This is a genomic window from Salinicoccus sp. Bachu38, from assembly GCF_038561955.2.
GTDB classification, from domain to species: Bacteria; Bacillota; Bacilli; order Staphylococcales; family Salinicoccaceae; genus Salinicoccus; species Salinicoccus bachuensis.
In genome coordinates this window covers 1,094,516-1,322,530 of the sequence record NZ_CP138333.2, presented here as the reverse complement: position 1 = coordinate 1,322,530, position 228,015 = coordinate 1,094,516, and the positions used below count along the sequence as shown (strand labels likewise).

The 228,015-nt window shown below is 49.3% G+C and carries 240 protein-coding genes, 1 other RNA gene, 1 pseudogene, 4 riboswitches and 1 other annotated feature (2 of these 247 only partly in view); of the genes and pseudogenes, 58 read left to right on the top strand and 184 right to left on the bottom strand.

Annotated features, from left to right (window positions below; all coding sequences use genetic code 11):
- The 11 genes from RQP18_RS06600 to RQP18_RS06550 form a co-directional block, all read right to left on the bottom strand.
- Window positions 1-864 carry the 5' portion of an ROK family glucokinase gene (locus RQP18_RS06600; RefSeq protein WP_342386958.1) on the bottom strand. The gene continues 96 nt to the left of window position 1, outside the view, so 864 of the gene's 960 nt are visible here — the first part of the coding sequence; it begins with the start codon at window positions 862-864; its stop codon lies off the left edge, out of view.
- A gap of 2 nt (window positions 865-866) precedes the next feature.
- Window positions 867-1,055 carry a YqgQ family protein gene (locus RQP18_RS06595; RefSeq protein WP_342386957.1) on the bottom strand — a complete coding sequence of 63 codons (189 nt, stop codon included), beginning with the start codon at window positions 1,053-1,055 and terminating at the stop codon, window positions 867-869.
- A complete protein-coding gene (locus tag RQP18_RS06590; RefSeq protein ID WP_342386956.1) occupies window positions 1,048-2,460 on the bottom strand; it encodes a rhomboid family intramembrane serine protease in 1,413 nt (470 codons plus the stop codon). Before RQP18_RS06590 ends, RQP18_RS06595 begins: the two co-directional genes overlap by 8 nt.
- Window positions 2,453-3,025, bottom strand: coding sequence for a 5-formyltetrahydrofolate cyclo-ligase (locus RQP18_RS06585; protein ID WP_342386955.1), 573 nt, complete (start codon window positions 3,023-3,025; stop codon window positions 2,453-2,455). Before RQP18_RS06585 ends, RQP18_RS06590 begins: the two co-directional genes overlap by 8 nt.
- A gap of 133 nt (window positions 3,026-3,158) precedes the next feature.
- Window positions 3,159-3,815, bottom strand: a complete 657-nt coding sequence (phoU, locus tag RQP18_RS06580; protein ID WP_342386954.1) for a phosphate signaling complex protein PhoU — start codon at window positions 3,813-3,815, stop codon at window positions 3,159-3,161.
- Window positions 3,815-4,666 (bottom strand): phosphate ABC transporter ATP-binding protein PstB, encoded by an 852-nt coding sequence (gene pstB, locus RQP18_RS06575; protein ID WP_342386953.1) that lies wholly within the window; start codon window positions 4,664-4,666, stop codon window positions 3,815-3,817. Before pstB ends, phoU begins: the two co-directional genes overlap by 1 nt.
- Window positions 4,667-4,681: 15 nt before the next feature.
- Window positions 4,682-5,560, bottom strand: coding sequence for a phosphate ABC transporter permease PstA (gene pstA / locus RQP18_RS06570; RefSeq protein ID WP_342386952.1), 879 nt, complete (start codon window positions 5,558-5,560; stop codon window positions 4,682-4,684).
- On the bottom strand, window positions 5,561-6,487 hold the full coding sequence (gene pstC, locus RQP18_RS06565; protein ID WP_373445985.1) for a phosphate ABC transporter permease subunit PstC: 927 nt from the start codon (window positions 6,485-6,487) through the stop codon (window positions 5,561-5,563).
- 75 nt (window positions 6,488-6,562) lie between these two features.
- On the bottom strand, window positions 6,563-7,555 hold the full coding sequence (locus tag RQP18_RS06560; protein ID WP_342386951.1) for a phosphate ABC transporter substrate-binding protein PstS family protein: 993 nt from the start codon (window positions 7,553-7,555) through the stop codon (window positions 6,563-6,565).
- Window positions 7,556-7,705: 150 nt separating this feature from the next.
- Window positions 7,706-9,895, bottom strand: a complete 2,190-nt coding sequence (locus RQP18_RS06555; protein ID WP_342386950.1) for a peptidoglycan D,D-transpeptidase FtsI family protein — start codon at window positions 9,893-9,895, stop codon at window positions 7,706-7,708.
- 117 nt (window positions 9,896-10,012) lie between these two features.
- On the bottom strand, window positions 10,013-10,615 hold the full coding sequence (locus tag RQP18_RS06550; RefSeq protein WP_342386949.1) for a superoxide dismutase: 603 nt from the start codon (window positions 10,613-10,615) through the stop codon (window positions 10,013-10,015).
- A 158-nt stretch (window positions 10,616-10,773) separates the two neighbouring features.
- Between RQP18_RS06550 and RQP18_RS06545 the strand changes: the two genes are divergently transcribed.
- Both RQP18_RS06545 and ispG read left to right on the top strand, forming a co-directional pair.
- Window positions 10,774-11,508: a DUF1189 family protein gene (locus tag RQP18_RS06545; RefSeq protein ID WP_342386948.1), complete on the top strand. Its 735-nt coding sequence runs from the start codon at window positions 10,774-10,776 to the stop codon at window positions 11,506-11,508.
- An 87-nt stretch (window positions 11,509-11,595) separates the two neighbouring features.
- Complete coding sequence (gene ispG / locus RQP18_RS06540; RefSeq protein ID WP_373445984.1) at window positions 11,596-12,711, top strand: flavodoxin-dependent (E)-4-hydroxy-3-methylbut-2-enyl-diphosphate synthase; 1,116 nt, start codon at window positions 11,596-11,598, stop codon at window positions 12,709-12,711.
- A 51-nt stretch (window positions 12,712-12,762) separates the two neighbouring features.
- On the opposite strand, the gene RQP18_RS06535 is transcribed toward ispG, so the two are convergent.
- The 10 genes from RQP18_RS06535 to RQP18_RS06490 form a co-directional block, all read right to left on the bottom strand.
- A complete protein-coding gene (locus RQP18_RS06535) occupies window positions 12,763-13,638 on the bottom strand; it encodes a LysR family transcriptional regulator (protein WP_342389351.1) in 876 nt (291 codons plus the stop codon).
- A 118-nt stretch (window positions 13,639-13,756) separates the two neighbouring features.
- Complete coding sequence (gene solA, locus RQP18_RS06530; RefSeq protein ID WP_342389350.1) at window positions 13,757-14,920, bottom strand: N-methyl-L-tryptophan oxidase; 1,164 nt, start codon at window positions 14,918-14,920, stop codon at window positions 13,757-13,759.
- A 166-nt stretch (window positions 14,921-15,086) separates the two neighbouring features.
- Window positions 15,087-15,740, bottom strand: a complete 654-nt coding sequence (locus RQP18_RS06525) for a hypothetical protein (RefSeq protein ID WP_342389349.1) — start codon at window positions 15,738-15,740, stop codon at window positions 15,087-15,089.
- On the bottom strand, window positions 15,733-16,605 hold the full coding sequence (locus tag RQP18_RS06520) for an ABC transporter ATP-binding protein (protein ID WP_373446151.1): 873 nt from the start codon (window positions 16,603-16,605) through the stop codon (window positions 15,733-15,735). Before RQP18_RS06520 ends, RQP18_RS06525 begins: the two co-directional genes overlap by 8 nt.
- The gene (locus tag RQP18_RS06515) at window positions 16,602-16,985 is read right to left on the bottom strand and encodes a GntR family transcriptional regulator (protein WP_342389347.1); all 384 of its coding nucleotides are present in this window, start codon (window positions 16,983-16,985) and stop codon (window positions 16,602-16,604) included. Before RQP18_RS06515 ends, RQP18_RS06520 begins: the two co-directional genes overlap by 4 nt.
- Before the next feature lie 68 nt (window positions 16,986-17,053).
- Complete coding sequence (locus tag RQP18_RS06510; RefSeq protein ID WP_373446150.1) at window positions 17,054-17,470, bottom strand: Fur family transcriptional regulator; 417 nt, start codon at window positions 17,468-17,470, stop codon at window positions 17,054-17,056.
- Complete coding sequence (locus tag RQP18_RS06505; protein WP_342389345.1) at window positions 17,457-18,308, bottom strand: metal ABC transporter permease; 852 nt, start codon at window positions 18,306-18,308, stop codon at window positions 17,457-17,459. The genes RQP18_RS06510 and RQP18_RS06505 overlap by 14 nt, the downstream gene beginning before the upstream one ends.
- Complete coding sequence (locus RQP18_RS06500; RefSeq protein WP_342389344.1) at window positions 18,305-19,087, bottom strand: metal ABC transporter ATP-binding protein; 783 nt, start codon at window positions 19,085-19,087, stop codon at window positions 18,305-18,307. Before RQP18_RS06500 ends, RQP18_RS06505 begins: the two co-directional genes overlap by 4 nt.
- A gap of 119 nt (window positions 19,088-19,206) precedes the next feature.
- Window positions 19,207-20,115: a deoxyribonuclease IV gene (locus RQP18_RS06495; RefSeq protein ID WP_342389343.1), complete on the bottom strand. Its 909-nt coding sequence runs from the start codon at window positions 20,113-20,115 to the stop codon at window positions 19,207-19,209.
- 21 nt (window positions 20,116-20,136) lie between these two features.
- Window positions 20,137-21,450 carry a DEAD/DEAH box helicase gene (locus RQP18_RS06490; RefSeq protein ID WP_342389342.1) on the bottom strand — a complete coding sequence of 438 codons (1,314 nt, stop codon included), beginning with the start codon at window positions 21,448-21,450 and terminating at the stop codon, window positions 20,137-20,139.
- A 142-nt stretch (window positions 21,451-21,592) separates the two neighbouring features.
- Here RQP18_RS06490 and RQP18_RS06485 point away from each other — a divergent pair, with 142 nt between their 5' ends.
- Window positions 21,593-22,555 carry a 4-hydroxy-3-methylbut-2-enyl diphosphate reductase gene (locus RQP18_RS06485; RefSeq protein WP_342389341.1) on the top strand — a complete coding sequence of 321 codons (963 nt, stop codon included), beginning with the start codon at window positions 21,593-21,595 and terminating at the stop codon, window positions 22,553-22,555.
- Window positions 22,556-22,593: 38 nt separating this feature from the next.
- Here the strand turns inward: RQP18_RS06485 and RQP18_RS06480 are convergent, their stop codons facing one another.
- The 7 genes from RQP18_RS06480 to RQP18_RS06450 all read right to left on the bottom strand — a co-directional run bounded on the left by RQP18_RS06480 (window position 22,594) and on the right by RQP18_RS06450 (window position 29,256).
- A complete protein-coding gene (locus RQP18_RS06480; RefSeq protein ID WP_342389340.1) occupies window positions 22,594-23,667 on the bottom strand; it encodes a Nif3-like dinuclear metal center hexameric protein in 1,074 nt (357 codons plus the stop codon).
- Complete coding sequence (locus RQP18_RS06475; RefSeq protein ID WP_342389339.1) at window positions 23,664-24,338, bottom strand: tRNA (adenine(22)-N(1))-methyltransferase; 675 nt, start codon at window positions 24,336-24,338, stop codon at window positions 23,664-23,666. Before RQP18_RS06475 ends, RQP18_RS06480 begins: the two co-directional genes overlap by 4 nt.
- 66 nt (window positions 24,339-24,404) lie before the next feature.
- Entirely contained in the window at window positions 24,405-24,797 is a 393-nt protein-coding gene (locus tag RQP18_RS06470) for a c-type cytochrome (RefSeq protein WP_342389338.1), read from the bottom strand.
- Window positions 24,798-24,912: 115 nt separating this feature from the next.
- Entirely contained in the window at window positions 24,913-26,022 is a 1,110-nt protein-coding gene (gene rpoD / locus RQP18_RS06465; protein ID WP_342389337.1) for an RNA polymerase sigma factor RpoD, read from the bottom strand.
- A gap of 28 nt (window positions 26,023-26,050) precedes the next feature.
- On the bottom strand, window positions 26,051-27,796 hold the full coding sequence (dnaG, locus tag RQP18_RS06460; RefSeq protein WP_342389336.1) for a DNA primase: 1,746 nt from the start codon (window positions 27,794-27,796) through the stop codon (window positions 26,051-26,053).
- Between the two features lie 5 nt (window positions 27,797-27,801).
- Window positions 27,802-28,626, bottom strand: a complete 825-nt coding sequence (locus tag RQP18_RS06455) for a pyruvate, water dikinase regulatory protein (RefSeq protein ID WP_342389335.1) — start codon at window positions 28,624-28,626, stop codon at window positions 27,802-27,804.
- Between the two features lie 12 nt (window positions 28,627-28,638).
- Window positions 28,639-29,256: a helix-turn-helix transcriptional regulator gene (locus RQP18_RS06450; protein WP_342389334.1), complete on the bottom strand. Its 618-nt coding sequence runs from the start codon at window positions 29,254-29,256 to the stop codon at window positions 28,639-28,641.
- A 311-nt stretch (window positions 29,257-29,567) separates the two neighbouring features.
- Here RQP18_RS06450 and RQP18_RS06445 point away from each other — a divergent pair, with 311 nt between their 5' ends.
- Window positions 29,568-30,944: a glycine--tRNA ligase gene (locus tag RQP18_RS06445; RefSeq protein ID WP_342389333.1), complete on the top strand. Its 1,377-nt coding sequence runs from the start codon at window positions 29,568-29,570 to the stop codon at window positions 30,942-30,944.
- Window positions 30,945-30,978: 34 nt separating this feature from the next.
- Here RQP18_RS06445 and recO read toward each other — a convergent pair whose 3' ends face one another.
- The 7 genes from recO to RQP18_RS06410 form a co-directional block, all read right to left on the bottom strand.
- Window positions 30,979-31,722: a DNA repair protein RecO gene (gene recO, locus RQP18_RS06440; protein WP_342389332.1), complete on the bottom strand. Its 744-nt coding sequence runs from the start codon at window positions 31,720-31,722 to the stop codon at window positions 30,979-30,981.
- Window positions 31,723-31,730: 8 nt separating this feature from the next.
- Window positions 31,731-32,636, bottom strand: a complete 906-nt coding sequence (gene era, locus RQP18_RS06435) for a GTPase Era (protein ID WP_342389331.1) — start codon at window positions 32,634-32,636, stop codon at window positions 31,731-31,733.
- Complete coding sequence (cdd, locus tag RQP18_RS06430) at window positions 32,633-33,043, bottom strand: cytidine deaminase (protein WP_342389330.1); 411 nt, start codon at window positions 33,041-33,043, stop codon at window positions 32,633-32,635. Before cdd ends, era begins: the two co-directional genes overlap by 4 nt.
- Window positions 33,044-33,058: 15 nt before the next feature.
- Window positions 33,059-33,403: a diacylglycerol kinase gene (locus RQP18_RS06425; protein WP_342389328.1), complete on the bottom strand. Its 345-nt coding sequence runs from the start codon at window positions 33,401-33,403 to the stop codon at window positions 33,059-33,061.
- Window position 33,404: 1 nt separating this feature from the next.
- On the bottom strand, window positions 33,405-33,869 hold the full coding sequence (gene ybeY, locus RQP18_RS06420) for an rRNA maturation RNase YbeY (protein WP_373446149.1): 465 nt from the start codon (window positions 33,867-33,869) through the stop codon (window positions 33,405-33,407).
- Window positions 33,870-33,874: 5 nt separating this feature from the next.
- Window positions 33,875-34,819, bottom strand: coding sequence for a PhoH family protein (locus RQP18_RS06415; protein WP_342389327.1), 945 nt, complete (start codon window positions 34,817-34,819; stop codon window positions 33,875-33,877).
- 112 nt (window positions 34,820-34,931) lie between these two features.
- Window positions 34,932-35,282, bottom strand: a complete 351-nt coding sequence (locus RQP18_RS06410; RefSeq protein ID WP_342389326.1) for a hypothetical protein — start codon at window positions 35,280-35,282, stop codon at window positions 34,932-34,934.
- A 157-nt stretch (window positions 35,283-35,439) separates the two neighbouring features.
- Here RQP18_RS06410 and RQP18_RS06405 point away from each other — a divergent pair, with 157 nt between their 5' ends.
- The 3 genes from RQP18_RS06405 to RQP18_RS06395 all read left to right on the top strand — a co-directional run bounded on the left by RQP18_RS06405 (window position 35,440) and on the right by RQP18_RS06395 (window position 38,634).
- A complete protein-coding gene (locus tag RQP18_RS06405; protein WP_342389325.1) occupies window positions 35,440-36,582 on the top strand; it encodes a TIGR04053 family radical SAM/SPASM domain-containing protein in 1,143 nt (380 codons plus the stop codon).
- 157 nt (window positions 36,583-36,739) lie between these two features.
- Window positions 36,740-37,633: a sulfurtransferase gene (locus RQP18_RS06400; RefSeq protein WP_342389323.1), complete on the top strand. Its 894-nt coding sequence runs from the start codon at window positions 36,740-36,742 to the stop codon at window positions 37,631-37,633.
- A gap of 92 nt (window positions 37,634-37,725) precedes the next feature.
- Window positions 37,726-38,634 carry a VOC family protein gene (locus RQP18_RS06395; RefSeq protein ID WP_342389322.1) on the top strand — a complete coding sequence of 303 codons (909 nt, stop codon included), beginning with the start codon at window positions 37,726-37,728 and terminating at the stop codon, window positions 38,632-38,634.
- A 50-nt stretch (window positions 38,635-38,684) separates the two neighbouring features.
- Here the strand turns inward: RQP18_RS06395 and aac(6') are convergent, their stop codons facing one another.
- From aac(6') to RQP18_RS06350, 9 genes are all read right to left on the bottom strand, one after another.
- Window positions 38,685-39,122 carry an aminoglycoside 6'-N-acetyltransferase gene (aac(6'), locus tag RQP18_RS06390; protein WP_342389321.1) on the bottom strand — a complete coding sequence of 146 codons (438 nt, stop codon included), beginning with the start codon at window positions 39,120-39,122 and terminating at the stop codon, window positions 38,685-38,687.
- Window positions 39,119-39,463, bottom strand: coding sequence for a carboxymuconolactone decarboxylase family protein (locus tag RQP18_RS06385; protein WP_342389320.1), 345 nt, complete (start codon window positions 39,461-39,463; stop codon window positions 39,119-39,121). The genes aac(6') and RQP18_RS06385 overlap by 4 nt, the downstream gene beginning before the upstream one ends.
- A gap of 66 nt (window positions 39,464-39,529) precedes the next feature.
- On the bottom strand, window positions 39,530-39,928 hold the full coding sequence (locus RQP18_RS06380; RefSeq protein ID WP_342389319.1) for a cytidine deaminase family protein: 399 nt from the start codon (window positions 39,926-39,928) through the stop codon (window positions 39,530-39,532).
- An 80-nt stretch (window positions 39,929-40,008) separates the two neighbouring features.
- Window positions 40,009-40,698, bottom strand: a complete 690-nt coding sequence (locus RQP18_RS06375; RefSeq protein ID WP_342389318.1) for a YwiC-like family protein — start codon at window positions 40,696-40,698, stop codon at window positions 40,009-40,011.
- Between the two features lie 156 nt (window positions 40,699-40,854).
- A complete protein-coding gene (locus RQP18_RS06370) occupies window positions 40,855-41,403 on the bottom strand; it encodes an alpha/beta fold hydrolase (RefSeq protein WP_342389317.1) in 549 nt (182 codons plus the stop codon).
- A gap of 50 nt (window positions 41,404-41,453) precedes the next feature.
- A complete protein-coding gene (locus tag RQP18_RS06365; RefSeq protein WP_342389316.1) occupies window positions 41,454-41,768 on the bottom strand; it encodes a TIGR04104 family putative zinc finger protein in 315 nt (104 codons plus the stop codon).
- Window positions 41,769-41,950: 182 nt separating this feature from the next.
- A complete protein-coding gene (locus RQP18_RS06360; RefSeq protein ID WP_342389315.1) occupies window positions 41,951-42,199 on the bottom strand; it encodes a hypothetical protein in 249 nt (82 codons plus the stop codon).
- A 14-nt stretch (window positions 42,200-42,213) separates the two neighbouring features.
- The gene (locus tag RQP18_RS06355; RefSeq protein WP_342389314.1) at window positions 42,214-44,397 is read right to left on the bottom strand and encodes a DNA topoisomerase III; all 2,184 of its coding nucleotides are present in this window, start codon (window positions 44,395-44,397) and stop codon (window positions 42,214-42,216) included.
- 83 nt (window positions 44,398-44,480) lie between these two features.
- Window positions 44,481-44,756 carry a GNAT family N-acetyltransferase gene (locus RQP18_RS06350; RefSeq protein WP_342389313.1) on the bottom strand — a complete coding sequence of 92 codons (276 nt, stop codon included), beginning with the start codon at window positions 44,754-44,756 and terminating at the stop codon, window positions 44,481-44,483.
- A 153-nt stretch (window positions 44,757-44,909) separates the two neighbouring features.
- Here RQP18_RS06350 and RQP18_RS06345 point away from each other — a divergent pair, with 153 nt between their 5' ends.
- Both RQP18_RS06345 and RQP18_RS06340 read left to right on the top strand, forming a co-directional pair.
- Window positions 44,910-45,401, top strand: a complete 492-nt coding sequence (locus RQP18_RS06345) for a small multi-drug export protein (RefSeq protein WP_342389312.1) — start codon at window positions 44,910-44,912, stop codon at window positions 45,399-45,401.
- Window positions 45,402-45,483: 82 nt separating this feature from the next.
- Complete coding sequence (locus RQP18_RS06340) at window positions 45,484-46,248, top strand: 2OG-Fe dioxygenase family protein (protein WP_342389311.1); 765 nt, start codon at window positions 45,484-45,486, stop codon at window positions 46,246-46,248.
- Window positions 46,249-46,296: 48 nt separating this feature from the next.
- On the opposite strand, the gene fdhA is transcribed toward RQP18_RS06340, so the two are convergent.
- On the bottom strand, window positions 46,297-47,511 hold the full coding sequence (gene fdhA, locus RQP18_RS06335) for a formaldehyde dehydrogenase, glutathione-independent (RefSeq protein ID WP_342389310.1): 1,215 nt from the start codon (window positions 47,509-47,511) through the stop codon (window positions 46,297-46,299).
- Between the two features lie 220 nt (window positions 47,512-47,731).
- Window positions 47,732-48,466 carry a DUF429 domain-containing protein gene (locus RQP18_RS06330; protein WP_342389309.1) on the bottom strand — a complete coding sequence of 245 codons (735 nt, stop codon included), beginning with the start codon at window positions 48,464-48,466 and terminating at the stop codon, window positions 47,732-47,734.
- A gap of 111 nt (window positions 48,467-48,577) precedes the next feature.
- Between RQP18_RS06330 and RQP18_RS06325 the strand changes: the two genes are divergently transcribed.
- From RQP18_RS06325 to RQP18_RS06290, 8 genes are all read left to right on the top strand, one after another.
- Window positions 48,578-49,831 carry an amidohydrolase family protein gene (locus RQP18_RS06325; protein ID WP_342389308.1) on the top strand — a complete coding sequence of 418 codons (1,254 nt, stop codon included), beginning with the start codon at window positions 48,578-48,580 and terminating at the stop codon, window positions 49,829-49,831.
- Between the two features lie 287 nt (window positions 49,832-50,118).
- Window positions 50,119-51,123: a TRAP transporter substrate-binding protein gene (locus tag RQP18_RS06320; protein WP_342389307.1), complete on the top strand. Its 1,005-nt coding sequence runs from the start codon at window positions 50,119-50,121 to the stop codon at window positions 51,121-51,123.
- 36 nt (window positions 51,124-51,159) lie between these two features.
- Window positions 51,160-51,648 (top strand): TRAP transporter small permease, encoded by a 489-nt coding sequence (locus tag RQP18_RS06315; RefSeq protein WP_342389306.1) that lies wholly within the window; start codon window positions 51,160-51,162, stop codon window positions 51,646-51,648.
- Window positions 51,645-52,931, top strand: a complete 1,287-nt coding sequence (locus tag RQP18_RS06310) for a TRAP transporter large permease (protein WP_342389305.1) — start codon at window positions 51,645-51,647, stop codon at window positions 52,929-52,931. The genes RQP18_RS06315 and RQP18_RS06310 overlap by 4 nt, the downstream gene beginning before the upstream one ends.
- Window positions 52,932-53,185: 254 nt before the next feature.
- Window positions 53,186-53,689: an RDD family protein gene (locus tag RQP18_RS06305; RefSeq protein WP_342389304.1), complete on the top strand. Its 504-nt coding sequence runs from the start codon at window positions 53,186-53,188 to the stop codon at window positions 53,687-53,689.
- Window positions 53,690-53,907: 218 nt separating this feature from the next.
- On the top strand, window positions 53,908-54,171 hold the full coding sequence (locus RQP18_RS06300) for a YesK family protein (RefSeq protein WP_342389303.1): 264 nt from the start codon (window positions 53,908-53,910) through the stop codon (window positions 54,169-54,171).
- Between the two features lie 197 nt (window positions 54,172-54,368).
- A complete protein-coding gene (locus tag RQP18_RS06295) occupies window positions 54,369-54,584 on the top strand; it encodes a helix-turn-helix transcriptional regulator (RefSeq protein WP_342389302.1) in 216 nt (71 codons plus the stop codon).
- Window positions 54,585-54,653: 69 nt separating this feature from the next.
- Window positions 54,654-54,980 (top strand): permease, encoded by a 327-nt coding sequence (locus RQP18_RS06290; RefSeq protein WP_373446148.1) that lies wholly within the window; start codon window positions 54,654-54,656, stop codon window positions 54,978-54,980.
- A 46-nt stretch (window positions 54,981-55,026) separates the two neighbouring features.
- Here the strand turns inward: RQP18_RS06290 and RQP18_RS06285 are convergent, their stop codons facing one another.
- The 3 genes from RQP18_RS06285 to RQP18_RS06275 form a co-directional block, all read right to left on the bottom strand.
- Window positions 55,027-55,989: an ABC transporter permease gene (locus tag RQP18_RS06285; protein WP_342389300.1), complete on the bottom strand. Its 963-nt coding sequence runs from the start codon at window positions 55,987-55,989 to the stop codon at window positions 55,027-55,029.
- Window positions 55,982-56,899, bottom strand: a complete 918-nt coding sequence (locus RQP18_RS06280; protein ID WP_342389299.1) for an ABC transporter ATP-binding protein — start codon at window positions 56,897-56,899, stop codon at window positions 55,982-55,984. Before RQP18_RS06280 ends, RQP18_RS06285 begins: the two co-directional genes overlap by 8 nt.
- 456 nt (window positions 56,900-57,355) lie before the next feature.
- Window positions 57,356-58,549, bottom strand: a complete 1,194-nt coding sequence (locus RQP18_RS06275) for a helix-turn-helix domain-containing protein (RefSeq protein WP_342389298.1) — start codon at window positions 58,547-58,549, stop codon at window positions 57,356-57,358.
- A 276-nt stretch (window positions 58,550-58,825) separates the two neighbouring features.
- Between RQP18_RS06275 and RQP18_RS06270 the strand changes: the two are divergent.
- Window positions 58,826-59,116, top strand: a pseudogene (locus RQP18_RS06270) (transposase); the annotation flags it as partial.
- Between the two features lies 1 nt (window position 59,117).
- Here the strand turns inward: RQP18_RS06270 and RQP18_RS06265 are convergent.
- Window positions 59,118-60,014: a hypothetical protein gene (locus RQP18_RS06265; RefSeq protein ID WP_342389297.1), complete on the bottom strand. Its 897-nt coding sequence runs from the start codon at window positions 60,012-60,014 to the stop codon at window positions 59,118-59,120.
- Window positions 60,015-60,692: 678 nt separating this feature from the next.
- Here RQP18_RS06265 and RQP18_RS06260 point away from each other — a divergent pair.
- The 3 genes from RQP18_RS06260 to RQP18_RS06250 all read left to right on the top strand — a co-directional run bounded on the left by RQP18_RS06260 (window position 60,693) and on the right by RQP18_RS06250 (window position 61,965).
- Window positions 60,693-60,848 carry a hypothetical protein gene (locus tag RQP18_RS06260; RefSeq protein WP_342389296.1) on the top strand — a complete coding sequence of 52 codons (156 nt, stop codon included), beginning with the start codon at window positions 60,693-60,695 and terminating at the stop codon, window positions 60,846-60,848.
- Window positions 60,849-61,152: 304 nt separating this feature from the next.
- On the top strand, window positions 61,153-61,407 hold the full coding sequence (locus tag RQP18_RS06255) for an alpha/beta fold hydrolase (RefSeq protein ID WP_342389295.1): 255 nt from the start codon (window positions 61,153-61,155) through the stop codon (window positions 61,405-61,407).
- A gap of 36 nt (window positions 61,408-61,443) precedes the next feature.
- Entirely contained in the window at window positions 61,444-61,965 is a 522-nt protein-coding gene (locus RQP18_RS06250) for a GNAT family N-acetyltransferase (protein WP_342389294.1), read from the top strand.
- On the opposite strand, the gene RQP18_RS06245 is transcribed toward RQP18_RS06250, so the two are convergent.
- From RQP18_RS06245 to RQP18_RS06230, 4 genes are all read right to left on the bottom strand, one after another.
- Window positions 61,898-62,776 (bottom strand): DMT family transporter, encoded by an 879-nt coding sequence (locus RQP18_RS06245; protein WP_342389293.1) that lies wholly within the window; start codon window positions 62,774-62,776, stop codon window positions 61,898-61,900. The two genes, RQP18_RS06250 and RQP18_RS06245, sit on opposite strands and share 68 nt — an antisense overlap.
- Before the next feature lie 134 nt (window positions 62,777-62,910).
- Entirely contained in the window at window positions 62,911-63,192 is a 282-nt protein-coding gene (locus RQP18_RS06240) for a hypothetical protein (protein ID WP_342389292.1), read from the bottom strand.
- A gap of 64 nt (window positions 63,193-63,256) precedes the next feature.
- On the bottom strand, window positions 63,257-63,700 hold the full coding sequence (locus RQP18_RS06235; protein ID WP_342389291.1) for a GNAT family N-acetyltransferase: 444 nt from the start codon (window positions 63,698-63,700) through the stop codon (window positions 63,257-63,259).
- Window positions 63,701-63,796: 96 nt separating this feature from the next.
- A complete protein-coding gene (locus RQP18_RS06230; RefSeq protein ID WP_342389290.1) occupies window positions 63,797-64,810 on the bottom strand; it encodes a S66 family peptidase in 1,014 nt (337 codons plus the stop codon).
- A gap of 131 nt (window positions 64,811-64,941) precedes the next feature.
- Here RQP18_RS06230 and RQP18_RS06225 point away from each other — a divergent pair, with 131 nt between their 5' ends.
- Window positions 64,942-65,286, top strand: a complete 345-nt coding sequence (locus RQP18_RS06225; protein WP_342389289.1) for an ASCH domain-containing protein — start codon at window positions 64,942-64,944, stop codon at window positions 65,284-65,286.
- A 31-nt stretch (window positions 65,287-65,317) separates the two neighbouring features.
- Window positions 65,318-66,583 carry a S41 family peptidase gene (locus tag RQP18_RS06220; RefSeq protein ID WP_342389288.1) on the top strand — a complete coding sequence of 422 codons (1,266 nt, stop codon included), beginning with the start codon at window positions 65,318-65,320 and terminating at the stop codon, window positions 66,581-66,583.
- An 89-nt stretch (window positions 66,584-66,672) separates the two neighbouring features.
- Here the strand turns inward: RQP18_RS06220 and RQP18_RS06215 are convergent, their stop codons facing one another.
- Window positions 66,673-67,278, bottom strand: coding sequence for a DedA family protein (locus tag RQP18_RS06215; protein WP_342389287.1), 606 nt, complete (start codon window positions 67,276-67,278; stop codon window positions 66,673-66,675).
- Window positions 67,279-67,426: 148 nt separating this feature from the next.
- Between RQP18_RS06215 and RQP18_RS06210 the strand changes: the two genes are divergently transcribed.
- On the top strand, window positions 67,427-68,617 hold the full coding sequence (locus tag RQP18_RS06210) for a cation:proton antiporter (RefSeq protein WP_342389286.1): 1,191 nt from the start codon (window positions 67,427-67,429) through the stop codon (window positions 68,615-68,617).
- 66 nt (window positions 68,618-68,683) lie between these two features.
- Here the strand turns inward: RQP18_RS06210 and RQP18_RS06205 are convergent, their stop codons facing one another.
- From RQP18_RS06205 to tenA, 6 genes are all read right to left on the bottom strand, one after another.
- Window positions 68,684-69,004 (bottom strand): CHY zinc finger protein, encoded by a 321-nt coding sequence (locus RQP18_RS06205; RefSeq protein WP_342389285.1) that lies wholly within the window; start codon window positions 69,002-69,004, stop codon window positions 68,684-68,686.
- A gap of 78 nt (window positions 69,005-69,082) precedes the next feature.
- A complete protein-coding gene (locus RQP18_RS06200; protein ID WP_342389283.1) occupies window positions 69,083-69,520 on the bottom strand; it encodes a hypothetical protein in 438 nt (145 codons plus the stop codon).
- 86 nt (window positions 69,521-69,606) lie between these two features.
- Window positions 69,607-70,233: a thiamine phosphate synthase gene (gene thiE / locus RQP18_RS06195; RefSeq protein WP_373446147.1), complete on the bottom strand. Its 627-nt coding sequence runs from the start codon at window positions 70,231-70,233 to the stop codon at window positions 69,607-69,609.
- Complete coding sequence (gene thiM / locus RQP18_RS06190) at window positions 70,230-71,015, bottom strand: hydroxyethylthiazole kinase (RefSeq protein ID WP_342389281.1); 786 nt, start codon at window positions 71,013-71,015, stop codon at window positions 70,230-70,232. Before thiM ends, thiE begins: the two co-directional genes overlap by 4 nt.
- Window positions 71,008-71,814, bottom strand: coding sequence for a bifunctional hydroxymethylpyrimidine kinase/phosphomethylpyrimidine kinase (gene thiD / locus RQP18_RS06185; protein WP_342389377.1), 807 nt, complete (start codon window positions 71,812-71,814; stop codon window positions 71,008-71,010). Before thiD ends, thiM begins: the two co-directional genes overlap by 8 nt.
- The gene (gene tenA, locus RQP18_RS06180; RefSeq protein WP_342389280.1) at window positions 71,807-72,490 is read right to left on the bottom strand and encodes a thiaminase II; all 684 of its coding nucleotides are present in this window, start codon (window positions 72,488-72,490) and stop codon (window positions 71,807-71,809) included. The genes thiD and tenA overlap by 8 nt, the downstream gene beginning before the upstream one ends.
- A gap of 71 nt (window positions 72,491-72,561) precedes the next feature.
- Window positions 72,562-72,660: riboswitch (TPP riboswitch) on the bottom strand.
- 142 nt (window positions 72,661-72,802) lie between these two features.
- Here tenA and RQP18_RS06175 point away from each other — a divergent pair.
- The 4 genes from RQP18_RS06175 (at window position 72,803) to RQP18_RS06160 (ending at window position 74,623) form a co-directional block, all read left to right on the top strand.
- Window positions 72,803-73,126 carry an ArsR/SmtB family transcription factor gene (locus RQP18_RS06175; protein WP_342389279.1) on the top strand — a complete coding sequence of 108 codons (324 nt, stop codon included), beginning with the start codon at window positions 72,803-72,805 and terminating at the stop codon, window positions 73,124-73,126.
- Between the two features lie 86 nt (window positions 73,127-73,212).
- On the top strand, window positions 73,213-74,100 hold the full coding sequence (locus RQP18_RS06170; protein WP_342389278.1) for a permease: 888 nt from the start codon (window positions 73,213-73,215) through the stop codon (window positions 74,098-74,100).
- Window positions 74,100-74,273 (top strand): hypothetical protein, encoded by a 174-nt coding sequence (locus RQP18_RS06165; RefSeq protein WP_373446146.1) that lies wholly within the window; start codon window positions 74,100-74,102, stop codon window positions 74,271-74,273. Before RQP18_RS06170 ends, RQP18_RS06165 begins: the two co-directional genes overlap by 1 nt.
- Window positions 74,274-74,383: 110 nt before the next feature.
- Entirely contained in the window at window positions 74,384-74,623 is a 240-nt protein-coding gene (locus tag RQP18_RS06160; protein ID WP_342389276.1) for a hypothetical protein, read from the top strand.
- 98 nt (window positions 74,624-74,721) lie between these two features.
- Here RQP18_RS06160 and RQP18_RS06155 read toward each other — a convergent pair whose 3' ends face one another.
- Window positions 74,722-76,431 (bottom strand): ABC-ATPase domain-containing protein, encoded by a 1,710-nt coding sequence (locus RQP18_RS06155; protein ID WP_342389275.1) that lies wholly within the window; start codon window positions 76,429-76,431, stop codon window positions 74,722-74,724.
- A gap of 137 nt (window positions 76,432-76,568) precedes the next feature.
- Here RQP18_RS06155 and RQP18_RS06150 point away from each other — a divergent pair, with 137 nt between their 5' ends.
- On the top strand, window positions 76,569-77,651 hold the full coding sequence (locus RQP18_RS06150; protein WP_342389274.1) for an AI-2E family transporter: 1,083 nt from the start codon (window positions 76,569-76,571) through the stop codon (window positions 77,649-77,651).
- Between the two features lie 143 nt (window positions 77,652-77,794).
- Here the strand turns inward: RQP18_RS06150 and RQP18_RS06145 are convergent, their stop codons facing one another.
- A complete protein-coding gene (locus tag RQP18_RS06145; protein ID WP_342389273.1) occupies window positions 77,795-78,826 on the bottom strand; it encodes a threonine aldolase family protein in 1,032 nt (343 codons plus the stop codon).
- Window positions 78,827-78,980: 154 nt separating this feature from the next.
- A complete protein-coding gene (locus RQP18_RS06140; protein ID WP_342389272.1) occupies window positions 78,981-81,035 on the bottom strand; it encodes a copper-translocating P-type ATPase in 2,055 nt (684 codons plus the stop codon).
- Window positions 81,036-81,232: 197 nt separating this feature from the next.
- Here RQP18_RS06140 and RQP18_RS06135 point away from each other — a divergent pair, with 197 nt between their 5' ends.
- Window positions 81,233-81,424: a hypothetical protein gene (locus RQP18_RS06135; RefSeq protein WP_342389271.1), complete on the top strand. Its 192-nt coding sequence runs from the start codon at window positions 81,233-81,235 to the stop codon at window positions 81,422-81,424.
- A 62-nt stretch (window positions 81,425-81,486) separates the two neighbouring features.
- Here RQP18_RS06135 and RQP18_RS06130 read toward each other — a convergent pair whose 3' ends face one another.
- The 17 genes from RQP18_RS06130 to lepA all read right to left on the bottom strand — a co-directional run bounded on the left by RQP18_RS06130 (window position 81,487) and on the right by lepA (window position 99,563).
- Window positions 81,487-83,358, bottom strand: coding sequence for a PTS fructose transporter subunit IIABC (locus RQP18_RS06130; RefSeq protein ID WP_342389269.1), 1,872 nt, complete (start codon window positions 83,356-83,358; stop codon window positions 81,487-81,489).
- Window positions 83,358-84,272, bottom strand: coding sequence for a 1-phosphofructokinase (pfkB, locus tag RQP18_RS06125; RefSeq protein ID WP_342389268.1), 915 nt, complete (start codon window positions 84,270-84,272; stop codon window positions 83,358-83,360). Before pfkB ends, RQP18_RS06130 begins: the two co-directional genes overlap by 1 nt.
- On the bottom strand, window positions 84,272-85,039 hold the full coding sequence (locus RQP18_RS06120) for a DeoR/GlpR family DNA-binding transcription regulator (RefSeq protein ID WP_342389267.1): 768 nt from the start codon (window positions 85,037-85,039) through the stop codon (window positions 84,272-84,274). The genes pfkB and RQP18_RS06120 overlap by 1 nt, the downstream gene beginning before the upstream one ends.
- A gap of 92 nt (window positions 85,040-85,131) precedes the next feature.
- Window positions 85,132-85,803, bottom strand: coding sequence for a hypothetical protein (locus RQP18_RS06115; protein ID WP_342389266.1), 672 nt, complete (start codon window positions 85,801-85,803; stop codon window positions 85,132-85,134).
- A gap of 11 nt (window positions 85,804-85,814) precedes the next feature.
- On the bottom strand, window positions 85,815-86,792 hold the full coding sequence (gene floA / locus RQP18_RS06110) for a flotillin-like protein FloA (RefSeq protein WP_031549028.1): 978 nt from the start codon (window positions 86,790-86,792) through the stop codon (window positions 85,815-85,817).
- Between the two features lie 52 nt (window positions 86,793-86,844).
- Window positions 86,845-87,528 (bottom strand): NfeD family protein, encoded by a 684-nt coding sequence (locus tag RQP18_RS06105; RefSeq protein WP_342389265.1) that lies wholly within the window; start codon window positions 87,526-87,528, stop codon window positions 86,845-86,847.
- Window positions 87,529-87,645: 117 nt separating this feature from the next.
- The gene (gene rpsU / locus RQP18_RS06100; protein WP_017548804.1) at window positions 87,646-87,822 is read right to left on the bottom strand and encodes a 30S ribosomal protein S21; all 177 of its coding nucleotides are present in this window, start codon (window positions 87,820-87,822) and stop codon (window positions 87,646-87,648) included.
- Between the two features lie 100 nt (window positions 87,823-87,922).
- Window positions 87,923-88,588: a deoxyribose-phosphate aldolase gene (gene deoC / locus RQP18_RS06095; protein ID WP_342389264.1), complete on the bottom strand. Its 666-nt coding sequence runs from the start codon at window positions 88,586-88,588 to the stop codon at window positions 87,923-87,925.
- 74 nt (window positions 88,589-88,662) lie between these two features.
- A complete protein-coding gene (mtaB, locus tag RQP18_RS06090) occupies window positions 88,663-90,015 on the bottom strand; it encodes a tRNA (N(6)-L-threonylcarbamoyladenosine(37)-C(2))-methylthiotransferase MtaB (RefSeq protein WP_342389263.1) in 1,353 nt (450 codons plus the stop codon).
- 86 nt (window positions 90,016-90,101) lie between these two features.
- On the bottom strand, window positions 90,102-90,830 hold the full coding sequence (locus RQP18_RS06085) for an RsmE family RNA methyltransferase (protein ID WP_373446145.1): 729 nt from the start codon (window positions 90,828-90,830) through the stop codon (window positions 90,102-90,104).
- A 1-nt stretch (window position 90,831) separates the two neighbouring features.
- On the bottom strand, window positions 90,832-91,764 hold the full coding sequence (gene prmA, locus RQP18_RS06080; RefSeq protein ID WP_342389261.1) for a 50S ribosomal protein L11 methyltransferase: 933 nt from the start codon (window positions 91,762-91,764) through the stop codon (window positions 90,832-90,834).
- Between the two features lie 2 nt (window positions 91,765-91,766).
- Window positions 91,767-92,894, bottom strand: coding sequence for a molecular chaperone DnaJ (gene dnaJ, locus RQP18_RS06075; protein ID WP_342389260.1), 1,128 nt, complete (start codon window positions 92,892-92,894; stop codon window positions 91,767-91,769).
- 94 nt (window positions 92,895-92,988) lie between these two features.
- Window positions 92,989-94,821 (bottom strand): molecular chaperone DnaK, encoded by a 1,833-nt coding sequence (gene dnaK / locus RQP18_RS06070; RefSeq protein ID WP_342389259.1) that lies wholly within the window; start codon window positions 94,819-94,821, stop codon window positions 92,989-92,991.
- A gap of 46 nt (window positions 94,822-94,867) precedes the next feature.
- Window positions 94,868-95,479 (bottom strand): nucleotide exchange factor GrpE, encoded by a 612-nt coding sequence (gene grpE / locus RQP18_RS06065; RefSeq protein WP_342389258.1) that lies wholly within the window; start codon window positions 95,477-95,479, stop codon window positions 94,868-94,870.
- Complete coding sequence (locus RQP18_RS06060) at window positions 95,466-96,413, bottom strand: heat-inducible transcription repressor HrcA (RefSeq protein WP_373446163.1); 948 nt, start codon at window positions 96,411-96,413, stop codon at window positions 95,466-95,468. The genes grpE and RQP18_RS06060 overlap by 14 nt, the downstream gene beginning before the upstream one ends.
- Window positions 96,414-96,579: 166 nt before the next feature.
- Window positions 96,580-97,695 (bottom strand): radical SAM family heme chaperone HemW, encoded by a 1,116-nt coding sequence (hemW, locus tag RQP18_RS06055; protein WP_342389256.1) that lies wholly within the window; start codon window positions 97,693-97,695, stop codon window positions 96,580-96,582.
- Window positions 97,696-97,739: 44 nt separating this feature from the next.
- The gene (gene lepA / locus RQP18_RS06050; RefSeq protein WP_342389255.1) at window positions 97,740-99,563 is read right to left on the bottom strand and encodes a translation elongation factor 4; all 1,824 of its coding nucleotides are present in this window, start codon (window positions 99,561-99,563) and stop codon (window positions 97,740-97,742) included.
- Between the two features lie 161 nt (window positions 99,564-99,724).
- Here lepA and rpsT point away from each other — a divergent pair, with 161 nt between their 5' ends.
- On the top strand, window positions 99,725-99,970 hold the full coding sequence (gene rpsT / locus RQP18_RS06045; protein ID WP_031548992.1) for a 30S ribosomal protein S20: 246 nt from the start codon (window positions 99,725-99,727) through the stop codon (window positions 99,968-99,970).
- Window positions 99,971-100,046: 76 nt separating this feature from the next.
- Here rpsT and holA read toward each other — a convergent pair whose 3' ends face one another.
- Window positions 100,047-101,009: a DNA polymerase III subunit delta gene (gene holA, locus RQP18_RS06040; RefSeq protein WP_342389254.1), complete on the bottom strand. Its 963-nt coding sequence runs from the start codon at window positions 101,007-101,009 to the stop codon at window positions 100,047-100,049.
- A 92-nt stretch (window positions 101,010-101,101) separates the two neighbouring features.
- On the opposite strand from holA, the gene RQP18_RS06035 reads away from it, so the two are divergent.
- Window positions 101,102-101,236, top strand: a complete 135-nt coding sequence (locus RQP18_RS06035; protein WP_084185055.1) for a YqzM family protein — start codon at window positions 101,102-101,104, stop codon at window positions 101,234-101,236.
- A gap of 9 nt (window positions 101,237-101,245) precedes the next feature.
- Here RQP18_RS06035 and RQP18_RS06030 read toward each other — a convergent pair whose 3' ends face one another.
- The 24 genes from RQP18_RS06030 to RQP18_RS05915 all read right to left on the bottom strand — a co-directional run bounded on the left by RQP18_RS06030 (window position 101,246) and on the right by RQP18_RS05915 (window position 122,849).
- The gene (locus RQP18_RS06030; protein ID WP_373446144.1) at window positions 101,246-103,486 is read right to left on the bottom strand and encodes a DNA internalization-related competence protein ComEC/Rec2; all 2,241 of its coding nucleotides are present in this window, start codon (window positions 103,484-103,486) and stop codon (window positions 101,246-101,248) included.
- Window positions 103,483-103,944 (bottom strand): ComE operon protein 2, encoded by a 462-nt coding sequence (locus tag RQP18_RS06025; protein ID WP_342389252.1) that lies wholly within the window; start codon window positions 103,942-103,944, stop codon window positions 103,483-103,485. Before RQP18_RS06025 ends, RQP18_RS06030 begins: the two co-directional genes overlap by 4 nt.
- Window positions 103,945-103,969: 25 nt before the next feature.
- A complete protein-coding gene (locus tag RQP18_RS06020; RefSeq protein ID WP_342389251.1) occupies window positions 103,970-104,587 on the bottom strand; it encodes a helix-hairpin-helix domain-containing protein in 618 nt (205 codons plus the stop codon).
- Between the two features lie 131 nt (window positions 104,588-104,718).
- Window positions 104,719-105,474, bottom strand: a complete 756-nt coding sequence (locus RQP18_RS06015; RefSeq protein WP_373446143.1) for a class I SAM-dependent DNA methyltransferase — start codon at window positions 105,472-105,474, stop codon at window positions 104,719-104,721.
- Complete coding sequence (gene rsfS, locus RQP18_RS06010) at window positions 105,452-105,787, bottom strand: ribosome silencing factor (protein WP_342389249.1); 336 nt, start codon at window positions 105,785-105,787, stop codon at window positions 105,452-105,454. Before rsfS ends, RQP18_RS06015 begins: the two co-directional genes overlap by 23 nt.
- 4 nt (window positions 105,788-105,791) lie before the next feature.
- A complete protein-coding gene (yqeK, locus tag RQP18_RS06005) occupies window positions 105,792-106,361 on the bottom strand; it encodes a bis(5'-nucleosyl)-tetraphosphatase (symmetrical) YqeK (RefSeq protein ID WP_342389248.1) in 570 nt (189 codons plus the stop codon).
- Window positions 106,351-106,914 carry a nicotinate (nicotinamide) nucleotide adenylyltransferase gene (nadD, locus tag RQP18_RS06000; protein ID WP_342389247.1) on the bottom strand — a complete coding sequence of 188 codons (564 nt, stop codon included), beginning with the start codon at window positions 106,912-106,914 and terminating at the stop codon, window positions 106,351-106,353. Before nadD ends, yqeK begins: the two co-directional genes overlap by 11 nt.
- Complete coding sequence (gene yhbY / locus RQP18_RS05995) at window positions 106,911-107,207, bottom strand: ribosome assembly RNA-binding protein YhbY (RefSeq protein WP_342389246.1); 297 nt, start codon at window positions 107,205-107,207, stop codon at window positions 106,911-106,913. The genes nadD and yhbY overlap by 4 nt, the downstream gene beginning before the upstream one ends.
- Window positions 107,204-108,013, bottom strand: a complete 810-nt coding sequence (gene aroE, locus RQP18_RS05990; RefSeq protein WP_342389245.1) for a shikimate dehydrogenase — start codon at window positions 108,011-108,013, stop codon at window positions 107,204-107,206. The genes yhbY and aroE overlap by 4 nt, the downstream gene beginning before the upstream one ends.
- Window positions 108,013-109,119, bottom strand: coding sequence for a ribosome biogenesis GTPase YqeH (gene yqeH, locus RQP18_RS05985; RefSeq protein ID WP_342389244.1), 1,107 nt, complete (start codon window positions 109,117-109,119; stop codon window positions 108,013-108,015). The genes aroE and yqeH overlap by 1 nt, the downstream gene beginning before the upstream one ends.
- A 3-nt stretch (window positions 109,120-109,122) precedes the next feature.
- Window positions 109,123-109,641 (bottom strand): YqeG family HAD IIIA-type phosphatase, encoded by a 519-nt coding sequence (locus RQP18_RS05980; protein ID WP_342389375.1) that lies wholly within the window; start codon window positions 109,639-109,641, stop codon window positions 109,123-109,125.
- A 199-nt stretch (window positions 109,642-109,840) separates the two neighbouring features.
- The gene (locus RQP18_RS05975; RefSeq protein WP_342389243.1) at window positions 109,841-110,542 is read right to left on the bottom strand and encodes a 5'-methylthioadenosine/adenosylhomocysteine nucleosidase; all 702 of its coding nucleotides are present in this window, start codon (window positions 110,540-110,542) and stop codon (window positions 109,841-109,843) included.
- Window positions 110,535-111,011, bottom strand: coding sequence for a transcription elongation factor GreA (gene greA, locus RQP18_RS05970; RefSeq protein WP_342389242.1), 477 nt, complete (start codon window positions 111,009-111,011; stop codon window positions 110,535-110,537). The genes RQP18_RS05975 and greA overlap by 8 nt, the downstream gene beginning before the upstream one ends.
- A gap of 42 nt (window positions 111,012-111,053) precedes the next feature.
- Window positions 111,054-111,674 (bottom strand): uridine kinase, encoded by a 621-nt coding sequence (gene udk / locus RQP18_RS05965; RefSeq protein WP_342389241.1) that lies wholly within the window; start codon window positions 111,672-111,674, stop codon window positions 111,054-111,056.
- Window positions 111,671-112,312 (bottom strand): O-methyltransferase, encoded by a 642-nt coding sequence (locus RQP18_RS05960; RefSeq protein ID WP_342389240.1) that lies wholly within the window; start codon window positions 112,310-112,312, stop codon window positions 111,671-111,673. The genes udk and RQP18_RS05960 overlap by 4 nt, the downstream gene beginning before the upstream one ends.
- A 111-nt stretch (window positions 112,313-112,423) precedes the next feature.
- A complete protein-coding gene (gene mltG, locus RQP18_RS05955; RefSeq protein ID WP_342389239.1) occupies window positions 112,424-113,551 on the bottom strand; it encodes an endolytic transglycosylase MltG in 1,128 nt (375 codons plus the stop codon).
- 68 nt (window positions 113,552-113,619) lie between these two features.
- On the bottom strand, window positions 113,620-113,925 hold the full coding sequence (locus RQP18_RS05950) for a DUF1292 domain-containing protein (RefSeq protein WP_342389238.1): 306 nt from the start codon (window positions 113,923-113,925) through the stop codon (window positions 113,620-113,622).
- Window positions 113,926-113,928: 3 nt separating this feature from the next.
- Window positions 113,929-114,360 carry a Holliday junction resolvase RuvX gene (gene ruvX / locus RQP18_RS05945; protein ID WP_342389236.1) on the bottom strand — a complete coding sequence of 144 codons (432 nt, stop codon included), beginning with the start codon at window positions 114,358-114,360 and terminating at the stop codon, window positions 113,929-113,931.
- Window positions 114,353-114,616: an IreB family regulatory phosphoprotein gene (locus RQP18_RS05940; RefSeq protein ID WP_342389235.1), complete on the bottom strand. Its 264-nt coding sequence runs from the start codon at window positions 114,614-114,616 to the stop codon at window positions 114,353-114,355. The genes ruvX and RQP18_RS05940 overlap by 8 nt, the downstream gene beginning before the upstream one ends.
- A gap of 55 nt (window positions 114,617-114,671) precedes the next feature.
- Window positions 114,672-117,299 carry an alanine--tRNA ligase gene (alaS, locus tag RQP18_RS05935; RefSeq protein ID WP_342389234.1) on the bottom strand — a complete coding sequence of 876 codons (2,628 nt, stop codon included), beginning with the start codon at window positions 117,297-117,299 and terminating at the stop codon, window positions 114,672-114,674.
- A gap of 252 nt (window positions 117,300-117,551) precedes the next feature.
- A complete protein-coding gene (locus tag RQP18_RS05930; RefSeq protein WP_342389233.1) occupies window positions 117,552-119,918 on the bottom strand; it encodes an ATP-dependent RecD-like DNA helicase in 2,367 nt (788 codons plus the stop codon).
- A gap of 33 nt (window positions 119,919-119,951) precedes the next feature.
- A complete protein-coding gene (locus RQP18_RS05925) occupies window positions 119,952-120,590 on the bottom strand; it encodes a tetratricopeptide repeat protein (RefSeq protein WP_342389232.1) in 639 nt (212 codons plus the stop codon).
- Window positions 120,590-121,696, bottom strand: a complete 1,107-nt coding sequence (mnmA, locus tag RQP18_RS05920) for a tRNA 2-thiouridine(34) synthase MnmA (RefSeq protein ID WP_342389231.1) — start codon at window positions 121,694-121,696, stop codon at window positions 120,590-120,592. Before mnmA ends, RQP18_RS05925 begins: the two co-directional genes overlap by 1 nt.
- 28 nt (window positions 121,697-121,724) lie before the next feature.
- On the bottom strand, window positions 121,725-122,849 hold the full coding sequence (locus RQP18_RS05915; RefSeq protein WP_342389230.1) for a cysteine desulfurase family protein: 1,125 nt from the start codon (window positions 122,847-122,849) through the stop codon (window positions 121,725-121,727).
- A 146-nt stretch (window positions 122,850-122,995) separates the two neighbouring features.
- Between RQP18_RS05915 and RQP18_RS05910 the strand changes: the two genes are divergently transcribed.
- Window positions 122,996-123,994 (top strand): LLM class flavin-dependent oxidoreductase, encoded by a 999-nt coding sequence (locus RQP18_RS05910; protein WP_342389229.1) that lies wholly within the window; start codon window positions 122,996-122,998, stop codon window positions 123,992-123,994.
- Between the two features lie 38 nt (window positions 123,995-124,032).
- Here RQP18_RS05910 and thrB read toward each other — a convergent pair whose 3' ends face one another.
- From thrB to RQP18_RS05895, 3 genes are read right to left on the bottom strand one after another with little or no spacing between them, the layout of a single operon-like run.
- Window positions 124,033-124,944, bottom strand: coding sequence for a homoserine kinase (thrB, locus tag RQP18_RS05905; protein WP_342389228.1), 912 nt, complete (start codon window positions 124,942-124,944; stop codon window positions 124,033-124,035).
- Entirely contained in the window at window positions 124,880-125,962 is a 1,083-nt protein-coding gene (gene thrC / locus RQP18_RS05900; RefSeq protein WP_342389227.1) for a threonine synthase, read from the bottom strand. Before thrC ends, thrB begins: the two co-directional genes overlap by 65 nt.
- Before the next feature lie 4 nt (window positions 125,963-125,966).
- Window positions 125,967-127,184 (bottom strand): homoserine dehydrogenase, encoded by a 1,218-nt coding sequence (locus RQP18_RS05895; RefSeq protein WP_342389226.1) that lies wholly within the window; start codon window positions 127,182-127,184, stop codon window positions 125,967-125,969.
- 155 nt (window positions 127,185-127,339) lie between these two features.
- On the opposite strand from RQP18_RS05895, the gene RQP18_RS05890 reads away from it, so the two are divergent.
- Complete coding sequence (locus RQP18_RS05890; RefSeq protein ID WP_342389225.1) at window positions 127,340-128,704, top strand: aspartate kinase; 1,365 nt, start codon at window positions 127,340-127,342, stop codon at window positions 128,702-128,704.
- An 81-nt stretch (window positions 128,705-128,785) separates the two neighbouring features.
- Window positions 128,786-130,468: an ABC1 kinase family protein gene (locus tag RQP18_RS05885; RefSeq protein ID WP_342389224.1), complete on the top strand. Its 1,683-nt coding sequence runs from the start codon at window positions 128,786-128,788 to the stop codon at window positions 130,466-130,468.
- A 36-nt stretch (window positions 130,469-130,504) separates the two neighbouring features.
- Here RQP18_RS05885 and RQP18_RS05880 read toward each other — a convergent pair whose 3' ends face one another.
- Window positions 130,505-130,921 (bottom strand): RrF2 family transcriptional regulator, encoded by a 417-nt coding sequence (locus RQP18_RS05880; RefSeq protein ID WP_342389223.1) that lies wholly within the window; start codon window positions 130,919-130,921, stop codon window positions 130,505-130,507.
- A gap of 81 nt (window positions 130,922-131,002) precedes the next feature.
- On the opposite strand from RQP18_RS05880, the gene RQP18_RS05875 reads away from it, so the two are divergent.
- The gene (locus RQP18_RS05875; RefSeq protein ID WP_342389221.1) at window positions 131,003-132,271 is read left to right on the top strand and encodes a replication-associated recombination protein A; all 1,269 of its coding nucleotides are present in this window, start codon (window positions 131,003-131,005) and stop codon (window positions 132,269-132,271) included.
- Between the two features lie 39 nt (window positions 132,272-132,310).
- Here RQP18_RS05875 and ssrS read toward each other — a convergent pair.
- The 24 genes from ssrS to RQP18_RS05755 all read right to left on the bottom strand — a co-directional run bounded on the left by ssrS (window position 132,311) and on the right by RQP18_RS05755 (window position 156,395).
- Window positions 132,311-132,502: non-coding RNA, 6S RNA (ssrS, locus tag RQP18_RS05870), on the bottom strand.
- A 59-nt stretch (window positions 132,503-132,561) separates the two neighbouring features.
- A complete protein-coding gene (gene aspS, locus RQP18_RS05865; RefSeq protein ID WP_342389220.1) occupies window positions 132,562-134,325 on the bottom strand; it encodes an aspartate--tRNA ligase in 1,764 nt (587 codons plus the stop codon).
- Window positions 134,322-135,593, bottom strand: a complete 1,272-nt coding sequence (gene hisS / locus RQP18_RS05860) for a histidine--tRNA ligase (RefSeq protein ID WP_342389219.1) — start codon at window positions 135,591-135,593, stop codon at window positions 134,322-134,324. Before hisS ends, aspS begins: the two co-directional genes overlap by 4 nt.
- Window positions 135,594-135,893: 300 nt before the next feature.
- Entirely contained in the window at window positions 135,894-136,616 is a 723-nt protein-coding gene (locus RQP18_RS05855; RefSeq protein ID WP_342389218.1) for an N-acetylmuramoyl-L-alanine amidase family protein, read from the bottom strand.
- The gene (dtd, locus tag RQP18_RS05850; protein ID WP_342389217.1) at window positions 136,616-137,068 is read right to left on the bottom strand and encodes a D-aminoacyl-tRNA deacylase; all 453 of its coding nucleotides are present in this window, start codon (window positions 137,066-137,068) and stop codon (window positions 136,616-136,618) included. Before dtd ends, RQP18_RS05855 begins: the two co-directional genes overlap by 1 nt.
- Window positions 137,069-137,077: 9 nt before the next feature.
- Complete coding sequence (locus tag RQP18_RS05845) at window positions 137,078-139,255, bottom strand: RelA/SpoT family protein (protein WP_342389216.1); 2,178 nt, start codon at window positions 139,253-139,255, stop codon at window positions 137,078-137,080.
- 106 nt (window positions 139,256-139,361) lie between these two features.
- A complete protein-coding gene (locus RQP18_RS05840) occupies window positions 139,362-139,880 on the bottom strand; it encodes an adenine phosphoribosyltransferase (RefSeq protein ID WP_342389215.1) in 519 nt (172 codons plus the stop codon).
- A gap of 13 nt (window positions 139,881-139,893) precedes the next feature.
- The gene (recJ, locus tag RQP18_RS05835; protein ID WP_373446142.1) at window positions 139,894-142,152 is read right to left on the bottom strand and encodes a single-stranded-DNA-specific exonuclease RecJ; all 2,259 of its coding nucleotides are present in this window, start codon (window positions 142,150-142,152) and stop codon (window positions 139,894-139,896) included.
- 40 nt (window positions 142,153-142,192) lie between these two features.
- Window positions 142,193-144,472 (bottom strand): protein translocase subunit SecDF, encoded by a 2,280-nt coding sequence (secDF, locus tag RQP18_RS05830; RefSeq protein ID WP_342389213.1) that lies wholly within the window; start codon window positions 144,470-144,472, stop codon window positions 142,193-142,195.
- A gap of 108 nt (window positions 144,473-144,580) precedes the next feature.
- A complete protein-coding gene (yajC, locus tag RQP18_RS05825; protein ID WP_342389212.1) occupies window positions 144,581-144,844 on the bottom strand; it encodes a preprotein translocase subunit YajC in 264 nt (87 codons plus the stop codon).
- Window positions 144,845-144,863: 19 nt separating this feature from the next.
- A complete protein-coding gene (gene tgt / locus RQP18_RS05820) occupies window positions 144,864-146,009 on the bottom strand; it encodes a tRNA guanosine(34) transglycosylase Tgt (protein ID WP_342389211.1) in 1,146 nt (381 codons plus the stop codon).
- The gene (gene queA / locus RQP18_RS05815; RefSeq protein ID WP_342389210.1) at window positions 146,010-147,044 is read right to left on the bottom strand and encodes a tRNA preQ1(34) S-adenosylmethionine ribosyltransferase-isomerase QueA; all 1,035 of its coding nucleotides are present in this window, start codon (window positions 147,042-147,044) and stop codon (window positions 146,010-146,012) included.
- Window positions 147,045-147,047: 3 nt separating this feature from the next.
- Window positions 147,048-148,067: a Holliday junction branch migration DNA helicase RuvB gene (gene ruvB, locus RQP18_RS05810; RefSeq protein ID WP_342389209.1), complete on the bottom strand. Its 1,020-nt coding sequence runs from the start codon at window positions 148,065-148,067 to the stop codon at window positions 147,048-147,050.
- Between the two features lie 12 nt (window positions 148,068-148,079).
- Window positions 148,080-148,667: a Holliday junction branch migration protein RuvA gene (ruvA, locus tag RQP18_RS05805; protein ID WP_342389208.1), complete on the bottom strand. Its 588-nt coding sequence runs from the start codon at window positions 148,665-148,667 to the stop codon at window positions 148,080-148,082.
- A gap of 10 nt (window positions 148,668-148,677) precedes the next feature.
- Window positions 148,678-149,958, bottom strand: coding sequence for a GTPase ObgE (gene obgE / locus RQP18_RS05800; protein ID WP_342389207.1), 1,281 nt, complete (start codon window positions 149,956-149,958; stop codon window positions 148,678-148,680).
- A 92-nt stretch (window positions 149,959-150,050) separates the two neighbouring features.
- On the bottom strand, window positions 150,051-150,335 hold the full coding sequence (gene rpmA, locus RQP18_RS05795; RefSeq protein WP_040105534.1) for a 50S ribosomal protein L27: 285 nt from the start codon (window positions 150,333-150,335) through the stop codon (window positions 150,051-150,053).
- Between the two features lie 10 nt (window positions 150,336-150,345).
- Window positions 150,346-150,666 carry a ribosomal-processing cysteine protease Prp gene (locus RQP18_RS05790; protein WP_342389206.1) on the bottom strand — a complete coding sequence of 107 codons (321 nt, stop codon included), beginning with the start codon at window positions 150,664-150,666 and terminating at the stop codon, window positions 150,346-150,348.
- A complete protein-coding gene (rplU, locus tag RQP18_RS05785) occupies window positions 150,666-150,974 on the bottom strand; it encodes a 50S ribosomal protein L21 (protein ID WP_031548843.1) in 309 nt (102 codons plus the stop codon). The genes RQP18_RS05790 and rplU overlap by 1 nt, the downstream gene beginning before the upstream one ends.
- A gap of 14 nt (window positions 150,975-150,988) precedes the next feature.
- Window positions 150,989-151,062: a sequence feature (ribosomal protein L21 leader region), on the bottom strand.
- Between the two features lie 42 nt (window positions 151,063-151,104).
- Window positions 151,105-151,623: a rod shape-determining protein MreD gene (gene mreD / locus RQP18_RS05780; RefSeq protein WP_342389205.1), complete on the bottom strand. Its 519-nt coding sequence runs from the start codon at window positions 151,621-151,623 to the stop codon at window positions 151,105-151,107.
- A 1-nt stretch (window position 151,624) separates the two neighbouring features.
- The gene (mreC, locus tag RQP18_RS05775; RefSeq protein ID WP_342389204.1) at window positions 151,625-152,473 is read right to left on the bottom strand and encodes a rod shape-determining protein MreC; all 849 of its coding nucleotides are present in this window, start codon (window positions 152,471-152,473) and stop codon (window positions 151,625-151,627) included.
- A gap of 297 nt (window positions 152,474-152,770) precedes the next feature.
- Window positions 152,771-153,925, bottom strand: a complete 1,155-nt coding sequence (locus RQP18_RS05770; RefSeq protein WP_342389203.1) for an aminotransferase class I/II-fold pyridoxal phosphate-dependent enzyme — start codon at window positions 153,923-153,925, stop codon at window positions 152,771-152,773.
- Window positions 153,925-154,728, bottom strand: a complete 804-nt coding sequence (locus RQP18_RS05765) for a MetQ/NlpA family ABC transporter substrate-binding protein (RefSeq protein ID WP_342389202.1) — start codon at window positions 154,726-154,728, stop codon at window positions 153,925-153,927. Before RQP18_RS05765 ends, RQP18_RS05770 begins: the two co-directional genes overlap by 1 nt.
- A 1-nt stretch (window position 154,729) precedes the next feature.
- Window positions 154,730-155,389: a methionine ABC transporter permease gene (locus RQP18_RS05760; protein ID WP_031548829.1), complete on the bottom strand. Its 660-nt coding sequence runs from the start codon at window positions 155,387-155,389 to the stop codon at window positions 154,730-154,732.
- Complete coding sequence (locus tag RQP18_RS05755; protein ID WP_342389201.1) at window positions 155,373-156,395, bottom strand: methionine ABC transporter ATP-binding protein; 1,023 nt, start codon at window positions 156,393-156,395, stop codon at window positions 155,373-155,375. Before RQP18_RS05755 ends, RQP18_RS05760 begins: the two co-directional genes overlap by 17 nt.
- Window positions 156,396-156,452: 57 nt before the next feature.
- A riboswitch (SAM riboswitch) is annotated at window positions 156,453-156,555 on the bottom strand.
- 313 nt (window positions 156,556-156,868) lie between these two features.
- Here RQP18_RS05755 and RQP18_RS05750 point away from each other — a divergent pair.
- Window positions 156,869-157,429 (top strand): hypothetical protein, encoded by a 561-nt coding sequence (locus RQP18_RS05750; protein WP_342389200.1) that lies wholly within the window; start codon window positions 156,869-156,871, stop codon window positions 157,427-157,429.
- Between the two features lie 197 nt (window positions 157,430-157,626).
- On the opposite strand, the gene RQP18_RS05745 is transcribed toward RQP18_RS05750, so the two are convergent.
- The 5 genes from RQP18_RS05745 to RQP18_RS05725 all read right to left on the bottom strand — a co-directional run bounded on the left by RQP18_RS05745 (window position 157,627) and on the right by RQP18_RS05725 (window position 163,365).
- Complete coding sequence (locus RQP18_RS05745) at window positions 157,627-159,369, bottom strand: ABC transporter ATP-binding protein (RefSeq protein ID WP_373446141.1); 1,743 nt, start codon at window positions 159,367-159,369, stop codon at window positions 157,627-157,629.
- A gap of 5 nt (window positions 159,370-159,374) precedes the next feature.
- Window positions 159,375-161,111 carry an ABC transporter ATP-binding protein gene (locus RQP18_RS05740; protein WP_342389198.1) on the bottom strand — a complete coding sequence of 579 codons (1,737 nt, stop codon included), beginning with the start codon at window positions 161,109-161,111 and terminating at the stop codon, window positions 159,375-159,377.
- A gap of 483 nt (window positions 161,112-161,594) precedes the next feature.
- On the bottom strand, window positions 161,595-161,957 hold the full coding sequence (locus RQP18_RS05735) for a hypothetical protein (protein ID WP_342389197.1): 363 nt from the start codon (window positions 161,955-161,957) through the stop codon (window positions 161,595-161,597).
- 11 nt (window positions 161,958-161,968) lie between these two features.
- A complete protein-coding gene (radC, locus tag RQP18_RS05730) occupies window positions 161,969-162,652 on the bottom strand; it encodes a RadC family protein (RefSeq protein WP_342389196.1) in 684 nt (227 codons plus the stop codon).
- Window positions 162,649-163,365 carry a prepilin peptidase gene (locus RQP18_RS05725; protein WP_373446140.1) on the bottom strand — a complete coding sequence of 239 codons (717 nt, stop codon included), beginning with the start codon at window positions 163,363-163,365 and terminating at the stop codon, window positions 162,649-162,651. The genes radC and RQP18_RS05725 overlap by 4 nt, the downstream gene beginning before the upstream one ends.
- A 255-nt stretch (window positions 163,366-163,620) precedes the next feature.
- Between RQP18_RS05725 and RQP18_RS05720 the strand changes: the two genes are divergently transcribed.
- The 4 genes from RQP18_RS05720 (at window position 163,621) to RQP18_RS05705 (ending at window position 166,091) form a co-directional block, all read left to right on the top strand.
- On the top strand, window positions 163,621-164,028 hold the full coding sequence (locus RQP18_RS05720) for a DUF6220 domain-containing protein (RefSeq protein ID WP_342389195.1): 408 nt from the start codon (window positions 163,621-163,623) through the stop codon (window positions 164,026-164,028).
- The gene (locus tag RQP18_RS05715; protein ID WP_342389194.1) at window positions 164,025-164,222 is read left to right on the top strand and encodes a DUF5957 family protein; all 198 of its coding nucleotides are present in this window, start codon (window positions 164,025-164,027) and stop codon (window positions 164,220-164,222) included. Before RQP18_RS05720 ends, RQP18_RS05715 begins: the two co-directional genes overlap by 4 nt.
- Window positions 164,223-164,318: 96 nt before the next feature.
- Window positions 164,319-165,404, top strand: coding sequence for a sensor histidine kinase (locus tag RQP18_RS05710; protein WP_342389193.1), 1,086 nt, complete (start codon window positions 164,319-164,321; stop codon window positions 165,402-165,404).
- Complete coding sequence (locus RQP18_RS05705) at window positions 165,405-166,091, top strand: response regulator transcription factor (protein ID WP_342389192.1); 687 nt, start codon at window positions 165,405-165,407, stop codon at window positions 166,089-166,091.
- Window positions 166,092-166,212: 121 nt separating this feature from the next.
- Here RQP18_RS05705 and RQP18_RS05700 read toward each other — a convergent pair whose 3' ends face one another.
- The 10 genes from RQP18_RS05700 to RQP18_RS05655 all read right to left on the bottom strand — a co-directional run bounded on the left by RQP18_RS05700 (window position 166,213) and on the right by RQP18_RS05655 (window position 174,043).
- A complete protein-coding gene (locus RQP18_RS05700; protein ID WP_342389191.1) occupies window positions 166,213-166,692 on the bottom strand; it encodes a SprT-like domain-containing protein in 480 nt (159 codons plus the stop codon).
- A gap of 124 nt (window positions 166,693-166,816) precedes the next feature.
- On the bottom strand, window positions 166,817-167,809 hold the full coding sequence (locus tag RQP18_RS05695; RefSeq protein WP_342389190.1) for an LLM class flavin-dependent oxidoreductase: 993 nt from the start codon (window positions 167,807-167,809) through the stop codon (window positions 166,817-166,819).
- A 42-nt stretch (window positions 167,810-167,851) separates the two neighbouring features.
- Entirely contained in the window at window positions 167,852-168,085 is a 234-nt protein-coding gene (locus RQP18_RS05690) for a DUF896 domain-containing protein (RefSeq protein WP_124010123.1), read from the bottom strand.
- Between the two features lie 71 nt (window positions 168,086-168,156).
- Window positions 168,157-168,639: an RrF2 family transcriptional regulator gene (locus RQP18_RS05685; protein WP_342389189.1), complete on the bottom strand. Its 483-nt coding sequence runs from the start codon at window positions 168,637-168,639 to the stop codon at window positions 168,157-168,159.
- 198 nt (window positions 168,640-168,837) lie between these two features.
- Window positions 168,838-169,413 (bottom strand): amidohydrolase family protein, encoded by a 576-nt coding sequence (locus RQP18_RS05680; RefSeq protein WP_342389188.1) that lies wholly within the window; start codon window positions 169,411-169,413, stop codon window positions 168,838-168,840.
- Between the two features lie 15 nt (window positions 169,414-169,428).
- Entirely contained in the window at window positions 169,429-170,160 is a 732-nt protein-coding gene (locus tag RQP18_RS05675; protein ID WP_342389187.1) for a glucose 1-dehydrogenase, read from the bottom strand.
- Between the two features lie 24 nt (window positions 170,161-170,184).
- Window positions 170,185-170,970 carry a transporter substrate-binding domain-containing protein gene (locus tag RQP18_RS05670; protein WP_342389186.1) on the bottom strand — a complete coding sequence of 262 codons (786 nt, stop codon included), beginning with the start codon at window positions 170,968-170,970 and terminating at the stop codon, window positions 170,185-170,187.
- A gap of 230 nt (window positions 170,971-171,200) precedes the next feature.
- Entirely contained in the window at window positions 171,201-171,620 is a 420-nt protein-coding gene (locus RQP18_RS05665; protein ID WP_342389185.1) for a hypothetical protein, read from the bottom strand.
- Between the two features lie 183 nt (window positions 171,621-171,803).
- Window positions 171,804-173,003, bottom strand: a complete 1,200-nt coding sequence (locus tag RQP18_RS05660; protein WP_342389184.1) for an AGE family epimerase/isomerase — start codon at window positions 173,001-173,003, stop codon at window positions 171,804-171,806.
- 161 nt (window positions 173,004-173,164) lie between these two features.
- A complete protein-coding gene (locus RQP18_RS05655; protein ID WP_342389183.1) occupies window positions 173,165-174,043 on the bottom strand; it encodes an SDR family oxidoreductase in 879 nt (292 codons plus the stop codon).
- A 200-nt stretch (window positions 174,044-174,243) separates the two neighbouring features.
- Between RQP18_RS05655 and RQP18_RS05650 the strand changes: the two genes are divergently transcribed.
- The 3 genes from RQP18_RS05650 (at window position 174,244) to RQP18_RS05640 (ending at window position 176,546) form a co-directional block, all read left to right on the top strand.
- A complete protein-coding gene (locus RQP18_RS05650) occupies window positions 174,244-174,741 on the top strand; it encodes a GNAT family N-acetyltransferase (protein WP_342389182.1) in 498 nt (165 codons plus the stop codon).
- Window positions 174,742-174,905: 164 nt separating this feature from the next.
- A complete protein-coding gene (locus RQP18_RS05645; RefSeq protein WP_342389181.1) occupies window positions 174,906-175,691 on the top strand; it encodes an SDR family NAD(P)-dependent oxidoreductase in 786 nt (261 codons plus the stop codon).
- 15 nt (window positions 175,692-175,706) lie between these two features.
- Window positions 175,707-176,546 (top strand): aldo/keto reductase, encoded by an 840-nt coding sequence (locus RQP18_RS05640; protein ID WP_342389180.1) that lies wholly within the window; start codon window positions 175,707-175,709, stop codon window positions 176,544-176,546.
- A gap of 158 nt (window positions 176,547-176,704) precedes the next feature.
- Here RQP18_RS05640 and RQP18_RS05635 read toward each other — a convergent pair whose 3' ends face one another.
- The 3 genes from RQP18_RS05635 to RQP18_RS05625 all read right to left on the bottom strand — a co-directional run bounded on the left by RQP18_RS05635 (window position 176,705) and on the right by RQP18_RS05625 (window position 180,701).
- Entirely contained in the window at window positions 176,705-177,910 is a 1,206-nt protein-coding gene (locus tag RQP18_RS05635; RefSeq protein WP_342389179.1) for a multidrug effflux MFS transporter, read from the bottom strand.
- A 440-nt stretch (window positions 177,911-178,350) separates the two neighbouring features.
- Window positions 178,351-179,745 (bottom strand): sodium/glutamate symporter, encoded by a 1,395-nt coding sequence (locus RQP18_RS05630; RefSeq protein WP_342389178.1) that lies wholly within the window; start codon window positions 179,743-179,745, stop codon window positions 178,351-178,353.
- A 26-nt stretch (window positions 179,746-179,771) separates the two neighbouring features.
- Entirely contained in the window at window positions 179,772-180,701 is a 930-nt protein-coding gene (locus tag RQP18_RS05625; RefSeq protein ID WP_373446162.1) for a hypothetical protein, read from the bottom strand.
- 228 nt (window positions 180,702-180,929) lie between these two features.
- Between RQP18_RS05625 and RQP18_RS05620 the strand changes: the two genes are divergently transcribed.
- Both RQP18_RS05620 and RQP18_RS05615 read left to right on the top strand, forming a co-directional pair.
- Window positions 180,930-181,967 (top strand): NAD/NADP-dependent octopine/nopaline dehydrogenase family protein, encoded by a 1,038-nt coding sequence (locus RQP18_RS05620; protein WP_342389176.1) that lies wholly within the window; start codon window positions 180,930-180,932, stop codon window positions 181,965-181,967.
- A 54-nt stretch (window positions 181,968-182,021) separates the two neighbouring features.
- Window positions 182,022-182,897: a MurR/RpiR family transcriptional regulator gene (locus RQP18_RS05615; RefSeq protein WP_342389175.1), complete on the top strand. Its 876-nt coding sequence runs from the start codon at window positions 182,022-182,024 to the stop codon at window positions 182,895-182,897.
- A 146-nt stretch (window positions 182,898-183,043) separates the two neighbouring features.
- Here RQP18_RS05615 and RQP18_RS05610 read toward each other — a convergent pair whose 3' ends face one another.
- The 11 genes from RQP18_RS05610 to RQP18_RS05560 all read right to left on the bottom strand — a co-directional run bounded on the left by RQP18_RS05610 (window position 183,044) and on the right by RQP18_RS05560 (window position 194,377).
- Entirely contained in the window at window positions 183,044-184,291 is a 1,248-nt protein-coding gene (locus tag RQP18_RS05610) for an MFS transporter (protein ID WP_342389174.1), read from the bottom strand.
- 315 nt (window positions 184,292-184,606) lie between these two features.
- Window positions 184,607-185,476, bottom strand: coding sequence for a ribokinase (gene rbsK / locus RQP18_RS05605; RefSeq protein WP_342389173.1), 870 nt, complete (start codon window positions 185,474-185,476; stop codon window positions 184,607-184,609).
- Window positions 185,463-186,419: a nucleoside hydrolase gene (locus RQP18_RS05600; protein WP_342389172.1), complete on the bottom strand. Its 957-nt coding sequence runs from the start codon at window positions 186,417-186,419 to the stop codon at window positions 185,463-185,465. Before RQP18_RS05600 ends, rbsK begins: the two co-directional genes overlap by 14 nt.
- An 18-nt stretch (window positions 186,420-186,437) precedes the next feature.
- On the bottom strand, window positions 186,438-187,325 hold the full coding sequence (locus RQP18_RS05595; protein WP_342389171.1) for a cation diffusion facilitator family transporter: 888 nt from the start codon (window positions 187,323-187,325) through the stop codon (window positions 186,438-186,440).
- A gap of 90 nt (window positions 187,326-187,415) precedes the next feature.
- On the bottom strand, window positions 187,416-187,952 hold the full coding sequence (locus RQP18_RS05590; RefSeq protein ID WP_342389170.1) for an SCO family protein: 537 nt from the start codon (window positions 187,950-187,952) through the stop codon (window positions 187,416-187,418).
- A 246-nt stretch (window positions 187,953-188,198) separates the two neighbouring features.
- Window positions 188,199-189,605, bottom strand: coding sequence for an MDR family MFS transporter (locus tag RQP18_RS05585; RefSeq protein WP_342389169.1), 1,407 nt, complete (start codon window positions 189,603-189,605; stop codon window positions 188,199-188,201).
- Between the two features lie 35 nt (window positions 189,606-189,640).
- Window positions 189,641-192,652, bottom strand: coding sequence for an SMC family ATPase (locus RQP18_RS05580; protein ID WP_342389168.1), 3,012 nt, complete (start codon window positions 192,650-192,652; stop codon window positions 189,641-189,643).
- A complete protein-coding gene (locus tag RQP18_RS05575; protein ID WP_342389167.1) occupies window positions 192,633-193,757 on the bottom strand; it encodes an exonuclease SbcCD subunit D in 1,125 nt (374 codons plus the stop codon). Before RQP18_RS05575 ends, RQP18_RS05580 begins: the two co-directional genes overlap by 20 nt.
- Window positions 193,758-193,824: 67 nt before the next feature.
- A complete protein-coding gene (locus RQP18_RS05570; protein ID WP_084185049.1) occupies window positions 193,825-193,944 on the bottom strand; it encodes a YvrJ family protein in 120 nt (39 codons plus the stop codon).
- A gap of 1 nt (window position 193,945) precedes the next feature.
- Window positions 193,946-194,158 carry a DUF2922 domain-containing protein gene (locus tag RQP18_RS05565; RefSeq protein WP_342389166.1) on the bottom strand — a complete coding sequence of 71 codons (213 nt, stop codon included), beginning with the start codon at window positions 194,156-194,158 and terminating at the stop codon, window positions 193,946-193,948.
- A gap of 18 nt (window positions 194,159-194,176) precedes the next feature.
- Window positions 194,177-194,377: a hypothetical protein gene (locus tag RQP18_RS05560; protein ID WP_031548740.1), complete on the bottom strand. Its 201-nt coding sequence runs from the start codon at window positions 194,375-194,377 to the stop codon at window positions 194,177-194,179.
- A gap of 90 nt (window positions 194,378-194,467) precedes the next feature.
- On the opposite strand from RQP18_RS05560, the gene RQP18_RS05555 reads away from it, so the two are divergent.
- Window positions 194,468-194,962, top strand: coding sequence for a DUF2621 domain-containing protein (locus tag RQP18_RS05555; RefSeq protein WP_342389165.1), 495 nt, complete (start codon window positions 194,468-194,470; stop codon window positions 194,960-194,962).
- An 18-nt stretch (window positions 194,963-194,980) separates the two neighbouring features.
- On the opposite strand, the gene RQP18_RS05550 is transcribed toward RQP18_RS05555, so the two are convergent.
- The 4 genes from RQP18_RS05550 to RQP18_RS05535 form a co-directional block, all read right to left on the bottom strand.
- Window positions 194,981-195,478, bottom strand: coding sequence for a CcdC family protein (locus RQP18_RS05550; RefSeq protein ID WP_342389164.1), 498 nt, complete (start codon window positions 195,476-195,478; stop codon window positions 194,981-194,983).
- Window positions 195,479-195,480: 2 nt separating this feature from the next.
- Window positions 195,481-196,185, bottom strand: coding sequence for a cytochrome c biogenesis CcdA family protein (locus RQP18_RS05545; RefSeq protein ID WP_342389163.1), 705 nt, complete (start codon window positions 196,183-196,185; stop codon window positions 195,481-195,483).
- Window positions 196,186-196,265: 80 nt separating this feature from the next.
- Window positions 196,266-198,047: an ABC transporter ATP-binding protein gene (locus RQP18_RS05540; protein WP_342389162.1), complete on the bottom strand. Its 1,782-nt coding sequence runs from the start codon at window positions 198,045-198,047 to the stop codon at window positions 196,266-196,268.
- On the bottom strand, window positions 198,048-199,823 hold the full coding sequence (locus tag RQP18_RS05535; RefSeq protein ID WP_342389161.1) for an ABC transporter transmembrane domain-containing protein: 1,776 nt from the start codon (window positions 199,821-199,823) through the stop codon (window positions 198,048-198,050). It lies immediately after the preceding gene.
- Between the two features lie 177 nt (window positions 199,824-200,000).
- Between RQP18_RS05535 and RQP18_RS05530 the strand changes: the two genes are divergently transcribed.
- Complete coding sequence (locus RQP18_RS05530; RefSeq protein ID WP_342389160.1) at window positions 200,001-200,240, top strand: hypothetical protein; 240 nt, start codon at window positions 200,001-200,003, stop codon at window positions 200,238-200,240.
- A 65-nt stretch (window positions 200,241-200,305) separates the two neighbouring features.
- Here RQP18_RS05530 and RQP18_RS05525 read toward each other — a convergent pair whose 3' ends face one another.
- From RQP18_RS05525 to RQP18_RS05505, 5 genes are all read right to left on the bottom strand, one after another.
- A complete protein-coding gene (locus RQP18_RS05525) occupies window positions 200,306-201,985 on the bottom strand; it encodes a glutathione ABC transporter substrate-binding protein (RefSeq protein WP_342389159.1) in 1,680 nt (559 codons plus the stop codon).
- A gap of 153 nt (window positions 201,986-202,138) precedes the next feature.
- The gene (locus RQP18_RS05520) at window positions 202,139-202,396 is read right to left on the bottom strand and encodes a YneF family protein (RefSeq protein ID WP_342389158.1); all 258 of its coding nucleotides are present in this window, start codon (window positions 202,394-202,396) and stop codon (window positions 202,139-202,141) included.
- A 66-nt stretch (window positions 202,397-202,462) separates the two neighbouring features.
- Window positions 202,463-204,448: a transketolase gene (gene tkt, locus RQP18_RS05515; protein ID WP_342389157.1), complete on the bottom strand. Its 1,986-nt coding sequence runs from the start codon at window positions 204,446-204,448 to the stop codon at window positions 202,463-202,465.
- A 12-nt stretch (window positions 204,449-204,460) separates the two neighbouring features.
- Window positions 204,461-204,697 (bottom strand): DUF896 domain-containing protein, encoded by a 237-nt coding sequence (locus RQP18_RS05510; RefSeq protein ID WP_342389156.1) that lies wholly within the window; start codon window positions 204,695-204,697, stop codon window positions 204,461-204,463.
- Between the two features lie 81 nt (window positions 204,698-204,778).
- Window positions 204,779-205,027, bottom strand: coding sequence for a hypothetical protein (locus RQP18_RS05505; protein WP_342389155.1), 249 nt, complete (start codon window positions 205,025-205,027; stop codon window positions 204,779-204,781).
- A 140-nt stretch (window positions 205,028-205,167) separates the two neighbouring features.
- Between RQP18_RS05505 and lexA the strand changes: the two genes are divergently transcribed.
- On the top strand, window positions 205,168-205,782 hold the full coding sequence (gene lexA, locus RQP18_RS05500; protein ID WP_342389154.1) for a transcriptional repressor LexA: 615 nt from the start codon (window positions 205,168-205,170) through the stop codon (window positions 205,780-205,782).
- 343 nt (window positions 205,783-206,125) lie between these two features.
- Here the strand turns inward: lexA and RQP18_RS05495 are convergent, their stop codons facing one another.
- From RQP18_RS05495 to panB, 4 genes are read right to left on the bottom strand one after another with little or no spacing between them, the layout of a single operon-like run.
- Window positions 206,126-207,115 (bottom strand): CAP-associated domain-containing protein, encoded by a 990-nt coding sequence (locus RQP18_RS05495; RefSeq protein WP_342389153.1) that lies wholly within the window; start codon window positions 207,113-207,115, stop codon window positions 206,126-206,128.
- Window positions 207,116-207,172: 57 nt separating this feature from the next.
- A complete protein-coding gene (panD, locus tag RQP18_RS05490) occupies window positions 207,173-207,565 on the bottom strand; it encodes an aspartate 1-decarboxylase (protein WP_342389152.1) in 393 nt (130 codons plus the stop codon).
- Complete coding sequence (gene panC, locus RQP18_RS05485; protein WP_342389151.1) at window positions 207,540-208,406, bottom strand: pantoate--beta-alanine ligase; 867 nt, start codon at window positions 208,404-208,406, stop codon at window positions 207,540-207,542. Before panC ends, panD begins: the two co-directional genes overlap by 26 nt.
- Complete coding sequence (panB, locus tag RQP18_RS05480) at window positions 208,403-209,209, bottom strand: 3-methyl-2-oxobutanoate hydroxymethyltransferase (protein WP_342389150.1); 807 nt, start codon at window positions 209,207-209,209, stop codon at window positions 208,403-208,405. Before panB ends, panC begins: the two co-directional genes overlap by 4 nt.
- Window positions 209,210-209,298: 89 nt before the next feature.
- On the opposite strand from panB, the gene RQP18_RS05475 reads away from it, so the two are divergent.
- The 7 genes from RQP18_RS05475 to RQP18_RS05445 all read left to right on the top strand — a co-directional run bounded on the left by RQP18_RS05475 (window position 209,299) and on the right by RQP18_RS05445 (window position 216,131).
- Window positions 209,299-210,165 (top strand): 2-dehydropantoate 2-reductase N-terminal domain-containing protein, encoded by an 867-nt coding sequence (locus tag RQP18_RS05475; RefSeq protein WP_342389149.1) that lies wholly within the window; start codon window positions 209,299-209,301, stop codon window positions 210,163-210,165.
- Window positions 210,166-210,573: 408 nt separating this feature from the next.
- On the top strand, window positions 210,574-211,506 hold the full coding sequence (locus RQP18_RS05470) for a PLP-dependent cysteine synthase family protein (protein WP_342389148.1): 933 nt from the start codon (window positions 210,574-210,576) through the stop codon (window positions 211,504-211,506).
- Window positions 211,503-212,660: a bifunctional cystathionine gamma-lyase/homocysteine desulfhydrase gene (locus tag RQP18_RS05465; RefSeq protein ID WP_342389147.1), complete on the top strand. Its 1,158-nt coding sequence runs from the start codon at window positions 211,503-211,505 to the stop codon at window positions 212,658-212,660. Before RQP18_RS05470 ends, RQP18_RS05465 begins: the two co-directional genes overlap by 4 nt.
- A gap of 3 nt (window positions 212,661-212,663) precedes the next feature.
- A complete protein-coding gene (locus RQP18_RS05460) occupies window positions 212,664-213,326 on the top strand; it encodes a class I SAM-dependent methyltransferase (RefSeq protein ID WP_342389146.1) in 663 nt (220 codons plus the stop codon).
- A 78-nt stretch (window positions 213,327-213,404) separates the two neighbouring features.
- The gene (locus RQP18_RS05455) at window positions 213,405-213,899 is read left to right on the top strand and encodes a CueP family metal-binding protein (protein WP_342389145.1); all 495 of its coding nucleotides are present in this window, start codon (window positions 213,405-213,407) and stop codon (window positions 213,897-213,899) included.
- A gap of 155 nt (window positions 213,900-214,054) precedes the next feature.
- A riboswitch (purine riboswitch) is annotated at window positions 214,055-214,156 on the top strand.
- A 77-nt stretch (window positions 214,157-214,233) separates the two neighbouring features.
- The gene (locus RQP18_RS05450; RefSeq protein ID WP_342389144.1) at window positions 214,234-214,818 is read left to right on the top strand and encodes a xanthine phosphoribosyltransferase; all 585 of its coding nucleotides are present in this window, start codon (window positions 214,234-214,236) and stop codon (window positions 214,816-214,818) included.
- Window positions 214,818-216,131 (top strand): nucleobase:cation symporter-2 family protein, encoded by a 1,314-nt coding sequence (locus tag RQP18_RS05445; protein WP_342389143.1) that lies wholly within the window; start codon window positions 214,818-214,820, stop codon window positions 216,129-216,131. Before RQP18_RS05450 ends, RQP18_RS05445 begins: the two co-directional genes overlap by 1 nt.
- Before the next feature lie 67 nt (window positions 216,132-216,198).
- Here the strand turns inward: RQP18_RS05445 and RQP18_RS05440 are convergent, their stop codons facing one another.
- Both RQP18_RS05440 and RQP18_RS05435 read right to left on the bottom strand, forming a co-directional pair.
- Window positions 216,199-217,722 carry an AbgT family transporter gene (locus tag RQP18_RS05440; protein ID WP_342389142.1) on the bottom strand — a complete coding sequence of 508 codons (1,524 nt, stop codon included), beginning with the start codon at window positions 217,720-217,722 and terminating at the stop codon, window positions 216,199-216,201.
- Window positions 217,715-219,031: an amidohydrolase gene (locus tag RQP18_RS05435; RefSeq protein WP_342389141.1), complete on the bottom strand. Its 1,317-nt coding sequence runs from the start codon at window positions 219,029-219,031 to the stop codon at window positions 217,715-217,717. Before RQP18_RS05435 ends, RQP18_RS05440 begins: the two co-directional genes overlap by 8 nt.
- Window positions 219,032-219,443: 412 nt before the next feature.
- Here RQP18_RS05435 and RQP18_RS05430 point away from each other — a divergent pair, with 412 nt between their 5' ends.
- On the top strand, window positions 219,444-220,655 hold the full coding sequence (locus RQP18_RS05430; RefSeq protein ID WP_342389140.1) for a CynX/NimT family MFS transporter: 1,212 nt from the start codon (window positions 219,444-219,446) through the stop codon (window positions 220,653-220,655).
- A gap of 47 nt (window positions 220,656-220,702) precedes the next feature.
- Here RQP18_RS05430 and RQP18_RS05425 read toward each other — a convergent pair whose 3' ends face one another.
- The 4 genes from RQP18_RS05425 to hflX form a co-directional block, all read right to left on the bottom strand.
- Window positions 220,703-222,088 (bottom strand): LLM class flavin-dependent oxidoreductase, encoded by a 1,386-nt coding sequence (locus tag RQP18_RS05425; protein ID WP_342389139.1) that lies wholly within the window; start codon window positions 222,086-222,088, stop codon window positions 220,703-220,705.
- 106 nt (window positions 222,089-222,194) lie between these two features.
- Window positions 222,195-222,304: riboswitch (SAM riboswitch) on the bottom strand.
- 125 nt (window positions 222,305-222,429) lie between these two features.
- Window positions 222,430-223,647 (bottom strand): PAS domain-containing protein, encoded by a 1,218-nt coding sequence (locus tag RQP18_RS05420; protein ID WP_342389138.1) that lies wholly within the window; start codon window positions 223,645-223,647, stop codon window positions 222,430-222,432.
- 203 nt (window positions 223,648-223,850) lie between these two features.
- Entirely contained in the window at window positions 223,851-225,107 is a 1,257-nt protein-coding gene (locus RQP18_RS05415) for an aminotransferase class I/II-fold pyridoxal phosphate-dependent enzyme (protein ID WP_342389137.1), read from the bottom strand.
- A 4-nt stretch (window positions 225,108-225,111) separates the two neighbouring features.
- On the bottom strand, window positions 225,112-226,350 hold the full coding sequence (hflX, locus tag RQP18_RS05410; protein WP_342389136.1) for a GTPase HflX: 1,239 nt from the start codon (window positions 226,348-226,350) through the stop codon (window positions 225,112-225,114).
- A 139-nt stretch (window positions 226,351-226,489) separates the two neighbouring features.
- Between hflX and RQP18_RS05405 the strand changes: the two genes are divergently transcribed.
- The gene (locus RQP18_RS05405) at window positions 226,490-226,975 is read left to right on the top strand and encodes a glutathione peroxidase (RefSeq protein ID WP_342389135.1); all 486 of its coding nucleotides are present in this window, start codon (window positions 226,490-226,492) and stop codon (window positions 226,973-226,975) included.
- Between the two features lie 32 nt (window positions 226,976-227,007).
- Here RQP18_RS05405 and hfq read toward each other — a convergent pair whose 3' ends face one another.
- Window positions 227,008-227,202, bottom strand: a complete 195-nt coding sequence (hfq, locus tag RQP18_RS05400; protein ID WP_031548660.1) for an RNA chaperone Hfq — start codon at window positions 227,200-227,202, stop codon at window positions 227,008-227,010.
- Window positions 227,195-228,015, bottom strand: the 3' portion of a protein-coding gene (gene miaA, locus RQP18_RS05395) for a tRNA (adenosine(37)-N6)-dimethylallyltransferase MiaA (RefSeq protein WP_342389134.1). 121 nt of this gene lie beyond the right edge of the window; the window shows 821 of its 942 coding nt (coding positions 122-942); its start codon lies off the right edge, out of view; the stop codon is at window positions 227,195-227,197. Before miaA ends, hfq begins: the two co-directional genes overlap by 8 nt.

Here is a 228,015-nt window from a genome sequence, read left to right as displayed (position 1 = left end):
CGGAAATGTGATCGGCCTGTAGTGGTGCTCTATCCGGTCCGTCAGTATCCGACCGGCACGGCTGACGCCCCCGCCGATGATGAAGTATTTCGGGTTCGTCACGGCAGAGATATGGCTGAGGGCAATTGCGATATAGCGCGCGACTTCGTCGACCACGCGGAGGCCGAGAACGTCCCCATCCTGTGCCGCCTCCACAATCATCTTCGCCGAAACAGTACCATTTTCGATTTCCTGGGAGAGAAGCGTATCCTTGCCGTCACCATAATAGTGCAGCGCAAGGTTCTTCATTCCAGTTGCCGAAGCGACTGTTTCAAGGCATCCTTTTTTCCCGCAGTTGCACTGGAAGCGCTGTTCGTAGTCGACAAGGAGATGGCCGATTTCACCGGCAGCACCCCCATGTCCGTGGATGAGCAGGCTGTTCGAGACGACGCCTCCGCCCACTCCTGTACCGAGTGTCACCATGACAACGTCCTTGTGGCCCATCCCGGCTCCTTTGAACTGTTCGCCGAGCGCAGCCACGTTGGCATCATTGTCGACGATGGCCCTTATGCCGCTCAAGGCTTCGAATTCAGCGGCAATCGGCTTCCTGTGCGTCCAGTTGAGATTGATGGCGCCGTTCAGTATCCCATTATTGAAGTCCACCGGTCCGGGCACACCGAGTCCCGTCCCGATGACATCCTCCCTGCTGTAGCCGAACTTTCCCCCTTCCGATTGGAAGGACTGGTGGATATTTTCGAGTATCCGGCTTCCTCCATCCGATGTGTCGGTGGGAATTTCCCACTTGTGCAGCAGTTCCAGTTCCGGAGTGAAGACACCCATTTTGCACGTCGTGCCTCCGATGTCCGATGCTAATATCCTATCCATGTTCATCCCTCTTTCCGTTGTCTCAAAATCAGAATCGCCTCTGTATATTCCTCTTTGGAAATAAGCCCATACTGATACAGCTCCCTGATTTCCATCTCCATGAGCTTGAGCATGTTCCCCATGTCCTTGTCATATACATATATGCCGTAGCGGAGCAGCAATCTGTTGATGTATGTCAGATCCCTACCCATTGTCAAATTCCTCGGCGATGCTTTTCAACTGCGGATCTTCGATGCTGTCCGGGTTGAGATTGCTCAGAATACGTCCCATTTCTTCATAATTCCTCTCTTTTCTCAGCTGCATCAGCCTGTGCCTGGCCACCTGCTCATCATCAGGGTCCATTTCCCAACTCAATTCATGGAAATGCCGGGCCTGTTCCATATCGCCATGGTATTCGGCGATCAGCCCGAGGGCATGATACGTACCCGCTGTATCATTGTTCGTCCGTATGGATTCATTCAGTATATCGAGTGCCACGCCGTATTCACCGGATTCCATATGCTCCATCGCCCTGGCATTGAATGGATGGGCGGATTCCTTCTGCTGCATGACCACGAATGAAAGTATGGACAGGCCGACCAGAAGTGCGAGTGCAATGATATGCCACTTGCCCCGGAATTTTTTCGGGTGGTACAGCACACCAATCGTTGCACCGAACAGCAGACCGCCGAGGTGTGCATAGTGGTTCACGTTGGATATGAGCTGGGAAAACAGGGAGACCACGATGAAGACGGCTGCAATCTGTAACAGGAGCTTTGCACCCAGGCGGCCGTTTATGAGCAGGTGGACGACCATGACCGCAAGCAGTCCATAGACCGCCCCACTTGCGCCCAGGGAGATGCCCTCTGTTATGAACATCAATGAAAACAGGCTGGAAGTGATGCCTGTGATGATGTATGCGACCAGAAGCCGCCAGCTGCCGAAAATGCTTTCGACAAACTTGCCCAGTATATAGAGTGCGAATATATTGAACAGGAAGTGATCGACCGTGATGTGCAGGAAGCTGCTGCTCAGTAGACGGTAGAAGTCCCCGGCAATCACATTGTAATGGCTTAGCGCCAGCATGTATGTCAGGTTGTATGAGTCCCATAGGTGGATGGCTGCAAGGTTGAAGAGGAACACGATCAGGTTGATGCATACGAGCAGATAGGTCATCGGTGTAAATTTGATCATGAACTTCTCGAACGGATGACGGCTCATCAGCCGCCTTTGATAGTAGCCGGTATCTTTGGGCTTCTTGTACTGAAGGTCCATTTTGAAGAAGGGGTTGTTCACAAGGGATTTTGCATCCACTATCCCCTTCTGTACAATTTTCGTACCGTTCTCCCTATGTTTTTTTACATGTGGCCGTTCCGATATGTGGAAGCTTTCAATCAGAGAAATATCCATATTCTGTGAAAATATATGGTTCATATTCTCCAGATAGTACATTTCGGCATCCAGTTCCCTTTCCGGAACGTGGTCCACAGACAGACACATCAATGCCTGCCTCTTCGCATCTTTCAGCCATATGGTGTGCCTTTCGTTGTCATATCTGAAGAATGAATAGTTTGTATACCGGGAGACTTCATAGGCAATATGCCATATATTATACATTTTTCTCCCTCTTTGCTTCTGCATCGATGACCCGGTCCGGTGTGATTAGGACATCAACGGGGATATCATGATGTTCCACCACGACTTCGCCGATCTGTTCCTCGAACAGCAGTGACGCTTTCAGGCCGTCATAGTGGCTCAGGAACCTGTCATAGAAGCCGCCGCCGTATCCGATGCGGTAGCCTTCCTCGGAGTAGATCAATCCAGGAACGACGATGAGGTCCGGCCTGTTGTTGACGTCCTCCGTATCTTCAGGAACACGCAGATTCTTCTCATCTTTCGTCACTTTGTCGAATGAGGTGAACCTGCAGAAATTCATCTGTTTGTTGCTGTAGTCGCATACCGGCGTATAGATCAGCTTGCCCTGACGGACGAGATGGCTGATGATGTCATCCGTATCCATCTCATGCGGCATGGCCAGAACGATGCCTATCGACTCGATATCATGCTCCTCAATATAATCGAGCAGTCTGGATTTGAGGACTTCTTCATTTTTCTTTTTGTACGACGTCTCCATCGAGGAGAGCGTGGAAATCATTTCCTTGCGCAGCGCCTTCTTGTTCATCTCCAATGCCCCATTTCGTATGTAGTAGTTGACATATCATATCCATTATAATCTTCCTCAGGACAAAGAAAAAGGCATAGCTCGAAATTATGGAATATGAAGTAGAAAAAAGACTCTGGAAACTTCCCAGAGTCTAGTTCATCTGCTTTCTGCTTTCATGCTTGTCCCCAGTGAGTACATAGAAGACATGTTCTGCGATGTTCTTTATATGGTCCCCGATACGCTCCAGGTATTTTGCGCACAGCTGGCTCTGCCCCGTCAGGAAAGCATCCGTCTCGTCAAAGATGTCCGATGTGGTGATCTGGACGAACAGCGCGTCTATGTCCTCATCCCGAGTGATGATTTCTGTACACAGGTCGATATTACGGGTGTCATAGGCGGTCTTTACATCTGCCAGCATCAACAGTGCGAGATGTTCCATCGTGGACAGTCGCAGGAGCAGCTTTTCATTGGTGATGCGCACACGCTTCCTTACCTCTCCGAGATTGCTGATGTTGTCGCTGATCCGTTCGAGATCATCCGCCACCTTGATGCTGGAGATGATGAGCCTGAGGTCGGTGGCTACAGGCTGCTGTGTGGTTATCAGATTGATGGCCTGGGTATTGATCTCCTCCTCCAGATTGTTGATCCTGAGGTCATCTGACACCAGTTCCCTGGCATCTGCCGTATCCATACTCGAAAGGATGGCGGTGCTCCCTCTCAGACGGTCATAGCACTCATATCCGAGTGAATTGACATTGTCATACAGCCTCTGCATTTCATCGGAAAATTTTCCGCGATATGCCATCATTACCCGAACCTGCCTGAAACGTAGTCTTCGGTACGCTGATCCTTCGGTTTTTCGAAAATGACGTTCGTCCGATCATATTCTATCACATGACCTTGATAGAAAAAGGCCGTCCTGTCCGAGATTCTCGCCGCCTGCTGCATATTGTGCGTGACGATGATGATGCTGTATTCCTTCTTGAGCTCCTGCATCAGGTCCTCAATCTTGGTGGTGGAAATCGGGTCGAGGGCACTCGTCGGCTCGTCCATCAGAATGACATCCGGCTCTATCGCCAGTGCGCGGGCGATGCAGATTCTCTGCTGCTGTCCACCGGAAAGTCCGTAGGCATTATCGTTCAACCTGTCCTTTACTTCCTCCCATATGGCAGCGCCCTTCAGGCTCTTCTCCACCACCTGGTCCAGCACCTTCTTGTTACGGATGCCGTGGACGCGTGCACCATAGGCGACATTATCATAGATGGATTTCGGGAAGGGGTTCGGCTTCTGGAAGACCATGCCGACCTTTGTACGCAGTTCCTCCACAGTCAGCGACTTGTCGAAGATGCTCTGGTCCCTGTAGAGGATATCCCCTTCCGTACGGACGATTGGTACGAGCTCCACCATCCGATTCAGCGCTTTTATGAAGGTGGATTTGCCACACCCCGAAGGGCCGATTATCGCGGAAATTTCATTCCTGTTGAAATCAAGGTCGACGTTCTGAAGGGCATGGTTGTCTCCATACCATAGGTTGAAATTCTTGGATTGGAAGACCGGCTGGGCCTGTTCAGCTGCCTGGTTCTCAACGCTCCGGTCCTGGACCGTCGCATCATGGATTGTTTTCATATCTTTTTCCTCTTTTACTTTTGTCAAAGTCATATTAAAGCCTCCATATTAAAAACGCTTAGAGTATTTATTCCTTATATATATCGCTACAGAGTTCATCAGGAACAGGATGAACAGGAGTACGAGTATGGCCGCCGCTGTAATGGACTGGAATTCCGGATTGGGCATTTTGACCCATGAGAAGATCTGCATTGGCAGTGCTGAGAATGTGTCGAACACACTTGTTGGTGTAAAGAGCAGGATCGTCGGAATGCCGATGACGACGAGGGGGGCCGTTTCCCCGATTGCACGTGAAAGTGCCAATATGATCCCTGTGATGATACCCGGCAATGAGGCCGGCAGGATGACACGGGTGATGGTCTGCCATTTCGTTGCACCCATCCCGATGGAGGCCTCACGGATGGAGGATGGCACCGAACGGATGGCTTCCTGGGAAGCGACGACGATTACAGGAAGAATCATGAGCGACATCGTCAGTGCTGCGGCAAGGACGGAATTTCCGAGTCCTGCCATTCGGACGAACAGCGTAAGGCCGAGCAGACCGAACACTACGGAAGGCACACCCGCCAGGTTGGAGATATTTATCTTTATGAAGTCGGTAATCTTATTTTTGGGTGCATATTCTTCCAGATACAGTGCTGTGCCGACGGAGAGTATGATTGCAATCGGCGCTGTTGTTGCCATTAACCATAATGTACCGATCAGGGCGCCTCTTATGCCTGCATTGTCAGGACGGCTCGAGCTGAAATTCGTAAAGAATTCGGCTGACAGATAGCTCCAGCCATCAATTATCGTATCGATCAGCAGAGTGGCGAGGACGACCAGTCCGACCAGGGTGCACAGGAGGAAGATGTATTTCATAGTCTTGTTCAACAGCAGTCTTCCACTCAATTTTTTCCCAATTTCATTTTTGTTGATCAGTTCCATTTAATATTCCTCCCTGAACTTCCGTGAAAACCATTGTGCAATGACGTTCATCAGCAGTGTGAAAACGAACAGTGTCATGCCGACAGCGTAGAGGCTGAAGTACACATCACTTCCGTATGTCGCATCCCCCGATGCGACCTGGACGATGAAACCGGTCATCGTCTGGAGGGACTCCATGATATTGAGACTTGCATTTGGAGTGCTTCCCGCAGCAATCGAAACAATCATCGTCTCTCCGATGGCCCGGGATACCGCAAGGACGATCGAGGCCATGATGCCTGAGACGGCAGCAGGCAGGACCACCTTGAACACTGTTTCGAGTCTTGTGGATCCAAGACCGAGCGCCCCTTCCCGCATTGAGTTCGGTACGGAGCTCATTGCATCTTCACTCAGGCTTGCGATCATTGGGATGATCATGACTCCGACGACGAGACCCGGACTGATGGCGTTGAAGAGATTGACCTCGGGCCAGATGCTTCTTATTAAAGGTGTAACGAATGTCAATGCGAAGAAACCGTAGACGACTGTCGGGATGCCTGCAAGAATCTCCAGTATCGGCTTGATTACGCGCCGCACACGATCGCTTGCATATTCACTCAGGTAGATTGCAGCCCCCAATCCGATCGGCACTGCAAAAGCGACTGCTATGACGGTGATTTTCAATGTTCCCATGATAAGGGCAAAAATTCCCCATTGTGGATCAGAGCTGAACGCTGACCACTCAGTGGAAGTGAGAAACTCTATTGGTGAAACCCTGGTGAAGAACATGACCGTTTCTGAAAGTAAGGTGACCAGAATGCCTATTGTGGTCAGCACGGATACGGAGGTGATGACGAGCAGGATGATGGGCACCATCTTCTCGATGAACACTGTACTGCGTCTGCCTTTTTTATTATCTATCATTTCACGAATATTATAATCACTCATAATGAACCTCGTTTCAAAATACTTTAAAATGGACGGGCCTCCACCCGTCCAGTGTCCTGCTATTGGTTTAAGCGCCTACTTGAAATCTTCGAGTTTATCCTTCTGCTCCTGCATTTCTTCTTCTGTCAAAGCGACATAGCCTGCCTCTTCAGCTGCAGATGAAGCATTGTTCAGAGTGAATTCCATGAACTGCATGAATGACTCATTGTTTTCCAGGGATTCATTCTTGGCATATACGAACAGCGGACGCGCCAATGGGTAGTCATAGCTCATGACCGTTTCTTCCGTCACTTCAACCGGCTCTTCGTTATCCGGTCCTTGGATGGGAACACCTTTCAGGTTGCCTTCGTTCACCATGTAGAAGTTGTAGCCAAAGAATCCGATTGAGTTGGCGTCGCTGGTGACAGATTGGGATATAACGTTCGTATCCTGGTTCAATTCAGCTGTGATGTCACCATCTTCCATGACTGCTTCCTTGAAGAAGTCATGTGTACCATGTGACTGGTCCGGCGCGTATGCTGTAATTTCCTCTTCTGGGAATTCATCACGGACATCGTTCCATGTTTCAGCTTCGCCGCTGTAGATTGTCTGAAGCTCTTCGAAGGTCAGATAATCCACGAAATCATTTTCCGTGTTGACTGCAACAGTCAGGCCGTCGTTCGCAACCTTGAATTCTGTGTAGTCGATGCCTGCTTCCTCCAGTGCGGAAACTTCCTCTTCCTTGATTTCACGGGATGCGTTCTGGAAGTCCGTCTCACCGGCTACAAATTTCTCGAAGCCGCCGCCTGTGCCGGAGACCCCGATGGAAACCTGTACTTCCGGATATTCGGCATTGAAGTCTTCATTTATCAATTCGAGGATGGGAGCGACTGTGGATGATCCGTCACCATTGACTGTACCGGACAGTGTGCCTTCCCCGTCTGTACTTGCTTCAGAACCTTCTGTTGCTTCCCCGCTGCCATTTTCTGTACTCTCTTCTGTTGTATCCTCAGCAGAACCACTGCCGCAAGCTGCCAGGATGAACATCAGACCCATCAGCAATGCAGCCATAAAAATACTCTTTTTCATTACCCGAACTCCTCCAATAAATAAGTGTTGTATTTCCTACAAGCCTTACTCTATCGAATGAATGTAAATTTGAAATGAATGGTTTGTAAAGATTATGTAAATATAAAAAAACACCACCGGTGCTGGCATCCCAGCATCGGTGGTGTCATTCTAATAACTGTCATATACAAGTCTTGAATAGAATTCGTTCGTATTATACTCATAGGGTGCAACAGGTTCCTGTTCATGGTAAAGTTCGTAATACTTGTTGATGACATCCCGCCCCAGGTACTGTGCAGGGAAGAATGGCACTGTGTACGGCATGTTCGGGAAGATGATCGAAAATGCCATGTCTGGATTTTCGTAAGGTGCATACCCGGTGTATGTCTGGTTCAGGACATTGTCGCCATTGAAATGAGCTTCTGCCGTACCGGTCTTTCCGGCCGCCTTCGGTTCAAGTTCATGGTATGCATCCCAGCCCGTACCATAACGGTCGGTCGCCGTATCATGGGTGTTGAATACGTCGAAGAAGCCTTTTTGGATCTGAGACAATTCTGCAGGGGAAAATTCGACTGTGTTGAGCACTTTGCCATTGAAGGACTGAAGAACAGCCCCTTCCTCGTTTGCATCCCCTTCCCGGACTTCCTTGGCCATATGCAGCCCCACCCTGTTGCCTCCATTCGCGATCGTCGAAACATACTGTGACAGCTGGAGTGCTGAATACGTATCATACTGGCCGATGGACAGATTGAGGTAGCTGCCCGGCGCGTTGCTCAAGTCCGGGCTCAGGCCCCTGGCCTCATTTGGAAGGTCGATGCCGGTCGATACACCGAGCCCGAACTGGTTGAGGCCATTCCTCAGCTTATTGGCGGCATCCTGGATATCCGTCGGCAGGGACATGCCTTCATGATATTCGAGCCCGGCCAGCCCCAATGCGATTTTCATCATATAGACGTTGGAGGAGACCATCAGTGCCTCCTGGTCATCCAATGCCACTTTTCCATCCCTGTTAAAGAAGGAACTGATTGCTTGTTCGTTTCCTGAAAAGTTCAAAGGTTCGTCGACAAGCGTCTCTCCCGCTTCGATGACATCATTCTGGTAGCCTGTTGCCACTGTGGCACCCTTCACGGAGGATCCCACTGCATACGTCGAAGTCAGCGCACCGTAATGGTAGTCGACGATCTCACCATTGTCATCCAACTGCTTGCCGACCATCGCAAGTACATCCCCGTTATTCGGATCCTGCACGACGAGTACAACCGTGTTGAGGTATTCCGGGATGATCGTGTAGTCGATTTCGCCACTTCGGCTGTTCCTCTGCTGGATCTCTTCAGCCATCTCCCTCAGAGAGGTGAGATGATGCTCGGCCAGCTCTTCAATTTCAAGCTGCAGGTTGATATCGATTGTCAAATAGAGGTCGTCACCCGGCTCCCCTTCTTTGACTACTTCCTGACTGATGATTTCACCCGATTTGTCGGTGGTGTATTTGACCTGCTCCTTTTCTCCGCGCAGCACATTTTCATACTGGTACTCCAGATAGGTCTTCCCTACCCTGTCATTCCGGGAATAGCCAAGTGCCATGTAATGGTCGAGAAGCTCCCTCGGAAGCCCTTCCTCAGAGGAGGAGACTTCCCCGAGGACGGTCCTCAAGGTTTCTCCATACGGATAATCCCTCTCCCAATCCATTCCTGTAGTGATGCCTTCGAGCGTATCCAAAGACTCATTGATTTCAGCAAATTCCTCTTCGGTCACACCCTCGCTTTTGATGACGACCGGATTCAGCTCGCGTGCATTGATCATTTCCACATATATTGCAATCGTATTCAGATCCTCTTCGGTCAATATATCGGAAATGCGTTCTTCATCAATGCGCTGATAGAGTTCCTGGTTGAACTGTTCCTGGGAGATGTTGCCGTTTTCAAGCAAGGTCTGCTCCTCTGCCATCAGGCGCTCCACTTCATCCGGATAGCGGCTGATGAGATAGTCCTGCTTGTCCCGGAGGGACAGGTTTTCCGTCTCCATATCGATATAATCGCTCAGTTCCACCGCTACATCCATGATTTCACCGGAAGACATGTTCCTGTGGCGTGTGAAATAGACCGCCTTCTTGGAAGCATTGCCCACCAGCAGATTGCCGTTTCTATCATATATTTCGCCTCTTGGCACACTCTGGTTGATTTCGACGAACTGGGCGTTCTCCACTTCTTCCTGATATGTATCACCTTTGACGATCTGAAGATAGCCCAACCGGAATACGAGTAGCAGGCAAAGCAGAAATACCAGCAGCATGATGATATTGATCCTCGATTTCATTATTTGCCTGTTTATCGTTTCAAGGCTTTTTGTTTTCGCTCGTTTCAATCCTACTCATTCCTTTTTTCACTTAAAAATATGTAATGTCATTCTACCACATAATGGATGGTTGCATTTAAAAATCAAACAAAAAAGAGTGGGTTTCCCCACTCTCTGAATCACAGCCTATTTTGCATTGCTGTAAAGTTCGTTCACTTTATCCCAATTGACTACGTTCCAAAATGCTTTCAGGTATTCTGGACGTTTGTTCTGATACTTCAGATAGTACGCATGCTCCCATACGTCCACACCAAGGATTGGTGTCTTGCCATCTGTGACAGGGTTGTCCTGGTTTGGAGTGGATACGATTTCGAGTTCTCCGTTGTTTACAACCAGCCAAGCCCAGCCTGAACCGAATCGGCCTGCGCCTGCTGCTTCAAATTCTTCCTTGAATTTGTCCACAGATCCGAATTTGGATTCAATTGCATCTTTAACTTCGCCAGAAACCTCTTTGGATTCAGGAGAGAGAAGTTCCCAGAATAGTGAGTGGTTCAAATGACCGCCGCCATTGTTTCTCACTGCTGTCTTCTTGTCTTCAGGAACTGAGTCGAGATTCTTGATGACATCTTCGATGGACTTGTTCTCAAGGTCCGTTCCTTTGACAGCATCATTGAGTTTGGTCACATAAGTGTTATGATGCTTTGTGTGGTGAATTTCCATAGTTTCTTTGTCGATGTGTGGTTCCAATGCATCATATGCATATGGTAGTTCTGGTAGTTCAAAAGCCATAGTTAATTCCCCTCCATGAGTAAATTGTTTACATACCAAATATATCAATTCGGTGTTAAAATAACAAATGTATTGCCTGACGAAGTGTGATTTTTCAGACCTTGGTCTGAATCTGAAGGCAAAACATATGCATTTCATGAAAAAGGAAGCGTTACTTAATGAAGTATTTCACTTTTTTCAAAAGGCTGCTGACTTTCAAGAAGTATCCCCTGTTCAGAACAGCCAACTTCAAACACATGCTCATCAATATACTGCTCATCTCCATACTGATCGCCCTTCCGAATATCATTTCACTGTTCCAGAGTGTCAATGCGACATCCGGCCTGGCCGATCTTGAATCGGAAATACCCGACTTCCGTATAGTGGACGGTGAATATGTCGGGGAAACGGAAACGGTCTCAATCCGGGGGGATGATATCCTCTTCAGCGGCGACATGACGACTGAGGATATGGTGAACCGTGATTCCGGCATACTCATTGGTTTCCTGAAGGACGGCATCTACATCAGGGATGTCCAGAACTCGGGGTTCGACTATTCATACATCAGCCAGGTCGAAACGGATGAAGACCTGAAAACTTTCATAGAACAGCAGACATCGAGCCTGTACTTCTATGTCATCGTCTACATCGTCTTCTATATTGCAGTCATCATGTTCTTCGCGGTCATATTCCTCTCTGTGGGCGTTTACGTCCTGCATCTGATATCACAGCTCCTGAAAAAGAAGTCACGGTTCATGAACTGGTTCAAATTCTCCATGTTCGCCACTGTGGCCGTCCTGATTCCGATGATTGCGATACAGCTCGCTGCCGGACCGCTGCTGTGGTGGCTCTATATGCTCACCCTGCCGTTCTATTATCACTACTTCAAAAAGCTTCCCGTGGTGAAAGCGTGATCACAAGGCGCAATGTTTACATTTTCAATAAATATCTAGTATAATAGCAGTTGATTTAGAGAATCATATAATATGAGGAGCTTGGTTATGTCTCAAATTACACACCGTACCAATACAAGACCTGTCAAGGTCGGCGATGTGACCATCGGCGGCGCCGACCAGATCATCATCCAGAGCATGACGACAACGAAAACTCATGATGTCGAAGCGACGGTAAAAGAGATTCATCGTCTGGAAGAAGCAGGATGCCAGATTGTACGTGTCGCGTGTCCTAAAGAAGAAGATGCACTGGCTATTCCAGAAATAAAGAAGCAGATCAACATTCCACTCGTCGTGGACATCCATTTTGACTATAAACTTGCCCTGCTCGCTGTCGAAGGCGGTGCTGACAAGATCCGTATCAACCCGGGCAACATTGGTAAACGTGAGAAAGTCGAAGCGGTGGTTGAAGCATGCAAGGCAAAAGGCATCCCGATCCGCATCGGCGTCAATGCCGGTAGCCTGGAAAGACACATCATCAAGAAATACGGCTACCCTACTGCAGATGGCATGGTGGAGAGTGCCCTGCACCACATCAAGATTCTGGAAGAACTTGATTTCCACGATATCATCGTATCGATGAAAGCATCTGATGTGAACCTTGCAATAGAAGCCTATGAAAAGGCTGCAAAAGCATTCGACTACCCGCTCCACCTCGGCATCACCGAAAGTGGCACCCTGTTCGCCGGTACCGTCAAAAGCGCTGCCGGACTTGGAGCCATCATTTCAAAAGGCATCGGCAATACGATGAGGATTTCGCTCTCTGCGGATCCGGTCGAAGAAGTGAAAGTTGCGAAGGAACTGCTGAAAAGCTACGGGCTGGCAAGCAATGCAGCCACGCTCATCGCCTGTCCGACATGCGGACGTATTGAAATCGATCTGATTGCGATAGCGAACGAAGTCGAGGAATACATTTCCACAATCAAGGCGCCGCTGAAAGTTGCAGTGCTTGGCTGTGCAGTAAACGGACCAGGCGAAGCACGTGAAGCGGATATCGGGATTGCCGGTGCCCGTGGAGAAGGCCTTCTATTTATGCACGGCAAGACGGTCAGGAAAGTGCCGGAAGAGACGATGGTCGATGAATTGAAGAAGGAAATCGACATACTTGCGGAACAGCATTACGAGAAGGAACGCAAGGAAAAAGAGGAAACAGCAAACAGATAATACAGAAAGGAATCCCTCGCAGTCCAATGGGCTGCGGGGGATTCCTACGTTTTACACCCTTCCTCTTTCCTCCTGCACCTTGAAGGCCTGCACGGTCTGGATGAATTTGTCCATTGTGCGGGTAAGGTAGGCCTCCTTGTTCCAGATGAAATCCGTCGAGATATTGCTGTATTCCTCTGGGATATCGTGGACATGGACCTCTCCTGATTGGATGAGTGGCTGGATGGTGGATTTCGGAACGAGACTGATGCCGAGGCCGGACCGGATACTTCCGATGATCGTCTCGAGTGTGCCAAATTCCATCACTTTCGCGTGCATCACCCCTTCGTCCATCAGCCATCTCTCCAAGTTTTCACGATAACTGCATCCCTTCTTGAAGACGAGCATCGGTTTCCTTTTCAGATCATCCAAGCTGATTTCGGGCTCACTTGAAACAAGGGTGAGCGTCTCCCGGAAGATCTCTATTCTGCTGATTTTTGGATTCGGCTCGAAATCTGCGACAAATGCACCATCCAGTTGCCTGTCGAGTATTTGGGCAGTAATATTTGCCGTGACATCTGAAGTAAGGGACAGGCTGACTCCGCCATAGTGACGCTGGAACATGGAAAGGATATCCGGCAGCTTCACGATTGTTTCCACCGTTCCGATATTGAGGCTGCCGGAAGGACTGTCGTTATCGCTGAAATCTTTTTCCATATCATCCATCAGACTCAGGATTTGACGGGCATAGACTTCAAGCTTCCGGCCTTCAGCTGTGAGGGTCGTCCCCCTGCTGTGGCGGAGGAACAGCTTAGTATCCAGTTCGATTTCCATTGCTTTGATCCGTGCCGTCACATGGGACTGGACGAAGTTCAATGCCTTTGCCCCCCTGCTGATACTGCCAGCCCCGGCAACGCTCTGGAAAATCCGCAGATCCTTGAGTTCCATCCTGTTCCCCCTCCCACGATTGTTTCAGGTGATTTTTAAACCATTATACATGCGATTTCAGATGGAGGGCAATGGAATTTAAAATATTCAGATATTAATGTTCTTTTAATAGACTCCTTCAGAGTTTCTCTGTCCTCTGTGGCTGGAGTGACGGTCGCGTTGCTGAAAATAATGATATATCGAGTTGTGACCGGCCTTCAGTGACAAGGTCGCCCAGAATCTCACCGACTGCACTTGAGAACTTGTAGCCATGACCGGAAAAACCGGCGGCAATGGCAACATGCGGATGTTCCGGATGCTTGTCGATGATGAAGTGTTCATCCGGCGTATTCGTAAATATGCATACTTTTCCGACATTCAGCTTGCCGTTCGCTTCCTTCATCTGGTCATCCAGGAAATGTCTCAGATCGCCTTCATCCTTGTCATAAGCGCCGAATTCCCTGTTCATGTATTCCGGAGCCATATCATCCCCATTGTCATAACGGCCGATTTTGAGTCCGGCCCCATCGATGCAGGGGAACCCATAGTATACACTGTCCGCCAGGTCGGCAAAGAATCCGGGGAAGGTGTCCGATCTGTACAGGGCGTCATCCGAGTTGAACCAGGTGATCGCCCGACGGCTCGGTGTGAGTCTGAGATTCAATCCCAGATCATCCAGTATTCTCTTGTTCCACGCACCGCCGCTGATGATCAGTTTGTCTGAAGTATATGATGCATCGCGAGTAGACACTCTGGCGGAATTTTCATGCACTTCTATTTCCTGCACCGGTGAATTCACTTTGAGTTCTGCACCGTTTTCGAGCGCCAGCCGGCGGAATGTACGGATGCAGTTTTCGCTGAACAGCACTCCGGCATCCGGTTCATAGCATCCGATATGGTCATCATCGATAGAGATGCCGGTCCAGCGTTCATTGATCTCATCGGCGGAAAGGGTTTCGATATTCAGGTCATATGCCCGCCCCCCTTCAATGGCCCTGCCTACAAACTCTGACTGTGGAGGGCCATATGTCAGAACACCCGTTTTGCGGAATATCGTTTCCGATGTCTCCTTCTGGAGGTCATCCCATAGCTCCTGTGCGCGCATGGCAAGAGGAATATAATCGAAGCCCTCCCCGCAGGCATGCCTTATCAGTCGTGTGTCCCCGCTATGGCTACCGTTCGCATGCGGTGGATCGAAAGCATCGATCATGAGTGTCCGGATCCCCTTTTTGGACAGGTAGTACCCCGCAGCCATGCCCATCGAACCTGCACCGACAATGATTACATCATAATGTTTCTCCATAATATCTCTCCCCTTCAGGAAAGGCAGCCCATCCCCGGGATGCTTCCATCTATTTATATTCATCATACTGCCGGAGCAAAGAAGTGTAAAATAACTGGTTGAGATATGTTCCATCAGCAATGAAGATGCCAAAAATGCCCGAACCTCCGGAGAAGTTCGGGTCATTCTACACCATATCGTGTTTTGTAATATTGCGCAGGTTGATTGCATAACTGATGAAGAACAGTGCAATGCCTGCGGCAAGCATATAGGCCGGCAGATGATAAAGGTAGAAATCCATTCCCGGCAGTTCCCGTTCGAGCTGGTTGACATTGATCAGGGGCATGAAGTGGAACAGATACGTCATCAGCATGGGCACACCATAAATGAAATATCCGGTGGACAGATACCGCAGCCAATACTTCCCATATCCAAAATAGTACAGGCTCATCACTATCAGGCTCACACCCATCAGCATCATGAAGCCATATAGATAATACGTTTCCTGAATGATCATCATGTAGCTGCCGAATATGGCGGCAGTCAGAGCCATCATAACCATATAGTAGATATAGTCTCCCCTGATGATGTTCCTTTTGGTGTTGGGGAGAGTGAAATAGAAGTAGTGGTTGTCATCCGACTTCAGCATATAGTGGATGTTCAGGTATGCGGAGGTAGTATAGACCACTGCAATGCCATTGATTACATTGATGAATGGCATCAGGCTTCCCCTGTAATCCGATAATGACAGTGCCATGAGCAGGTTGAGGAGGATCGTGAAAATACCCAGATACCATATCCATTTTGACTGGAACAGGTTCAGGTAGAGCTGTTTACCCATTGATCGTCTCTCCCTTCTCCCTTTTTATGAAGTACATCATTTCGTCCAGCGTCAGATTTTCAATCAATACCTTTCTTCCATAAAGTTCCACGAGTGCCTGAGGCTCTCTTGTCATCGCTTCAAATCCGAGTGCGTTTATGGTTGTGCCGATCAGCAGTTCACCTGCATCATCGATGATCTTACGGTCTCCCTTCACTTTCCTGTAGGACTCGAAGAGTACATCCTTCTCCATGTCGAACAGTACTTCCCCATCATCGATCATTACGATATAGTCGGCGATCTTCTCAAGATCTGTAGTGATATGCGTGCTGAAGAGTATCGTGACATCTTCGTCCGTCATGAGTGTCTGCAGGATATTCAGCAGTTCCATCCTGAAGGTCGGATCGAGGTTCGAAGTCGGTTCGTCCAAAATCAGCAGCTCAGCATCGTGGCTCAAGGCGATTGCAATGGAAAGTTTCACTTTTTCCCCTGTGGACAGGAATTTGATTTTGCTTGTGGCGTCCACGTTGAACCTTTCCAGATATGCAAAGAACGTATCAGCATGCCAATGATCATAGTAGACAGTCAAAAGTCCATTGAGTCTCTTTGGATTGATGTTCTGGGGAAAACGGTCTTCGGCAAATACCAGCCCGATACGGTTCAGCAGCTCCTCCCTTTCCTTTTCAAGATCCTTATCCAATATGCTGATCCGTCCCCCGTCCTGCTTCTTCAATACCAGCATATGATGGATCAGTGTGGATTTCCCTGACCCATTCTCACCAATCAGACCGGTGATATAGCCTTTTCTGATATTGAGGTTGATATCCTTCAATCTGAATCGTCCCATATCCTTTTCCAATCCGGCGACAGTAACAGCATTCATCATTGATCCTCCTCCATCACTTTCATCATCTCCACCAGTTCCCTGGTGGACAGATCGATTTTTTTCGCTGTAGAAAGCAGGTCTTCCAATTTCTTTTCAATTTCGACCAGTATCTGTTCCCTTCTGTTTTCGTTATTCTGTTCACTGACGAATGTGCCCTTCCCGACAACTGAATATACATATCCAGCGGCTTCGAGGTCCTGATATGCCCTTTTTGTCGTGATGATGCTGATGCTCAGTTCCTTGGCCAGCCTGCGCATCGACAATAAAGGATCTCCCGGCCTCAATGCCCCGGTCATGATAAGGTGTATGATTTCATTCTTCAGCTGCTCATATATCGGGACCTCACTTTGATTTGAAATTTTTATGTCCAAGCGCTTCACCTCCGTATATATTGTGTATATATAATATATACGATATATACAATATAGTCAACATAAAAAACCAGGATCTATGAGATCCTGGCTCTCCTGCATGCTCCACACAGACCGTAGAGCTCTACTTTATGGTTCTTTATTTCAACATCATCCAGTTCATCCTGCCATGTTTCGACCGGACAGTAGTGGATGACTTTCGTGTCGCCGCATTCATCACATATGAAATGATGATGGTGATGCGTCGTGCATGAAATCTTGTAGTGCATCTCACCGGACAGGGTGGTCTGTTCAAGGACTTCTATGTCCTTCAGTGTATACAGATTACGGTATATCGTATCATAGCTGATGCCGGGATAGTCTGCGTTCAGCAGCTCCTGGACATCCTTGGCGCTCAAATATCTGTCTTCATCCAGAAACAGCTCGATCATGCGCATTCTTTTCTGTGTAATCTTAAGTTTGTTTTCTTGGAGTCTCTCTTTATACTGAGTCAATTGGTTCTCCACGTCTTTTCACTCCTATACGGTCGAGAATTATGGTCGCCGCCAGAATGGCCAGCGAAACGAGTACGATCGTCCCCCCTGGGGATATGTCGAGGTGGAAACTCATGAACAGTCCGGCGATGACCGCGAATTCACCGAATATGACACTCATGATCATCAGCTGCCGGAAGCTCGAGGTGACGCGCATCGCTGACGCCACCGGCAACGTCATCAGGGCACTGACAAGCAGTATGCCGACGATCCGCATTGAAGCACTGATGACGAGAGCCACGACGATGATGAACATGAAGTGGATCCATTTGTTGATGTTCATGACATTCGCATACTCTTCATCGAAGGAGACAAGGAACATCTCCTTGTACAGCAGATAGATGAAGATGAGGACAATGATGCCGATGACGGAGATCAGAATCAGGTCGATACTGCTTACTGCGCTGATACTTCCAAAGAGGTATCCGAACAGGTCCTGGTTGAATCCGTCAGCGAGCGACAGGAACAGTACACTGAGAGCCACCCCGAAGCTCATGATGATCGGTATGGCAAGTTCCTGATAATGTCTGTAGACCGTGCGCAGACGCTCGATGCCAAGAGCACCGAGAATGGAGAAGATGATGCCTGTAATAAGTGGATTGATGGTCATTCCGATCAGCGATGACAGATAGACTCCAAATGTAATGCCGCCCAGAGTGACGTGGCTGAGTGCATCCGCAATCAATGACAGCCTTCTGATGACGATGAAAGTGCCGATCAGGGGGGCAATCAGGCCGGCGACCAGACCACTGATGAATGAATAGCGGATGAAGTCGTATTCTAGCAGTGCCTGAATCATTCACAGCACGCCCTTTCGTGATCGTGGGAGACGAGCTGCAGCGGGAAACCATATATTTTGGACAGTTCCGCTTCGCCAAGATTCTTGAATTCATGGTTGGTGCCATGGAAATGCAGATGCTCATTCAGACAGGCAACTTCATCTGCATGATCGACGACTACGCCGATGTCGTGGGTCACAAGGAGGATGGTCACGGACTGCTCCTTGAGCCTGAACAGTACATCATAGAACTCCTTGACATGCTTTGCATCGATACCGACAGTCGGTTCATCAAGAACTAGGATGCTCGGATTGTTGATCAGTGCCCGCGCGATGAAGACACGCTGGGTCTGTCCGCCGGACAGGAGGGAGATGTTCTTATTCTTCAGATGGCTGATATTGAGCAGACTCAGCACTTCATCGAGCTTTCTGTAGTCTTCCCTGCCGAATCGTCTGAACAGGCCTTTCGCCTTCGTCAAACCGCTGAGTACAACTTCGCTGACCGTTGCCGGAAAACCTTTTGAGAAGCTGTTGGATTTCTGGGAGACATAGCCGACTTCCTGCCACGCATGGAAATTGCGCAGACTGTTGCCATTGATGTATATTTCCCCGCTCTGCAGTTTGAGGACACCGAGGATCAGTTTGATCAGGGTGGTCTTGCCGGAGCCGTTCGGCCCCACAAGTGCGACAAAATCGCCCTTATGGACACTGAGGTTGATATCTTTCAATGCCGGTGTCGTTTCCATCTTGTCCCTATAGATATAGGAGATGTTGTTCAGTTCGAATATCGGATGCTCCATCTCGATGACTCCTTTATTTTTAATCATTACAGTATTATAAAGGAATGATTACGATTTGTAAATAGGAATGATTACGAAATAAAAACAGGACGGCCGTGGCCATCCTGTTTTTGTCCATATTACTCCTGTACTCCTGCCATCATCGGATTGATTTCCTCTTTAAGTGAAGGATTGAAGCTGCCGCTTCTGATCATTTCGATCTCATGTGCATAAGGGGCAACCCTGTTCTTCTTATCCGGTCCGACAAATGGTGTCTCAAGTATTTTTGGTATTTCCTCGAAATCGGGATGATTGATGACATATGAAAGGGCGTCGAAACCGATATGGCCGAAGCCGATATTCTCGTGGCGGTCCTTGTGGGCGCCCCGTTCATTTTTGGAGTCGTTGATATGAAGGACTTTTATGCGGTCCTTGCCGATGATGCGGTCGAACTCATCAAGTACACCATCAAAATCATTGACGATATCATAGCCTGCATCATGCACGTGGCATGTATCGAAGCATACACTCAACCTTTCATTGTTCGTCACGCCATCGATGATCTGTGCAATCTCTTCGAATGTGCGGCCGACTTCAGAGCCTTTGCCCGCCATCGTCTCGAGGGCGATCTGAACATCATTGTCATTCGTCAGCACTTCATTGAGCCCCTCGATGATCGACCTGATTCCACGTTCTGCACCTGTACCAACATGGCTTCCGGGGTGGAGGACGATCTGGTTGCTGCCCAGGTGCTCTGTCCGAACAATCTCCTCCTGCAGGAATTCCACACCGTGTTCAAATACACCTTCACGTTCGGAATTGGCAATATTGATGATGTAAGGTGCATGGACGACAATATTGGACATGCCATGATCCGCCATATGCCGTTTGCCGGCCTCTATGTTCAGATCTTCGATCTTCTTCCTTCTCGTGTTCTGCGGTGCACCTGTATAGATCATGAATGTGTTTGCTCCATAGCTTTTGGCGCTGATGCTTGCCGCCTCCAGCATTTTCTTGCCGCTCATTGAAACGTGTGATCCTATAAGCATTTCATTCACCTTTCTGATTTCCTATCTTTTTTTCTTTCTGCTTTTCGAGTGCTTCATCCGCTCCTGCTGCTTCAGGGTGTTGAGTTCGTGCTTCATTTTCTTCCTGTAGCCCGGCTTGACTTTCTTCGGTTTCTTCACCCTGTGTGAGAGTTGGTTCTCGAGGTGCGAATCCTTCCGTTTCCGCTTTGCCCGTTCGGTTCTTGATTTTATTTCGACGAGTTCGCCCTTTTTGATGTCCTCATGGATGAACTGATAGCCTTTGGCCTCCAGCGCATTGACGAGGTATTCCTCATCCGGCGTATAGAGGGTGACTGCTGTGCCTGTATAGGCGCCCCTGCCCACACGTCCGACGCGGTGTGTGAAGAATTCGATGTCCTTCGGGATGTCATAGTTGATGACATGGGAGGCCCCGTCGATATCCAGTCCGCGGGACGCGAGGTCGCTTGCGACCACCCATACATATTCAAGTTCACGGATCTTCTTGATCTCCTTGGTGCGCTCCCTCGGCTTGAGCCCCCCGTGGAAGAGCCCGACATTGACGCCGTTGCTGTTGAGATATTCGAAGAGTTCATCCGCACGTTCTTTGGAATTGGCAAATATCAGGCCGATGTATGGCGTGATGTTCTGTGTCAGCGCCAGTACTTTGGCTGACTTGTCATCCCCTTTCACAGGCACCAGGCTGTAATGGATGGACGCCTTGTTCCTCGGCTGATCGATGATGATGATTTCAGTTTCTCCGATGTACTTCCTGAGGAAGATACGGAGCGCTTCCGGTATGGTCGCCGAGAAGACGAGGAACTGTGAGGAATCGCTGACCGTCGATGAGATGCTGTCGATCTGCTCGAGGAAACCGAGATCGATCATCAGGTCGGCTTCGTCGATGACCAGTCTTTCGACAGAATGGAGATTGAGGCCGCCCTTGTCCCTCAAATCTTTGATTCTTGTCGGCGTACCGATTACAATGTGGGGAGACTTGGATGCCTTTTGGACATCCCGCTCGATATCCGTGCCGCCGATGAAAGCGGCAGCCCTGATTTCAGGAAAGGACCTCAATACTTCAAGTGTCATCTGGTGCAGCTGCTTGGCCAGTTCCCTTGTAGGTGCCAGGATGACAGCCTGTGTATGGGTATCCTCCGTGTTGATTTCGTGTATGATTGGGAGGAGGAATGCGTGTGATTTGCCGCTGCCCGTCTCAGACTGTGCCACGACGTTCTCCTTTTTAAGGACTTTCGGAATGACACGCTCCTGTACAAGGGTCGGATGGGAAAAATTTATACTTTCGATTGCATTCAGCATCTGTTCGCTGAACCTGAATCTTTTGAATGCGTTACTCATTGTTTCACCTGTTTTCTTTATTGGAACTCAGGTTACATTATAACTGAAATGAAGATGTTAGGCTATACATCATTCATACTACATGATGATTTAAAAACATGCGTCTTTTGGTTATAATGACATTAAGGGAGGAATATACTTCATGGATATTATTAAGATAAGCCCACGCGGGTATTGTTATGGCGTTGTAGATGCAATGGTGATTGCGAGGAATGCGTCTATGGACAAGACACTGCCCCGCCCAATATATATTCTCGGCATGATCGTCCACAATAAGCATGTGACGGATGCATTTGAAGAAGACGGCATCGTCACACTGGATGGTGCCAATAGACTTGAAATACTGGAAGGGATCAATGAGGGTACGGTGATCTTTACCGCACACGGCGTCTCCCCGCAAGTCAAGCAGCGTGCAAAAGAAAAAGGCCTGACATGCATCGATGCCACATGCCCGGATGTTGAAGTGACCCACCAGCTCATCCGTGAGCGGACACGCGAGGGGTATGACGTCGTCTATATCGGCAAGAAGGGCCACCCGGAGCCGGAAGGCGCTGTTGGCGTTTCACCGGACCACGTCCATCTCGTCGAAACGATCGACGAAGTCAAAGCGCTGCCTGGGGACCTGGCCAACAAGAAACTCATCGTCACCAATCAGACGACAATGAGCCAATGGGATGTCGGCCATCTCATGGATCAGCTGAAAGTACAGTATCCGCACATCGAAGTGCACAAGGAAATCTGTCTGGCCACACAGGTCCGTCAGGAAGCGGTCGCCGAACAGGCGCAGGAAGCCGATCTCCTGATTGTCGTCGGAGACCCTAAAAGCAACAACTCCAACCGTCTGGCCCAGGTTTCAAAAGAGATCGCGCATACAAACGCCCACCGGATCAGCTCCTTGAGTGAACTGAAGACGGAATGGCTCGAGGACATAGACAGCGTTGCCATTACAGCAGGCGCCTCCACACCGACGCCGATCGTCAAGGAAGTTATTGACTACATCAAGGAGTATGACAAGGAAAACCGGTCCGAACCGGTGTCTACAGTACCAAAAAACAAGATACTGCCAAAGATCAAGAAGGCGAAGCCTGTAAAGATCATGGAATAGCAGAAAAACCATCGAAGCATAATGCTTCGATGGTTTTTTTATCCGAAAGGATTGGTGGACACTCCGGTTGCATGGACATCCAGTTCGACATGCGCTTCCACGAGATGCTTCAGGCCTTCTGCCATGAACACTTCCATGTAGTGGCCGACATCGATGATGTTCCTGCCGGCAAGTTTCGCATCGTAGGCTTCATGGTATTTGACATCTCCAGTGATGAGCACGTCTACTCCCTGTGAGAATGCTTCATCGATGTAGCTCATGCCGGAACCGCCGATGATGCCCACCTTGTTTATGCTTCCGGAGTTGGCGTTGACTACATTGACGATGCCGTGGCCGGTCCGCTCCCTGATCAGGCCGACCAGGGATTCAATCGAACCCTCATAGTCGAACTTGACGCCAAGCCCTTTATCACTCGGCTTCTTTAGGGTGAGCACATCGTATGCCGGCTCCTCATAGGGGTGGGCCTCGATCAGTGCATCGATCACCTGCTGCTCATGTGCTGCTTCGAATATCGCTTCCACAATATATTCATCCACGTGTTCCAGTTCCCCTTGGGTGCCTATATGCGGGTTCGCCTCGTCATTCGGTCTGAACTGACCTTTCACCGGATATTCGAAGAAGCATTCTGAGTAGTCGCCCTGATTGCCGACGCCTGCATCCGAGAGGTCCTGCTTCAACTGATCGACATCCTCTTCAGGTACATTGATCCTGAGCTTCTTGTAGAAGTACTCATGCTTGATCAATATTTCCGTATGATCATATCCGAGCACTTCTGCAATCATATGGCTGACGCCATGCGGCTGATGGTCAAGGTTCGTGTGCATGGCGATGAGGTTGATGTCATTGCGGATCAGCTGTCTGATGATGCCGCCGACGCCTGTCTCCGTGACATTTGAAACTTTCGGGAAAATCAGTGGGTGATGGGCAATGATGACATTTGTCCCCTTTTCCACTGCCTCTTCCACCGTCTCGTGGGAGCAGTCAAGGGTTGTCAGAATGCCTTTGGCATCATCTTCCATATCCCCCACCAGCAGCCCGGTGTTATCCCATTTCTCGCTGTCCTTGAAAGGGGCGATTCCATCAAGGATTCCCATCAGTTCTTTGATCTTCACTGTTCGAGCACCTCTTTCAATGCATTGATTGTATTTGCAACTTCATTGATTTTTTCATTATTCGAAGAATTCTTCTTCAGGTTATTATAAATGTTCTGCTGATGTTCCAGTTCCCTTTCCAGCTTTTCAATAAACGCCTGTTCCTTTTTTTCAAGGAGAACCGGGCCGAAAACCAGCTGCTTTTCATCATAACCGGATTCTCCCGCTTCAGCGACGATGATCTCATAGAAATGACGGCCGTCACGGACCACTGTTTCATCGATGATGCGATAGTTGGATTCTGCAAGTACTTTCCGTATCGGGTAGGTATACGTATTTGCCTGAAGCACCAGACGAGGCTGTCCGCCGAGATTATGGAGACCATCTTCGAGTATTTCAGCAATGAGCGGTCCACCCATGCCGCAGATGGTGACAGTATCCACCGCATCATCCGGTGAGATCACTTCCAATCCTGAACCGAATCGTGCTTCGATACTGTCCTCCATGCCCTCCCTTCTGATATTGTTCACAGTGGAGTCGAAGGGCCCCTTGACGATTTCCCCGCATATCGCCTGCTTGGCTGCACCGTTCCTGATCGCCTCTATGGGAAGGTACGCATGGTCGGAACCGATATCCAGAAGCTTTTCCCCGATGATGAATTCTGAAACTTTCTGTAATCTTGCATCTAGCATTGCATTTCCTCCATATGATATAAATAAAGACTCCCACACGATGTGTGGAAGTCCATAATCAACAAATTATTGTTCTGAGAAGAACTGGTACAGCGTAGACAGGTCTTCATCTGCGATCTGATCCTGGCTGAATGCAGGCATGGATCCTGGACCTTCCCTTACTGTAGTACTGAATTCTTCTTCAGAAAGACCGGTGCCCGCCAGTGCAGGTCCCATACCGCCTGAGAAGTCCTGTCCGTGACAGGATGCACAATTGTCACGTGCAAATCCTTCAGCGTCAAAATCCCCGGAAGAAGCTTCTCCTCCGCTTTCGCCTCCGCCTTCTCCACCTTCTTCGCTAGCTGTCTCTTCTCCTCCGCCTTCCTCTTCCTGGTTGGCGCCCTGAGAAGAAAGCAGGAATACAAGCCCGATGCCTAGGAAGATGATAAGTATAAAAGGCACGATCGGATTACGATTCATAAAACAACCTCCCTAATCTCTTTGCAGAAACATATTCACATTTATAATTGTATATTAAATACGAGCAAAGTCAAAAGATTTTTACGATAAAAATTTACACCGGGCAGGTTCGCCATCAATCCATGAAGTCTTTGAGACGTTTGCTTCTGCTTGGGTGCCTCAGCTTCCTGAGGGCTTTCGCTTCAATCTGTCTGATACGTTCGCGTGTCACTCCGAATACTTTGCCCACTTCCTCAAGTGTCCTTGTCCTGCCATCATCCAGGCCGAAACGGAGTCTGAGAACATTTTCCTCGCGGTCTGTGAGTGTATCGAGTACATCCTCGAGCTGCTCCTTCAGCAATTCATATGCAGCATGATCGGATGGGCTCTGTGCTTCCTGGTCCTCGATGAAATCTCCAAGATGGCTGTCATCCTCTTCCCCGATTGGGGTTTCAAGGGAAACAGGCTCCTGTGCAATCTTGAGGATTTCCCTGACCTTTTCAGCTGGGAGATCCATCTCTTCACCGATCTCTTCCGGTGTCGGTTCACGACCCAGATCCTGGAGGAGCTGACGCTGGACCCGAATCAGCTTATTGATCGTTTCCACCATATGGACCGGAATACGGATGGTCCTCGCCTGGTCCGCGATGGCGCGTGTGATGGCCTGTCTGATCCACCATGTGGCATAGGTGGAGAACTTGAAGCCCTTGGAGAAGTCGAACTTCTCGACCGCTTTGATCAGACCCATGTTGCCTTCCTGGATCAGGTCGAGGAAGAGCATGCCGCGACCGACGTATCTTTTTGCAATGCTGACAACGAGACGGAGGTTGGCTTCTGCCAGTCGGCTTTTCGCCACATCGTCGCCTTGCTCGATCTTCTTGGCAAGTTCTATCTCTTCCTGTGCACTGAGAAGATCCACCCGGCCGATCTCTTTGAGATACATCCTTACGGGGTCGTTTATTTTAACTCCAGGAGGTGCACTCATATCGTGAAGGTTGAGTTTTTCATCAGAGTCTGTTGAATCTTTTTCATTTATAAGTTGGATATCGTGCTCATTTATTTCATCAAAGAATTCGTCCATTGCATCTGCGTCGAGTTCGAAACTGGACAGTTTGTCAGCGATCTCTTCGTGGGACAGATGACCTTGTGTCTTCCCTTTCTCTACCAGATGATTTTTGACTTGTTCTACGGATGTGAACAGTTCGACATCTTTTAAATCGGTTGTCTTTACGTTTTTGTCTGCCATTTAAAGCCCTCCTATTCAGACTTCACACTCACCTTTTATAGCGACTGTTAATCTCATTCAACTGCTGTGCCAACTTGATCTGGAGTTCGATGTCATTGCTGTTTTCTGCTTCCTGCAGCTGCTGGTATAGCGACTGTTTCTCTTTCTCACTATTCCTAATACCACTTAAGTCTTCTATATAATCATTTACTTCTTCGGTCGTGATATCTGCATTTATGAGCAGTTCTTCCACTTCTACAGCAGTGCTGAAGTATTCTCCCTCAATATATTGGCTGAATGATGATAATTCAAATTCATCATGTTTGTCAAAATATGTGCACAACCCTTTAAATATAACATAATAACGGGGTGCGGTTAACACTTCTTCACTTATATTGTCCCGGAAATTTAAAAATAGACCCCTGTCCTTCATCAGGGCCCGGAGGAGGTAGCGTTCCTTCCGCTCCCGGAGGGGGAGCTGTCTGGGTCTGGCCACTGTCCCTGAGGAAGTTGGGGGCGCCTGGTTCGGGACATTCTGTTCTATTGACTTGCGATCCACCTTGTACAGCTGGCTGATATGCTGGATCAGACGCTCCCTGATCACCTGGTCTTTGACGTGTTTGAGGTGGTCGGTAAGCATCTTGAGGTTGTTCGAGAAGGCCATGTCGTTATTCATGCTCTCCTCGAGCAGATGCTCGGCTTTGAAGTGGATGTAATGCCGCTTTTCATTTTTGACGAGGTTCCGGAATACTTCCGCCCCATATTTTTCTATATACTCATCAGGATCCATGCCTTTTGGCATGGAGATGATAAATACGTTGAGTCCGCCCTCCAGAAGGTCGGCACCGAGGGAAAGCTGGGCATTCTGCCCTGCCTGGTCCCCATCGAACATCAGGGTAACATTGGATGCCAGGCGGTTCAGCACCTGGATATGCTGTTCACTCAGGGCGGTCCCCATAAGTCCTATGACATTATTCACATCCGTCATCTTCACCTTGATGATGTCGAGGTGGCCTTCCATCAGGATGACTTCATCCTGCTTCCTGATGTCCTTTCGGGCATCGCTCAGATTATAGAGGAGACGCCGCTTCTGGAATATGGATGTCTCCGGTGTGTTCAGGTACTTCGGCTCCCGTCCATCCATGCTTCTTGCCGTATAGCCGACAATGTATCCCTGGTGGTTCCTGATCGGAATCATGATCCGGCCGCTGAACCGGTCATAATAGGAGAAGTTCTCCTCATTCCGCGAAATGACCCCGGCCTGGAAGGCGAGCTCCAGGCTGAACCCTTTATCGGACAGGGCATTTTTTGTAAAGTCGCGCATATCCGGCGCTATACCGATCTTCTCCTTGCGTATGATGTCCCCCGAAAATCCTCTGTCCTCCAGGTACTTGAGGGCGCCCTCGCCCTCTTTTGTATGCATCAGTATATGATGATACAGGTCGGTGAGGTATTCATGGATTCTGATGAGCTGCATTTCACTGTCGTTGGCAACTTGTTCGGTCGCGGCAATCTCGATGCCGAGCGGCTTTCCGAGTTTGCGGACTGCATCAGCAAACGAGACGTTCTCGACCTCCATATAGAACTGCAGGACATTGCCGCCCTTCTTGCACCCGAAACAATGGCATATCTGCTTGTCCGGGCTGACTGTGAAAGAAGGCGTCTTTTCATTGTGGAATGGACAGAGACCGACATAGTTCCGTCCCCTTTTTTCCAGCTTGATATAACTGGAAACAAGTTCAGTGATGTCGGTCCCCTGTTTAACTGCTTCTACTGTTTCATCTGGTATTCTCAATCACATCATCCTTTGATGTCGAGTCTTCCTTCGACATAATCCAAAATTTCGTTTGCGGTTTCTTCAATCGCCTTTTCCGATACATCGATGACCGGACAGCCAATTTTTCCGATCACTTCGTTGAAGTAATCCAGCTCCTCCTGGATCCTCTGATCATTGGCATAGCTTGCCGTATCCTTGAGGCCGAGCTGGGCAAGCCTTTCCTTTCTTATCTTGTTCAATGAAGTCGGGTTGATCTTCAGGCCGACACATTTCTTCGGATCCACATTATAGAGCTCCTTCGGCGGCGTGACCTCGGGTACGAGCGGCACGTTCATCACCTTGTACTTCTTATGGGCAAGATATTGTGAGAGAGGCGTCTTGGACGTTCTCGATACACCAATCAGGACGATATCCGCCTTGTCGAGTCCGCTCGCATCCTTGCCATCATCGTACTTGACCGCAAACTCGATCGCCTCGATCTTCTTGAAATAGTCCTCATCGAGACGATGGACACGTCCCGGCTCGTAATATGGCGCCTCCTCAGTCCGGCCTTCCAATACATTCATCAGTGGTCCCATGATGTCCACCGAGGCGACATTTTCCGCCTGCAGCTCCTGTTTTATATATTTTCTGAGATCAGGGGTGATGATTGTGAATACGACGATGGCATTCTTGCTTTTGGCAAGGTCGATGACATCATCCACATTCTCCTCCGATTCTATATATGGATAGCGGATCAGCACTTCATCGGATTCATCGATATTGAACTGCGACAGGCAAGCCTTGGCCACCAGTTCGCCGGTCTCCCCGACGGAATCCGAGGCAATGATCACTTTTATCTTAGACATTCAAACACTTCCTTATTCCATGAGATTAACAAATACTCTTGTAATGGTGGTCTTTGTGATCCGTCCGATCACCTGGTCGATGCCATCCCGCTCCTCGACGACAGGAAGGGAATCGATCTGCTTCTCGATCAGCTGGTTCGCCGCATAGATAAGAAGGTCATTCGGATAGCAGATGGTGATGTTCGGCTTTCTGGTCATAATGACGCTCACCGGCGTCTTTTCAATATCATTGGAGCCCATCGTCCCCCTCAGCAAATCCTTGCGTGAAATGACGCCTGCCAATGCCTTGTTATTGTCGATGGCATACAATGTGCCGACATCCTCGAGAAACATCTTGACGACCGCCTCGTATATTGAGGTATCCTCCTTGATCAGAATCGGCACACTCTGGACTTCGCTGACAAGTATGTTCCTGATTTTGGAAGTCATTACTTCCTCCGACTCCTTGCCGGTATAGAAGTAGCCGACCCGGGGTCTTGCATCAAGATATCCCGACATGGTCAATATGGCCAGGTCCGGTCTGAGCGTCGCCCGTGTCAGCGACAGCTGCTCGGCAATTTTGCTGCCAGTGATTGGACCATGCTGCTTTACTATTTTGAGTATTTTTTCCTGTCTCTCATTCAGTTCCATGCCCTCACTCCCAACATACCCAATTATAATACATTCAGCGGAATAAAGAAATATACACAAAAGATTGCACAAAAATCAAACTGTGGATATAATGGGAATGAAGCGAGTTAAGGATGGTGCGAGCTTAACAGTGAATTGGCATATTATACTGAAGATAAAAGTGGATATAAAAGCGGAGTGTCTACACTAATTGGGGTGGAACCGCGGGCTATGCTCGTCCCCGGATAACATTAATGTTATCCGGGGACGTTTATTTTTATCCACCATCCCATCTTTAACTCTGAATATTCAAATGTAAGGAGTCGGATCAAATGGAAATGGAAACGATTGTGAATTTGGCAAAAACAAGAGGATTTGTATTTCCGGGCAGCGAGATATATGGCGGCCTTGCGAATACTTGGGACTACGGCCCGCTCGGCGTAGAGCTCAAAAATAATGTCAAGCAGGCCTGGTGGAAGAAGTTCATCCAGGAGTCCCCATACAATGTGGGACTGGATGCGGCAATACTGATGAATCCAAAGACATGGGAAGCTTCCGGGCACCTCGGGAACTTCAACGACCCTATGATCGACTGCAAGGCGTGCAAGTCCCGTCATCGTGCAGACAAGCTGATTGAAGACGTCATCCAGAAGGAAGATGATTCATTCGTTGCCGATGGCCTGAGCTTCGACGAAATGAAGAATATCATCGACGAGCGTGATATCAAGTGTCCGAACTGTGGTGCGCATGACTACACGGAAATCAGACAGTTTAACCTGATGTTCAAGACATTCCAGGGCGTCACCGAGTCCTCCACCAATGAAATCTTCCTGAGACCGGAAACGGCACAGGGCATATTCGTCAACTACAAGAACGCACAGCGTACGATGCGCAAGAAGCTGCCCTTTGGCATCGGCCAGGTCGGCAAGTCGTTCCGTAACGAAATCACACCAGGCAACTTCACGTTCAGGACACGTGAATTCGACCAGATGGAGCTTGAATTCTTCTGCAAACCGGGTACGGAAATCGAATGGCAGAACTACTGGAAGGATTTCGCCGTCAAATGGCTTCAGAACCTGAACATGACGGATGCGAATACAAGACTCAGGGATCATGATGATGATGAACTGAGCCACTACTCCAATGCGACGACCGATATCGAATACAAGTTCCCATTCGGCTGGGGCGAGCTGTGGGGCATTGCGAGCCGTACGGACTTCGATCTGCGTCAGCACATGGAGCATTCAAATGAAGACTTCACATACCACGATCAGGAGACGGGCGAGAAGTTCATCCCGTATTGCATCGAGCCTTCCCTCGGCCTCGACCGTGTCGCCCTTGCCTTCCTGTGCGATGCCTATGACGAAGAGGAGCTCGATAACGGCGAAAAGCGTACAGTGCTCAGATTCCATCCGCAGCTTGCACCATTCAAGGCGGCGGTATTGCCACTATCGAAAAAGCTGAGCGGTGACGCAATCAAGGTGTTCGAGAAGATTGCCGGCGATTTCAATGTCGAGTTCGATGAATCCCAATCCATCGGAAAGCGCTACAGACGCCAGGATGAAATCGGCACACCATACTGCATCACCTTCGACTTCGATTCCCTCGATGACAACAAAGTGACGGTCAGGGACCGTGATACGATGGAACAGACACGCGTAGCAATCGATGAACTGAATGATTTCCTCAAGGAAAAAATAAAATACTAGACGCAAAAACGGCAAAGTCGAGACTTTGCCGTTTTTATAATGTCTGTATCAGGCGCCTCGATTTGAAATAGACGCCCGTATATTCATCGTAGATCATCTCGACGAATGACAGCAGAAGCGCCGCATTCTCTTTTGAGATCCGTATCGAGTCCACCTGGTCGACCGGAGTATGTTTCATATAACCAGCCAGGTAGAGTACACGGTTGCTGACGGGCACCGCACGGTGGGCCGTCTCTTCATCGATACAGCACCCACAGAGGACACTGTGGTAATTGAAGGAGTAATGGGAGAACAGGGACCTGTCCGTTGTCCCGCAGACTGCACACGTATCGACATTGATCTGGCCCCCGTAGTACGGCAGCATCTTGATGGCGGTGAACGAGACCACTCCGGCCGGTTCGCTCTCTGCCTCGAGCAGCGAGAGCGACTTGATCATGAGACGGTAGAAGCTGTCCTGCTGCATCTCCTCCTCAAGCGCCCGGGTGATGAGTTCCATGATATAGGACGCATATGTGTAGACGACGAAGTCCCCGTTCACCCGCTTGAACGGTTGGATGACATCCACTTCGTTCAGCGTACCCATTCCCTTGAAGCGGTTGTAGGTGAACAGCACTTCCTTCAGCCCCTGCCTCAGGACGATGAAGGGGCTTTTCGTCTTGTTGAACCCTCTTGCCATCAAAGGAACTTGGGTGCCATCCTCTGTCAATATGGTAATGATCCGGCTGGACTCGCTGTAGTTGGTCTGCCGGATCATTACGCCTTTATGCTGATATATCATCCGTCGTTCTAATACTCCTCGTCCCGATAGCCGAGGGAGCGGATGAATTGTGACTTGTTGCGCCAATCCTTCTGGACTTTCACCCAAAGTTCGAGATAGACCCTGCTGCCGAGCAGATTCTCTATATCGATGCGGGCAAGCTTGCCGATCTCCTTGAGCATCTTGCCGTTCTTGCCGATGACCATCCCTTTTTGCGAATCGCGTTCAACGTAGATTACTGCGGCAACATTGATCGTCCCCCGGTCATCCGCCTTCATGCGCTCCACTTCGACACCGATTGCATGCGGGATTTCCTGGCTTGTCAGGTGCAGTGCCTTTTCACGGATGAGTTCACCCACGATGAAGTGTTCCGGATGGTCCGTGATCCGGTCCTCCGGATAGTACATCGGGCCTTCCGGAAGGTAGCCCTCGATGACTTCAAGCAGCCGGTCGACATTGTTGCCCTGCAGTGCCGAAATGGGAACAACATCGGCAAAAGGCAGCTTGTCCTTATACACCTCAATCTGTTCGATGAGCTTGTCCGGATGGACCAGGTCGATCTTGTTCATTACGAGGATGATCGGTGTATCCGTGTTTTTGAGCATGTCGATGATATATTCATCACCACGGCCGATCTCTTCCGCGACATTCACGAGGAACAGTATCGCTTCCGTCTCCCTCAGCGTATTCCTTGCCACCTTCATCATGTGCTCCCCAAGCTGGTGCTTCGGCTTGTGGATGCCGGGTGTATCTATGAAAATCATCTGGCTCGTCTCTGTCGTATGGACGCCCTGGATTTTGTTTCTTGTCGTCTGGGGCTTGTCCGACATGATGGCCACTTTCTGTCCGAGGACCTTATTCATGAAAGTCGATTTGCCGACATTCGGACGCCCGATTATGCTTATGAAGCCCGATTTGAATCCTTTTTCTGTCATAGTTTCATATCCTTCCCTGAAAAGCCGAGCGGCAGCAGTTCATCCACGGTACGCTTGATGACTTTGCCGTCCGTATTGGCCAAGTATACAGGCATATCATCGTCACAGAGTTCCTTCATGACCTGGCGGCAAGTGCCGCAGGGGCTGGATGGCTCTTCCGAATCCGTGATGACCACGATTGCCTTGAATTTCTTGATATCATTGGAATAGGCGCTGACCAGTGCGCTGCGTTCTGCACATATTGTTGCAGGATAGGCGGCATTTTCTATATTGGCGCCATAAATGTATTCATCATCTTCCGTAATGAGCAATGCGCCCACGTCAAACTTGGAATACGGTGTATATGCACGGCTCTGCGCCACCTTCACCTCTTCCAGCCATTCCTCCTTGAATATTCCATCGTTCATAAAAGCCTCTCCTCACTATAGCAAATAGGGTATAAACACAAGCAGACCGATGATGGCGGCATAGAATGCAGCCAGCAGTACACCTGCCGCCCCCGCATCCTTGGCCGCCTTGGCCATGGGGTGATACTTGTCCGTCGTCAGATCGACAGCCGCTTCGACAGCTGTGTTGAATGCTTCGGTAACCAGCACAAGGAACACCGCACTGATGATGAACAGCCAGCCGGTGCGGTCGAGGTCCACCACCATCCCCAGGATGATGGCCAGCACGCCGAACATGAGATGGACAATGAAATGCGTATCCTTCCGCATCAGCCAGCTGAGTCCCATGAAAGCGAATTTGAACCTGTTGAACAGCCTCATATCATTCTTCCCGGGTTACACCGAAAGCATCCAGTATTTCATCCTGCAGACGGTTCATCTCTTTTTCCTCCTCCACTTCCATGTGGTCATATCCGAGCAGATGGAGGAATCCGTGCAGGCTGAGGAACATAAGCTCCCTTTTGTAGCTGTGGCCGTATTCCTCGGCCTGTGCCTTTGCACGATCCGTGCAGATGATGATATCCCCGAGCATCCTGGGCGCGTCCTCATGGATTACATTGTCATCCTCATCCTCCATCGCAAAGCTGATCACATCGGTGACGGTGTCCTTTCCGCGATAGTCCCGGTTGATATCCTTTATTTCCTCTTCGTCCACAAAAGAAATGCTGATTTCCGCGTGGTCCTTTTCATCGAGATGACCATAGGCGTAACTGATCAGCGACTCGATTTCATCCTTCTGATTTTCATCCGTAAAGCCGTCCTCGTCCATGAAGTCTACATTGATCAAGCTGCTCACTCCTTCTCGTATGCCTTGATGATTTTTGATACAAGCGGATGGCGTACAACATCCGATTCATCCATCTTGTTCACCGCAATCCCTTTGACGTCCGAAAGCAGTCTTACAGACTCGACAAGTCCGCTCTTCGTGGATCCCGGGAGGTCGATCTGGGTCTCATCGCCTGTAACGACCATTTTTGAACCGAACCCGAGCCGCGTCAGGAACATCTTCATCTGCATCTCGGTCGTATTCTGGGCTTCATCCAGTATGACGAACGCCTCGTTCAATGTACGGCCACGCATGTAGGCGAGAGGCGCCACCTCTATAACCCCACGTTCTATAAGCCGGTCCGTCTGCTCTGCCCCGAGGACCGTATGGAGCCCATCATAGAGCGGTCTCAGATAGGGATCCACCTTCTCCTTGAGATCGCCTGGCAGGAAACCGAGATTTTCCCCCGCCTCCACAGCCGGCCGTGTCAGAACGATCCGTTTCACGCTGTTTTCACGGAGCATCTGGCATGCCAGGACGACAGCCAGGAAAGTCTTGCCCGTGCCTGCTGGTCCGATGCCGAATGACAGGTCATTGCGTTTGATGTTTTCTATATACAGGCGCTGCCCCGTCGTCTTCGCACGGATGCTCTTCCCTTTCACATCCCGGGCGATCTCTTCATTATAGAGATCTGCAAGGTATTCGATCGTACCCTTGCGTGCCATCATGGCTGCAGATTGGACATCCCTGAGGTTGATGGACATCCCCCTCTGGATGATTTTGAGCAGATTGATCAGTACATCCTCCGTCAATTCGACAGTTTCATCATTTTCACCATCGACGGTAATCTCATTGCCGAGGGTATGGATTGTCACATCGAATTCCTCTTCCAGAAAAGTGATATGCTGATCATTTGCACCGATTAGTGCCTGAGCCTCTTCCAGGCTGTCTATATTTATAATATTAGGCATGCGTAAACCCCTTTTTCCAAAGTCTCTTTCCCCTTAAATTTACCACTAAGCCACCGCTACTGCAATGAATTAGTGCAGCTGAAGGCGGTGGCAGAAATCCCTGCCAGTCATATTACCGATGGCTTTTAACCAGTATGTCCAATTCGGAAATGATGTTATTGGCAGCACTTCCAAAAGAGAGGAAGGCTCCTGCCTCCACCTGCCGTCCGTCAGCAAAAGATATGGTCAGGTGCATCGCCGCCTCCTTCCCATGGGTGATCACCCGATGGACTGTGACTTCCCTTAAACCTTCAGGAAGCGACGGAAACGTCACCGTTTCCGTATCCACCCGCTCTTCAAGTGCAGCATGGTTGCCATCAATAAAGGCAGCCAGTACATCAATCAACAGGCGCTTTTTCGGTGCATTGCCACAATCTTTCGGAAAAAGGATCCTGACATTCTTCTTTGTGATGACAATCTCCACTGAAATCCCTCCTTTCAATTCAATACCCTCTACCCGATCCACAAGTTATTACAATATGATGAACGATGATAAACATTGTTAACTTTGTCACAAAATATCAATTGTTTTCTGTTTCTGGTGATTTATATTGGAGGTAACAGTTAAAGGAGCGATGGTAATGAAACCAGATATCAGAATCCCGGACTTCAATGGGGTTCCTTTCATAGTCATATGGGAACTGACACGTGCATGTGAGCTGCATTGCCTGCACTGCAGGGCCGAAGCGCAGGTTGAACGGAATCCATATGAATTGTCCACAGAAGAAGGCAAGCGGCTCATAGATGACATTGCAGCGATGGAATATCCGATGCTCGTATTTACCGGCGGAGATCCGCTGATGCGGAAAGATGTATTCGAACTTGCAGAATATGCAGTGGAAAAGGGCGTCAGAGTATCGATGACACCGAGCGCCACACCGAATGTCACAAAAGAAGCGATGCAGAAGGCGAAGGATGTCGGACTCAGCCGCTGGGCGTTCAGCCTGGATGGCCACAACAAGCAGGTCCATGACCACTTCAGGGGAACCGAAGGGAGCTTCGACCTGACGATGAAAGCCATCAGCTACTTGAACGAACTCGGCATGCCGCTTCAGATCAACACGGTGATCTCCAACTATAATATCGAGTACCTCGAAGAAATGAAGGAGATGGTCGAATCCCTCGACTGTGTGCTGTGGAGCGTATTCTTCCTCGTGCCGACCGGCCGTGGGAAGAACGAGGATATGATCACACCCGTCCAGCATGAGCAGGTCTTCAGATGGCTGAACAGGATCAAGGACGAAGTGCCGTTCGACATCAAGACCACAGCCGCCCAGCATTACCGCCGGGTCGTCATCCAGGATCAGATGCGCAAGAATAGGGATCCTGATGCCCAGATCCGCTACATGGATGCTCTCAGCGAAGGGAAGACAGGCACAATCGATGGCCTTGGGCGTGCACCTAAGGGCGTCAATGACGGCAATGGATTCGTCTTCATCTCACACATCGGCCATGTCTATCCAAGCGGACTGCTGCCGGTGAACTGCGGCAATGTGCGCGTCGACAAGCTGTCCGACATATACAGGAACTCCCCGATCCTCAAAAGTCTCCGAAATCCGAACCTCTATAAGGGGAAATGCGGCGTTTGCGAATTCAGGCATGTCTGCGGCGGTTCCCGCTCAAGAGCCTATGCCGCCACAGGAGACTATCTGGAGAGCGAGCCCTATTGCGTCTATATTCCGAAAGCCTACCGCAATAAGAAAAAGACGGTCACAGAGAGCTGAACGGATGATATAGATGCTTTTGAAAAGGAATGCCGCGGCATTCCTTTTTGCTTTGCATAACGCATATGATTTGAAACGGAAGGCCTGCACTGGTAATATCGATTTAATTCCTAGTATAATAATAGGTTTAATTTCAAAATCATAAGGAGTGGTTATTTTGAATAATGTCCCACTATTCGTATCGACCGACTGGCTGGCGGAACGGCTTGAAGATCCGGAATTGCGGCTGCTGGATGCAACAACATTTCTGAAACAGCCTAAAGGTGATGGCTATTATGATGTATGGTCTGGGAAAGAGGCGTATGAAGAGGAACACATTCCCGGTGCAGTCTTTGCAGATCTCAAAAACGATCTGTCGGACCCTGATGCCCCGCATCCCTTCACCCATCCATCCCGTGAGAGGTTTGTGGAGAAGATCAGTGAACTCGGTGTCGGCGAAGGCACTTATGTGGTCGTCTATGACAGGGGCGCTGTCGTCAATGCACCTGAAGTAATCGCTTCCGACTGGGCATCACGCCTCGCATGGCAATTGAAGTACGAAGGTTTCGACAATGTCGCCGTACTTGATGGCGGATTGGGGAAATGGAAGGAAGAAGGACGTCCGGTCACAGAGGAGCCAGGCTCATATCCCGAAGGCAATTTCAACACCCGTAGAAATCCGGAACTGTTCGCAGACAAGGATGATGTGTTGAACGCCATCGATGATGACAGTGTCGTCATATTGGACAGCCTCGCTCCCCAAAACTACCACGGTGAAGTGGATACGTATGGCAGACCCGGTCATATCCCGGGAAGCAGGAATGTATTCTTCGGGGCACTTTCCGACCCGGAGACCCAGGAACTGTATGACGATGCGAAGCTGAAGAAGATATTCGAGGAAACCGGCGCTCTTGATCCGGATAAGAAGGTGATCACATATTGTGGCAGTGCCATCGCAGCCACTTGGACAGGACTGGCACTGAACAAGCTCGGACAGGACAACGTTACGGTATATGATGGTTCACTGACCGAGTGGACCCAGGATGATTCGCTCCCGATGGAAACCGAATAAAATACATCCGGAGGTCCTTTGCGAGGGCTTCCGGGTGTATTTTTACCTCCAAATCCTGATATAATGGTATATATGAATCAGGAGGGATATCCATGGAAAACCAGATCATCATCCCCCACCTATGGTTTGATACGGAAGCAGCAGAAGCGGCAGAATTCTACACCTCCCTATTTCCACACTCGAAGATCATCGATCAGGTTACACTGCATGACACGCCGTCCGGTGATGCACAGCAGCTTTCTTTCGAACTTTATGGCTACAGGTTCATGGCGATCAATGCAGGCCCCTATTTCACATTCAACCCGTCCATCTCCTTCTTCATCAATTTCGATCCTTCAAAGGATGGAGCGGCTGAGCAGAACCTGGAGAAGACCTGGAACACTTTGATTGAGGATGGCACTGCACTCATGCCGCTCGATGAATACCCCTTCAGCAAAAAATATGGCTGGGTCGAGGACAAATATGGAATCTCGTGGCAGCTCATATTGACAGACCCGGATGGGGACGACCGGCCCGAAATCATTCCTGCTCTCATGTTCGTCGGCGATAATCTTGGAAAATGCGGGGAGGCCATCGAGTTCTACCTTTCCATATTCAATGATGCCCGCATGGGGGAACTCGCCAGATACCCTGAAAACCTGCCTCCTCACCTGCCCGGTTCGGTCATGTACTCCGATTTCGTAATCGAAGACCAGTGGTTCTCTGCGATGGACAGCGCCGGTCCGCACGAATTCAACTTCAATGAAGCGATCTCCCTCATGGTGCTTTGTGAAGACCAGCAGACGGTCGATGACTACTGGGAGAAATTATCTGCAGATCCTGAAGCGGAACAGTGCGGCTGGCTCAAGGACAAGTATGGCGTATCCTGGCAGATCATTCCGAAGGAAATGGATGAAATGATTTCTAATGGCACCCCGGAACAGGTACAGAAAGTCACCCAGGCTTTCCTGGAAATGAAGAAGATCGATCTTGAAACGCTGAAGCAGGCATACAAAGGATGACACATAAAAGGGGCCTGGCGAATTCTGTAATCCGCTAGGCTCCCTTCTGTTCATGTCAATCTTTTATGGAATGAGACGATGCGTTCGACTTCCCTGAATCCAAGATGTGCGTGCATTTCAATGCTTGCAGAGTTGTCGATCAGGCAGTCGCTGCCGAAGTCCGAGCATCCCCTTTTCTTCGACCAGGACTCGCATGCCTCGACAAGCTGCCGTGCATATCCCTTGAACCGATGGCCATCTGATACATAGATACCCTCCAGATACCCTACAGGTGAAGATTCTGCACCCGCAACATAGTCATGGCGCAGACTGCAGTGGGCAAAGCCCGCTGTTTCACTGTTCACCTGGACAATAAAGACGGCATTATCATCACTGGCAATGAACATGTCGAATTCGTTTTTGAGTTCAGTACGGTCACTCTCCGGCCACAATTTGAGTGCGAGATGGAGAAGTTCCTCCTTGTCACCCCTTTCTGCCTGTCTGATCATCTGTCTTCTGTGGCATCATCATATGCCTGTAGGGCTTTGCCGCCATATACACTGCCCGGGCCGCCGCCCATGACGATGGCCACCCCTGCAATTTCAGCAATCTCCTCGCGTGTAGCACCGAGTTTGATCAGCTTGTTCACGTGATTGCCGATGCATCCTTCACATTTGTCTGCGATGGCGAAGGACAGAGCGGCAAATTCCTTCGTCTTCTTATCCAGCGCACCGGACTTGTAGGCCGCATCCTGGAGGTCCTTGAAACTTTTCATCGTGTCTGGAATAGTTTTCTGCAGCCGTTTCGTGTTGCCCTGGGCAACGGTATTGATTTCATTGAAATGTGTCATATCCTATCACCTTTCCAACAATAAGTACTCTTCATATACTACTATAGCAATCCAGGAAATGTCTGCCTAAACATCCGACTGGAGATACTTTTCGTCCCACCTCTCCGGCAGCAGCTTCTCCAGCCGGACAGTCCGTCCATCCAGGCCGATTTCACAGCCATAGTTGTCCTCCCCGACCTGATTGATCAGTTCACGGCATCTGCCGCAGGGCGGAAGCACTGCCCCGTCCTCATGGACGGCTATGATCCTGGCAATGTCATACTCTCCCTCGGTAACCATGGCGGCTATCGCCGAATGCTCTGCACAGAAGCCGATGGAAGACGGCAGATCGAGCGCCACACCTGTGTAGATATTACCATCTACAGTCATAAGTGCCGCCGCGACATGTCCCATCCTGCCTTCCCTGCTCGTCGTCTGCGTGTTCAATTTCTGTTTCGCAATATCATAAAGATCATCCATATTCATAGCCCCACCCTCTTCATATAGTCGACTCACCCACATTATAGCAAAAAAGCATGGGCACCATCCGGTTCCCATGCTCGGAATTACATGAAGTTGGTGATATGGATGGAGACCAATGCCGTCATCCAAACTGCATGGACAATCTCCAGAATGCCGATCTGCTTCATTTTCCAGCCCCGTCCGTAGAGTGCAACCGCCCGGATCAGGCTCAGCAGGAATGCGATGGCGAGTATCCAGTGTGCGCTGAGCATGATGATGAATACAATCGAATGATAGGCATATGACGCAATCTTGTATTTCGGATTCTTCTTCTCCCGGATCATCGTCTTCACAAAAAGTGCCGTACTCGTAAAGAACAGGATGCTGATGATGAGGACGAAAAATACCGGCCACGACAGCGCATGCAGATTGAGGAAGGCGATGCCGCCCCCTGCGAGCGCAAAGATCGTGATGGCGGAAATGTCATTGAAGATGTTCCGTTCATTTTTGTTTGAGGCAAAGTATGCGTTCACTGCACCGAACGGGAGCATCATGAGGAAAAAGAAGAATATGCGGTAGTCCACCATCAACGGATAGATGAACAGGGCAGCCGACAGTGCAAAAAACAATGCCGCCGCCTTAAGGTAGCCATACTCCCTTTTCCGCTGTTTCTTGATGAAGAACAGTACATGGTCTGCCATGAAGAAAATCAGCAGCCAGCCTGCCATATAGAAAAGCTGCGCCGGATGGAACCCTCCGGCCACCATACCGATAATCAATGGCATGAACACCATTGCTCATGCTCCATGTTGATTCTGTTTTTTGAATTTCATCGTCTCACCTCTTGCCCCCATTATATTACGGGGCCATATTGCGGTGAGGATCAGAAAATAACATTTTTGTGAATAAATAAACATGATAAAAGGCCACTTCGATGAAGTGGCCAGGTTTTATATATTTTTTATGCTTTCAACCAACTCAGGTAATCCTTCTTCAAAAAGATGGGAGTCACTTTCTATAATTCTTTGTTCATCAGGTTTAATCAACTTATGGTAGCAGTCGAAATGTTTCTTCGGTACAATTCCATCCTTTTCACTATGGAATAGGGCGATATGTCTGATGTGCCCCAAGTTTTCCTCAAACCCTTGCTCAAGATGAAAGTCCGCCTTTTGCCAGTCTTCCTCAAGGCCCCATATCGGAGCCGCAACGATGAACAGTGCCTTGATATCAGTTTCCACTTCCTCTTCCGAAAGATATTTAAGAAGCGTGGATCCTCCCATGGAATGCCCAACTAATATGACCTCGTCCATACTATCAAGATGAAGGTCCAGAACCTCTTTCCACTCTGCATATTTTGGATTATTTGGCAGCGGCATGTCGGGCGTAAAGATCTCGTGTGTACTGCCCAACTGCTCTTTCATATAATGGATCAGGCCGGTGCTTCCCTCATATCTACCTTGTGGTCCTGCACTGTGTATGAACACAATTTTGTATTTCATGGGTTTACATCCTCTCCTGTCCGCCGCTACAGCAAGTCATGAAACCGGGTTTAATAGTAGAATCTGTTCCTCCAGTCCTCCTCTTCTGCCTCCACTTCCAATGCAAATAAATGAAACATGATGACCAGGAGGAATGCACTGACGAAGAGAACGATCATACCCTCCAGATGGACATCGAAAAATGCCTGTATGAGTATGGGCAGTGGGATGAGAAGTGTAATGAACATGCTTCTTTCCCTATATTTTTGTGAAAGATACTGAGTCTCTCCACAATATGGACATGCCATGCCCGGCGCGGATGTTGTATATCGCTTGAGTGTTGCCCTTACGTTCCAATTGTCTCCACAGCTTTTACAACGTGTCAAAATACCTCTCCTTATTATTCAGATGCATGGATTCTCATCTTCTGTATAAGCTTCCATTTAATGCTCTGTCATGAGGTGTTTCATCAGTTTTTAATGTTCATCTCAACCTTGAGGGGTATTATGCCACAGGATACTTCAAAATACAAATCCACCTGTTTGTAAATATCAGATGGATTTGCTGACTAGCGTATTCTGTCTGTAAACCTTTTGAAAATGAGATAGCCCGCTCCAAAAGCGATGACTGCTGCAACGACGAGGGGGAGTGTGTAAACACTGCCTTGAACAACAATCTGGTCGGAATGCTGGGCGGCGGCTTCCCAGCCATCTTCTGTCCCTGAGGGCAGGACGGTAGCCATCACCATATTCGCTATAATCATCGTGAGATAGAATATCACTGAGAAACTAATCACTGCAACAGTATAATGCTTCATGGAATCCACCCTCTCTACTTGTCCAGATTCAGTGCTTTAAGCTGTTCGGCGAGTGCATTGTTAATCGGTGCCTCGTCCTCCTGCTCTTTCATATACTTGCGGACGGTACGCTTGTCGACCTTGCCGCGGCCTTCCTTCTTCCGTCTCGCTTCGAAGGCGGACAGTTTTTCCCTGTGGCCGCATTTGCATGTGAAGATCTGGCCTTCGCCTTCGCCGCTCAGCGTCATCTTCTTCTTGCATTTCGGGCAGCGGGCGTTGGTGATGCGGGCGACGTTCTTGCGGTGGCCGCATTCCCTATCCTGGCAGACGAGCATCTTGCCCTTCTTGCCGTTAACTTCGAGCAATGGCTTGCCGCAGTCGGGGCAGGACTTGCCGGATATGTTATCGTGCTTGAACTTCTTGTCGCTCTCTTTGATTTCCTGCGTAATCGCCTGCGTATGGAACTTCATTTCCTTGATGAAGTCCTCCTTCTTCAGCTGACCCTTGGCGATACCCTCGAGCTTCTGTTCCCAAATCGCTGTGGTCGCAGGCGACCTGAGCGCATCAGGCACGAGGTCCAGCAGCTGCCTGCCTTTTGAAGTGATCTTGATGGACTGTCCATTCTTTTCTATCAGGAATGAATTGAACAGCTTGTCGATGATATCCGCCCGTGTAGCGACAGTACCGAGCCCACCGGTCGAGTCGAGAATCGATTTCAACTTTTTGTCCTGGACTTCCATGTACTTTGCCGGGTTCTCCATGGCGGACAGCAGCGTCGCTTCCGTGAAGCGTGCGGGTGCCTTCGTCTGGCCGGAAGTCTGGGTCACTCGGTGCACCTGGAGTGCTTCGCCCTTTTCGAGCTTCGGAAGCTGCTGATCTTTGACGTCATCCGTCTCCTCTTCATCAAAGTTATTGGAATAGGCCGCTTTCCAGCCTTCCTTCAGAATGGTCCTGCCTTTGGCGATGAACGTCTCGCCGGCGGCTGTCGCCTTCACCGTCACCTGTTCAAATTCATGCGGCGGCAGGAGGACAGCGAGGAACCTTTTGACGATCAGGTCATAGAGCCTGCGCTCCCGCTCGTTGAAATCGGATGGATGGACATGGTTCTCCGTCGGGATGATTGCATGATGGTCGCTGACCTTGCTGTCGTCGACGAAGGACTTGTTTGCCTGTATCTTCCCTCTCAGGATGCGTGTCGCTATGGCACGGTATTCCCCGATGCCACATGCCTTCAGCCGCTCCGGCAAGGTCGGCACGATATCTTTTGACAGGTACCTTGAATCCGTCCTCGGATAGGTGACGACCTTATGGCGCTCGTAGAGCCCCTGGAGCACATTCAGCGTCTCTTTCGCCGAGAATCCGAGCTGCTTGTTGGCATCCCTCTGAAGTTCAGTCAGGTCATACAGGCCCGGAGCGAATGTCTTCTTCGGCTTGCTTTCCACCGAATCGACCGTCAGCGGGCTGCCGTCCACTTTGTTTGTGAGAGCATCGACCCGTTCCTTGTCGAAGCCTCGGCTGTTGCCTTTCTGATCCTGCCATGTCATCTTCAATTTGTCTGTATTCGCTTCAATGCCGTAGTATGTCTTCGGCTTGAAATTCCGTATCTCCTCTTCCCTGCTCTCGATCATCGCAAGGGTCGGCGTCTGCACGCGCCCACAGTTGAGCTGTGCATTGAACTTGGTCGTCAATGCACGGGAGGCGTTCAATCCGATATACCAATCCGCTTCCGACCGGGCGACTGCCGCCTCGTAGAGGTTCTCATAGTTCTTCCCGGGCTTGAGGTTCTCAAAGCCCTCCCTGATTGCTTTATCCGTTACAGATGAAATCCACAGGCGTTCGATAGGCTTGTTCACTTTCGCCTTCTTGATGATCCAGCGCGCAACAAGCTCCCCTTCCCTTCCAGCATCCGTTGCGATGATGATCCTGTCTACATCCTTGCGGACCAGTTGGGATTTGACCGCATTGAACTGGCCGCCGGCCTTCTTGATTACCGTCAACCTGAGCGGATCCGGCAGCATGGGCAGATCCTCCAGGTTCCATGTCTTATATTTATTGTCATAGCTTTCAGGGTCGGCGAGCGTCACAAGATGCCCGAGTGCCCATGTCACTATGTATTTATCGCCTTCAATGAATCCGTTCCCTTTCCTGTGGCAATTCAATACTTTCGCAATATCCCTGGCCACAGAAGGTTTTTCGGCGAGTACTACACTTTTAGCCAATTTACTTCATCCTTTCAAAATCACAGAACTATAATTCCCCATTATACAGAAAAAGCCAGGGAATATTCATCCCCGGCAGAAAATTAGTTTTTGATCAGTTTTTTCATTTCAGCATCGTCTTCCATGACCTTCCGTGTGAAGGGGCATTTCGGGTCGATCTTCCTGTCCTCCTGACCGGCAAACTCGACCATCGTTTCGACCAGCCGGGTGCCGACGCCCTCACCACTCAGGCTGTCATCCACCCTTGTACTTTCCACTACATAGTCACCGTCATCGTCCACACTGAATATGATTTCAGCTTCGGGGTTGACTTCATCCTCCCCGACAAAGAACATATTTTCACCTTTTTTAATGTCCATCAGTCTTCCTCCCATCTGTTCTTGCTCTCTATATCTTTAATAGACGTTTTCAGTCTTTTGAAACATCCGGACCGCTGCGGAGGTGATGAAAGCCATGGTGGTGCGTTCTGTGTTAAACTGTTTTAAAATAGAATTCAGCTCTGGAGGTATCCAATGAACACATCACTGATCATTGCCTACATCATCGTCTTCGTATTATCCGCTATTCCGTTGTTCGAAGCCTTCGTCGTCGTGCCGGTCGGGATTCTCGGCGGAATGAATTTCACCATGACCCTCATCATCGGCATTCTCGGCAACCTTGTCACGCTGCTTCTGATCATTGTCCTGATGGATCGCATCAAGAGATGGTACCTTGCGCGACAGGAAAGGAAAGGCAATACTAAGGATCGTAAATCGCAGCGTGCCGAAGCCATCTGGAAAAAATACGGACTGCCGGGCCTCGCCTTCATCGGTCCCTTCTTCGTCGGCAGCCACTTCACGGCACTGATGGCGGTCATACTGGGCGGCAGCCAGAAGGCCACATTCTGGTGGGTGACGTTGAGTGTCATCGCCTGGACGCTCGGCCTCTCCATACTTGTACTGTTCGGAGTGGACTTCATGAACCTCGAAGATCGTCAGTTCCTCAACCGTTTCATAAGTGACTAGAAGCATATATCAAATTGTCATAAAATTATGGTTCATGTTAATATATTCAATGTCAAAAACTAACGGATAAGGATAGATATGAATGAATAACTTGCAGAAAAATGGATATGCAAAATATGATCTTATGACAAGCCTAGACTATGAAGGCATTGAAGCGGACTACAAAGAGATACTCGACTACTTTGAAGATCTGCCCATAGATGATTATGCTCCGGAAGCAAACCGCTACCGTAGATACTCCCGTGCACTCGTCCTCCCCACATCCGGCACCATCGAATGGCTGCCGACCATGCAAAGGGATGGTGAAGAATTTTCAGCCTACTTCCAGGGAAAGTTCAACCCTGAACATGCAGGTTCCTACAGGGAATTCCATTCCATCGGACCATCCATCCAGAACAACCGTCTGCTCCAGGAAATCATCATGGCGAACTACCGCGAAACATTCTGGAAAGAGGAAGATCAGATCATGCCGATTCATGTCGGCGTACACTTCGTCAAACTGATGGTCGAATCGGATGAGGATCGGGCCGTATCATCTCCGGACTGCCTGCACCAGGATGGAGAACCATTCACATTTGCCCATCTGGTGGAACGCAGCAATGTCGAAGGGGGAACGAATGCCATAGGCATACCTGAGGTCAGGGGCAGACAACCGGAGGAAGCAGATGAAGGCGACCTCCACGAAATCTTCGAAATCACAAAGCCCCTTGAATCCTACGGCGTCTACGATTCCAAAGTCAGCCACTACGTCAGCCCGGTCGAAAAAGGCGAAGACGACACACCAGGTGTCAGATCCGTCATACTGATCGACTATCAGCTGACAGTCGTTGCGGATATGGATGAATAGAAAGAAAGCCCAGGGCACTTATGTCCTGGGCTTTCTCGTATTTATGGGTTACTTCAATGAACCATGTGGGTCGATGACGAATTTCTTCGCTGCACCCTTGTCGAAGTCCTGGTATCCACCTGGTGCCTCGTCCAGGCTGATGACCGTGGCATTGACCGCTTTCGCAATATCTGCACGGCCGGACAGGATGGCTTTCATCAGGTCACGGTTGTATTTCATTGCAGGTGTCTGTCCTGTAACGAATGTATGTGCTTTTGCCCAGCCGAGGCCGAGACGCACTTTCAGGGTGCCCTGCTGTGCTTCCTTGTCTGATGCGCCTGGGTCCTCGGTTACATAGAGGCCTGGGATACCGAGCTTACCGCCGGCTGTCGTGACATCCATGATGCTGTTGAGTACAGCCGCAGGCTGCTCGCCACCATCAGCACCATGCCCTGATGCCTCAAAACCGACTGCATCGACGGCACAATCGACTTCGTCCACTCCAAGCAGATTTTCAATCTGTTCATTCAACCGGTCATGCTTGGAGACGTTGACCGTCTCACAACCGAAGCTTTCCGCCTGTTTGAGGCGTTCATCCTGGAGATCACCGACGATGACGCGGGATGCGCCAAGAAGCTGTGCCGAGTGTGCTGCAGCGAGGCCGACCGGGCCGGCTCCCGCGATATATACCGTGGAACCTGTCTTGACGCCTGCTGAATAGGCACCATGATAGCCTGTCGGGAAAATATCGGAAAGCATCGTCAGATCCAGCACCTTATCCATTGCCACTTCCCGGTCCGGGAATACAAGCAGCTGGAAGTCGGCGTATGGCACCATGACATATTCGGACTGGCCGCCGACCCAGCCTCCCATATCCACATAGCCGTAGGCCGCACCGGCACGTTCCGGATTGGTGTTCAGACAAATATGTGTTTTTTGCTCCTGACACATGACACAGCGGCCACATGCGATGTTGAAAGGCACGGAGGCGATGTCGCCTTTTTTGACGAATTCCACATCCCGTCCGACTTCAATGACTTCGCCCAAAATCTCATGCCCGAGGACAAGTCCTTCAGGCGCTGTCGTCCTTCCCCTGACCATATGCTGGTCACTGCCACAGATGTTCGTAGTAATGACTTTCAGGATGACCCCATGTTCACATTTCCGTCCAACGTTCTCCTTCGGCACCCCGGGACCTTCCCTGAGTACGAGATCCGGATAATCGATATCCCTTACTTCAACACTTCCTGCTCCAGTATAGACTACACCACGATTTCCTGCCATCTTAACCCTCCTGTTAGTGTTTGACACTGTTTAGTCTGATTACGCAGCTCGAAGACATGTGCGACAGTACTTACGCTCCTTTCGCTTTAAGTCTATATCAAAAGCCCTATGGGCTCTGATCCCCTTCTGATGCTCAAGCGTTTTGTGTAAGGATATGTAAAAAATCCTTTGATATCATCATATACCCTTCTGAATTTTCAGTCAATAATTGAAGATTATGTTAATCAGTTTTTACAGGCAGTGTGATGAAGCCCTCCTCGATGCTGCCGAACAGCTTCTCTTCAGCAGTACCTGCGTATATGGCATGCATGCCGTAGGCACAAAGGAATGCGTCAACCTTGTCTTCGAGGTGCTTGTGCGATTTTCGGGTCGCCTCCTCCGCATCCCATCCAAGTTTTTCATCGAGTCCACCTATACTTCCGTCTGTTTCCATCTGCCTGAACAGGGAAATCAGCCGATCCATTTCCCCACATGTCTCCTTGAAGGTCATCTTCCGCTTTCTTTTGTACCTGATCGGATGCATTGCAGGAAAAAGGCCACAGCATATGCCGGTCGGAAAGGTTTCAACGATATTCGAAGACCCGCGTTCGAAGCCGATCCTGATGTCTGCCACCGACTGCATGATATTGTTCATCAGCGTTTCTCCACGTATATCCCCAAATGTACGGGTGAGAAAGGCGCGGTTCGAGTTGAAGGCGAACAGCCTGTGGCCGTGGATTCTTGAACGCATCAACGCCCCTTCCGCGCCTCTCGATCCGTTTTCATTGTTGACGATGAGGGGGGCATCAATCGCGATCGTCACAGGGCCATCGAGGTGCTCAATGATGATCTCCACGATCTCTTCGTTGCTGTAGACGGCAGCATCCAAAAATTCCACAGCACCCGCCGCATCCAATACACAAATACCCGTTTCATTCCGATATGTCCATGCCAGGTCGATTCCGATAAACTTCATTTGTATTCCACCATCCACTTCCTATAAGTATTCTGTTTCTGTGCCTTAGTTGCTTTGCATCTGCTTCTCTCTTAAAATTGATATGTATTGAAAATAGAGAGGAGCGCATTTATGAAAAAATTCGTTAATGCCAGTATATATGGCCAGGATGAAGCAAGTGAAATCCTGGTGGAAAATGGCGTGTTCAAATCCATCGGCCAAAACCTTGATGATGCCGAAGAGGTGATCGATCTGGAGCACCGGCTGGTCCTGCCTCCCTATGTCGACCCCCATCTGCATCTTGATTACATCTTTTCCGGTGTCGGAGCGGGCAACGCCAACATCTCGGGCACACTGTTTGAAGGTATACAGCGCTGGAGCGACAACAAGAAGTCGCTGACCGAAGAAATGGTGCGTGAACGTGCCCTCCAGGGCATAAAGAAGGAGTTGAACCATGGTGTCCAGTACATCCGGACGCATGTCGATGTGACGGACCCCAACCTCACGGGCATGAAGGCCCTGCTCAAGTTGAGGGAGGAGCTGAAGGATGTTATGACACTCCAGCTTGTTGCATTTCCCCAGGAAGGGTTCTTCCGCTATGACGGTGCGGAAGCACTGGTCGAAAAGGCCCTTGAGATGGGTGCAGATGTCGTCGGCGGTATCCCCCACTTCGAGATTTCATATGAGCATGGTGTGGAATCCCTGAAACGCATCATCGATCTCGCCCTTAAGTATGAGGTCATGATCGATATCCACTGCGATGAAAATGACGATCCGAACAGCCGCTTCCTGGAAGTGCTGAATGCGCTCGTCATGGAGAAAGGATATGGTGCAAAGACTACCGCCAGCCATACATGCAGCTTCGGTTCTGCCGATGACAGCTATGCTGCAAAGATGATGGGCCTCTTCCGCGAATCGAAGATCAATTTCATCTCCTGCCCGACCGAGAATGCACACCTGCAGGGACGCAGTGACAGCTATCCAAAGCGCCGCGGGCTGACGCGGGTCAAGGAGCTGCTCGCAAATGGCAATGCCGTAGCATTTGCCCAGGATTCAATTGCGGACTACTGGTACCCGCTCGGCAACGGCAACATGATGAACATTCTCGACAATGGCATCCACCTCGCCCACTACACTCATATAGATGAAATCAACAGGGCATTCGACCTCATCACCCATAATGGCGCTAGTGTCATGCAGCTGGAAGATGAGTATGGCATCGAATCAGGCAAACCGGCCAACTTCATCGTCCTCGATGCATATGATACGTACGAAGCGGTGCGCGAACGGGCGGAAGTGCTCGCCTCGGTCCGGAGTGGCGAATATCTTTTCAAGCGTGCCCCAAGGAAGAATGAAATTTCACATCAACTGCTGGAAGATATATAGTTTCCGCAGCGGACGCATTCTGTAAACAGGATGCGTCCTTTTTCATTTTCCCATTGAGATTCATTCGAATAAATTTTACCACCTGTACCTGAATACATTGACATGTCCCTTTATTTTTAATCTTTACAGTTTTGTGAAAATACTATAGCATACTATATGCACAAATTAGACTACATACGTATGGTATGGGACAGAACCTGTTCCAATTTTATCCAAACACCCTATTATTATATCTTTCATCATGAATATGCATACAACCATCATCCAAACAGAGGGACGTGTCCACAATGAAAAAAACGATCTTTATTGTCCTCATGCTGACGCTTGTACTGTCCGCATGCGGCCGGCCGAACCAGAACGAATCATCCGACACAACTACGATCCGGCTCGCCTACCTGGTATCAGAAAGCCATTCCTCGCATATCATCGGGGAAAAGTTCAAGGAACAGATCGAAAGGGAGTCCGACGGCAGGCTCGAAGTTGAACTCTATCCGAGCGGATCCCTGTTCCCTTCCGACCGCGAAGCCGTGGAATCCGTCCAGCTCGGCAATGTCGAGATGACGATCCCGGCACTCGCCGTCGTTTCATCCTTCAATCAGAACTTCATGGTGCTCGACCTGCCGTTCCTTTTCGACAACTACGAGGAAGCCTACAAAGTACTTGATGGCGAGTACGGCCAGAGCCTGCTCGATGAACTGGAAGACTACAATCTGAAGGGGCTCGTCTATGCCGAAAATGGCTTCCGTCATATTACCAACAACGAGCGTCCGATCTACGAACCGGAAGATCTGGAGGGATTGAAATTCAGGACTCTGGAGAGTCCCGTACAGACGGATATCTTCAAGGCATTCGGAGCCAATGCTTCCCCATTCGCCTTCGGGGAAATGTACACTGCACTGCAGCAGGGCACGTATGATGCCATGGAAGGTCCGATTTCTCTATACTACACCAGCAACCTCTATGAAGTGCAGGAATACATGAGCCTCGTCGGCCAATATTATATGCCGACCGTCCTGCTGATGAACAATGATTTCTACGAAGGTCTCCCTGATGATCTGCAGGAAGTGGTCATGGATGCGGCCATCATGTTCCGTGAGGAGCAGAGGGAGCTCGCTCACCAGCAGGATGAGGAATACCTCGAGGTAATGAAGGACGACGGCCTCAAGGTAAATGAAATAACCGAAGAACAGCGTGAACAATTCATCGAAGCGGCGGAGCCGGTGTATGAAAAATACGATGAAAAGCTCGGCAACAACCTGTTGAACGACTTGTTCGAGGCCAGAGATGAATAGTTCTACAATCCTACGACCTATAGAAGGAGCGAAACAATGATAAAAAAAATAAATCGATTCGAAGAAGGGTTCCTCATTGCGACACTCGTCCTGATGGTAGCACTCATTTTCGGCCAGGTCATCGGGCGTTATATATTCCAGAACGCCCCGAGCTGGACGGAGGAAGCGGCCAGGTACATACATATCTTCCAGGTATGGATCGGCGCCGGGTATGCAGTAAAGCTGAGGGAGCACATTAAAGTATCTGCATTCATCGACCTCTTCCATGGCACCACACGGAAGGTACTCGATATGGTCGCTCTCATCATATGGTTCCTGATGGTACTGCTCGTTGCAATCTTCGGGACCCAGCTCGTCATGACGACACTGCAGTATGGACAGGTCGCCCCTGCAACACAAATTCCTTTCTGGCTGCCGTATCTTGCCGTACCCCTCGGTGCGCTCAGCATGATGATACGTCTCGCCCTGCAGATGGTGGAGATCTACAGAAAAGACTATGACAAACCCGAGGAGGCGGCATCATGACAGTAGCGATATTATTCGGCGTCTTCATACTCTGTTTTCTGATTGGCGTACCCATTGCGATTTCACTGGGAGTCTCTGCACTGGCAGCCATCTGGTTTGGCACAGATCTGCCAATCAGCCTGATTGCCCAGAAAGCCTTCACATCTCTCGACTCCTTCCCGCTCCTCGCCATTCCTTTCTTCATATTGGCGGGTGTACTCATGGGAAAAGGCGGCATTTCGAAGAGGCTTCTTGATCTGGCGACCGCTCTGGTCGGATGGATGACCGGTGGCCTGTCACTCGTCACCATCGTTGCATGCATGTTCTTTGCCGCCATTGCGGGTTCCGGACCGGCGACAGTTGCGGCGATAGGCGGGTTCATGATTCCAGCGATGATTGCAAGAAACTACGACCAGGGATTCGCATCCGCCGTCCCTGCCACGGCCGGCTCCATGGGGGTCATCATTCCGCCAAGCATTCCGCTCGTCCTTTATGGCGCAATCGGCAACGTATCCGTCGGCGCCCTCTTCATGGCAGGCATCCTGCCAGGACTGCTCGTCGGCATTGCCATCATGCTGACGGCCTACTTCATCTCCAAGGCGAAAGGATATAAACCTTCGGAAGATAAACGGACATTCGATTTCAAAGATGTGCTTAAAGCATTGAACGAGGCAAAATGGGCACTGCTCATCCCCGTCATCATACTTGGCGGGATATACGGCGGCATATTCACACCGACGGAAGCCGCTGTTACCGCAGTCGTCTATGCACTGATCGTCGGCATATTCATCCATAAGGAACTCGATTTTAAAGCAATTTACGACGGCTTTATGGAGACCGTCATGATTAATGCGACGACGATGATCATCATTAGTTTTTCAGTATCATTCGCATTCTTCATGACTCTCGAGCAGATACCGAACAGCATCGCAACCTATCTGACGAACCTATCATCCAACCCGGTTGCCATACTGTTCATCGTCATCCTGTTCCTGCTTGTTGTCGGCATGTTCATTGATACGATTTCAGCACTGGTGGTACTCACACCAATCCTGCTCCCAGTCGTTACAGCCGTCGGCGTCGATCCGATCCACTTCGGCATCATTCTCGTCGTTGCGCTCGCCATCGGCTTCGTCACACCTCCACTCGGCGTCAATCTTTTCGTCGCCTCGAGTGTCGGAAAAGTGTCGATTGAAAAGACCACAGTCGCAGTCATACCATTCATCATCGTCATGGTACTGTGCCTGATTCTGATTGCATTTATTCCGCAGCTCTCCATGTGGATGGCCGGACTGACGCAGTGATGGATTTCGATAGTTTAAAAGGACCTCCAATTCATAATTGGAGGTCCTTTTATGTGTAGTATAATTTCATCATTTTTTAGCTATGGATCAATATCATAATTTTAAACATCCATTTAAATTATTTAAATCTAAATATTAGAAAAATTCATTTGATATTCTATTTGAAGCTCTTTAATATAATTCTTAAGGGAGTGTTTGAGGTGTAGTGCCCGGTACATAATATATTTTCAATTAATGAAAAGGAAGATGTATATATGAAAAAGACTGCCGGCAATAAAACACGTCTTACTGCCTTGATGATTGACTATATTGCCATTTGGATTTATCTGGTTCTCCTGTTCATTACGATGACACTGTTGTATATGATTCTTTTCGATGGTATTCCAGAATTTAATGAGGGGAGCTCACACCTGGTCTCTTTCTTTACGACCGTACTCCCTGTCATCATCTGGTTCTCTGTCATGGAGTATAGATCTCCGTATGGCACAATCGGGAAAAGAAAAATGAATCTGAAGGTTGAGTTTAAGGACCATAAGTACCTCCACAGCCTGCTTCGTAATGCGGTGAAATTTCTGCCGTGGCAGATTGGCCATACAGGCGTCATTGCAGCAATGTACAGAGACTACTCAGTAAGCTGGTTCATGCTCGCTAATACTGGCTTCCTCCTTCTCCTTATTATGATTGGCATGATGCTCTTGAGAAAAGATACCAGACATTGGGGAGACATGTTAGCCGGTACACAGGTGATTAAAACCTAGGAAAATAAATACTTTTGGAAAATTTATTGAACATAAAATAACTTATAGAATTGTGCAACCGTCATCGCCTCGTCACTGAAACTGAATTGGAGACCATCACATACAATCAATAGAACTTTCATTTCAAATAAAATGTATTGATGTTAACACGGAAATATAAGGAGATTATATGCAACAAACGGGTCAGAATATGTAAGGGGGAATAAAATGGTGTTTTAATGTTGGAAGGATGGACACCTATATTGCTCATTGGGATTGTTATTGCTACTATCCTTTTTTTAATATCTCGTAGGGTTTCTAGAAAAGCTCTATTTTTAACTTCCATTATATTGAGTTTAATTTGTGTCGGAATCGTAATTTACAGCATAGTAGTTGTTGGTGGTTGGGATGGCATGGGATTGGGATTTGTTACATTCAGTGGTTTCCTTGGAATATGGGTGGGTACCATAAGTGGAGTAATTATAAAAAAAATAAATATGTAACGTAATTTTTCAATTAATGGACGCAATTGTGTAATAAATAAAATCAGCTTGTAACATTAAAAGCACAGGATTAAATCTGTGCTTTTTTTCTTGATATTTATATGTGCAATCTATTTATACTATCACCTCCCATAGTAAAGCTTACTTGACGTAAAGTTTACTTTACAATAAAATGAAGTCAAAGAGGTGGAGTGCTATTGAAAAACAATGTAGCAGAATACAGAAAGAAAATGGGATACTCCCAAGATAAGCTGGCGGAAAAGCTGGGGGTATCAAGACAGACTATTATCTCCATAGAGAAAGGGAGGTATAATCCTTCTCTGTCTTTAGCGATGATACTAGCAGAATTATTTAAAATGAATGTTGAGCAGATCTTCATTTTGGAGGATAAGGACTACAAGCACCCAAAATGATGAGAGGAACGATGATGTATGAATAGTCCAAGGGCATCTTTTCTAATAATAGGCATATTCTTTGTTATATTGGCTGGATTTATCGGATTTACAGCAATAATGGCACAGTCGTCACCACCAGGGATGTTCTATATGATGATTGCCATGGCAGTTGTCACTTTCAGTATGGCATACCTTTATCCACAGTTCATACAGAAAGATGAACGCATGAAGTTGATCAGACAAAAGGGAATCATGGCATCATTTGTCGCTATGATCATCTATTTCATATTCTTTACGACAGCTCTTCAGTTCAACTGGATTGATGCACCAGCCTATTACCTGTTCCAAGTGTTCGGTGCTCTGATGATATCCACTGTATTCATATCATTCGTCATCTATGCAAGATTATATTAAAAATCAGGATGAAGCAGAAGCTTCACCCTGATTTTTATTTTCGTTTTTAAGCCACATCCCGCTTAGTGAACACAGCCCAGGCGGCAATAATGAATATGACCATATATACTGCAGTGACGCCGACTGAGAATCCTACAGTCATCTCTTCACGTATCGGTCCGTACGGTGTAAAATATACGGAGAGATCGGTATTGGCGAAGAGTATATATTTGGACCATGCATATTGTGCCATGGCTTGGGCGACTGTGGTGCCGACGAACATGAGGAACATGGAGAGCCCGATTGCGAGTGCACTGCTCCTGAAGATGCTCGATATCATGAAGCCGAACGTTGCAAGTACAATGATGTTGAGGACTTTGAATCCATATTGCATGACAATCTCAGACAATAATCCATTGCTCGCCAGACCTTCAGGACGGTTTACGATAACTTCCGGATTGATGGCTGGGATGCCATAGATGACTGCTCCTACGAGTATGCTGGTTGCAAGCAGGAATACCACAGTGAACAGTGTGAACAGCAGAAGGGCGATATATTTTGAGAGCAGTATCGTACTCCTTGAAATCGGCCGGATCAGGAGCTGCTTGATTGTGCCCCACCTGAATTCATTCGCGACGATGCCGCCGGCAATGATGATGACGAACAGGCTGACGAGTGATGTCGTGAACAGGTTGTCCAAAACGAAGTCGCCGGCATGGTATCCATAAGGCCGGATATCATTTTCCAGCTGATAATTTTTCTCCTGTATCAATTCCATATTACGGGACTCGATGAAGGGATTGTCTTCGCCTTCCGCTTCAATTTCTTCCATAAGTGCCTGATTTTCCTCTTGCAGTTCAGTCTTCCAGTCATCGGAATATGTCGTCTCTGTATCCACCGAGTCGGTAACCATATTCATGATGAAGCTGAAGATGACGAGTGCCACCAGAAATACATACATGATCCATGTAGACTTCATCACGTAGATTTTGCCGAGTTCATTTTTGATCAGGTTAAATAGATTATTCAATGGTGTTCTCTCCAATCATCTCAAGGAATCGATCTTCTAATGTCGACTGCGCGACATTGACGCCGAATACCTGCACATCTTTTTGTACCAGCGTGGTCACGAGATGTGGGATGTCGTTTCTATTGATTTGAATCTGTATCCGCTCATTTGTATCCAGCAATTTGATATTGGGAAGTGCGCGCACAACTTCAATCGCTTCTTCTTGAGGATTTACCTCTAGATTTACGGTACATTCCTCAGTATCCGCTTCTTCATTCAGATCTTTGATCGCAATAAGTTTGCCGTTCTTTATGACACCTATGCGATCGCACATCAGCTCGATTTCACTGAGCAGGTGGCTGGATACGATGACTGAAACATTATCCTCCACAGCCAATCTCCGTATGTAACGCCGGATTTCCCGTATGCCTGCCGGATCGAGTCCATTAGTCGGTTCATCCAGGATGAGGACGGATGGTTTGTGCAGCAATGCCTGCGCAATCCCAAGGCGCTGTCTCATCCCGAGTGAGTACTTGCCAACCTTGGTCTTGATCGCATTTTCAAGCCCCACTAGCTGGACCACTTCATTGATGCGTTCATTAGTGATTCCATTCGACATCCCTGCGAAGTGCTTCAGATTCTGCCATCCCGTCATGAAAGGATACATCTCTGGATTCTCAACGATGGCCCCCACTTCACTGATTGCTTTACTGTAATCCTTCTTGATGCTGTGGCCCTTGATGACCACATCACCCTTCGTAATGCCAATCAGTCCGACCATCATGCGGATTGTCGTTGTCTTACCCGCGCCATTGGGCCCGATGAATCCGAACACTTCGCCAGGACGAATATCAAAACTCAAGTTTTTGATGATGTTCTTACGACCAATATCCTTATGTAATGCTTTGATTTCCATTGCTGACTTTAACATCTACAACCACTCCTCTCGGTGTATTTGCGTGATTGCATTTTATACAACCATACATTCCCCAGCCTATCACAAGTACCATCTTTTTACATTTCATAACCTAAAATTTCTTTTATAGCTGATATACTGCTTATAAGAAAATACAAATACATAAAAAAGGAGTGCCACTCATATTCATCGTTGCCAAAAAAGTATAAATTCCATCGGAATGGATAGTCATGCACTTCAAGACAGACGGTGAGAAAGTTGATAAAATCCATCAAAAAGAATAAAAAAGAAATAGACCTGGAAAATTCTGTGGTAAAATTTCATAACTCTTTTTAGTTTTAAAGAAGCAATATAATCAAAGAGGCAGATAAGGGACATTTCGGCATCAGACCCTCTTTTGGTGTTCACTGTGTATGGTTATATTCTTCATCTCATAGTCCATCATTATGCTTTTATACAGAACACTTATGATTAACGGTATATATAGTTATTAATTAATTGTGCTAAATTCCTTTGACGAAGAATATAACGAATATTATCTTCGTTGTATCCACTTTTTTTATCAATTTGAGATTTCACCTTTCTTGAATAGTCCTCCACTTCTTCCAACGAGGGTTCTATTGAATTTGAAAGCTCTGGATATAATTTTAAAATTTTACTATGTATCTCATCTTTTTCCTCTTCGTTTTGGTAAATTACAATATTATTCCTAGTTTTTTCGCTCGAATGGCTATCATAGTTAGTAAAAGAATTAGGAGCATGGTTAATCATTTTATCAACTAAATGTATAAATGTTTCTTCTATCATTGCATAATATGCTAAGGGATGGTTCCTGTTATCATTATTTTTAATGAAGTGATGATCTGGAACAACCATGTAATATCTAGATTCATCAATTGAAACTATTAGTAATGAAGAAATCGTTAAATTTCTAAACTTTAGTTTTAAAAAATTCCAACCCATCCTTACTTTAATTTGGTCAATGCTTAACGCCTCTACTTGATGACGATTTATATCGTCGTCCTCCATTGCTATAAAAAAGTCAGGATTTAGATTATATACAAACCCATGATTTTCATCTTGCTCTATATAAGACCAATTAAATGTATCTTTTAATACATATTTATACTGCTCTTGTATAGGAACATCTAAATGGAATTGTTTTCTCCATAAGGATTGCACTTGGTAAAAGTTCGTTGTTTCAGTAATCGGTGTGTTTACATCCCCTATGCGAGAAAAAATTTGCCCAGGATTAAGAGGCTTCCCTTGCCCTTTTTGAGGATATTTTGAAGATAGATATATAGGAACATTTCTAGTATTGGGGATGATTATAATATCAATCTCATGACCATCTATCTTTATTTTTTGTACATAAACTTTTGGAATAGCATCATTAGCAATAGGCAAATGACTGATAAAGTCAATCATATTTTGTTGATTCATTCGATTAGGATCTTCTTCTACTCCAACGACTTTTTGTTGATCTGTTACTCCTATTATTAGATAACACACCCTATGGTGAGTAGTATTTACGAAGCTAAATATATCTCTCACCATTTCTGGTTTTTGGCTCTTTTTATACCACACTTGTTTAAAATCATGCATTTCATCCTCAGGAGTATTAATCAAATTGAAAATCGTTTCTTGATCAACGCATTCATACATCTATCTAAGCCTCTTTTCCTTAGCATGGTAGTCCTTAATTCTACTAAAGCTAACTTTTGAAATAACGTATTTTAAGAGTATTCTATTTTTACTAATTAAGTTGTCCATCACACAAATTAAAATATATTTTGGGTTTTAATTGAGAGCGTAAAACATCTTGTATAAATGAATAAATAAAAAGAAGACGTTGCAAGAATTTTTCTCAGTCACCTGAAAACTGCAGAGAATACATTGCTTAAAACAGCAATACCAGCATTCTGAGACTATGAAAAATGTGATTGCATTGGCTTCAATTCCGGAAATTTCAGAAATAGTGTGTATTCTTTCATCTTACATACAGAATATGAAAAAATTAAGATTGGGGTCCCTCGTGACTTGAGTGGTGTCTTAAAACAACAGACTACTGTCCCTTATAAGCAGTGCAATGACACGTTGAAGTCCTTTGTCATTAATATGCCTCAAAAAGGAGAGACGTTGTCTGAAATTTTCCATTTGATCGAACACAGGTGTGTATGGGCATCACTATACACTTCAGCCCATTTCAATATATCCACTTTTATAAGTTAACTTAAAGATTAGAAACAGAAAAATAAGTTACCCCTTCTTGTGCAGCTTTTTTAATTTTCATCCTTAAAGCTTCATGCAAGTCTAATCTTCCCTCAAGAACATGAATAAGATCTTCGCCACTAACAAAAATAATTTTTGAGTCTCTTCCACTGAATTCTTGAACTACTCCGTCTCTAAAACCGATTATCGAGATGAATATACCTCTAGTACTTGATAGCTTAGAGTCAATTTTATTTTTAAAGCTAGAAATATCTGCTGAGTCGGGAAAGCTAGTGGTCCATTTTGATTCAACGAGATAATCGAAGCCTTCAAATTTAAAATGGCCGTCTATCTGTTGAGTGTTAGTTGGATTACGAAAGGATTTTCTATAGTCTATATCAAATACTTCGAATAGTTCTTTAAGAATATCTTCTAGTATAAATCCAGCTTTTTGCCGATCTGTCATTATTAATGCTTCGTTAAAGGACTTGCGAACTTGTTCTAAACGCTCCTTTCTTTGTTCTATTAATAGTAATCTTTCTCTCTCAATTTTTTCCTTACTATTATGAGTTTCTTTTTCTTGTTGTTCTATTAGTTTATTTTCTAAAGCTATTTTCTTTAGTTGTCGTAATGTTTTTAAACCAGTGTTTCTATCTTTAACTGTCTTATCTGGTAAATCTCTTAGCATATAAAGGTTAGTTAAAATTCTATTTTGTATCACCCTACCTTCTTCTGTAGTAGACAATTCCTCTAGAACTCTTCTCGCCCAAACAAATTTATATTCATGTCGATATTTATTGACAAGTGAGTACGGTACATCAGATGAAATCATAAATGCAGCAACAGTATCTTTTAAATGGAAGCATTTTCCGAAGCATTGAATTATTTGTTCTGACACTTCATAAGGTATTGTTTTCATATTTCCCCCTCCCCTTCACTTAATTATCATTAGGCTGTGTTTTATTTTATAAGTAAATATCTAGATTCTTATTACTCCTTATTGCGTTTATGATAACTATGTAGGCACTATTACATTTTTCTTCACTGTTGTACTTTCTGATTATATCTAGTAAATGTATTTATGGATATATTCACTATCGAGATAAGCGAACCAGTCATCCTCACTTTGTTGCCGAGATTGTAATGACTTTATATTTTGAAAAACTAAAAATCAGCTTCCAGGTAACGATTGTTTTTTAATAACCCACCTCTTATTGCGAGTATAGTTTCAACGTTCACATTTATAAAGGATACAACCAAAGCTATGAATACTTGATTATGAATCCTTCATTCGCTTGAACAAATTGGAGTCTCAACATGCTGGAAATAAGCTTTAGAAAAATCTTTTCAAATAACTTCTTTTGAATAAAAAAGTTTCATTTACATTATACTATTGGTATTTAATTGTTATACAATAATTATATCAAATTAAAGATTAAATTTTTAGATATTATTAATATCAAAAAGGAGGAATTGAATATTTCTTTCAATAATGTTGGATACAGAACCAGGATAATTTGAAATTTTTAAAGTAAGTAAAAAACTGCCTTTGGCCTTTACGCACTTCTACAGTGAATTTAATAAGAAGGGCAACATCATGTCTCAGATTTTATCCGTACACTATACTTTCCATCTCATCAACTTGCGCGGTCTCGGGCGGTCTGACGACCAAACTGATGAATATACATACAACATGGAAGATGCCATTCACTACTTAGAATCGATCAGAGAATCACTATGGTTCAATAAATAGACATTTTCCAATTATTCCATTGGGGGGTTCCTTGCTTTGAAATATGCAGTGATGAGTCCGAATAGTCTCTCAAAGATAACTGCGGGTGGGCTATATGCATTATATGAGTCTCCAGGCCGTATCTATTCTATAGCAAGAATAACCCAAAAAATAAGAGGATGAAGAAATATTTGCAGAACTTCACAAACCGGAGACACCATGGGAAGAACGCATCACCCTGTCCGCGGAATTGACAATGATGTCACTGTACAGGAAAAACGCCTACTATGAACTGCTTATTCGGAAAGAAAGCGGAAGAATGTTGATGTGCAAAATTGATTACTACAAATCAGAGCTCAAGGACTATGATTTCCGCAAAGAACTGGAGAAAACTCCTGTGAAAACCTATGTCTATTGTGGCAGCCATGATGCACAGTGTCCTCATGGCTTCAGGGAGGAAGTAGCAGATTTGATGCGTAACTGCCCACTGGCTACCTTTAAGTTCAATAACCATAGCCTTGATATTGAGAAGAAAGAGAATTTCAAAGCCTTTTTGGAATTGACAATAAGTTACGCCTGAGTATATTAATAAATCGATGTAAAAGGAGTTAACAACTTGAAAATATCGATTATAAAAGAATTGAATACAGATGGAGAAATTCGCAGTGACTTTACTGTAATGAAACAACTGAGGACACACCTGGATGAATTACAGTATGTGGATCTTGTAAAAGAAGCGAAAGAAGTAGATAATTATCTTTTGCATGTCCTATTCGAAAATGAGGAAATAGTTGCAGTCTGCGGATTCAAATCTATGATTACACTTTATTACGGTAGATTGGTCTGGGTATGTGATCTGGTCACAGACCATAAGATCAGATCTAAAGGTCACGGAAAGAAGCTTTTTGATTTCGTATATGAATGGGCTGAAAAGAATAATTATGAAAGTTTCGCCCTTTCATCCGTATTGGCACGTAAAGAGGCCCACAGATTCTATGAGGAAAAAATAGATTATGACAAATCAAGTTTTATGTTCAAAAAATCTATAAAAAATGTAGAGTATTTCGTTCCTAACTTTCCATGTATTTCCGCTTCCGCTGGCTCAACAGGAAGAAGTAGACACCGAACAGTACGATGATTCCCCCGAAAATTTGATATATATCCAAGTGTTCCGAAAGCAGGAAGAATGCCAGTATGGATGCACCAACGGGCTCGAGCAGCATGGCCATGGAAATCGTTGTCGGACTCACCTCATTCAGCAGGTAATTGAATATGACATGTGCAATCGTGGGAAAAATCGCAAGCAGCAGGAATAGTCCCCACTCCTTTGGTGGGTACATAAACAAATCCGTCCGGGTGGCCATGTTGTATATCAATAGAAAGAACCCGGCGATACCGAATACAATGAAACTGTAGACCCAATGCGTGAGGTTCCGGACGGAATTCTGTCCGATCATAAAGTAGCAGACAACGGTTATGACGCCCAGGAAGGAAAGCATGTTGCCCGCAATGGCGCTCAAGTCGGTGAAGCTGAAGTCCCCCCAACTGATGATGACCACCCCAAAGAACGAAACGAACACCGAAAATGCGACTTTGGCACTCACCCGCTCCCTGTAGACCAGAAAGGCACCCACCATCGCAGCAATGGGCTGCAAAGCGAGAATGACCGTAGAACTTGCTACGGAAGTGAGATGCAGGGAGGCGAACCAGAATCCGAAATGCATTGCGAGGAATAGTCCTGCAATAATCAGGGCGCCCCACTCTCTGCGTGTGGGTTTCGTCAATTCCCGCCTGTACTTGAAGACAATCGGAGTCAGCAAGATACTGGCAAACATCATTCTGTACATGCTGATGATGCTGGCCGGTGCTTCAGACAACTTTACAAAAATCGCAGCAAATGCGATGCAGATGACAGAGATGATGAGTAGAATGACCACTGTTTTTCTCATTATCAAGCTTCTTTCATTGAAATATATTTTCTCTTTTCACAACAATTCCTTTGTAATGGATACCTTGCATCTTTCGTCACATACAGTTTAAACCCTCATGTTATCCTACCAAGGACAATAAAAGTGACCCTGCTCTAGCCAATCAACCTGCCGAAAGCTGCACCAACACCTGTCTGCCAGAAGTATAGAAATACTAACATGATACAAAACCAGGCTATTCTCCAAGTCTTGTTGGAACGTGCAAATTGAATGAGGTAAAAAACACCCCAGATCAAAAACGAAAGCGCTATTGGCACCCACTGTGAAAACCCCATTCCACCCTCCCCGATACCAAAGGCGAACAGGACTAGAAGGTTAAACGATAACAATAGAAGCAAAATAATAACGTTGTATACATGAAATGCTTTTTTACTCAATTGCTTCCCTCCCAACAAATGACATGTCCACTACATTCTATAGTCACTCCAGGAATAGAACTGTTTACAGTTCGTAATGCAAAACATATTCGTTGTTCTCCTCATCAAATGAATGGGAATAGAAACCGATGGATTTGAGCAATTTTCCCATCACTTCATTTTCTTTAACATAATCTGCCACCAGTACGTCATACTTGCCCGTCTTTCTAGCCATTTCAATCGCTTTTTGAATCGTCTGCTTCCCATATCCCCGCTTCTGATATCTTTTATCTATCATCATCCGCCAGATCATAAATTCCCGTTTTTCAGCATCGATATCAATCAATATAAATCCGACTACTTCATCCTGGTCTTGTATAGCGTACGGGATTACATCATCATCATTTCTGTATAAGTAGGCTTCTGCCAGAGATTTTACATTAGGGGCGACAAATCCGGCCTGATTCTCATTAACTTCCATATTAATAATCTTCCAGAAATTATCCTCATTTATCTCTATGAATTCCATCGACCCTTCCTCCTTGTCTTCAGGTTTAGAACTGCTTGAACCTTATATGATCATATGTCTGTTTTGGAAGAAGACAATATTGTACCGGGTTCTGTTCTATCTGAAAGTTTGTGAGACCATTCCGTTGCCTGCCTTCACTTCTACTTCTGCATATGCGCCATTTATAAAGGTAATCTGTGGGGGCATATGGCCACAGTCAATATCGTAGACAATAGGGATACCCAGTTCTTCTGAAAGGTCCTGGTATACATCCTGAACTGTATAATCTTCAACAGGTATGTCTGATGAGCTTCTCCCGAACATGATGGCTGATGCGTCTTTGAACCACCCTGCAAGTTTCATATGGACCAGTGTCCTTCTGAGTTCGACAATAGACATCTCGCAGTTTTCCAGGTACCAGAGGATGGGTTCATCCGGGATATGACCTTCCTTGAAGCTTTGAACATTTCCAAACGGTGTACCGATCAAATGCCGAATGGTGTCCATACATCCCCCCAACAGTCGGCCTTCGAATTTTCCATCATGACCTGAAACTGTCTTCCAATGCGTCTCTTCAGTCAGATTGAAAATGTGGGGTGTAGGATTATCAAAATCCCAATCCTCCTGGTATCTTTCTGATGAATATTGAATGACGGTGTCTCCTTCTTTATTGGATAAAACAGATTCCCACATCCCTGTAGTTTCATCCGACTCCTCTCCCCGAAGATCGAGGAGGCTTGTTCCATGGGCTGTAGCAATCCCCGTCTTCAAAGTAATCACCAGCAGCAGGAGACTGATGTCTGAATAGCCCAGCACCCATTTCTCACGGATATTATCAAAGTCTATATATTCAAGTGTTTCGATCAACAGCTCCCCGCCCCACGGAGGGAAAATAAGGCCAATCGATTCATCGCGCATCATTTCATTGAACTCTTCCGCCCGCTTTTTTGCAGAAGCAGACCTCGCCTTTTCCTGTGTCCATGCAGTCTCACCAGAAACAACCGAGTAGCCTTTATCTTTTAATTTCTGTATGGACGACTCCAATAAGCCATGCATCTCTTTTGGGATGCCGGATGATGGTGCCGTTATTCCTATTTCGGTTTTTTCCGCTAAAATTGGATATCTTATCATAACTACCACGTCCTATCTTTTTAACTTTATTTTTCTAAATTTTCACTTATTGATATGTTACCATATATAGTAATCGGGTTATGGACTTTACGCCCCTCACATCTACAATTGATCCGAATGGAGACTAGACAATGGAATACAGCATGGGATTATATGAAGCACCCTTCAATTCAATGAAAACTGGACGAAAAACAGTGGAAGTCAGGCTGAATGACTCAAAAAGAAGAAGAATCGATGTCGGGGATACCATAAGATTCACAAAGCTCCCCGAAGATGGTGAAACTTTGACAGTGGAGGTGGTGGAGTTGCATACCTACCCTACCTTCTACGCTATGTACGGGGATATTCCCGCAAAGGATATGGATGCCGAAAGCCGGACAATCGAAGAGATGGTTGGAAGCACCTATGAAATATATGCGCAGGAACAGGAGGTTGAATGGGGAACACTTGCCATCCGGATCCGACTGCTGAAATGACATTCTTAAAATATCCGCAATAGGAGGTGCCATGTATACAGAAATCTTTGATGACATCGTCTCAATCACACATAATGACTATTCCGGCCATCTGGACAAGAAGGGGTGGGATGATCCTGAAAAGTACAGGTCCCAGATAAAAAAAATGGAAAATGAAGATGTGCTCGACCCCGGGATATTCCAGGAAATTGTGGAAGATTATCTGCTCGACTTCAAGGACCGTCACATCTATTTCAGATTGAAGGACAACGAAAAACACAATACATACCATAATGGGTTCAGCGCAAGGCGGTTTGATGATAAGCTTCATGTTACTGAAGTGACGGATGATGATCGTCTGGAGGCCGGGGATGTCCTCCTTTCTTTGGATGGCATACCGATCAATGTGCTCATTGGAAAACACGCAAGAGAACTGTTCGAAACCGTAGCAGAAAGGGAAAACTGGAGACCGATCATCCAAAGGTATGCCCGTTGCGAAATTGAAGGCAGTAATGGGACAACAAGAATATTGGAACTGAAACAGTTTGCACGGCAGGACCAGAAGCCCCAGTTCAAAGTAGACTGGCTTAAAGAAGATGTGCTTTTCATGACCCTCCCCTCGTTCGGCGATGTAAAAGCTGTAGAGGCGCTGCTTGAGCAATACGAAGAGGAATTGAATACTGCTGAAAAACTCATCATTGATGTCAGGGAAAATGGTGGCGGCAGCGATCTGGCATTCAGGAATCTGCTGCCCTACCTCTTCCCGGAAGGGGAGACATCGATTACGCTTGAGGATTCAATCCAGGAGTTCAACTGTACCCGGCGGAACGCAGAGCTCACGGCAAAGGCATTTGGGCAGTTTCTTGAGAACATCGATGACGAATCGGTCAAAAAGAACTTGTATAAATACGTGGAGGACATGAAAAAGAATGTCGGAAAAGGATTCAAAATATTGGAGGGTGAGCCGCCCGTCATTAATATTCAGGGAAAGGCTTTCCCGAAAGAAGTCGTCGTTTTATCTGATGTGCACTGTGCCAGCGCGTCTGAAGTCTTGATTGAATTCTGCAAGGAGTCATCTAAAGCTACAGTCATGGGCCGGGCGACTGCAGGAGTCAATGATTACTCCAACCTTGTCATAGAAGAGTGGGAAGATCTATTTGAGCTATGGTATCCGACTTCGAGGATGGCAGGCATGAATAAAAGAACTGCTGGTGATGCTGTTTCCGCCATCCACCCTGACATTCATACCCCATGGACCCCCGAGCATACTTCCGGAGATATCGATTTGGAAAAAGCATTGGAATTCCTGGAAGGATAAGTTGCTGTACTTCTCGCTTCTGATCCCTGAAAAACTGGGACAGCCTGCCGACTCCATACGGGAGCGGCAGGCTGTCTCATTATCTCAACTCATTTCTTCTTTTTCCTTATGAACAGGTGCACGAAAATAAGCGCAAGGACGATCAGTATCGAATAGACAATTGCGGAGTACACATTCATATAGTCTACGATCGTCTGCCATGAATTGCCGACGGAGGCGCCAAGATAGACCAGAACAACATTCCAGATCAGTGTACCTGCAGTTGTCAGTACAAGGAACAGAATGATGTTCATTTTCGCCATGCCGGCGGGAATGGAAATCAAGCTGCGCATCAATGGGATAAAGCGGCAGAAGAATACTGTCCAGGAGCCGTATTTATCAAACCACCCCTGAGCTTTGTGGATGTCCTTCTTCTCAAGTCGGAGGATATGCCCCCACCTGCCCACTATCTTCTCCAATCTTTCTACACCGAGCTGCATCCCGAGGAAATACAATACGACAGCGCCTCCGACAGATCCTGCGGTTGCTGAAATGACGACTCCTGTAATGCTCAAGTTTGACTGTGTGGTCATGAAACCACCGAATGTCAGCACGACTTCAGAGGGTATGGGAGGAAAGATATTCTCAACAGCAATCAGGAATGCAATGCCGATATAGCCGAAATCATTCATTATATCCGTCAGCCAGTTCTGCATAACTCCCTCCATCCCTCCTTCTTCAGGAATTCCGTTTTTACAGCTTTCCTTTTAATAGCCATACCCGTTGAAGGTAGGTCATGCAACAAGTTTATACTTCATTTTGGAGGGAATTGGAAATTATCATTCGATTCGGGAAGTGGTCCTTTTGACAACATCACAAATCATCATTCTCCTTTTCATCGGATATCTCATATTCACAATCGACAAAAAGCAGGAAAACTTTCCAGTACCCATCATTCTTCTGATGTTGGGCATCGGCCTTTACTTCATTCCATATTTCTCCACTGTCGAAGTGACGGAGCGGACGATATATCATGTCTTCCTGCCGGCCCTGCTCTTTACATCAGCCTACCAGTTCCCTGCAGATGGACTCAGGAAGAATGGTGGTATCATCATCTTCCTTGCGACCGTTGGCATCATGATCACCGTCGCTCTTCTTGGCGCTGCCATATATGCACTCAGCGGGCCGTTTGTATCCATCTCTTTCGTAGGCGCGCTGCTGCTTGCTGCGATTCTTACACCGACTGACCCGGTTTCTGTCGTCTCGGTCATCAAGAAAGCGGCAGGGGACGAGAAGGTGGCGGACGTAGTCGAAGGGGAGTCGATGATTAATGATGGCACCAGCATCGTCATCTTCAGTGTCCTTGCGGGCATGTTCACCGGCAACCGTTCCGTTTCGGTTTTCTCCTTCATCGGGGAATTCCTCCTCGTCTCCGTGGGGGGTGCTGCCCTTGGTGTAATATTCGGTTGGCTAATGGCTAAAGCGGTCCACTTCACCCATCACAGGCAGTATCAGGTGATGCTCAGTATCATATTAGCCTACGGCATATTCAACCTTGCTGAAGCAATCAGTGTGTCAGGTGTGCTCGCCACCGTCTTCGCAGGTATAATGCTGTCATTCGAGTATGGCACTGCAAGCAAGGAAGAGCACTTCCGGGAATCGTTGGATGGCTTTTGGAATATTGTCGAACCTTCCATCCTCTCACTGCTCTTCCTGTTGATCGGCATACAAGCAGCAGATGCGCTCCTATTTGGTTCATGGGGGTTTGCCCTCATCATTTTTGCGCTGTCATTGATCATCCGTTTCATTGTGATCATGGGGACTACACAAATGTTTTCCAAATGGCGGCACAAAATCAATTGGAGGGAATCGGTGCTCATATCATGGTCCGGACTGAAAGGTTCCATGTCGGTCTACTTGATTCTGAGCCTGTACTCCCAAACCAGTTCCGGTGATGCGGACATCATCATTTCACTTGGTTTCGCATCCGTTTTCCTCTCACTTGTCATCCAGAGCCTTGGCGTTTCGCCTTTGTCCAAAAAATTGATTAAATGATGATTTTCCTCATTTTTAAAGCCTCTTCCAATCAAATGGACAGAGGCTTTTCCCTATGGCATTCTACTATCCATTTTCTTCAAAATAGATATGATGATGCAGCTTGCATCCTTCATTGAACTCGGAACCACACTGCAGACATCTGCCAGTATTCATATATTCGCTGATGGTATGTTCTCTGTTGCAGACACCACACAATATGGCATGTTCATCGTATTTTTCCTTCTCCCAGGGAATAATGGCATGGTCCTCTTTGTCATTATGGCATCTGTAGCATGGATAATATTTATCACAGCATCTGAACCTGATGGCAATGATGTCTTCAGCCGAGTGATAATGAACGCAACGGGTCTTTTCATCGATTGTGTTCCCATAGACTTCAGGCATAATTTCCCCCACTCCCTTGCTTTTCCACTATGCATTCTTTTCAAATCCCTATCCTTTCGCCCATAAAGGGTGCTTCCCTCACTTCTCTATGAATTCTACCGGAAACTGCATGCTGAACTCATTACCGAGAGTCATCAGGTAGCTCAGCTCCCCCTCAGACTTATCCAGTGTGGCGTTCGAAACTATGGCATTATAGGCGCTGAAAGTCCTGTCACTCCCATTGAATTCATCAAACTCGACATTCAGCGTTTCTTCGTCATGTTCAAAGAGGATGGAAAGCGTCTCCGCATCCAGGTCGTACTGGCCCTCGACTTCATTGCCATCTTCCCTCACGACTTTTCCATCATCAAAACTCAATGTCATGAATACATTGTGGTCTTCCATCCCATCACCTTCACTGACCGGTCCAGGGGGATAGGCCAGATCGAAGGTTCTGCCGGACAGCTCGTCATCATTGCTGCATCCCGCAATCAGCATGATGGTCAATAAAAAAAGCGATGATAATATCTTCTTCAATGTTCTCCCCCCATTTTTATCTGAATATTAAAATACAATATTACAGTATCACCTAATATATGTAAACGGGGATCACTTGAGTGTAATCATCCATCGAGAAAGCCGGATGCTGCCCCTTTTACATCTTCTGCCCAAGCGATTGCAGAGATGAGGGAGATGCCGTCGGCTCCGCTATCCAGACAGGCCTTGTAGTTTGTTTCATTGATGCCGCCGATTGCGACCATCGGCGTATCGCCGATCAACCGTCTCATTTCGACCAGACCCTCGATACCGATCGCTGCACCTGCATCTGCCTTTGAAGGTGTGGTGAATACCGGTCCTGTACCAACGTAGTCGACCTTTTCCAAGCTGCTCACTTCAAGTTCGGCTGCGTCCCTTACAGACAGGCCGATGATCTTATCATCAAAATATTCAGGGAGATCGGATACTGCCATGTCATCCTGACCCAGATGGATGCCGTCAGCGTCCACCGCTTCAGCCAGCTTCCAGTCGTCATTGACGATGAACGGCACATCATGCTCTTTGCATATTGCTTTGATGTCCGAAGCGAAACGGATCAATGCCTCCCCCTCGAGTGGATGCGTCCCCTTCTCCCTGAGCTGGAAAATGGTCACCCCGCCTTCCAGTGCTTCGCGTATGGTTTCAAGGGGCTCCCCTTTCGCATCCTCACTGCCACAGATGAAATAGAGCCTGAGCAGTTCCCGGTCCATCATATGCCCCCAACCAGACTGTCTTCAAGCAGAGTATCGTCGTTCAGGTACAGTTCATCGATGAGGCCGGCTATGAAGGTGCCCGGCGCAGGTATGGCACACTTGCCTGCAGCCGCTTCGGCACACAGATTGTAGTAGCTCACAGCGTCCACAACCGCCTCCCTTTCGAAAGTGTCCGCAGTGCCGATGAACGCAGCCGTGATGCCGCCGAGCAGGCATCCGGAGCCTGTAATCTTGCCCTGCAGGCCATGGCCATTGACCATCGTCGTCACCCCGTGCTCCGTTGCCAGTGCATCCTTCTCTCCCGTGACCAGTGCCGGGACGCCATATCTTCGATGGACGGCTTCGGCGATTTCTGTAGTATTTCCCGCTTCGGCAGAATCCACACCTTTCATCCGGCTTTCTGACCCGGAGAGTGCCAGCATCTCTCCAGCGTTGCCTTTGATGAGCGCCACTTTATGGCGGGCAAGCAGATCTTCCGTAATATCCACACGGAAGCGTGACGCACCGAAACCGACTGGATCAAAAATGATGGGAATCCCGTTCTCATTCGCTGATTCCATCATCTCATCCATCAGATGCGCCTTGGCGCGGTCCGCCGTACCGATGTTGATCAATAGTGCCGATGCCGCCTGCATCAGATCCTCAGACTCCGATATTTCCCCGCTCATTATTGGAGAAGCGCCGATTGCCAGCATGCCGTTTGCCATAAAGTTTTTTACCACGTCATTGGTAATGCAGACGACCAGAGGATTTTCTTTTCTCAATCTTTCCAATCTATTCATGAACCTGTTCCTCCCTGAAACTGAAATGGTTGACCGGACCGTTGCCTTTGCCGATGCCCGGACTGTTCCTGATGGCGGATGTAATATATCTTTTTGCCAGTCGGAAACTCTCTTCAAGCGTCTTTCCCTTTGCGAGCTCTGCCGTCATTACAGCAGAGAATGTGCACCCTGTGCCGTGTGTGTGACTGGTTTCTATACGCGGTTCACTCAGAATGACTGTGTCCTCATGCGTAAAAAGATAATCCACAGCATCACCTTCCAAATGCCCACCCTTTATCGTCACACTGTGCACACCGATTTCATCAAGGAATATTCGGGCGGCCTTCCTGACATCCGCTTCCTTCTCGATCTTATGCCCTGTAATCTTCTCGGCCTCATGGATGTTCGGCGTGACGGTAAGTGCCGCAGGAAGCAGCGTACTCCTGAGGAATTCGATCGATTCCTCTTCTATCAGCGCATCTCCACTCGTGGCGATCATGACCGGATCGATGACGAAAGGAATATTATAATCCTCCACCATATTCGCAACCACTACCATCATATCGATTGTCGCGACCATTCCACTCTTCATCGCATGGGGCACTTCGTCACTGAATATGCTCTCGAGCTGCTTCTCCAGAAACTCTGCAGGAACATTGAACACATCCTGTACGCCCATCGTATTCTGGGCAGTCAGCGAAGTCACGGCCGCCATGCCGTATACGCCTCTCGAATGGAAGGCCTTGCTGTCTGCCAGCACCCCCGCGCCGCCGGTTGGGTCCGTTCCTGCCACCGTCAGTGCAATCGGCATCCTATGCATGGACATCCACCTCCATCCAGCGTTCTTTCGTCGCCGCCATATTGAAGAAGCGCCTTTCATGTTCCACACTTTCGATGAAATTCCTTCTGAGCTGCTTCATGTCTTCAGCCGGCATTCTTTCCGCTTCGTTATCGATTATCGTCAGCATCACATCGAGCGTATCATCCATGTCCCTGGCGTAGAATTCAAACCAGCCGCGATAAGGATGGCCGGCTTCAAATGTATGCCGCGCCATCGCCTTCTCGGCAATCCTTCTGTAGACATATGGACATGGTGCCATCGCACTCAAAGTGAATGCGATATTCTCCCTCGAGAATGCATTGAAGTACATATGTTTGATGTAGTGGTCGGCGGATGGATACCACGCCCCGTCCCTGATGATATCCTCATAGGGCATATCGACCGCCTGCGCCAGTACTGCGTGCGCTTCGCTTTCACCTTCGAGCAGGAATTCCATCTGACTCAGAAGGAATTTCACAGTGTCCTTCGAATCGGATTTGGCAATCAGCATTGCATAGAGATTCGCAAACTCCTCCAAATACAATGAATCCGCCCTCAGGTAATGGATGACTGCAGCCGCATCGATGTTTCCATGTATCAGCCCCTGGATGAAAGTGTCATTATAGATTGCTTCGATGATCGGTTCCGCTTCATTTCTCAACTCTTCAGTCAGCATATGATCTCTCCTTTTCCAATATAAAAACCCGTTTCCAGCGCAGGAAACGGGTTCAGTATGGAGGCAGGATATGCCGGACCAACCCACTTCCCTACGCTGGTATTATCCAGATCAGGTCCAAGGGATCAGCCCAACGGCTGTCTCAGCAAAAAGCACCCCTAGTGGTGTTGCTATTCGATTGACTCCAATAATAGTGAAGATTCACGCCCATGTCAAACAATAATCGGAAATTTCAATATGCTTGCATTTTCAAAAGGAAAGATATACACTATATATATATCAAATAAAATTGATTTAATAAGGAGGGCGGGAATGGTGCAACCGACGAACAGCAAGGATGGTACGGCCTATGAAAAAAACCTGGAAACCTATGAGCAGATGTTCAATGCACTTGCGGACAGGACGCGATTGAAGATAATCAATGAAATCAGCAAAAGTACCAATAAGCAGCTCTGTGTATGTGATCTGGAGGAAATGCTGGATCTGAAACAGTCGAAAATCTCCTACCATTTGAAGAAGCTTGTCGATGCGGATATCCTTTCGACCGAAAAGCATGGAACTTGGAACTACTACAGAGTCAATGAATCACATTTGCAGGGTACATTGTCAGAAGATACTTGCTCAACCATCTTATGATGGTATCTTTTTTATACTATAAATCAATTTTTATTGATTTATAAATCAAATACTTTTGATAAATATAATGATAAGGAGCCAAGATGATGACTGATTCCATTACCGAATTCCTGCGGACGTTTTTCCTTCTATTCACCACCCTTATCGCCCTGTTCATCATCGTCAGTTTTTTCGTCAGCCTGCTCCAGCAGATAGTATCAGAAGAGAAGATAAGGAAGGTGCTGAATCACCCCAACAAAATAGCAGGTTATATGCTCGGTACACTTTTTGGTGCGGCCACCCCTTTCTGTTCCTGCTCCACCATCCCCATTCTGGCAGGCCTGTTGAACTCGAAGGCATCTTTTGGCCCTTCGATGAGTTTTCTGATTGCTTCCCCATTGATGAATCCGGTGATGATGTTCACATTATGGGCACTGCTTGGATGGGAAGTCGCACTCGTCTACTTTGTTGTTCTTGGTATTTTCAGCATTTTTGCAGGCGCCATTTTTTCAAGACTGGATCTGGCAAAAACCTATAAGGAGGTCGGAATGAAAGTAAGAAAAGAACAGGTGCCGATGGAAGAAGACTCAAAAGTAAAACAGGCGATGGAGGATGCATGGGGATTTCTCTTCCCAATGTTACCGTACTTGTTCATCGGTGTATTCATCGGTGCATTCATATATGGATTTGTGCCTGAAGCATTCATTACAGGGTATGCGGGTGGAGACGGCCTCCTGTCCGTCTCCATCGCTTCAGTGGTGGGCATTCCGATGTATATCCGTGCTGAAACGATGCTTCCCATCGCAGACGCCCTGGTATCCAAAGGCATGTCCCTTGGAACCGTCATTGCACTGATTATCGGTGGTGCCGGCGCAAGCATTCCGGAGGTGGTTCTCCTGTCAAAACTTTTCAGGAAGCGGTTTCTGGTGGCCTTCATCTCCGTAATACTGTTCGCAGCCGTAAGTACAGGAATCATTTTTAATATATTGCTCTAATGCAGACGAAGGAGGTGGAAAAGATGGGCATGAAGGATCTGATCAAAAAAATCATCCCCAAAGAAAAAGACTGCTGTTCATTGGAGATTGAAGAAAAAAGGCAGGACGAGAAGATGGAAAATGAAAGTGGAGCCCAGGAAACACAAGGCAATCAAAAGATTGCTGAAAAATGACACTCAAGTCAAAACCAGTCGATGCCTGTACATTACATTGTTTAACTGCAGGGCTAAGAAGGTAAAACAAATTATATCACTTATATCAAAATGCAAAGGAGTGTATGACCATGATAGAAGAAAATAAAGATCAGCAGGAACAGATGAGGAAAGAAGCAGAGCAGAAAGCAGAAGAAGGCAAAAGCCAAAAGGAACAGATGAAAGAAAAGGCCCAGGCCAAACAGAAGGATTTCAAGGATGAGAAATCCAAAGTCCAGTCAAAACAGGATGAAACGCAAGGGAAGGTCAATGATGCAGAAGACCAGGTCGAACAGGAAAAAGGCGACAACCAGTTCAACCAGTACAGATAGATCCAATCGATATCTCACTGGAACAGGCGGACTTTGAATGAACGCTCCAACAAGCCAAAACAGCAGCTCCCACTTGGAAGCTGCTGTTTTTTATCGTCTTATTTTTCTGTTCGGCCTTTCATTTTCAAGCCACGGTAACGGTTGATGGCAGCACAGAACTCCTGTTTTCTGGGCAGTGCCAGATTCCCTGGATGGCCGGTATAGGGTGAGATTGCATCCAAACCGTTCTTTTCGATATGTGCATAGATGAGATCGGCGGCTTCGGACAGCGTCCGTCTGTCATCCAGTATTTCATTCCTGAAATAATCCAGCATGATGGCAATGCAGTTCGTCTGACTGGCATCGACGAGCTGCTCCAGCCCGGACATGTCAATCGGCTCCCTGCCAAACAGGATGCTGGTCCTGCCCTTTGGTTTCAGCCGTCCATCCTTCCCGGATTTGGAGAATCCAGCTTTCAAGGGTATTCTGGAAGACACTTCGCCGAATTGACTGTCAGAGGCAGTCTCCCGTCTGTACCCTTCCGTAGCTGCAATTTCCTTGGCCGCCTCCGTGACATCCTTCAGCCTGTATTCATCCATCATGAAGACCTGATCGGCCGCTTCAAAATAATCTCCGGAACCGCCGACAATCAGTATGGTAGAGACACCCCTAGCATCATACAGCGGCTTCACTTTGCTGGAAAACGGTGTGATGGGTTCCTTATCCGGTGCAATCAGCTTCTGCATCCTTGCATCACGAATCATGAAGTTCGTAGCGGAAGTATCTTCATCGATTAACAGAAGGGACGACTCATATTCCAGAGCCTCCATTACATTTGCCGCCTGCGAGGTGCTCCCACTGGCATTTTCAGTCGAAAACACACTCGTGTCCTTTTTGGCCGGCAGATTGTTGATGAAGGTACTGATGTTCACCTTTTCGATATTGCGTCCATCTTCGGCACGTATCTTTGCAGCATCTGGCCGGGTGATTACCATCTCCCGTCCATCTCCTGGAATGTGATGGTACACCCCGCGCTCCAGAGCCTGGAGCAAGGTCGACTTTCCATGATACCCACCGCCGACGATCAGGGTGATCCCTTCCGGGATACCCATACCGGTCACCGTTCGTCCACTCGGCAGGGAAATTTCGATTTCAAACCTTTTAGGGCTCACAAATGGGACGGCATCCTCCATCGGCCTGTCGGAGACGCCGCTTTTACGGGGTAGAATAGAATCATTCGCCACAAAAGCGACCAGATTCCTGCGTGCCAATTCCTTCTGCACATATACCTGGTCGACCATGAGGGTCACTTGTTTCTTGAGTGCCTCCTGGTCCAGGTTGCGATACAGCAGGGCCTTTTCGGCTATATCCGGAAGTATATCCATGAAGATGTGTGCAGCCGCCTTGCCCAGAATCTTTCTGCCTGCTGCAGGCATCCCGACTTCAAAACGCACTTCCAGCTCCTTTTGCCCGACCATGACGGAAGTGCGCTCCAGAATCTCCTGCCCACATCTGTCAATCTGGATGCTGCTCTTCCCCTTCGATGCATTTTTGTGGGATTGTATCTGCTCTGCAAACGTCCGCGTTAAAAAGTCGGATACTGCGATGATTTTATTTTTGGCATCCATCAGTTCATCAGGAATACCAGCTGTAGCTTTATCCATGATGATCCGCATTTTGGATGGCGGTGCATAGGGATCGGACTGGATATTGTCCACGGCCAGTCTGAACCGCTCAAACCGGTATGTTCCCTTCAACCGTTTGTATGCGCCATATTTCTGCCCATCCAGGCTTTTCAGCAATTGATCAAACTGCTTAGCGTCCTTCATTCAGATTCTCCTTTATCTCATATGCTTCATTTTATATACCCATCCCTGATTTTAGCAATCCATCTGGACGAAGTATAGCCATCCTGAAATATAATGCAGCCATCCGGGTATGAAGTATAAGAGAAAGGAGTGTTTGAATGACACATAAAGTCTGGTTTCGGACAGCTGTCGCTATTATTTTCCTATTATTGATTATTCGCTTGTTTATGGAAGTTCAAGGAATATTTTCTCCAATTTTTGTAGTCGCACAGACCATCTTTCTCCCCTTGCTGATTGGTGGAGTACTTTTTTATCTGACAAGACCTGTGTTGTATTTCCTGCAGGAAAAGGGATTTCCCAAATGGTCGGCCATCCTGCTTATTTTTGTTTTGCTGGGAGCAATTATATGGCTGTTTTACATCCTTATTGCACCAATTGTTGCCAGTCAGATCAATTCTTTTGTGAATAATGCTCCCGGCATCATCAGAAGCACAGAAGAATATATAAGATCTCTCCTGAGTCAGCGTGAACACCTTCCAGCTTCTGTCCAGGAACAGGCAAACAGCATAGCCGGACAATTTTCCGACTGGGCTTCCAATGTCGGCTCATGGATCGTATCTTTCCTGTCTGGGCTGGTCTCTGGAGTGCTTACCCTTATTCTCGTTCCTTTTTTCCTGGTCTACATCCTGATCGACCATCAGAAGTTCGCACCGTTTGTAGCTCATTTCTTCTCCGGAGAAAGACGTGCCTGGATCCGCAAAACTTTGCATGATGTGGACGAAACTTTGAAGGCCTATATCGTCGGACAGCTATTTGTCAGCCTGTCTGTCGGCACCATGCTGCTGATCGGTTACTTGATCATTGGACTTGACTATGCCTTTCTCCTTGCGCTTATCGGTGTAGGGACCAATGTGATTCCGTTTCTAGGCCCCTATCTCGCGGTAATTCCAGCCCTGATAGTCGCTCTGGTGCAGGATCCGATCATGGCTTTGTATGTGGCCATCATCATGATCGTCGCCCAGCAGATTGAAGGGAACCTGATCACCCCCAATGTCATGGGCAACGCGCTGAACGTCCATCCCCTGACGGTCATTACAATAATACTCGCTGCCGGGAACATTGCTGGAATTTGGGGCATCATACTCGCAGTTCCTTTCTACGCAGTGTTGAAAACCATTGTGACGAACATCTATTCAAAACGGAAGGAAATTACAAGGAAAGCAAGAGAAGATCTCTACTGACAGAAGGAGACCCGAAAGCCCATCATAACTCCAACTAGTGGGGATTGCTGCCCTGCATCCTTCCTTTAAGCTGCAAATGGGTGACAGGGAGTGAACGTAAACGAAATATGTAAATAAATGCCCATCCACTGGATGGGCATTATTTATAGCCTCCCTATATCTTCAATCAATGCTTCGACGTCATTTTCGTCGGTCGACCAACTTGTACAGAAGCGGATCACTTTCCTGTCCACATCCAGGTCTTCCCATGGTTGGAAAGCATACTTTTGCCTCAATTTATCAATCTGTAATGTGGTTAAAACAGGAAATAACTGATTGGTCGGCGATGGATAATGCATCTCTATGCCTTTGTTTTCAAAACCTTCCTGCAGGCGCTTTGCCATTTCCAGGGCGTGCCGGGATATGTCGAAATACAGATCGTCTTCGAACAGCACTTTGAACTGGATGCCGAGCAGCCTGCCCTTCGCCAGCATCCCGCCTTTCTGCTTGATGATATAACGGAAATCCTCTTTGAGGGAGCCGTTTGATATTACGACAGCCTCCCCGAACAGTGCCCCTACTTTCGTACCGCCGATGTAGAAGACATCACATAGTCTGGCCACGTCCGCCAAAGTGGTATCGTTCTCTTCGGAAGCAAGTGCGTATCCGAGCCTGGCCCCATCAACCATGAGGTAGAGATTATAATCATCGCAGACCTTTCGGATCCTCTCCAGTTCCTGCTTTGAATATAATGTGCCGGATTCAGTCGGCTGGGAGATGCAGACCATCTTCGGCTGGGACATATGTTCCCGGACGGGACTGTTCCAATGTCCTTCCACAAAATCCTCAACCTGTTCTGCACTGATCTTCCCATTTTCATTTTCAAGCTCCAGCACCTTGTGCCCTGTCGCCTCTATCGCTCCGGTCTCATCGGCGGCGATATGTCCGGAATCGGGAGCGATGACGCCCTGATGCGTTCGGAGCGCTGATGAAATGATGGTCAGGTTCGCCTGTGTACCGCCGACCATGAAATGGACATCAACATCATGATCGCATATGCTGCTGATCAGCGCCTTCGCCTCATCCGAGTAGTGGTCCCTGCCATACCCCGGAAGCTGCTCTTCATTCGTATCTACAAGCTTTTCAATAATTCTCGGGTGTGCACCTTCTGTATAGTCATTGTCAAATCGGATCATGCCTATCCCTCTTTCCACCTGGTTTGGCCCTTATCAACTCCAAAAGTCCCTTCACTTTTATAATAGTGTCATAGTGGCATAGGCGTCAATTACATGGCTCCCGATTCTCATTCCACACAAAAAAGAAGAGCCCGTAAGCTCTCCTTTCCAAGCATTATTCGACTTCGAAACGGTGCAGCAGCTGTGCATTGATGGCGACTATGATGGTACTTAGGCTCATCAGTATTGCACCTACCGCGGGACTGAGGATGATGCCCCAGGGGGCGAGTACGCCTGCTGCCAAGGGAATTGCGAAGATATTGTAGCCGGTAGCCCAGATCAGATTCTGGACCAGTTTGTTGTATGTCCGCTTCGATAGGCTGAATATCGCAAGTATATCCTTTGGGTTGCTGTCTACGAGGACGATGTCTGCACTATCCATGGCAATGTCTGTACCTGCCCCGACAGCAATGCCGACGTCCGCCCTGGTCAATGCGGGAGCGTCATTGATTCCGTCCCCGGTCATCGCTACAACGAGACCCCGTTCCTGAATCTCTGCCACTTTTTCTGCCTTTTGATTGGGCAGGACTTCAGCATATACTTCGTCAATTCCGATCTGTTCGGCAACATAATCGGCTACTTTTCGGTTATCGCCGGTCAGCATGATGGCTCTGATATTGCGTTTGTGCAGCTCAGCCACCGTCTCTTTTGCACTTTCCTTGATTTTGTCTGCAAGTGCGACCGCACCCGACAACTCTTCGTCGATCATGAGGAACACAACGGTCTTGCCCTGTCCGGACCACTCATTGAAACGTGCATCATCAAAGTCGATATTTTGTTGAGCGACGTAGCCGGGGCTGACAACTTTGACATTTCTGCCATCAATCGTCCCTTCTATTCCGACACCTGTAATGGAATTGAAATCGGACAGTTCATGGAGCTCCAGATTTCTTTCAGAAGCTTCATCCAGTATGCCTGTAGCAATCGGGTGCTCCGAATCATTCTCAACTGTTGCTGCATGGGTCAGAATTGTATTTTCATCCATATCGCTGAAGGACTCGATATCTGTGACACCGAATGTCCCTTCAGTCAAAGTGCCTGTCTTATCGAATATCACAGCGTCTATATTGCGTGCCCGCTCGAACTGTGGACGCTTGCGTATCAGTAGCCCATATTTGGCAGACAGGGCGGTGGAAACCGAAATGACGAGTGGCGCCGCCAGTCCAAGAGCATGGGGGCAGGTGATGACCATGACTGTCACCATCCTCTGAATGGCCGTATCCACAGTCGAACCCATGGCCAGCCAGACGATGAAAGTGATGATGCCTGCAGCCAATGCGATATAGAACAGCCACTTGGCTGCCTGATTGGTGATATCCTGCGTCCTGGATTTGGTCTTCTGGGATTCCTTCACCATTTCGATGACCTGATTCAAGTAGGACTCGTCCATAAGCTTCTCTATTTCTACAGTAAGGGAACCTTCCCTGTTGATCGATCCACCGATCACTTCATCGCCTGCGGATTTGACTACCGGAACAGACTCGCCGGTCAGCATCGATTCATCGACTTGGGATTTCCCTTTGATGATTTTTCCATCCAGAGGCATTTTTTCTCCAGGTTTTACCATCACATGGTCCCCTGCTTTGATTTCATCCACCTGCACCTCTTCTGTAGACCCATCCTCGGAAATACGGTTTGCCGTATCCGGCATCAGGGAGGCCAGAGACTCCAGTGCTTTGGATGCATTGTTGATGGAACGCATCTCGATCCAGTGGCCGAGAAGCATGATGAGTACCAGTGTCGCCAGTTCCCAGAAGATCTGTTCCCCATCAAAGCCAAATACGACGGCAATGCTGTAGAAGAAGGCGATGGATATGGCCATGGCGATCAGGGTCATCATTCCGGGCTCCCTATCCTTCAGTTCATCGACAGCACCCTTGATGAATGGCCAGCCGCCATAGAAGTAGACGAAGGTGGACAATGCAGCCAGAATATAGATATCACCTGTGAAACGCCAATCCACTCCCATGAAGTTCTGAATCATTGGTGACAGAAGCATGATGGGAATGGTGAATATCAATATGATGAAAAACTTGTTTCGGAACTCCTGCACCATGTCTCCATGGTGGTCATGCCCCGCATGACCATGGTTGCTGTGATCCTTGTCATGGGACCCATGATGTTTTTCGTGGTCATTATGATTATGCTGTCCATTTTTGGTGTGGATCATCCTATCACTCCCTGATATATCATTTCATCTAAATTATACCCCGGCAGGGTATAAATAAACAAAATCAATGCTCATCAGACGAAAATAAAAATCATTTGAATGAACATGGCATATGAATTTTTCAGGAAAAGGTGCCGTATGTTAGAGTGGAATGACTATCAGGAGCAACGATGTCTATTCCTATAAGGAGTTTTAATATGAGAAATAACAGCACAATACTCTATTTATTGGTTGCTGTAGCACTTATCGTCTTAATTAGTGGAGCCTATAATATCGCAGTCAACAATACAGCGAGTGTGTTGCAGATTATTGCACTTGCAGGCCTCGGTGCAGTTACTGTTGTAGCGCTTCTGGGCTTCATCGTCAGACTGTTTACCACTGGAAGATGATAGGATATTTAATTAACAAAGAAGTCCCACATGAAATCAATTTCATGTGGGACTTCTTTGTTTTATTGTCTAATCGGCTTTTTCAACAGTCCAAGCAGTACTGCACTAATGAGTGTACCTATGAGAAGTGAGAGCAGGAACATGAGTCTGCCTTCTCCAATCGTCAGTGCAACGAACAGCCCGCCATGCGGTGCATTGATCGTTGTTGCGAATGCCATGGCAAGGGCGCCTGCTGTTGCGGAGCCGATGACCATGGACGGGATGACCCGAAGCGGGTCGGCGGCTGCGAAAGGAATGGCACCTTCAGTGATGAAGGACGCACCCATGATCAGGTTGGTTGGACCGGAAGATCTTTCCACCTGTGTGAACCTGTTTCTGAATACCATTGTTGCGACTGCAATAGCGAGTGGCGGAACCATGCCGCCGATCATTGCTGCGGTGATCGGTTCAGGATTGTTCGCAGACAGTGCTGCGATGCCGAAGGCGTAGGCCGCCTTGTTGATTGGGCCACCCATATCGATGGCCATCATGCCGCCAACGATCGCCCCGAGAAGGATGATGTTGCTGCCGCTCATATTGCTGAGCGTCGTATTCATCCAGTCGTTGAGTGCTGTAGCCGGGGGATCGACGATATAGTACATGATGATACCTGTTAGGAATACGCCAATCAGCGGATAGAGCAATACTGGTTTCAATCCATCGAGCACTTGTGGCAGACCTTCAAGCAGCTTCTTGATTCCTACCATGAGGTAACCTGCGAGGAAGCCTGCAATCAGGCCGCCAAGGAAACCGGAGCCCATCGTCGATGCCATGAGTCCACCGATCATACCGGGAGCAAGCCCAGGTCTGTCCGCGATGCTCATTGCGATGAAGCCGGCGAGGATTGGAATCATCAGCTGGAAGGCATTGTTGCCGATGAAGTTGATCATCTCTGCAAGTGGATTATACTGTGCGTGATCCGGATCGGCGGAGTGGATGCCGAACATGAAGCTGATTGCAATCAGTATACCTCCGGCAACAACGAACGGCAACATGTTGGAGACCCCGTTCATCAGATGCTTGTAGATGGAAGGCTTGCCTTTGGCACCCTTCTCTCCTTCCATCTGTTTTTTGGACTGTTCTGCACGGTATGGTGTCCTTGAAGTATCGAGAGCCTGGCTGATCAGTTCATCAGGGCGTTTGATGCCGTCTGCCACAGGTGCTTCGACGACATTCTTGCCATCAAAGCGTCCCATCTGGACATTCGTATCTGCTGCGACGATGATGCCTGCAGCCCGAGCGATATCTTCATCAGTAAGTTCATTTTTCACGCCTGCAGAACCGTTCGTTTCGACTTTGATGTCGTATCCCATTTCGCCTGCCTTCTTCTTCAGTGCATCGGCTGCCATATAGGTGTGCGCAATCCCTGTGGGACAGGCTGTAACACCCAGAATGAATGGCCGGTCGGATGGTTCCGAAACTGCATCTTCCGTCGGCTCGGAGTCGTCGAATGCATCAATCGTATCGATGACTTCCTCTTTTGTAGATGCATTCATCAGCTGGTTTTTTGCATCGTCATTCATCAGTATGGTGGACAGCTTCGCCAGCGCATCCAGATGGGTGGTTGCCTGGCCTTCAGGCGCGGCAATCATGAAGAACAGATATGCCGGCTGCCCGTCCATGGAAGCGTAGTCGATGCCTTCCTGGCTGCGTCCGAACATGATGGCGGGTTCGAGCACTTCAGCCGTCTGTGCGTGCGGTATTGCGATACCGTCACCCACGCCTGTCGTACTCTGTGATTCCCGTCTGTGGATGGCTTCCTGGAACTTATCCTTTTCGGAGATCTTTCCTGCATCATGGAGCCCTTCCACCAGTTCAGTGATGACTGCTTCCTTTTCAGATGCACGAACGTTCATATTGATGGTGTCTTTGGTCAAAAGTTCTGTAATTCTCATCATTTCACCTCTTCTATCGTTTGGATTTCTATCTGGTCAAGCAATGCTTCTATGGCATCACGGGTGGCGAGATCATCACTGAACGCCGTGGCGCTGCCGCATGCAATGGCATATTTGAGCTGTTCGGTAACGGGGTGCCCTTTTCTGCTAATGAAACCGGCAACAGTGGAGTCCCCGGCCCCTACCGAATTTTTTAATATTCCTTCCGGCGACGGAACATAGTACGTATGCTCCGAATTGATGAATAGCGCACCATCGCTGCCAAGTGTGAGCAGAATGTTCTTTGCGCCAAAATCAAGCAGCTCGGTTGCCGCCTCGATCATCTCGGTTTTGGTCGATGGCTTTTTGCCGGTGATGCCTTCAAGTTCAAACAGGTTCGGCTTGATCAGGTATGGCTTGTGTTTGAGTGTCGATGTCAGCTTGTCGCCTTCGGCATCGATGGTGAACTCGATTCCTTTGCTGTCGAGGAGCTGCGCCAGTGTCTCGTACAAGCTGTCATGGCCCGATGGAACACTCCCTGCGAATACGACATGGTCTTCGGGTGTAAGCGATGAAAGCTGGTCTTTCAGCCTATCGATATCAGAGGTGTCGATCATTGGTCCTGCGGCGTTGATTTCCGTCTCTTCACCGGTTTTCAATTTGATATTTATACGTGTATCTCCTGAAACTTTGATGAAGTCATGGTGGATTCCCTGGCTTTGAAGGGTCTCTTCTATGAAACTTCCAGTGAATCCGCCGGCAAAACCGAGTGCGGTTGACGGCACTTCGAGCGCACTCAGAATCCTTGAAACATTGATTCCTTTGCCTCCGGCATATTTGGCAGTGTCCCCTGTTCGGTTCAGACCTCCAATTTCAAGCTCATCCAGGCGTACGATATAATCCACGGAGGGATTGAATGTAACGGTATAGATCATTATTTTTTGCCTCCATAAATTTCAGTGCGTGATCTTATCTTTTCCAAGAAAGTGTGCTGTACATCATCGGTGATGATTGATGCGTCCTCTATATCGGCAAATCTGATGAAAGCCGTACGGTTGAATTTTGTACTGTCCACCAGTGCATATGCATTCCTGGACTGGCGGATTGCACTACTCTTGATGTAGGCCTCCTCCTCTTCAGGAGTGGAAAGGCCATGTATCGCGTCCGCTGCATTTGCGCCGATGAAACACTTGTCAAACGACAGTCTGCTGATCTTGTCGATCACTTCAGGCCCAACGACGGCTTTGGTGACCGGCTTGACCCTGCCTCCAAGTACATGGGTCTGATGGCCATTGCGTACCAGCTGTTCGATCAATGTGATGCCATTGGTCACGATGGTAAGATTCTGCTGGGAGATGAAGGGTACCATCTCATATGTCGTCGTACCCGCATCTATGAAGATGATATCTCCATCTTCAATCAGACTGGCTGCTTTTTGAGCGATTTTGATCTTTTTGGAAAGATTTCTGACGGATTTTTCACCATATTCTTCTTCCCTTTCGATTTGCCCGATTGTGGCGCCACCGTGGATGCGCTCAAGCATCCCCTTCTCTTCGAGATGCGTCAGATCCCTGCGAATCGTAGGCGCACTGCTTGAAGTGATTTCTACAAGTTCATTGACTGAAGCCATCGTATTGGCATTCAGGTAGTCCATTATTTTCTCATATCTTTGGTTGGTCAGCATTCCATCACCTTCTTCCATAAGAATATACCTCATTATATAATCAATGTCAATCATAAACGTTCATAAACAATCATAAAAGGACAAAAAAGAAACGCCAGCCTATGCTGACGTTATCTTCTGGATTTTGGCTTTCCGATGATTTCTGAAAAGATGACACCATTCACGATATCCTTGCGACCGAAGGAAAGGGCTTCCCTTTGCACTTTCGGCTTCTGGTTCGGTTCCTCGGGCTTCTGTCGCCTGTGGGGACGTTCCCCCACCGCGCCTGCTTCAATTTCATCCCTGCGGCCCCGCTCCGGCTGTCGGCGGGCCTTCACTTCTTCACGTGCCCTGTCGGCCCAATCGTGACCTTGTGATGAGTCTCTCGATTTCTGCCTATAGGGATCCGCCACCTTTTTGCCGACATTCGTTTCTTTGGCCTTCTCTTCAAGACTCCGTCCAAATGACCGTTCGGCCATCGGACGCTGGTTCGACTGGCGTTCTGCACGTTGGTAAGCAGGCCTTGATGAGCTACTTTCCTGTGCAGACTGTCTCGAACTTTTCGGAGTCTGCTCTGTTTCACCGGAAAAACGACGTTCTATCTCTCCGACCATATCATCAAAAAGTCCTTTTGGCTGATTGGCAGAGTTTGGTTGCCTTCTTCTGGGAGCAGCTGAACCGGTCGGCCGGTCCATCTTACTCGGGTCAATATCCCGCTCTTCATTCTTGCCTTTATTCTTCTGGCTGGCAATCGCCGTGTAGATGATGCCACCTATGAAGATAAGCAGAGGGAGTATTTCCATATTATCACAGCCTATTCATCGTCTTGAGTATCACGTGTCGGATCGGTCATCTTATTGATCGAATCCCTCATGTTTGTATCCGCTTCGACGTTTTTAAGGTTGTAGTAATCGCTTACGCCGATATTTCCACTTTTGAGTGCCTGGGCAAATGCAAGAGGCACTTCGGATTCGGCTTCTACAACTTTCGCCCTCATCTCTTGGACACGGGCTTTCATTTCCTGCTCTTGGGCTACGGCCATTGCACGACGTTCTTCGGCTTTTGCCTGTGCAATATTCTTATCCGCCACGGCCTGTTCAGTCTGAAGATCGGCACCGATGTTCTTACCGATATCCACATCCGCGATATCGATGGACAGGATTTCAAATGCTGTACCGGAATCCAGACCCTTTGAAAGTACGGTCTGTGAAATGCTGTCCGGATTTTCGAGCACTGCAGTATGTTTGTTGGAAGAACCAATCGTGGATACGATACCTTCACCAACACGGGCTACAATCGTATCTTCACCGGCACCACCGACGAGACGTTCAATGTTGGCGCGCACTGTAATCCGTGCTTTCGCCTTCACTTCGATACCATCCATCGCCACACCGGCAATGAAAGGCGTCTCGATGACTTTCGGATTGACGCTCATCTGTACGGCTTCAAGGACGTCACGACCGGCAAGGTCGATTGCCGCACATCTTTCGAAAGTCAAATTTATGTCTGCACGCTGTGCCGCAATCAGTGCATCAACGACCCGGTCCACGTTACCGCCTGCAAGGAAGTGGGACTCGAGCTGGTTTGTTGTGACCTTGAGACCGGCCTTATGTGCCTTGATCATTGGTTCGATTACACGTTTTGGCTTGACCCTTCTCAATCTCATCCCGACGAGGGAAAAGATCCCGACATTTACACCGGCGGCAATGGCTGAAATCCACAGGCCGATCGGTACAAAGGAAAGGAGGAAGGAAATGACGATGAATGCGATGACAATAAGGAATATTATCATCAGACTTGACCCGGTGATAAACATTAGATTCATGTAAAACGCTCCTTTTAAATTATTCTTCCATTGGACGGACTACAACACGGGTTCCTTCAACATGTATTACTTTAACTTCAACATCCCCGGCAATATAGCCACCTTCCGCCACAGCATCAATCCGCTGCTCCTCATACCTTATCGTACCGGAAGGTCGGAGCGGTGTAACGGTCTTTGCCGTCTTGCCGAGCAGATAGGATCTGTCATCGAATGATGTATAGCCCGATTCTGCATCTGTCGCATCCCTCAGAATCAGACGATTAAGGAAAGGCAGCTTACTCTTTTTCTTTTTCACAAATATCACCCACTCGATTATAGCTAAAAAAATGATGCCGAGAATGTAAAAGCCGAACAGAAGCACACTGCCACTCACCAGGATCATACTTACTATTATAATGATTCCACCTATCAGGGCAAGGAAGCTCCCAGTCATGAAAAGCCCCACGACTATGAAGAGGGTACCGATGATGAAAAGGACAAGTACGATTCCATTATATTCACCGATGAGAAGATGTCCTGCATAGTAGACGATGATGGAGAGTATTGAAAGTATGCCGATAATACTGATGCTTTCGGAAAAGAGCTGATAGATCAGCCCCAGGAAGAATATCGCTAATAAAATAAAGGCAACCAATGGCATCGTAACAACATCTCTGAAGGCAGTCAGAATATTCCCTATCAAAAATGCCTGAATTAGAGCCATTATAATCCCCTCCATTAATTTCATTATACATGAAACCGCTATATTATTAAATTGATTGCAAAAAAAAAGACAGCACAGGGTGCTGTCTCTATATCGTGATTATCAGAGGGAGTCGAACTATTTGAATTTACGCTTACGGGCAGCTTCAGATTTCTTCTTACGCTTTACGCTAGGCTTTTCGTAGAATTCTCTCTTACGAGCTTCCTGGATCGTACCGCTTTTAGAAACTGTGCGTTTGAAACGACGCAGCGCGTCTTCAATAGGTTCGTTCTTTTTAACTACTGTTTTAGACATCGTCTTCCCTCCCTCCGGATAACAAAAACCTTACTTTTACATAGTATTACTATGTACTCACACATTATAATATATTGTAAAAAGCGGGTCAACTGCTAATTCAATAACTGCTCTCACTTGTACCGCCGCTGACGATCTCTTTCCCGCTTGATGCACCGATTCTTGTCGCACCGCTTTCAATCATGACGCTGGCATCTTCGAATGAACGTACGCCGCCGCTCGCCTTGACGCCCATGTCCTCTCCAACTGTCATGCGCATCAGTGCAACATCCTCCGCTTTGGCACCTTCACCATTGAAACCGGTGGAAGTCTTGACGAAGTCGGCACCGCATTTTTTGCTCAATTCACATGCCTTGACGATTTCGTCGCTGTCGAGCAGTGCTGTCTCGATGATGACTTTGACGATCACTTCCTGTCCGGCCGCATCGCATACAGCTTTGATGTCATTGTAGACAAGGTCTTCATTGCCGGATTTCAATGCACCGATATTGATGACCATATCGACTTCGTCCGCACCATTCTGGATGGCATTCATCGTTTCAAAGGCCTTGACCTCGGATGTCGTCGCTCCAAGCGGGAAGCCGATGACGGTACATACTTTGACATCGCTGTCCTTAAGCAGATCCTTGCACGTTGAAACCCATGTCGGGTTGATGCACACGCTGCAGAAATTGTATTCCATCGCTTCCTGGCACAGCTCGAAGATCTGGTCCTGGGTCGCTGCCGGTTTAAGCAGTGTGTGATCGATATATTTCGATAGTTCCATAGTATCACTCCATTAATTGTTGGGATCAGTTGCTTGGTCCTGTTCCATTATATACTAGTTCTACCATTCGTACATCAGATTGTGCGTTCGAGATAGGCGTAGGCCTTGACCATCGGCTTCTCAAGCACCTTGACGACCTCGCCCTTGCTCACCGGATAGCCCGGTTCGGTGATCTTCACTTTGACAAGTTCCCCGGTCAGTGAAGGATCCCCTTCGACCTCCACCTTGAGATAGTTGTCGGAGTGGCCGATGAGTTTGCCGTCCTTCTCCTCCTCTGGGATAATTTCGAGCACGTCGTCCTTGAACTGTTCTGCATATGAAGTTGCAAGCTCATTCGACAGTTCGATCAGACGATGGACCCGCTCATTCTTCGTTCCCTCCTCGACCTGGTCGGTCATCCGTGCTGCCGGTGTACCCGTCCTGATGGAATATGGGAAGACATGAAGCTCCGAGAAATGGTGTTTCCTGATGAAGTCGTACGTTTCCATGAACTCCTCTTCCGTCTCGCCCGGGAAACCAACGATGACATCGCTTGTGATGGCGACGTTCGGCATAATTTCCTTCAGCTTGATGATGCGGGATTCGAAGAATTCCATCGTATATTTTCTCCGCATGCGCTTGAGTACGGTGTCGCTGCCGGACTGGATCGGTATGTGGAGGTGGCGGACGATCTTATTGGAATCATTGATGACATCGATCACTTCATCCGTCAGCTGACTGGCTTCGATACTGGAGATGCGCAGGCGGTTCAGGCCATCGACCTCCTCCAGGTCACGGAGCAGCTGTGCAAGGTTGTAGTCCTTCAGGTCCTCGCCATATCCGCCCGTATGGATGCCGGTCAGTACAATTTCCTTATAGCCCTGGTCCACGAGCTGCTGCGCCTGCTCCACGACCTTTTCAGGATCCCGGGAGCGCATGAGGCCCCTCGCCCACGGAATGATGCAGAAGGTGCAGAAATTGTTGCAGCCCTCCTGGATCTTCAATGTTGCACGGGTGCGGTCCGTGAAATAAGGCACGTCCATCTCTTCGTATGTACGCTTCTTCATGATGTTCTTCACACCGTTGATCGGCTGGCGTTCCTCATGATACTGGTTCACATAGTCGATCAGCTTGTCGCGGTCTTCGGTGCCGATGATGATGTCGACGCCGGGAATGTTCAGGATATCCTTCGGCGCCGTCTGGGCATAGCAGCCCGTAACGCAGACGACCGCATCCGGATTGTTGCGGATGGCACGTCTGATGACCTGCCTGCTCTTCTTATCACCCGTATTTGTCACTGTACAAGTGTTGATGACAAATACATCCGCATTCTGCGTGAAGTCGACCCGGTCGTAGCCTTCACCCTTGAAGAGCTGCCACATCGCTTCTGTTTCATAGTGGTTCACTTTACATCCTAATGTATGGAATGCGATTGTTTTTTCGCTCATAAAAATCAGATCTTTCTTCAGTGGATTTGTGGTTCATCTGACCCATATAATAGCATAGCCCGCCTCTTTCTTCAATGTGAGGCAGGCTATTCAAGCTTGGCGCTGATGGCCGATAGCGCATATAGGGGGGCGGTTTCGGCACGGAGTATCCTGGGTCCGAGACGTATGGAATTGTGGCTGGACAGCTCCTCTGTCTCCGCTTCGCTGAAGCCGCCCTCAGGACCGAATATGAAAGCGATGCGGTCACCTTCCCCAAGGGACTGGAGCGCTTCATGAAGACTGGCGGCAGGATTCGATGCATTGCCTTCATAAGCGAACAGCACATGATCGAATGCATCGAAGGACAGCTGCTTTACAGACGGCACGAAAGCGATCTCCGGAATGTGCTGCCTTCTGCTCTGTTCACTTGCTTCCCTGATGATCTTTCCGTATCTTTCGAGCCGCTTCCCGCGCTTCCTTCCATCGAGCTTGACGATGCTCCTGTCCGCATCATAGATGCTGAATTCATGGGCACCAAGCTCTGTGGCCTTCTGGACCATCCAGTCGAACTTCTCCCCTTTCAGGAGCGGGCAGTAGATGGAGACGCGGACGGGGAGTTCCGGCGACTCCTCGACTTCCTCCACGGGACGGCACTCCACCGTCCCATCCACTGATGTGACCTCGCACAGGAAGGTGCGCTGTTCCCCGTCCACTATATGGAAGGTGTCCTCCGGTCTGAAACGCATCACATTTTTCATGTGATGCGTTTCTTCAGACGATGCTGTGAACACTTCACCAACGGTCAGTGTCTTATCTGTAAAGTATCGCTGCATCATATCACGCTTTCCTGGCCAGAATGCTGACCCATCCATTTTCTTCAAGCACTTCCTCTATGGAAAAGCCGGCACTCCTCATATGCGCGAGGATATCATCGCGTGCTTCCGTAATGATGCCGGATGCGATGAAACTGCCGCCTCCATTCAGATGGGCATGTGCATCGTCGATCATGTCATCGATGATATGGGCGAGGATGTTTGCAATGATGATATCGTATGTCCCGGATTCAGACTTGAGGAGGTCGCCCGTTTCAAGCACCACATCCTCCACACAACTGTTCAGCTCGAAATTCTCCCGGGCGACCTTTATGGACAGTTCGTCGATATCCGTCGCCTTGAGATCCCTTGCCCCCATCAGGTGTGCGCCGATCGTCAGAATGCCCGAGCCGGTACCGACATCGATGATCTTATGCTCCGGCCTGACCGTATTCTCAACCATTTTGAGGCACATGCTGGTCGTCGGATGGTCGCCCGTACCGAATGCCATGCCCGGATCGAGCTTGATCAGCTTGTCATCCTCCTGGAATTCGTAGTCCTCGAGTTCCCATGAGGGGACGATGACAAACTGCTCGGAGACACGGAAACTGTGGAAATATTTCTTCCATTCGTTTTCCCAGTCCTCTTCATTGATCTCTTTGGTGTCCATGGTGATTGAGGACTTTGCTTCAAGCGGCTGCGATTCGATGAAATCATGGATTTCACTGAGCTTGCCCTCAATATCAGCCGTTTCGTCGAAATAGACGATTATCCGGATGTCGCTTTCCGGATAATCCTTCGGGTCCAGGCGATATTTGTCATCGAAGTCATCAATCTTCTGTTTCAGGATATCCAGGGAATGCTCGACGGATATGCCTTTCGATATTGAATTGAGGAACAGGGAGAACACCTCTTCATTGCTCTCCTTCGTATGGATGGATACTTCATGCCATTTCATATCTAGTCACCCTTAAAGAATCTTCTTGTCTTATCGAAGAAATTTTCATTCTGTTCGGTAATGTCTTCTCCACCATGTTCGGCAAGCTGGCGGAAAAGGTCCGCTTCCCGATCTGAAAGTTTTGTCGGTGTGACAACTTTCACAGTGACGAACTGGTCACCGTAGCCATATCCATGAACGTTCTTCACGCCTTTTTCCTTGAGACGGAAGCGTTTGCCGGACTGGGTGCCTGCAGGAATCGTCAGCACGACTTCCGAACTCAATGTCGGCACTTTCACTTCATCGCCGAGCGCCGCCTGTGCGAATGAAATCGGCAGTTCGAAGTGGATGTCGTCGCCGTCCCGTGTAAATCTGGAATCCGGTCTGACACGGAATACGATATAGAGGTCGCCCGCTGGGCCCCCATTGATTCCCGGGTCACCTTTGCCCTGCAGCCTGATCTGCTGGCCGTTGTCGACCCCTTCAGGCACAGTGACTTCAATCTGTACATCTTTTGTGACAGTACCTGCACCTTTACAGTTGTTGCAAGGATTCTCTATCTCTTCACCTGAACCGTTACATGTCGGACATGTGCGTTCCGTCTGTATTCTGCCGAACGGTGTGTTCTGCTCTACAGCCACACGGCCTGCGCCGGAACACATTTTACATGTGGATTTGGACGTGCCCGGCTTCGCACCCGTACCATCACATGTATCACAGTTCACTTCTTTTTTGATGGTGATGGTCTTTGTGACACCGAAGACTGCCTCTTCAAAATTGACGGTCATCGTATATTGAAGATCGTCGCCTTTCCTCGGCGCATTCGGGTCCATTCTCGAACCGCCGCCGAAGAACGAGCTGAATATGTCCTCAAAGCCGCCGAAGCCGCCGGCGCTGCTGAAGCCGCCACCGCCGCCACCGAACTGCTGGTTCATGCCTTCATGGCCGAAACGGTCGTACTGTGCACGCTTGTCTTCGTCACTCAACACTTCATAGGCTTCCGATATTTCCTTGAACTTGGCATCGGACCCCTCTTCCTGATTTATATCCGGGTGGTACTTTTTCGAGAGCTTGCGGTATGCCTTCTTTATTTCGTCCTTTGAAGCATCCTTGCCGACTCCAAGCACCTCATAATAATCTCTTTTCGCCATTTTATCGCCTCCAACCTGTATACTATATCATTTAAAAAAGTCAAAGCCAATGCTGTTGGCTTTGACTTTCATCAATCAGAAATTGATATCATAATTATTTCTTATCATCTTCGTCCACTTCTTTGAAGTCTGCATCCACGACATCATCGCCGGACTCCTGGGAAGCCTCTGCACCTTCCTGGGCCTGCTGCTCCTGAGCCATCTGCTCATAGAGTTTCATGGACATGCCCTGTACAATCTGTTCAAGTGCTTCCTTCTTGGATTTGATTTCATCCATGTCGGAACCTTCAAGTGCTTTCTTGAGGTCTTCTTTTGCGCTTTCCGCCTTTTCTTTCTCTTCAGCGTCGACTTTGTCTCCAAGGTCTTCGATTGTTTTGTCGGTTGTGAATACAAGCTGATCCGCTTCGTTTCTCAGATCCACTTCTTCACGGCGTTTCTTGTCTTCTTCTGCGTTCTTCTCAGCTTCCTCAACCATTCTGTCGATATCATCATCAGAGAGGTTGGAGCTGGATTCGATTGTGATCTTCTGCTCTTTGCCCGTACCCTGGTCTTTCGCTGTAACATTGACGATACCGTTCTTATCGATGTCGAATGTCACTTCGATCTGAGGGACACCTCTTGGTGCTGGCGGGATGTCCGTCAGCTGGAAACGGCCAAGCGTCTTATTGTCTGCCGCCATTGGACGCTCACCTTGCAGGACATGGATATCCACTGCCGGCTGGTTGTCGGAAGCTGTGGAGAATACTTGGGACTTGCTTGTTGGAATCGTCGTATTGCGCTCGATGAGGACTGTGGATACACCGCCCATCGTTTCGATGCCGAGTGACAGTGGTGTCACGTCAAGCAGAACGACGTCCTGTACATCTCCGGAAAGTACGCCACCCTGGATGGCTGCACCCATTGCAACGACTTCGTCCGGGTTGACACTCTTGTTCGGCTCTTTGCCGGTTTCTTTTTTGATCGCTTCCTGCACAGCCGGGATACGTGTAGAACCACCGACGAGGATGACCTGGTCGATTTCATTCCTGTCGATGCCAGCGTCTTTGATCGCCTGACGTGTAGGTCCCATCGTGCGATCTACAAGGCTGTTGGAAAGCTCTTCGAATTTTGCACGTGTCAGGTTCATTTCAAGGTGCAGTGGTCCTGCTTCCCCTGCTGAAATGAATGGCAGTGAAATCTGTGTGGAAGAGACACCGGAAAGGTCTTTCTTCGCCTTTTCAGCAGCATCTTTCAGACGCTGCATTGCCATCTTGTCCTGGGAGAGGTCGATACCGTTCTCCTTCTTGAATGAATCCACGAGATGATCGATGATGACCTTGTCGAAGTCATCCCCACCGAGACGGTTGTCGCCGGCTGTGGAAAGCACTTCGAATACACCGTCGCCAAGTTCAAGGATGGACACGTCGAATGTACCGCCACCAAGGTCGAATACAAGTACTTTCTCATCCTGCTCCTGCTTGTCGAGGCCGTATGCAAGGGCCGCAGCAGTCGGTTCGTTGATGATGCGCTCCACTTCAAGTCCCGCGATCCTGCCGGCATCTTTGGTCGCCTGACGCTCGGAGTCATTGAAGTAGGCCGGTACTGTAACGACCGCTTTGGCAACTTTCTCGCCCAGGTAGCTTTCCGCAGTCTCCTTCAGGTTCTGGAGGATCATTGCAGAGATTTCCTGTGGTGTATAATCTTTACCGTCAATATTTTCCTTATGGTCTGTACCCATGTGTCTTTTGATGGACATGATCGTGTTAGGATTGGTGATGGCCTGGCGTTTCGCCACTTCACCGACCTGTTTTTCTCCATCTTTGAATGACACGACTGAAGGCGTCGTACGGTTGCCCTCTGCATTCTGGATGACTTTAGGTTCTCCGCCTTCCAATACGGATACAACAGAGTTGGTTGTTCCCAAGTCTATGCCTATAACTTTACTCATAATAAAATTCCTCCATTATAGAAAATTTTCATTCGGTATTGTGATGCTATTCGCTTACTTTGACCATGCTTGGACGGATGACCCTGTCCTTCAGCATGTAGCCCTTCTGGAACTCCTCGATGACGATTCCATCTTCTTCATCGGAAGCTTCCGTCATCACTGCCTGGTGGTAGTTCGGGTCGAAAGACTGTCCGACGCTCTCGATTTCCTTCACATCATTCTTCATCAATGTGTTGACGAGGTCATTGTAGACCATCTCCACACCTTTGAGGAGCGAATTGAAGGATTCGGAATCGCCTTCGATCTTGAGTGCACGCTCGAAATTGTCAATGATCGGAAGCAGGTCCTCGACGATGTCCTGGTTCTTGTACTTGTTGTTGGTCTCCATTTCCTGACGGTTTCTACGTTTGAAATTATCAAACTCCGCATAGAGCTTCAGGTACTTGTTCTCTTCGGCTTCGACCTGCTGCTTCAATGCTTCGATCTCTTCCTCTTTCGCCTTCAGTTCGGAATCTGCTTCATTATCCCCGGGCGCCTCAACGGCCTGTTCATCCCCGGCCGGATCATTCCCAGCTGACTGATCTTCTTTTGTTTCATCTTCAGAAGCCTGGTCACTCAGCTCCTGATCCAATTCTTCTTTGGTTTTATTCTCCGTCACTGCGATCACTCCTTTTTATTTCCTGGTTCCGGATGGAGTACATCAAGCGGATGACTTCCTTGTACCCCATTATCTCAGGACCAATTATCATGAGATTCCCGTTCATGCCATTGACGTTGAAATTTGTCGCAATGACTGAAATGGAATCATAATCCCGATTCAGCTCGTCACTGAAATATACGTCGACCCCATCTATTGTATTGAGATCGATGATATCATTCAACTGATCCGATTCCATATCATCGTACAACAGCTGTAATGTACTGATATCCGTGCTGATCTGGTGGATCAGATGATTGAAGCCGGAATGCCCGACCACTTGCTGCGGCTCACCTATGCCGTCCACAACTGCACTGATGATGCTGGATTTGAGTGAGCCGAGCTGACGTCTCACGCGCATCGCATGGATGATGGACGGGAGGCCGCTCACAGGCTGTCCATATGAGAGCAGATTCATTTCATTGCCAAGCTTTTCAAGCTCCGGAACAGTGACATTTCCATCCATTTCAACCGGTATCTTTCTGATTGTTCCCGACTCAAGGACGATGATAAGGAGTAGTGTGTTTGTGGTGATGGGTGTCAGAAAAAGACCTTTGACTATCTCGTCCTCTTCGGCCAATGAAACCTGTGTCAGATACTGTGTCGTATTGCTGATCATATCGGCCAGGGACCGGCTCATTTCGTTCCGGTCCATCTCCCCGCCCGCTTCCGGGATGATATTCAAGTTCAGCTGGTCTTCGGATTCGCCGATCTGCTTGTTGAGCATATCGATATAGAAGCGCAATGCCTTCCTTGAGGGAATCCTTCCCGCTGATGTATGGGGTTTGGTCAGGAAGCCGTCTGCTTCCAGCTTGGCCATTTCATTTCTTACTGTTGCCGAAGAGATGTCAAGTCTGTACTTTTCAATCAGATGTTTGGAACTGATCGGCATCATAACCTTCAAAAAGTCATCGACTATTGAAAAAAGAATGATCTCCTGTCTTTGAGTTAAAATTGACATCACCTCATTAGCACTCTATATCCTTAAGTGCCAATATTAATTTATCAAAATGGTCAAAGTATGTCAATCCTTATGTTCGATAATTGCCGAAAACCAGTTTCTAGAGGAGGAATTCCATAAATACAGTGTTCCCCACCAGACGCCCCTTCTCTGTCAGCGAGATGAACCCATCCTGTTCTTCAAGATGCCCCTTTTCGATTTCCTGCTTGAGTACAGTGCCATATACATCACCCATCGGCCGATCGAACTTCCTGTTGAATCTGGCAACCTCAACCCCCCTGTTCATCCGCAGTCCGAGGAACATCTCCTCTTCCATCCGGGCCTTCTCATCCAGCGGCAGCGTTTCCTTGACGACGCTGCCGGACTCCTTCATGGACTGGATATAATGGTTGACCGGCTTGATATTGTAATATCTAGTACCGTCGACATATCCATGGCTGCCGGCACCGGCACCATAGTAGGGCTCGTTCAGCCAGTATGTCTTGTTGTGGGCGGATTCGTACTGTGCCGTCGAGAAGTTCGAAATCTCATACTGCGGATAGCCGAGCTTCTCCAGGGCCTCAATGATATGGAAGTATTTCTCCCCTTCCGCCGAATCATCATCCACCTGCATCCTGCCCTTCCTGATCTGGTTGTAGAACACGGTATGCGGCTCGATGATCAGGGAGTACCAGGAAATGTGCTTGGGCTTGAGGCGCTCGACGTGGCGCAGGCTGTCTTCAATGTCCGCCATCGTCTCCCCGGGCAGGTTGTACATCAGGTCGAGCGAATAGTTGTCGAGACCGATCTTCTCCATATGCCGGATTGCATTAAATATATCGTCGTAGCCATGCGAACGTCCGAGCACTTTCAATAGATCCTCATTGAACGTCTGCACGCCTAGACTGATGCGGTTCACCCCAAAGCTTTTGAGGACATCGAGCTTTCCGGGCGTCAGTTCGTCGGGGTTGGCCTCGAATGTGAACTCATCCGTCACAGTAAACTTCCCGGTGACCACTTCAAGAAGATGCGCAAGCTGCGCCTCCGTCAGTGCCGTGGGCGTGCCCCCGCCTACAAAGATGGTCTTCATGCGGTCCTCCTCGATCATTTCGATCTCCCGGATCAGTGCATCCAGATAGTCGTCGACCGGCTGGTTTTTGATCAGTACCTTGTTGAAGTCGCAGTACGTGCATATGCGGTTGCAAAAGGGAATATGAATATAAAGACTCTCAACCATTTTTTCCACTCCATCCAAAAGTAAAAGCCACTTGATAGTGGCTTCTACTCTTCATCCATTTTAAGTACAGCAAGAAACGCCTCCTGAGGGATCTCGACATTTCCGACTGCCTTCATTTTCTTTTTACCTTCTTTTTGCTTTTCAAGCAGCTTGCGCTTCCGGCTGATGTCCCCACCGTAGCACTTGGACAGTACGTTCTTGCCCATCGACTTGATGTTGGTCCTCGCGATGACCTTCTGGCCGATCGCAGCCTGGACCGGCACTTCGAACTGCTGGCGTGGAATGAGGGTCTTGAGCTTCTCTACGATGAATTTGCCGCGGTCATATGCGAAATCGCGGTGGACGATGATGCTGAGTGCATCGACCTTCTCGTTGTTCAGCAGTATGTCCATCTTGACCAGTCTGCTTTCCTTGTAACCAATGAGTTCATAGTCGAATGATGCATAGCCCTTCGTCTGACTCTTGAGCTGGTCGAAGAAGTCGAACACCACTTCGGATAAGGGGATCTCATATATGATGTTGACACGGATGTCATCCAGATAGTCCATCGTGATGAAGTTGCCGCGTTTCTTCTGGCAGAGTTCCATCACTGCACCGACATAGTCGTTCGGCACCATGACAGTGGATTTCACAAAAGGCTCCTCGATATGGTCGACCTTCTGCGGGTCCGGCATTTCAGCCGGGTTGTCCACTGTGACCGTGGAGCCGTCCGTCATGAACACTTCGTAGATTACTGAAGGTGCAGTCGCAATCAGTTCGATGCCGAATTCACGCTCGATCCGTTCCTGGACAATCTCCATATGGAGCAATCCAAGGAAGCCGGTGCGGAAACCGAACCCGAGTGCCTGGGACGTCTCCGGCTCATAGACGAGGGAGGAGTCGTTCAGCTCGAGCTTCTCGAGCGCCTCACGCAGGTCGTTGTATTTACCGGTATCGATCGGGTAGATGCCGCAGTAGACCATCGGGTTCATCTTCTTATAGCCCTGCAGCGGTTCTTCCGCTGGATTGTTGGCCAGGGTGATTGTATCCCCAACACGCGAATCGCTGACATTCTTCACCGACGCCATGAGATAACCGACATCTCCGACGGTCAGCTCCTTAACAGGCAGCGGCTTTGGAGTGTTGATGCCGACTTCGGCCACTTCGAATTCCTTGCCGGTCGCCATCATTCTGATTTTGTCCCCCGGCTTCACCGTCCCTTCCATGAGACGGATGGAGGATATGACACCCCGATACGGGTCGAAGACAGAATCGAAAATCAGGGCTTTCAGCGGTGCAGACGGATCACCTGCGGGTGCAGGCACCGTTTCGACGACACGCTCCAGTATCTCCTCGATGCCGATGTTCGCTTTTGCCGATGCATGGATGGCCTCGTCCTTGTCGAGGCCGATGACATCCTCCACCTCCTGGGCAATCCGGTCGGGATCCGCTGCAGGCAGGTCGATCTTGTTGATGACGGGTATCAGCTCGAGATCGTTATCCAGTGCCAGATACACATTGGCAAGGGTCTGTGCTTCTATACCCTGCGCCGCGTCCACGACAAGCACCGCCCCTTCACAGGCCGCAAGAGATCGGGAAACCTCGTATGTAAAGTCGACATGTCCCGGTGTATCGATCAGATGGAAAATATAGTCTTCGCCATCTTTGGCAGTATATTTAAGCTGTACCGCATTCAGTTTGATTGTGATGCCGCGCTCACGTTCCAGATCCATTGAATCGAGGAGCTGTGCTTTCATCTCCCTCGATGTGACGGACTTGGTGTTTTCAAGAATACGGTCTGCGAGTGTACTCTTGCCGTGATCAATATGGGCGATGATTGAAAAGTTCCTTATTTTTTCCTGACGTTTCAAACGCTCTTGATCATTCATATATCTTCCAACTTTCTCTTAATAGACAGTGGTTGTATTATAACAACAAACATAATTTCATTCAATTCATTTTCCATTTATATTGCATAACGGCGGGATATTTGGTAAAATACTTTTTGTTGCAATAAAAGTTGTACAACTACAAGGTGGAGGTGAATGCAATGCCTAACATTAAATCAGCAATCAAAAGAGTGAAGACTACTGAATCCGCTCATAATCAGAACATTGCTCAGAAAAGTGAGATGCGCACAGCTGTCAAACGCGCAATGACTGCTAAAGAAAATAATTCAGAAAACGTTGAGACACTCGTTTCAAACGCTGTGAAACACGTAGATAAAGCTTCCAAAAAGAACTTGATCCACGGTAACAAAGCAGCACGTATGAAATCCAAGCTTATGGCGAAATAAAACCTTCCACAGGAAGGTTTTTTGTTTGCCGGAAATGAAAACAGCCCCCTTCGGACATTTCTGAAGGGGGCTGTTCCTATATCTCCATGATGAACAGTTCAAACAGGCTCTGCCTGTCCAGATAGCTGGATTTGAACTTGTAGTCTATGTCCCGGCACTTGACCATCTTGTGTTCGAGCTCCTCCTGCCGGTACTTCCTGACCTCGCGGCTTGCCAGTTTCACCCTGTATGGGTGGACCTTGAGTGATTTCGCAATGAAGTCCCCCTGGTAGCCCTCCCCCTGCATCAGCTTCACCTGGTACAGCAGCCTGAGCTGGCTGATGATGAGGTGCAGGAGCTGCATCGGCTCTTCATTCTGCAAAATCAGCACCCTGAGCAGTCTTACGGCCTCCGCTTTCCTGCCCGAGAGGATGTAGTCCGTCAGTTTGAAGATGTTCTGCTCCAGGCTGACACTGACGATTTCCTCGACATCGTCCCTTGTGATGGTGCCCTCCACATACAGGAGGAGCTTCCCGAGTTCATTGGTCACATGCTCATACTTGATTCCGACCAGCTGGATGAAGAGGTCGAGGGCATCCGGCTCCAGACGGACCTCTGCATCTTCCGCCGCACCTTTTATATGGCTGCGGACTTCCTGCTCGGTCATCTCGCTGATTTCAGTGATCTTCCCTTTCGACTTCATCAGCTTGGTGATTTTCTTCCTGTTGTCCAGCTGTTCGCTGTACACCTTGAAAATGACGAGCGTGTCGTCGTTCTTATTATTGATATATTCCACAAGCAGATCGATGTTGTGTTCGACTTCCGAGCGCACTTTGGCACCGGTGAAGGAAAATGCATCCTCTACAATGATGGCTTTCGTATCGGACAGGAATGGCAGCGTCTGGGCCTCTTCTATGATGCCTTCAACCGGTGTCTCTTTATAATTCAGGGTGACTATGCTGAAGGCATCCGGCTCTTTGACATAGGACTGCGCCAATGTTTTTGCCTTTTCGGAAATCCTCATGGTATTGCTGCCGTGTATTAGCTGTAATCGTTCCATTTAAAGTCACTCCTGTATTAATTGTAAATCCATTATAGCTTTTTTATAATAAATATCCTATACTATTAGTGATATGTTTAGGAGGTTATCTCATGAATAAATTCGAAAAGCATGTACAATCAAAGAACAATGATGTTGTTGATTCCGGACTCGGCTTCATCGTCGGATTCCTTGGGCTTACTGCAATCTATGTTGTGGCCCAGATCTTCCAGATTGTTGCCGGTTAAAAGAGCTGATTATTCAGCTCTTTTTTTTATGCAGTGATCGAGCGACGGGTCGAACCTCGTTTCGACACACATCTGCCCGCCATTGATCCTGAAACGCACCATGCCGAGCTTTGAGGTATCGAGAAGCTCCATACCCTGTGACCGCTCCACAACTTCCCGGTGTGGATGCCCGTACCGGTTGTCTGCCCCTGCGGATATCATTCCATATGTAAAGTCCGTATTGGCAATGAAATATTCCCCTGTGGAAGTGTCGGAGCCGTGATGGGCGAGCTTCAGCACGTCCGCTTCAATCCGCCCTGCCTCCGATACCCACAACTGCTCCATCTCTTCGTCCGTATCCCCTGTAAAAAGGAAACTGTAGGAACCTGTCTGCACCTTCAGCACAAGGGAATTCCTGTTCGGATCCTCATAGCGGTGTGCGGCACCGGGGAAAAGCCTCGTGATGCCTATGTCCCCCACCTGCAATTCTGTTGCCTGCAGCGCATCTATAACCACAGCTTCAGAACCACTCGGCATGCTTTCATGCCACTCATGGAATCCCGGATCACTGGGGTTCGCGTATATGTGATCCACCGGCATTTTCCCGATGATATGATGCGCCTCCCCTACATGATCCAGGTCGAAATGCGACAGGATCATCATATCGATGCTGTCGATGCCTGACTCCTTCAGATATGGCAGTACGGTCCGGTCGGAGAGCTTCTGTCCCGTTTCCCTGTAGTAGTATTTGCCGCCCGTATCGATCAGGAGAACGGAGTGGTTCCGATGATCCTCGATGACAAAGGCATCCCCCTGGCCGACATCCACCATTGTAACAGTAAAATCATTAGAGGGGATACGGTCGATCAGAAATATTGATAGGATGAAACATGCGGAAAGCATCAGGAATCTCCTGATCTGTCTGAGGCAGAGGGTCCGGATCATCCAGTAGGACAGGATGACCAGCAGGATGAGCCAGAACGGGCCCAGATTGGCCACCGAAATCCGGTGCTCCATACCATTTGCGATCAGGGTGATGACCCCCTTCAGTGCCTCAAAGACAAAAGAATAGGCCATATCGACGACTTCCGGCAGATGGATGAACACCATGACATTGAATAGGATGACCATCGGGAAGATCAGGGAGGTGAACAGCGGTACGAAGATCATGTTCATGATGATGCCGCTGATGCTCACTTCGTTGAACTGATGAAGCAGTATGACCAGTGTTGATATTTCGGCGATCAGCGTGATGCCGAGCAGCTGGGTGAAGAAGCTGGCACCGCTCCAATAATGGCGGCTCAATATGATGACGAAGGTCGTGATATAGGACAGCTGGAAGCCCGCATGGAGCACAATCCATGGATTGATGACGATCTGTATCAGCGCCGAGAGTGAAATGACGGCGAGGTATGGCTTCTTTCTTGTAAATGAGACGAGGAGCAGCGTCACCGTCATGAAAACTGCCCGGAAGACGCTCGGACTGAAGAAATTGAGGCACAGGAACAGGAGCAGTGCGACGACCATCGTCAGCTTGATCGACGTGATGTCCATTCTGAAGCGGTTCAGTACATGGAACAGGATGGCACTGATGAAGGCCACATGGGTGCCTGATATGACATAGAGATGGTAGATGCCGAGCTTCTGGAGGGCGTCGAAGAGGTCGGAAGTGATATACGCCTTGTTGCCGATCGAAAGCGTAAGCATATCAAACTTATAGTCATGATCTGTCGCTGCAAGAACGGTTTCCATATACCGATCGCGGATTTCCGCAAGACGCATGCTCCATGTCATGGCCCCCGCCCCACAGAGAGTGGGGTCAATCGATGCTGCGTAGACCCGGCCATCCAGATTATTGACCTTCATGTTCATCAGGTCGTCCTTCTTGATAAAGTTCCTCTGTTCGTCCGGTACCGTCACTTCGAAAGGCCCCGGGCATTCCGCGCCAATCGGCAGCTTCACCGCCTCTTCAAGGTACAGGTCATAGCGCCCGTCTTCGTATACCGCAGTATGTGCAATGCCATCCTGAAAATATTTATATCCTGTGACCGTCAGAGTGTCGACCATGCTGGGGGCCTGCTTTTCAGGCAATATAAAAACAGCCATTGCGACAATGGCTGTTGTTCCAAGATGGAAAAGCAGGAATGCCTTCCCTTTCATTTTCCTATGGCATATGAGGCTGGAAAAAAAGACGAAAAACACTCCCAGAATCGGTTGTCCAAGCAGAATATATCCATTCAGTACCGAAAGCAGTATGAGAAAAAGGATCATGGCTGCTTTTCAAAAGAGTCGATGATGCTTGCCCTGTCGAAGTCGATGCGCTCATAGTGGACCCCCGTCTTGTCCAGCAGCTCCAGGGCATATGGATGATTCTTATAGTCCTCGGCATAATATATGTATCTGATGCCGGCCTGTATCAGGGATTTCGTACAGTGCACACACGGGAAATGCGTGACATAGATGCTCGCCCCTTCCGTCGATACGCCGAATTTGGAGCACTGCAGCAGTGCATTGATTTCAGCATGGATGGTTCTGATGCAGTGGCCACCTTCAAGGAGGCAGCCGACATCTATGCAGTGTGCTTCACCCGATACGGATCCATTATATCCTCCGGCAATCACCCGGTTGTCCTTCACGATTGTCGTTCCCACCTTCAGCCGCTCACACGTCGAACGGAGGCTTAACAGATGGCTCTGTGCCAGAAAGTACTGATGCCAGTCTATTCTCATTCTATCCCTCCTTGTCGTCTGTCCATTAATCTATTGTAATATATGGTTCCAGACTTTCAAATGTTTTATCGCCGATGCCGGGTATATTCTTGATATCCTCAAGCTTCATGAACAGGCCCTGCTCCTCCCTGTAGTCGATGAAGAGCTGTGCCTTCTTTTCCCCAATGCCGTTCAATGTCACCAGTTCCTCCACCGTTGCGGTGTTGATGTTCACCTTCGCTGTATCCTGTTCCGTCCCGGTACCATGCACAGCGGCAGGGTCGACACTTTCCGCCTCTCCTTCGACAGGGACATAGATGACCATCTCGTCCGTGAGCTTCATGGACTGGTTGACGGTGAGGAGGTCGGCCTCCGCCTCCAGCTGGGCCATTTCCAGCACATTCTTGACCCTGGCATCAGGCGGCAGTTCAAACACCCCGGGATACTTCACAGCACCCTTCACTTCCACAAAAATGGTCGATTCCTCAACCACCATCTCCTCCGAAGATGCCTCTTCAATGGCTGGCTCCGGTTCGTAAGCCAACACCTCCACATTCTGCTCGGGGGAAAACCATGCATATGCTGCTGCTGCGACCAGCAGAAGCGCGCCTCCACCAGCAATCCAAACCCTGTACTTCTCCCATATTGATCTGATATCCGCCATTCCGATCTCCTCCATAAAAACCTCTTTATATATATATGGAGCAAAAAGGGCATTTTGATTTTTTTCAATGCCAAATAAATAAAAAAACTTGAGAAATAAAAATAACCCGGCTATATAGCCGGGCCAGACAATCATATCTGTTTTTTCTTCAAAATGTAGAATACCCTGTCACACACTTCGGTCACAGCATTATCGGGATCGAAATCACTGAATGCAGTATCGATGATGAAACCTGCCCTGTCAATCAGCTGAAGCATGTCCTTGTGCGTATATGTCCGTTGCATATGGGTTTCCTGCACTTTGTGGTAGAGATCCGATGTCCCCTCCTCTTTTATGAAGAAGGTCATATCATGGATAACCGACAGGGGCTCCTCCCCCTGGATGGCATTCCATATATAGGTGATATGGTCCGTTTCATCGCTGTAGGTCACATCGTTGAAATCATTGGTCATTTTGAAAACGCTGTGGATGTCGAATATGAAGAGACCTCCCGGATTCAGATGGTCATGGACGTTTCTTAGAACATCCAGAACCTCTTCCTCGTTCTCGCAATAGTTGAGTACGTCAACGGTCGCCGTCGCCATATCGAACTGCCTTCCGAGATTGAAGTCTTTCATGTCCCCCTGGATGTATGAGACTTCTCCGGCACTTTCCTGTCTTGCGACATCAATCATCATTTCGGACTGGTCCATTCCGGTAATTTCCCTGAATGGGAGCTGGGCCGTCAGCCTGCCTGTCCCACAGCCAATATCGAGTATCGTCTGACGCTCACCTTTGAAGTGACGGATGATATCGAGCCACAGTCCGTAGGGCATATCATAGGTCAGTTCATCATAATAGTGGCTGAAAAGCTGGTAGACGGGCCTAGACTTCAACACGTTCACCATGCTTGAACAGGCGTTCAAGGTTATAGTAGTCACGCTCCGGCTTATGGAAAACATGGACGACCACGTTGTTGGCGTCGAGAAGAATCCATTTTGCGTCCTTATACCCTTCAACGAGAAGGTCCATATCATTTTCCTTGCAGACATCCATGACTTCATCAGCGATCGCCTGCACCTGCCTGTCCGAATTGCCGTGGCATATCAGATAGCAGTCGGTGACGCTGCTCGTTTCACTTACATCAAATTTCATGATTTCCTCTGCACGTTTATTATCACATGCTTCAATCAGCATATTGACAAGCTGTTCCGTATCCATACAGTCACTCCTTAACCATATTATAGTAGTTCAGGCACTCCACTGTCCTGTGATAGACCGCCCGGTCCTTCGAGACCAGATGGAGCACATTTGCCTTCGTAATCTCATATATTGCGAGATCGAGGTTCTTCGTTTCGAATACGATATCACGTATTCTGTCGACACCGGGCTGCGTCCGTTTCGGTTCGATGTAATCGGCAACATAGATGATCTTTTCATTCAGGGACATGTGGCTTCTGCCGGTCGTGTGGTTCATTATCGCCTGATAGATCTCTTCGTCCAGAACACCATGCTCCTCCCGCATCTTGACTGCAGCCACCGGACCATGCAGCACTTCGGATTTGAAGCTCAGCAGTTCGGGATCGAGTTTGTAGTTGGTCACGTACTGATACATTTCTCCCAGTTCATCATATTTGGAGAAATCATGAAGGATGCCGGCCAGGAAACATTTATTGGTGTCCCCACCATATATTTTGGCCATTTCAATTGCTGTTTCAGCAACCCGCTTGGAATGCTTGTAGCGTTTCTCGGGCAGTTTGTCCTTTACAAGAGTGATGGCTGCCTTATGCTTCATACAGATGATTCTCCTTTACATACTGATACACTTCAGGGTCAAGCTGATGGCGGACGATCTCACCGTCCCTGATGCGATCCCTGATGATTGTGGAGGATATCTCGATCACTGGCTGGTTGATTGTGATGAACCGGTCATCGCTGATGGGTTCACTCGAATATCGGTCCAGGATGACGAAGTGCATGAGATCGAGCAGTTCCTCATGCCTATGCCATTTTTCAAAACTTTTGTACTGGTCCGTGCCGATCAGAAAATACCGTTCATCCTCCGGATATTTCCTCTGCAGATAGACGGCAGTGTCATACGTATAGCTGACGCCTTCCCGGGTCATTTCCCAGTCGTCTATTTCCATGAATCCGTAGTCTCTGATGGCGAGTTCCAGCATATTCAGCCGATGGTCGTCCCGGGTCGGCGCAGTCGTTTTGAGCGGGGACTGCTTCGCGGGGATGCAGACCACCTTTTCAAGTCCCAGTGAAATTTTGGCTTCAGCAATCGCATGGATATGCCCGGGATGGACCGGATCGAATGTTCCGCCAAAAAAACCTATCTTCATGACAGCTCAATCTTCTTATTCTCTTTTGACTCCCTGTACAGCACGATCGTGTTGCCGATGACCGTGACAATATGACTGTTTGTCCCTTCACTGATCTGGGACGCAATATTGTCCTTGTCTTCAAGACAATTCTGCAGGATGGAAATTTTGATTAATTCCCTTTTTTCAAGCACATCGTCAATCTGCTCCAGAAAATTTTCATTGACCCCGTTTTTTCCAACCTGGAAGATGGGATTGAGATGGTGTGCTTGTGATTTGAGCTGCTTCACTTGACGTGAAGATAATTTATTCATGATTTACCTCCGATATGATCTTCATATTTTTTATTCACTGCTTCATAATCTCCCTTTTTGCCTGTCCAGATGCCATATGCATCCATTGCCTGGTGGACGAGCATCGGCATGCCATTCATGTAGTGACCGTCCAGGAAATATTCAAGGAATTTCGTCTTCTGAGGCTTGTAGATCAGGTCCACTCCGATTGTGCTTTCAGAAACCAGTGCTTTAGGAATATCCATCTCTTTCAGAAGGTCTTCCCCCTTCATGCCGACGGGTGTGGCATTTATGATGGCATCAAACTGTTCGTCTCCAGTTATGGTCGAAATCAGCATGGGATTGAAATCATCCGCTTTGAACTGTTCAAAGCTTTCCATACGCCGTGCTGCAATCGTCACGTCGTCTCCGTTATTGGCATGCGCCCGATGGACGGCTTTGGCGGCACCGCCCGCACCAATGATCAGGACGCGTCTTTCCGCCTGGCCGAATGCATCCAGAAATGCATGCATATAGCCGGTAATATCGGTGTTGTGGCCCGTCAGTATGTCGCCGTCGACCGAGACTGTATTGACTGCTCCGATCTTCTTTGCATCCTCATCCACTGCATCCAGATATGAAATGATCGCTTCCTTATGCGGAATCGTCACATTGAATCCTGTCAACTCTTTCGTTGCGATCAGCTCCCTGATATGCGGCAGATGATTCGGATGCACGGATAGTGCAGCGTAATTGTCATCTGTGCCTTTTGCCTCAAAATTCGCATTGTGGATGAGGGGGGACAGCGTATGGGAGATTGGATACCCTATTACTGCATAATTACCCATTATACCCCACCTTTAAAGATTGTCGGTCTGGAAGTGACGTCGATGCCTTTCGGTACACGGACGGCCACCTTTGCTCCGGCTCCGACACGGATGAATGCCAGTCCGCTGATCGAAATGTCACTATCCTCTTCGATGTCAAATTCGAATATTTCATAAGACTCGCTCAGATAGGCCGTATCAAGCTCCGGCGGCGCCAGCAGGGTATTGAAATGCTTCTCATAGAAAGCATCTGCGTTCTCCGTTTTCGTCCGGTGGATATTCAGAGCATGGTTGGTGTAGACGATGAAGCTGTTCCTATCCCCATCCACGAAATCCAGTCGTGCGAGATTGGATATGAAGAGCGTCTGCTGTGGATCCAGCTGAAACCCCTTCGGCTTGATCTCCTTGACCGGCGTGATGTATTTCAGATCGCCGGTTCCGACATAATGGGCCATCTGCGAGTCCATCACTACACCTGGAGTGTCATAGATGAAAGCATTCTCATCAAGAGGAATGTCAATCAGGTCGAGCGTCGTCCCCGGGAACCTGCTTGTGGTTATCACTTCCCTGTCTCCGGAAGTATTTTCGATGAGCCGGTTGATCAGGGTGGATTTTCCCACATTCGTCGTACCCACGACATAGATATCCTTGCCGTCTGCATAACCTGACAGCTTGTCCACGAGCTTATCAATGCCTTCGTTCTTCATGGCACTGACCACTACCGTATCCACGGCTGTAATTCCCGCTTCGCTGAGCATCTGTTTTGCACGATGCACCAGACGGCCGCGGTTGATTGATTTCGGAAGCAGATCGATCTTGTTGATGACAGCAACCACCTTTTTGTCACCGACGATACGGTTGAATGCGGGGATGAGGCTGCCGTGGAAATCAAAGACATCGATGACTTTGACGATCAGTCCTTCCGTTTCATACAGGGCATTCAGCATGGTCATGAATTCTCCAGAATCCACGTCTATATCCATCACTTCATTATAATGCTTCAGACGATAGCACCTTTTGCATATCGGTTCTTCCTTGTCCAGTCCGCTTGCCGGAATGAATCCCGGTTTGTTCTTCTCCTCAGTCTGCAGCTCAGCACCGCAACCGATACATTTTATTGATTCCAAATATTAGTCCCCCCATTGGATTAGACCTTTACGGTCGAAATACTTCATGATGATGCGTTCAATCCTGCGATTGACGACGGTCGCCCAGCCATCCTTGTTCTTGACGGGTACGACAAGTATGCTCTTCAGGCCGGCACGGTTCGCCCCGAATACATCGGTGAGCAGCTGATCACCGATCATGACGGTCTCGGAACTGTCCATCTCCATCATGTGCACCGCTTTCCTGTAGGACCGGCCAAGCGGCTTCCTTGCCCTGAATATATACTCGATATCGTGGGGGTCACAGAACTCACTGACTCTGAGTCTGCTGCCGTTGGAAACGATGGTCACCTTTATGCCATTCTCCTTCATCGTTTTGAACCACTGCAGCACCTCATCGCTTGCTTCCGGTTCATCGAAGCCCACAAGTGTATTGTCGAGATCGGTGATGACGGCGCGTATTCCGCGATCCTTAAGATATTGGGGTGTGATTCCGCGAAATTCCTTGAAATAGTCACTGGGAAGGAAATATTTTTCTAGCAGCTTCAATATGCGCACTCCTAATGAGTTTTTTTATATTCTACCACAAAAATAAAAGCCCCTTAAAAGATTAAGGCGCTTTTTGTGTTATTCAATGATTTCATTATCTTCTGTCTCAGTATCCCTGTAAATGAGGTAACCGATAACGACTGTAATGACGATTGAAATGATCATAAGAAAAAGCATGGATTTTCCCTCCTGATTACAAGTCCTTCAATAATGATTTTACAACTTCGGATGAATGAACACAAGCTTTGGACAGAAATTCTTCATAAGTCATATCCGCCGTGTCATCCGCCCTGTCGGATATGGAACGGATGACGACGAAAGGTGTGGAATACTGATAGCAGGTCTGGGCGATGGCCGCCGATTCCATGTCGACTGCCTTCGCCTTCCTGAAGTTGCGGGTGATGTTCCCCTTCTGGGCACTATTGCTTATGAATGCGTCCCCGCTGACTATAAGGCCGCCATGTCCATTGATGTCCGGGAGTGCCGAAATGGCTTCAAGGGTCAGTTTGACGAGTCCCTTGTCCGCGATATAGAACTTCGGCATGCCGGGCACCTGACCGAGCTCATAGCCGAACTCGACAGCGTCCACATCATGATGGAGGACCGAGGTGCTCACTACCATATCCGTCACATCAAGATCGCTGGACAACGCGCCGGCCACACCCGTATTGATGATGATCCGGACATTGTAGCGCTCGATCAGCAGAGCTGTAATCATGCTTGCATTGACTTTGCCGATGCCGCTTTCAACCAATACTGCATCCTGGCCAACCAGGGTGCCCCTGTACACTTTCGCATGGGCAATCGTATCCGTCGCCTCGATATCCATCCACTCCTTGAGGATATCGATTTCAGGCTTCATGGCTCCGATAATGCCGATGACGCCTTTAGTCAATAGACACGATCTCCACTTTCATCTCGTTGCCGTTCGGGAGCGGTACATTCACGGAATCATTGAGCTTTGCACCGAGCAGTGATTTCGCAATCGGTGATTCATTTGAAATCTTTCCTTCAAATGGATCCGCTTCGGCACTTCCCACAATCTGATAGGATTCCTCATCTCCATCAGGAAGCTCCTTGAATGTTACCGTCTTGCCGATCTGTACCATATTGTTGTTGTTGGTGTCCTCGATGATTTTCGCATGGCGCAGCATATCCTCGATTTTTGTGATTTCCTGCTCTACGAACCCCTGCTCATCCTTCGCTGCATCGTATTCGGAGTTCTCGGAAAGGTCACCGAAGCTCCTTGCCACTTTGATCTTCTCCACCACTTCCGGACGCTTTACCGTCCTCAGATGTTCGAGTTCCTCCTGAAGCTGTTCATATCCACTTTGTGTCATCGGAAATTCTTTTTGTATATCCATCGTAATCCTCCATAAAATTGATAAGTTTATTTTTAAAGCCGTCTATTCATTGAGCAGAGTGCGGATCTTGGTTGTAATCAGGTCGATTGCCACGTTGTTCTCTCCGCCTTCGGGAATGATGATATCGCTGAAACGTTTCGTCGGTTCTATGAATTGCAGGTGCATCGGCCGGACGACATTGAGATACTGGCTGATGACCGAATCCATGGTCCGCCCCCGCTTTTCGATATCCCGCTTCAACCGCCTGAGTATGCGGATGTCGGAATCGGTATCCACATAGAGTTTGACATCCATCAGATTCCTCAGATTTTCATTCTCCAGCGCGAAGATGCCCTCTATGATGATAACGTCTTTCGGCTCGACCTGGATGGTTTCGTCACTCCGGGTGTGTATTTCATAGTTGTATGTGGGTATTTCCACCGGCTGGCGTTCGATCAGCTGCCTGATATGGGATATCAGGAGATTGTTGTCGAAAGCGAAAGGATGATCATAGTTCGTCTCGAGCCTTTCTTCGAATGTCTTGTCGCTCTGGTCCTTGTAGTAGTAGTCCTGTTCGATCAGAACGACGCTATGACCATTCAGGGCTTCCATGATTTTGCGGGTCACCGAAGTCTTCCCGGATCCGGAACCTCCAGCGATGCCTATGACTGTTGGTCTTTTCATCTGCGCTCTCCCTCTTTGTCCTTAGTAATAACGAGCAGACCATCCCCCACCGGCAGGAATGCCGAGGAGACATCTGATTCTGCGATGGCCCTGTTGAAGCTGTCGACCTTCTCCTTCATTTTACGGGTGCCCCTCGAGGCAATTTCCTCCTCGGTGACGAGGCCGCGCAGCAGTATGTTGTCGACGATGACCAGGCCGCCAGGTTTCACGAGCGGCAGATACCGTTCATAGAAGCGCTGGTTGTTCCCCTTTGATGCATCTATGAAAAGCAGGTCGAAGGGCTCCCCGCCCAGCTGATCGAGCGGAATCTCTTTGGCATCGCCAAGCAGGCTGCTGACCCTATCCAGAACCCCGTACCGCGCAAAGAACGCGTTTGCCTGCCGATGGGACGCTTCGTCCTTCTCCATTGTCACCACAGAGACATCTTCGCCCACAGAAAGCATATGCATTGCACTGTAGCCTATGGCCGTTCCCACTTCAAGCACATGCCTGGCCTGCGCCAGTTCCATGTAGTGCTTCATCACGTTCAGCGCATCTTCATCCATGATTGGTACATGATGCTCCCGCGCATATTCAAGCATATCCGGAAACAGTTCCGGAGCTGCATTCAGATTCCTTACATATTCGTAAATGTCCATATTCCCCACCATATACAAAAAATACAACTGATAACTTGGGTTATCAGTTGCTTTGTTTATCACAATTCATAGTAGCACAAATCATTTTGCTTGAAAAGGTGAATTTTCTCTTTACTGGTTATTAATATACTGCTCACGGTTTTCAACGTGTTCCTCGAAAGTCTCGGCAAAATGGTTGTTGCCTTCGCTATCCGCAAGGAAATAATAGTAGTCGGTGTTGGATGGGTTCATGGTACTCTGTACGGACTCCATCCCCGGAGAAGCAATCGGTCCCGGAGGCAACCCCGTGTTGACATAGGTGTTATATGGGTCCTCCACCTCCAGGTCTTCAAAAAGCGTCCGTTCCTGGTGCTCTCCGAGCGCATACAGTACGGTCGGGTCCGTCTGGAGCGGCATGCTTGGATTTTCGGACATCCTGTTCAGGAAGACGCTTGCTATCTTGGAGCGGTCTGCAAGTGACGTCGCCTCCTTCTCGACCAATGACGATAGTGTCAGGAATTCATGGAAGGAAAGATCCCTCGACTCCCCTTCAAAATCGATCGAATAGCCGTTGCTTGACTGGAAGACGCTGTAGCTGTTGCTTCTCGTCGCATCGAGCATCTGTCTGACGAGTGCTTCGATGTCAGGCTCCTCTTCCGTGATGTCATAGGTTGCAGGGTACAGGTAGCCTTCAAGCGGATACTTGATGTCATCGGCCAGTATCTCCTCTGAAAGCATCTCCGGATATTCCTCGATCAGGGTATTGATGAAATCTTCATCCTGCATCAGCTCCAGAAAGCGGTCGCCGACTATCGGCAGCTGTTCATCCGCCTGTTCGGCAATCTGTTCAATGGCGTACCCTTCGGGTATAGTCAGCCTATGGAGCACTTCCTGATAGATTCTGCCCGTTTCGAGCGTTTTGGCGATCTGTTCAAAGTCCATGGACGGCGAAAGTTCATAGTTTCCCGCATGATAGTTTGTGATGCTGTTCAACTTGAGGAAGTATTCGAACATGGTGCCGTTTCTGATGATTCCCTCGTTTTCCAGCTGGTCACCGATCATGTCCGCTGAAGACCCCTGTTCTATCGTCACTTCCTTCACCTCTGTCGAATTCGGGTCCAGCGGTTCGGAACCCGATTTGATGTACATGTAGATGAAGAATGCGACAACGATGAAGATGACAGCCAGAGCAGCAATTACGAATAACGAAAGGTAGGATGAAACATTCTTTGAAAATTTTATATCCTCGTATTTACTCATATATGACTCCTATCTCAAAAATAGCTTCCAATATCGATTGGAAGCCATTCTTATTAACTGAAAAAGATCTACTCTTCTGGTTCGTCCATGCGAGTATTTACCACTTCTTCAATCATATCCCATTCCTCATCCGTTTCAACAGGCATGAACTTGCCGCCTTCGCCATCTTCATCCGGCATGTTGATCATCGGGATGAGTTCAATTTCTTCATCGTCATTGGAGAAGTTGCCTTCTTCAGCAAGAATCACATAATCCTTATTGAACTCGGGATGATGAAATTCGAGCATCTTGCGATAGAGGACCTCGTTGCCTTCCTCATCGTACAGTGTAAGAAGTTCTTCTTCCATGTTGAAATCCATTTCTTCCTGACTCATAATTCAGTCTCCTTTAACTGGATTATCGAGATAGCCCTGCAGTATGAATACTGCGGCCATTTTATCGATTACAGCTTTTCGTTTTTTTCGGGAGAGGTCCGCTTCAAGGAGCGATCTCTCTGCACCGATGGTGCTGAGACGCTCGTCCCATAATATTATTTTAACATCTGGCAGTTTCTTTTCAAGCAATTTACTATAGTGGATGGATCTGTCGCCGCTCTCTCCGACAGAGTTGTTCATGTTTTTGGGAAGGCCGACGATGATTGTGGAGACATTGTTCTCTTCCACAATCCGGGCCACCTCTTCAATGCCGTATACTTCTTCGTGATAGTTGATCTTCAGTGTCGTCAGCCCTTGTGCTGTCCATCCCAGTGCATCGCTCAGTGCAATGCCGACCGTTTTGGTGCCTACATCCAGTCCCAGTACCCTATTCATGGATTTCCTTCTCGATGTATGTCCTTACAAGCACTTCCATGATCTCGTCCCGATCGATGTGGCGAATGCGGTTTCTCGCTTCATTATGACGCGGAATATATGCAGGGTCGCCACTCTGCAGATAGCCGACGATCTGGTTTATGGGGTTGTATCCACGCTCTTCCAGCGTACTATAGACAGTGGTCATGATCTCCTTCACATTATGTGCTTTTGTTTCATCCACATTAAACTTCATCGTTTCGTCAAATTGATTCAAATTCAGCACTCCCATCCTTGCTTGCATTTCCATCCATTATATCATTGATGGCCTTTTATTGAGCACTTTTAATGTAGTCTTCAACAAATTGTAATGCATTTGTTATATTCTCGGGTGCCGTGCCGCCACCCTGTGCCATATCTGGCCTGCCGCCGCCTTTGCCCTCCACGGTGGACGCCATGCCCTTCATGATTTCGCCGGCCTTGAATCTGCCTGTCAGCTCTTTCGGAACCGTGACCACGAGTGATACCTTGCCTTCATTCACGGACCCGAGGGCGATGATCGTATCCTGCGCCCGGGATTTTATGCGGTCCATCGTTTCGCGCAGTTCCTTCGCATCATCCGCTGAAACCTCTTTCGAGAGTACGCGGACGCCGCTGATATCCTTGATGTCGCCTGTAACATCCGCCAGCTTTTCATCCTGCCTGGATTCCTGGAGATCCTTGAGCTTCTGCTGCAGCGTCCGGTTCTCGTCAAGCAGCGATTCGATACGCTTTTCCACCTGGTTCTCCTTGACTTTCAGGCGCCCCGAGATGGATGCGATCAGCGCTTCCTTCTCCTTGTAGACACTGACGGCGTAGCGGCTCGTCACGGCTTCGATCCTGCGTACTCCGGCACCGATGCCTGTTTCGGATACTATCTTGAACAGCCCGATCTCTCCTGTATTCCTGACATGGATGCCGCCGCACAGCTCAACCGAATACTGGTCGATGTCCACCACGCGGACGCCATCACCGTATTTCTCACCAAACAGCGCCATCGCACCCTTCTCCTTTGCCTGCTCAATCGGCATTTCAGAGATCTGAACGTTCATATTGCTGTAGATCTTTTCGTTGACGATCGCTTCGATCCTTTCGATCTCTTCACCTGTAAGACCTTCGAGGTGGGAGAAGTCGAAGCGCAGACGTTCTTTCTCGACGAGGGACCCTGCCTGGTTGACATGGTCGCCGAGAACATCCTTGAGCGCCTGATGGAGCAAGTGCGTCGCCGTATGGTTCTTGGTGATGAAGTCGCGGCTGTCCTTAAGCACATCCAGGGTGAATGTTTCCCCGGCTTTGACAGTGCCGGACTCGATGCGGGCGACATGGACATTCTGTCCATTCGGTGCACGGTATACCGACTCGACCTGAAGCTCTGCATCACCGTTCGAGATGCGGCCCTTATCTGCAACCTGGCCGCCGCTTATGGCATAGAAAGGCGTCCTGTCGAAGATCAGCTCCACCGATCCTTCCGTGGCGCTCTCGACCGTCTGGTCCTCCTGGATGATATAGAGCAGGCGGCCTGCCTCCCTGAGGGAATCGTAGCCGGTGAATTCGCTCTGTTCCGTAAGGCCGGCAAGCGTTTCGGACTGCACCTGCATGGATTCGCCCGATTTTCTTGCGTTCCTCGCACGCTCCCGCTGCTGCTTCATCTCCTCGATGAATCCTTCCTCATCGACTTCAAGCCCGTCGTTTCCGGCATATTCCTTCGTCAGCTCATAGGGGAAGCCGTATGTGTCGTAGAGTCTGAATGCATCATGGCCACTGATGACACCTTCCCCCGACTTCGCCTTCTCCCGGACCTGCTCATATATCTGGATGCCTTCATCGAGTGTGGCCAGGAACCGCTCCTCCTCCTTCTGGATGACGTCGCGGATGAAGGAGAGGCGTTCTGTGACATTTGGGTAGAAGCCATGCATGACTTCCGCCACGGGGTCTGCAAGCTCATACATGAATGCGCGCTCGATGTCGAGTTCCTTGCTGAACCGTACTGCACGGCGGATCAGCCTTCTGAGGACGTATCCCCGCCCCTCGTTCGAAGGCAGTGCCCCGTCGGCGACCGCAAAGCTCACAGTACGGATATGATCGCTGATGACCTTGAAGGCGACATCCGTATTTTCATTCTGCCCATATTTCTTGCCGCTGATCTTCTCGATACGGGAGAGGATCGGTGTGAACAGGTCCGTGTCGAAGTTCGTCGGCACTTCCTGCGTGATGCTCGCCATGCGCTCGAGCCCCATGCCGGTATCGATGTTCTTCTTCGGCAGCGGTGTATATGAACCATCCTTGTTATGGTTGAATTCACTGAACACCAGATTCCATATTTCGAGGTACCTTTCGTTTTCCCCGCCCGGATACATCTCCTCGGCCGGTGTGTCGAATTCGAATTCCGGACCACGGTCATAGAAGATCTCGCTGTTCGGTCCGCATGGGCCCTCACCGATATCCCAGAAGTTCCCTTCGATGCGGATGATGCGTTCGGGGGAAAGTCCGATGACATCCCTCCAGATGTTGTAGGCATCCTCATCCTCCGGGTGTATGGTTACATAGAGCAGATCTTCGTCAAACCCGATCCAGTCACTGCTGGTCAGGAAATCCCAGGCATACCTGATTGCCCCTTCCTTGAAATAGTCCCCGATGGAGAAGTTTCCGAGCATTTCGAAGAATGTGTGGTGGCGTGCTGTAAACCCGACGTTTTCTATATCGTTGGTACGGATCGCCTTCTGCGCATTGACGATCTTCGGATTGTCCGGGATGACCCGGCCGTCGAAATACTTCTTCAGCGTTGCCACACCCGAGTTGATCCACAGCAGTGAATCGTCATCGATCGGGACGAGCGGTGCACTCGGTTCCACCATGTGCCCCTGTGTTCTGAAATAGCTGATGAACAGCTCCCTTATCTCATTGCCTGTCAATTGCTTCATTACTCTCACTCCTCAGTTTTTGAAAAATAAAAAAAGACCCTCCCAAAATGTATGGGACGATCTGGACCGCGGTACCACCCAAGTTATGACCGTAGTCATCACTCAAAGAGTATTCACCTGGACGGAAAGCAGCACGTGAAGGGATGCGTCATTGTTTCCACCAGCCACAATGTCTCTATACAGCGCATGCCCACACTCAGAATTCCGTCTTTATCAAACTTGTTTTGATTATAGAAATATTCATCCGATATGTCAAATGAAATCGTATGGCGTGACCCCGTCCATATTGATCATCGCCGGAATCTCGAACATCGTATCCTCGGTGAGGGCTTCGGGGGGCTCCCCAGCCTTTGCCGCCTCCGATTCAGACGCCTTGCCGAAGAGCAGGCGGATCATTTCGTAGAGTGACGTACGGCGCTGGATGCCCTCCTTCTCCAGCGATTCATAGAATGCCTCCGCATCGCCGCACAGTATCAGCGACTCCTTCGCACGTGTGATGCCGGTATAGACGATATTCTTCATCAGCATGTGGCGGTAGCTCCTGACCACCGGCATGATGACGATCGGATACTCGCTCCCCTGCGCCTTGTGGATGCTGGTGCAGTATGCATGCGAGAGTTCCGTCAGCTCCTTCCGTTCATAGGCGATATGGATGCCGTCGTAGTCGACCATGATGGTGTCCTTCTCGGCCCCGTCCCCATCCTTGAAGAGGATCGATTCGATGACGCCGGAGTCACCGTTGAAGATGTTGTCCTCTGCACGGTTGACGAGCTGGATGACCTTGTCGCCCTCCCTGAAGATGACATCCCCGAAGGCGATTTCGTTCTTGTCCTCCTCTTCGGGGTTCAGGATCGACTGGAGGATCTGGTTGAGCTTCAGGATGCCTGCATCCCCCTTGTAGATCGGGGCCAGCACCTGGATGTCCCGCATGTCATATCCCTTGGCCACGGCCTTGTTGACTACATTATCCACGAGGTCGGGAATCTGGTTCACCCTTGCCGGAATGAACAGCCGGTCCTTGAACTTCTCGGTGATGTCCATCCTTTTCTGCTCCTTGATCTCATGCGCGAGGCGGATGATGGAGGAGCCTTCCCCCTGGCGGTAGATCGTGTCGAGTTCGGTCACGGGAATGATCTCAGACTCTATCAGATCCTTGAAGACCGTTCCGGGGCCGACCGAGGGAAGCTGATCCCTGTCCCCGACGAACACAAGGTTCGTGTAGGGCTTCACATTGCGCATCAGCTGGTAGAAGAGCCACGTGTCGACCATGGACATCTCGTCGATGATAATCAGATCGGCATCGATTTCGGCATCGATCATTTCATCCTTTTCCGTATCCATCCCCCATCCGATCATCCGGTGGATCGTGGAGGCGGGAATGCCGGCGGTCTCGCTCAGACGCTTTGATGCCCGTCCCGTCGGGGCGACGAGTTTTATCGGATATTCATCCCCGTCATACTCATCGTGGTCCTTCAGATCATGGAGTTCATGGTAGGCCTTGATGATGCCTTTGACGATGGTCGTCTTGCCCGTCCCGGGACCGCCTGTAATGATGGAGATCTTCTCCGTCAGGGCAGCGATCATCGCGGACTTCTGTTTGGCATTGTAGTGAATGTCGAACCGTTCTCCCACTTCGCTGATGACTTCCCCCGCCTTCTCTTCACTGACCGGGACATCGGTCCGGTCATTCATCATCCTGTAGATCTGCTCGGAGGATTTGTATTCGGAATAGAACAGCGAAGGGATGTACAGGCGGTTTTCATATTGGACCAGCTTGTCGCTGTCGGAAAGTGAATCGATCGTCCGGCTGATGTCCTCCCTGGTGAAATATTCCTGGTCATCCTGGTTCAGCAGGTCGTCTGCCAGATCGATCAGTTCGTCGTGGCCCATATAGGTGTGGCCGTCCGACATGACGATGCCTTCCATGATATACATGATGCCCGCCTCAAGGCGGCTCTCGTCGTTGCGGGCGATGCCGGCTGTATGGGCGATGCGATCTGCCGTCTGGAAACCGACACCTTCGATGTCCATGACCAGCCTGTATGGATCCTTCTCTATCACATGGAGCGCCTGATCCTGGTAGGTCTTCAATATCTTCGCACTCATGCGCGCACCGAATCCGAGCTCGGTAAGCTTGATGACGAGCCTTTCGGTCTGGCTGTTCTCAAGGATGCGGTGATGGATCATCTCCCGCTTCTTCGCGGTGAGCCCTTCGACCGCATTCAGCGCCGAACGGTCGTCCGCAATCTTCTTCAGGGCATCGACTCCGAGTGTTTCGACGATCTTTTTGGCGGTCTTTTCACCGATGCCGGGAAATGTATCTCCGGACAGGTACTGGATGACGCCGCGCACTGTAGTCGGCTGCTCCTTCCTGAATGTTTCCGCACTGAACTGCTCACCGAAGCGTGCATGCTTTGTCACCTTGCCGGAGAAGCGGTAGGTTTCCCCTTCTGCAATCGCATGGAAGTAGCCGGTGACGATCACTTCATCACTGAAGTGGGTATTTGTTTCATTTATCAATACTTTGAGTACAGTAAAGCGCGTCTGTTCACTGAGGAAAATGACGCGCTCCACTTCACCGACGATATACGTATCGTCATAGATTGTTGATTGTGCCAACTGAGATCACCGTCCCTGACGCTTGCTGTCTTCTTATTTGAGTTTACTGATGGCATTGTGGGCGAGATGATGGTCTGCCTGGATGTCGACAGCCCGGTGGAAATGCACGAGTGCCTGTGCCTGGTCGTCATCCTTCATCAGCTTCAGAAGCCCCATATTGTACTCGGCGTCAGCATTATCCTCTTTTCGGACCACTTCCCCAAGCAGCTTGTCGGCCGGATTATACAGGCCGATCTGGCAGCACAGCAAGCCATACTGGAAAGTGACCTCCAGATCTTCCGGCTTCGCCTTGCGGGCAGCTTCAAAGAACTGCAGCGCCCGCTCTGCATCATTGAGGTGGACATGCGACATCGCCAGCATGAAGTTCAGATCCCCGTCTTCGGGATTTCGGCTGTAGGCGAGCAGATAGAGTCTCACCGCCTCTTCGAACCGCTCGCGATCGTAGTAGATGTTGGCAAGCGTGTAGTAGGCGCTTGTACTTCCTGGATTCAGCGTGATCGCCTTCTGGAGGAAGCGTTCGGCCTCCTCATCCCGGCCTGCCTGATGCAGAAGGTTCCCACCATTGATGTAGTGGGCCTCCTCTTCCGGATGTGCTTCTATCTCCTTGAAGATCTCCTCGAGTGCCTCTTCGATCCGTCCTTCTTTGATCAGCTGTTCATACTTGATCGCCATTATCCCAAATACTCCAATTCTTTCGCTTCTTTGAAGACGCGGTCGATCGTGGCGCCGCCGAGACAGACGTCCCCATCGTAGAAGACGACCGCCTGACCGGGTGTGATCGCACGTGCCGGATCGTGGAATTCCACATGCAGCCTGCCGGCATCAAGTTTCGTCACCGTGACCGGCACATCCTCCTGGCGATACCTGAACTTGGCTGTGCATTCGAAATGGTCCGGCGTATCGTTGAGGAAGTTGATTTCGGACGCTTCAAGGCTTGAGGAATACAGTGCTTCATTTTCGTAGCCGGATACGACGTAGAGTTCATTCGTCTCGAGATTCTTGCCTGCAACGAAGTAAGGACCACCGTCCCCTCCGATGCCGAGCCCCTGGCGCTGGCCGATCGTATAGTACATCAAGCCGTCGTGCCGGCCCTTGTCTTCACCGGTATCCATGTTGATCATGCGTCCCGGGTTTGCCGGGAGGTATCCGCTCAGGAACTCCTTGAAGTCCCTCTCCCCGATGAAGCAGATGCCGGTGGAGTCCTTCTTGTCCTTGGTGGCGAGGTCATACTCGTGGGCAAGTGCGCGGACTTCCGGCTTCTCCATGTGCCCCAGCGGAAACATGACGCGGGAGAGCTGGTCCTGCGACAGCTGGTTCAGGAAATAGGTCTGGTCCTTATTGCGGTCGACCCCCCTGAGCATCGTCGTTCCATTTTCATCATGGGCGACCCGTGCATAATGGCCGGTCGCCACGTAATCCGCGCCAAGCTTCATGGCATGGTCCAGAAACGCCTTGAACTTGATCTCCTTGTTGCACATGACGTCGGGATTCGGTGTCCTGCCCTTCTTATATTCCTCAAGGAAATACTGGAATACCCTGTCATAGTACTCCTTCTCAAAGTTGACGGAGTAGTACGGGATGCCGATCTCCTCTGCGACCATCCTGACATCTTCATAGTCCTCCGTTGCGGTGCATACACCGAACTCATCGGTGTCGTCCCAGTTTTTCATAAAGATTCCAATGGTGTTGTAGCCCTGGTCCTTGAGCAGCTTGGCTGTGACGGAACTGTCCACGCCGCCGCTCATGCCGACTACAACCGTAATTTTCGAGTTGTCCATCAGATCATTCCTTTCCATTTATAATTTATCAATTCATCAGTCTTTCATATATATCTTTCAGTGCTGCAACGATTCTTTCGATCTCCTCATCGGTCATCATGTATGAGAAGCTGAAGCGGATGGATTTTGTGCTCCTGTCCGTTTCCCCATACATCGATGCCAGTACATGGGAGGGCTCCAGGGTGCCTGCGTGGCATGCTGAGCCCGCCGACAGGTAGATGTCTGCCATATCCAGTGCCGTAAGCAGGAATTCCGCATCGGTCCATGGGAAGTGGATGTTGATGATGTGGCTCGCCGCCTGATTGACATCTCCATTTACCTCGAACGGGATTTCGGCTGCCGTGAGCGTGTTCAACAGCAGTTCCTTCAGCTGCATCTCCCTGATGCTCCGTCTTGTCAGCCCGTCCGATGCCTTCTGCATCGCTTCCGACATCGCCTGTATCCACAGGACATTCTCGGTACCGCCTCTTGCGTCCCGCTCCTGGGAGCCGCCTGTGATCACCGGATCAAGACGGACGTCCTTCGCCTTGTAGAGCAGTCCCACACCTTTCGGTCCGTACAGCTTATGGGCGCTGAGCGACAGCAGATCCGCCCCGAGGTCTTCCACATCCACCGTCATATGGCCGAATGCCTGTACCGCATCGACATGGAGGAGCGCCTCAGACCCTGAGAGCATCTCCTTGATTTCATAGATCGGCTGCATCACACCTGTTTCATTGTTGACGAGCATGATGGATACGAGTGCAGTGTCCTCCCGGAGCGCACGCTTCAATGACCCCATGTCCACCACACCCCTCTCATCGGCAGGGATATAGGTGATCTCGGCATCGGCCTCGAGGGCTTTATGCGTATTGAGGACGGAAGCGTGTTCAATCTCGGTGGTGATGACATGCGGACGTTTATGGCGTCCGATGACCCCCCTGATTGCCAGGTTGTTCGCCTCCGTTGCACCGCTTGTGAAGATGATTTCAGGAGCGGAAGCATTGAGCAGTCCAGCTACATCCCTTCTCGCCTTCTCAAGCTGTGCCTTGGCACGCTTGCCCGCCTTATGGATGCTGGATGGATTTCCGAATTCATCCGCATTGTCGATCATGTTTTTTAGAATATCCCTGTCCACCGGAGTGGTTGCCGCATAGTCAGCATACACTTCCACTGTTGATCACCCTACTTTACAAATAGCTTTATTATACAATATAGAATTTTAACATGGAATAGTAAATTTTTATACTTTCCAAACCGTTTATTAGACAAAATAATCCGGATGGCCGATAATTGTTCCCAGAATAGGAGGAATCACAAATGCCAAAGAAATTGACACCATCCATCCTGAACCTCGTGCCCGTACGTGAGGGCAGGGAGGCCGGCGATGCATTCAAGGACATGGTGGACCTTGCCCAGCATGCCGATGGCTCCGACTACGCCAGATACTGGGTGGCCGAGCACCATAATACTACATCGATCGCATCCTCTGCGACACGGCAGCTCATCCACCACATACTGCAGCATACGGCGCATATACGCGTCGGAAGCGGCGGCGTCATGCTGCCGAACCACTCCCCCCTTGTCGTGGCTGAGGAGTTCGGCACGATGCATGCCATCTTCGGAGACCGGCTCGACATCGGGCTTGGACGCGCTCCGGGTACGGACATGCGGACAGCTGCAGCAATAAGACGCAACAACCACGACGGTGTATATACATTCGGCTCGGAAGTCGAGGACATCCGCAAATACCTCTCTGATGAAAAGACGCATGTCGTCGCCTTCCCCGGCCAGGGTACGAACATTCCATTATATATTCTCGGGTCATCGACGGACTCTGCACATATCGCTGCACGCCTCGGCCTGCCGTATGCCTTTGCGGCACACTTTGCACCGGATCAGATGGATGCAGCATTCAAGATATACGAGAGGGAGTTCGAGCCGTCGGACCAGCTCGATGCACCCTACAAGATCGCCTGCTTGAACGTCATCTGTGCCGATACGGATGAAGCGGCGAAGTATCTCTCCACGACGATGTCGCAGTTCGTACTGAATGTCGTCCGCGGGGGCAGGAATAAACTCCAGCCGCCGGTCGATGACATGGGGCCGCTCTGGACGGAGCAGGAAAAACAGATTGTGGAAAGCCGTTTCCCAGTTGCGCTGCTCGGTTCGGAAGCGACGGTGCTTGATAAGCTCAGACTGTTCCAGACCCAGTATAATGCCGATGAGATCATGGCGGTCAGCTATATATATGATACGGACGCACAGAAGCATTCCTATGACATATTCGAAAAAGTGGTACAGAAATACAACGGTTGACCGACAGAAGACCCCTCATGGGAACATGAGGGGTCTTCCTATTGAAAAATTTCGACTTTTTCGTGCAGACATCCGGAAACACTGCCAAGCGCCTCCACTATCCGATCGACGTCTTCCTCCCTGCACAATGTCAGGAGCGAAGGCCCGGCGCCGCTGATGACAGTCGCATAGGCGCCCCCTGAAAGCGTGACCCTTCTGATGTCTTCATATTCGGCGATCAGTGATTCCCGGTAGGGCTCATGGAAGCGGTCCGACATCATCAGTGCTCCCATCGTCGGATAGTCATTGTTCAGAATAGACAGCAGCATGACATTGTTGATGGCATTCTGGCTGACGGCATCCGTCCTTGAATATGAGGCCGGGAGCGCCGCCCGCGCCGCCCCTGTATCAATCTCATATGGTGGCACGCTGACGATGGCGGCAAGGCCGTCGAGTGCCAGGGTGTGGTAGTAGAGGCTGCCATCCCCATAATACCCGACGAACAGCCCGCCTGTAACAGCCGGGCCGACATTGTCGGGGTGGCCTTCGAATTCGCTGCCGCACATGACCTTGTCGAAATCGCTCAGGCCGAGGCCGCAGAAATGGTCCGCAAGCTCCACCCCAGCAATGATTGCCGATGCCGAACTGCCCATGCCATGGGTCAGCGGTATTTCACTGCCCATCCTTATCTTCAGAGGGGGGAGCGTCCTGTCGTATTTCTTTGCGATCCGGATGGCAGTATCAAGGACGAGGTTCTTTTCGTCGGCGGGCAGGACTTCGAGGAAATCATCCTCGAAGATGACCTCGAAGCGCTCGCCCTCTTCCGCTTCAATCCTGAGGAACTTCCCGAGTGCAAGCCCCATGGAGTCGAATCCGGGCCCGAGATTCGCACTCGTCGCCGGGACTTTAAACTGATGGGCTGGCATCTTTGGAAATGCTCTCGATGTATTCGATGATCTGATCTTCGTCATTCGGCAGCACCTTCGGTTTCTGTGTAATCTGCTCGATTGCAGTCTCCGGGTCTTTCAGGCCGTTTCCAGTGAGTACCGTCACGACTGTAGACCCCTTTTCGATTTTGCCATTCTCAAGTGAGCGGATCAGCCCTGCAACACCTGCATTGGAGCCCGGTTCTGCGAATATGCCTTCGGTCCCCGCCAGCAATTCATAGGCTGCGAGGATTTCGTCATCAGTGACCGCTTCGATGGTACCGCCGGATTCATCCCGTGCTGCCACAGCGAGCGACCAGCTTGCAGGATTTCCGATCCGGATGGCAGTGGCCACCGTCTCGGGCTGGGGAATGATTTCATCATTGACGATGGCCGCAGCCCCTTCCGCTTCAAAGCCGAACATTTTCGGGAGTCCGCATGATTTCTTCTCATCATACTCCTTGAACCCTTTCCAGTAGGCGGAAATATTCCCTGCATTCCCGACGGGTATCGTAAGGTAGTCCGGCGCTTTGCCGAGCACATCGACGACTTCAAATGCCGCCGTCTTCTGGCCTTCGAGCCTGTATGGATTGACCGAGTTGACGAGCGTGATGTCATCCTTCTCTTCGGCGATTCGGCGGACGATCTTGAGCGCCTCGTCGAAGTTGCCCTCGATGGAGACGATCTTTGCCCCGTACATCATCGCCTGGGCAAGCTTGCCCAGGGCGATCTTGCCTTCCGGAATGACGACGATGGTGTTGAGCCCTGCTCTTGACGCATAGGCTGCAGCCGAAGCGGAGGTGTTGCCTGTCGATGCGCAGATGACCGTATGCGCCCCCGCCTCCTTCGCCTTTGCCACGGCCATGACCATGCCGCGATCCTTGAATGAACCGGTCGGGTTGGCCCCTTCGACCTTTGCGTAAAGGTCTGCTTCGTACTTTTCACTCAAGCTGTCGAGGCGTATAAGCGGTGTGTCCCCCTCATGCAGCGTCAGTTTCGGCGTCTCTTCGCTGACTGGGAGCAGTTCACTGTATTCTTTGATCAAACCTTGCCAATTTGCCATGCTATCAATCTCCTTCTACCTGATATATTGCCTCAATGCCATATTCCCGGTTCTGTTTCAGTTTTTCAAGCTGATCCGGATCGATCGGTGAGGTGACCACTGTCGTCTCCGAACCCGAATCCAATACGCTGTACTCGACCTTTTGGTCTGCAAGATGAGCATCCACATCCTCTGCAGTGGCGTTGAAACGGATGAAATACTTGTTGCTCGACTGCGATGGCTTTACGGACGCCGTCTGCTGCGGCGTGAGGTTGAACTGCTTCCTGCCTGCATTCCGCCAGCAGTTGATCAGATCCGACACGATGGCAGATGCCGTTTCCGGTCCCCCTGCACCGGGACCGTAGAACATCGTTTCCCCGACCGCGTTGCCGTTTACATATACTGCATTCTTTTCATATCCTACCGATGACAGCTGGTGGTCCGACGGCAGGAACACCGGTGCCACTTCCACTGACAGGCCGTGCTCGTCAAATTCACTCTTCCCTACAAGCTTCAGGATCAGACCTTCCTTTTTGGCCGTCTCTATATCCTTCAGTTCGACATTGCTGATGCCTGTAACCGGAACTTCCTCGATATCGACCTTGCGGTCATAGGCCAGCCGTGACAGGAGGACGATTTTCCGCTGGGCATCGAAACCGCCCACATCATTCGTGGGATCCGCTTCAGCATACCCTTTCTCCTGGGATTCCTTCAATGCCTTTTCATAATCCCAGCCGTCATTCGTCATTTTGGACAGGATGTAGTTCGTCGTCCCGTTCAGGATGCCCATGACCTTATGTATCTCGTTGGCATTCAGACCATGTTCGATGGCGTGCAGGATCGGAATGCCGCCTGCCACGCTCGCTTCGTACAGCAGTCTCGCATCATGTGCATTCGCCACCTCGGTCAGTTCATCGATATATTTGGCAAGCATATCCTTGTTCGCACTGATGACGTGGATCCCTTTTTCCAGGAACTTCTTCAGAATATCCCGCGTATCCTCCATGCCGCCCATCACTTCGATTACGGCATCTATATCATCTGCACCATACAGGTCTCCGATATCGTCCGTCAGTTTCGCATCCTTCAGGTCAACATCCCGTTCCTTATGGATGTTGTTGACGAACACATGACTGATCGTTACATCTTCACCTATGAGTCCTGTGATCTTGCTTTTGTTCATTGAGAGTACTTCCACGACTCCACAGCCTACTGTACCCATACCAAGTATTGCCAAATTCATATCGTAAACAACCTCCTGTTATCTTTTCATCGTATAAGATTATATATTAGAGAGAAAAGTTCAAAAATTCAAGAAATAATTTAAAAAAAGGTACACAAGTTTTGATAATTGATGTAATATTGTTTTTAAAATTCCGAAGATGAAGGTGTGAGATGATGAAAGTAGTGAAGTTTGGAGGCAGTTCCCTAAGTGATTCCCATCAGGTCAGAAAAGTGGCCAATATAATAAAAAGTGATTCCGAACGGCGGATTGCTGTCGTCTCGGCGCCAGGCAAGCGGTTCAGTGAGGATACGAAGGTCACGGATATGCTGATTGCCCTGCATGCCAACAAGACGGCCGGATTTGATACCGGGGAGGCGATCGACCGGATCATCGAGAGGTTTTCTTCCATTATCAATGACCTCGGAATCGACCAGAACCTGCTCGGCCAGTACAGGGCCACCCTGAATGCCTACCTTGATACCATCGAGGAAGAGGACCGCCTGCTGGATGCCCTGAAGTCCTGCGGGGAGGATTTCAATGCGCAGCTGCTGAGTGCCCATCTGAACAGGATCGGTGTGGAAGCGGAGTACATGTCACCGAAGGAAGCAGGCATACTGGTTACGGACGAACCTTCCAATGCCCAGCTGATCGAATCATCCTACAATCAGCTGAACAGGCTGAAGGCTTCCCAGCGTGTCATCGTCATCCCCGGCTTCTTCGGCTATTCGGAAAACGATCAGATCGTCACTTTCCCAAGAGGCGGCTCAGACATCACCGGGGCCATTGTGGCAAGGGGCGTCGAAGCCGACCTATATGAAAACTTTACAGATGTGAGCTTCATCTATTCCGCACACCCGGGGCTCATCGACAACCCGCATGCCATCAGGGAAATCACCTACCGCGAGATGCGGGAGCTCTCCTATGCAGGATTCGGTGTATTCCATGACGAGGCGCTTGCCCCGGTCTATAAGAAAAAGATTCCGATCATGATCAGAAACACGAACGATCCGGAAGTCGAAGGGACGAAAATAGTTTCTGAGCGTGAATTCATCCCTGAAATGCCGGTCATCGGAATCAGCTGTGATGAAGGATTCACTTCGATCACCATGAACAAATACCTGATGAACCGGGAGATCGGTTTCACAAGACGGCTGCTGCAGATACTTGAAGACCACTGCCTGTCCTATGAACACATTCCGTCCGGCATCGACAACCTCTCCATCATACTCAGATCCAGACAGTTCGAAGGGAACACGAAGCTCGAAGAGGTCATGGCGGACATCAACGACAAGCTCGAGCCCGAATCCATGTATGTTGAGGATGACCTGGTGCTTCTTGTCATCGTCGGTGAGGGCATGAAGGAGCATATCGGCATCGCAACCAAGACGACGACTGCGCTGAGCGATAATGGCGTCAACATCAGCATGATCAACCAGGGCGCATCCGAAATCAGCATGATGTTCGCAATCGCGCTGAAAGATGAGGAAAAGGCGCTCCGTGCCATCTACAGCAACTACTTCAAGCAAGTGAAAGTGTGATTCCGGCATTCAAATGGGTGAATGATTCTCTCTCACAGGGTATACTGGTATGAAGAGATACTGGAACATGGGAGGGCCAGAATGATATTTGAAAAAAGACTGCAGCATATAAAAAGGTACAGGGAAATCGCCCTCGCCTTCTCGAAGAGTGGCTTCGGCTATATCGTCGAGGAGCTCGGACTGGACGAAGTGCTTTCCCTGCCGAAACGGATTCTGCTGAAGCAGGATTCGGAGCATATCGAAAAGACGCGGGGTGAACGCATCCGCCTCTTCCTCGAAGAGATGGGGCCGACCTTCGTCAAAATCGGCCAGGTGGCAAGCACCCGGCCCGATCTGGTGCCGGAAGACATCATCAATGAACTGTCGAAACTCCAGAGCCATGTCCCCCCCTTCCCCTATGACGAGGTGGAGGAAATCATCGAAGAATCACTCGGTGTCGAGATCGGTGACATCTTCGAAACTTTGGAGGCAGAACCGATCGGCTCCGCCTCCATCGGCCAGGTCCACAGGGGTGTGCTCGTCACCGGGGAAGCGGTCGCCGTCAAAGTGCAGCGTCCGAATATCGAAAAGATTGTGCGGAATGATCTCGAAATCCTCCATAATCTGGCAATGATGGCCGAGTCAAGATTGGAATGGGCCCGTCAGTACCAGCTGAGGGACATGATTGATGAGTTCACCAGGGCGATCATCGATGAGCTGGATTATACGATAGAGGCAAGAAATGCAGAAAAGATCGGCAAGCAGTTCACTGATGATGAGACCGTCCATATTCCCGAAGTATTCTGGGAAGTAACGACAAAGAACGTCCTTGTCCTCGAGCATATCAACGGTATAGTCATCAATGACCTTGCCGCCATTGACGAAAATGGATATTCCAGAAAACGCCTGGCAGAACGGCTGACCCATGCCATCTTCCATCAGATACTGATCGAAGGCTTCTTCCATGGCGACCCGCATCCCGGCAACATCACCATAATGGAGGATGAGGTCATCGGCTTCATGGATTTCGGGATGGTCGGCAAGATGACTAAGGAGATGAAGGCCAATTTCGGCTCTCTGCTGATCGCCATGATGAGGAAGGACGCAGACGGTGTCGTCAGGGCAATCACCCGGATGGGTGTCGTTCCTGACGAAGTCGATATGAAGGCACTTAAAAAGGATGCGGAGCTGCTCCGCGACAAATACTATGACATCCCTCTCAGCCGCATGAACCTCGGTGAGGCGGTACAGGATATTTTTGACATCGCCAATACGCACCGCATTAAGCTGCCGACGGATTTCACCATGCTCGGCAAGACGATCCTTACACTGGAGAGCATCGTGCGCCAACTGGACCCTGATTTCAGCATCGTCGATGTGGCCGAACCGTTCGGCAGGCAACTGCTGAAGGAGCGGTACAATCCAAGGAACATTTCAGACCGGGCGTGGCATCAGTGGCTCGATTTCAGCGATGATCTGAAGGATACCTCCAACAACCTCCATGAATTTTCTAAAGGGCTGAAGGAGAAGAAGGTGCCCGTCGAACTGGAGATGCGCCGCAGTGAACAATTCATGAGGCGGCTGGACCGCCTGGGCAACAGGCTGTCCTTCAGCATCGTACTGCTGTCCTTCAGCATCATCATGGTCGGGCTGATCATCAGCTCCGCCCTGTCCGACCAGTCGACGGTGATTCTGAGCATCCCGGCAGTGGAAATCGGCTCCGTTGTAGCACTCATCATGTTCATCGGGATGATCTATTCGATATTCCGATCGGGGAGATTTTAAAAAAAGCCTTGGAGATCATATGATCTCCAAGGCTTTCTATATATAGAACATATAGTCGTCGACTTCATCCTCATCATGGTTCAGCATATCCTGAAGGGTCGTATGGTCGAGCACATCCCTCAGGGCGTCCCTGATGCGTCCCCACAGGTACCGTTCAGTATCCGTGTCCTTGTCATCGCCCTCGACCGCGACGATGTTCTCTTCGAGCGTCCTGAATATCTTGCCGACCGTAATTTCATCCGGCGGGAGATTGAGTTCATAGCCGCCGTACGCACCCCTTGTACTTTTGACCAGTTCCGCCTTTTTCAGGTTCGCCACTATCTGCTCCAGATAGAGGTCGCTAATGCCCCGCTCTTCTGCAACCGACTTGACGCTTCGTTTCTTTTCTCCGTAGTTCCTGGCCAATGCCAGCATGAAATAGAGTCCATATCTTCCTCTTGTAGAGATTTTCATAAAACACCTCGTAGTTTAAGTTCATTTATAATTATATTATAGTAGTATTAAATATACCATAACTCTGAAACAGGTGAAAATATGTCTACTCAACCATTAAGCTACAGGATGCGCCCGAAGTCGATCGATGAGATACTCGGGCAGGCCCATCTTGTCGGTGAAAACAGCATCATCAGAAGGATGGTCAAAGCCAGAAGGCTTTCCTCCATGATCCTCTATGGACCGCCGGGGATCGGCAAGACAAGCATTGCCAGCGCCATTGCCGGATCCACGAACTACAGGTTCAGAGTGCTCAATGCCGTGACGAATACAAAGAAGGACATGCAGGCTGTCGCCGAGGAAGGGAAGATGAGCGGCAGCGTCATCCTGCTGCTGGATGAAATCCATCGCCTGGACAAGGCCAAACAGGACTTTCTGCTTCCCCACCTTGAAAATGGAAACATCATCCTGATCGGGGCGACGACCTCCAATCCGTATCACGCCATCAACCCGGCCATACGGAGTCGGTGCCAGATATTCGAATTGGAGCTGCTTGATCCCGCTGATGTGCGGGAAGCGCTTGAGCGGGCCATCGGGGACGAGTCGCGCGGCCTTGGCGATATCAACCTTGAAGTTTCGGACGAGGTACTCGACTACCTCTCCCATACCAGCCAGGGGGATGTGAGAAGTGCCCTGAATGCCCTGGAACTCGCTGCACTCAGCACCGAAAAGGATTCACAGGGCGTCACGGCCATCGGACTTGAAGATGCCAAAGCGTGCATGCAGAAGTCGGATCTCCTGTATGACAAGGATGGTGACCAGCACTATGATGTCATGAGCGCCTTCCAGAAATCGATCCGGGGCAGCGATGTGGACGCAGCACTCCACTACCTCGCACGGCTCGTCGAAGCCGGCGATCTCGTCACCATCGCAAGACGCCTGCTCGTCATCAGTTACGAGGATATCGGTCTTGCCAACCCTCAGCTTGCCTCAAGGACACTGGATGCCATCATCTCTGCAGAGCGCCTTGGCTTTCCGGAAGCACGCATACCCCTGTCACAGGCCGTCATCGAACTCTCCCTGTCACCGAAATCGAACAGTGCCATCAAAAGCATCGATGGCGCACTATCCGACATACGAAAAAAGAAGACAGGCGGCATCCCGAAGCATCTGAAGGACAGCCACTACAAGAGCGCCGAGAAACTCGGCAACGGCATCGGCTACAAGTATCCGCACAACTATCCGAACCATGTGGTCAGTCAGCAGTATCTGCCCGATCCCCTCAAAAACGCCGCCTACTATCAGAAATCGGATGTATCCAAGTATGAAAAACAGCTTGCCGACATTTATGACAAACTTAAAAAACTATAAAAAAATAAGCACCGAATTGTAATAATTCGGTACTTATTCGGAATATCCGAGCTAAAGCCGTGTGTTATTGTTGATTATTTTGGCCTGCTAAGTGCAGGTGGGTGCCTTGTTCCCTACTCCAAACGTCCTGTCAAGCAGGCTTGTTTTTCATAGGAAAACCTATCAGGCTCCCGATTAAAAAGGTGTTAGGTCAAAATATAATTCAACACATCACGCACTTCTCAGATATTCCTATTACCAATATAATAGCATATGCTTTCCAAAAAAGATAGTAAAATGTGCTCATTTTTCTATTCCTCGATATCCACCTCAATGTGCAGTTCCCTGAGCTGCGCCTCCGAAACCTTCGAAGGTGCGTTCATCATCAGATCTCCGGCACTTGCGGTTTTCGGGAACGCGATGACGTCACGGATGTTGTCCGTGCCGGCAAGCAGCATGACGAAGCGGTCGAATCCGTAGGCGATACCGCCGTGTGGCGGCGCCCCGTATTTAAATGCCTCAAGCAGGAATCCGAACTGTTCATCCCGTTCTTCATCTGTGAAACCAAGCGCACGGAACATCTTTTCCTGAGTCTCTGCATCATGGATACGGACGGAACCGCCGCCCAGTTCGTAGCCGTTCAGAACGATGTCATATGCATTGGCGATGACTTCCTCCGGCGCAGTTTCAAGCTTTTCAACATCTTCCGCCTTGGGTGAAGTGAACGGATGGTGGGCGGCAGAATAGCGGCCCGTCTCTTCATCATATTCGAACAGCGGCCAGTCGGTCACCCATAGGAAGTTGAACTGGTCTTCCGGTATGAGGTCGAGATCTTTTGCCAGCTTGTTCCTCAAGTTGCCGAGTGATGCATGGACAACTTTTTCCGTATCCGCTACGAAAAGGATAAGATCGCCGTTTTCGAGCGAGAGGGTCTCAAAAAGATCCCGACGGTTCTCCTCGCTGAAGAATTTGGCAATCGGTCCATTCAGGTCGTCCTCCTTCACTTTGAGCCATGCCAGCCCTTTCGCACCATACGTCTTGACGTATGTCTCCAGCTTGTCGATATCCTTCCTGGAAAAACGGCTCTCTTCCCCTTTGACGACGATTGCCTTGACCATTCCCCCGTTTTCTACAGCGGAACGGAAGACTTTGAAGTCGACGGATCTGCTGAATCCGCTCAGATCATTGAGTTTGAGGCCGAACCGTGTATCCGGCTTGTCCACGCCGTACTCGGCCATGGCCTGCGCATATGTCATCCTTGGCAGGGGCGTTTTTATGTCGACGCCTTTGACATCCTTCATCACCTGTCTGATCATTCTTTCATTCAGCTCGATCATCTGTTCCTGGTCTGTAAACGACATCTCGATATCGACCTGGGTGAATTCCGGCTGCCTGTCAGCCCTAAGGTCCTCATCACGGAAACATTTTACAATCTGATAGTACCGCTCCATGCCTGAGAGCATCAGGAGCTGCTTGTATATCTGGGGCGACTGCGGAAGGGCATAGAACTCCCCTTCATGGACACGGGAGGGTACGAGGTAGTCCCGAGCCCCTTCCGGTGTCGACTTGGACAGGACGGGAGTCTCGATGTCGATGAACGTTTCATTGTCCAGGAAATTCCTGATGCTGCGATTGAGCTGATGTCTCAATTTCAGGATATTCTGCAGCTTCGGTTTCCTGAGGTCGAGGTAACGGTATTTGAGGCGGATGTCTTCAGCAATCGACTCGTCCATGATCTGGAACGGCGGTGTATCTGCTTTTGACAGCACCTCTACTTCATCGACAAGCACTTCAATCTTTCCAGTTGCGATGTTGTCATTGTATTGGGACGGGTCCCTCTGAAGCACTTCCCCCGCCACCGCTATGACATACTCTGAACGGATCCGTTCAGCAGTTTCCAGGGCCGCTTCGGATACTTCCGGGTTGAAGACGACCTGCATGACGCCGGAACGGTCCCTGAGATCGATGAAGATCAGCCCGCCCAGGTCACGTCTTTTCTGCACCCACCCTTTCAGGTGGACCTTTTCTCCTGTCAGTTCTTCTGTGATTTCCGTTGCATATTTTCTCATGGTCAATTCTCCTCAATTATCTTACTTAGTTCTTTCAGGTCATCCAGACTGACTTTCTCCGTTTTTCCGGACTCCATATTCTTCAGTTCCACTTCCCCTGTTTCAAGCTCCGCTTCTCCAAGCACGATCGTGAATGCCGCCCCTTTTCTGTCTGCATCCTTCATCTGGGCTTTCAGCTTCCTGTGCTTATAGTCCATATCACAGCTGATGCCGTCTGCACGCAACCTGTGGAGCAGCTGCCCCGCTGTGGCTTCAGCTGCCTCATCCAGCGTACAGATGTAGAGGTCGATGCCTTCGGGCTCCGGTATTTCGATGCCTTCGGCTTCCAGCGCAAGCAGCAGGCGCTCGATGCTAAGTGCAAAGCCGATACCCGTTTCCTGCGGCCCATCCAGCAGTTCCAGCAGGCCATTGTAACGGCCGCCGCCGCACAGTGTAGTGATGGCTCCGAAGCCTTCGGCATCACTCATCAGTTCGAATGCTGTATGCGTATAGTAGTCGAGGCCACGCACAAGGTTGTAGTCTATTTCGTAGGAGATGCCGAGAGCATCGAGGTTTCCGGTCACTTTTTCGAAGTAGGCCTTGGATTCATCATTCAGGTAGTCGTATATCCTTGGCGCATTCTGCACGAGTGGGTGGTCCCTGTCCTTTTTGCAGTCGAGTATACGCATCGGATTCGTATCGATGCGGGTCTGGCAATCCGAGCAGAACTCACCGATGGATGGCCTGAAGTGGTCCACGAGTGCCTGGTTGTAGGCGGCCCGGCTGTCCTGATCGCCGATGGAATTGATGTAGAGTTTCAGGTCTGACAGCCCGAACGACTGGTATATGTGCATCAGCATGCTGATGACTTCCACATCGATCAGCGGATCCTCTACACCAATCGCCTCGATGCCGAACTGGACGAACTGGCGGTATCTGCCCTTCTGGCGACGCTCGTACCTGAACATCGGCGCCAGATAATATACTTTGACCGGCTGATTGACATCGTGCTGCATCTTATTTTCGATGTAGCTCCTGACGACCGGCGCGGTGCCCTCGGGCTTTAGTGTCATGCTGCGGTCGCCCTTGTCCATGAACGTATACATCTCCTTGTTGACGATGTCCGTCGAACCGCCAACCCCCCGCACAAACAGTTCGGTGGATTCAAACACCGGTGTGCGGATTTCCCTGTAGTTGTAGTTCTGTGCAATTTCGTGCAGCCTGTCTTCAATGAACTGCCATTTGTATGTGTCCTTCGGCAGTATGTCCTGTGTGCCTCTTGGAATCTGTATCATCTGTTCCACTCCATTCATAAAATATAAAAAAGCCCCTTATATCCAGACGGATATAAGGGGCGATTAGATCGCGTTGCCACCCTGATTCAGCCCTGGCCGGGCCCTCTTGCATAATAACGGCTGCCACCGCCTGTATAGAAGGATTCTACCGAAGTGTCGGCTGACGGATACTGGCGGACAACCTGCTTTCAGCCTGGGCAGGTCTCTCTGGTGTCCACCATATCCACCTCTTCGGATCGATGAATTCGCATCATTCAATTATTTAATATGATATTGTTTAAGCCGGCACAAGTCAAGCACTCAGTTCAAATAATCGTCGATACCCTCAACAATCCCCTTTACCATCATATTCTGGTAGCGGGTTTTATTCAGCACCATGTCGTCTACGGCATTGCTCAGATAGCCCAGTTCCACCAGGACAGCCGGATAGTCGAGCTGCCAAGTCACCTGGTAGTTCATCGAATGCACGCCCCGGTTATGGAAATAGGAACGCCGGTCGAGTGCATGGTTGATGGACTCTGCGAATGCCTTTTGCTCCGGATGTGTATAGTATGTCGTAAATCCGGACACCGCCGGGTCGTCCATGGCATCACTGTGCAGGCTGATGAACAGGTCTCCATCAACCTTCCTCTGATCAAGGGAAGCAAATTCATCCTCGCTGCGTGTCAGGATGACTTGTGCACCGGCATCCTCGAGTGCCTCCTTAAGGCTCTGTGCAACACTGAAGACGATTACATCCTCGGTCACCCCGGAGGCGCTCGTGGCTCCCGGGTCTTTCCCGCCATGGCCGGGATCGATGACGATCACCGTGTCGCTGAAATCATATGAACTTTGGTCCAGATCCATCTGGACGGCTTCTCCCGAAACTGAAAAGAAGCGGTTATAGACCAGCACAGCAATCAGAATGATGCATCCGGCTGCTGTCAGAAAAAACAGGGGGGCTGCATAGATATGCTTCTTATATTTCAGGAAATGGCGGATGCCCTGAAATATACTGTTGGGAATTCCAGCTGGCCTCTTCATTACTGGATCTTGCCACCAATGGATTCATAAAGTATGGTGATCGGTCCATCATTATTGATCTGCACATTCATCATTTCACCGAAGAACCCCTCTTTGACGGTCAGGTCCATCTTCTGCAGATGGGAATTGAAAAGGCGGTACAGCCTATCAGCATGCTCTTTGCCTGCAGCCTGCGTAAAACTCGGCCTGTTCCCTTTTCTGACGTCCGCATAGAGGGTGAACTGGGAAATGCTCAATATTTCTCCGCCTACATCCTTGATCGACAGGTTGATCTTGCCTGATTCATCTTCGAAATTTCTGCTTGCGGCTATCTTTTCCGCCAGCTTCAGTGCATCTTCTTCCGTCGAATCCTTGGAAACGCCCACAAGCAGGCAATAGCCCTGCCTGATTTCATTGAAGAATTCATTGCTGATGACAGTGGCACTCGATACTCTCTGTAATACGACTCTCATTTCTACACCTCATTTAAAAACGCGTTCCACGCTGTATATGTCAGGAAGCTGTTTGATCTTGTCCACGACCCTATGGAGGTCGGCGACGTTCTGCACCATGACGGACAGGCTGATCTTCGCATGCTTGTCGATATCCGCCCGCCCGTTCACACGGGTGATCGGGAATTTGGTGCTGGCAACGACGTTCAGCACTTCATTGACCAGACCCTGGCGGTCATATCCGGAAACCTCCAGATCCGCCTGGTATTTGCGGTCCTTATTCTTGTTCTTGACCCATTCCACATCGATCAGGCGCTCTTTTTCATTTCTGATGTTTGGACATGTCGCGACATGGACCTTCACCCCATGCCCCTTCGTGATGAAGCCGACGATGTCGTCTCCAGGAATCGGATTGCAGCATTTCGACAGATTGATCAGCAGATTGTCCATGCCCTGGACATACACTCCGGATTCCGTCGAAATCTCCTTGTAGTGATGGGTCCGGTCGATCTCCTCGACGATATTCGTCTTCTCCTCGCTGACCTTGAACTTCTCCATCAGACGGTTCGTCACCTGTTGGGCCGTAACGCCGCCGAAGCCGACCATGGCGTACAGGTCGTCCTCATTGCTGATGTTGTAGCGGTCCAGTACAGGATCGATGAACTGCGGCTTCAGTATCTCATCCGGCTTATGGTCGCGGTTTTTGATCTCGTGCTCCACCGCAAAGCGCCCTTTTTCGATATTGCTTGCACGGTCCTGTTTCTTGAAGAATGCACGGATCTTGTTCTTTGCACTCGATGACCTGACCATCTTCAGCCAGTCGAGGCTCGGGCCATAGGACTGCTTGCTTGTCCTGATCTCCACAATCTCGCCGGTGGAGAGTTCATAGTCGATCGGCACGATTTTGCCATTGACCTTGGCACCGATCATCCGGTTCCCGACCTCCGTATGCACCTGGTAGGCGAAATCTATCGGGATGGCACCTTTCGGCAGCTCCACCACATCACCGTTCGGAGTGAAGACGTAGACCTTGTCACTGAGGAGATCCGTCTTCAGCGCCTCCATGAACTCCTCTGCATCCGGGGAGGATGATTCCTGGTCGATCAGATCCTGGAACCAGTTGATGCGCTTGTCCATGGCAGGTTCGCCCTTGAGCTCCTTGCCTTCCTTGTAGGCCCAGTGTGCAGCGACCCCGTGCTCCGCAATCTCATGCATCTCATATGTACGGATCTGGATTTCAAGTGGATCGCCGTTCGGTCCGACCACGGTCGTATGCAGGGACTGGTACATGTTCGGCTTCGGCATGGCGATATAGTCCTTGAACCGTCCGGGCATCGGCTTCCAGATGGTATGGATGACTCCGAGCACTGCATAGCAGTCCTTGATGCTTGTTACAAGCACCCGGATGGCGAGCAGATCGAAGATCTGGTCGAACTGCTTATGCTGTTTCTTCATCTTCCTGTACACGCTGTATATGTGCTTCGGGCGGCCGGACAGCTGGCCTTTGATGCCCGTATGATCCATCTCCTCCTGGATGCGGTCGATGGCCTGGTTGATGACGATTTCCCGCTCGCTCCGTTTCTTCTTCATCAGGCTGACGATCTTGAAATACTGCTGGGGCTCGATGTACCTGAGCGCAGTATCCTCAAGCTCCCATTTGATGCTGGAAATACCGAGGCGGTGTGCCAAGGGCGCGTATATTTCAAGCGTCTCCTGCGCAGTCCTGATCTGCTTGTGCTCAGGCATCGCCTTGAGCGTCCGCATGTTATGGAGCCGGTCTGCAAGCTTGACCAGGATCACCCGGATATCCTTTGCTATGGCGATGAAGAGCTTGCGGTGGTTTTCCGCCAGCTCCTCCTGTTTGGAGCGGTACTTGACCTTCTCGAGTTTGGTGACGCCATCGACGATTACGGCAACCTCCTCGTTGAACATCTCCTTGAGGTCATCAAACGTATACGGTGTGTCTTCAACGACATCATGAAGGAACCCGGCAATGATCGTCGGGCCGTCCAGTTTGAGTTCCGCAAGTATCCCTGCCACCTGCACGGGGTGCAGTATATACGGCTCCCCGCTTTTCCGGTACTGTCCCTTGTGTGCCTCATTGGCCAGTTCATATGCTTTACGGATCAAAAGCATATCCTCTTCATCCATGTATGATTCACACATGCGGATGACATCGTCCTTGCTATATGGATATTCCTTGTTCATGACCTCACCGCTTCCCATCTACACTAGTTAGAATCATCATACTATAAAACCTCTTTCAAATAAATGAATGACAAAAAAAGCCTGTTTCCACAGACTTTAGAACGGACTACTCATCATAGGTGATTAATGAGAGTGTATCATATCCTTCGAGGCGTTTCATGCCATCCAAATATTCAAGCTCTATCAGGAAAGCGAGCCCCGCCACGATGCCGCCGAGGGACTCGACAAGCTTGATCGTCGCTTCTATCGTGCCTCCCGTTGCCAGAAGATCATCCGTGATCAATACACGCTGGCCGGGGGAAATTGCATCCTTGTGCATCGTCAGTGTATTGGACCCGTACTCAAGATCATACTCATATCTGATGACCTCTCTTGGAAGCTTCCCTTCCTTCCTTACAGGTGCGAATCCGATTCCCATGCTGTATGCCACAGGGCAGCCGATGATGAAACCGCGGGCTTCAGGGCCGACGACGATATCGACTTCCTTCTCCCTGGCATATTCCACTATCTTGTCTGTCGCATACTGGTATGCCGGGCCGTTGTCCATGATTGTTGTAATGTCCTTGAAACTGACACCCTTTTGGGGCCAATCCGGCACTTCTGATACATATTTTTTTAAATCCATACTAATCCACCACTCAATTCGAAATTAATGATCTGAGATACTCTTTCAGTTCAGACGAAGAGGACATCTTAAGAAGTTTTTCAGCTTCCAGCTGATTTTTGAGTTTCTGGTAATGCCGTGATTCCTCCAACTTCCAGCTTCCGTCTTCCTGACCCTTATATACTATACCATTTTTTAATGTGATAATCTCCAAATCTGTCATAATATCGATGGTCATCTTAAGAAATTTCATCTTCATGCCGAGCCGGTCAGCCAGGGCCGGCGCATGTCTCGCGAGGTCGATTGAGCCATCCTCCGCTTTTTCGACCAGCTGCAGCACATTCGATATGTCGGCTGGTTTGGGTATGCCTGTGAAAAACAGTTCTTCCTTCTGATGGAAGAGGGCGATGATTTTGGAGGCATGGATCTCCCTCAGTGAATACGACAGGTTTTCCAAGCTTTCAGGAAGATCCCTGAGCACCACCGTCTTCGATGTGAACGGGAGTGCTTCGCCGAAGTGATAGTAGTTGTCCCCTTTTTTTTCCCTGCTCTCGGCTATGACGAATACATCTTCCTGTGTAATGATATCAAAGCGCTGGTCGGTACGGCTTCTCATGTCGATCAGCTGGACACTGTCGACACTCGCATCCTGCAGCATCATCTGAAGCGTCCGCTTCTGGCTGAATTCATTTACATTGACCGTTCCGACCAGACTGATCGAATCCTCCGTGGATACTTCATTGATCAGGTGGCCGAAACCGAAGCCGATGACATCCATCCCGACTTTCGGCATGGACAGTTTGATGTGGGACCGGTCCTTGCCGACCTGTTTTATTGTGCCGATATTTTCATTGGTGAGGAGGAATACCGGGGACTGGAAGGACTGGCCGAAAGGTTTCAGCCGGTCGAACCGTTCGAATGCCTTCATGCTCATGTTCCCCTGCTTGATCTGGTAGTCTATATGCTTCAAGGGCCTCAAGTTCAGCTGCAGGCCGTTCATATGCTGCTCGAGCTCCTCCCTGAAGGCCTCGATACTTGATGCAGGCACTTCCACACCGAGCGCGAGCGCGTGCCCGCCGAAGCGGTGATGGAACTGTGAATGGTCCGTGAGGATTTCATGCAGGTCCACCCCTTCGATCGAACGGGCCGACCCGCGATACACATCGTCTTCTTGGGTGAGTACAATTGCCGGTTTCCCATATTTTTCAACGATCTTCGAAGCGACGATGCCGAGCACGCCCGGATGCCATCCTTCCCGATAGATGATATTGATCTGATTGGCGGGATCTATATCTGCATCCGCCTCGCTGAAGATCGTCTCCACCAGCTGCTTCCGTTCCATATTCATATTTTCGACGACTACAGCCTGTTCATAGGCAAGGTTCGTATCCTCCTCGAGGAGAAGCTCAACAGCGATTTCCGCCTCTCCGAGCCGCCCTGTCGCATTGAGGCGCGGCGCCAGACCGAAAGCGATGGTCTCTTCATCGATGTAACCGTCACTCCCTGCACTTCTCAGGAGTGTATGGACACCTGCCGGCGGCGTGTCATTCAGAATCTTCAACCCTTCGATGACGAGCCTTTTATTTTCATCTATCATCGGTACAAGGTCGGCGACCGTGCCGATCGCCACCCAGCCGAGGTCCTCCTTACTGTCGAGACCGAGTGCCTGCACAAGCTTGTAGGTGATGCCGACCCCGGCCAGGGACTTGAATGGATACTCCCCATCGGGATGATCCGGATGGAGGATCGGGACGTCGGGCACATTCTCCCCGAATGCATGGTGATCCACCACAATCACATCCACGCCCCGGGAAGTGAGGAACGCAATCTCCTTGCCGCCTGATACCCCATTGTCGACGGTGATGACAAGATCATACTGGCCGACGACGATTTCTTCGAATATGGCCTGGTTGGGGCCGTATCCATCCTCTATGCGGTTGGGGATGAAGAAGTCCACACTGTCATTGCCGGCTTTCCTCCTGAGTGCAGTCAGAAGCAGCACCGTGCTTGTGATGCCGTCCGCATCAAAGTCGCCATAGACGAGTATGCGTTCACCACCATCCAGGGCAGCCTCTATGCGTGCCACGGCCGTGTCCATCATATGGACGAGCGCAGCATCATAAGTCTTTGGATGATAGATCTTCTCCAGATCCGCTTCTGTCGTGAACCCCCTGTTTTCCAGTATGGTCTGCTCCAGAGGATTCAATTTGAACTTTTCTCGGACTTCCTCTGGAATATCAGAGGTTTTGCGTCTTACTTTCCACTCGTACTTCGACTGATACATATGTTTCATCCTTTGCAAAACGCCCAAGATTTCCTGGGCGTTTTAGAGATTATACTAATATTTTATCATCGTCCTTGCTCTTTTCCTCATATACCGTCAGGGCGCCATCCGCACTGCGCAGCTGGCGCTTCTTCAGTATTCCCCATAGCTGCAGTGCGATGAAGAGTGAAGAATAGATGCCGCTGATCAGGCCGACCAGTAGGGCGATGGAGAAGTTCAGTATGGCGGTGCTTCCGAAGAGCACAAGGAATACCACCACGATGATGACCGTAAGGACCGTATTGACGGAACGGGTCAAAGTCTGTTTGAGGGAACGGTTGATGATTGTATCAATTTCCTCTTCCCTATGGATGACCTTGAACTTCCTCAGGTTCTCCCTCACCCTGTCGAATGTGACGATCGTATCATTGATCGAGTAGCCGACGATCGTCAGCACTGCCGCAATGAAGGTGATGTCCACTTCCAGACGGAAGATGGAGAAGACGGCCACCATGATGAAGGCATCATGGATGAGGGCGAGTACACTCGGCAGGGCCATGCGCCACTCGAACCGTATGGAGGCATAGAGAATGATGCCGACAGAAGCAATGGCGAGTGCGATGACCGCATTCTTGGCCAGCTCCTGACCGATGACCGGGCTTACCGTACTGATCGCCGGTTCGCTGCCATAGAGGTCATCGAACGTGCTCTGCATCTCGGTGACGGAATCCTGCGGGAGGTTTTCCGTATAGCGTACGACCACCATGTCCTCCCCGGACGTCGTGATGCTGTCCGGCGGCATGTCCATCGCTTCAAGCTCCTCTTCCACCTGCTCCACTGTCGCTTCGCCGTCAGTCTGTATATCGGCTCTCGTACCACTTGTGAAGTCGATGCCGAGGTTCAATCTGAAGATGGACAGGATGATCAGCCCGATCAGAATGGTTCCCAGACTGAATGCAAAGAATTTCTTCGCATGACCGACGAAGTCGAAGCGGTCCCATGGCGTCGTCAGATCTTCTATATCCTTGCCTTCATTGATGTTGAACCTGCTCTCATCCTTCACACCGAACCATCCAAGCCGCTTATTGAAGAAGCCCGACTTGATCAGCATTGACAGCAGGAAGCGTGTCAGGAAGACCGCAGTGATGAAGCTCATGATTATGGAAAGCAGCAGCATGGTCGCAAACCCTTTCACACTGCTTGTACCGAAGATGAACAGTACGACTCCGGCAACCAGAGTGGTGATATTCGCATCGACGATCGTCCATAATGAAGCCGCAGAAGCCCTCTTATAGGCCTGCTTCAGATTCCGGCCGATGCGCAGTTCATCCCTTATGCGCTCGTACATGATGATGTTGGCATCCACCGCCATCCCCACACCGAGGATGAGGGCTGCGATGCCCGGGAGCGTCAATACCCCGCTGATCATGTTGAACCCGAATATCGTCAGATAGATGTAGATTGTGAGTGTCACTGCAGCAACAACACCCGGCAGCCTATAGAATGCAATCATGTATAGGAATACCAGTGCCACACCAATCAGGCCGGCAGTGACCGTTTCATCCAGCGCCTGTTCACCGAACTGGGCGCCGACGGAAGTCGAATAGATCTCCGTCAGTTTCACCGGCAGGGCGCCGGAATTCAGCAGGGCGGCAATATTCTGTGCACGTTCCAGACCTTCCTGGCCGGAGAAGCCGCCTGAAATCATGACATCAGAGGAGTTGATCGGCTGGGATACGCTCGGGGCAGAGATGAATTTGGGGTCCTCCTTCTGGACCTCCTCTTCAAAACTGTCCTCCCCTTCCTCAAAGTCCATCCAGATGACCATCAGATTCTCTCCCGCCGGACGCTCGGAAATCTCTTCGGTGATTTCCCTGAACTTGTCCGGATCTTTCAGTTCGAGCGAGACCATCGGCTGGTTCATTTCATCGAAGTTCTGGCTTGCACCGCCCTGCACAAGGTCGGAGCCGTCCAGCAGGACATTGTCATCGACATCCCGGATCGTCAGTTCAGCCTGAGTGCTGAGCAGTTCCCGTGCTTCCGCCTGGTCTTCGACCCCTGCAAGCTGGACGCGTATCCGGTTGCCCTCCTCAATCTGTATGTTCGGTTCCGAAACACCGAGCACGTTCACCCTCGAATCGAGGGTCTGGGCAGTGCTCTGAACCGCCGTATCATCGATTTCATCGCCTTCTTCCAAAGGTTCGACCTGATACAGCACTTCAAAACCGCCCTGGAGGTCCAGGCCGAGATTGACATTCCTGACAAGATCCTTGGCGGTCAGGCCGACGACTGTCAGGAGCAGCACGGCCACCAGGACAGCAGCTATGATTCTATTCGTTTTCACTTTCAAAAAAACACACCTCGATTATATTGTAAGTCCTCAACGTTTCAATTATAACTGTTACCACCAAAAATTAAAATGAAAAAAGCTGGCTCCATGAGCCAGCCGATTGTCTTCCTATTTTACGATTTCTTTAAGCGCGACACGCTCAAATTTGAGTACTGCGCCGTTCACATCATCCGTACGGATGTACATGTGTTTCTGGTCGAACGATTCCACTGTGCCATGGATACCGCCTATTGTGATGACTTCGTCACCTTTTTGCAGGTTTGACTGCATGTTCTGAACTTCCTTCTGCTTCTTCTGAGCCGGACGGATCATCAGGAAGTACATTACCAGGATGAGTACCAGAAACGGCAGGATGGCCATAAAGAATTCCATCTATACATCTTCTCCTCTGTTAGAAATTTTTCGGATTTTCAACGTTCAATCCGTATGATTCGAAAAATGCTTCTTTAAAATCCATCAATTGATCATTTAAAATCGCAGTTCGAATATCCTCCATCAATTTTAGCAGAAAATAAAGGTTATGATAAGTGGTAAGCCTCAATCCCAAAATTTCATCCGTTTTGAAGAGGTGGCGCAAGTATGCCTTCGTATAGTTGCGGCAGGTGTAGCAGTCGCACCCTGGATCGAGCGGTGTAAAGTCACGTTCGAACTTCTTGTTCTTGACGACGACCCGGCCCTTCGACGTCATCGTCGTGCCGTTCCGTGCAATACGGGTCGGAAGTACACAGTCGAACATGTCTATGCCCCTGATGACGCCTTCAATCAGGGCATCGGGCGAGCCGACGCCCATCAGATACCTCGGCTTGTCCTCAGGGAGGAACGGTACCGTCTCCTCAAGGACACGATACATGATCGGTTTCGGCTCACCGACGGAAAGGCCGCCGATCGAGTAGCCCGGGAAGTCCATCGCGACGAGCTCCTTTGCACTCTGGGCGCGGAGGTCGCTGTATTCCCCGCCCTGTACGATGCCGAAGAGGGCCTGGTTCTTGTCATGCCCCTCTTTGACATGGTGGTTGAGGCAGCGCTCCGCCCAGCGGGAAGTCCGTTCGATGGAATCCTTGACATACTTCTTCTCCGCCGGGAACGGCGGACACTCATCAAACGCCATCATGATGTCCGATCCGAGATCATGCTGGATGTCCATCGCCTTTTCCGGGCTCAGGAAGAGTTTGGAGCCATCCAGATGGCTTCTGAAGTGGACGCCCTCCTCCTCGATTTTGCGTCTGTCGCTCAGGCTGAACACCTGGAAGCCGCCGGAATCCGTCAGGATGGGCCTGTCCCAGTTCATGAACTTGTGGAGGCCGCCTGCCTCCCTGATGATATCACTGCCGGGCCTCAGCCATAGGTGGTATGTGTTGCTCAGAATAATCTGGCTGCCGATGTCCGCCAGTTCCTCGGGTGTCATCGTCTTCACAGTCGCCAGGGTCCCTACCGGCATGAAGATCGGTGTATCGATCGTGCCATGCGGAGTATGCAGTTTGCCGATGCGGGCACCGGTCTGCTTGCATGTCTTTATATGTTCATATCTTATTGCCATCTAGTCTTCATCCTCATATATAATCATTGCATCTCCAAAACTGAAGAACCGGTATTTTTCATCGATCGCGTGCTGATAGGCCTTCATGATTGTCTCTTTATCACTGAAGGCACTCACCAGCATCATCAGGGAGGATTTTGGCAGGTGGAAATTCGTAATCAGCGCATCGATCGCCCTGTATTGGAAGCCCGGGTAGATGAATATATCCGTAAACCCGCTCGCTTCTTCAAATCTGCCGTGGTCGCGCATGATCGTCTCGAGCGTCCGTGTACTCGTCGTACCGACGCTGACCACCTTCCCTCCATTTTCCCTGACTTCGTTAAGTATGGAAGCCGTCTCACGGTTCATGATATAGAATTCGGAGTGCATCCTGTGATCCTCGATGTTCTCCTCACTGACCGGCCTGAAGGTGCCGAGGCCCACATGCAGGGTGATATAGGTGATATGTACACCCTGCTCCCTGATACGCTCGAGCAGCGCTTCCGTGAAATGAAGGCCGGCCGTCGGCGCGGCAGCAGAACCCGTATGTTTGGCATACACCGTCTGGTACCTGTCCTTGTCCTGAAGTGTTTCCTTGATGTATGGCGGGAGCGGCATCTCCCCGAGTTCATCCAGTACATTCTCAAGCAGCCCCTCGTGATGGAGGCTGACATGCCTGATGCCCTCATCGAATGTGCCTGTGCATACCGCTTTCAGCAGCCCATCACCGAAGTCGATTTCCGTCCCCTCTTTGACACGCTTGGCCGGACGTATAAGCACTTCATACCCATCTTCGATCGGTTTGAGCAGCAGCATTTCTATTTTTGCGCCCGTATCACTCTTTACACCAAAAAGTCTCGCCGGCAGCACTTTCGTATCGTTGAGCACCAGTGCGTCACCCGGATTGAGATATTCCGTAATATCCTCGAATTTCGCATCCGATACGGTGCCGGTCGCCTTGTTCAGGCCGAGCAGCCTGCTCTGCGCCCGGTCTTTCAGAGGGGTCTGGGCGATGAGCGATTCAGGAAGCTCAAAATCAAATTCGTCGAGTTTCAAAACCTATTCCTCATTTCTAAATATATCCATCTGTGATTTTCCATTAAAGTAGTCGTAGCTTTTGGCTGTCGCCTTCCGCCCTCTCGGCGTCCGTTCCAGGAATCCCTGTTGGATCAGGTACGGTTCATACACATCCAGAAGCGTCACCACTTCCTCGCCGATCGACACGGCCACGGTTTCAAGGCCCACCGGTCCACCACCATAGGTGTTCAGGATCGTATTCATGATCTTGTGGTCGATCGGATCCAGCCCGCTCGGGTCGACCTCCAGCACCTTCAGTGCGTGGTTCGTCGTCTCCAGGGTGATGGACGGCTCCTTTTTCACAATCGAGAAGTCCCGGACACGCCTGAGCAGCCGGTTGGCGATCCGCGGGGTGCCCCGGGAACGTCTGGCGAGTTCCATCGCACTGTCATCATCGATTGCGACTTCAAAAATATCCGCTGTACGATTGACGATGGTGACCAGACTGTCGATATCGTAGTATTCCAGCCTCAACTGGACACCGAAACGGTCACGAAGCGGGGCCGAAAGGCTGCCGAAGCGGGTCGTCGCCCCCACCAGCGTGAATGGGGGCAGGTCTATCCGGATGCTTCTGGCCTCCTCGCCCTTGCCGATGACGACATCCAGGAAGAAGTCCTCCATTGCTGAATAGAGGATCTCCTCCACTGCACGGGGAAGCCGGTGGATTTCGTCGATGAACAGGACATCCCCCATTTCAAGGCTCGACAAAATCGCCGCCAGATCCCCGGCGCGTTCGATTGCCGGTCCGGAAGTCGTACGTATGTTCACACCGAGCTCATTGGCGATGATGTTGGACAGTGTCGTCTTGCCGAGCCCCGGGGGACCGTGCAGGATGACATGGTCCAGCGCCTCTTCCCTGATCCTTGCCGCCTCGATGAAAACGTTCAGATTGTTCTTCAATGTCTGCTGACCGATATACTGGTTCAGATATTCCGGCCTGAGCGACATTTCCAAATGTTCTTCATGCTGCTGCTTTCCTTCATCTAAAATGCGATCATCCATAATAGCACCCCATTACTGAACTAGGTATTTAAGCCCTCTTTTTACTGCTTCGTCCACTGAACTGAAAGATTCACTGCCCAGGTTCTTCTCAATGCGCTTGAGCTCACGCTTGCTGTAGCCAAGCGCCTCCAGTGCCAACAGGGCTTCGCTGATGAAGTGGTCATTGTCATCCACAGCAGGTGCCTCAGGAGAAGCCTCCACATGTCCAAGCTTGCCTTTGAGATCAAGGATGATCTGGCTGGCCGTCTTCTTGCCCACGCCCGGAAACTTCTGCATATACTTTTCGTCTTCCGCCTCGATCGCTCCGACGATTTCATCCGGAGTGGAGGCTGCAAGGATGGCCATCGCACTCTTCGGCCCGATGCCTGTGACCTGCAGCAGCGACTTGAAGAGGATCTTTTCATCCCTCGAGTTGAAGCCATAGAGTGTATGGCTGTCCTCTCTCACAATCAGTTCCGTGTGGATCTTCACTTCGCTCTCTTTATTATGCTCAAAGCGAAAAGGATTGGGCACCATCATCAGGTATCCGATCCCATTCGACTCCACAGTGATATACTGCGGTTCCACTTCCTTCAAAACACCAATAATATACTGATACATCAAATCACCATCATTCTACGAATTCGAATTCTCCTCCGAGTATCCTTACAGTATCGCCCGTCTGGATGCCGCGCTCCCTGAGCGCATCATCGATGCCCATCGAGCGCATCTGCCTGGCAAATCTCCTGACGGCTGCATCACGGTTGAAGTCGGTCATCTTGAACATGCGCTCTATGGCGTCGCCGACAACCACATAGGCACCATCATCATCCCGCCTGATCTCGAATGCATCCGGGTCCTTCTCGTGACGGTAGACCACACGGTGGTCCGTCTCCTCTATGACTTCTTCCTCTTCAGTTGTCTCTTCGAGCAGGTCTGCGACCCTGTAGAGCACAGTGTCCAGGTTCTTTCTCGTCGCTGCCGATATCCTGAATATCTCCTTGTCGTCACCTACGGCTTCAGTGAAGCGGTCGAAGACCTCTTCATCCTCCACCAGGTCGACCTTGTTCAGCACGATGATTTCAGGACGCTTCAGAAGATTTTCGTTGTACAGACCCATCTCATTGCGGATGATCCTGTAGTCTTCGACTGCATCCCTGCCCTCAAGACCACTGATGTCGATCACATGTACGATGACCTTCGTACGCTCGACATGGCGCAGGAACTGGTGGCCGAGCCCCGTACCTTCGGAAGCCCCTTCAATCAGTCCCGGCAGGTCGGCCATAACGAATGAACGTCCATCTCCAGTTTCAACGACACCAAGGTTCGGTTTGATCGTCGTGAACGGGTAATCGCCCGTCTTCGCCTTCGCTTTTGACACCGCACTGAGGATCGTGGATTTGCCTACGCTCGGGAAGCCGACAAGGCCTACATCAGCCAGCAATTTGAGCTCCATGATTACATCGAGTTCGTCGCCCGGTTCACCGTTTTCAGCAAAATCCGGTGCCGGGTTCCTGGAAGAGGCGAACCTTGAATTTCCGCGTCCTCCGCGGCCGCCCTTCGCCACGACTGCCCGCGCACCATGATGGACGAGATCTGCAAGCGTCTCGCCCGTATCCTTCCTTTTGACAATAGTGCCCGGCGGCACTTTCAGCACCATCGGCTCACTGTTTTTTCCATGGGCATTGGAGTTCATCCCATTCTGGCCACGCTTCGCCTTGAAATGGCGCTGATAACGAAAATCCATCAGTGTCCTCAGCCCTTCGTCGACTTCGAAAATGATGTCCGCACCATTGCCCCCGTCGCCGCCGGACGGTCCGCCGAGCGGCACATACTTCTCACGTCTATATGCGACAAGGCCATTTCCGCCATCGCCGGCTTTTAAGTATATATCTACCTGATCTATAAACATTGTCTCACCTCTATCCTTAAATATTATAGCATATCAATTTCAACACACTTAAATAAAAAGGACACCAGCTTTGCTGATGTCCATTCGTTTCATTATTTTGCTTCCTTGTATACGGAAACGCGTTTCTTATCGCGACCCAGACGCTCGTATTTTACAACGCCGTCGATTTTGGCGAAGAGTGTATCATCGCCACCGCGACCTACGTTTTCACCCGGGTGGATTTTAGTTCCACGCTGACGGAAAAGAATGGAGCCGCCTGTAACGTACTGGCCATCCTGCCTTTTCGCACCAAGACGTTTGGATATGGAATCACGACCGTTTTTCGTTGAGCCTACACCTTTTTTGGATGCAAAGAATTGAAGATTCAGTTTAAGCATTGCTTTCACCTCACTTGAATAATAATCTGATATGTTCACCGTATTCTTCTTCTATCGTTTTTAAAGAAATGATCATGCTTTCAAGCAGTAACTGCAGTTTTGCATCGTCCGGCTCTTCGACTTTGAATTCGAAATAGCCGGTCTCTTCCTCCATATTAACAGAAGGATTGGCTTCCGTCATATTGAGGATTGCATTTACAGAACCGAAAACGACTGCTGAAGCGCCGGCGCAGACAATGTCCTTGCCGTGTTCATCGAACTGGGCGTGCCCTTCCATTTTGAAGGATGTAACCTGTCCGTCATCGTTTATGTTGAATTCTACATTGATCATTACGCGTCGATCTTATCAACAGTCAGCTTTGTATATGGCTGACGGTGTCCTTGTTTACGCTTGTAGTTCTTTCTGCGCTTGAATTTCACCACGTCGATCTTCTTGCCGCGACCGTGCTTTTCAACTTTCGCTGATACAGTCGCGCCTTCAACTGTCGGTACACCGACTTTGACGGAATCTCCTCCTACGAAGAGCACTTTGTCAAAAGTGAAGGTTGCTCCTGCTTCTGCATCGATTTTCTCGACGTAGATTGTCTGGCCTTCTTCGACCTTGAGCTGTTTACCACCTGTTTCGATAATTGCAAACATACTTACACCTCCTGATTTAAAATAAGACACGCCATCTACAGGTGGATATGCATCACTTGAACCTGTAATTGAGCGGTTGATGTCTACATTATCACCAACCACTGCATTATACCAACCGCGTTCCGGGCTGTCAATGCTTTGGCAGTACCTCTTTTCTGATTCTGGAAGTTTTCAGGGCGATGATAAAAACCAGAATGAAGATCAGTGCATTCAGAAGCAGACTCGGTGCGGCCCTGAGCGCCAGGTAGTCGAATGCCGGCAGATCCACCATGTCAAGCAGCCTATAGATGAAGAATATATATACATCATAAAAAAGGGTGAGGAACAGCACGACGAAGGCCATGGCGACAAAGTCCTTATGGAACACCCTGAAGGCAGTGTGCATGAACAGGACGAACGCAACCATTCCAAAAGTATGGATGCCGTAGATCGACCCTATGTACAGATCCAGCATGGCACCGAAGATGACGCCGATCAGAACGCTCATTTGGGGACTGGCATAGACGGAAACGAGCAGTATGAACATCAGCAGTGCACGGGGGACGAAATACACCTCGACCCCGCCGAGCGCCATCGGACTGAATTCTGCAAACAGGAAGTCCACATACATCAGCAGGAATGAAAATAGAAATATTATGATTGCCCTCATGCTATTCCTCCATGGACTCCGGATTTCTCTCGATGATGAAGACGACATCGACATCGTCGACATTACCCTTCATCTGAACATAGGCATTCTGGCTCAGTCCATATTCGTCATTTTGGACCTCCATCACAGTGCCGATCAGGAGCCCTTCAGGGTAGTTGCCCACGAGTCCGCTCGTGAGCACCTCGTCCCCCCGGGCAAGTCCGCTGCGGTTCTTTATATTTTCAATGACCAGAAGGTTTCTTTCCGTATCATACTCTCGTATGTTGCCATAGATCGGATTCCCTTCATGCATGATCTCCACCGACAGGTTGTTCTGTGAAACGGAAGTCGTCAGCATTTCGACATAGCTGGAGCCGCCGTTTGCGCGTACCACTGTGCCGATCAGCCCCTCTGTCGTCATTACAGCCATGCCTTCATCGATGCCATCTGCCTCCCCCTTGTCGATTGTAAAATTATCCAGCCACTGGTCCGGGGAACGCGAAATCACCCGGGCGTTGATGCTCTCGTAGGATTGCTTGGAACTCACTTCCAAAGCCTCCCTCAGCTCCTCATTCTCCGTTTTAAGGCGTTCCAGGTCCGCCTGCATCTGGGGAAGCATCTCCAGTTGCGCCTTGAGCTGCTCGTTTTCCTCAACCGCATTGAAGCTTCGCCTGATGCTCGTGAATATGCTGCCTGCGAAGTTCAGCGGTGCGTCGATGATCATCTGGGAGCCGGCAGCAGCATCGGCAGTGAACTGTTCAGCTCTGGTTGTCGAACTGCGGTCGGTGATCGAAAAGCCGATCAGTATAATGAGTATGATGATGCCGAATAGGATGATCAGCATGCGGTTACGGTTGAAAAGCCTGTTCACAGTAGAGCGCCTCCATTAAATCGTTGATATATGATAAAAGAATACCATAGACGGTCGTTTCTGATAAGCATATGTAAAACAAAAAAATAGAGAGGCGGCAGCCTCTCTACAACAGATAAGATAATAATATATATGATATCTAGAACAAGAATGGATCTGTTCTATCAAAGCCACGATTCGCGATGGACATCACTACTTCATGACTTGTTATGTCGTTTTCATTACATCTATTATAGTACATGTATTTCCGCATGCTTTCAAGGGGTGATCTGCAATTAAATGTTGTACTTTTCCACATTACTGCCATAGATGGCGGATGTTTCCAAATCGTGAAATGATATTTTCCAGCACCTGGTCACTGACGGCAAGCGAAATTCTGATGTAGTCCCGTCCCCTCGATCCGAATGGAATGCCGGGAGTCACGAGGATGGACTGGTCCTTCAGGAGAAGGTCCTTGAAGGACTCCCCATCATGGCCTTCCGGCACCTGGATCCAGCCGAATATCCCGCCTCTGATGGGATTGATCGGGATGCCCATTTCTGTAAATGCCCCAGTCACGCGGTTACTCCTCCGCCGGAACTTCTCCTCCTGGCGCGGCAGTATCTCTGCTGCATTCTCCAGTGCCGTGACGGATGCATCCTGCAGAACACCCCACATGCCGGTCTGGGTATGGTCCTGATACGTATTGATCGCTTCGATCATCTCATGGTTGCCGACCGCAAACCCCACACGGAAGCCGGACATGTTGAATCCCTTGGAGAGCGAGTATATTTCGATTGCACACTCCAGGTCCGGGTCGCTTTCAAGTATGCTCGGATGAGGGCCTCCGAAAGAGAACGGCGCATAGGCGAAGTCATGCACGATGCGGGTCTTCGTGTCTTTGAATTTCTCGATCGTGCGGTCGAAAAAGCCCCTGTCTGCGACGGCACCGAGCGGATTGGACGGGTAGTTCAGATAGACCAGCCGGGCATTTCCGAGCTCAACTGCCGGGAGGCTGTCATAATCGGGCAGATAATCATTTTCCGGCAGAAGCGGAAGATCATACACTTCCCCACGTGCCAGCCTGACCCCGGCTGCATAGTCCGGATAGCCCGGATTCGGCAGATAGACGCCCTCCCCGGGTTCTATGAACATCATCGGAAACTGGACCAGGGCGCTTTTCGTACCATAGAGGAGCGCAATATTGTGCTCCGCGAGTTCGATGCCATACTGGTCAAGATAGAATCTGATGATCATATCCTTGAAGGACTGCTTTCCCCTGAAAAGGCCATACCGCTGATTCTCTTCCTTATATAGTGCGTCGGCCGCCGCATTCAGAATCGGCTCCGGAGTCTCGCCGTCCGGAATGCCGACTGCCAGATTGATCAGCGGCAACGGACCCTGTTTCGCATCACTCGACATCGCTGTTTTGAAGTAGCTTGGTGGTATGCTGCTGAGCAGTCTGTTTGCCATCAGAATCCCTCCGGTTTGTCGAATCCCTGGAACTGGTTGTCTATCGTCCGCTTGAAATGATCTGATTCAACAGCCTGGACAAGGGCACGGGCAAGTTCCGTATCCTCATCTTCTGCATTGATGACGATCTGGTTTCGGAAGTTCTCGTTCATGTTCTCAAGCTGCAATGCGTCTGCCAGGTCCATACCGCTTGCCAGGGCAAAGTTGCCCGGTACGAGCGACAGTCCGATCTGGTCCACACTCCTCGGCAGCTGGCCCGAATCCTGGTAGACGAACTCCAGGTTCTTGTTGTTCTGAAGAATATCCGCTTCTTCGATGGCCAGCATGTTGGCATCTTCAGCGATTTCTACAAGTCCTGCGTCCATCAGCGTCTGGAATCCTCTTGAGGAATTGACCGGATCGAGCGGCAGAGCGACTTCGCTGCCATTTTCAATCTCCTCGATAGAGTCGTATTCGCTGGAATAAAGACCCATCGGTGCCGTCGGCACCTGGATCAGATTGATGAAGTCAGTGCCATTCTCGTTGTTGAAATCCTGCATGAAGGATTTGTTCTGATAGAGGTTGGCATCGAGGTCGCCATTATGCAGCGCATTGTTCGGCTGGATGTAATCCGTATATTCGACGATCTCCACCACATACCCCTGCTCTTCGAGTGCCGGCTTCAGGGCGAAATTCACCATATCACTGTACGGTCCCGTTGATGCACCGATTGTGATGACCTCGCCCTCCCCTTCATAGAGCAAGGCACTCGATCCGATGATCACTGCCATTGCCGAAGCAAGAAATATCAATATTCCACGCATATCAGTTCCCCTCCTGTCTTTGGCTCAAGTAGTCTCCGATGAGCTGGATCAGCTGGACGATGATGATCAGTACGACGACCGTCGCCACCATCGTCACCGTATCATATCGGTAGTAGCCGTATCTGATGGCAAGGTCGCCGATGCCGCCCCCGCCGACGACGCCTGCCGTTGCACTGAAGGCGACGATGGAGATGATCGTCAGCGTAATCGCCTGGGTGATGCCGCGTTTCGATTCCGGTATCAGGACGTCCGTGACGATCAGCCATAGGGAGGCACCTCCGGCGATGCTCGCTTCGATGACGCCCGTATTGACGCCGTTGAAGCTCGTTTCGACGAGCCTTGCGAACAGCGGAATCGCAGCGAGTGACAATGCCACGCTTGCAAATACCGGGCCATGTGAACTGTTCGTCAGCCACGTTGCAATCGGCATGATGGCGACGATCAGTATGATGAACGGGAACGAGCGGATCACGTTGGTGACTGCACCCAGAAACTGGTTCAAAGGCTTTATCCGGAACAGCAGCGGGTTCGCCGTGATATAGAGCAGTATGCCGAGCGGGAGCCCGAGCAGCACCGCAAAGAAAATGGAAATGGACACCATCAGTGTCGTCTCAAGCAGTGCACGGTAGAGGAGCGGTGCAATCTCAGTCAATCTTTGCATAGATTCCAGCCCTTTCTATTCCTCTGGATTCGTCGATGAAGCCCTTCAGCCGGATGATCTCCCCCGGTTCGCCTTTTACGTGCAGCATCAGAAAGCCGAGCGGCATATCATGTATGTATTCGATGCGGCCGTTCAGAATGCTGATGTCACACTCAAAGTGGCGGTAGAGCTGATTGACATAGTTCGCTTCGGCGTGCTCATTGAGGAATTTTATGGTGATCACTTCCGAACGTTCGTTCACGTCGATATGGGGCGGGATGGTGAAATCATATATATCCTGTACGAACCCCTTCGTCACATCATGCTCGGGATGGCTGAATATGCTGTATACATCATCCATTTCTACAATTTCGCCTTCCGTCATGACCCCCACACGATCTGCAATCTCCTTTATGACCTCCATCTCATGGGTGATCAGCACGATTGTGATGCCAAGTTCCCTGTTGATCCGCTTCAGAAGCTTCAGGATCGTCTTCGTCGTATCTGGGTCGAGTGCACTGGTTGCCTCATCACACAGCAGGACGTCCGGATGGTTCGCCAGGGCCCGGGCAATGCCGACACGCTGCTTCTGGCCGCCGCTCAGATTTTTCGGGTAACTGTCCACCTTGTCACCGAGTCCCACAAGATCAAGAAGTTCCTCGATGCGTCCCCGCGTCTTCTTCCTGTCATACCTGCTTGCCTTCAGCACGAACTCTATATTCTGATAGACCGTTTTCGATTCAATCAGATTAAACTGCTGAAAGATCATGCCGATCTTCTGCCGCCGGATCCTGAGATCATCTCCCGACAGGCTTCCAAGTTCGGTTCCGTTCACATTCACTTTACCGGAACTCGGGGCTTCCAACAGATTAATCAGCCTGAGCAACGTACTCTTTCCCGCTCCACTGAAACCGATCAGTCCGAATATCTCCCCGTCCTCTATCGTCAGGGAGAGTTTCTTCAGAGCCTCGATTCTTCTCCCCTTGACCTCATATGTCTTCGACACATCTTCAAGCACAATGGCCATTCCATCACTTCCTTCCCAAAATAAAAAGCCCTCTGCCCAATGGCAAATGGCTTCAATCGTTTATCTGCCAAGCCTGAGGCTTGCGGGATTTAGCACAGTGCCTCCCGGCCTGTTGCTGAAGCTTCACAGGGCCCAATCCCTCCACTTCTCTGGATAAAAGTATTCAATTGAATGCTCATTACTCTACATGAATTGGCGAGATAAGTCAAATTTCAGACAACTAAAGTCTATTCAGCCATAATTGCCGTCAGGCTCGCCCTGAAAATGTACAATATTCATAACAGACTGGGCTGAAGCACGAGGGGCAATGTTAAAATGGAAGTATAAAGCCAGGTATTATCCAATGGTTTGATATAGATGAATCTTTCGTTGCCGGGAAGAGAGGGTCCTTTACGTAGTTATAAATAATTTTACTGCAATCAGAAGAGGATTGCTTTGTGCAAGAGAATATTTTGAAAGAACGGGGGAAGGTAATGAATAAAAAGATAAGTACTGAAGGAGCGTTGCAAATCCCTAAAATTCTGCATGAGCTATTTGGAAGAAGAACAACAAAAGCAGAATTAACAATTGTCTTGGCCAGTTGCCTCATCCTCTCATCTTTCCTGCTGTTCTACACATATAACGAATGGTCCGGGCTTACAGTATGGAAAACGGCACTACTGATTATACTTACAGTAGACATAACCGGCGGTGTCACAGCTAATGTTACAAAAGGGACGAATGCATACTACCAGACAAGCCATACAGCAAGATTAGTTTTTCTAGGAGTCCACATCCAGCCACTGATACTGGGATGGCTGTTCGGCAATTTGCTTTTGTCCACGGCCGTTTGGCTCTTCGCCATCGCATCTGCCTGGATCATTACCCATATTGGGGGGAGAGGGATTCAGCGTACCGCTGGGATGGCGTCAGCTCTAACAGGAGTAGGTGCACTCATCCTACTGGCGGATACTCACCTTATTCTAAATGCTCTGCTCGCTTTATATATATTGAAGCTTGTTTTCAGCTTTGCGGTTGACCACGATAGAAACTGAGGATGCTTATGATCAACACACCTATACGTTAAGAATGAAAAGCAGTGCACTGCCAAGTGAAGTTCCTTTGCCTCTGTTGCCAAAAAGACCATCTGCCCAAATGGCAGATGATCTTTATCTTGCAGGATGGAAGGTTGTCATACTTGGCACAATGCCTGATCAGTTTTATACAGAAGTCTCGAGCTTCATGATATTTTTCATGCATTCATCGTTCGTGGCTGACCGAGCTGCATGGTGTACATCTTGGCGTACTCCCTGCCTGACTTGAGAAGTTCTTCATGACTGCCCTGCTCGACAATACGGCCGCCATCAAGCAGCAGAATCTGATCCGCATGCTGGATCGTCGAGAGCCTGTGCGCAATGATGAATGTCGTCCTGTTCCGGCTTACGACCTTCATGGCATGCTGGATCATCTGCTCCGTCTCCGAATCGATGTTGCTCGTCGCTTCATCCAGTACGAGCACCTTAGGGTCGAACACCATGGCACGGGCGAATGAAATCAGCTGCCGTTCCCCGAGGGACAGTGTCGATCCGCGTTCTGCAAGCTCTGTATGAACTCCCTCCGGCAGTCTGGACAGCATTTCGGCACCACCCACGCTCACGAGCGCCGCCTCTGCCTCCGCTTCAGTAATGTCCGCATTGTTCAGTCTGAGATTGAACAGCAGCGTACCGCTGTAGATGAAGGGATCCTGGAGCACAATCGACATGTGCTGCCTCAGCGACTGCTTGCCGATGGTATGGGTATCCCTGCCATCGAACCGTATGGTGCCTTCGGTCGGATCGTAGAACCGCATCAGCAGATTGATGATTGAACTTTTGCCGGACCCTGTATGGCCAACAAGTGCCACCGTCTCTCCCGGTGATACTTCCATATTGATATCCTCAAGCACCTGGTGTTTGCCGTCATATGAGAAGCCGACCCGTCCGAAGGCAATATGTCCGTCAAATTGACCCAGCACACCTGTGTCATTCTTTTCAGCCTCCGCATCCAGCAGTTCGAACACTTTAATTGCCGCCACCCGTGCCTGCTCATATATATCCAATTGGCGGATGATCTCGAACAATGGATTGAAGTAACGTGTAATATAGTCGACCAGGATGTACATCGTCCCGACCGACAGCGCCGCCGACCCGTCGAGGAAAGCGGAGGCGAATATATAGACCGTCACGGCGAACAGCAGGGACCGGAAGGTTCCCATAAGATTCTCTCCGGTGGCACTTTCAAGTCTGATCAGGCTGTTCGAACTCCTGACGTATCCATCGTTCAGGTTTTTGAATTCCTCCGTCACCTGAGATTCCCGGTTGAAGACCTGGATGATCGGCATGCCGCTGATCGACTCGTTGATCATGGCGTTGATGTCGCTGTTCCGCTCCCGCCGCATATGATTGTATCCTTCCGAGTACTTCCTGTAGAGCGTCATCCAGATGACTACGAGAGGAATGACCATAAGCATGGCAAGTCCCGCCCAGAAGTTGATGAAGAATGTCACTGCCGTAATGCCGCCGATGGTCAGGGTACTCACCAAGAACACCGGCAGCACCTCTGAGAACATGTGCAGGATGGATTCCGTATCGTTCGTTATTCTGGCGACCACCTTTCCGGCCGGCAGGTCGTCGAAATAGCGGATCGGCAGCTTCTGCACATGACGGAAGACATCATTGCGAATTTCCTGGACTACAAGGGCTCCCGATTTCTGCAGCACGATTTCCTGGAGGTAGCTGAAGATTGCATGCAGTATCTTGATGGCGAGAAATACCCCAAGCAGCTGATAGATGGGAAGCAGTTCAATTTCCCCCGTGCCCTCCTGTATGTGTCGATCGAGTATCAGCATCGCAATGAAGGGTCCCAGAAGTTCGAAACCAACCATGAGTATCATCAATGAAATCCCCAGAATGAACTGCCTTCTGAACTTAAGGGCATAATCAATCAGTCTTTTCATTTCCCTCATGTCGATGCACCGCCCTTCAGATAGTATTCATTCTGCCGGCTGTACCAGCCGCCTGAGACCGAAAGCGTCTCGTGCGTGCCCGTCTCGATGATCCGTCCATCATCCAGGACGACGATCAGATCGGCATGTTGGATGGCGGACAGCCTGTGTGTCACGATGATGGTCGTCCTATCCGTCCGATTCTTACGGATGCTGTCGATGATCCGCTTTTCCGTTTTTGCATCCACAGCACTGAGGGCGTCATCCAGAATCAGTATATCCGGATCCCGGATCAGACTCCGTGCAATGGAGATCCGCTGTTTCTGTCCGCCGCTCAGGGCAATGCCCTTTTCACCGACCATCGTATCGAGCCCGTGAGGCATCCGCTTGAGGTCCTGGTCGAGTGCACTGAGACGGATGGCGCTCTCAAGCTGTGCCTCCGTCGCCTCAGGATTTCCGAACAGTATGTTCTCCCGCACCGTCCTTGAGAAGAGGATGTTCTCCTGGGAGACATACCCCACCTTCTCCCGCAGCGTACTCCGGTCAAGTTCCGATATCGGCCGGCCATCAATGACCAGGCTGCCCTCACCTCCCGGGTAGAACTTCAGAAACTGTTTGATGAGCGTTGATTTGCCGCTGCCCGTCCTCCCCACGATACCGAGCGTCTGGCCGCTTCTGAGCGTGAACGATACATCATCCAGGTTCGTTCTTCTACTCAGCGGATACTGGAACGAAACGTGGTCGAAATCCATATTTGATTTCTGGATTCCATGCACGCCTTGATCATTCACATCATCCTCCGTATCCAGAACACTGTTGATGCGCGTCAGCGAGGCATTCCCCCGCTGCATGACATTGAACAGCATGCCGACGGCAAACATCGGCCATATCAGCATGTTCAGATAGACATTGAAGGCCACGATGTCTCCGATAGATATGAGGCCGCGGTTCGCAAGCACCGCGCCATAGCCGAACGCCACCATGAAGCTGAATGTCGTGACGATGATCGTCAGCGGCTGGAATAGTGCATCAAGACGCTCCACCTTTATGAACTTCTCCAGATAGTCGTCCGTCATCCCCCTGAACCGCCTGTTCTCGGCCTCCTCCTGCACATAGCTCCGGGTGAGTTTCACCCCTTCCACGATTTCGAGCACCGAATCATTCATCGATCCAAATGCCTCCTGACTCTCCGTATGCGCCGCATTGATCCTTTTGCCGAGCCGCTGCTCGACAATCGCCAGAATCGGCAGCGGCAGCAGTGCAAAGAAAGTCAGCTGCCAGGAAATCGTGAACCCCATGACCAGTATGATCGTCAGCATGAAAGTCGTCGCATCCACCAAGGTCAAAAGTCCCATGCCCGCAGCCTGGTTCACGATCTTCAGGTCGTTCGTCGCCTTCGCCATCAGGTCACCCGTCCTATTGCGTTCATAGAAGCTCGGAGACATGAGCAGGAACTTCCGCATCAGCTTCATCCTGATGATGCTTTCGATCTTCACCGCCCCGTCGAAGAGCAGATAGGACCATAGGTATGTCGCCACGTAAGTCAGTACCGTCACCACGATGAACACACCGACCAACTGCCACATCAGGCGCTCCGTCATTTCCCCACCGGCAATGAAATCGATCGTCCAGCCGATCAGCTGCGGTGGAATGATTTCAAGGATATTCGCCACAAGCAGTACAAGTACGATTGTCGTATACTTCCATTTATTCTCTCCAAAATACCATTTCAATTTCCATAGAAAATCAAACATGATATCACCACCCTGTCTGAAACCAGGGAGTCAATCCACAATTACAGTCGATGGTCCCCTCTGGTTTTCCTTGTTGTGTAATTCGTTGGTGTCATAGCATCAAACTGTCTTGTGCAAATTGAAAATACCACATCATCAGCCCCTTTTTTACGGAATTTTCTTAAAAATGACGTCAAAAAAAGTGCGCACTCTATTTGTGCACACTGGTTTCAGGCATAAAAATAGAGAGGCGGCAGCCTCCCTACAACAGATAAGAAATAATATATATGATATCTAGATCCAATCGGAATGATTAGAATCTATCAAAGGAGGCAACACTATGAAATTGGTTTATGGATGAAAGAATTACATTAATCATCAGGTTGTCCTCCTTGTTATGTCATTTTTAAGTCATATTTATAATATCCTAAACTATTTCGGTTTTCAACAGAATTTACAAATATTACAGATTTGTAATCGATTTGTAATGTTTAAAATCGCACTTTACCAATCAGAAGTGAAGAAAAGATCGTATTTCCCATAGTCTATGAACTTGGCATGATAGAAATCGCCTGCCGCCTGGTTGATATAGTTGTGGTATATCCGGTCATACTCATACGAACCAAAGAATGGACCGGGAAATACAGGCATAAGAAGATGCGATTTTTCAGGAGAATGACGAACCTCATTAAGCAGCAAGTATAGCTCATTTACCATCTCTACCGATAATTTGACCCTATCACAGTTTCCAAGGCTGAAATTTTTTACAAAGTAACCCTGCAGGGCGTTAAACTTCCTATAATAACTATATTCGATGACTTCATTGGTCTCACGTTCCTGGAGATATAAATACATATCCAATCCCATATACCCACTCCTTATTTAATGAAATTCATTTCTTTTAAGCTGATATATTTTCCAGAACCAATAATGATGTGATCAAGAAAATCGACCCCTATCATCTCTCCACATTCATGAAGCCTCCTTGTTACTTCTATATCCTCCCTGGAAGGCGAAGGATCTCCACTTGGATGATTATGGACACATATGATTGCTGCTGCGCTTCTTTTCACAGCTTCCTTGTACACTTCTCTTGGATGAACGATGGAGGTGTTCAATGAACCTTTGAACATCGTTTCCTGGTGTATCACCATATTTTTGGTGGATAGATATAGAACTACGAAATGCTCCTGCTGAAAATACCTCATCTTCTCCATCAGAAGATCACTTACATCATCCGGGCTCTTGATGAAAATATCCTCTTCAAGTGAGTGGGTGTGCATTCTGATTGCAAGTTCAATTACAGCAAGGATGGTTATGGCCTTGGCTTCCCCTATACCCTTTACACTGATCAATTCCTGATAGGTCAGTCCTCTGAGTTCACGTATGGTCTTCATGTCTTTTATGATTCTATTGGCCACTGTAATACTCGATTCTTCCCTATTGCCTGTATTGATGATAATGCTTAACAGTTCCTGATTGGTAAGTTTGTCGGGCCCGTAGTTCATCAACCTTTCCCGAGGTTTATCAGAGTCATGCATTTCTTTGATTAATAGTGTCATAGGAACCCTCCGAAATAGATTGTATTTATTTCTTCATAAAGGATGAACGATAGGATGAGTGCGTTTGTTATAAAGGGGACAAGTGGAATTTTGCGTGGCATATCACTCCTGTAGAAATGCAGAATGATGATAAATAATCCTCCAATTATATAGGTGAGAAGAATTGTATAGACGAAAAAGTTGACCGGCGTAACCAATGTGATTACTGTGAACAACTTGATATCTCCATAACCTACAGAGTCTGAAAACAGGAAATAGAACAAGTGGAGAAGAATGATGATGACTACATCTTTAAATGGTTCGATATATGATAAATCCGTCAAAAAAAGCCCAGTAAAGAGAAACAGTAAGCTCATATGGTTTGGAATCGTAAAAGTCTTGAAGTCATTCAGAGCAATCGGTATAAGTATAGTGACCATAAGATAATACAAGGTGAGATCCTTAAGTGACAAGTCATAAAATAAAGGAAGAAGATAAAAGAAAATCAATAAAACCTCGCATATGAAAGCACCTATATCAATCTTGCTCCTACAATATGAACATTTACCCCTGAGCAGTATAAAACTGACGACTGGAATCAATTCCGACCATTTCAAAGTATAATGACAACTATCACATCTACTTCTTCTGTATAGAATACTGAAATGCTTTGCTTCTGTAACTGCATACATGAATGATGCGCATATACCACCCAACAATATGATCCAGATCATATTCCGCCTCCTCTACTACAAATATATTACCTCCGATGATTTTTGTTGTAAAAATCCAAAAACGACAAAACTCAGCCTTTCCTCCGCATTTATTCTTTTTCTGATTCCATAGGACCGCAGATTCATCATTTCTGCACTGATCATTCCAAAAATTACACACTTTGCGATTTAAGAATTACTTAAGAATTACGTAAGGGATATTTCATCTCTCCTATGTAAGATGGAGCCATCTCCAAAAGAACAGGAGTTTTGATTATGAAAAAGAATAGTTTGAGGGTTCGGACCGCGAGAGGTATATATCTATTACTGGCAGTTCTTTTCGCACTCTGTGTCACGGTTCAAGTTTTCATCGCGGGGATGGCGGTCTTTGACGATCCGGTACACTGGATGAACCACATGATGTTTGTTCATATGTTTGGATTCAATCTGCCAATCATCATGCTGATATTTGCATTTGTCGGCTCCATGCCGAGGTGGGTGTATTGGCAGCTGTTTGGGATTCTTGTCTCGGTATTTCTGATGTACTTTACTGCGAACATTGGAATCGATGGCATTAACGCCCTTCACACAGTCTTTGCCATTCTGCTGTCCATGCTCTCGGTTTGGATTGTGGTGAAAAACTTCAAATTGGTATTTGGAAATGAAAAGGAGGAAATGTTATGAGAATATTTCTGGCTATGATCGTCGGTGTGGTCGGCGGTTTCATACTTGGAATTGCACTCTCCAGTATGATTGGTGTACTCGGCATGATGGTTTTCAATCAGCCGGTCGGCATCAAGTATCTGCCCTACTTCACTGCATTGGGTTGCGCAATACTGGTCCCGATGATCGATCACAAAAGTGTGCATTCAAAATGACTAATGGTAGGCTGCCTTTGATGGTAGTCCTATTTTTATATTTTGACCATGTGGTTATAATGGCATTAACGTAAAAAATTTAGGCAGGTGGTATCCTTGTCAATTAAGAAACGGCTCCTCTTCTCGAATGTCGGCATGATTATCATCCCTATCCTCGGTTTCTTTCTGATTGAAATACTTCTCGGCTACATATTGTTCGCCGTATTCAATGGAAACCCCGAAGGCTCGGACATGACCCTCTTCCTTGGCCTGAGATTTGCGGCAATGATTCTGGTACTCGTCATAACAAACGGTCTTTTGACGTACTATGTATCAAGAAGCATCCTCAGACCCATCAATGAATTGTCCCATGCTGCTAAAAGAATCAGTGAAGGAGATCTGGGATACAGTGTAGAAACAGAACGAAAAGATGAACTGGGTGAACTCGGCAATACATTCGAAGCCATGCGGCTGAAGCTGAATGCTGCCAGGAAAAGGCAACGGGCGTACGAAGAGAACAGACAGGAGCTGCTTGCAGGCATCACCCATGACCTGAAGACCCCTCTCACCTCGATCAAGGGTTATGTGAAAGGCATCCAGGATGGTGTCGCAAACACTCCTGAAAAGATGGAACGCTATATCGACACCATTTCAAAGACGACAGATGATATGGATCGGCTGATCGATGAACTGTTCCTGTATTCGAAACTCGACTTGGAGCAATTGCCCTTCCATTTCGAAAGCATCGACCTTCTCCCGTTCCTCACGGACATGCTCGAAGATGTATCATTCGACCTTGAAAAGGGGGGAGGCAAGGCAGTACTTTATGCCAATCCAGCAGATGACTTTACTGTATATGCGGACAGGGACAAGCTGAAACGTGCCTTTTCCAACATCATACAGAACAGCGTAAAATATATGGACAAGGAGCGGAAGAACATCGAAGTGCATATGGCTTCAAATGAGAGGAATGTCACCGTTGAAATAAGGGACAATGGGAGCGGGGTATTGGAAGCCGACCTACCCTATATTTTCGAAAGCTTCTACCGTGCAGACGCATCTCGGAATTCCACCACCGGAGGAAGTGGTCTCGGCCTGTCCATAGTCAGGAAAATCATGGATGCGCATGGCGGGACTGTCCGGGCTGAAAGCTGTCTGGGCGAGGGAACAAGCATTTACTTACAATTTGAGAAGGTGAAATAAGTGACAAAGGTACTGATTATAGAAGACGAACAGAGTATTGCAGAATTGGAACGGGATTATCTTGAAGTGAATGGTATCGACAGCGACATCGCATCAGACAGCAAAGATAGCATGAAGTTCGCACGTACCGGAGCATATGACCTTATCCTCCTCGATCTCATGCTTCCCGACATCGACGGATTCGAGCTGTGCAGGCAGCTCAGGGACTTACTTGACATCCCCATCCTGATGGTTACGGCAAGAAGAGAGGACATCGACAAGATACGGGGATTCGACCGGGGCGCAGATGACTATATCGTCAAACCCTTCAACCCAAATGAACTCGTCGCCCGAGTCAAGGCCCATATCTCACGATATGACCGGCTGAAGAATAACCAGAAAGATTCAAATGAAATCCAGATTGGCAGCCTCCTCATCCAACCCGATTCACGTAAAGTAATGATAAACGGTGAGGAAAAGATTTTTACAGCGAAAGAATTCGACCTGTTGAAGTTTCTTGCCGAGAATCCGAACATTGTTTTCAGCAAGGAGCATCTGTTTGAACGCATTTGGGGCATAGACGCCATCGGTGACAACTCCACCGTCACCGTCCACATCAGAAAGATTCGCGAGAAGATAGAAGAAGACCCCTCCACCCCTAAGGTCATAGAGACCATTTGGGGTGTGGGGTATCGCTTTAGGAAGTAATGAATAGTAATATGCTGTTCTTGATTTTTCTGTTGGAGGTTTTTATATTTATGCAACACCGTTCTATTCAAAGAAGCCTTTAAAGCCGATACTATGCATGCTATCAGATAAACTTTGTCTGTCACCTTCTCTCGACAACCCCAGCGTACGTAAACCTTCCACGACACCTACGACATATGTACCGCTTCTCATACCCTTTCATATTCCTGCTGAACTGGTACCTGCACTTCCTGCATTCATACAGGTGGCTCTCTCCCCTATACATGTGAGTCCGTGTCCTGGAAATCCCCAGGCGGTCGAGGGTCCTGATGAATGTTGCGTCCGAATCCCTGTAGGGCTGATTTTTGGCGAAGAGTGCATAGTGGACACATTCATGGTACAGCACATCGAGGATGGTTTCAGTGGAATTATTACTGATGAAAGTGTGGGACATCACAATCTCCATCTCCTTGTCTTGTGCTTTGCCCCGTATGTATTTGATGCGGAAGGCGCCAAGTTTTGACTTCATGCGTTTTGAAATCCGGATGGGTATATCGAGTGGCATGCCGAATTCCCGTTTGAGGAATGTATCCGCATGCCGCTCCAGCTGTATCTGTTCCATGTCTATCGACCTCTTTTTTCTGATCTTACAGTTTCCTTCATTTTCTCATATTTTACGTGCTGATGGACATTCATTTCAGCAGAAAAAAAGCCAGGATATAATTTATCCTGGCTTCATCTATTGATTAGAACAATTCTTTCGCAAGCAGCTTGTAGACATCGAGACGTGTCTCCTGCGCGTGCGGAATGCTGACGATCATTGCTTCGTCGAAGCCGTACATCTCCTGCTCCGCCTGAAGCTTTTCGGCCACTTCCTTCGCCGATCCGACGATATGGAGCGGACGGCGCTGCTCGATCTTCATCTTGTCCATCTCGGTGAGTGGATAGTCTTTGGCTTCTTCAGGTGTGAGGGATTTCGCAATCCTGCCCTGGGAGAGCCAGAGGCCTGCAATGTCCTGGGGCCGTGCCTGGTATTCCGCTTCTTCCTTCGTCTCCGCCGCCGTCACCATGTAGCACACGTTGATTTCCGGCTTCTCCATGAAGGCTGAAGGCTTGAAGTTCCTTCTGTAGGCATCGAGTATTTCGCGGCTGAGTTCACCATTGAAGAACTGTGCGAAGGAGTATCCGACGCCCATCTTGGCCGTCTCGATGGCACTGTTGCCGCTTGACCCGAGCATCCATGCTTCCGGCAATGTTACATCGTCGGGCACTGCAGGGGTCGAGCCGAACAGTCTGCCTTCCGGTGTCTCGTCATTAATCAGCTGAAGCGCAATCTGATACTTCTCATACATATTGTCCATCTCGGGGCGCTTGCCTTCAGACAGTGCATATACCGCCCTGCCGTCTCCACCGGGTGCACGGCCCACGCCGAAGTCGATCCGTCCGGGTGAGAATGCACTGAGCGTCTTGAACACTTCAGCCATCTTCAGCGGTGAATAGTGCATCATCATGACACCACCTGTGCCGATGCGGATATTCTCAGTCTTTGCCGCAAGCCTTGCTGCCGTGATTTCCGGAGCGGAGCTAACGACGGACTCGATGCCGTGGTGTTCGGCCATCCACATGCGGTAATAGCCGAGTTCGTCAGCAAGAACAGCGAGTTCCTCCGATTTTCTCAGCGCGTCCACGCCGGTGTTGCCTTTTGTCACAGGTGCCTGGTCCAGTACACTTAATCTCATCATTAACATCCTTTTCTTTGTCTGTCGTTTAATCTGGTGCCGCTATTGTTCGAAGAGTCTATTGAGCTCCTGTTCACGCTTCAGCTTTGCAGGTGTCACGTCATTGCCGAGCGGATCGATGACCGTAAGCCCGGCGAGGTTGTCGAGCACCTGTCCGCGGAACTGGCGCATATAGTCTTCCCTCAACTGCCGCTGTTCCGCACGCTCTTCGTCCGTCAGGCCGATGCGCTTCTGCTTTCTTGCCAGCTCATTGATTCTATCAAGTCCTATAATCATATTTACCATCTACCTTTTAATATTTATACTCACTCTCTATTGCGACATTTTTCTCTGTTTACTCAAATATGCTAGACGACCATCTTTTCATCCAGCCACTTTCTGAGGCCGGCCATCCGGCTGCTGTATTGCTCCGTCTGAAGCTTCTCGGTCAGGGAAGCAATGGTCTCCCTTTTGAGTACGAATTTCCATGAGTCCTCCGCCTCATCCATCAGGCTGCCGAGGATGCAGTGCTCATCATCACTCCCCAGTTCGAGCATGCCATCGAAGATGCCGCTCGGTGTATAGAGGGACTGCTGCCCTTCTATAGCGACATATATATCATACACACGGATATCCTCCGGGCGTTTCTTCAGCTTGAAACCGCCTTTGGTGCCGGGTACGGAAGTGATCAGATCCGCACTGCCCATTTTCCTGAGCAGCTTCTGAAAATACGTGGGAGACGCGCCGATCTGCCTGCTGATCTCTTCGCTGTGCAGCACTGCCCCATCCGGGAGCATGTTGAGCAGCAGGGCAGCATAGACCGACTGTTCAACCCCTGTCTTCATTTTCATGTCCTGATCACTTCCTTTCCGTATAAACTGGATAATTGTTGTCCAGATTGAAGTAAATTGTAACAGAAACATCCATTCTGTTCAAATGGGACGACTTGAACATAAAAAACAGTACAGAATTTATCTGTACTGTTAAACATTCATGATTCCATCTTCAACAGTCTACGCGCATTCCCCTCCATAATCTTGGTCATGATGTCAGGAGGCATGTGAAATGATGAGATCCAGGTCCGGATACTTATCCAGTACGCGGATCAGCTGTCTGGGATGGATATAGTCATAGTCCGCCCCCTCAGCCAAAAGTGTAATCAGCATGCTGAGCGTCATGCAGAATGGCAGATCATGCTCCATGCATGCCTCGAATATCGGATCCAGACTTGGGTCACCAATGGGAGTGAGCGGCCTGATTTTGGCGGGGTTCGCTGCTACGCCATGGAACTTCCCTGTGGCGGCATACTTGTGGATGGTCTCCACCGCTTCTTCCACCGGCATGTCCTCAATGCCTATGAAACCAAAGAACCGCTTTCCCTCGCTGCCGGAGAGGAAATTCAGCAGTTCTGCGTTCGAGCTGCCTGCCTGATTGTTTCTTCCCAGAATCACGGAATGGGTAACCCCCTGGTTGTCCATCTCATCAAGTACATCCTCCAGACTGGTCGTTTCTGTCGGTGTGACATCCTTCAGTACACTGAACCTCTCCAATACCGAGGTCCTTCCCTGTTCAAAAAGTGATTCCCATTCTGGAATCGGTGCCTTCATCTTGAAGTCGATTGCCATATCATATACGCCTCCTCATCTTGCTGTCAGTCCGCCGTCGATTACACATTCGGCACCGGTAGTATAACTGGATTCATCAGAGGCCAGGTGCAGTACGAGATTGGAGACTTCCTCCTTCGTCAGCACCCTGCCAAGCGGCCGGTCACCCGCCACGCTGCCTCCTCCGGCATTCTCGGAAAACATGTCCGTATTCACAAGGCTCGGGTGGATTGAATTGACCCGAATACCGTACTGTCCGAGTTCGAGGGCCGCAACTTTCGTCATCCCGGTCACCGCAAACTTCGAGGCGCTGTAGGCGATGCTCTCCAGACGCCCCCGTATTCCGCCGATGGATGAGATATTGATGATGGAGCCTTCTCCTGCCTGTTTCATGGAAGGCACGACGGCTTTCATCCCCAGGAATACCGCTTTCTGATTCACTTCTATTACACGATCATATGCATCCTCTGAAAACTCCTCCATTGCAGCACTGTAGTTTATGCCTGCATTGTTGACCAGTACACTGACAGGGCCAAAGGTGTGCGCCGCTTCCTCTATTACGCTTCCCCAGGCATCTGCATCCGTCACATCCTGTTCCAGGAATAGAACATCCGGCCCGATATCCTCCTGCAAAGCTTTCCCCGCTTCGATATCCAGATCCGTAAACACTACCTTTGCCCCTTCAGAGGCAAGCTTTTGCACATGGGAAGCGCCCATGCCCCTGGCGCCCCCGGTAACTATCGCAACTTTTCCGTCCACTCTTTTCATAGAAACTCCCCTATCCATCAGATGCTATTCCTCAGCACTTACGGTCACATCTTCACCAAACCATTCATTGGAGATTTCAGACAAAGTGCCGTCCTCCCTCATTTCCTGGAGGGCACCATTGATCTCCTCGATGAGCTGGTTATTCTCTTCGGTTTTGGCAAATGGCAGAGCGACCAGTTTTTCTCCAAATGCCTCTTCCGTAACCCTGAGCGGAATCCCCTTGTCCTGTATTTGTGCAAGCAGCGTCTCCCTGCCGGTGACAAAGGCATCAATATTTCCAGTAGCCACATCGCTGATGATGACATCCATGGTGTCGTAGTTCACCAGTTCTATTCCATCCGCCTGGTCCTGGGCCTTCAGAACATCACCATAGTTCGACCCGGTGACATTGGCTACCCGTTTGCCCTGGACATCCTCCAGCGAATTGATGTCTTCATTGTCCTGCGCGACCCCAAGTCCTGCTCTGGAATAGTAATAGGGATCGGTATAGTTGTACTTTTCCTGCCTTTCCGGTGTTACTGCGAAATTGGCCAGTGTATCCACCTTGCCGGTCTCGAGGGAAGCCAGAGCGCCCGTCCAGTCCGTCAGCGACCATTCGATTTCATATCCCAAGCGATCGAAGACTTCCTGATAGACATCTGCGCTGAACCCTTTGACTTCACCATTTTCCGAATACACTTGCGGGTATCCATCCGGTGTCGAACCAATTTTTATAACATTACCTGCTTCCTCTTCATTGGCACTGGATTCTCCACATGCACTCATGACGAGTACAAATGTTAACGCCAAAAACATATACCATTTCCTCATAAACTCTGCCTCCATCTATAAAATAAAATCATACTTTTATGCTATGCTTTCATTCCTAACAATATATCATTCTATAGGGAGGACCACAATCGCACCTTTTATAGATGATTTAACGTTTCCTTATAGACCTTTTAAATAAGTGATGAAGATATAAAAAAACAGACTCAGCGAGCCTGTTGATTATATAGTCTGTATTTTATTCAATTTCAATTTTTTAAAGCCATCATCACCTATGAATGGATGACCGCTTTCAATAATGCTTCCGGAAGCCCCCTATTGGTGTTGGAACTGTCCGTGATCATCATCCCGTTTGCTGCCTCTTGCAGTGCCATTTGCTCACCTTTTAACAGGAAATACATTGCAATGCCTATTAGCGCAGCAATTGTCACATAGATGATCAGCCGCTTCTTTGAATATCTTTCCTTATTAACCACAATCATTGCAATGGCACCAACTAGAAAGGCAGTGATAAGACTTATTTTAAAGATTATTACTGTCATGATGATTGACAGGACAATCAATACAGCCACCCTTGCTTTCCGCTTTTCTGCATCAGTCCTGACTTTCTTGGCCAGTACAGGAGTAAATATAATAATCCCCAATAGACCAGACCATGCCCAAATATTGATAGAGCATCTTCCTTTCAGCAATCCTTTAAATATGGAAAATCAAGCATATCAATACTATCATAACTATCGAAAAAATGGGCGTGTTCAAAGTGATGGATGCCGGACGGATAATTAGAGAAAAATCCACATGCCCCATGGATATAAAAGATGACCCCGGGTGAATACCGGAGTCATAAGTAATTTCACCAGTGAAGTTTCAACACTTTAATCAAATGCAAGAATCGACTGGTAGTATGCAGCCACAGGATGATAGTCCGTTTTAGGAGGGGAGGTTTTCACATCACTATAAGGCTGGTTCTCCCTGTTCAGCAATTTGTACCAGCCACCATGCGCATGATCCATCAGATGCTCCGATGAATACTGGAACAGCTGGTCGTAGGCATCCCAGTAGAATGCATTGTCGGTCTTGGCCGCCAGGAGTGATGCAGCGGAAATGGCTTCTGCCATCACCCAGTAGTTCTTGTCATCATCGATGACTTTCCTTTCCGGAGATAACGCAAAGAAGATGCCGCCGTATTCCTGGTCCAAGCCGAGATCCCAGCCTTTATGGAATAGTGCTTCAGACCTCTCGAGCATCCAAGGTTCTGACTGATGCCTATCCAGCCACATCAAAAGCTTGCTCCACTCAAACTGGTGTCCGGGTACAAAACCGAACGGACGGAATTCGTCTTTGGTGTTGTTCTTATTGAATTCCCAATCGGGTTGCCACTCCGGTGTATAGTTCTCCCAGACCATGCCACCGGAACGCTCTGCCAGTTTCCCGGTCACACCTTCAGCCAGGGTATATGCCTTATCCAGATACTTCTCTTCCCCGGTCGCTTCATATGCAGTCAGCATTGCTTCGCACATGTGCATGTTCGGATTTTGGCCCCTGTAAGACGAAAGAGACGTCCAGGCGGCGTTCCATTCGTCTTTGTAGAATCCATGTTCGGGGTCCCAGAAATGCGTCTCCAATACTCCATACACATTATCCAGAACGTCTTTCGCTTCTTCGACGCCCGCTTCATACGCGATTGCGGATGCAAGAAGCGTAAAGGCATGCCCGTAGGCCATCTTTGAATCGTTCTCCACATCGGTGCCTTTCAACTCGAAGAAGTAGCCATTATTATCCTGATCCAGGTGATGTTCCTTCAGGAAACGGATGCCGTGTCGTGCTGATTCAAGGCACCATTCGGGACCATCCAGTATGGCACCTATGCTGAAGATGTAGATGTATCGGTTCGTCGCCACCAGATGCTTTGTGACGGTATCGTTGATTGAACCATCGTCCAGAAAGCCGTTGATATAACCGCCCTTTTCATGGTCGATGCAGGCAGGATAGTAGAAATCCAATATCTTGAATACCTGCTTTCTCAATTCCGCTTCATCTTTGAAGTCGATGGATGAATCAAGTGAATCTGCCATTTGCTCATTCCTCCTATAGTAAAATTAATAAAAACTGCAGAAAATGGAGTGTTTCATTTTTCTGCAGTTCTGCTCTGTGGATGGGTGCCCGGCTGAGCAAAGAAGTCACATTCACCTTTACCAGCCGTTCCATCACATATTCATATTTTCAATCAGACGGGTCAGGATGAGATGTACGTCCCACCATTTACATGGATGAACTGGCCGGTCATATAGGCGGATCCTTCCGAAGCCAGCAGAATGTAAGGTTCGACCAGATCTGCAGGCTGTCCAGGACGGCCGAGAGGGGACGAGACACCAAATGATTCCTGCATATCGGTCGGCATCGTAGCCGGAATCAGCGGCGTCCAGATTGGGCCAGGTGCAACACCGTTCACCCGGATGCCTTTCTCGGCAAGCTCCTGGGCGACCGAACGGGCAAAAGCGACTATGGCACCTTTGGTGGATGTATAGTCAATCAGTGCCTTATTGCCGACATATGCATTGATTGATGTCGTATAAATCAGGCTGTCTCCAGCCTGCAGATGCGGAATTGCGGCTTTCGTAAAATGCACCATCGCAAAGAAATTGACGTCAAATGTGTGTTTGAACTGCTCAGCGCTGATGTCCACGACGCTGTTCTTCACTTCCTGCCGCGCAGCATTGTTGACCAGAATATTCAGCTTGCCGTGCTTTTCAATCACTTCTTCCACCACTTTAAAGCAGAATGCTTCATCCGCAATGTCCCCCGCATGCAGCGTACACGTTACACCCTCCTGCTCGACCCGCTGCTTTGTATCCTCGGCGTCTTCATGCTCATCCAAGTAGGAAATTGCGATATGTGCCCCTTCCTTTGCATAGCCGATGGCAACTGCTTTTCCGATTCCGCTGTCACCGCCGGTAATCAGGGCAACTTTTCCTTTCAGCTTGCCGGAACCGACATGGCTTTCCAGTTCATAGACCGGTTCAGGCTCCATTTCCCTTTCTACTCCGGGCTGCTGGGACTGCGTCTGTGGCTTCACACCATCTGATAAATACGTCTGTTTATCGAGTTCACTCATTATAAAATGCCTCCTTGGAGAATTATTAAAGTCACTCTTTCAGTACCACTTCATGGAAAAGCTAAACGCTTTCCAGCAATCCAAATGTCTATCCTTTAATCATTCCACTGTGATTCAAAATGCTTCAGTTTGCAGTTGTGATATTTCTGTCCCCCGCGCTTTTATTTTATAATGAGGAAAGATGAAAGGAGATACATAGTATGGAAATCAAAGAAATAAAAGATATTCAGAACGACCGGGAGGAATTGTCACGGCTATTCCAGGAAGTCGTGGCCCAGGGCGCCTCCATGAACTACCTGCACCCGATGAGTGATGAAACAGCCATCCGCTATTGGGATGGCGTCCTGTCCGCCCATGTCCATCTATACGTCGCCATACTGGATGGACAGATAGCAGGTACAGTCCAGCTGCATCTCAGCGATAAGGAAAACGGACAGCACCGGGCGGAAATCGCCAAACTGATGACGCATCCAGCTGTCCGCAGGAAAGGTGTCGCAAAATCATTGCTGCAGCATGCAGAACAGGCGGCCATCCGGAAAAATAGGTGGCTGTTGATGCTGGATACCGAAAAGGATGGTCCGGCAAATGTCCTCTACCAGGCGGAAGGATATAAGCTCATTGGTGAAATCCCTGAGTATTCACAGGATCCATTTGGAGAATATAAGAATGTAAATGTCTACTACAAGCTTTTGAAATGACCTAAAAGAAGATTGGATATATTGGAGACAGCTTTCCACGTCTGGTTCTCTTTTTATATATTCATTTCTTTATATATAGGGACTAATGGGTAATACTATGTATGAACTAGAATTCCTTCTGTTCTACTTATAAGTAATACCATAATTTCTAAAGGAGTTTTAACATGTCTGGAAATAAATTTGTAATGATCACGGGATCGACTTCCGGTATCGGCTTTGAACTGGCAAAACTATTCGCGAAAGACAACTATGATGTGGCCATGTCCGGCTCAAGTGAGAAAATCTACGAATCAGCGAAAGAAATCGAGAAATTGGGTGTCGAGACCTACCCGCTTCAGGCAGATGCATCCACCTATGAAGGGGTCGAGGATTTCTGGAAATTTGTAGAAGGCAGGAATCGCAAGCTCGATGCAGCCGTATTGAATGTCGGTGTCAGTCTGGGCGGTGCTTTCATTGATAATAATCTTGAAGAGGAACTGAAGCTGATCGATATCAATATTTCCGGGACTGTCCATACAGCCAAACGTGTCGTGAATCATATGGTACCGAACAAGGAGGGAAACATTCTGATCGTCTCTTCCCTTTCCGCCACCCTTCCTACGCCATATGAAACAGTCTATGGTCCTTCGAAAGCGTTCGCCTTCATGTTTGCCGAGGCGCTAAGAGAGGAACTTAAAGATACAGGAGTCAATGTGACAGCTATGCTTCCTGGTGCGACCAACACGGACTTCCACCACAATGCCGGTATGGATTCAACCTACTTCGGTGACGACAGCATCAAGAATGATAAGAAAGAAGTTGCCAAGCAGGGCTATGAAGCACTGATGAACAGGTTGGACCATGTCGTCTGTGGTGATGAAGAAACGAAGAAACAGGCAGAGGAAAATAGAAGAACACCTGAGCCTGTCAAAGCGGCAAACCATGCCAAGAAGGCCAAACCTCAGGAATAAGGAGAGAAAAAAGATATGAAGAATGTTGAATTTCACAATGGAAATACGATGCCACAAGTGGGCCTGGGTGTATTCAGGGTTGAAGATGGTGAAGAATGTAAAAATGCAGTCAAACATGCGATTGTAAATGGCTACCGCAGTATCGACACGGCCATGATATACAAAAATGAAAAGAGTGTCGGAGAAGGGATCAAGGAAGGCATCAAGGAAGCGGGGATCGACCGCTCCGATCTTTTCGTAACTTCCAAACTATGGTTTGACGACTATGGTCAGGGAAATGTGGAGAAGGCCTACGATACTTCTTTGGAAAATCTGCAGCTCGACTATCTGGACCTGTACCTCGTACATTGGCCGGGCACGGATGAAGAGCTTATGATTCAGACATGGCAGGAGATGGAACATCTGTACAATAACGACCGGGTCGAAAACATCGGCGTCAGCAACTTCATGATTCCACACTTGGAAAGACTTCTGCAGCGGACGGATGTCAAGCCGGTCATCAACCAGGTGGAGTATCACCCCTACCTTGTCCAGAATGATTTGAAGCTGTTCCTGGAGTCCCGTAAGATCATCATGGAATCCTGGTCACCACTGATGAACGCCAAAATACTGACTGATGAGACCATCAATGAGATTGCGGAAGAAACCGGCAAGTCTCCAGCCCAGGTTGTCATCCGCTGGAATATTGAAAATGGTCTCGTCACCATTCCGAAGTCGGTGACACCTGAGAGAATCGAAGAAAATATAGACGTATTCGATTTCTCCCTCAGTGATGCGCAGATTAACCGGATCGACCAGTTGAATAAAGATACTCGCATTGGTTCGGACCCTGCCACATTCAATGGCAAGAAATAGGAAATCACCATTCAAAAATATAATATGAACACAAAAGATACCCCTGGCGGAGAACATGAACATCAGCCAAGGGTATCTTTACTATAATATAGTGTGCTTCATTAACAGGTAATGCACATATCGTATTGGGAACTCCATAATCATCTGAAGTGCAAAAGTCAGTCGGCAACCGGCCGATGCCTCACAAAGCCAAGGAATATGAGCAGTGCCCCAATACTGCACAGGATGATGACGAGCCCCATGGGCCATGCCGCCTCGTCCCCTGCCATACCAACTAGCGGAGATACGAGTGCACCGCCGATGAATGGCAGCAGACCAAGGAACGCTGAAGCGCTGCCGGCGGATTTCTTCTGGTTCTGCATTCCGAGCGAGAAGGCAGTCGTCGACACCATGCCGACACTGGATACGACCAGTAGCAGAGCGATGAGCATCGGCAGGAGGGACAGCTCCAGCACGACGACCAATATGAGCAGCAGGCTGCCGATGACGGACATCGACACGCCCACCAGCAGTATCCTCACTTCATCCACCGATGAGGACAGTCTTCCAGCAACCTGGGCCGCCACGATGATACCGAGACCATTCATCGCGAATATGAGCGAGAACTGCTGCGGAGAAACTTCATAGATGTTCTGCAGGACAAAAGGCGAACCAGCTATGTAGGCGAACATGGCGGACATGATCAGCGCCTGGGTGAAGGCGATGCCCATGAAAACCTTGTCTTTGAAGAGGTCGCCGAACGTTTTGACGACGGCAAACATGCTGCCCTCTGAACGGTTCGATTCCTCCAGTGTCTCCTTGAACATGAAGGAAACCGACAGGAGCAGGAGCACCCCGATGGCTGCGATGACCAGGAAGACGACCGGCCATGAACCGAAACTGAGGATCATGCCGCCTGAAATTGGGGCAAGTATCGGTGCCGCCCCATTGACCAGCGCCAACAGTGCAAATGCCTTCGTCAACTCTTTTCCCATGTACATGTCCCTTGCCGCCGCCCGGGCGATGACGATGCCTGCTGCGCCTGTGAACCCCTGGATGAAGCGAAGCAGCACGAACACCCAGATGTTGCCGGTGAAGGCACACAGTGCTGAGACCACCGCATATATGGCCAGTGTATACAGAAGCGGTCGTTTCCGCCCCATGATGTCGCTGAGCGGCCCAAAGATGAGCTGACCGGCTGCAAGACCGATCAGGCAAGCCGTCAGGCTGAGCTGGGCGAGCGATGCAGTGGTGTCGAGGTCGGTTGCAACAATCGGCAGTGCCGGCAGATACATGTCCATCGACAATGGGCCGATTGCAGTCAGCAGACCAAGCAGTACGACAATCCAGAACTTCCGGGTTTTTTCTTCCTGAGTCAAGTTCATGCGGCATCTCTTCTTCCGTTTGGTGATTTAAAATATAAAAACCAGTATATCACATGTTAATTTATACAAAACTTATGTAAAACTAAGTCAGATAGTTAAAAATTATGATTTATAATAGAATGAGAATCAAAAATTCAGTAGGAACTTCTCCTTGTTTATGGAACACCCCCCTTTCTATATACCATAATATAATGAAACACTAGAATATTATTAAACAAACTCCAATGAACTCTTATTAAATAAGACTATCAGTAAATAATAGAAACATATATTTTATATGACCGATAAAAGGTATAGCAGAATATCATCACTATTTTTTAGTTAAAATTATTTCTAAAAAACAAAACTCCCTAAGGCTAACAGAATTACCTGTGCACCTAAAAGGGAGCTTAATATTGTCTTAATATCCATTTTATCTTAAACATATAAATATTGGTTCTTTAATTACTTCTTGCCCTACTTAGTTTAACACTTCTGCTAGGCATTATATTTATTAAGCCTGTAAAGTGACTAATAATGAGTAGTATAATCACTATCCCTATTGCTCCCAATCCAATTAATAATGCGCCACTGTTCACTACTAGAACTGGGATAATAGAAGTTATTAGTCCTCCACCTAAAATAGGGCTGTAAAATGGTGCTCTCAACGCGAACCCTTGCCCTGCTTCAGTCTTCATTTCAGGATCAGCGGTTCTTAGCAGCATTAAACCAATAGCTGTTACACCGCTATATGCTCCATAATGAACTATTGCGTTTTCAAACCATTCTTCAGGGAAGAATTTTGGACCCAGGTAATAAAAATACCATAGTAAAAGGGCAATAGAAACTGCTGTAATAATTAACAATGGTAAAGCAAAGTTAATAACTACCGGTATTTGTATAGAAGCTACTGCTCCTAAAACTAAGAAATCTAGTGCCAATCCTTGTATACGATTTAAAGTATGCTTATCAATTGTGACACTATATTTCGTCCTCATAATTATAGCATTTACTATTAGCCCTCCAATCATCGCCAACGGAAATAGTGGTATGCCTGTGACAAACAAAGTGACAAATTGCTGTATAAACCAACCGATAATAACTGCTATGGAGATCAACCCTAGATGAAAAGCATAACCTTCTACCATGTCAGGATTTAAAGTGCCTTTTGAATTGAGTTTTTGGTTTTCAATGTTAATTAGATCGTCTTTATTTTCACCTTTAATTTCTTCAGTACTCTTTACTACAGAAGTGTACCCCTTCTTGACCCCGTGATTAATCATGATTACACCGGAGATTATTCCAAATACTATAGCTATCGTTGCAGTAGTAACAGCCAGTGAACCACCTTCTGCCCAGCCAAGGTCTGTATAAACTTCCATCATTCCTGCTGCAGTTCCATGACCACCTGCCCATCCTACTTCTATAATAGTCCCAAACATTTCATTCAAATCAAAAAGTGGCACTATTACTAAAGCAGCTACGACTAATGGCACCCCTATTTGAAGCAGACTTGCTGTATAGCTATACACTAAGTGTCTTAACATTAATTTTGATTTGCCTTTGCTATCGCTTTTTCTCATTCCTAGTAGCATAGGCGCAAAAACAATAGAAATGAGTATACCAGCCAAGCTACCCCAAGTTGAAACCATAGCTTCAGAGAATAAGTTAAGTCCATATGGTCCTAATCCCAATCCAATAACACCTGCTATTAGAGCCGCTGGGATAAAGTACTTCTTGAAAATTTTGAATTTTAATCTAATAAATACAGCCAATACCAAGAGAAGTCCCATCATCATTATATAAAAAAATAAATTGTTTAAAGTTCCAGAATCGATCACTTCGTTAGGTAACATTAATGATCCCCCTTTGTTTATGCAAATCACATTGTAATTTGCTCCCCTTTTCTAAGCCTAACTGCATTATTATAAATTTCAGAAGCTAAAGCTACATCTTGTATCCCCATACCAACACTGTTAAAGTAAATAAATTCATCATCATTTTCTCTAGCGCTTTTCACACCATTGACTATTTGGCCTAATTCAGCGTGAATATTACTTTCATCAAACTTTCCCTCATTGTACATTATTGGTAAAGACTCAACCCCCCTATGCTTGAGTTCCTCCCAATCATCGACAACAACTTTATCAGCTAAATCGATTACACCAAAATGTGTTTCATGGCTACCTACGTGAAGATATAACATCCCTTTTTCTATCCATTCCTTTTTAATAATGGGTTCTTTTGTTACTGTTGCTGTAATGAACACATCTGATCCTCTAACAGCTTCTTCGGCTGTATCCACTACTTTGATAGGAAGGTTGACTTCAGTCGACATCTCTTCAGAAAATTGAATAGCTCTTCCTCTGTTCAAATCTGTGATTTTCACTTCTTCTAAATCCTTCAATACTTCTTTCATAGCTAATAATTGTGTTTTATTTTGAGCACCTGCACCGACTAAACCTAAAGTTTTTGAGTTTTTCTTAGCAAGATATTTTGCTGCCACCCCTGAATTTGCTCCGGTTCTCATAGCACTAATTAACATGCCATCGAGAATAGCTTTAGGAAAAAGCGTTTCATAGTCATTTAGCACTATTACTGCTGAAGCTCTAGGCAAGTTAAAGTCATCTGGATTTTTGGGAGCGCTTCCAATCCATTTTATACCAATAGCATTAAAATTACCTCCGATTGATGCCGGCATTGAGTTTACTCTGCCGAGTGAACTTTCAGATGCCAAATCCCCCCATCTTAAAACAGTTTTATTCGGTAAAACATACTCTTTTCTCTCATGTAGCGAGAAAACTTTTTCCATAGTTTCAATGGCAAACCCCATGTCATTTCCACCACAACTCTTAATGTCTTTTTGGTTTAAAAAAATTAAATCCTTTACCACATTGCATCCCCCTTTTCTTTATTAAAATCAATTTACCACAATATTTCTTGCTAAGCAACATTTATTCTTTTATTTATCTAAAAATATTGAATAGTTAGATAAATTAATGTACTCTTGTGCTAATTAACAACCAAAGGGGGATTTTATATGAGGTTTACAATTATTGGAGCAGGTAACGGAGGACTAGCTTTTGCAGCATTTTTATCTAAACAGGGTTATAACGTTAACTTATTTGATAAATTCACTGAAATCATTGAACCCATTCAAACAAACAATAATAAGATAGAATTCAATGAAGACAAAGAGAATTACTCTGTGCAATTAGACGTGATAACAGATAATCTAAATGAGTCAATCCAGTATGCTGACTTTATCTTTGTTGTCACACCTGCATTTATTCATGAAACTTTGGCTTATGAATTGGCTAGTATTATTAAGAAGAAGCAAATAGTTATTTTACATCCAGGGAGAACTGGTGGTGCTATAATATTTAAAAATATTTTTAATAAGTTCAATAAAAATAATATTATAGGGGAAACTGAGACATTACTATTCTCTTGTAGGAAAATAAATGGTACTAAAGTTAAAGTTTACGGCAAGAAAAACTATGTAGGACTAGCTACAATCCCTTCAGATAAATCAGTCGAAGTAACTAGTTCTTTAAATCAAGCAATCCCTTATTTTAAACCTTTCGAAAACATACTGGAAACAAGTTTGAATAATATGGGTGCTGTCTTTCATCCCGCTCCTTTAATTTTCAACATTAACAGAATAGAAAACAAAGAAGAATTTAAATTTTACTTAGATGGTATTACCCCATTAATTTCAACTTATATAGAAAAGATTGATCAAGAAAGGATAAAAGTAGCTAAAGCATATAACCTAGAGGTTCCAAACGCTCTAGAGTGGCTAAATACTAAATATGGTGTTAAGAGTTCAAATCTATATGATAGTTTACAAAAAAATAAAAGTTATTCTTCAATTACAGCTCCTTCTACAGTAATGACTAGATATGTACTCGAAGATGTACCAATGAGTTTAGTTCCAATCTCTCACCTTGCTAAAGAAAAAAAGATAGAGGTTCCCATAATAAATTCCTTAATAAAGTTTGCTTCTGACATATATAACAAAGATTTTTATAATGAAGGAAGAAACTTAAAGGATTTGTCTATGTATATCGATTAAGTTATGTTAAAACTTTAATTAGTGACTATATCAAGAATTTGACGGGAGATAACCATGACACTTTTTGAAAAAATTCAAAATTCAATAAACGAAGTGAGCGAGGCGAAAAAGAGGGTTGCTTACTATATCCTTGACAATTGGTTAGAAGCAGCATTCACAACTGCTAGGAAGGTATCAATAGAGGCAAACGTTAGTGAATCAGTAGTAGTAAGATATTCTCAAGATCTTGGATTTACTGGCTTCCCAGAGTTACAAAAAGAAATACAAAAAATGGCAAAAAATAGGTTGTCTTTATCTTTTACAACTGGAAAAGAAACAGAACCCAATAATGTTGAAGGTGACTTTCTTGAAATAAATGACGAAATACGGAATGTTTATAATAGCGAAATTAGAAATTTAAATAGTATTATGTATAATAATAATCTTGAAACATTTATAAATTTTAAAAATGATATATTAAATGCAAATAAAATATTAATCCTTGCAAGAAAAAATTCCTATGGTCCAGCAGAAATTCTAAACGGTCATATCAATGAAATTTTTTCAAAGTCAATTCTTATAAACGGAGAAACTATAGAAGCACTTGATTATATAAGAGGCTTGAGCGAAGAAGATTTGGTTATATTTATTTCTATACCATCAATTTCAAAAAGAATGGAAGACTTTAGTAACTATGTTAAAGAAAGAAATGTCAAACAGATAGCAATCACAAATAATCATTTTACTAATATTAGTAAAAATGCTCATACTTTATTAGCTACGTACGTAGATTCACTTTCTTTTTCTAATTCTCACATAGGGACAATATTCATAATAGATATAATAAACTATTTATTAACCACACAAGAAGGACCAACAATATTTAAGAATATAGAGGAGATGAAACTTTTAAATGAAAGATTCGGTCTAACAAAAGACAACAATTTATAATAATATAACAATGGTTGATGTTACTTTCGATTGTTCAGTTGAATAGTAAAAAATTATCTAGAAGAACTGGCCTTAATGAAATTAAGCCAGTTCTTTTATTATTTCCATTTCTCTCCACTTTAACATGTCACGCCACATAATAGTTGTCAGGTTCTCTGCGGTTTTTTCGACAGCATTGCGCTGATGATGCCGATGACGGGGAAGACGACCATCAGCGTGAGTATAAATGTATAGCTGTCGAAAATATCGTATCCGAGACCGAACGGCAATGGGCCGAGTGAGGAACCGATGACGACCATTGTAGAACCGACGCCGTTGATGCTTCCGACGTAGCGCCTGCCAAAATAGTTCGACCAGACAACATTCGTCCCGATCCGTTCGAGTCCGTTCGACATTCCCCATATGACACCGAAGAGTATGGCGAGCGCATAGGTGGTCACGTTGTTTAGGAAAAGCAGGAGGATGATTTCAATGACGAATATCATAACCAGGATATAGTTGGTCCTGATCCTGTCGGTAATGAGCCCGGAAACGAAGGACATCGGAATGCCGACCATGGCCATCAGACTCAGAACCATCGCGGAAGCGCCCATTTCGAGCCCATTCTCCTTGAAGATGGAGACGATGTGGAAGGTGATGCCCGTATTGACCATCGACGGTATGCCGACGCATATGAGCAGTGTCCAGAAGGACAGGGTGCGGCTCGCTTCCTTTAGGGTCCAGCTGTCTTCAAGAACGAAAATGTCGCCTCCTTCATTTTCTTCATCGTCATTTGTCTTCTGATGCAGGCCATCCGGTGACAGCCCCATTTCCTCCGGTGAATTCCGGATGAATATCCAGGCGATCGGAACAAAGGCCAAGAGCAGCGCAAAGCCCCAGAACTGCCATGCAAAACGCCACCCCCATTCCGATATGAGCCAGACATTGATGATCGGGAACAGCATCGCACTGGAGAAGCTCCCAAGCATCATCAGGCTGAATGCCAATCCCCTTTTGCGGATGAACCATTGGGGGACAAGCGTATTCGGAATCAGTGTCATGCTGCCCTGTCCGAAAAGGCGGATGAAGAAGAAGCCGATGGCCAGCATGAACATATTCTGCACAAAACTGTTGAAGAATGTGGCCAAAGCGAGTACGATTGCCGCAATGAGCATCATCTTCTTCTGACCGAACCGGTCGATGAAGTTGCCCACCCCGATCATGACGAATCCGGCAATCAATGTGGCAAATGAATAGAGGCTCGACACTTCCGTACGGCTCCACCCGAACTCTTTTATATATTCATCAATGAAGGCAGCATTGGAGTAGGTCTGACCCGGTCCCGAGAAGAAGACGGCCAGTCCGCATACCGCCACAATCACCCATCCATAATAGAAATTATTTTTATTTTTCATATCAGATTCACTTCCATTGAAATTATAAAGTATGTAGTGCAACTGAAAGCCAGCTAGGCTTGCAATCCAATTGTCTGTTTAGGTTATAACCAGATAATTTATGGTTTTCATATAGTTTAGAACAGTCTGCCCGAAATTCCAATATACCTATTACTCACCTCCTGCTTCAGGTATATATACCGCTACGATTTCGAGTTTTCTTTCTGAATAAATATTATATGCACATAAAAAACCTCCCCAAAGTCGATTCGGTTCAACTTTGGGGAGGGGCTTGGATTGGAATGGAATTACAGGTGTATTGATGACATCAGGTAGCTACTCCATCTCTTCCCGCTTCGGCATCCCGCTCTGGGCGCCGAGCTTCTGTACGGAGAGCGACGCGGCTTTATTGGCGAATGCAACCGCTTCTTCAAGCGCCTTTCCTTCAGCGAGTGCAACGGCGAGTGCACCATTGAATGTGTCGCCGGCACCTGTGGTGTCGGTGACTTCAACCTTCTCTGTCGGCACGGTGATCATCCTGTCCTCCCTGAAGAAGGAGGCACCTTTGGCACCGTTTGTGATGATCAGTCTCTCATGGAATTTCGGCAGGCCATCGGTATCGTACGCGAACAGCTTCTCCGCTTCATTGTCATTCGGCGTGATGTATGCGGCCTTCTCCCAATGGACATCATCGAGCTGCATGGCGGGCGCGGGATTGATGATGACGGGCACGCCGAGCGTCTCGCAGAGATCGAGGATGTGTTCGATGGTCCGTTTCGGAATTTCGAACTGGATGAGGACGTAATCGCTTGCCCCAATCTGTTTTTTGAACCCATTCACATAATCCGGATTCACTTCGCCATTGGCACCGGCGATGATGATGATCCGGTTGTCATGGTTGGAGACGATGATGTTGGCGAGCCCGGAGGAGGTGCCTGCTTCCGTCTCTATGGGGTCCGTATTCACACCCTGTGTTTTGAAATTCTCAAGGAGGGCTCTACCGAATGGGTCATCCCCCACCTTGCCGATCATATGTACTTCTGCACCGAGCCTGGCAGCCGCGACGGCCTGGTTGGCGCCCTTGCCGCCGGGCAGGGTCTTGAAGCTGTCGCCTGATATGGTCTCGCCCTGCTCGGGCATATTTTCTGCAACGGTCACCAGATCCATGTTGATGCTGCCGATGACTGTGATCCTAGGCTTCTTCATACGCTTCCACCCCGCCGTATGATTCGAGAATTTCTTCGAACAGATTCCAGAATGCCTCCTGGTCCACCTCATGGGCGAAACGGGTATTCGGAATCCGTCCCGTGACACCGAGCAGATCCACTGCGGTCTCCCCGTATGTGAATTCGCCTTTTGTCTCGATCGCCACATGGACGTGCCTGAAGCCGAACAGTTCCGGTTTCAGCAGATACATCGTCGTGCATGCATCATGGATTGGTCCGCCCGTCATGCCGAAGTGCTCCTGATACATATCGCCGAAGAATACGAGCAGTTCGGAGACGAAGTCCGCCACTTTATTATCGATCTTCGATATCCGCTTCTGGATGTCATCCGTTGCAATCACTTCATGCGTCGCATCGAGTCCGAACATCGTGATCGGTATGCCGCTCTCATAGACTACTTTTGCCGCTTCCGCATCCACATATATATTGAACTCGGCAGCGGGCGTCCAGTTGCCGAAGGTGCCGCCGCCCATCAGGACGATCTCTTCGATATTGTCCTTTATTTCGGGCGCCTTGACGAGTGCCATGGCGATGTTCGTCAACGGCCCGGTCGGCACCAGTGTCACCTTCTCTTCAGACTGCATCACCTGTTCGATGATGAAATCCACCGCATGCCCTTCGGACTTAATGCTTACAGGATCCGGCAGTTCGGGGCCATCCATGCCGGACTCCCCGTGGATTTCAGTCGCGATCTCGCTGGTCTTCACAAGTGGCCGGGAGGCGCCCTGCACGACCGGAACGTCGAGTGCGAGCAGGTCCTTCACCTTCAGCGCATTGATCGTATTCTTCTCCACTTCCACATTACCGGCAACTGTCGTGATGCCGAGGATTTCGAGGTCACTCTCTTTTGAAGCGGCGATGATGATGGATATTGCGTCATCATGTCCCGGGTCACAATCCAGAATTACTTTCCTTGCTGTCATTTTCTACATCTCCTGTCATCAGTATGGATTGACGTGAACATTCACATCTTTCACCTCTTCGTGATTTTTGAGCAATGTCTGTTTGACGATTCTTGCAACGTGATGCCCTTCTTCGACGGTGATGTCCGCATCGACGCTGATCTTGATGTCGATGATGACATACGACCCGTGCGACCGTGCAATCAGCCGGTCGATCTGCCTGACCTTGTCGATTTCGACGACCGTCTTCCGCATCTCACGCGTCTCATCCTCATTCAGGACGACTTCAAGCGTCATGCTGACTGCATCTTTCGCGAGCTGGAACCCCATATACATGATGATCAGTGCGATGATGGCACTGGCGGCCGGGTCCAGATAGCCGAGATAAGGGATGCCGTAGGCCGTGCCGATGATGGACAGACCGATGCCCACCAGAGCGACGACGGAGGATATGGCATCCGAGCGGTGGTGCCAGGCATCGGCGATGAGCGCAGGGCTCTTGATTTTCGTACCCAACCTGTATTTGTACTGGAAAAGCACTTCCTTCACGACGATGGAGAATATGATGATATAGAGTGCAATCATCGTCGTATAGTTCTGTGCAGTACCTTCCATCAGTGAAACGATTGCGTTATAGATGATTTCAAAGCCGACGACGACAAGCAGGATGGCCACAATCAGAGTCGCCACGTTCTCGGATTTCCCATGTCCATATGGGTGCTCGCTGTCCGGCGGCTTCTGTGCTGCCCGGATGCCGACGAGGACGGCAATGGAACTCACCACATCCGATGCCGAATGGGCGGCATCGGCGACGAGCGCCCGGCTGTTGCCGAGTATGCCGCCCACCGCCTTCAATACTGCCAGGAGCAGGTTCACGGCAATGCCGATCATTGTAGCAATCTGTGCCTTCTTATATCTATTACTCATGATTCAGCCCTCTTTTGCATGCATTGTCATTTCATACTATCATATTCCCCTCTTCATGGAACAAAAAAACAGAACCTTGCGGTTCTGCATCTATTGAGGCCCTTCCTCTGCCAGCGTTTCCACATCGGAGACGATTTCATCAAGCGGGAATTCCGTATCTCCGGTATCTACACCCGGATAGTCCTTGATGATCTTGCCCTGCTGGTCGATCAGGTAGAAACTGATGCCATGCGTCACCTGGTTGCTGCCTTCAGGAGGTGGTGCCACGATGGTCTTGAAATTGTTTTCGGCAAAGTTCCTGATGAAATCATAGTCGTATCCGGTCACCAGGTGCCAGTCCGTCCCTTCGGGGACATTATAATACTGAATGTAGTCCGTAAGCACTTCCGGAGAATCCGTCTCGGGATCGACGGAGAAGCTGACGACACCGTAATTCTCGATGCCCCGCGCTTCAAGCTCTGTGACCACTTCCGTCATATTTGCCGTCATCGGGGGACATACCGTCGCACAATTGGTGAAGATGAAATCGAGTAGCCAGACCTTGCCTTCCATGTCCGCCTTCGTAAACGTCTCCCCATTGTGGTCCGTCACTTCAAAATCATCGAGCGTATTGCCATATCGTGACATCGTTTCGACACCGGAGGTACTGCAGGCTGATAATACCAGCGTTAAAATAAATACAATAAAAATAGACTTCCGCATCAATAACCCTCCGATTTATATATAATTCCAACTATATCAAATAAAAACCCCCGGGCAACCTTAAAAAAGCAGGATTTTGTGAAAAGAATATGGCATATTCTGCAAACGCCAACAGAAAAGGGAGAATTCTTCAATGGAATTCTCCCTTTTCTGTGCATTATGCCTTCTGCCCTACTGCTGACGGTGGGCCTGCTCCTTTAAGAAGAAGGTCATCATAAGGCCTGCAGCGGCCATGACGGCCGAGAAGATGAATGATACATTTACCCCGGCGATTTCATCGCCGAGTGACGGCGTTCCCGCAGAAAGGTTCAGTGCCACGCCCGTCATTACGGTGACCATTACGGCTGTAAACAGTGAACTGCCGATCTGCCGCATCGTGTTGTTCATGGCGGTGCCATGGGGGATCTTCGAATCATGCAGGGCATTCATCGCGAAGGTCGTCAGAGGCATCATTGTCAGCCCTGTCCCGAGCAGACGGAATGTATAGACGATCGCCAGATAGGTGAATGTCGTCTCCTCGGCCAGGAAAGACAGCATTATCGAAGTCGCAAGTATCAGGCCGAGGCCTGTGAATGTCAGAATCCGGATACCGAACTTGTCGAACAGTATGCCTGCAACGGGCATCGTCGCCCCCATGAGCAGTGCACCGGGCAGCAGGGCCAGCCCCGATTCGAACGGGGTGTAGCCGAGCATGTCCTGCATCAGAACCGGCAGGATGTTGTTTGCACTGACCATGGAGGTGAAGACGATGACGCCGATCAGTGAACTCATGAGGAAATAGCGGTTCTTGAAGACGGTCATTTCCAGTATCGGCTGCGGCAGTTTGAGCTGGCGTTTCGTGAACACCACTACAAGTCCCAGTCCGCCGATGACCGAGAACAGCACGAGCGGATCCGCCCATCCCCTCACGCCTGCGACGGAGAAGCCATACAGCAGTCCGCCGAATCCGAGCGTGGACAGTACGATAGAGGGGATATCGACCTTCGGATTGGTCTGATGGGTCACATTCTTCATCGAAAGGTACGCAAGCAGCAGGTTAGCGAGCACGAGCGGCAGCACGATGAAGAACAGCGACCGCCATGGCCAGATGCCGACGATGTATCCTGCGAGCGGCGGGCCGATTGCCGGGGCAAGCCCGATGACGAGTCCGAAATAGCCCATCGCCTTGCCGCGCTGTTCAATCGGGAACTGCGTGAGCAGTATGACCTGTGTCAGCGGCATCATGATGCCTGCTGCAACCCCCTGCAGTATCCTCCCTGCCAGCAGCACCGAATACAGGGGGGCGACCGCTGCAAGGATCGTCCCTGCAATGAATATCGTCATGCCCGTCAGATACAGGGATCTAGACGTGAATTTATTGATCAGGAATGCCGATACCGGAATCATGATGCCGTTGACGAGGAAGAAGCCTGTCGTCAGCCATTGCGCCGTACTGAATGGAATGTTGAATGCCTCCATGATCGGCGGCACCGCTGTGACAAGCAACATCTGGTTGAGGAGCACAAGGAACGACCCCATCATCAATGTCGCAATCAAGACCGTCTTCTGGCTCGGCCGGGTAAAACGTGTGATCTGCATATTCTCACTACTTCCTTATGGTGACCCACCTGTTTTTATTTGAAGTTCGTGGTACTCCGTTCGTTCACTGCAGTGACTTCGAGTATGTTCTCCATGCGTTCCTTCAGTTCCTCAACATGGGAGATGATGCCGACCATCTTGCCGTGCGTCTGCAGTTCCATCAGTGTATTCACCGCCATATCGAGCGTTTCCGGATCCAGTGTGCCGAACCCTTCATCGATCAGCATCGTATCGAGGCTGATGCCGCCTGATTCCTGCTGCAGCGCTTCGTTGAGTGCAAGGGCCAGGGTGAGCGCCGCCTGGAAGGATTCGCCGCCGGACAGCGAGGTGATGTGGCGCGGACGGTTGTTGTAGAAGTCGAACACTTCAATGTCAAGCCCGGTCTTGCGGCTGCTTTTTGAAGTGCTCCGCCTGAGCTCGTAGCGGTGGTTCGTCATCTCGAGCAGCCGTACGTTCGCGATATGGAGGATGCGGTCCAGATAATACGTGAGGACGTAGCGTTCCAGCGAAACCTTCTGCTCATTCCTACCTGAGACTGCGTCAACAAGTGCCACAAGGGCATGGATCTCCTCGAGCTCCTCGTTGTGCTGGGCAATCAGGGCTTCCATTTTGTCCGAAGTCTTCTGATTATGCTCGAGATTCGCCATCAGTCGGGCCCGCTCATTGGTCAATGATTCGTCCTTTTCTTCAAGCTTTCGGATTTCTTCCTCGACCGCTCCGGTGTCCTGGAATTCCCGGGTCGATATCGTCTCGAGCAGCACCGCCCTGCGGCTTGCCAATACTTCCTTTCTGCTGTGGAAAGCCTTTATCGACGCCTCCATGGACCCCGCATCCGTTCTTTCCAGTACCGAGAGCAGATACGCTCTGTCCCTGCCGGTCTTTTTGGTGAAGCTGTCGATCCGTGGTGTTACTTCTTCAAGCTCGACAATCAACGTCTTGATCTGATCCTTCTGATGGGTCAGCTTCTCTTCCAGCCTGGACTTTTGGTCCCGGCAGTCCTGCTGTCTTTTTTCATTTTCCCTGAGGCGGCGCTGATAGTCCTCGAGCGCCTGCCGGCATTTCCGGAAGGAGGCGGTAAAATCTTCGTACCTCTCATACCCCGATTGGGTTCTGAACTCGGATGCAAGTCTTTCCACGCGGGAGAGGGAATGCCGGATGTTGTTCTCTTCCAGCCGGTTGTCGCTGAGTGTACGGTTCAGCTTATTATATCGCTGGTCCAAGTGCTGTTTATGCTCAAACTTCTTCCTGTCCGCCTCGATTTCTTCAGACAGCCGGTCCCGCCGCTCCTGTTTCTCCCGAAGGGATGCTTCGAGTGCAGCGATATCCTTGCGCGTCTTCCCTGCGATCAGCTCCTCTATCACCGTGATGCGTCGGTCCCTGGAGTCCTTCTCCTGTTCCAGCGCTTCAAGGTCCGCCTCGAACTTTTTGAGTTCTGCCTCTTCCGCTTCCGACAGATATTCATTTTCCTCAGGCAGCGTTTCGACGTTCTGCTGACAGACCGGACACGGACTGCCCACTTCAAGATGCCGGACCAGATGTTCTATATGTACACCATCGGAGGCGGAGAATCTGCTTTTTATACTGCTCTTCTTTTCATCACGTGCAGCCTCGATGATTTCACTTTTCCTGCCAATCGCCTCGATCTCCTCGGACAGGCCGGTCTTCTCTTCATCATACCGCCTGTTGGTGCGCTCTTCTTCAATATCCTGCCTGAGGGCGCTGATGTCATTGTCCATCTGGAACTTTTCCTGATTCAGCTGGTCCGAGTGCCTATGATCCCAGGCTTCTGAAGCAAGTGTCTGCTCGATCGATTCCAGCTCCTGTGAGAGCGTATCATTTTCCCGGCAGATCTCCCGTTTTCTCTTATTGAGGGACTCGAACGTTTCATCGAGACGCGCGATTTCATCATCATCCATGAAGCGCTCTGTTGCATTCAGCCAGCGCTCGGCCTTCTTGTACAGGGCATCCTTCTCCCCGAGTTCTGCATGGTCTCCAAGGACCTGTTCCAGCTCCCGGGAGACCTGCCCAGCCTGCACTTCAAGTTCCGACAAGGCCGCTTCGGCATCCGTTTTCCGGCGCAGCGCCTGATCCTCCGTCTTCAATGCATACTCCATCTCCTTGACCGCCCGATATTCCTCAAGGGAAGCTTCGAGCGACGCGATTTCGGAATGGTCGGCCTCGAGGGCCGAGAGCTGTGTTTTGATCTCCTCCAGTTCCTGAAGTTTTCTGTTGTTCTCCTGCTTCTGCTGAAGATCCTGCCGTCTTGCTTCCAGGGCCTTCCTGTTCTCTTCGAGCCCGGCTTCCATCCTGTCCTTCTCCGCTTCGATGAGTGATTGGATCTCCCGGATGGCAGCCACCCTTTTGGTGAATGTCGGATAATCCGCTTCAAGCAGTGCTTGTGCTTCAGCGAGCCCGCCGCTGCTGATCGTATTGAAAAGTCCCTCTATTTTTGCCTCTACGGCTTCACTTTCCGAAAGCTTCTCCTTCTTCAGTTCGTTCAGCCGTTTTTCGAACTGGACGAAGCGTTCCGTCCGGAACAGGGTCCTCAAGATCTCCTGCTTCTGTTCGCTTGATGAAGTCAGCAGTCTTTTGAACTCCCCCTGCGGCAGGATGAGGATCTGCCGGAACTGTTCGGCATTCAGCTGGAGGATGTCGAGCACCTTCTGCTTCACGCCATTGATGCTGCCCTCGAGCACTTCGCCCGATGCATTGTACAGTACAGCCTTCGGGGGCACCGGCGTCTTGCGGCCCTCCTTGCTGTATGAGAGGGTGCGTTCGATCGTATAGCGTTTCCCCCTGATCTCAAATTCGAGGCGGATGCTGCTGATGTCATCATCCGTCGCGAACTGGCTTCTGACTGATCCTTCGGCACGGTCGCTCGTCGACAGGGTGCCGTAGAGCGCATAGGTGATTGCATCGAATATCATCGTCTTTCCGGAGCCCGTCCTGCCGCCGATCAGGAACATGCTGTCCCTGACACGGTCGAAATCTATCGTCTCGTTCTCGAAGGGTCCGAAATACTGCATATTAATCAGAATCGGTTTCATCTGCATCACCTTTGAAATAAGTATTGAAAATCTGCTTCTGATAGTCCGTCGGCGGCTCTCCGTGGACGGTCCCGATGAATGATTCGAATATTTCGGCATCACTCGACCGGTGGGCATCGACCGTCGATTGGCTCCGCTCATGATGCTGCTTCACCGGCCTGAGCTCGAGCGTGTTGGGATAGAGCATCTTCAGTTTCGCCATCGGGTCATTGACGGTCTCCATGCCGGCAAGCTCGAATTTGAAATAGGAACCGCTGTCCTCGAATGTCACTTCCTCATTGATGACTTCATCGAAAGTGCCCTGGTAGTGCACCAGGTCGTGGCGGCAGCTGAGCGGTACGAAACGGCACTTCGTCCCCGCATCCGTCTCCACGAGGCGAAACCCTTTCGGCTGCTTGACCTCAGAAAATGAGTACTTGAGCAGGGAACCGCTGTAGAATATCTTCTCGTGCGTGATTGCGAAAGGATGATGCAGGTGTCCAAGGAGGACCAGGTCGAATGCCTCAAACAGCTCCGCCCCCACTTCCTCCGACAGCCCGACGGACAGGGGCCGCTCGGAATCGGACGCCTTCCCTTCCGAGATGAACATGTGCCCGATGAGGACATTGTAGGCATCCCGGTCCATGACCGCCGCTATCTCCTCCGTAATCCGCCGGTAGACATCATGGTGCGTCCGGATCGATTCATCATCGAAATACACCTTCGCCTCCAGCACATCCATATGCGGCACCATGTAGAAGTGGTGCCCGTCCATCACTACCGGTGTGGTGATGTCGGACAGCGACGTCCGCATATGGTAGTCGCTCTTCTCAAACCAGTAGCTGCCATAGTCCAGCCTCGAGCGGCTGTCATGGTTACCGCTGATGGCAAGTACCGGAATGCCCTTTTCTATATTGATCCTGTACAGGTATTCATTGACGAGCTTGAGCGCCGCCTGGGACGGGTTGCTCCGGTCGAATACATCACCGGCCACAACCAACAGGTCGACGGGATTGCTCTCTATATATTCAATCAACTGGTCAAGTATGAATTGCTGGTCCTCTATCAGGTCCACGCCGTTCAGGCGTTTTCCGATATGCCAGTCTCCAGTATGTAATATCTTCATTCTACCACCTCATGTGACTACGATTATACAAGAAAAACCGTCCCCAAGTAAATTTGGGGACGGCATTTCAGCTCAGCTGTCTGATGGATATGATGAGATCGTCCAGTTTCCGCTCCATGCGATGGAGCAGGAAGAAGGTGATCACGGCCGGAAATCCAACATCGCTGACCAGTGGGACCCATTCCATGCTAGATGATCTCGGTGACGTTCTGCTCGACAATCTTGGCGGAATGCACGGATACCGGTTTCCCCTGCATCGGCGCAAGAGCGCCCGTCTCTATGAGGCGCTCCGCCTCAAGCAGCAGTGTCGCCTCGGTCAGGTCCTCCTTGGGATTGCTGATGTTCAGCGTGAATCGGCGGTTCAGTTCTGTGTTGAATACAATCACAAGCTTTTTAGTCATTCCTCTTCCTCCCTCTTATTAGTTGATGACGTAGGTCTGCTCTTTCTCGACGATCGGGTACACATCATTCGTCAGGTTCCTGTAGATGTCGGCCAATGTGTTGATGGCTTCATCCGTCGATGTGATGTCCAGGTTTCTCACGGACCTGAAACGGAGTTTTTCATCGCCCGTCTCGTCCGCTTCAAAGAAATAGAATTTTGCACTCATGTTCTTCAGCATGTCTCTCACCTCCTTCACCCTATATATCGTCACAAATGATTCAATGGACAATTCGGCTTTAATTTCCTATAATGACGGGGAGGTGAGGGAATGAACGATGTATTTATGTGGGGCATTGCTTTGTGGACATTCGTCATGCTGGGAGCGATGACCATCGGCGGATATTTCATGTTCAGGAAGTTTCTGAAGCGGATGCCGAAGGAAGACGGATATAGTGAACTCGACTGGCAGGAACATTATATAGATAGAGCACTGCCCCTGTGGAATAATGAAGCGCGGCACCTTCTGAACGAGCTGGTCGGCCCCGTCCCCGAACTGTTCAGGGATGTGGCGAAGGAACGGATCGCCGGACGGATATCGAAGATTGCACTCGATGAAAAGGCGGATAATATTACACTCGACCATATCATGAAGGGCTATATCATCGCGACGCCGAAGCGGGATCATAAGTTCATGAAGAAGAAGCTGAACGAGATGGATATCGACTACACCCCCTATGAGGATCTCTTCCAGTATGCCGATGATGAAAAGCAGAAATTCTCCATATTCGAACAGACGGAAAAAATAAGCAGCAGATCAAAATGAATGGCGAGTCCAAAAAGTCTAGCTTCTTGGACTCACTTCATTGATCTGCTGCTTTTTGAATGCCTGCAGATGGATGAACATCGACAGTCTCCAGATGACGATCATGACAAATGCGAGGAGGAAGAACATCCCTCCGATTTCCCCGGGTGAAATGCTCATGGACAGTACTGTCTTCAGTATGATTCTGAGTACCAGCAGAACGACCAGTATGACTGGGAACATCCTGGACTGCTTGACATACAGCGCCCCGCCCTTCTCCTCGTATCGGGTCGTCATGACGAGCACGATGGAGAACAGCAGTCCCATGACCGTCGCTTCCATGATTTCAAACGGCGTCAGCCTGAAGTACGGGAATACGTACATCAGCGCCCCTGTAGACATCATGACCGGCGGAATGACGACCTTTGCCATCGTCAGGGGCCGCTTTGCAGCCTTCTGCCTGACGAAGACTGCAGCGATGCCCATGACTACGGCCATGATGGATGCGGCAACAAAGAGTATGCTTTCAATATTCATTGTCAGAACCCCTGGAAGTCGCCGAAGAACGGCTGTAGCCATATGATGATTTGTGTCAGGCCATCAAAATACAGGAGCACACCCATCAGCACCATGATGATGCCGCCGATTTTCATGATGCGGTTGGAGTATTTCAGCATCCAGCGCGTCCTGGATACGAAGAAGCTCAATGTGAAGAACGGCACTGCAAATCCGAGGCAGTACACCACCATCAGCATCAGTGCATCGTTCGGTTCCGAGGCACTCATGGCGAATATGGCACCGATGATCGGACCGTTGCATGGTGTCCATCCGGCTCCGAAGGCCATGCCGATCAGGATCGAGCCGATGAAGCCGGAAGGCCTGTTCTTGAAGTGGATCTTCCTGTCCTTCATGAGGAAGTCGAAGTTCAGGACGCCTGTGACGATGAGTCCGAATACGACGATGAGTATGGCGCCGAGCTGGCGGATCAGGTCGGAATATTCTATGAGCAGGCCGCCAAAGAACGCTGTGCCGAACCCGAGTGCGATATATATAAGACTGAATCCGATAAGAAAGAAAACTGTATGAAGGATCGCCCGGAAATTGAATTTCTGGCTCTCGACTTCATTATAGCTCATCCCTGTTATATAGGAGATGAACGCGGGGAAGACCGGAAGTACGCACGGTGAGACGAAACTCAGTACGCCGGCCCCGAATGCGAGGAGAAAAGTCACTTCGCTACCCATAGAAATACCTCCATTCAGATGTCATTTTAACAGACATGATGGAGGTAGAAGTAGTTTTTGGGTCCACATTTTAGAACTTTCTATGACAATTGATGCTGGCCGTTCTGCAGCTGGTACATTTTATGGTAGATGCCGCCATACCGGATCAGGGCATCATGGTTGCCGCGTTCCACGATTTCACCCTGGTTCAGCACGAGGATCTGGTCTGCATCCTGGATGGTCGACAGACGGTGGGCGATCGCCAGTGTGGTCCTGCCCCTGCGCATCCGTTCGAGCGACTGTTGGATCTGCTCCTCGGTCTCGGAGTCGATGTTGGCCGTCGCCTCATCAAGGATCAGTATTTTCGGATCCATGGCCATGGTGCGTGCAAAGGCCAGCAGCTGCCGTTCGCCGCTCGAGAAGGCTCCGCCCTTTTCGATCACCCGGTGCTGGTACCCGTCCGGCAGCCTGTTGATGAACTTGTCCGCATAGACGAACTCCGCTGCCACTTCGACCTGCTGGAAAGTCATTTCCGGATGGTAGAGCCTGATGTTCGATTCCACCGTGCCATAGAAGATGAAGGGATCCTGGAGCACGAGCCCCACCTTCCCTTTCAGCTCACGCTTTGGAATGTCCTTTATGGAGTGTCCGTCGACCAGAATCTCCCCTTCGGAAAACTCGTAGAACCGCATGAAGAGGTTGATGATCGAGCTTTTGCCGGAACCCGTATGGCCGACCAGTGCAACCGTTTCGCCCGGCCGGGCCGTGAATGAAATATCCTTCAGCACATCCGTCCTGCCGTCATAGCTGAAAGTGACATTCCTGAATTCGATGTGGCCATCGGTAATCCGGTAGCCGGAGTCCTCCGGCTGGTGCGGTTCGATCCGCCCATCGTCCATCAATGCAAACACACGGCTCGCCGCAACGAGCGCCTGCTGGAATATGTTCAGATTCTGGCTGACCTGGTTGATCGGTTCGAAAAACCGCTCCATATACTGGATGAAGGCGAAGATGACACCGGCGGTCACCGTCGAGCTGAAGCTGAGCAGCCCAAAATAGCCGAGGATGAGCGCAATGGCCAGTACATAGATCATACTGATGGCCGGCCGGAGAAGCAGCCCATCGAGCCTCACGTTCCTCATGTTGTACTTGTAGTGCATTTCGTTTATTTCATTGAACTCCCTGCCAAGGCGGTCTTCCTGATTGAACACCTGGATGATCTTCATGCCTTCGATCGACTCGGCGAGCTTGGCGTTCAAATCACTGAGCAGCTGGCGTGCATGGGAGAAGAAGTTGGCGGAGTATTTCCTGTAGACCGCGAGTATGAATATGATCACAGGCATGAACAGGAGTGCCAGGAGAGCAAGCCTGACATCCAGGATAAACATCATGACGAAACTCGATATGACCATGAAGAAGGCCATAAGGAAAGTGGCCAGCACACCGATGAACATCTCGACGATCGCTTCGGTATCATTGGTGATCCTTGATACGACACTGCCACCGGGCACCTTGTCAAAATACCGCATGCCGAGCCTGCCTATCTTGTCGAATGCATCTATCCGGAGCTGCTGGATGACTTTGAATGCCAGATACTGGAACAGATAGATCTGCATATAGGTGGTCGCCGCCCCGACCAGCTGCACCACAACGAAGATCGTGACAAGCCACATCATGTCCCCTTCCGGGAAGACGCCCGGTGTGAGGTAGTCATCGATGAAGACCATCACCAGGTACGGTGTGGCAACACCGGTGATGGTGGAGAGGATCAGCATGATGAAGCCGAGTGTCAGTGTCCCCTTGAAGGGCAGCGTATACTTCATCAGCCTGAAAAGTACATTCTTCTGGTCATTGAAGGAGAGATTGAACTGATTGTCTTGCATCTAACCATCCTCCCTTTGAACAAGGTCATCCAGCGAGCTCTCGAGTGCTTCGCGGAGTGCCTGGGCATTATACGTATCATGGTACCAGCCCCTCTGCTTCATCAGTTCATAATGATCACCATGTTCGATGATTGTGCCGCTGTCCATGACGATGATCAGATCGGCGTGGCTGACCGCACTCATCCGGTGGGCGGTGATGATGTTCGTCTTGCCGGTCCGATTCGACTGGATATTGGCAAGGATCTGCTCTTCCGTCTCGGCATCCACCGCCGACAGGGAGTCGTCCAGGATCAGCACTTCAGGGTCCATGATGAGTGCACGGGCGATGGAAATCCGCTGCTTCTGTCCGCCTGAGAGCGATACGCCCCGCTCCCCTACAACGGTTTCGTAGCCGTCCGGGAAGCCGCTGATGTCCTCATGGATGTAGCTGAGCCTCGCTGCATGGAAGATCTCTTCATCCTGCAGGTCAGGATTGCTGAAGGCGATGTTGTTCCGTATCGTCGTCGAGAACAGGAAATGATCCTGCGGCACATACCCGAATTGGCTTCTGAGGTTCCGGATACTGTAGTCACGGAGGGCATGGCGCCCGTACCGGATATCCTCCGGATTGACCGTATCGAATTCCCGGAGCAGCAGACGGATCAGGGCGCTTTTCCCCGAACCGGTGCGTCCGACAATGCCGACCGTCGACCCTTTCCGGATGGTGAAACGGATATCCCTCAGTCCATCCGATTCATCGCCCGGGAAGTTGAACGCGCCGATATTGAAGTCGATATCCCCGTCCGGCTGATCTTCGATGCGATAGTCTGCGCCGATCTGGTTCGTTGTATCCATGATATCCTGAATGCGGTCATATGAGGCGCTCCCCCGCTGGACCAGGTTGAAGAACCATCCGAGCGCGAGAAGCGGCCACACCATCATGCCGAGGTAGGTAGTGAAGGTCACAAGCTCACCGATGGTGATTGTGCCGTCCAGCACCATGCGCGCACCGAAGAAGATGGACAGGAAGTAGCTGATGCCGATGACCATCATGATCGTCGGGTCGAACAGTGCATCGACTTTCGAAACCTTCAGGTTCTTCTCGACCACATCATCACTCAGCTTGCGGAAATCCGCCTGGTCGCTTCCCTCGTAGCCGAATGTCTTCGTCACCTTGATGCCCGATATGCTCTCCTGCGTCTTGTCATTCAGCATGCTGAAGGCCGCTTGAGCCTTCTTGAAACCGCGGTTCATCAATGTGCCATAATAGCTCGTCAGGATGACCATGAGCGGCAGTGGAATCATGGCGATGAGCGTCAGTGTCGGACTGATCGTAATCGCCATCGTGATCAGCACCGCACCCCCTGTGATGAGGGAGTCTGCAATGGTGAGTATCCCTGCCCCGGCCGTAGCCTGGACCGCCTGTATGTCATTCGTCGCATGGGCCATCAAGTCGCCCGTTCGGCGCTTCTGGTAGAACGCCGGACTCATCTCGGAATATTTCCGGTAGAGACGGGACCTGAGAATCCTCCCAAGGCGGTAGCTCGCCCCAAAAATCATGATGCGCCAGAAATACCTGACTATGTATGTCAATACGGCGACGGCAACAAGCAGCAGAATGAACTGCAGCAGCCGGTTCCCCGTCAGCGTCTCCTGGGTGATGCCATCAATCACCCAGCCGATCACCTGCGGTGGAACGAGTTCCATCAATGCCACAAGAATCAGCATGATGACCCCGACAGTATAGCTCCGCCATTCCCGGCTGAAAAACCATCCCAATTTCCTGAATACTTTCATCTCGATCCTCCTTGCTGTCATATACATCTAAATTCTACCATATGTTTCGAAATATGAAATAATCAACATTGCAGGATCTTCACTTTTTCATTCCTTAATTGTCCAGTGATGTACAGGTTTAAATTAGAGATCAATGGGAAAAATTATATTGGAATATAATATTCAGGAGGGTGATTTATGTCCAAGCCAGGCCTGAACACTCTGAAACCCGGAGAGCATTACAAAGCGAACGAAATCGACAGTTTTATCACAACGACCGATGCAGTGATATTGTCTACAAATGACAACCAGCTGTTCTCAGATCCTGAACGCGAGTTCAGGGTGCTCCACGAGTCCGAAGGCTTCTTCGAACATTCTTCCGAAGATGGCGAAAAACACTTCAGGGAAAAGAAGGCCTATGTCGTTGAAAAAGTATGATGCAGCATAAAAACCCCCGTCTGATCATTTATCAGACGGGGATTTCGTTTGGAAATATGAAGCAATTATTCAAATGTGATATTTTCAATCCTGATGTTGCCGACTGGATCCAGGTCTGCACCACTCACCTGTGATGAGTTCACACCCATCGCAAAGTTGGTATGGAACAGGTAGGCCGCCGGTGCTTCTTCGATTAGAATTTCCTGTGCCTGGCTATATGCTTCGAACCGTGCCTCTTCGTCAGGTTCTGTACGCCCTTCATCGAGCAGACTGTCGACTTCTTCATTCGTATAGAATGAACGGTTGCCTGTTTCACCATGGCTATTTGAATGGAATAGCGCATAAAGGCCATAATCCGCATCCGCTGTCACCGTCGTCCAACCGAGGATGAACATCTCATGATCTCCCTGTGCTGTACGATCGAGATACGTACCCCACTCGAACTGCTCGACCTGGACATCAATGTTCAATTCGGAAAGCCTTTCCTGGATGTACACGGCCGTATCGATGATCTGCGGATCTTCATCCACCCAGATCGTAGTCTCGAAACCGTCCGCAACATCCGTTTCTGCCAGCAGTTCCTGTGCTCTTTCCATATCATACTCTATGCCCTCGAGGTTTTCATCATGGCCCCATACATCTGGTGCCAGCGGGCCATCGGCCTTGATGCCCATATCATCATATACGCCGGAGATGATTTCATCCCTGTCGATCGCATATGAAATCGCCTGTCTGACCCTGACATCATCGAACGGTTCCTTTTGAGTATTGAAACCGAGGTAGGACATCCTTACGGATTCCTGCTCTACAAGCTCTGTCTCTTCCCCTTCTTCCACGCGTACTGCACTTGAGGAATCGACATCTCCAGCAATCTGGATGCCGCCTGTTTCAAGTTCCGCCATACGCGCGCCATTTTCAGGGATGACACGGAATGTCACCGTTTCGAAGTTGCGTTCGCCGCCCTGGAAGTCATCGAACTTCTCAAGTACAGTCTCTTCCCCTGCTGCACGGGACTGGAACATCAGGTGGTTCGTTCCATCCGCTTCGGAACCGATGACCGAGCCGATATGCTCGGAGATCTGGTCGGCCACATCGTCATACTCGGACCCGCCTTCTTCACGGATTTCGTAGTATTCATCTGCAGTCATATCCACACCCGCTTCATCAAGCGCAGCCTGATAGTCCTGGTCGATGAGCTCCTTGCTCATGATTCCGGCTGTATTATGTGCCAGGTGGCTCGGCAGCGGTGCAAAAGGATATTCGGTATGCAGGTTCACTTCATAGTCCCCTACAACCTCCACCTCGGAAATCATCTCGAACAGGAAAGCAACCTGGGATGCAACCGCCGTATCCCTTACACGATCCAGCGTCGCCTTGACATCTTCGGCAGTGAACTCGGAACCATTATGGAAAGTCGTCCCCTCCCTCAATGTGAAGTTCCATACATCGTCTTCGGTCGCTTCCCATTCCTCGGCAAGCCCCGGCGCGAGTGCCATGTCCACTTCCTGGAATACAAGCGTCTCATAAATGTTCCTTCTGACCTGTGCAGAAGCGGAATCATTACTGCCGTGCGGATCCAGGGTCACCGCATCATCCATCATCGCGATGGTCAGGTCACCCGTACCGCCATCGCCTCCCCCTGCACTGTCATCCGCGCCCTCTTCCACATCGGAATCATCCGTGCAGGCAGCGAGTGCCAGAGTGAGTACAATCACAAAAAATAGCATAAAATACCGTTTGTTCATCAATTTTCCTCCTTCGTTTGAATAACTCAATTATATATGAATACTTATGCCTATACAATGAATATTCAAAAAAGTTTTAAGTTTCTAAACAAAAAAGTGAAAGTTGAAATTCTACAAAAATAAACCCTCCCGCTCAGGCGGAAGGGTTCATCTTTATTTTTTTGAAGCTTTCATACGATCTTTTGCTGATTTTGAATCCGTATTGCGATTCATCATTGTCATCATCTGATTGATTTTCTTCTGGGAAGGTTTCTGTCCCATCTGCATCATCATCATCCTGAGCATGTCTTCATTGATCGGCGGGTTCTTCTCAAGATAGTCCATCATGTACTTTCTTGCGAGGAAGAATCCAAGCGCAACGCCACCGATGAGTGCAACTATAACAATCAGTATCCATATCCAAGTATCCAAACTGCTCACCTCTTTCTTCGTAGACCATAATAAAGTTTACATCAAAAGCAGGTGTTTTTCAACAGATTATTTATCCATCACTGTCTGCAGGATGCGTTCGACAGTAAAGCCGTACTTCTCGATGACGACGTCTCCCGGTGCACTGGCACCATAAGTGTCGATCGTATGAAGCTTGCCGTTCATGCCGATGAAACGGTGCCAGCCAAGGCTTGCGGCCATTTCAATTGCCGTCCTGTTTTCAATGTGTGTATTGAGCACGCTTTCGATATATTCTGCATCCTGTTTGAGGAAATTCTGCATGTTCGGGATGGAGGCGACTTTCACTCTGACACCCTGCGCATCCAGCTGCTTCGCTGCATTCACTGCCAATGGCACTTCACTGCCTGAAGCGAACAGGATCGCATCATCACCTTTGTCGAATGCAAGGTAACCACCTTTTCTGACACCCGCTTCAACCGTTTCATAAGGGACGTCGATCGTTTCGACATTCTGACGGGTCAGTACGAGGGCTGTTGGTGCATCTTCTGCTTCCATCGCCACTTTCCATGCGGCACGGACTTCATTACCATCCCCCGGACGGATCGTGTTCAAGTTCGGAATCGCCCTGAGTCCGGCAAGCTGTTCGACCGGCTCGTGCGTCGGACCGTCTTCCCCGACTGCGATGGAGTCGTGTGTCAGCACGTATGTCACCGGCAGCTTCATCAGCGCACTGAGTCGGATGGCCGGCTTCATGTAGTCGCTGAAGACGAAGAATGTACCGCCATAAGGGTAGATGCCGCCATGCGCTGCCATGCCGTTCAGGGCTGCGGCCATGCCGAATTCCCTGACACCAAACCAGATATTGCGGCCGTCATAGTTTCCTGCACCGAAGTCCTCTTCATCCTTGACGTTCGTCTTGTTGCTGCTTGCGAGGTCGGCAGCGCCGCCGAAGAGGGTCGGAACGGTTCCGGACAGCGCCTGGATCATTTCGCTTGAAGTCGCCCTTGTCGCCTTGGAGTCGCCCGCTTCGTAGAACGGCAGATCCTTGTCGTAGTCTTCCTTCAGACGATGGTTGATCGCATCATCGAGTGCGCTGTAGAGTTCAGGATATTCATTCCTGTAGTCCTCGAGCATCTTATTCCATGCCGCTTCCCTGCCATTGCTTCTCTGCTTCATCGTTTCACTGAAGCGGTCATAGACGGCGTCATCCACTTTGAACGTCTCATCCGGATCAAAACCATAGTATTCGAAGGCTGCCTTGCGTTCCTCTTCACCAAGCGGCGCGCCGTGGGAAGCACTTTTGCCCTGCTTGTTCGGAGCGCCATATCCGATGATCGTCTTCACTTCGATCATCGTCGGCTTATCGGAGGACTTCGCCTCCTCTATCGCCTTGTCGATTGCTTCCACATCATTGCCATCGGCCACTTTTATATAGTGCCAGTTGTAGCCTTCAAAGCGCTTCTTGATGTCCTCTGAAAAACTTTTGTCCAGGTCCCCATCAAGTGAAATATCGTTGGAATCATACAGCACGATAAGCTTGTCGAGAGCCAGGTGCCCGGCGAGGGACGATGCCTCATGGGAAACGCCTTCCATCAGATCGCCATCACTTGCCACGACATACGTATAGTGGTCCACAACATTGTAATTGTTGCGGTTGAAGCGTGCAGCCAGATGCTTTTCAGCCATGGCCATGCCGACGCTCATCGCAAAGCCCTGTCCAAGGGGACCGGTCGTGATCTCCACGCCTTCAGTATGCTTGAACTCGGGATGTCCGGGCGTCTTCGATTCATACTGTCTGAAATTCTTCAGTTCCTCCATTTCAAGCGCGCCACTCAGATGAAGCAGGCTGTAGACGAGCATGGAACCGTGTCCGGCACTGAGTACGAAGCGGTCGCGGTTGAACCACGCCATGGAATTTGGGTTGAAGTTCAGATGACGGCTCCAGAGCGTATACGCCATAGGTGCTGCCCCCATCGGCAATCCCGGGTGTCCGGAATTGGCTTTTTCAACTGCATCGATTGAAAGGGTTCTGATTGTATTGATTGCTAGCTGATCCGTTTTGTCGAATGTCATATTCATGCTCCTTTATTCTCTGATATTTTTATCCTGTTGAATGCGTTTAAGTTTTTCAGGTGTCACATCATTGCCTTTTGGATCGACCACCCTGGTGTGCTCCACCTGTTTTCTGAAGGAGGATCGAAAGTTTTCAAGGTACTCTTCCCGCAGCCCCTTCAGTTCTTCAAGCTCTTCCTTTTTGATGCTGCCCGCCTTCTTTTTGGCAGCCAGTGCATTGATTCGTTGCAGTTTTTCCTTTTCAAGCATTGCGAAACCTCCTGTCCACTCACCTATAATTTAACACAAAAAAAAGTATGAGACCATTCCCATACTTGATAATCACTATAATCACTTTATAAAACCGATCATTTCCATCAGCTGGTCCATATGTGTCCGTTCGGCATACTGTTCGTCCGGAACGTGCGTTTCCTCTGAAGGTTCCAGAATATCCGCTTCTGTCACTACTTCATACTCATCTATATAAACGATATCGGAATAGGCGTTCTCTGTATTATGGGAGTCGAACATGAATATAAGACCGGCCGCCAGGGCAAATGCAAAAATGGCGCTCAATAGTTTGAATTCCTTCAATGTCATGGTATTCCCCTCCAGAACATGTGTTTGTACCAATATGGTAACAGAACATCTGTTCCGGGTCAACAGGATTACGAACAAACGTTTGTAACACATCCATATATATGGTAAAATTGAATCAATAATAAGCCGGAGGTATATATATGAAGCCGCTAACAGATAGACAGAAGCAGATATATCAGTTTATAAAGACTACCGTTCACGAAAAGGGCTATCCGCCAAGTGTAAGGGAGATAGGCAACGCGGTCGGCCTCCAGTCCAGTTCGACCGTCCACGGACACCTTGCGAAGCTGCAGGAGAAGGGATTCATAAAGCGGGATCCGACGAAGCCGCGTGCAATTGAGATCATTACGGAGGAAAACGAGCAGCATGGTGCCGTCATCCATGTTCCGGTACTTGGTAAGGTCACTGCCGGCCTTCCGATCACAGCAGTCGAGAACATCGATGAATATTTCCCGCTTCCCGAACATTTCACGGCAAACCATAACAGTGAAATCTTCCTGCTGAATGTCGTCGGTGACAGCATGATTGAAACCGGCATACACGACGGGGACCGGGTCATCGTACGGAAGCAGAATATCGCACACAATGGGGATATCATCGTTGCAATGACGGAAGAGGATGAAGCGACGGTCAAGCGCTTCTACAAGGAAAATGGCTACTACAGGCTGCAGCCTGAAAACTCTTCCATGGAACCGATCATTCTGGATAGTGTGACCGTCCTCGGCAAGGTTGTCGGACTGTTCAGGTCCTTCTGACCAGGTTCGGGCATATTTAAAGGGCGCATACCATTTTGGTATGCGCCCTTTTTATTATCGCTTTTCCCATGCCATCCTGTCATACGCTAGACTGGTTCATTCGACTATCTGCCAAGTATTATTTTCACTTGTTCCAAAATATCTTTAGCATCTTTGGTTTCATTTTCCTGTGTTTTACTGATCAACTGCATCCCCTCGTTCTACAATTCTATCAGGATGGGCCTGTAGGAAAAGTTATAATCGTCAAAAAATGCATTCGTGACGTTCACTTTTAAATTCCCCTTAGAAACGATTCCAAACACATTGATTTGTATAATATTATACCATAAGGCAAATATTCCATCTACTTTTGTATATAATTTTCTGTATAATATGGCACATTTTCATCATTATAGGCGGTTCCCGTACCGAGATGGGTGAATGCCGGCTTCAGCGTATTCACACGGTGGTCGATGGAGTTCATCAGGCTGTGGTGGGAGAATATCGGGGATGTGTGTCCCATGGCGATGTTCTCTCCGGCCATGCGGTACTGCACCCCTGCCTCCTCGACCCGGTCCTTCAATGTTTCCCCGTCCGGCGAATCATGGTCGAAGTAGTTGCGTTCCGCCATATCCTCGCTGTGGCCCTGTGCCGCCACGCCTGCCCTGTCATACGTCTCGAGGGGCTCCACATCATATTCGAAGCGGGTGGCATTGACCAGAAGATGGTTCATCCTTGAATTGTCCTCTGCCGGCGGATGGTTGTATAGTGCCTCGCCCGCCTCGACTTCCTCCTTCATCACCACGAGCGCCCCATTGACCTTGTCTTCTTCGTGAAGATCATAGAAGAAATAGACATATCTATCCTTCAGATCGTATACTGCATATTCATTGCTGTCGACCCTGAGCCGCTTCCATCCCTTTTTGATGGAGTCCTCCGGTTCCCCGTACACCTTCCTGACACTCTCACGGTCCATGCCTTCAATGTTTATGTTGTCGATTGATACATCATCACTGTTCGTATAGGCACCTGTCACCTGCCCTTCATTGACAAGCACCATCCTGAATCTTCCATAGTCCTCTTCGATGACAAAATCCCCTGCATACTCACTTCCGAGTACTTCCTGACCCTGGATGTCATATTCACTTTCCATGGTCACTTCAACGTCCTGCGTCTGCGCACTATTGACTTCGTGTATGCCGCTCATGTCATATGCCGGATATACGTTTGCTTCCAGCCATTCCGTCGCGTATTCCCCGTTCAGGCCTTCCTTAAAATCATAGGACTGCACGGCCGGGGCGAGGATGGTGGATACGATATAGACGAAAATGATGAAGAACAGTTTGCCGAACATGGCTGCACCTCCTTTTACAAAAGTTTAAAAAAAGTAATTAAACGGATGTCTAATTACTCATTGATGTGTGTATTCGGTTTGTCTTTTTTCGATGTACTCGGGGTCGACGATATTGTTGTCCTGATCGACGATTACTACATTCGGCTCGAAACCATCCAACTCGCTGTCATCCAGCTGGACATAGCTGATTATGATGACGACATCACCGACCTGCACCTTTCTCGCGGCGGCACCATTCAGGCAGATTTCGCGGGAACCCCTCTCCCCTTCGATGACATATGTCTCAAGGCGTTCTCCATTGTTGTTATTGACGATCTGCACCCGTTCATTCGGCAGTATGTTCGCCGCTTCAAGCAGTACCGGGTCGATTGTAATGCTGCCCACATAGTTCAGGTTGGCCTCTGTAACGACCGCCCGATGTATTTTACCGTTCATCATTGTTCTGATCATTTTTTATCACCATCATATTATCTATTAACCGTGTTCTTGCGAACTTAACAGCAATGAATATTATAACATCACCATCAATGTTTTGAACAGGATTTAAATCGGGATGTGTGAATATCTGAAGGTCGTCTATTGTGCCCGAAGTATGGTCCGTGACATGGGCTTCGATACGCTCCTTGACTTCTCCGGCATCGGAAACGCCCTCCTGTATCAGTCCGCGGCCCATCTCAAGCGCCTGGTTGATCGCCGGCGCCTCGGCGCGTTCCGTATCGGACAGGTTGACATTCCTGCTGCTTTTGGCCAGTCCGTCGGATTCCCGTTCGGTCGACACCCCCACGACTTCGATATCATGATTGAAGTCCTCCACCATCCTCTGGATAATCATCAGCTGCTGGCGGTCCTTTTCACCGAACACGGCGAAATCCGGCCGGACGATGTTGAACAGCTTGTTCACCACCGTCACCACACCTTCGAAATGGCCCGGCCTTCTGACCCCATCAAGAATGGAAGCCATCGTCCGGAGGCGGAGTTCAAGCTCCGGTGCCTTCGGGTACATCTCATCCTCTGACGGATGGAAGACGACATCCACCCCGTGCGCCCGGCAGATTTCAAGGTCCCGTTCGAGATTCCGCGGATAGCTGTCGAGGTCCTCATCCGGGCCGAACTGCAGCGGGTTGACGAATATGCTGACTGCGACGATGTCCCCTTTTCTTCTGGCTGTATCGACGAGTGCCATATGCCCTTCGTGGAGGGCGCCCATCGTCGGCACCAGTGCGATGCTGTCCCCGCGATGTTCCTCCAGTATATTGCGGACTTCCTCTATTGTACCTGCTGTCTTCATCATTCCTCAAAAACCTTTCTCTTGTAAGTTGTATCCTCATCCGGGAAGCGGGCGGCCTTGACCGCTTCGGCGTATGCCCTGAGTCCCTCCACTCCGGCCGTATTGAAATCCGCATACGGTTTGACGAATTTCGGCAGCCGGTCGGTTCCATACTGCAGGAGATCATGGTATACGAGCACCTGGCCGTCCACATCCGCCCCCGCACCGATGCCGATCGTCGGAATGGAGAGGGTCCGGGTGATTTTGCCGGCGAGGTCGGAAGGGATGGCCTCGAGAACCACCATGCATGCACCGGCCGCTTCGACCGCCTTGGTGTCCTCGATCAGCTGCATCGCCGCTTCCTGTGTGCCGGCCTGCATCCTGAAGCCGGTCACACCGACCGACTGTGGCGTAAGGCCGAGGTGGGCGACGATCGGTACACCCGCGGCTACGGAACGGCGGATGACATCGACGCATTCCACGCCCTCCAATTTGACGGCATTGGCGCCTGTCTGCTGATAGAGTTTCAGGACATTGCCGACGCTGTCGTCATCATTTCCATGATAGGATCCGAATGGCATATCCACAACGACGTATGTATCCGGTGCTCCGCGTCTGACCGCCTTCGCATGATGGATCATATCATCCATCGTCACCTGCACCGTACTGTCGTAGCCGAGGACTGTCATCCCGAGCGAGTCGCCGACGAGCAGGGTGTCCAGTCCGGCCGCTTCACTCTGCTTCGCACTCGGATAGTCGTAGGCTGTGACCATCGTGATCCGCTCCCCCTCCATTTTCATCCGTTTCCAATCACTTGTAGCTTTCATGATGCTGCCCCTTTCCATTCGAAAGTAATATATTATAATTAGTTTACCATATTATTTAAAAGTGCTACATCCAACCAGGAGGGAAATAAATGAAAATTGCAGTCATCGGCATCGGCGCCGTCGGCAGTGTCATTGCACGTGAAATGAAAATGCTGCCGCATGATATTACACTCTTTGGCAGATCACGAAAGGAAGGCTTCACCATACAGGAAGACGGTGAACGCCGGCATTACCCCTACACCATCGAGGACATCTCAGCATATGAAGGGGACGCCTTCGACATCATCTTCATCGCCACGAAAGCCACAGCGCTCAAGTCCATAAGCGGAATCATCCCTGCAATGGCCCACCGGGATACTGAAGTCATCCTTTGTGAAAATGGCATGGGATTCGACGAATATTTTGATGCACCGGTGCCCGCAGTCGTCTATATCAGCGGCCAGAAGCATGAGGACCGGATCGAGCACTTCCAGGATGCACGCCTGCTCATCGCGGACAGGACCTATGCGTATATCGACCGCCTCATCACGGACCTTGAAGATACCACCGGCGTCGAACTCGAAATCGGGAAGACCGATGAATTCCGGCGCATCCGCTATGAGAAGCTGCTGATCAACCTCGGCATCAACTCCCTCACCGCCCTGTCCGGGAACACCGCAAAGATATACGATCTGGAGGCCGTCACTGCGCTGACGCGCGGTCTCCTTGAGGAAGGCCTCAGCATCATCAACCAGGACGAGGAAATCATCGATCGCGCGTTCGTCGACAAGGCGCTCTCGGTGTACCAGGACTACAACCGGGAGATGGGCACAAGCATGTACTACGACGTCATGTCAGGTGTGCCGACGGAATACACGTTCATCCAGAAATATCTCCAGCAGCAAAAAGGGCAGATCCGTACGCCCATCCTCGATATCGTCGTCACCCTGCTTGAGGCTTACCAGTACGAAAGATAGATGAACGAAACCGCTATACATCACAATTCCAAGTGAAATAGTAGGAAATTTGCCAAAAAGCATTGACAGAAGATTCTGGGTTATATAAGATGGCCCTAATAAGAAATTATCTGACAAAGAAGGGAGAGAATCATATGCGTAGAATGAACTGTTGCTGTCTGGCGTGCTGTTGTACAAATACTCATGCCATACACAAGGTTCGTTTGCGCAATTCCCTCCTTCTACAGTGATTTTTTATTGAAAGCGGTGCATTCCCATATATTCTGCAGAGATGTCTGAATATGCGTAATATTGCATCCCTTTCGGGGACTGTATAGGTAAATGCAAATGATGACCTCAAGGTATGCATGAGTAGCTTCTACTCGTGCATGCCTTTTTTTGTACCCTGATTTGGAAAGGAGAAAGAGAATGGCAATCAGAAAAATGACGGATCTCGTCGGAAGCACACCGCTTGTCGAAGTGGAAGGCATACCCGTTCCCCACGGCAGCCGGATACTTGCAAAGCTGGAAATGTGGAACCCCGGAGGGAGTGTGAAGGACCGCCTGGGCATCAGATTACTGGAGGATGCTTTTGAAAGGGGGCTGATCGATGAAGCGACGACCATCATCGAACCCACTGCCGGAAACACGGGCATCGGGCTTGTGCTTGCTGCAAAGAAGTTTGGTCTACAGACCATCTTCACCATTCCCGAAAAGTTCAGCATCGAAAAACAGGTGCTGATCGAAGCGTTGGGCGGAAAAATTGTTCATACGCCTACCGGAGATGGAATGAAGGGGGCCATCGAAGAAGCCCGGGCACTGCAGCGGAGGATTCCGAACAGCTATGTCCCCCTGCAGTTTGAAAATCCAATCAATCCCTCGACCTACTACGAAACAATGGGACCTGAAATCATACAGGATCTTGAGGGTGGCAGGATTGCATCATTTGTCGCTGGGGCCGGCAGCGGCGGCACCTTCATCGGAACTTCCGCCTACCTGAAGGAACAGGATGACCGGATCCGCACGGCTGTCGTGGAACCGGAAGGATCCGTCCTTGGCGGCGGTCCGGCGCATGACCATGAAACGGAAGGCATCGGCATGGACGCCATGCCCGCCTTCATGAACGCGGGCCAGTTCGATTCGGTCTATACCATTTCGGATGGGAAGGCATTCCACTATGTAGATGAACTGGCGAAGAAATCCGGCCTTCTGGTGGGCAGTTCCAGCGGCGCAGCGTTTGCTGCCTGCATCGAAGAGGCCGCAATATTGCCGCCCGGAAGCACAATCGTCACCATTTTTCCTGACAGCAGCGAACGCTATTTGAGCAAAAATATATATCAGAAGGAGAATCAGAAAATATGAAAGCAAAAACAGCATTTATCCATGGCGGTATCAGCAGGGACGAAGCGACGGGCGCAGTCAGCGTTCCGATCTATCAGACATCCACATACAAGCAGGATAAGGTGGGCGTCGACAAAGGCTTTGAATATTCCCGCAGCGGAAACCCGACACGGCTCGCAGTCGAGGAGCTGATCAAGGACATCGAAGGTGGCGTGAAAGGATTCGCCTTCGCTTCCGGCTCTGCAGGCACACATACAATCTTCTCCCTCTTCTCACAGGGTGACCATATCATCGTCGGTGATGATGTATACGGCGGTACATACCGTCTGATCAATTCGGTACTGAAGCGTCTTGGACTGACTTTCACCGTAGTGGATACAAGCAATCCGGATGAAATCGGCCCGGCCATAATTCCGGAAACAAAGGCGATTTTCCTGGAATCGCCGACAAATCCGCTGCTCAAGATTACGGATATCGGGGCAGTCGCTGAATTCGCCAGGGAACACTCCCTCCTGACCATCGTCGATAATACATTCGCTACCCCCTATCACCAGCGTCCGCTTGAACTCGGTGCCGACATCGTCCTCCACAGTGCATCCAAATATCTGGGTGGCCACAGTGATCTCGTAGCTGGTCTGGTCACGACGAACGACTTGGAGATTGCGGAGCAGATCGGCTATCTACAGAATGCGATCGGCGGCATCCTCGGGCCGCAGGACAGCTGGATCCTTCAGCGCGGCATCAAGACACTGGGCATCCGTATGGATGCGCATGAAGAGAATGCCCATGCGGTCGTCGACTACCTCGTGAATCATGATGCCGTAGATAAAGTGTATTACCCGGGCCTCCAGAGCCATCCGGGACATGAAGTCGCCAAACGGCAGGCAGGCGGCTTTGGCGGCATGGTCGCTTTTGAGCTGAAGGATGGCCTGTCTGCCACAGCCTTTGTCGAGAAGCTCGGCCTCATCACCCTGGCGGAAAGTCTCGGGGCAGTCGAAAGCCTCGTTGAAATCCCTGCTGTGATGACCCATGGCTCCATCCCGAAGGCCGATCGGGAAAAAGCGGGCATCAAGGATGAACTCGTACGCCTCTCCGTCGGCCTTGAGGATGCGGAAGACCTGATCGATGATCTGGAACAGGCACTCGCCCATGTTTCCGTACGTGTGGAGGGATAGCCGATGGGCAGGGAATTCCTCGACATTTTCACTGGCTGGGCCAAGGACTACGATACTTTTACAACCGGCAGTGACGACCAGTATAAGGAAGTGTTCAGAGGGTATGATGGCATACTCCAGACGATCGCTGACTGCAGTGGCAGCCATGTCATCGAATTCGGCATCGGTACAGGGAATCTGACGAAGAAGCTTCTGGCCGCCGGCAGGACGGTCTACCCCATCGAACCTTCGGAAGAAATGCGTTATCTGGTAGCTGCCAAACTCCCGGAAAATATCGAAATCATCGATGGTGATATGCAGGATTTCCCATTACCGCCGTTCAAGGTGGATACCATCATCAGCTCCTATGTCTTCCATCATCTGAAGCGCGAAGAAAAGGCGGAAGTCCTCACTCACTATTTCGACCTTCTGGAGGACGGCGGAAAGGTCCTTTTTGCAGATACTATGTTCATGGACCACGCCTTCTATGAAGAAAAGGTCGCTGAAGCCGCCCGAAATCATTTTTATGGTCTTAAAGCGGATCTGGAGCGGGAATACTATCCAATGATTCCTGATCTATATCATCAGTTCAATGACGCCGGCTTCTCAGTCTCGCTCATGCAGATGAACACTTTTGTATGGATCATTGAAGGCGTCAAAGAAGCATGGCAGCCACCGAAAAGATGAAGGTTTTATGACATTGTCCCGTTTCGGGTCACCCGCCGAAATTTTCTGATACAATAAAGAAAAAATCAGGAGGGAATCATGAAAAGACTGCTGCTGCCTTTCATACTTCTAAGCATCATGCTCGCCGGGTGCGGATCAGAGGATACGACCGGTGACGTCAAAGCGCTGGTGGACGAATACAGTGCCAATAAGGAAGCGGAAGCCGCTTCCATCACTGGGTCGGCGCTCATCATCGGTGAAAACCAGGAAGAAAGACATGACTTGCCGGAGGATGAATTCTTCGTCTCCATTGCACCCTTCATCAACTATACCCATCCTTGTGAGTTCCATAGCCTGACCGGCTGTGAAGGTGAACTTGCCTCAAAGGAGATGGATGTCCGCATCACTGACGAAGCAGGCAATGTCCATGTCGACGAAACGATGACGACACTTGAAAACGGGTTCCTCGATTTCTGGCTTCCGCGTGACAGGGAATATGAAATCACCATTACCCATGACGGCCTTTCGACTGAAGGGACATTCTCCACGTTTGAGGATGATCCCACATGCCTGACCGATTTACGCCTGGAATAGCACCAGGGGGCGCTCCTGAATCAAGGGGCGTTTTTTTTATCTCTATAGCCCCATAAACCGAACATGAGGGATTTTTTATTGTAGTTTTATCACAAAAGATGAACTTTAATTGAAAATCAGCTTGAAAGGTTCGTTTATTATGTTATGATTGTAAACATCTTAAATATTGAAGCACTCATATAATCGCAAGGATATGGCTTGCAAGTTTCTACCGGGGTACCGTAAATGTCCCGACTATGAGTGAGTAACTTTCGTGGACGGACTCGAAGCTGCTCATCTCATTGATGTGTGCTTCGAGTTTTTTGTTTCAAAATAATATTTTGGGGTGTTATTCATGAAGTTGCTCAAGGAGAAAATTTTAAATGAAGGTGTGGCACTTTCAGACACGGTGCTCAAAGTCGATCACTTTCTAAACCATCAGATCGACCCGGTGCTGATGATGGAAATCGGCAAGGCATTCAAAGAAAGGTTTGCATCTGAAAAGATAACGAAGATACTGACGCTCGAATCCTCGGGCATCGCACCTTCCGTAATGGCAGGTCTTGAATTCGGCGTGCCGGTCGTATTCGCAAGAAAACGGAAGTCCCTGACACTGAGCGAGGGTCTGCTTACTGCAGACGTCCATTCCTATACGAAACAGGAGACGAATACCATCGCAGTCGCCGACAAGTTCCTGTCCAGCCAGGATTCCGTACTGATCATCGACGATTTCCTGGCCAATGGTGAAGCCGCACACGCACTTGTCGACATCGTCCGCCAGGCGGACGCCGACACTGCCGGAATCGGGATCGTCATCGAGAAGTCCTTCCAGCCAGGCGGGGAAAAATTGCGCAGTGCTGGACACCGTGTGGAGTCCCTGGCGCGCATCTCTTCCCTGTCAGATGGAGAAATCGAATTCCTGTCGGAGGTGAAAGCGTAATGCAGATGTCCAAGCCCAAGCAGCTCTCACTCGGTTTCCAGCATGTACTCGCAATGTACGCCGGCGCAGTCGTCGTGCCACTCATCGTCGGGGGCGCGATTGGTCTCACACCCGCCCAGCTGACCTACCTGATTGCCATCGACATCATGATGTGCGGGATTGCGACCATACTACAGGTTTGGAAAAACAAGTTCTCCGGCATCGGCCTGCCTGTTGTGCTCGGCTGTACGTTTACAGCCGTCGGCCCGATGATCGCCATCGGCAATACATATGGCATCCCGTCGATCTATGGGGCCATCCTCGTAACAGGACTGTTCGTCCTCCTCATCGGCAAGTACTTCAGCAAGATGATCCGGTTCTTCCCGCCGGTCGTCACGGGGACAGTGGTCACAACCATCGGAATCACACTGGTTCCCGTGGCCATGCATGACATTTCCGGCGGCCAGGGCAGCGCGGACTACGGTTCCGGCCTCAATCTGGCACTCGGGTTCAGTACGCTGGCCGTGATCCTGATACTGTTCAGGTTCGGTAGAGGATTCCTCAAATCCATTGCCATCCTGAGCGGCATCGTCATCGTGACCCTGGTCAGTTCATTTTTCGGCATGGTCGACCTCGCCCCGGTAAGGGATGCTTCATGGTTCCACCTGCCCCAGCTCTTCTTCTTCGGGATGCCGGAGTTCAATCTTATTCCGATCCTGACGATGATGCTCGTTGCCGTCGTCAGCCTCGTCGAAGCAACCGGTGTCTACTTCGCACTCGGGGATATATGCGAAGAGGATCTCGACGACAGGGATCTGAAGCGCGGCTACCGCGCCGAAGGGCTCGCCATCATCCTGGGCGGCCTGTTCAACGCCTTCCCGTACACGACCTATTCACAGAATGTGGGGCTCGTGCAGCTGTCCGGTGTGAAAAGCAGACAGATCATCTACATCGCAGGCGTCATGCTGATCCTGCTTGGCCTTGTACCGAAGATTGGTGCTGTCACAATGGCCATCCCGACACCCGTACTCGGGGGAGCCATGCTTGCCATGTTCGGCATGGTCATCTCCTACGGCATCAAGATGCTGTCACGGGTCGATTTCGATAACCAGAACAATCTGATGATCGTCGCCATCTCCATCGGCATGGGGCTCGGTGTCACAGCCGTACCGGACCTTTTCGCCATCGTACCCGGAAGCCTCGCCGTCATCACCGAAAGCGGCATCGTCCTCGGCAGTCTGACGGCAATCGTCCTCAATATCGTGTTCAACTTCAGAACAGACAAGGTGAAGCAGACTTCGCTGAAGGGCGAACAGGTGACAAACCAGACATAGAGCCATATCCATGGGCAAAAGGAACCCCCATCAGCTGCAGCAGCTGATGGGGGTTCGTATATATATGCTAGCTTCCCAGATTGACCTGGATGCCCGGACCGAATGGGATGCCGAATACGAAGAAGATCGTAAGCAGCACGAGCCAGATGGCGAAGAAGGCAATGCTGTATGGCAGCATCAGGGAAATGAGGGTGCCGAGACCGGACTTCTTATCGTAATCCTTCATAACAGCAAGCACCAGCATGATATATGGGTTCAGCGGTGTAATGATGTTCGTCGAAGAATCGGCGATACGGAAAGCCGCCTGGATAAAGGCGGGATGGTAATCCAGCAGCATGAACATCGGTATGAACACCGGAGCCATCAGTGCCCACTGCGCAGAGCCACTGAAGATGATCATGTTGAGGATTGCTGCCAATACTGAAAATCCGAGTATCAGTGGCAGCCCAGTCATATCGATGCTTGTAAAGAATTCTGCACTGTTTACGGCAAGCCACGTACCAAGGTTGCTCCAGTTGAAGTATGCGATGAACTGGGCAGCGGCAAAAATCAATACGATATAGCCGGCCATATCTTTCATGGCTTCCGCCATGAATCTCGGGATGTCATCCATCTTTTCTATTGTGCCGGCAGTCCTGCCATAGACGACACCGATTGTGACGAAGAAGAGCAGCACAATCGGAACGATGTTGCCGAGGAATGGCGAAGGGACCAGCCCACCCTCTTCGTTCCTTAATGTGGATCCAGGGAAGAACACCAGTCCGGCAAGCACCGCCAGGAAGATCACCCCGGCAATCACTGCGTTCCTGAGCCCTTTCGTTTCGATGTCGGTCACTTCTTCCAGCTGCCTGTCCCCTTCCGTTTCATCCTTGTATGTACCCAGGCGCGGCTCTATGATCTTATCCGTAATCAGACCACCAGCGATGGCGATGAAGAGTACTGAAGTCAGCATGAAGTAGTAGTTGTCCACAGGAGTCACGACGACGGCATCATCGATCATGGCAGCTGCTTCCGTCGTAATGCCGGCAAGTGTCGCGTCCGTACCTGCAATGATCAGGTTCGCCGTGAACCCCGCGCCGGTACCGGCAAACCCGGCTGACAGTCCGGCCAGAGGGTGCCTCCCTATGGTATAGAATACCATGGCAGCAAGCGGCGGAATGATGACGAATGCTGCATCAGAAGCCAGATTGCCTGTAATGCCGACTATGATGATGGCATATGTGACGACGGATTTCGGCGCCTTGAGGATCGACTTCTTGATGGCAGTGGAGAGCAGTCCCGTCTTTTCCGCTACACCGATACCCAGCATGATACCGAGCACAAGGCCCAAAGGCGCGAAGCCTGTGAAGTTATCAAGCATGGAGGACAGCATGTAGGCAAGCCCTTCAAAGGAAATGAGACTCCTGATTTCAAGCGTTTCCCCCGTCCCCGGATGCTCGACAGTCGCGCCTGTGAGGCTGAATATCATGGAAAGCACCATGACAGCCGCTGCAAGTATCACAAAGATGAAGAACGGGTCGGGGAGCTTGTTTCCCAGCCGTTCGATTTTTCCCAGAATGCCATTCCGCTTTTCTTCGTTCGCTTCACTCATAAGATGTATTCTCCTTTTCCAGATGAATATTTGCAAGATGTAGGATGATGCTGGTGTATACGGATACTGCTGTTCTGATCGCCTGTTCGTCAAAATCGAATGATGGATGGTGATGGCCCGCTGCGAGTGGACTGGCGAATATCATGAATGTGGCAAGGCCTTCATTTTTCTGTACATGGTCGATCATATATGTCACATCTTCACTCGCCTTGAGCGGCATGACGTCCATGACCTTGATTCCATTCCCGCCTGCCCGGTTCGCTGTTTTGATGATGTCCATCCATTCTTCATCGCATTCGGCACCGATGGCGTTGCCCATGAACTCTGTTCCATATTCCACATCATAGAGCAGTGCCGATGCCTTGAGTATACGCTCCGCTTCACTCAGCATATAATCGTTCAGGGCGTTCGTCTCTCCTCTTGTCTCCATTTTCAATTCTGAATGATCGGCGACCACATTCCTGCCGCTGCCTGCATTCAATGTCCCGACATTCACTCTTGTTGCACCGTCACGGTGTCTTGCAATGGAATGGAGATGCAATGAGGCGGAGGCAGCTGCAAGGAGCGCATTCTTCCCTTCGTTCGGCTCTACGCCGGAATGTGCCGATTTTCCTTTGAATGATACATCGAGTTTTGTGCTGGCCAGAAACTGGTCCGTCGTTGCACTGATGGTACCGGCTTCATGTTCATTGATGCCGAGGTGGCCGCTCATGAAATAGTCCACATCATCCAGCCAGCCCTTTTCCACAATACTTCTGGCACCCCTCCCCCCTTCTTCAGCAGGCTGGAAAATGAGAGTGAAGCGGCCGGAAAGCTGATCCTGGTTCTGATTGATATATGCAGCGACCGCAAGTCCGATACTGATATGGCCATCGTGTCCGCATGCATGCATCTCTCCTTCATGAAGAGATCTGTAGCCGCCCGCAGCTGGCGCGTGCGGCGCATCTTCCGCCTCCATTATCGGCAGCCCATCGATATCGGAACGCATCGCAATATGCGGTCCCGGCCGGCCGGTGTCAAGCACCGCCACCAGGCCAGTGGTCCCGTCTGCCATCTTTTCGAGAAATTCTTCAGGCACACCGTATTCGGACGCCCGATGCCGTGAAGCTTCTATCGTCTCCTGATCAGGCACCCCGTAGCGGTGCTCCCGGCTGATGGCCTCCCCTCCAATGGAAAGTGTGAAATCCATTTCTTTCAATACTATGTAGATTTCATAAGTCGTAATGAACTCTGTAAAGCCCACTTCCGGAACCCTATGAAACATCCTGCGCAGATCCACTGCCCTGTCCTGAAGCGTCCCAATATCCATATTTCGCCCTTCTTTCTTTTTATGTTCCTGCATGCATTTCCAATGTATAACCAAACATAAGAATGATAGCATTAATCATATTGAAATAATAGGGATTATTGTGATATACCATGAAAAGTCATTAAATTGACAAAATGGATATGTAAGGCTGCCCTCCATATCGGAAAACGGCATTCAGTCGTTACCCGCTGCCATGCATTAGAAATTTTCATGCATGATTTGTCCATTCGGAGCATGAAATTCAACTGTTGCTGGAAGCGTTCCATGGCAACCGGAAATTTTGAATAGGCATGAAAAATTTTCATGTTTCTTTTTGCTTTGTTGAGGAATGATACTTATGTTGCGCATGTACATATGTTATTATTTAGTGCATTGTGCAAAGAACGATCACACAGAGAAAGAAGAATGAAAAATGGAAGAAATATCTAAAAGCAAATACTATGTCACACTACTCGTGCTGGCGATTCTCCTAATTGGGGCGACCCTCAGGTCTCCGATTTCGTCCATTGGACCTCTGGTTCCATTTTTCAGGGAGGATCTCGGCATAACAAATGCCACAGTGGGCTTCCTCAATACTTTGCCGCTGCTGGCATTTGGTCTGTTCTCGCCATTCATACCGAAAATATCATCCAAACTCGGGATGGAAGTGACGCTGCTCCTGTCCATGGCGGTGCTCTTTATGGGCGTCACCCTGAGGGCTGTGGACGGCGTGTATATGCTGGTATTCGGCACACTGCTGGTCGGCCTGTCCATTGCTGTCGGCAACGTGCTCTCCCCCGGCCTGATCAAATCAACATTCCCATTCAAGGTCGGCCTGATGACGGGGCTCTATTCCGTTTCGATGAACCTTGTCAGTGCATTGTCCGCCGGACTGTCCGTTTCCATCGCCCTGTCACCCGGCTATGACTGGCGGTTCGCGATGCAGATCTGGGGCATCATCCCGGCGCTGGCCGTCATCGTCCTCCTCCTGAGACTGCCGGGGATCATCACAACCCGGAAGAAGGTGTTCGCCAAAATCGATGCCAGACCCGGGAAAGGCCTGTTGAAGTCTAAGCTTGCCTGGGCGGTGACCCTGTTCATGGGGCTGCAGTCGCTGATTGCCTACAGCCTTTTCGCCTGGCTGCCGATCATACTGACGACCAAGGGATTCACGGAAAGCGAAGCCGGCTGGCTCATGACCACCTATCAGCTCGCGTTGCTGCCAATCGCTTTCCTCGCCCCGATCGTTGCATCGAAGATGGAGAACCAGAGCCGACTCGCCTTCATATCAGGCATGATGTTCTTCGTCGGACTGCTCGGCGTCTCGCTGATTTCCTCATCCTACTGGGTCGTCCCCTTCCTGATCATCATCGGTATCGGGGCGGGCACGACATTCAGTCTGGCGATGATATTCTTCGTCATGCGGACCGGCACTGTCGAACAGTCTTCACAGCTGTCTGCAATGGCACAATCCATCGGCTATCTCATCGCAGCGGCCGGACCGCTGTTCCTCGGTACCCTCTCCGAATTTGCGAATGGCTGGGCAATCCCGCTGATCGTGCTGATGAGTGTGGCAGTGATGGTTGCACTCCTCGGCCTCTATGCCGGACGGCCTGAGAAGATTGATTTTGAAGAAGCAAACTGAATATCAACAGACGCAATCCCCGATGGACATGTCCATCGGGGATTGTTTCATATGCTGGATCGTGAGAGCGAAGCCAGCCGCTTTGCAGGATGATTTTCGGGAATCCTTGGACTTCCCTTCCCGAACAGGTTCTCCCTCAGTGTGGACGCCTCGTACTCTTTCCTGAAGCTGCCTCTTTCCTGGAGGACGGGGACGACGAGTTCTATGAAATCCTCGAATGTCCCGGGAGAGTGGGCCTGGATGATATTGAAGCCGTCTGCATCCCCTTCATTCGCCATCGACTCGAGTGCATCGGCGACCTGTTCCGGCGTACCGACCACTTTTGTCGCCCCGATGCCGAGACCGTGATGCAGCACCGCTTCCCTGACCGTCCATCTCCTGCTCGTACTCGCCACCGTGTATTTCTGCAGAAATCCATGGGAAGCATCGGTTCTAATGTTTTCCACATACTGGTCGGGGTCATACCCGGAAAAATCGATGCCTGTATGGCCACTCAGCATGGACAGCGTCCCTTCATAGCTGACGTGGGAAAGGAGTGTTTCATATTTCTCCTGTGCCTCCGCTTCCGTCCTGCCGACAACCGGTACGATGCCTGGGAATATTTTGATGTCTTCAGGATTTCTCCCGGCTTCAGATGCCCGTCTGCGGATATCTGATGTGAATGATTTCAGCTCCTCCAGATTGCTCGCTATGGTGGTGAAGAGCGCCTCGGCATGCTTGGCGGCGAATGCCCTGCCCTTTTCGGAGGCTCCCGCCTGGAAGAGGACCGGTGTACGCTGGGGAGATGGTTCGACCACATGCATCCCCGGGACGCTGAAGAACTCCCCTTCATGACTGATCGGATGGACCTTCTTCGGATCTGCATAGACGCCGGTTTCGACATCCGCTTTTACTGCATCCTCCTCCCAACTGTGCTCCCACAGTTTATAGACGACATCCATGTATTCATCCGCCCGTTCATACCTCCTGTCATGCTCGATCTGATTCGCAAGGCCGAGATTCACCGCTTCGCTCTTCAGATACGACGTCACGATATTCCATGCCACACGTCCCTTCGTCAGATGATCCAGTGTCGAGAAGTCCCGTGCCAGTTTATAGGGTTCGGCATATGTAGCCGAACATGTCGCAGCAAAGCCCAGATGTTCCGTCGCTGCCGCCATTGCTGAAATCTGGAGCATGGGGTTATGCAGGGGGACCTGGACGGCATTTTCAATTGAAGTGTCGGGGCCATCCTTATAGACATCATATATGCCGAGCACATCGGCAAGGAACATTCCGTCAAACTTGCCGGCTTCAAGCAGCTTTGCAAGATCCACCCAATAGTCGAGATCTCCATGACGCACCCCCTGGTCCGCTTCATGCCTCCATAATCCCGGGGAATGCGGGGCGACAGTGTTCATCGTAAAACCATTCAGCCGAATCTGCTTCTTCATAGATCATCTCTCCCTTTACAGTATTCATCGAAAAAACCCATCAAAAAAGTAGGAAATTAAAAATACCCCATCCAATGAGGAAGAGGTATTAGGCAAGAGACGCTCCTCCTCATCTTCCAAGCATGACGCTTGTTGGAATTGGCACCGTTCAACTTTTGAAAGTGGGGTTGCCGCAGGATCTCAGGACCAATTTCCTCCCCTGGCTCTTGATAAGGAATATATTCAATTTAGAGTTAAAAGCTATGATATCAGCTATATAATTTTCTGTCAAATTCAAATTTTTAAATATTTTAGTTCCATGGGATATATCCATGAGGGGAAGAGACGGACGTCAGCCCCCATCACCTCCGTTTTGGACTCGGGCCGCGTTTTACTTCCCTCGGCAATTCGAAGAACGGCTGGATATCCTGCACGTATTCGAGAATGCCCATGAAGTCGCCACTTTCATCGAATACAGCCTTATATGTGACATGGACATACTTGTCCTTCTTTCTGAACCACATCGTTTCTGATTCCTTTTTCCTCTTTTTCAGGTCATGGATGATGTGCATCACCTTCTTCGTACTTTTCGGCGGATGGCAGTTGGCAACGTTCCTGCCGATGGACAGTGGTGTACGTATGAACATCATCTCACCTGATTCCACAATGTCATTGAAGTATTTGAAGAGTCCATTCCGATCGACAAACGTGATTTCGACAGGAAGATGATTCAGTATCAGGTTCGCTTCCTTCGCTGTCAGATAGCCCCCGCCAAATTGCATGTGGACCGTATCATCCAGGGACTCGGACTGATTCCGCCTGTCGTATCCACTTCCATTCTGATACTTGCCCACGGAATCTATCGCATATCCGAATGCCCTGCTCTCCGCTGCAATCGCCGTCCAATCCCGCTCTTTGAACAGGGACTGTGTCAACGGTATGAGGAGGTATGTTTCCTCGAGCATCATTTCCTCACACGCGTCCTTCAGGTCATCAAACGATCTTCTTACATGACGGAATTTGATGTCGTCGATCTTTTCCGTCCGTTTCCTCAAAGCCCGGAGCAGAAGGCGGATGGTATCGTGCTGCGCCCACATCTTCCGCGGGAGTGTATAGATGCCGCGGCGCTCGAGAAGTGGAAAATAGAGTTTCTCCTTCCTGTTGAAGTGGCAGTTGATATCCTCGAACCGAATGACTTCTGCGATGAGCGTGTCCACCATCGTCCGCTCCCCTGCCTCGTAGCACTCGAGAAGGTGGCCGATGATTTCCAGCGATCCGGAAAGCAGCCTGTTTTCCTTCTTCAGTATGCGAAGTGGATGACTGCCATCTTTTGATACATGGATATCAGTCAATGATTTACGATGGATGTGTTCATGGATATCGAGAAATTCCCTGACATCATATATGGAAACCTCCTTTTCCACATACTTCACTTCCATTATCGCACCAAGCATTTCACCCGGTTCCATTTCCTCCAATGCCGCGCTGAAATCAGCCATCACGCTCTCCACCGGCTCTCCCCGGTTCATCCTGAGCAGCAGAGATCTTACTTTGCTGACGTCCGTTGTTGCCATGGACATGCAATCACCCCTTCAAATTTTTCTCTTCCTTTTAAACATGTATCATCAATACATCTATTATATGACATTTCCCCCTCCCGGTACCGCCTGTTTCAAATCGTTAACATTTTTTTCGCTATTGCGAGATATTTTAGACACAAAAAAGCGCCCTTCAAAGTTTCCACATCTTCCGTGGCTCCTTTGAAGGACGCTTATCGGTGTTTCTATACCTGTATCATGCCCTTCTCCCGCATTTCGAGAAGAGCCGTTTCGAGCGCATGGACGACATGCTCGAAGACGAGGCCGCCCTGGACGAATACAGTGTAGGGTTCCCTGATCGGCCCGTCTGCGCTGAGTTCGAGGGAGGCGCCCTGGACGAATGTTCCGGCGGCCATGATGACCGGATCCTCATATCCCGGTATGTCGCTTGGCACGGGAAGAAACTGTGAATTGACGGGCGAGGCCTTCTGTATCATCTGGGTGAAGGTGACCATCTCCGCCTCCGTATTGAAGGACACGCTCTGGATCAGATCAGTCCGTTCTGCATCCGGTGCCGGATCTGTCGCAAGCCCCGCCTTCGACAGCAGGTGACTCGTCAGTACTGCTCCGTTCAGGCTCTCCACCACCGCATGCGGCGCCATAAAAAAGCCCTGGTACATGTCAGTGTTGGCGTTCAAACTCGCCCCCATCTCCTTGCCGATGCCGGGCACGGTGAGTCGGTAGCTGATCCGCGTGATGAGGTCCTGATCCCCTGCGATGTAGCCGCCCATCCGGGCGAGTCCGCCGCCAGGATTCTTGATTAGACTCCCGGCGATGACATCCGCGCCGGCCTCGACCGGTTCGCGGGTCTCTACAAACTCGCCGTAGCAGTTGTCGACGAAGACGATGATGTCCGGATATTCCGCTTTTATCCTGCTGATCATCGCCTCCATTTCACTGATGGTCAGCGACTTGCGCATGCTGTATCCGCGGGAGCGCTGGATGGCGACCATCTTCGTCCGATCTGTTATGGCATCCATGATCGCCGCTTCATCAAACCGGTCATCCACGAGATCGATGGACCGGCAGCCTACCCCCTTCTCCCGCAGGCTGCCGACGTCCCGATCGGAACTGCCGATGACCTTGGCAAGCGTATCGTAGGGTTCGCCGCTGATATAGATGAGCTCATCACCCGCCTCGAGCAGTGAGAGCAGGACCAGGCTGATGGCGTGGGTGCCTGAGATGATCTGGCTTCTGACGAGCGCATCCTCACTCCTGAAGACCATACGGTAGATCTCTTCAAGCTTGTCCCGTCCAACATCATCATATCCATAGCCTGTCGTGCCGGAAAAGTCGCTTTCGGCCACCCCATTCTCATGGAAGGCATGCATGACTTTCTTAAAATTTTTTCTTGCGATCTTTTTGTTTTCCCTGATGATCGGATCGATCTCTTCGATTGCTTCCTCAATCAGGCGACTGATATCTGTTTCTGTATACTCCACGCGGTCATGCCTCGTTTCTTTCTGAAATTCTCCGGCTCCATGAACCGGGTGGTTCGTAGCCTTTCAGCCTGTATGTCCCCGCTTCTTCATCAAGCTCCTGTTCATCGACGATGGTATACCGCTTGAGGTCGTAGATCTTCTGGGGTTCGGACATGGGCAGCTCGGCTTCATATTCCTCCATATATTCCTTCATGAACCCTTCGAGCACCTCCAGGATATCCTGGGGCGGCATGTCCTTGTTGACATAGGCATGCGGCTCACCTGGTGTGTAGTACCGTCCGTCATCGATGTCCGTCTTGTTGAAGAAGACGATGGAAGGGATGTGCTCCATGTTGAGCTGGGCCACAAGTTTCTTCACGGTATCGTAATGGGTTTCCAGATTTTCCGAGCTATTGTCAATGACATGGATCAGAAAGTCGCTGTCGGCCGCTTCCTCAAGCGTGGACTTGAAGCTTTCGACCAATGTCGTCGGCAGGTTCTGGATGAATCCGACGGTATCGGACAGAATGCATTCGAATCCGGAAGGCAGTGTAATCTGCCTTGTTTTCGGATCGAGTGTGGCGAACAGGGCATTCTCCTCATACGTATCACTTTTCGCCATCGTGTTGAACAGAGACGACTTCCCGGCATTCGTATAGCCGATCAGCGAAATTTTGACAACCTGGTTGCGGTTCCTCTTTTCACGGTATCTCTCACGATGGGATTCCACGACTTTGAGCTGCTTCTTTATCTCCTTTATCCGCTGGTTGATGTGTCTGCGGTCGGTTTCGAGCTTCGTCTCTCCCGGCCCCCTTGTGCCGATGCCGGCCCCGAGGCGGGACAGGTTGATGCCCTGGCCTTTCAGACGCGGTACGAGATACTGCAGCTGGGCAAGCTCTACCTGCAGCTGCCCGGCCTTCGATTGTGCCCTCAGGCTGAATATGTCCAGTATGACCTGTGTACGGTCGATGACCTTCGTATCCATGACCGCCTCTACTGCACGGTTCTGGCTGGCCGTAATCTCGTCATTGACAATCGTATAGTCTATCTCCTCATCCACATCATAGCTTTCACGTGTTTCCGAGAGGAATCCGGTACCGACATAGGACCTCGGATCCTTTGTCGTACGGTTCTGGATATGGACACCGATGATTTCGATGCCGACCGATTCTGCAAGGCTCCGAAGCTCCTCCACTTCTGTCTGAATGTCTTTTCTTTTCGGTGTGTTCACTGCGATGATGACACCTCTATATGTGTTTGACACTTGAGCACCTCCTACGTTACTTTAATATATCATACCCTTTTTGCTGAACGGATAGAGATGTTTTTGTTTAGCATGGGAGTATTTTGTCTAAATAAGTTATATATTTGTGTTTCTCGCTTTTAGAAAGGGGTCCAAAATCATGAAGACGCATCTATATGATATAGAAGTCCATGATGACACCGGTACACCGATGCGTATGGCGGACTTTGCGGGCAAAGTCATACTTATCGTCAACACAGCAAGCGAATGCAGTTTCCGCAACCAGCTTTCGGAACTTGAATTTCTCTATCAGAAATACAGGGATGAGGGGCTCGTCATACTCGTCTTCCCTTCCGATGATTTCATGAATTCGGAACCGCTTGATGCCACCGCCGCCAAGACCCACTACCGTAACGAATACGGCGTGACGTTCCGGGTCATGGAGAAGACGGAGGTCAAAGGCGACCGGATCCATCCCCTGTTCAAATATCTGACCGAGGGCAGAAGCGGCCTGTTCACCAACACTGTGAAATGGAATTTCACCAAGTTCCTCATTTCAAGGGAAGGCCGGATCGTGAACCGGTTTTCTCCGCAGAAATCGCCCATGGCACTTGAAGAGGACGTTAAAAAGGTGCTGAGAGGCTAAAAAAGCATCCCATTGCGATGGGATGCTTTTTGCTATTTTGTAAATGTGCTGATGGCATGCTTGTAGATCAGATGGTTCTTGCCGCCGGAATGGAGTTGGATAACGAATTTATCAAAATCGATGACAGTGCCCCTCATCTGAAAACCATTCACCAGAAATACGGTAACCTCGACTTCGGACTCCTTGAATTCGCTGAGAAACTTATCCTGTAGATCGCCATTAGTCATTTTTCTTTCTCTCCTTCATCTGTAGGAATTGATATATATCCTCAAATATTATATCCATATTCACTGAATCAAGATCATACCACTTTACGGGGAGCTGGTTTCTGAAGAAGGTCAGTTGCCGCTTGGCATACTGTCTGGTATGCTGCTTGATCGTTTCCTTCACATCATTGAGGGATGCCTCCCCTTCGAAGTACGGGAGAAATTCCTTATAGCCGATAGCCGCGCCCGCTGTTTTCGATAGTGACCGGCGCTGGAACAGGTTCCTCACCTCATCCTCGAGCCCCATCTCGAACATCTTTTCGACACGTGCGTTGATATTGCTGTGAATCGACTTCCTATCACGTGTCAATCCTACTATAAATGTATCATATTTCAACTCATCTGTGTAGCCGGGGCCTATTCTGTTGCTGATCCTGTCACTCAGTTCATGCTTGACCAGGGCGCGGATGACACGCTTGCGGTTGTTTGGATGGATCTCCTCGGCAAGCTTCGGATCGATGGATCTGAGGCGGCTGTGGAGGATCGGCGTCCCCAGCTGTTCGAGGCGTTCTGTCAACGCCCGCTTCTCCTTGTCGTCCTCATCGTCAAATTCATATCCATAGATGAGCGCCCGGATATAGTGACCCGTCCCGCCGACAATGAACGGTACACGGCCGTCTTCGTGGAATTCGTCTATGATTTCGTCCACATGTTTCTGGAACTGGTGCACTGAAAATGTGGTATCCGGGGGCATGACGTCGATCATATAATGCTGCACGCCGTCCATCTCCTCGTCGGTGATCTTCCCTGTGCCGATATCCATTCCCTGATAGA

Excerpts from the sequence above, each read along its gene's own strand:
- RQP18_RS06595 (WP_342386957.1), bottom strand. The coding sequence starts at position 1,055 with ATGGGTAGGGATCTGACATACATCAACAGATTGCTGCTCCGCTACGGC.
- RQP18_RS06590 (WP_342386956.1), bottom strand. The coding sequence starts at position 2,460 with ATGTATAATATATGGCATATTGCCTATGAAGTCTCCCGGTATACAAAC.
- RQP18_RS06585 (WP_342386955.1), bottom strand. The coding sequence starts at position 3,025 with ATGAACAAGAAGGCGCTGCGCAAGGAAATGATTTCCACGCTCTCCTCG.
- phoU (WP_342386954.1), bottom strand. The coding sequence starts at position 3,815 with ATGATGGCATATCGCGGAAAATTTTCCGATGAAATGCAGAGGCTGTAT.
- pstB (WP_342386953.1), bottom strand. The coding sequence starts at position 4,666 with ATGACTTTGACAAAAGTAAAAGAGGAAAAAGATATGAAAACAATCCAT.
- pstA (WP_342386952.1), bottom strand. The coding sequence starts at position 5,560 with ATGGAACTGATCAACAAAAATGAAATTGGGAAAAAATTGAGTGGAAGA.
- pstC (WP_373445985.1), bottom strand. The coding sequence starts at position 6,487 with ATGAGTGATTATAATATTCGTGAAATGATAGATAATAAAAAAGGCAGA.
- RQP18_RS06560 (WP_342386951.1), bottom strand. The coding sequence starts at position 7,555 with ATGAAAAAGAGTATTTTTATGGCTGCATTGCTGATGGGTCTGATGTTC.
- RQP18_RS06550 (WP_342386949.1), bottom strand. The coding sequence starts at position 10,615 with ATGGCTTTTGAACTACCAGAACTACCATATGCATATGATGCATTGGAA.
- RQP18_RS06545 (WP_342386948.1), top strand. The coding sequence starts at position 10,774 with ATGAAGTATTTCACTTTTTTCAAAAGGCTGCTGACTTTCAAGAAGTAT.
- ispG (WP_373445984.1), top strand. The coding sequence starts at position 11,596 with ATGTCTCAAATTACACACCGTACCAATACAAGACCTGTCAAGGTCGGC.
- RQP18_RS06535 (WP_342389351.1), bottom strand. The coding sequence starts at position 13,638 with ATGGAACTCAAGGATCTGCGGATTTTCCAGAGCGTTGCCGGGGCTGGC.
- solA (WP_342389350.1), bottom strand. The coding sequence starts at position 14,920 with ATGGAGAAACATTATGATGTAATCATTGTCGGTGCAGGTTCGATGGGC.
- RQP18_RS06525 (WP_342389349.1), bottom strand. The coding sequence starts at position 15,740 with ATGGGTAAACAGCTCTACCTGAACCTGTTCCAGTCAAAATGGATATGG.
- RQP18_RS06520 (WP_373446151.1), bottom strand. The coding sequence starts at position 16,605 with ATGATGAATGCTGTTACTGTCGCCGGATTGGAAAAGGATATGGGACGA.
- RQP18_RS06505 (WP_342389345.1), bottom strand. The coding sequence starts at position 18,308 with ATGATTCAGGCACTGCTAGAATACGACTTCATCCGCTATTCATTCATC.
- RQP18_RS06500 (WP_342389344.1), bottom strand. The coding sequence starts at position 19,087 with ATGGAGCATCCGATATTCGAACTGAACAACATCTCCTATATCTATAGG.
- RQP18_RS06495 (WP_342389343.1), bottom strand. The coding sequence starts at position 20,115 with ATGCTTATAGGATCACACGTTTCAATGAGCGGCAAGAAAATGCTGGAG.
- RQP18_RS06490 (WP_342389342.1), bottom strand. The coding sequence starts at position 21,450 with ATGAGTAACGCATTCAAAAGATTCAGGTTCAGCGAACAGATGCTGAAT.
- RQP18_RS06485 (WP_342389341.1), top strand. The coding sequence starts at position 21,593 with ATGGATATTATTAAGATAAGCCCACGCGGGTATTGTTATGGCGTTGTA.
- RQP18_RS06475 (WP_342389339.1), bottom strand. The coding sequence starts at position 24,338 with ATGCTAGATGCAAGATTACAGAAAGTTTCAGAATTCATCATCGGGGAA.
- RQP18_RS06470 (WP_342389338.1), bottom strand. The coding sequence starts at position 24,797 with ATGAATCGTAATCCGATCGTGCCTTTTATACTTATCATCTTCCTAGGC.
- rpoD (WP_342389337.1), bottom strand. The coding sequence starts at position 26,022 with ATGGCAGACAAAAACGTAAAGACAACCGATTTAAAAGATGTCGAACTG.
- RQP18_RS06455 (WP_342389335.1), bottom strand. The coding sequence starts at position 28,626 with ATGTCTAAGATAAAAGTGATCATTGCCTCGGATTCCGTCGGGGAGACC.
- RQP18_RS06450 (WP_342389334.1), bottom strand. The coding sequence starts at position 29,256 with ATGGAACTGAATGAGAGACAGGAAAAAATACTCAAAATAGTAAAGCAG.
- RQP18_RS06445 (WP_342389333.1), top strand. The coding sequence starts at position 29,568 with ATGGAAATGGAAACGATTGTGAATTTGGCAAAAACAAGAGGATTTGTA.
- recO (WP_342389332.1), bottom strand. The coding sequence starts at position 31,722 with ATGATATATCAGCATAAAGGCGTAATGATCCGGCAGACCAACTACAGC.
- era (WP_342389331.1), bottom strand. The coding sequence starts at position 32,636 with ATGACAGAAAAAGGATTCAAATCGGGCTTCATAAGCATAATCGGGCGT.
- cdd (WP_342389330.1), bottom strand. The coding sequence starts at position 33,043 with ATGAACGATGGAATATTCAAGGAGGAATGGCTGGAAGAGGTGAAGGTG.
- RQP18_RS06425 (WP_342389328.1), bottom strand. The coding sequence starts at position 33,403 with ATGAGGCTGTTCAACAGGTTCAAATTCGCTTTCATGGGACTCAGCTGG.
- RQP18_RS06415 (WP_342389327.1), bottom strand. The coding sequence starts at position 34,819 with ATGCCTAATATTATAAATATAGACAGCCTGGAAGAGGCTCAGGCACTA.
- RQP18_RS06405 (WP_342389325.1), top strand. The coding sequence starts at position 35,440 with ATGAAACCAGATATCAGAATCCCGGACTTCAATGGGGTTCCTTTCATA.
- RQP18_RS06395 (WP_342389322.1), top strand. The coding sequence starts at position 37,726 with ATGGAAAACCAGATCATCATCCCCCACCTATGGTTTGATACGGAAGCA.
- RQP18_RS06385 (WP_342389320.1), bottom strand. The coding sequence starts at position 39,463 with ATGACACATTTCAATGAAATCAATACCGTTGCCCAGGGCAACACGAAA.
- RQP18_RS06380 (WP_342389319.1), bottom strand. The coding sequence starts at position 39,928 with ATGAATATGGATGATCTTTATGATATTGCGAAACAGAAATTGAACACG.
- RQP18_RS06375 (WP_342389318.1), bottom strand. The coding sequence starts at position 40,698 with ATGGTGTTCATGCCATTGATTATCGGTATGGTGGCCGGAGGGTTCCAT.
- RQP18_RS06370 (WP_342389317.1), bottom strand. The coding sequence starts at position 41,403 with ATGAAATACAAAATTGTGTTCATACACAGTGCAGGACCACAAGGTAGA.
- RQP18_RS06360 (WP_342389315.1), bottom strand. The coding sequence starts at position 42,199 with ATGAAGCATTATACTGTTGCAGTGATTAGTTTCTCAGTGATATTCTAT.
- RQP18_RS06350 (WP_342389313.1), bottom strand. The coding sequence starts at position 44,756 with ATGGACATTAAAAAAGGTGAAAATATGTTCTTTGTCGGGGAGGATGAA.
- RQP18_RS06345 (WP_342389312.1), top strand. The coding sequence starts at position 44,910 with ATGAACACATCACTGATCATTGCCTACATCATCGTCTTCGTATTATCC.
- RQP18_RS06340 (WP_342389311.1), top strand. The coding sequence starts at position 45,484 with ATGAATAACTTGCAGAAAAATGGATATGCAAAATATGATCTTATGACA.
- fdhA (WP_342389310.1), bottom strand. The coding sequence starts at position 47,511 with ATGGCAGGAAATCGTGGTGTAGTCTATACTGGAGCAGGAAGTGTTGAA.
- RQP18_RS06330 (WP_342389309.1), bottom strand. The coding sequence starts at position 48,466 with ATGAAGTTTATCGGAATCGACCTGGCATGGACATATCGGAATGAAACG.
- RQP18_RS06325 (WP_342389308.1), top strand. The coding sequence starts at position 48,578 with ATGAAAAAATTCGTTAATGCCAGTATATATGGCCAGGATGAAGCAAGT.
- RQP18_RS06320 (WP_342389307.1), top strand. The coding sequence starts at position 50,119 with ATGAAAAAAACGATCTTTATTGTCCTCATGCTGACGCTTGTACTGTCC.
- RQP18_RS06315 (WP_342389306.1), top strand. The coding sequence starts at position 51,160 with ATGATAAAAAAAATAAATCGATTCGAAGAAGGGTTCCTCATTGCGACA.
- RQP18_RS06310 (WP_342389305.1), top strand. The coding sequence starts at position 51,645 with ATGACAGTAGCGATATTATTCGGCGTCTTCATACTCTGTTTTCTGATT.
- RQP18_RS06305 (WP_342389304.1), top strand. The coding sequence starts at position 53,186 with ATGAAAAAGACTGCCGGCAATAAAACACGTCTTACTGCCTTGATGATT.
- RQP18_RS06300 (WP_342389303.1), top strand. The coding sequence starts at position 53,908 with ATGTTGGAAGGATGGACACCTATATTGCTCATTGGGATTGTTATTGCT.
- RQP18_RS06280 (WP_342389299.1), bottom strand. The coding sequence starts at position 56,899 with ATGTTAAAGTCAGCAATGGAAATCAAAGCATTACATAAGGATATTGGT.
- RQP18_RS06275 (WP_342389298.1), bottom strand. The coding sequence starts at position 58,549 with ATGTATGAATGCGTTGATCAAGAAACGATTTTCAATTTGATTAATACT.
- RQP18_RS06265 (WP_342389297.1), bottom strand. The coding sequence starts at position 60,014 with ATGAAAACAATACCTTATGAAGTGTCAGAACAAATAATTCAATGCTTC.
- RQP18_RS06260 (WP_342389296.1), top strand. The coding sequence starts at position 60,693 with ATGTCTCAGATTTTATCCGTACACTATACTTTCCATCTCATCAACTTG.
- RQP18_RS06255 (WP_342389295.1), top strand. The coding sequence starts at position 61,153 with ATGTGCAAAATTGATTACTACAAATCAGAGCTCAAGGACTATGATTTC.
- RQP18_RS06245 (WP_342389293.1), bottom strand. The coding sequence starts at position 62,776 with ATGAGAAAAACAGTGGTCATTCTACTCATCATCTCTGTCATCTGCATC.
- RQP18_RS06235 (WP_342389291.1), bottom strand. The coding sequence starts at position 63,700 with ATGGAATTCATAGAGATAAATGAGGATAATTTCTGGAAGATTATTAAT.
- RQP18_RS06230 (WP_342389290.1), bottom strand. The coding sequence starts at position 64,810 with ATGATAAGATATCCAATTTTAGCGGAAAAAACCGAAATAGGAATAACG.
- RQP18_RS06225 (WP_342389289.1), top strand. The coding sequence starts at position 64,942 with ATGGAATACAGCATGGGATTATATGAAGCACCCTTCAATTCAATGAAA.
- RQP18_RS06220 (WP_342389288.1), top strand. The coding sequence starts at position 65,318 with ATGTATACAGAAATCTTTGATGACATCGTCTCAATCACACATAATGAC.
- RQP18_RS06215 (WP_342389287.1), bottom strand. The coding sequence starts at position 67,278 with ATGCAGAACTGGCTGACGGATATAATGAATGATTTCGGCTATATCGGC.
- RQP18_RS06205 (WP_342389285.1), bottom strand. The coding sequence starts at position 69,004 with ATGCCTGAAGTCTATGGGAACACAATCGATGAAAAGACCCGTTGCGTT.
- thiE (WP_373446147.1), bottom strand. The coding sequence starts at position 70,233 with ATGATGGACCGGGAACTGCTCAGGCTCTATTTCATCTGTGGCAGTGAG.
- thiM (WP_342389281.1), bottom strand. The coding sequence starts at position 71,015 with ATGAATAGATTGGAAAGATTGAGAAAAGAAAATCCTCTGGTCGTCTGC.
- thiD (WP_342389377.1), bottom strand. The coding sequence starts at position 71,814 with ATGCATAGGATGCCGATTGCACTGACGGTGGCAGGAACGGACCCAACC.
- tenA (WP_342389280.1), bottom strand. The coding sequence starts at position 72,490 with ATGCTGACTGAAGAGTTGAGAAATGAAGCGGAACCGATCATCGAAGCA.
- RQP18_RS06175 (WP_342389279.1), top strand. The coding sequence starts at position 72,803 with ATGGTGCAACCGACGAACAGCAAGGATGGTACGGCCTATGAAAAAAAC.
- RQP18_RS06170 (WP_342389278.1), top strand. The coding sequence starts at position 73,213 with ATGACTGATTCCATTACCGAATTCCTGCGGACGTTTTTCCTTCTATTC.
- RQP18_RS06165 (WP_373446146.1), top strand. The coding sequence starts at position 74,100 with ATGCAGACGAAGGAGGTGGAAAAGATGGGCATGAAGGATCTGATCAAA.
- RQP18_RS06160 (WP_342389276.1), top strand. The coding sequence starts at position 74,384 with ATGATAGAAGAAAATAAAGATCAGCAGGAACAGATGAGGAAAGAAGCA.
- RQP18_RS06155 (WP_342389275.1), bottom strand. The coding sequence starts at position 76,431 with ATGAAGGACGCTAAGCAGTTTGATCAATTGCTGAAAAGCCTGGATGGG.
- RQP18_RS06150 (WP_342389274.1), top strand. The coding sequence starts at position 76,569 with ATGACACATAAAGTCTGGTTTCGGACAGCTGTCGCTATTATTTTCCTA.
- RQP18_RS06145 (WP_342389273.1), bottom strand. The coding sequence starts at position 78,826 with ATGATCCGATTTGACAATGACTATACAGAAGGTGCACACCCGAGAATT.
- RQP18_RS06140 (WP_342389272.1), bottom strand. The coding sequence starts at position 81,035 with ATGATCCACACCAAAAATGGACAGCATAATCATAATGACCACGAAAAA.
- RQP18_RS06135 (WP_342389271.1), top strand. The coding sequence starts at position 81,233 with ATGAGAAATAACAGCACAATACTCTATTTATTGGTTGCTGTAGCACTT.
- RQP18_RS06130 (WP_342389269.1), bottom strand. The coding sequence starts at position 83,358 with ATGAGAATTACAGAACTTTTGACCAAAGACACCATCAATATGAACGTT.
- pfkB (WP_342389268.1), bottom strand. The coding sequence starts at position 84,272 with ATGATCTATACCGTTACATTCAATCCCTCCGTGGATTATATCGTACGC.
- RQP18_RS06120 (WP_342389267.1), bottom strand. The coding sequence starts at position 85,039 with ATGGAAGAAGGTGATGGAATGCTGACCAACCAAAGATATGAGAAAATA.
- RQP18_RS06115 (WP_342389266.1), bottom strand. The coding sequence starts at position 85,803 with ATGGAAATACTCCCTCTGCTTATCTTCATAGGTGGCATCATCTACACG.
- floA (WP_031549028.1), bottom strand. The coding sequence starts at position 86,792 with ATGATAATATTCCTTATTGTCATCGCATTCATCGTCATTTCCTTCCTC.
- RQP18_RS06105 (WP_342389265.1), bottom strand. The coding sequence starts at position 87,528 with ATGGCTCTAATTCAGGCATTTTTGATAGGGAATATTCTGACTGCCTTC.
- rpsU (WP_017548804.1), bottom strand. The coding sequence starts at position 87,822 with ATGTCTAAAACAGTAGTTAAAAAGAACGAACCTATTGAAGACGCGCTG.
- deoC (WP_342389264.1), bottom strand. The coding sequence starts at position 88,588 with ATGGAACTATCGAAATATATCGATCACACACTGCTTAAACCGGCAGCG.
- mtaB (WP_342389263.1), bottom strand. The coding sequence starts at position 90,015 with ATGAGCGAAAAAACAATCGCATTCCATACATTAGGATGTAAAGTGAAC.
- RQP18_RS06085 (WP_373446145.1), bottom strand. The coding sequence starts at position 90,830 with ATGATGCAGCGATACTTTACAGATAAGACACTGACCGTTGGTGAAGTG.
- prmA (WP_342389261.1), bottom strand. The coding sequence starts at position 91,764 with ATGAAATGGCATGAAGTATCCATCCATACGAAGGAGAGCAATGAAGAG.
- dnaJ (WP_342389260.1), bottom strand. The coding sequence starts at position 92,894 with ATGGCGAAAAGAGATTATTATGAGGTGCTTGGAGTCGGCAAGGATGCT.
- dnaK (WP_342389259.1), bottom strand. The coding sequence starts at position 94,821 with ATGAGTAAAGTTATAGGCATAGACTTGGGAACAACCAACTCTGTTGTA.
- RQP18_RS06060 (WP_373446163.1), bottom strand. The coding sequence starts at position 96,413 with ATGATGCCGATCAGTTCCAAACATCTGATTGAAAAGTACAGACTTGAC.
- hemW (WP_342389256.1), bottom strand. The coding sequence starts at position 97,695 with ATGGTTGAGAGTCTTTATATTCATATTCCCTTTTGCAACCGCATATGC.
- lepA (WP_342389255.1), bottom strand. The coding sequence starts at position 99,563 with ATGAATGATCAAGAGCGTTTGAAACGTCAGGAAAAAATAAGGAACTTT.
- rpsT (WP_031548992.1), top strand. The coding sequence starts at position 99,725 with ATGCCTAACATTAAATCAGCAATCAAAAGAGTGAAGACTACTGAATCC.
- holA (WP_342389254.1), bottom strand. The coding sequence starts at position 101,009 with ATGGAACGATTACAGCTAATACACGGCAGCAATACCATGAGGATTTCC.
- RQP18_RS06035 (WP_084185055.1), top strand. The coding sequence starts at position 101,102 with ATGAATAAATTCGAAAAGCATGTACAATCAAAGAACAATGATGTTGTT.
- RQP18_RS06030 (WP_373446144.1), bottom strand. The coding sequence starts at position 103,486 with ATGATCCTTTTTCTCATACTGCTTTCGGTACTGAATGGATATATTCTG.
- RQP18_RS06025 (WP_342389252.1), bottom strand. The coding sequence starts at position 103,944 with ATGAGAATAGACTGGCATCAGTACTTTCTGGCACAGAGCCATCTGTTA.
- RQP18_RS06020 (WP_342389251.1), bottom strand. The coding sequence starts at position 104,587 with ATGGCGGATATCAGATCAATATGGGAGAAGTACAGGGTTTGGATTGCT.
- RQP18_RS06015 (WP_373446143.1), bottom strand. The coding sequence starts at position 105,474 with ATGGTGAACGTGTTGAAGTCTAGGCCCGTCTACCAGCTTTTCAGCCAC.
- rsfS (WP_342389249.1), bottom strand. The coding sequence starts at position 105,787 with ATGGATACGGAACAGCTTGTCAATATGCTGATTGAAGCATGTGATAAT.
- yqeK (WP_342389248.1), bottom strand. The coding sequence starts at position 106,361 with ATGAAGCATAAGGCAGCCATCACTCTTGTAAAGGACAAACTGCCCGAG.
- nadD (WP_342389247.1), bottom strand. The coding sequence starts at position 106,914 with ATGAAGATAGGTTTTTTTGGCGGAACATTCGATCCGGTCCATCCCGGG.
- yhbY (WP_342389246.1), bottom strand. The coding sequence starts at position 107,207 with ATGAATAAATTATCTTCACGTCAAGTGAAGCAGCTCAAATCACAAGCA.
- aroE (WP_342389245.1), bottom strand. The coding sequence starts at position 108,013 with ATGGGTAATTATGCAGTAATAGGGTATCCAATCTCCCATACGCTGTCC.
- greA (WP_342389242.1), bottom strand. The coding sequence starts at position 111,011 with ATGGATATACAAAAAGAATTTCCGATGACACAAAGTGGATATGAACAG.
- udk (WP_342389241.1), bottom strand. The coding sequence starts at position 111,674 with ATGAAAAGACCAACAGTCATAGGCATCGCTGGAGGTTCCGGATCCGGG.
- RQP18_RS05960 (WP_342389240.1), bottom strand. The coding sequence starts at position 112,312 with ATGGACATTTACGAATATGTAAGGAATCTGAATGCAGCTCCGGAACTG.
- mltG (WP_342389239.1), bottom strand. The coding sequence starts at position 113,551 with ATGAGTAAATACGAGGATATAAAATTTTCAAAGAATGTTTCATCCTAC.
- RQP18_RS05950 (WP_342389238.1), bottom strand. The coding sequence starts at position 113,925 with ATGAGTCAGGAAGAAATGGATTTCAACATGGAAGAAGAACTTCTTACA.
- ruvX (WP_342389236.1), bottom strand. The coding sequence starts at position 114,360 with ATGAATAGGGTACTGGGACTGGATGTAGGCACCAAAACGGTCGGCATT.
- alaS (WP_342389234.1), bottom strand. The coding sequence starts at position 117,299 with ATGAAGCAATTGACAGGCAATGAGATAAGGGAGCTGTTCATCAGCTAT.
- RQP18_RS05925 (WP_342389232.1), bottom strand. The coding sequence starts at position 120,590 with ATGGCGATCAAGTATGAACAGCTGATCAAAGAAGGACGGATCGAAGAG.
- mnmA (WP_342389231.1), bottom strand. The coding sequence starts at position 121,696 with ATGGACAACTCGAAAATTACGGTTGTAGTCGGCATGAGCGGCGGCGTG.
- RQP18_RS05910 (WP_342389229.1), top strand. The coding sequence starts at position 122,996 with ATGCCAAAGAAATTGACACCATCCATCCTGAACCTCGTGCCCGTACGT.
- thrB (WP_342389228.1), bottom strand. The coding sequence starts at position 124,944 with ATGACGAAGATCAGATCATCGAATACATCGAGAGCATTTCCAAAGATG.
- thrC (WP_342389227.1), bottom strand. The coding sequence starts at position 125,962 with ATGGCAAATTGGCAAGGTTTGATCAAAGAATACAGTGAACTGCTCCCA.
- RQP18_RS05895 (WP_342389226.1), bottom strand. The coding sequence starts at position 127,184 with ATGAATTTGGCAATACTTGGTATGGGTACAGTAGGCTGTGGAGTCGTG.
- RQP18_RS05890 (WP_342389225.1), top strand. The coding sequence starts at position 127,340 with ATGAAAGTAGTGAAGTTTGGAGGCAGTTCCCTAAGTGATTCCCATCAG.
- RQP18_RS05885 (WP_342389224.1), top strand. The coding sequence starts at position 128,786 with ATGATATTTGAAAAAAGACTGCAGCATATAAAAAGGTACAGGGAAATC.
- RQP18_RS05880 (WP_342389223.1), bottom strand. The coding sequence starts at position 130,921 with ATGAAAATCTCTACAAGAGGAAGATATGGACTCTATTTCATGCTGGCA.
- RQP18_RS05875 (WP_342389221.1), top strand. The coding sequence starts at position 131,003 with ATGTCTACTCAACCATTAAGCTACAGGATGCGCCCGAAGTCGATCGAT.
- hisS (WP_342389219.1), bottom strand. The coding sequence starts at position 135,593 with ATGATACAGATTCCAAGAGGCACACAGGACATACTGCCGAAGGACACA.
- RQP18_RS05855 (WP_342389218.1), bottom strand. The coding sequence starts at position 136,616 with ATGAAGAGGCCAGCTGGAATTCCCAACAGTATATTTCAGGGCATCCGC.
- dtd (WP_342389217.1), bottom strand. The coding sequence starts at position 137,068 with ATGAGAGTCGTATTACAGAGAGTATCGAGTGCCACTGTCATCAGCAAT.
- RQP18_RS05845 (WP_342389216.1), bottom strand. The coding sequence starts at position 139,255 with ATGAACAAGGAATATCCATATAGCAAGGACGATGTCATCCGCATGTGT.
- RQP18_RS05840 (WP_342389215.1), bottom strand. The coding sequence starts at position 139,880 with ATGGATTTAAAAAAATATGTATCAGAAGTGCCGGATTGGCCCCAAAAG.
- recJ (WP_373446142.1), bottom strand. The coding sequence starts at position 142,152 with ATGAAACATATGTATCAGTCGAAGTACGAGTGGAAAGTAAGACGCAAA.
- yajC (WP_342389212.1), bottom strand. The coding sequence starts at position 144,844 with ATGGAATTCTTTATGGCCATCCTGCCGTTTCTGGTACTCATCCTGGTA.
- tgt (WP_342389211.1), bottom strand. The coding sequence starts at position 146,009 with ATGGCAATAAGATATGAACATATAAAGACATGCAAGCAGACCGGTGCC.
- ruvB (WP_342389209.1), bottom strand. The coding sequence starts at position 148,067 with ATGGATGATCGCATTTTAGATGAAGGAAAGCAGCAGCATGAAGAACAT.
- ruvA (WP_342389208.1), bottom strand. The coding sequence starts at position 148,667 with ATGTATCAGTATATTATTGGTGTTTTGAAGGAAGTGGAACCGCAGTAT.
- obgE (WP_342389207.1), bottom strand. The coding sequence starts at position 149,958 with ATGTTTATAGATCAGGTAGATATATACTTAAAAGCCGGCGATGGCGGA.
- rpmA (WP_040105534.1), bottom strand. The coding sequence starts at position 150,335 with ATGCTTAAACTGAATCTTCAATTCTTTGCATCCAAAAAAGGTGTAGGC.
- RQP18_RS05790 (WP_342389206.1), bottom strand. The coding sequence starts at position 150,666 with ATGATCAATGTAGAATTCAACATAAACGATGACGGACAGGTTACATCC.
- rplU (WP_031548843.1), bottom strand. The coding sequence starts at position 150,974 with ATGTTTGCAATTATCGAAACAGGTGGTAAACAGCTCAAGGTCGAAGAA.
- mreD (WP_342389205.1), bottom strand. The coding sequence starts at position 151,623 with ATGAGGGCAATCATAATATTTCTATTTTCATTCCTGCTGATGTATGTG.
- RQP18_RS05770 (WP_342389203.1), bottom strand. The coding sequence starts at position 153,925 with ATGGCAAACAGACTGCTCAGCAGCATACCACCAAGCTACTTCAAAACA.
- RQP18_RS05765 (WP_342389202.1), bottom strand. The coding sequence starts at position 154,728 with ATGCGTGGAATATTGATATTTCTTGCTTCGGCAATGGCAGTGATCATC.
- RQP18_RS05760 (WP_031548829.1), bottom strand. The coding sequence starts at position 155,389 with ATGCAAAGATTGACTGAGATTGCACCGCTCCTCTACCGTGCACTGCTT.
- RQP18_RS05755 (WP_342389201.1), bottom strand. The coding sequence starts at position 156,395 with ATGGCCATTGTGCTTGAAGATGTGTCGAAGACATATGAGGTCAAGGGG.
- RQP18_RS05750 (WP_342389200.1), top strand. The coding sequence starts at position 156,869 with ATGAATAAAAAGATAAGTACTGAAGGAGCGTTGCAAATCCCTAAAATT.
- RQP18_RS05745 (WP_373446141.1), bottom strand. The coding sequence starts at position 159,369 with ATGAAAAGACTGATTGATTATGCCCTTAAGTTCAGAAGGCAGTTCATT.
- RQP18_RS05740 (WP_342389198.1), bottom strand. The coding sequence starts at position 161,111 with ATGTTTGATTTTCTATGGAAATTGAAATGGTATTTTGGAGAGAATAAA.
- RQP18_RS05735 (WP_342389197.1), bottom strand. The coding sequence starts at position 161,957 with ATGGGATTGGATATGTATTTATATCTCCAGGAACGTGAGACCAATGAA.
- radC (WP_342389196.1), bottom strand. The coding sequence starts at position 162,652 with ATGACACTATTAATCAAAGAAATGCATGACTCTGATAAACCTCGGGAA.
- RQP18_RS05725 (WP_373446140.1), bottom strand. The coding sequence starts at position 163,365 with ATGATCTGGATCATATTGTTGGGTGGTATATGCGCATCATTCATGTAT.
- RQP18_RS05720 (WP_342389195.1), top strand. The coding sequence starts at position 163,621 with ATGAAAAAGAATAGTTTGAGGGTTCGGACCGCGAGAGGTATATATCTA.
- RQP18_RS05715 (WP_342389194.1), top strand. The coding sequence starts at position 164,025 with ATGAGAATATTTCTGGCTATGATCGTCGGTGTGGTCGGCGGTTTCATA.
- RQP18_RS05700 (WP_342389191.1), bottom strand. The coding sequence starts at position 166,692 with ATGGAACAGATACAGCTGGAGCGGCATGCGGATACATTCCTCAAACGG.
- RQP18_RS05695 (WP_342389190.1), bottom strand. The coding sequence starts at position 167,809 with ATGAGATTAAGTGTACTGGACCAGGCACCTGTGACAAAAGGCAACACC.
- RQP18_RS05690 (WP_124010123.1), bottom strand. The coding sequence starts at position 168,085 with ATGATTATAGGACTTGATAGAATCAATGAGCTGGCAAGAAAGCAGAAG.
- RQP18_RS05685 (WP_342389189.1), bottom strand. The coding sequence starts at position 168,639 with ATGAAAATGAAGACAGGGGTTGAACAGTCGGTCTATGCTGCCCTGCTG.
- RQP18_RS05680 (WP_342389188.1), bottom strand. The coding sequence starts at position 169,413 with ATGGCAATCGACTTCAAGATGAAGGCACCGATTCCAGAATGGGAATCA.
- RQP18_RS05675 (WP_342389187.1), bottom strand. The coding sequence starts at position 170,160 with ATGAAAAGAGTGGACGGAAAAGTTGCGATAGTTACCGGGGGCGCCAGG.
- RQP18_RS05670 (WP_342389186.1), bottom strand. The coding sequence starts at position 170,970 with ATGAGGAAATGGTATATGTTTTTGGCGTTAACATTTGTACTCGTCATG.
- RQP18_RS05660 (WP_342389184.1), bottom strand. The coding sequence starts at position 173,003 with ATGGCAGATTCACTTGATTCATCCATCGACTTCAAAGATGAAGCGGAA.
- RQP18_RS05655 (WP_342389183.1), bottom strand. The coding sequence starts at position 174,043 with ATGAGTGAACTCGATAAACAGACGTATTTATCAGATGGTGTGAAGCCA.
- RQP18_RS05650 (WP_342389182.1), top strand. The coding sequence starts at position 174,244 with ATGGAAATCAAAGAAATAAAAGATATTCAGAACGACCGGGAGGAATTG.
- RQP18_RS05645 (WP_342389181.1), top strand. The coding sequence starts at position 174,906 with ATGTCTGGAAATAAATTTGTAATGATCACGGGATCGACTTCCGGTATC.
- RQP18_RS05640 (WP_342389180.1), top strand. The coding sequence starts at position 175,707 with ATGAAGAATGTTGAATTTCACAATGGAAATACGATGCCACAAGTGGGC.
- RQP18_RS05635 (WP_342389179.1), bottom strand. The coding sequence starts at position 177,910 with ATGAACTTGACTCAGGAAGAAAAAACCCGGAAGTTCTGGATTGTCGTA.
- RQP18_RS05630 (WP_342389178.1), bottom strand. The coding sequence starts at position 179,745 with ATGTTACCTAACGAAGTGATCGATTCTGGAACTTTAAACAATTTATTT.
- RQP18_RS05625 (WP_373446162.1), bottom strand. The coding sequence starts at position 180,701 with ATGGAAAAAGTTTTCTCGCTACATGAGAGAAAAGAGTATGTTTTACCG.
- RQP18_RS05620 (WP_342389176.1), top strand. The coding sequence starts at position 180,930 with ATGAGGTTTACAATTATTGGAGCAGGTAACGGAGGACTAGCTTTTGCA.
- RQP18_RS05615 (WP_342389175.1), top strand. The coding sequence starts at position 182,022 with ATGACACTTTTTGAAAAAATTCAAAATTCAATAAACGAAGTGAGCGAG.
- RQP18_RS05610 (WP_342389174.1), bottom strand. The coding sequence starts at position 184,291 with ATGAAAAATAAAAATAATTTCTATTATGGATGGGTGATTGTGGCGGTA.
- rbsK (WP_342389173.1), bottom strand. The coding sequence starts at position 185,476 with ATGAAGAAGCCTAGGATCACAGTCATCGGCAGCATCAACATGGATCTG.
- RQP18_RS05600 (WP_342389172.1), bottom strand. The coding sequence starts at position 186,419 with ATGACAGCAAGGAAAGTAATTCTGGATTGTGACCCGGGACATGATGAC.
- RQP18_RS05595 (WP_342389171.1), bottom strand. The coding sequence starts at position 187,325 with ATGAGTAATAGATATAAGAAGGCACAGATTGCTACAATGATCGGCATT.
- RQP18_RS05590 (WP_342389170.1), bottom strand. The coding sequence starts at position 187,952 with ATGTCACGATATGGCAATACGCTCGATGATTTTGAAGTGACGGACCAC.
- RQP18_RS05585 (WP_342389169.1), bottom strand. The coding sequence starts at position 189,605 with ATGCAGATCACACGTTTTACCCGGCCGAGCCAGAAGACGGTCTTGATT.
- RQP18_RS05580 (WP_342389168.1), bottom strand. The coding sequence starts at position 192,652 with ATGAAACCGATTCTGATTAATATGCAGTATTTCGGACCCTTCGAGAAC.
- RQP18_RS05575 (WP_342389167.1), bottom strand. The coding sequence starts at position 193,757 with ATGAAGATATTACATACTGGAGACTGGCATATCGGAAAACGCCTGAAC.
- RQP18_RS05570 (WP_084185049.1), bottom strand. The coding sequence starts at position 193,944 with ATGGAATGGGTCCCACTGGTCAGCGATGTTGGATTTCCGGCCGTGATC.
- RQP18_RS05565 (WP_342389166.1), bottom strand. The coding sequence starts at position 194,158 with ATGACTAAAAAGCTTGTGATTGTATTCAACACAGAACTGAACCGCCGA.
- RQP18_RS05560 (WP_031548740.1), bottom strand. The coding sequence starts at position 194,377 with ATGCTGAAGAACATGAGTGCAAAATTCTATTTCTTTGAAGCGGACGAG.
- RQP18_RS05555 (WP_342389165.1), top strand. The coding sequence starts at position 194,468 with ATGAACGATGTATTTATGTGGGGCATTGCTTTGTGGACATTCGTCATG.
- RQP18_RS05550 (WP_342389164.1), bottom strand. The coding sequence starts at position 195,478 with ATGAATATTGAAAGCATACTCTTTGTTGCCGCATCCATCATGGCCGTA.
- RQP18_RS05545 (WP_342389163.1), bottom strand. The coding sequence starts at position 196,185 with ATGGGTAGCGAAGTGACTTTTCTCCTCGCATTCGGGGCCGGCGTACTG.
- RQP18_RS05540 (WP_342389162.1), bottom strand. The coding sequence starts at position 198,047 with ATGCAAGACAATCAGTTCAATCTCTCCTTCAATGACCAGAAGAATGTA.
- RQP18_RS05535 (WP_342389161.1), bottom strand. The coding sequence starts at position 199,823 with ATGAAAGTATTCAGGAAATTGGGATGGTTTTTCAGCCGGGAATGGCGG.
- RQP18_RS05530 (WP_342389160.1), top strand. The coding sequence starts at position 200,001 with ATGTCCAAGCCAGGCCTGAACACTCTGAAACCCGGAGAGCATTACAAA.
- RQP18_RS05525 (WP_342389159.1), bottom strand. The coding sequence starts at position 201,985 with ATGAACAAACGGTATTTTATGCTATTTTTTGTGATTGTACTCACTCTG.
- tkt (WP_342389157.1), bottom strand. The coding sequence starts at position 204,448 with ATGACATTCGACAAAACGGATCAGCTAGCAATCAATACAATCAGAACC.
- RQP18_RS05510 (WP_342389156.1), bottom strand. The coding sequence starts at position 204,697 with ATGCTTGAAAAGGAAAAACTGCAACGAATCAATGCACTGGCTGCCAAA.
- RQP18_RS05505 (WP_342389155.1), bottom strand. The coding sequence starts at position 205,027 with ATGACATTGAAGGAATTCAAACTATTGAGCGCCATTTTTGCATTTGCC.
- lexA (WP_342389154.1), top strand. The coding sequence starts at position 205,168 with ATGAAGCCGCTAACAGATAGACAGAAGCAGATATATCAGTTTATAAAG.
- RQP18_RS05495 (WP_342389153.1), bottom strand. The coding sequence starts at position 207,115 with ATGTTCGGCAAACTGTTCTTCATCATTTTCGTCTATATCGTATCCACC.
- panD (WP_342389152.1), bottom strand. The coding sequence starts at position 207,565 with ATGATCAGAACAATGATGAACGGTAAAATACATCGGGCGGTCGTTACA.
- panC (WP_342389151.1), bottom strand. The coding sequence starts at position 208,406 with ATGATGAAGACAGCAGGTACAATAGAGGAAGTCCGCAATATACTGGAG.
- panB (WP_342389150.1), bottom strand. The coding sequence starts at position 209,209 with ATGAAAGCTACAAGTGATTGGAAACGGATGAAAATGGAGGGGGAGCGG.
- RQP18_RS05475 (WP_342389149.1), top strand. The coding sequence starts at position 209,299 with ATGAAAATTGCAGTCATCGGCATCGGCGCCGTCGGCAGTGTCATTGCA.
- RQP18_RS05470 (WP_342389148.1), top strand. The coding sequence starts at position 210,574 with ATGGCAATCAGAAAAATGACGGATCTCGTCGGAAGCACACCGCTTGTC.
- RQP18_RS05465 (WP_342389147.1), top strand. The coding sequence starts at position 211,503 with ATGAAAGCAAAAACAGCATTTATCCATGGCGGTATCAGCAGGGACGAA.
- RQP18_RS05460 (WP_342389146.1), top strand. The coding sequence starts at position 212,664 with ATGGGCAGGGAATTCCTCGACATTTTCACTGGCTGGGCCAAGGACTAC.
- RQP18_RS05455 (WP_342389145.1), top strand. The coding sequence starts at position 213,405 with ATGAAAAGACTGCTGCTGCCTTTCATACTTCTAAGCATCATGCTCGCC.
- RQP18_RS05450 (WP_342389144.1), top strand. The coding sequence starts at position 214,234 with ATGAAGTTGCTCAAGGAGAAAATTTTAAATGAAGGTGTGGCACTTTCA.
- RQP18_RS05445 (WP_342389143.1), top strand. The coding sequence starts at position 214,818 with ATGCAGATGTCCAAGCCCAAGCAGCTCTCACTCGGTTTCCAGCATGTA.
- RQP18_RS05440 (WP_342389142.1), bottom strand. The coding sequence starts at position 217,722 with ATGAGTGAAGCGAACGAAGAAAAGCGGAATGGCATTCTGGGAAAAATC.
- RQP18_RS05435 (WP_342389141.1), bottom strand. The coding sequence starts at position 219,031 with ATGGATATTGGGACGCTTCAGGACAGGGCAGTGGATCTGCGCAGGATG.
- RQP18_RS05430 (WP_342389140.1), top strand. The coding sequence starts at position 219,444 with ATGGAAGAAATATCTAAAAGCAAATACTATGTCACACTACTCGTGCTG.
- RQP18_RS05425 (WP_342389139.1), bottom strand. The coding sequence starts at position 222,088 with ATGAAGAAGCAGATTCGGCTGAATGGTTTTACGATGAACACTGTCGCC.
- RQP18_RS05420 (WP_342389138.1), bottom strand. The coding sequence starts at position 223,647 with ATGTCCATGGCAACAACGGACGTCAGCAAAGTAAGATCTCTGCTGCTC.
- RQP18_RS05405 (WP_342389135.1), top strand. The coding sequence starts at position 226,490 with ATGAAGACGCATCTATATGATATAGAAGTCCATGATGACACCGGTACA.
- hfq (WP_031548660.1), bottom strand. The coding sequence starts at position 227,202 with ATGACTAATGGCGATCTACAGGATAAGTTTCTCAGCGAATTCAAGGAG.